This is a genomic window from Peteryoungia algae, from assembly GCF_030369675.1.
Taxonomy (GTDB): domain Bacteria; phylum Pseudomonadota; class Alphaproteobacteria; order Rhizobiales; family Rhizobiaceae; genus Allorhizobium; species Allorhizobium algae.
Window position 1 is genome coordinate 2770001 of sequence record NZ_CP128477.1, and the last position, 227794, is coordinate 2997794.

Genomic DNA, 227794 nt, shown 5'->3' on the forward strand with positions numbered 1-227794 from the left:
CGGCGACACGATCACCCAGTTCTACCGCTTCCAGGACCCGCAGGACGGTTCGATCGATTTCTTCGACGAAAACGGCAAGTCAATCCGCCAGTTCCTTTTGCGCAATCCCGTCCCGAACGGCCGCTTCACCTCGGGCTTCGGCATGCGCCGTCACCCGATCCTCGGCTATTCGCGCATGCATACCGGCGTCGACTGGGCGGCGCCCCGTGGCACGCCGATCATTGCCTCGGGCAACGGCACCGTTGAAAAGGCCGGCTGGGCCTCCGGCTATGGCAACCAGACCATGATCCGCCATGCCAATGGGTACGTCACCTCCTACAACCACCAGAGCGGTATCGCCAAGGGCATCACGCCCGGCGCCAAGGTGAAGCAGGGCCAGGTCATCGGCTATGTCGGCTCGACCGGCTCCTCGACCGGTTCACACCTGCATTACGAGCTAATCGTCAATGGCACCAAGGTGGATGCGATGAAGGTCCGTCTGCCGGGCGGCAAGGCCCTGGATGGGCCGGTGCTCGCCGCCTTCCAGCAGGAGAGGCAGCGCATCGACACGATGCTGCAGTCGGGCGGTCGCCCCGCCCAGGTCGCGAGCCGCTGAGGCAAAAGACAGCCCCATCAAGCCAACGCAAAACGGCGGCCCCAAGGACCGCCGTCTTTCATTCTGCCCGGAAGCTCCGTCAGGCTGCGGCACTCACCGGAGCCTTGGGCGTGATCAGCAGCCGGTCGCTGCCCGCTTCGATCGTAACCTCGCATCCATCCAGCACCTGACCCGAGAGGATCTGTTCGGCAAGCGGATCCTGGAGATATTTCTGAATCACCCGCTTCAAGGGTCGTGCCCCGTAGACCGGGTCATAGCCCTTGTCGGCGAGCCAGGCACGCGCATCCGGCGTGAGATCGATGCGGATCTTGCGCTCCGAAAGCAAGGACAAGAGCCGCTTCATCTGGATATCCACAATCGCCCCCATTTCCGTCCTGCGCAGACGATGGAAGAGGATGATCTCGTCGACACGATTGAGGAATTCCGGCCGGAACGAGGCCTTGACCACGTCCATGACCTGATCGCGCACCTGATCGACATCCTGATCCTCGCCGAGACCGGTCAGATAATCGGCCCCGAGATTGGAGGTCATGATGATGATCGTGTTCTTGAAGTCGATGGTGCGGCCCTGTCCGTCGGTCAGGCGCCCGTCGTCGAGCACCTGCAGGAGAACGTTGAAAACGTCGGGATGCGCCTTCTCGATCTCGTCGAACAGCACGACCTGGTAGGGCTTGCGCCGCACCGCTTCGGTCAGCGCCCCGCCTTCCTCGTAACCGACATAACCCGGAGGCGCCCCGATCAGCCGGGCGACCGAGTGCTTCTCCATGTATTCGGACATGTCGAGGCGAACCATGGCCGACTCGTCATCGAACAGGAACCGCGCCAGCGACTTCGTCAGCTCGGTCTTGCCGACGCCGGTTGGACCGAGGAAGATGAACGAGCCGATCGGCCGGTTCGGATCCTGCAGGCCGGCGCGGGCGCGGCGGACCGCACGCGAAACCGCCTGAACGGCATCACCCTGGCCGACAACCGACTTGGCCAGATCGTCTTCCATCCTGAGCAGCTTCTCACGCTCGCCTTCCAGCATCTTGTCGACCGGAATGCCGGTCCAGCGGGATACGACATGGGCGATGCCGTCGGGGGTGACGACTTCCTGGACCATGTTACCGGGGCCGGACCCGTCCTGCGCTTCCGCCTCCACCAGTTCCTTCTCGAGCTTCGGGATCATGCCATAGGCGAGTTCACCGGCCCGCTGGAATTCGCCCTGACGCTGCGCGATCGCAAGTTCGTTCCGGGCTTCGTCCAGCTGGCGCTTGAGGTCTGCGGCAAGGCCCAGCTTCTGCTTTTCCGCCTGCCAGCGGGCCGTCAGGGCGTCGGCTTCTTCCTCGAGCGAGGTCAGTTCGGTGTCGAGCCGGGTCAGCCGGTCGGCAGACGCTGCATCTGTCTCCTTCTTCAGCGCCTCGCGCTCGATCTTCAGCTGCATGATGCGACGGTCGAGCTCGTCGAGTTCCTCCGGCTTGCTGTCCACCTGCATGCGCAGCCGCGATGCCGCCTCGTCCATCAGATCGATGGCCTTGTCGGGCAAAAACCGGTCGGTGATGTAGCGGTTCGACAATGTGGCTGCCGCGACAAGGGCCGAATCCGAGATCCGCACCTTGTGATGCTGCTCGTATTTCTCCTTCAGGCCGCGCAGGATCGAGATCGTGTCCTCGACATTGGGCTCGTTGACCATGACCGGCTGGAAGCGCCGGGCGAGCGCCGCATCCTTCTCGACATGCTTGCGGTATTCGTCGAGCGTGGTCGCCCCGACGCAATGCAGCTCGCCGCGCGCAAGCGCCGGCTTCAGCAGGTTGGAAGCATCCATCGCGCCATCGGCCTTGCCGGCACCGACCAGCGTATGCATCTCGTCGATGAACAGGATGATCTCGCCGTTTTCGGACTGAACCTCGTTCAGCACGGCCTTCAGACGTTCCTCGAACTCGCCGCGATACTTTGCACCCGCGATAAGCGCGCCCATATCGAGCGCCATCAGCTTCTTGTCTTTCAGGCTCTCCGGCACGTCGCCGTTGACGATGCGCAAGGCAAGGCCCTCGGCAATCGCCGTCTTGCCGACGCCGGGTTCACCGATCAGGACAGGGTTGTTCTTGGTCCGGCGCGACAGGACCTGGATCGTGCGACGGATCTCGTCGTCTCGGCCGATCACAGGATCGAGGCGACCTTCGCGTGCCTCCTCGGTCAGGTCGCGCGCATATTTCTTCAAAGCGTCGAAACCGGCCTCGGCATTGGCACCATCGGCGGTCCGGCCCTTGCGGATCTCGTTGATCACCTGGTTCAGCGCATTCGCCGTCACGCCACCCTTCTTCAGGGAGGCCGATGTCGAGGCGGAGGATTCGATCGCAAGCGCGAGCAGCAGGCGCTCGACCGTGACGAAGCTGTCACCGGCCTTCTTGGCAGCGTCTTCTGCCGTCGAAAACACCTTGGCGAGCGGCTGGGCCAGATAGACCTGTCCATTGCCGCCAGACACCTTGGGAAGCTTGGCAAGAGCCGCATCATTGGCGATCCGCACAGCCTTGGCATCGCCACCGGCACGGCTGATCAGCGAAGACGCCATGCCCTGTTCGTCATCGAGCAGAACCTTCAGCACATGTTCCGGCGTGAACTGCTGGTGCCCTTCCGACAGGGCATGGGTCTGCGCGGATTGCAGAAAACCGCGCACGCGTTCGGAATATTTCTCGATATTCATCGTCACTCTCCCTTGTCTCCGCCCTGCCCGCATTCGGCACAGGTCGGATGGTGTGGATGAGGCCCCCGCTGGCGGCGGACCCCGGAGCGCTTACCGCTCCCTCAAACGAGATATGGGAGCGCGATTTTGCCCTTTAAAGAGGCAGTTAAACGAAAAACTCCGGGCCAGAGCCCGGAGTTTTGCAATCGTCAAATCGAGCCGGAAAAGCTCATTCGGTATCAACCTCGGCGAGAACGGGGGCTTCGCCACCTTCGCCGTTTCCACCAGTCTCTCCGCCGGCTTCACCACCTTCGTCGCTACCCGCGGCGCGGCGCGGTTGACGGCGCGGACGGTTGCCAGCGGTGCGGCGTCGCGGCTGGCGTTCGCCACCGGCGTCTGCTGCGCTTTCGGCAGCGGCGGCTGCAGCTTCCACCGGCATGTCCTCGATGACGGGCTGCGGGCCCGAGCCGGCGATTTCCGGCTGCGGCTGCGGCTCTGGCTGACGTTGCGGCCGGTTCTGCTGCTGCGGACGGTTCTGCTGTTGCGGGCGGGGCTGCTGCTGCGGCGCCTGCTGGTTCCCGCGATCACCACCACGATCACCATTCTGACCGGTGTTTTCGTCCGAGCCGTCGAAATCCTCGCCGTCGCGCTCGTTATAGTCCTGGCGGTCGTCACGGTCCTCGCCGCCATCGCGGTCGTCGCGCTGGAAGCGCTCCTGCATCTGCGCCTGGGCAGCCGCGATGATGCGGTTGTAGTGCTCGGCATGCTGCAGGTAGTTTTCCGCCATGACGCGATCACCTGCGCTTTGCGCGTCGCGTGCCAAAGTCGAATACTTCTCGGCAACGTGCTGAGCGGTACCGCGGATTTTCACATCGGGGCCGGAGCTGTCATAGGTCCGGGTAAGCGGGTTCTGGCCTTTGCGGTTGAAATTGTTGTTTCCACCGCCGCCGCCACCGCCGCTATTGTTGTTACGCCCCCGACCACGCTTGTTCTGCTGTCCTGGCCTCATAGATGCTTCACCTGAATGTCTTTGTTGTGCTGATAAAGGGCAACGTCATTGGCTCTGGTTGAACCGGACCAAGTCTATGCGCGCCGCCGACAGACCGCGCTCTCGCCTTGCTCGCCGCTGGTGAAAGTCGAGTTTACTGAGCTACGCATCGGTCCTGTCGTGCTTCGCGGAGTTCGAAAGCGAACCTTTTTCGAAGCCGGCCCAGTCGTGAACGAATCTTCGTTCTTTCCCCGCCGCCCGTTGCGTGCCCGCAAACTATTACGCTTCATCCGGAAATCCAAGCCTTTTTCTGGCTTTCCGGCAATTATCCTTAGCAACCGCAGCAAACCGGCTAATCAAGCCTTGGCGCAAACACCAGGACGCGGTCATTGCCACCATAGTCCCGACGCTCCTCGAGAAGAGAAAACCCAGCCCCTTCAAAGATTTGCACGACGTCGTCCCGCTGGTCGAAACCGATTTCCAGACCGACCAGCCCATGATCCTCGAGATGGTCTCGCGCCTCTGCCGCTATGCAACGATAGGCCTCCAGGCCGTCCGGTCCCCCGTCCAGCGCGGCCATCGGATCGAAATTTGCGACTTCCGGCTCCAGACCCGTCACCACATCACTCCGGATGTAGGGCGGGTTGGAGACGATGATGTCGAAACGCTCCGGTGTTTGGTCGAACCAGGGGCCGAGCCGCGTGGCGAAACGCGATCCGAGCCCGTTGCGCTCGGCATTTCCGGTCGCCGTCCTCAGCGCATCCTCGGAAATATCGATGCCAAGAGCATCGGCTTGCGGACATTCATGCAGCAATGCCAGGGCGATTGCTCCGGTTCCCGTGCCGAGATCCACGATATGCGGCTTCAAACCTTTGGTCACCATATCGAGAAGTTGTGGCAAGATCACGTCAACCAGGATCTCCGTATCCGGACGTGGCTCCAGGGTCCCGGCGGAAAGTGCCAGATCGAGACCGTAGAATTCGCGCCGGCCGAGAATTCGGTGCACTGGTTCATGCCGGATCCGGCGCGTGATGGCGTCTTCCACCTGTGCCACTGTGTCGGGCGCTACCGGTCTGTCGCCTTCGAGAAGCAGCGCGGTCGGACGAATGTCGAGAAGGCCACAGACCAGCACCCTGGCATCTGTTGCTGGATCGCCAAGTCCGGCCGCCTCGAAACGCCGGCGCGCATCAGCAATCAGGGATCGGGCGGAAGGCACAGCCCCGCTCACTGGGCCTCACCCAGCTGCGCAAGCTGGCCGGCCTGATAGTCGGAAATCAGCGCATCGAGCATTTCATCAAGATCGCCTTCGATCATCCGGTCGAGCTTGTAGAGCGTCAGGTTGATCCGATGGTCCGTCACTCGCCCCTGCGGGAAGTTATAGGTGCGAATTCGCTCCGAACGGTCCCCCGAGCCGACCTGGCTCTTGCGGTTCGCAGACCGCTCGCTGTCCACCTTTTGCCGCTCGATGTCGTAGAGCCGGGAGCGCAGCACCTGCATCGCCTTGGCGCGGTTCTGGTGCTGCGATTTTTCCGAGGACGTCACGATCAGCCCCGTCGGCAGGTGCGTGATGCGCACGGCCGAGTCCGTCGTGTTGACGTGCTGTCCACCCGCGCCAGATGCACGCATCGTATCGATGCGGATATCCTCGGGCTTGATCTCGATGTCGATATCTTCGGCTTCCGGCAGAACCGCGACGGTGGCGGCCGACGTGTGAATACGCCCGCTCGCTTCCGTCTCCGGCACGCGCTGCACGCGGTGCACACCGGATTCGAACTTCAGCTTGGAGAACACGCCCCGCCCGCTGATCGTCGCGATGATTTCCTTGTAGCCGCCGGCTTCGCCCTCGCTCGCGGAAAGCACGTCCACCTTCCAGCCCTTGGTCGAGGCGAAACGCTCATACATGCGGAAGAGATCGCCGGCAAAGAGCGCCGCTTCCGATCCGCCCGTGCCCGCGCGGATTTCGAGGATCGCGCTCTTTTCGTCGGCAGCGTCCTTCGGCAGAAGCAGGATCTGCATCTCGTTTTCGAGCGCCTCGATCCGCGTCTCCAGCTCCGGCAGTTCCATTTCGGCCAGATCGCGCATCTCGCGATCGGTCGTCTTGTCAGCCAGCATGGCGCGCAGATCCGCCGCCTCGTCCATCGCGGACTGGTATTCGCGGATCTTTTTCACCACGGGCTCGAGTTCGGAATATTCCGATGCGAGCTTCACATAGACGTCGGCCGCCGGACCCGCCGACATTCGCGCCTCGATCTCGCCGAACCGGCGTTCGAGCTCGCGCATTTTTTCGACAGGAAGCTTCGCCACCCTATACTCCAGGTCAGTCGTCGGTCTCAGACGGGGATCTTGTTCACTTCCGCATGGCGGACAAGCAGGTCGCGCACTGACACGCCCGGGGTGTCGTCGTCAAGCGCAGCCGTCAGGACCTCCGTCAGCTGGCCGACGTCGAGGCCGAGCAACATTGCCTTGACCGGACCGATCGCCGTCGGTGACATCGAGATCGAGCGGAAGCCGATCCCGAGCAGTGCCATGGCCGAAAGCGGCTTCGAGGCCATCTCGCCGCACAGCGTCACGGGCGTCTTGTTCCGCTCGCCGGCACGAACGATGTCGCGCAGAATGCGAAGGAAGGGTCGCCCGAGCACGTCGAAACGATCGGATACCCGCGCATTGCCCCGGTCGACCGCCATGGCGAACTGGAACAGGTCGTTCGAACCGACAGACACGAAATCGACCTCGTCCATCAGCTCGTCGAGCTGCCAGAGGAGCGCCGGCACTTCCAGCATGGCCCCGAACTGCAGCTTCTTGGGCAGCTGATGGCCGAACTTCGAGATGTGCTGGATCTCCTTCTGCATCAGCTCGCGCACCTGCCGGATCTCCGAGACCTCGGTCACCATCGGCAGCATCATCTTCAGCTCGGCGCCGGAGGCCGCCTTGAGCAGTGCGCGCAGCTGCGTCCGCAACAACCCCGGACGATCGAGCGACAGGCGGATCGCCCGCCAGCCAAGTGCCGGGTTCTCTTCTTCCTGTGACCGGAAATAGGGGACGACCTTGTCACCGCCGATATCGAGCGTGCGGAATGTCACCGGACGGCCGGCGGCCTGCTTCAAGACATTGCGATAGAAGCTCTCCTGTTCCTCGCCCTTCGGCATGGTCGAAGAGATCATGAACTGCAGTTCGGTTCGGAAGAGACCGATCCCGTCGGCACCGGAATCCGCAAGCTGAGGCAGATCGACCAGAAGGCCGGCATTCATCTGCAGTTTGATCCGATGTCCGTCCTTCGTCAGCGGTTCAACGTCGCGCAGCGCCCGGAACTGTTCCTGCCGCTTGGCCCGGAGCTTGACCTTTTCCTCATAGGCCCGCTGCAGGTCCGCCACGGGACGGACATGCACCTTGCCGTCGTCACCGTCGATGATGGCAGGATCGCCATTTTCAGCCAGCGCCACCGCCCCCGCCGCCTGACCGACGACCGCAATGCCCATGGCCCGCGCAACGATGACGACATGGCTTGTGACAGCGCCCTCCTCGAGCACGAGGCCGCGCAGGTTGGCGCGCGGATAATCCAGAAGCTCCGCCGCACCCATCGCACGGGCAAAGACGATGGCGTCGTTCGGGAAGCCTTCAGCCGCGCTGTGCGGCGAAAACCCGGTCAGCTGGCGCAGCAACCGGTTCGCAAGATCGTCGAAATCATGCATGCGCTCGCGCAGGTAAGGATCCGTCAGGCGCATCATGCGCGCCTTGGTATCGCTCTGCACCTTCTCGACAGCCGCCTCCGCCGTCAGGCCATTGTGGATAGCCTCTTCCATGCGCCGCACCCAACCCTGGTCATGGGCAAACATGCGGTAGGTCTCCAGGACGTCGCGGTGCTCGCCCTCCATGGAAATTTCGCGCCGCGACAGCATGTCGTCGATCGAGATCCTGAGCGAGCCCAGCGCATCGGCCAGCCTGCGGATTTCCTTCTCACTGTCTTCGTTGAGGAGATTGGTGACGACGATGCGAGGCTCGTGCAGCACCACGTAACCGAGGCCGATGCCTTCGGAATAGCTGTCACCCTCGATCGAGACGGGCCGGGTCAGGTCGAGCTCCAGCCCCGGCCGGGTGATCTTCTTCAATTCGCCGGTGGCGATCATCTCGGCGAGCACCATCGCTGTCGTTTCCAGCGCTTCGAGCTCGTCCTCGCGATAATTGCGTTGCGCCTTGTTCTGCACGACAAGGACGCCAAGGCTTCGCCCGGCCCGCAGGATCGGCACGCCGAGGAAGGAATGGTAGATCTCTTCGCCGGTTTCCGGCAGGTAGCGGAAGGCCGGATGCGCCTGGGCATCCGAAAGATTGAGCGACTGGGCCGACGCCGCGATCGTGCCGACCAGACCCTGGCCCATCTTCAGCTGGGCAAGGTGCACCGCATCCTTGTTCAGACCTTCGGTCGCATAGAGTTCGAGGACGCCGTCCGAGCGGAGAACATAGGCGGAGCACACCTCTGCGACCATGTTGTTCGCGATCTGGCGAACGATCCGGTCCAGTCGCTCCTGCGGCTCGAGCGGCTCCGCCATCAGTTCGCGCAGCCGCTTGAGCAGGACGCGGGGACCCGCAGAAAGGTCTCTCATCGCGTTTTTGCTCCACTTCCCATTGGTCAGCGGATTGTTACCCTTGCCTTTTCAGGGGGTCGGGGCACGCGTGTCCGCTCTCAGGAATCAATTCTTATCCAGACCGTAGCAGGAATGCAAAGTCCGAACAGCGAGCTCGGCATAGGGGCCATCGATCAGGATGGAGATCTTGATCTCCGAGGTGGTGATCGCCTTGATGTTGATGCCCTTGTCCGCCAGCGCCCTGAATGCGGTTGCCGCGACGCCCGCATGGCTGCGCATGCCGATGCCGATGACGGAAACCTTGACGAGACCCTTCTCGCTCTGGACGACGTCGAAACCGATCTTCTCCTTGTTGGAGCCGAGAACGGCGAGCGCCTTGTCCACGTCACCGGACGGAACCGTGAAGGTCATGTCGGTCTTGGAACCGTCTTCCGAGATGTTCTGGACGATCATGTCGACATTGATGTGGGATTCGGCGAGCGGTCCGAAGATCGCAGCCGACACACCCGGCCGGTCGGCCAGACGGCGCAGCGAAATCTGGGCTTCATCCTTGGCATAGGCAATACCGGTGACGACTTCCTGTTCCACGATCTCTTCCTCATCACAAATCAGCGTACCGGGCGGGTTCAACAGATCGCCCATGCCCGGTGCATCGGGATCTTCAAAGCTGGAGCGCACGAAGGTGCGAACCTTGTGCACCATGGCGAGCTCGACGGAACGGACCTGAAGAACCTTGGCGCCGAGCGAGGCCATTTCGAGCATTTCCTCGAAAGCGATCTTCTTCAGGCGCCGCGCCTTCGGCTCGATGCGCGGATCGGTCGTGTAGACGCCGTCGACGTCGGTATAGATGTCGCAGCGATCGGCCTTCACACCGGCGGCAATCGCGACGGCCGAGGTATCCGAGCCACCGCGACCGAGCGTCGCGATGCGATTGTCAGGGCCGATGCCCTGGAAACCTGCAACGACGGCCACCTGGCCCTCGCCCATGCGGCGGATGATGTCGGCGCCGTCGATCTCCTGGATACGGGCCGCGCCATGAGCGTTGTCGGTCTTGATCGGGATCTGCCAGCCTTGCCAGGACCGGGCATTGACGCCCATCGACTGGAGTGCAATGGCGAGCAAACCGGATGTCACCTGTTCGCCCGACGCGACGATGGCATCATATTCGCGCGCATCGTAGAACGGCGAGTCGGCACCGGCCACCTTCGGCATGGTCTGAACCCAGTCGACCAGCTCATTGGTCTTGCCCGACATCGCCGAGACGACCACGGCCACTTCGTGACCCGCATCCACTTCGCGTTTCACATGACGCGCGACGTTATAGATGCGATCCAGATTGGCGACGGATGTCCCGCCGAACTTCATGACGATGCGAGCCATAGACTTGAACCATATGCCCTTGAAAGACGCCGGAACTCCGGCACGAAAACGATCGCCTGGGCACAAAGCCGCAAGCTGGCCGGGCTTTTAGTCTATCTGGCCGGGGGGCGCAACGGCCACTTGCCCCCCAAACGGTACGGCGTGGCCGGCATTTTTGTCTTGCAGATCGGCATGATGAAGGCGGCCCGCTCGAGACGCGGGCATAAGAAAAGGGGGCCACGGGGCCCCCTCGAAAGTTAAGCTGGCTGTCAGGATGTCAGCGGCAGGCGCTGGGATCCCGCTCGCAACGCTCCCGCATCACGCGAAAGACCGGATGCCGGTCCCGATCGTCCTGCGGCTCAAAATCTCGCTGGACGCGGCGATCATCCTCGCGTCCGCGCCGATCGTTTTCTGCACGGCGGTCACGATCGCGATCCCCGTCCCGGCGATCGTCACCATCCCGCCAGCGGTCACGATCGCGGTAGAAAGGGCGCCCGCGATAATGGTCATCCCAATAGCGGCCGATACTGAAGGTCACGGTTGGAATGCCGAGCGGTCGGTAATACTGTGGCCCGACACTGACGCGGCGCTGCGAATAGGTGGTCTGCAGATAGGATCCCGAGACCCAGCCACGATATCCGGCGAACGCCACATCGCACCAGTTGGCACTGGACATGCAGCCCCGGATGTCGACACGACTGCCTGCGGGCACAACAATGACGGCAGGATAACGCGTGCTCGGCCCTGACCGCATGTTGACATTGGCTGTCGAGAAGGCGACGGCCGCTTCGGCCACCGCCGGCAGCGCCCCCGCAGAGACGGCAAGCGCTGCGATGAACCACATTCTTTTCATGATCTTCGATCTCCTTTCACCGCCAGCCGGCCAGGGCTGCGATTCACGCCTCAACGTTTGGCCTCGATGGAGGTTCCTTGAGCAGTTGTCACTGCGACGTCCCTGCCCTTGACTTTGCAAGCCATCGGGACGACTTCATGGCCAATCGTTGCAGGAGGTTCCGTCATGAGTGCAGAGGCACGCACCACCATCGATCAGGCCGAAGTCGACCGCTTTTCCGCCATGGCCGCGGAATGGTGGGATCCGACCGGCAAGTTCAAGCCGCTGCACAAGATCAATCCGGTTCGGCTCGCCTATATCAGGGACAAGGTGGTCGAGCATTACGGCCGCGACCCGCGAAGCGCCCGTCCGCTTGAGGGATTGCGCGTGCTGGACATTGGTTGCGGCGGCGGCCTTTTGTCCGAGCCCGTCGCCCGCATGGGCGCGAGCGTGCTGGGTGCCGATGCCTCGGAGAAGAACATCAAGATCGCCATGACCCACTCCGCCCAGAGCGGCGTGGAAGTTGACTACCGGGCCGTGACGGCAGAGGAACTGGCAGCCCAGGGCGAGACCTTTGACATCGTACTCAACATGGAAGTCGTCGAACACGTCGCGGATGTCGATTTCTTCCTCTCGACCTGCGCTTCCATGGTCCGCCCCGGCGGCCTCATGCTGGTCTCCACAATCAACCGGACGCTGAAGGCAGCCGCCCTCGCCATCGTCGGCGCCGAATATGTGCTCCGCTGGCTGCCCCGTGGCACCCATCAGTACGAGAAGCTGGTGCGACCCGAGGAAATCGAGCGTCCGCTCTCGGCAAGCGGCATGCAGATCATCGAGCGCAAGGGCGTCTTCTTCAATCCGCTGCAGAACCAGTGGAACCTCTCGGCCGATATCGACGTGAACTACATGATGCTCGCCAGCCGCCCGGGGGACGCAGCATGAGTTCGCCGCAATCCGTTGTCGACTTCTGGCAGCAGGCAGGCCGGCAGAAGTGGTTCTCCAAGGATGATGCGTTCGACACGAGCATTCGCGAGGCCTTCGAGCGCCTGCATTTTCGCGCTGCCCGCAACGAACTCGCCGACTGGATGAACACGCCGCAGGGCGCTCTGGCCCTGATCATTCTGCTTGATCAGTTTCCACGCAACCTGTTCCGAAACTCGGGGCATGCCTTCGCCACCGATCCATTGGCTCTGTCATTGGCCCGGCGAGCGATTGAACTCGGCCATGACGCGGCAACAGAGCCGGACCTTGCAGCCTTCTTCTATCTGCCTTTCGAGCATGCCGAAGATCTCGCAGAGCAGGAACGGAGCGTTGTTCTGTTCAAGGCGCTCGCGGAGAGGGGCGGGCCGCAAGACTATCTCGATTATGCGGTCACGCACCGTGACGTCATCGCCCGCTTCGGGCGTTTCCCCCACCGAAATGCCGCCCTTGGCCGGACGACGACACCGGACGAGCAGGCCTTTCTGGACGGTGGTGGCTTCCAGGGCTAACCGGTCTTAGACGGGCAGCTTGAGGACCGCATCAAGCAGCCCGCCTTGCGCCGCTACATTCCCCGCTGCCAACTGCTTGACCAATGAACGGTCGACTGCCGTCGGTATACGGTCCGGACCGTAGGGTTCCTTGAAGGTGAAACACTGCGGTCCGCTGCCGTGGTCAACGAGCATCTCCAGCCGCTCGGCCCCGTCCTTCCATTCCGGTCGCTGGCCTGCAGGCACCCAAAAGAGCACCATCGGCGGCCATTCTTGCACCACGTTCCAGTGCCTTGCATGCTTGAGAGCGTCCGCATGCACGCCGGTATAGGTAAAGGCCATCAAGCTCTCGAGATCCCGCCAGAGCGAGAGCTGCGAGACGCCGGCACCTCTGCTGTGCTGGGACAAGAAGCGCGGAAAGACGAGCTGCCCCCAGCTACGAGGCCCGGGAACGCCCTGATATCCGGACCGCGCGATAAAACCGGGTGCCCGCTCTGCCGCCGCAAAATTCAAGGGCTCTCGCAGAGCGAAGCCGCGCACCGCAACGCTCTCTGAACTGTCGACATAAATGCCGAAATTGTAGACCGCCAGATGATGGGGGCCCGCCGTCAATTCACATCATCAGGCAAGACCGGCAGCGGCGCGATCTCGATGCCTTCCTCGATCAGCGACTTCACCTCCACTGGCGAGGCCTGGCCGATGATCCCCCGGGCTTCCGTTTCCCCGTAGTGGATCTTGCGAGCCTCCTCGGGGAACTTCTCGCCCACATCCTCGCTGCTTGCACGGATTTCGCGGATGGCGTCCTTGAGCTTCACCAAGGCCTGCTTCTGCGCTGTCGACACCGCCAGCGCCTGGGTGTCTTCCTTCTGCCGCGCCGTGGAAACCGCAGGCGCCATCAGCACCTTGGACACGTCCGCGGATCCGCAGACGGGACAGGTCAGGTAACCCGATGCCTTCTGCCGGTCGAAATCGGCGCTTTCCGAAAACCAGCCCTCGAATTCATGCGCCTTCTCGCAGCTGAGCGAATAGCGGATCAAACCGTGACGCCTCCCTTGGCGAGGACCGGCGCAATATCGAGCTGGAAGTCGCGGCCGTTCTTGAGGTTCGGAATTTTCGCCCGGCAGGTCTTGACCGCCTCGAGATCGATCTCGGCCACCACCACGTCTTCGCCCGAACCGCAGGCAGCCGCCAGCACCTTGCCCCAGGGATCGACGATCATCGAATGCCCGAAGGTCTCGCGGCCGTCTTCATGCACGCCCGCCTGGGCGGCCGAGATGACATAGGCGCCGTTCTCGATCGCCCGCGCCCGAAGCAGGATCTCCCAATGCGCTTCGCCGGTCTGCTTGGTGAAGGCCGCCGGCGTGGTCAGGATTTCGGCACCGGCCATGGCTTCGGCCCGGAACAGATGCGGGAAGCGCACGTCGTAACAGACACCGAAACCGAGCTTGGCGAAGGGCAGGTCCGCAACAACGGCCCGCTCGCCGGGACGATAGACAGAGCTTTCGCGCCAGCTCTCGCCATTGTCGAGATCGACGTCGAACATGTGGATCTTGTCGTAGAATGTGATCTTCTTTCCGTCGGGTCCAAATAGGAAGGCCCGATTGGCGATCTTGCCATCGGCAAGCTTGATGGCGGTCGAACCGACATGCAGATGGATGCCGAGCGCCTTGGCGAGCTCCGAAGCCTTTTGGACGATAAGATCCGTCTCCTCGTCGCGCAGCACGGCGGCGAGACCGGCACGATCCTTCTGCACCGCACCCGTCATTTCAGGCGTCTGAACATAGATCGCCCCGCGACGAGCGGCCTCGCGCACGAGCCGTGCCATGCTTTCGGCATTCTTCTCCGGATCGATCCCGGAGCACATCTGGACGGCGGCAGCCTTGAACACCATGAACAATCAGTCCTTACTTTGCGAGAAGCGGATCGAGCTTGCCGGCCCGATCGAGTGCATGCAGGTCGTCCCAGCCACCGACATGCCGGCTGCCGATGAAGATCTGCGGGAAAGTATTGCGGCCGGACTTGGCGATCATTTCCTCACGCAGATCCGGCTTGCCCGTCGCGTCATGCTCGACATAGGTGACACCTTTGCTGTCGAGCAGGGCCTTGGCGCTGGCGCAGTAGCCGCAGAATTGCCGTGTGTAGATCGTGACGTCAGCCATGAAGTTCTCCGCCGGAAAGCGTCGGGTAGATAGGGGGTTGGTCCCCTCATATAGGCCCGGTGAGTGCCCTTGCAAAGGTCAAAACAGTGACATCCGCCGCGCCTGCCTTTTTCAGGGCAGTTGTTGCGGCACCCACTGTCGCTCCCGTCGTGTAGACATCGTCGACCAACACGATCCGCTTGCCGAAAACGAGATCCTCTCTGCCCTCCGGCACACCGAAGGCGCCCCGCACATTCAGCGACCGCTGGTTCGCCGTCAGCCCCACTTGCTGGCGGGTCCGTTTGCGCCGCACCAGCGCCTCAGCCAAGAAGGGCTTGCCGGATTGCGCGGACAGATGTCGGGCGAGTTCCGCCGACTGATTGAACATCCGCCGGAATATCCGCATCCGATGCAGCGGCACGGCGACGATCGCGTCCGCTTCGGCCACCTCGGCCGAGGCCGCCCTTAACATCCAGCCCGCCATCATCGGCGCCAGGTCCACCCTGTCTCGATATTTGAGGCCATGCACGAGGTGCCGCGCCACCCCTTCATGCAAAGCCACGGATCGCAACCGGTCGAAGACCGGCGGATGGGCCATCGCCTGCGGCGACACCATGCCCTCGCCCGGGTCATGCGCGAAAGGCAGGCCGAGAACAGGACAATAGGGCTTCTCGATCAGCCGCATCTCGCCCCAGCAGCGTGGGCAGAGCGCGTGGTGGCTGGCCACATGGATGTGGCAATGGGCGCAGGCCGGTGGATAGATGACATGAAACAAGCCACGCAGCACCGCTCCGGCACGATACCGGCTGACGGATGCAGATTTCTGCACTAAGTGAGCCCACATGCATCGACTTTACGCCCACGTCGGCGTTCAGCCAATGCGGGAAATCTTGTGAGAGCCCTGCCGAAAACCGGGAATGCCGCCATGAATGACCTGTTCGACGAAGCCCTGATCGCCCGCAACCGCGCCCGAGCGCTCGCCCGCAACGCCCCTGGCAGCGATTTTCTGCTGGACCTGACCGCGCGCGAACTCGCCGATCGTCTGGCCCTGGTCGAGCGCCACTTCGAGGACGCCGTCGAACTTTTCGGTGGAACCGGTCTTGCGGCAAAGGCAGCGCTGGCGACGGGCAAGATCGAGCGGCTGCGCCGGATCGAAACCGATGCGGCCTTCGGCGAGGACGGGCAGGCTGTGGCTGTCGCGAATTACGAGAGCGTCCCGCTTGAGGCGCAATCGGTGAACCTCATTCTCTCGCCGCTGGCGTTGCATCTGACCAATGACACACCCGGGGTGCTAATCCAGATGCGCCGCGCCCTCAAGCCCGATGGCCTGCTTCTGGCCGCGATCCCCGGAGCAGGAACGCTGACGGAACTCCGGGAAGTCATGCTGGCGGCGGAAACGGAGATCTATGGCGGTGCGAGCCCCCGCGTCGTGCCCTTCGCCGATATCCGCGATGTCGGCTCACTCCTCCAGCGTGCCGGGTTCGCGCTTCCCGTCATCGACGAGGAAAGTTTCACCGTGCGCTACGATCACATCTTCGCCCTGATGCGGGATCTGAAGGCCATGGGCATGGCGAACCCGCTGCAGGGCCGCAGCCGCCGCCCGGTTTCCCGCCGCTTCTTCCTCAGGGCGGCCGAACTTTATGCCGAGCGATTTTCCGACCCGGACGGCCGCATCCGCGCCACCTTCGCGATCATCTTCGTTTCGGGATGGGCACCGCATGAAAGCCAGCAGAAGCCGCTGAAGCCCGGCTCGGCCAAGATGCGCCTCGCCGACGCTCTCGACCCAACCAGGCGCACCACGTGATCGAGCCGCGCTCGGATCACTTTCCGGCGTTGGTGACTTCAGTCCCAACGGTGTTGAAGGTTCCCATCAACGCGCCCGTGAAGGCGCCGTAGCCGCTGATCAGAGCGACGCTCATGATCGCGGCAATCAGGCCGTATTCAATGGCCGTGGCCCCACGAAGGTCCGAGAGCAATTGGCGGAAAAGGCGCATTCTTACCCCCTCGTTGATGTGATCCCAGGCACCGCACCCCTACGAATGCCGGACCTGTCATTCGTCTTCAGCAGGCCTGGCCCGAAGCATAGCCGTCGACGATACACACCGAACCCGGTGTCTCCTGCAGCACGCTGCGACGGATCGTGTATCGCTTGCCGCTGTCGTCCTTCGGGATGGAACCGGTGGTGATCATGTCGAATTCGTCCGGCTGGAAAGCCAGGGTCTTGCGATCGGACTTGGACGCAAGCATCGGCGTCAGAACGAGCGAAAGCGCGATCGCAGCCGTGCCGAACAGCAGCGCGATGTTGAGGACCCCGGTCCTGCCCGTCTTGATCGAAGACCGCTCTCGAGACCGTGCGGCCTTCCAGAAATCCTCGTTTGCCATATTCCGCTCCACACACGTGTTCGACGCATGAACAGAGGGTATATTGCGGTGGCGGGTATAAACTTTTGATTAACGACGCCGCGTTGATGAGCGTTTTGTCAGAGAAGATCCTGGAGAACCGGAATGAGCGGTTCATCGGCCGGCGGCATCGGATAGTCGCGAAGCGCCTTGGCCTTGACCCACTTGATCGCCTGCCCCTCCCGCCCCTGCGGAATGCCCTCATAGCGACGGCAGACATAGAGCGGCATCAGGAGGTGGAAGCTCTCATAGGTGTGGCTGGCAAACGTCAGTGGCGCGAGGCAGGCGACCTTGGTCTTGATGCCGAGTTCTTCCTCGAGTTCGCGCACCAGCGTTTCCTCCGGCGTCTCTCCGGCCTCGACCTTGCCGCCGGGAAATTCCCAGAGGCCCGCGAGGGACTTGCCCTCGGGACGTTGCGCCAGCAGGATCCGGTTGTCCGTATCGACGAGCGCACAGGCCACGACCAGCAGGATGGGCTTTTTCACCTCGGTCATGCGGACGCCTTTCGCCAGTAGGCGTAGCGATAGGCCTCCTCGAAACCCATCTTGCGGTAGAGAGCCAATGCCTGCGCATTCTCGGCCACCACCTGCAACCAGGCTGTCCGCGCACCGCGCATCCGGGCCCAGCGAAGCGCCGAGCTCAGGATCTCGATCCCAAGCCCCTGCCGGCGTCGGTCCGCCCTGACCGCGAGCGACATGATGCCCGCGAGATCATTGTCCTGAACGCAAAGAGCAGCCGCCAGCGGCCCCTCGGCTGCATCCTCGATGACGAACAGTCCGGATGGCGGCTTGATGCCGGTGATGATTTCCGCGAGCGCCGGCTTCAGGGCCGCATCGCCGCCATGCACCGCGATATCCGCATCCACATAGCGCCCGACATCCTGCGTCGGCAGGTGGTCCAGCGTGTCTGGGAACGTCATGTGGCCGAGATCGGCGGTCATCGTCACCACCTCCTCGAAACGCTCCCAGCCATCGGCCACGAGAAAGTCGATCAGCGGCTTCGGCGACAATGGCGTCTGGCGCACCAGCAGTGGCCGTCCATGCGCCTCGAAGCGTTTGCCCGCCTTCTCGATCCGGATCGCGATGTCGCGGCTGTCGGAAGGGTCGAGCGGCACGATGCAGTTCAGCCGCTTGCCGGGATGACCGCCGGTCAAGCGAACCTGCCAGCTGCCGTCATAGATGACACTGCTCGCCGGCCAGGCACGAAAACCGACCGCTTCAAGGCGCCGAACGAGCGGCAGGTTGGGATTGCTTACCATTGCATGCATTCGGATGTCAGCTCCGATAGTCGCCGTTGATGGCGACATATTCCTTCGTCAGGTCGCAGGTCCAGACTGTGGCTTTGCCGGAGCCGAGACCGATATCCACGGTAACGGGAATGTCCTCCCGCTCCATCACGGCCGTCGTCGCCTCCTCGGAATAGGCCGGGTCCCGCTCGCCGTTGACGGCGACGCGCACGTCACCGAACCAGATGGCAAGCCGGTCGCGATCGGCCATTTCGCCGGACTTGCCCACCGCCATGACGATACGGCCCCAATTGGCATCCTCGCCCGCAACTGCAGTCTTGACCAGCGGCGAATTGGCGATCGACAGCGCGATCTTCTTCGCCGCGAGGTCGCTTTCCGCGCCCTTGACGGTGATCTCCACCATCTTGCGCGCGCCTTCACCATCGCGAACGACCTGGAGCGCCAGATCCTTCAACAGGTCGTTGAGTGCCACACGAAACGTGCCGAGGCGCGCATCGTCTGCCTGCTCGATCCTGGCCTGACCGTCGCCAGAAGCGGCACCGGTCGCAAACAGCATCAGCGTGTCGGAGGTCGACGTGTCACTGTCGACAGTGATCGCATTGAAGCTCGGCTCGACACCTTCAGACAGAAGCCCCTGCAGGGCATGAGGCGCGATGTCGGCATCGGTCACAACGAAGGAGAGCATGGTCGCCATATCGGGCGCGATCATACCGGCACCCTTGGCAATCCCGTTGATCGTGACCGTCACACCATCGATATCGGCGCTACGCGTCGCAACCTTCGGATAGGTGTCCGTGGTCATGATCGCCTTGGCGGCCTCGAACCAGGTGTCGCCCCTCGCCTGCTGCGCCATCTGGTCCAGCACGCCGGAAAACTTGGTTGCATCCAGCGGCTCGCCGATGACGCCGGTCGATGCGAGATAGATTTCGTTTTCGCCACAGCCCAGCGCCTCGGCCGCCGACTTCGCGGTCAGCTCTGTCGCAGCCTTGCCCTTCGCGCCGGTGAAGGCATTGGCATTGCCCGAATTGACGACGACGCCGCGCGCCATGCCATGCGCGAGGTTCTGCCGGCAGAAATCGACCGGCGCCGACGGGCACTTCGACTTGGTGAAGACACCAGCGACGGATGCCGGCTGGTCGAAGGCCATCAGGAGCACGTCGGTGCGGTTCTTGTACTTGATGCCTGCGGCAGCCGTCGCCATCCGCACACCGCGGATGACGGGCATGTCGGCATAGGTTTTCGGCGCGAGGGGAGAAATGCTGGAAGACATGGCTGCGGCCCGTAATGGAAGGCCCGCAAACTGCGGGCCTGAAGATGGATTCGGATGAAGGAGCTTACTGCTGCTCTGGCTGTTGCTCTGCCTTGTTGGCGTCTTCGTAACCCTTGCGAAGCGCCTCGTCGACGATCTCGATCGTCTGCTCGGCCTTCGCCTTTTCGATCAATGCGAGATACTTGTCGCGCATGACCAGCTGGCGAACCTGCTGCTCGACGGCCTCGAAGGCCGGCGGGGGCGCATCACGCTTGTCTTCGAGAAGAATGACGTGGAAGCCGAACTGGGTCTGAACCGGGGTTTTCGTATAGGCACCCTTTTCGAGCGCGAAGGCGACTTCCTCGAATTCCGGGACCATGCGGCCCTTGGTGAAATAGCCGAGATCGCCGCCTTCCGTCTTGTTCGGGTCGGTTGACTTTTCCTTGGCGATTTCGATGAAATCCTTGCCGGCGTCGAGATCGGCGATGATCTGCTTGGCCTCTTCCTCGGTCTTCACCAGGATGTGGCGGGCGCGCACTTCCTCCTGCTTCGGAAGTGCAGCGATTTCCTTGTCGTAACGCGCCTTCACTTCGTCGGCGGTAACAGCATCCACGACGTTCTTCTTGAAGAAGGCATTGTGCAATTCGCGCTCGGCAATGAAGGCCAGGCGGCGCTTGTATTCCGGATCGTCCTGCAGGCCGTCGGCGGTCGCATTTGCGGCGAGCAGCTTCACATCGATGGCGCCGGAGAGGGCCGCGACCTTCTTCTGCTCATCGGGAAGCTGCGCGAGCTGCGGATCGAGGTTTGCAATGGCAAGGTCCAGTTCGGATTGGGTGATTTCGACATCACCGACCTTGGCGACCACGGTCGCGTCCTGTGCGGAAGCCGCACCGTAGAGAGCAGAGAGGGAAACGCAGGCGGCAAGCACGATTTTATTGAGGCGGAGCATGAAAGACCTTTCGGATGATGAACCGTTTGAAGACCGTTCGAATCGGGCAAAAGATTGTCAGATGCCCGGCGACCGGGGGGATTTGCGACCTGCCTGCGCCGTTGACATCATTCGACCCCCCTCTTATCTGTCACGCAACCTCGCGTCCAGAGCAGTTTCAGGACGCATTGTGCCTATTCGTCTGCGCCGAGTGTGCTCCGATGGGTACATCAACGATATGACGAAGGTCAGAAAGGACCATCGATATGGTCAGTCTTGGTGGACTTGCGCGCAAAATATTCGGCTCGTCGAATGAGCGCCGCGTGCGTTCCTATAATCCCCGCGTCGCTGCGATCGGGGCGCTTGAGGAAAAGCTGAGGACGCTGACCGACGAACAGCTCGCGGCAAAGACCGTCGAATTCCGCGCGGAGCTTGCTGCCGGCAAGACGCTCGACGATATCCTCGTCCCCGCATTTGCGGTTGCCCGCGAAGGCTCCCGCCGTGCGCTCGGCATGCGTCCCTTCGACGTCCAGCTGGTCGGCGCGATGATCCTCAACGACAATTCCATTGCCGAAATGAAGACCGGCGAAGGCAAGACCCTTGTTGCCACGCTGGCGGTCTACCTGAATGCGCTGGCCGGCAAGGGCGTGCACGTCGTCACCGTCAACGATTACCTCGCCAGCCGCGACGCGGCCACCATGTCGAAGCTTTACGGCTTCCTCGGGCTGACCACGGGCGTCATCGTGCATGGCCTCAGCGACGACGAGCGCCGCGCGGCCTATGCCTGCGACGTCACCTATGCGACCAACAACGAACTCGGTTTCGACTATCTGCGCGACAACATGAAGTATGAGCGCGGCCAGATGGTGCAGCGCGGCCACAACTTCGCGATCGTCGACGAAGTGGACTCGATCCTTGTCGACGAGGCGCGTACCCCGCTGATCATCTCCGGCCCTCTCGACGATCGCTCGGACCTCTACACCACGATCGATGCCTTCATCCCGCTCCTGTCGGAAGAAGACTACGAAATCGACGAAAAGCAGCGCTCGGCCAACTTCTCCGAAGTCGGCACGGAAAAGCTGGAAAATCTCCTCCGCGAGGCCGGACTTCTGAAGGGCGAGAGCCTCTACGACGTCGAAAACGTCGCGATCGTCCATCACATCAACAATGCGCTGAAGGCCCACAAGCTTTTCCAGCGCGACAAGGACTACATCGTCCGCAACGGCGAGATCGTCATCATCGATGAATTCACCGGCCGCATGATGCCGGGCCGCCGCTATTCGGAAGGCCAGCACCAGGCACTGGAAGCGAAGGAAAAGGTCCAGATCCAGCCCGAGAACCAGACACTCGCCTCGATCACTTTCCAGAACTACTTCCGCATGTACAAGAAGCTGGCCGGCATGACCGGAACGGCAGCGACCGAAGCCGAAGAATTCGCCAACATCTACGGCCTCGAAGTGGTCGAAGTCCCGACCAACCTTCCGATCCAGCGTATTGACGAGGACGACGAGGTCTACCGGACGGTCGACGAAAAGTTCAAGGCGATCATCGAGGAGATCAAGGCCGCCAGCGATCGCAACCAGCCCGTTCTCGTCGGCACCACCTCGATCGAAAAGTCCGAACTGCTCGCCAACATGCTGAGCCAGTCCGGCTTCAAGGACTTCAAGGTCTTGAACGCCCGTTATCACGAACAGGAAGCCTATATCGTCTCTCAGGCCGGTGTGCCCGGCGCCGTCACCATCGCCACCAACATGGCCGGCCGCGGTACCGACATCCAGCTCGGCGGCAATCTCGACATGCGCCTCGAACACGAACTGGCCGAAATGGAGCCGGGTCCGGAACGCGAGGCCAAAGCCGAAACCATCAAGGCGGAGATCGCAGCCCTCAAGCAGAAGGCGCTCGAAGCCGGCGGCCTCTACGTCATCGCCACCGAACGTCACGAAAGCCGCCGTATCGACAACCAGCTGCGCGGCCGTTCCGGACGTCAGGGCGACCCGGGTCGCTCGAAATTCTACCTGTCGCTCCAGGACGATCTGATGCGCATCTTCGGATCCGACCGCATGGACGGCATGCTGCAGAAGCTCGGCCTGAAGGACGGCGAAGCCATCGTCCACCCCTGGATCAACAAGGCGCTCGAACGCGCACAGAAGAAGGTCGAAGCCCGCAACTTCGACATCCGCAAGAACCTTCTGAAGTATGACGACGTCATCAACGACCAGCGCAAGGTGATCTTCGAGCAGCGCATCGAGCTGATGGACTCGACAGATGTCTCGACCACCGTGACCGACATGCGCCACGAAGTCATCGAGACCATGGTTGCCATCCATGTGCCGCCGAACGCCTATGCCGAACAGTGGGACGTTGCCGGCCTCAAGCAGAAGGTTGCGGCCACGCTGAACCTCGACCTGCCGGTCGACGCCTGGGCCGCCGAGGAAGGCATCGCCGAGGACGACATCTACAACCGCCTCATGGAAGCCGCCGACAAGGCTTATTCCGACAAGGCCGAGCGTTTCGGCGCGGAATTGATGGCCTATGTCGAGCGCTCGGTCGTTCTGCAGACCATCGACAATCTGTGGCGCGAGCACATCGTCAACCTCGATCATCTGCGCTCGGTCGTCGGTTTCCGCGGCTATGCCCAGCGCGATCCGCTGCAGGAATACAAGGCCGAAGCCTTTGAGCTCTTCCAGGCCCTGCTCGCCAACCTGCGCGATGCCGTGACCACGCAGATGTCGCGCGTCGAACTCGTGCGCGAAGCGCCGCCGGCCCCGACCCCGCCGCCAATGACCGGTCATCACGTCGACGCCACCACTGGCGAGGACGATTTTGCCGACGGTGCCCAGGTGCCGCCGCAGGATCGCGACCCGCAGGACCCCAAGACCTGGGGCGCCATCGGCCGCAACGAACCCTGCCCCTGCGGCTCCGGCAAGAAATACAAGCATTGCCACGGCGTGCTTGAGGTTTGATCGTGAGGCCTTGAGGCTTTCTCAATCTTTCGCTGGCAGCTTCTGCCTGTTGAGGGGAACCGCGCCATCCGGCCCGGTTCCCCTTTCTTTCGGAGGACAGGATGTCGGCTGGGTCAGCGCGGGAGCACCATTGGGATTCGCTGCGCGCTTTTCTGATGCTTCTCGGCATCCCCTATCACGCCGCAATGGCCTACAACACACGCGTTTTGTGGGACATTCAGTCGCCGGATAAGAGCGAATTTCTCACTTTTGTGAGCGGCGTTTTCGTCACCTTCCGCATGCCGGCCTTCTTCATCGTCGCAGGCTATTTCGCCGCCATGATGCTGGAGCGAAGGCCCCCGGCCCTTTGGCTTCGCAGCCGCCTGACACGGCTCGGCATTCCCTTCCTGACTGGCCTTGCGCTGCTGGCCCCCTTGCAGATCGTCCTGATCGACCTCAACGAAGCCGTGACCGGTGTTATGCCGATGGCAACCGCGCTCGGCCGCGCCGCAGAAGACGTCACCCATCCGGGCTTCGGCTGGATCATGCACCTGTGGTTTCTACCGGCATTGCTGGCCTACAGTGTCCTGCTGGTCCTGCTGCAGCCATGGATCCGCCAGGGGCCGATCGCCGATGGGCTTGCCGCTCTTCGGCTTCGTTGCGCAGGACACCCCCACGCCGCCCTCGCAATGCTGCTCATCGTCATCGCGACATGGGAGATTGTGGTCTATCTCTCGCATCAAGCCATGCTCGCAAGCGACGGCACCCTGCCTTACCTCCTCGCCCACGGCATTGATCCCTATCTCCGCTATCTGCCGTTCTTTCTGATCGGCGTCGCCCTGAGGGGCGCGCCCGACGTCCGAACGCTTTTCATCTGGCAAAGGGGTTGGGCACTTCCCACACTCGCCGGAATCACGGCCATTTCCGCTTCCCTCTTGCGAGGCCGGACCACGACAGACCTCGAAATCGCCTACAACGCCGTGGATGGTGCAGCGGCCCTCCTTGCCAGCTGCGTTGTGATCGGCATCGCCCGGCGCTTCTGGAACCGTGACGACCCGCGCATAGATCGCATCGTCGATGCCTCCTTCAGCATCTACCTGCTGCATCACCCCATCATCTACGCTTTGTCGACCCTCTTTCTCCTCACCACCTGGCCACCCGTCGCGGAGTTCGCGCTGGTCTGCCTCGCGACGTCAGTGCTCTCCTATGCGACGCACCGCCTCATCCGGCGCTCCCCGCTGGCTCTTTTCCTCTTCAACGGCGTGCCTCGCACGCCACGCGACACCGACAGCCAGCAGGTCCGCATCACCACACTTCGTTAACCCTGATCTGTCATCACTGGAGCCCATATCCGACCCAGCGAGAAGTATTGCGTCCGTACCGATGACTGTTCTGGAAAGCGCGGAAAAATGGTTGCCCGCAGGCCTGCGTCTGGTCCGTGCGCTCTTGGCCGAGGACGAGACAGCCCGCGCCCGGCGCATGGCAGCGAGGCACTTTGCCGATGCGCATGACCTGACGCCCCGGCGGGAGGCCGTCCGCCCATGACAGAACGCATCTACAACGAGAGCATGAACAGCGACGCCAATCGACTGGTCGGCAGTCTCGCAGGCGGCGCTCCGGCGCCGGTTGCCGAGATGGAAGTCGCGGTCGGCCGCCCCGGTCGTCGTCTCAGCGTCTATCCCGGCCAGATGGGTTATGAACTCCAGGACGAACTCGAATACCTGACCTATCGCGTCATGGAGCCGAATGTCTTCTTTGCCCCGCGTTTCCTCGCCCCTGCCATGCCGCGGCTGGAAGAGCGTCAGGTCCGCTTTGCCGTCGTGCGCGACGAAGACGAACGCCGTTCGCGCCTGCGCCTGCTTTTCCCCTTCTCGGTCGAGAAACCAGGCTTCTCCGTCGGCCCCTCGATCATCCGCGTCTGGGCCAATCCCTTCGGTCCGCTCGGCACGCCCCTGGTCGATGCGGAAGGGGCCGCCGAGACGATCGACAACCTGCTCGAAGCGCTGGCCCGCCCCGAAGCCCGCCTGCCGGCCCTGCTCGTCATTCCGGATCTGCGCCTGGAAGGCCGTTTCGCCCAGCTCGCCCGTGCCGTGGCGCTCGCCCGCGACCTGCCGCTGACAGTCACAAACGAATACCAGCGCCCCATGCTGCAGAGTTACGAGGACGGCCCGAACTATTTGCAGGCGGCCCTCAACAAGAACCACCTGCGCGAGATGCGCCGCCAGTTCCGGCTCCTCTCGGAGCAGGGTTCCGTGACCTACAACGTCGCCCGCCAGCCGGAAGAGATCCGCGCCCGCATGGAAGAATTCCTGGCGCTGGAAGCGAGCGGCTGGAAGGGGCGCAAGCGCTCCGCCATGGTCAACGACCGCCTGCGCGCCGCCTTTGCCCGAGAAGCCATCACCAATCTGGCCGAAGCCGACGCGGTCCGCATCCACACGCTCGACCTGGAAGGTCGCGCCATCGCCTCCATGGTGGTCTTCATCATGGCGGGCGAGGCTTATACCTGGAAGACGGCCTATGACGAGACCTATGCCCGCTTCTCGCCGGGCAAGCTCCTGATGGCCGATCTCACCGAATGGCACCTCGACGACGCCAACATCCAGCGCACGGACAGTTGCGCCGTGCCTGATCATCCGATCATGAGCCGCTTCTGGAAGGAACGCGAAGCCATGGGCACGCTGGTGGTCGGCCTGAAGCCCAATGCCGACCGCGACGTGCGCCAGGTCGGCGCGCAGCTGCACATGTACCGCAACACCCGCAACATCGCCCGCATCCTGCGCGACAAGGTTCTCAATCGCCGCTTCGGCGGCTGATCAGCGGTTCGTCGGAACACGGCACCGCCCCGGCTCAGCTCGCCCTGGCGATTTCCTGGTCCCGCAGCAGCCTGCGGATCACCTTGCCGCTGGTGGTCAGCGGCAGCTCCGCCACGAACTCGATTTCGCGCGGATATTCGTGCATCGACAGCCGGTTCTTCACCCAGTCGCGAACCTCTGCGGCAAGCGCCGGTCCCGGCTCGTGGCCCGCCTGCACAACGACGAAAGCTTTGACGATCTCGGTTCTGAGCACGTCCGGCTTGCCGATCACAGCCGCAAGCCGCACCGCCGGATGGCCGATCAGGCAATCCTCGATCTCGGTCGGCCCGATCCGGTAGCCCGACGACGTAATCACGTCGTCGTCGCGGCCGAAGAACTGCACGTAGCCGTCCTCGTCCTGACGGCCGAGATCGCCCGTCTTCATCCAGTCGCCGACGAATTTGTCCGCCGTCGCCTTCGCATTGTTCCAGTAACCGAGGAACATCACGGGATCGGGTCGCCGGATCGCCACCTGACCTGTCTCACCGACCGGCACTTCGCGGCCCCCGGCATCGATGATCGCGACCTCATGCCCCGGCACTGCCTTGCCAATGAAGCCACCCTTGGTGACGCCGAGATGGGCGGCTGATGACAGCACGAAATTGCACTCCGTCTGGCCATAGAATTCGTTTGGCACGATCCCCAGCGCGGACTTCACCCATTCATAGGTCTCGCGCCCGAGCGATTCCCCCGCAGAGCCTATGCTGCGCAGCACCAGGTCGTAAGCCTCGCGCGGCCGCTCCACGGCCTTCAGCAACCTGAGGGCCGTCGGCGGAATGAACGCGTTGCGGACCTTCATTTCGGCCATGATCCGGAATGCCATATGCGGATCGAATTTCTGCGCTGGCGACGAAACGACCGGCACGCCGAGCATCAACGCCGGCAGCAAGGCATTGAGCAAACCGCCCGCCCAGGCCCAGTCCGAGGGCGTCCAGACCCTGTCGTCGGGCTGCGGCAGGTAGTCATGCGCCAGCTGAAAACCCGGAATATGGCCAGCCAGTACGCGATGACCGTGCAAAGCGCCCTTCGGCGGCCCCGTTGTGCCCGAGGTATAGATCATCAACGCCGGCATATCGGGCCCGCTCCCGGCGATTTCGAACACGGATGGCTTGCCGTCGATCAGCGCATGGAAACCGACAATGTCGGGCCCGGCACCATCAATCGAAATCACCGTCTGCAGCTCCGGCAGGCGCGCCTTGATCGTCTTCAGCCGCTGCAAGCCGAAACCATTCGTGATCACGACCCGCGCACCGGCGTCCCGCAGCCGATACTCCAGCGCCTCCTCGCCGAAAAGCAGCGCCAGGGGCAAGGCGATCGCACCCATCTTGTAGATCGCGACATGCGCGATGACGGTCTCGAAGCATTGCGGCAGAAGCAGCGCCACCCGGTCACCGGCAAGAACACCGAGATCCGTCAATCCATGCGCGAGCGCCGAGGATTGCGCCGCAAGCACGCCATAGGTCATCGTGAGGTGGTCGCCATCGGGCGAGAAATGTTGAAGGCAGATGCGCTCTGGCGCCTTGGCGGCCCAGTCGTCGGAGACCACGCGCCCGATGTTGAAATCGGCGGGAATATTCCAATGGAAATCGCGGCGAAGCGCCTCGAAAGTGTCGCGCGGCTCAAGCAGCATGGCTGAGATTCCGGATCCTCATGCTTTCTCAGCTAGCATTCATCTCGCAGATGCACAATGAGCCGCTGGTTATAGCGTAAATCACGCGCAAACGCCTCACCGGAAAGTGGGTGGTGGCTCGCCGCAAGTCGTGGTCGCTTCAAGGGAAAATCGCGTGAACCCCTCGGGCGGCGGCCGATGCCACCTCGCCTGTCAGGTCTTGTTCTGCGCCGCTTCCGCCCGCATCAGCGCGACCAGCGCCTTCAATTCTCCGCCGCGCACCATCTGGGCCGGTGTGCGACCGCCGAAAACCTCAAGATGCTGGCTGCGATACCACTTTTCGGCCGCGTCCTTCGAGCCGAGCCGCCTCATCGCCAGCGCCAGCACCAGGGCCTTGGCATCCGCCGGCGAAACCGTACCCGCCTCGATCGCGGCATCGACCCGCGCGATGTGCGATTGGACCGACTGCTGCTTCAACTTCTGCCGCATGGCCGCCACCTGCGGCGCGACCGGTGCCACGATGTTGACCTTCGCCGTGCCATCGACGGCAGCGGCCGGCTTGGCAACCACTGGCGCCGCAGCCTTTGTCTTGCGCTTGCCCTTGGCAGCAACGGGCTGTGCCGGAGCCTTCGGCAACAGCGTAGCATCCACGACAACCTGCTTGACGGACTGGGGGATGCGGATCTTCTTGGCCGGAGTGGTCATGCGTCTTGCTTTCCGTGGATGTGAAATCGTCCCGACGACAGGCCAGGCCCCCACAGGACTGCTCGTGCGGGTCGCGCCTTGTCTAGCATTCCGGCAAAGTCGCTTCAACACGCTACGCAATCAGCCCGGCCTGGAACCAGGCCCGTCTGCGCCCAAACGATCCCCACAGAAACGGCATTCGACACCCCTTGCAAGCTCGCCGCAGCCCATGGTAAGTCGCCTGCGTCCAGACCGTGCCCCATTGGCGGAACTGGTAGACGCGCTCGACTCAAAATCGAGTTCCGAAAGGAGTGCTGGTTCGATTCCGGCATGGGGCACCATTCTTCAACGAAATTCTCCCGACCTCAGTCGGAAAGCGGCTCGAGCCTGGTTCTCCCACCCGTCTGTCGCGCTGGGTGTATCGCCTGGTTGGGCGAATGCGCCAATCGACCCGCTGGTTGCGCCTTGTTCTCAAGCCGCCTTCCTCGCGCCTCGGCAAGAAATCGCTGCGAATGTTGCATGCAGACAGGGCGCCAGAGCGGGCCGCGGCCAATGAGTCTTGCGCCGCTCGAACACCGTCAAATGCCAAGAGATCTGCCAAATTGCTCTATGTGCTGGTCACCGATCATCTCTGGTTGATAGGACCCTCAGCATGCCCTACCTATCGAGAATTATGAGAACAATTCGCGGCAGTCTCCACGGTGAGCTGCACCGCAGGGCCGGGATGATTTATGGAGCGATATGCACCGGGCAAGGCCCAAAAATTCGTCGTCATGGCAATTGTGGTTGCGTGGGCAGGCTTTATCGCATTGGCGTCATCCTGGGCCTTTCAATCTTACCACGCGACTGTCAAAGCGGCGGAAGACCGCGTCTCCACGTCAAGCCTTGTCGTCGCGACCCATGCAAAATGGATCTATGAGTTCGGAGCCCAGGCAACAGGGCGACTGGTTGACCTCGTGGAAAGTGGTCGGGCACCGTTGCGGGTTGGCGCGGTGCAAGACATCCGCGGCACCCTGCAGGGGTTGCCCGGGACGGTCCAGGCTTACGTGGTCGCAGCGGACGGAAAGACCCTGTACTCCACAGATCCCAATCTGAAGCCCATAGACATCCGTGATCGAGAATACTTCAAGGCTCTGGCGGCAGGCCGTGAGGATTACGTCTCCTCCCTCCTGATCAGCCGCCTGGATGGCGATCAGATTTTTGTGTTCAGCCGTCGGTTTGAAGAAGGAGGCGTTTTTGCAGGTGTCGTGACCGTGTCGCTCTCGACCGAGCTGATGAAGCCGATTTGGGAAGCCGTCAATCTCGGTGGCAATTTTGCTGTCAGCTTCATCCGGGAGGACGGGCAGCTGGTTGCGCGCTACCCCAAGCCGAAAGCCGGCCTCGACATGAGTGACTATGTCCTGTTTACGGATTACCTCAAGAATGCACCGACCGGCACATACATAGCAGAGGCGTCTCCGCTTGACGGCGTGAAACGGATCGTCGGCTACAGGCAGGTGGAAGGTACACCTTTCGTTGCCCTTGCCGCTGCGGACTTGGGTCTGCTCATGCGGCCCTTCTGGCACAACATCGCGATTTTGTCGGTCGTGACCGCGCTTGCCTGTCTCGGCTCGTTCGGCGCGGCACTCCGTATCAGGAGCCTTCTGCGCATTCAGGACGCACAGGCTGCAGCACTTCAGACCGCGCTGGACAAGAACGAGCTTCTGCTTCGAGAAATCCATCACCGGGTGAAGAACAACCTTCAGTCGGTCATGTCCCTGATTCGTGTCCATCTCAAGCCTGGAGAACAATCGCAGGCGCTGACAGACCGCATCAAGGCCATGGTCGCCGTGCACGAACTCATTTACCAGCACGATGCCTATGCTGCTCTCGATGCCGCACAGCTCATCCGGCGCGTCGCGGAGAACGTGATTGGCGCCTATGGTGGTGGCGTGCATGTAGACTTCGATCTTGCACCCTCAAGCGTCTCCAACGACCGGGCGACAGCCCTCGCACTCCTCATCAACGAGGTTGTCAGCAACAGTCTCAAATACGCATTCGAGACCCCCGCAAGCGGCAGGATCGAGATCAGTCTTCGCAAGGGTGAGACCGACGACATGTCGACGCTGAAGATCTCGGACAATGGCATCGGCTTCGACCCGGCGACCGCAGTGAAAGGCACCGGAACCAAGCTTATGGAAGGCTCCCTTCGCCAACTCGACGGCAGCTATACGCTGGATGGCAGCGACGGCACCTGTTTTACGGCGCAACTGAAGCTGCTTTAGGTCACGGCTTGCGGTGACATTCGCCGATCGCCAGCCCGTTTTCAGGACGCCAGCCACGCACCACTCGAGGCGGCGAGGCCGGCAAGCCGAATGGCGCTGGCCTTGCATCACGCAGACTTGCACCGGTGGTCCCGGCCACCGGTGATTTACACGCTTTCGCAAACGCAATAGAACCCGGCAGGTCCGGCGCTGATGCCGGCGACGTAGAAATCAGCCGCAGGCCAGATCCGATGCTCGCAATTCTCAATCGCCACCCCGACCGCGCGGCGGCCGTTCTCGTCACCTCAGGCATGGCGATCGTCGTCGGCACGGCCCTCGGCTTCGAGCATATCGGCGGCTATGTGCCCTGCGCGCTCTGCCTGTTGCAGCGCAATCCCTATTACATTGGTATCGGCGTCGGCTTCCTCGCCGTTCTCTCCGCCGTCTTCCGCCTGCCGCCTGTCGTCACCAAGCTCCTCTTGATTTCGGTAGCACTGCTGATGCTGGTCGGCATGGGTCTTGGCATCTATCATTCCGGCGTCGAGTGGAAATTCTGGGATGGCCCCGCCACCTGCTCGATCGGCGCGACCGGTGGCGATACGCCGGTCAATGTCCTGGAAGCGCTGAACGCGACCAAGGCGCCGTCCTGCACCGAGGCGACGCTCAGGGTGCTGGGCCTGTCCTTTGCCGGCTGGAATGTGCTGACCAGCGCAGCGCTTGCTGCCGTCGCGCTCTGGGGTGCGCTGCGCAAACCCACGGCCTGAGGCAGAAACCGGAGGCTTACGGCTGCAGTTCGGTATCCCAGTAGAGATAATCGACCCAGCTTTCATGCAGATAGTTCGGTGGGAAGAGCCGGCCATTGTTGTGCAGGTCCTGCACCGTCGGGCGGTACGGCCTTTGATGCGGAACCATGCCCGCCTGCTTGGGCAGCTTCGAGCCCTTGCGCAAATTGCAGGGCGAACAGGCTGCGACGACGTTATCCCAGGTCGTCTCTCCGCCATGGGCGCGCGGGATGACATGGTCGAAGGTCAGGTCGTCGGGCGAGCCGCAATACTGGCATTCGAACCTGTCGCGCAGGAAGACATTGAAGCGGGTGAAGGCCGGGTTCCGGGTCGGCTGAACATAGGTCTTGAGGCTGACCACGCTCGGCAGCCGCATCGAGAAACTCGGCGAGCAGACGGAATGTTCGTACTCGGCGATGATGTTCACACGGTCAAGGAAGACCGCCTTGATCGCGTCCTGCCAGGACCAGAGCGACAAGGGATAATAACTCAGTGGCCGGTAGTCGGCGTTCAGGACGAGCGCCGGCAGGGCCTGGGGAGAAACTGCAATCGTCAAGGCGAACTCCTGATCGATTCGGCATCTGCCCTTCTATATTAGGTCCGTTGTTACAGCATTGTGAAGCCTGAATCTTTGAGCCGTGTTGCGACCTTCAGGCGCGCCCTCTATCGCGGCAACGCCACGCGTCCGGTGATGCGCGCATAATGCGCCCAGAACAGCCGGGCTGCGACCGAGCGCACCGGCGACCAGACCTCGGCAAGCTCGGCCACCTGCTCTGGCAAGGGCCGCTCACCGGCGAAGAAAACATCGCCGACCGAGATCCGGAGCGCGACGTCCCCGACCGGGAAAATATCGGGATGACCACCGCAGAACATCAGGTAGACCTCGGCCGTCCAGGGGCCGACCCCTTTCAGCCCCGTCAGCGCGGCGATCGCGGCATCCGCTGGCATGTCCGCCAGTTCGTCGAGCCGGAAGGGCCCGCCGAGATCGGCCTTGGCCGCGGCTTCGAGCGCCTGCGCCTTGCCGCGCGACAGCCCGAATGTGCCCACGAGTTCCGGGCCGAGCGCGAGATAGTCCTCCGCCAGCGGCCGGTTGCCAAGCACTGCCGTCATCCGCCGCCAGATGGCATCAGCACTGGCCCGCGACACCATCTGGGAAACGATGATCGAGGCAAGCCCCGCAAAGCCCGGCGCCGACAGCCGGAGCGGCAGGGGAGAACAGGCTTCCGCGATTGGACAGAGCCGCGGATCGCGTGTCAGCAAAAGGGAAAGCCCCGCAGCGAGATCTGCCTCGCATCGGATCGTCGTCAAATCCGTCCCCTTTTCCTCATTCCACTCTCATGCGAAGGAAAAGCATGACCGAACCGTCTCGTCAAACCGTGGGCCACGATGCCCCCGTCTTTCGCTTCGCGCCGAGCCCCAATGGGCGCTTGCATCTCGGCCATGCGCTCTCGGCCCTCTTGAACGCTGACATGGCCGAAAAAATGGGCGGCCGCCTCTTGCTGCGCATAGAGGATATCGACCTTGCCCGCTGCAGCAGGGAACTCGAACAGGCCGTTTTCGACGATCTTGCCTGGCTCGGGATCCCCTTTGAAACCCCTGCCCGCCGCCAATCGGAGCATTTTCCGCTTTACCGGGAAGCGCTCGACCGATTGCAGGCCATGGGCCTCATCTATCCCGCCTTCCTCTCGCGCGGCGAGGTGAAGGCCCGCGTCTCGGCCCATGAGCGCGAGGGCGCCATCTGGCCGCGAGATCCTGACGGTGCACCGCTCTATCCGACAGAGGAGCGCTTCCTCTCCGAGGCTGAGAGAACTGAAAGACTGGCGACCACAGAGCGCCATGCCTGGCGGCTCGACATCGACAAGGCACGCGCCCTCGTTGGCAAACGGCTCACCTGGGAGGAAACCGGCGACGGGCCGCGGGGGGAGATCGAAGCCGACCCGGCCGCCTGGGGGGATGTCGTGCTCTGGCGCTCCGATGCGCCGGCGAGTTACCATCTGGCCGTCACCGTGGACGATGCGGCCCAAGGGGTGACCCATGTCGTGCGCGGTCTCGACCTCTTCCACGCAACCTCCGTGCACCGCCTCTTGCAGGCCCTGCTCGGCCTGCCGACACCGGTCTATCACCACCACCGACTGATATCGGGGCCTGACGGCCGCAAACTGTCGAAGAGCCTCGGGGATACCGCACTGGCAGCGCTCTGGGCCGAAGGGCGGACGCCGTCAGATATCCGCGCCATGGTCGGGATTTGAGATCCCGCCCGCAGGCCCGCCCTTCACCGGCACCACTCGGAATTTGAGCAGGGCCGCATTGAACTCCGCCCCGATGATGAAGATCGCACCGACCATGTAGAGGAAGACCAGCACGATCATGATCGAGGCGAGACCGGCATAGGTCGCGGCGTAGTTGGCGAATGAGGCGAGGTAGTAGGCAAAGAGCAGCGCCCCGACGAGCCAGAGCGCCAGTGTCAGCAGCACGCCGGGCAGCACATCGATCAGCCGCCTGCGGCCGTCGGGCAGGCCGAGATGAAACACGACAAGCGTGACAACCAGGAAGGCCACCGTGCCGTAGATTCGCCAGTTGGCGACGGTGGCGAGAAAGTTTTTCAGAAAGGGAAAGAGCCTTTCCGCATAGGCGAGTGCCACGGGCACCGCAACCAGAAGAGCGCTGATGGCCGCCAGCACCACGACCGCCGCCAGGACGAAGCCGAGGCTCATCAGGCGGGTGATGTACCAGGGTCGCGTCTCGGCGACCCGGTAGGCGCGGTTGAGCGAAACCCTGAGTGCCTCCACCCCGTTCGAGGCGAAATACGCCGCCGCCAGCACTGAAATGGTCAACAGGCCGCCGCGGGGAATGGTCAGCACCTCGACGACCTGGTCTGACAACGGCTTGGCGATCGTTTCCGGCCAGGTGTCGAAGATCAGATGCACTGCCGTCTCGGCGAACTGGTCAGCACCGAGGAAGCTTGCGAGCGCGGTGCCGAAGATCAGGAAGGGGAAGAGCGCGAGAATGGCCGACAGTGCCACATGGCTCGCCATGGCCCAGCCGTCGTCCTCGGTGAAGTGCCAGAACGCATCGAAACCGACCTTGTAGAGCATACGCAGGAAAGTCGGCATCAAGTCTCCTCGGAATACACGCACGATTGCAGGCTGCGGCCGAATATGGGAAACCGATCGCCATTTGTACAGGAAAGACGAGGTATAGCCTGTGAAGAGCATCATCGTCACCGGCTGTTCGTCCGGCATTGGCGCCTATTGTGCAGAGGCCCTGAAGGGCGACGGCTGGCGGGTTTTTGCGACCGTGCGCAAGCGGGAGGACCTCGCGGCTCTGGAAGCCAGAGGACTTGAGGCGCTGCTCATGGATTATACCGATCCTGGCAGCATCGAGGCGCTCGTGGCGACCGTCTTCGAGCGAACCGGTGGGCGGCTCGATGCCCTCTTCAACAATGGCGCCTATGGCCAGCCGGGCGCGGTGGAGGATCTGCCGACGGACGCGCTCAGGGCCCAGTTCGAAACCAATCTCTTCGGCTGGCACGACCTCACCCGCCGGGTGATCCCGGCGATGCGGGCGCAAGGGTCGGGTCGCATCGTGCAATGCTCCTCGATCCTCGGCATCATCCCCTATCGCTGGCGCGGCGCTTACACCGCCTCGAAATTCGCGCTGGAAGGCCTGTCGCTGACGCTGCGGATGGAGCTTGAAGGCTCCGGTGTGCAGGTGAGCCTGATCGAGCCCGGCCCGATAGAGAGCCGCTTCACCGCCAATGCGCTCACCCATATCCGCCAGGCCATCGATCTCGAAAACTCCGTGCATGCCCAGGAGTACCGCCGGCAGTTGGCGCGACTTGATGGCACAGGCCCCGTGAACCGCCACAAACTCGGGCCGGATGCCGTCTACAAAGTCCTCACCCATGCCTTGACCGCCCGGCGCGCCCGCCCACATTATCTCGTGACCAAGCCGGCCAGGCAGGGGGCCTTCATCAAGCGCTGGCTGCCGGCCGACCTCTTCTATCGATTGATGCGCTCGCTGGACTGACCGGCGACGAACAAAGGTTCTTCCATCGCAATGTCCACATTCACCTATGTCCTCGCCATCATCGTCATGGGGCTCGTCGCTCTCGTTCTCGTCCGGGGGCTCTTCAACATGCTGAAGGGCGGAGACGGCAACACGTCGAACAAGCTCATGCAGGCACGCATCGTTCTGCAGGCGATCGCGCTTGCGCTGATCATGCTGACGCTCTGGCTGACCGGCGGCGGACGGTAAACTTATGGTCAAGCTCAACAAGATCTACACGCGCACCGGCGATGACGGCACCACGGCGCTGGTCACCGGCCCGCGCCGCCTGAAACACGACCTGCGCGTCGACGCCTATGGCACGATCGACGAGACCAATTCGGCGATCGGCATTGCCCGGCTCCATACGGCTGACATGCCCGAGCTCGACACCATGCTGATGCGCATCCAGAACGATCTCTTCGACCTCGGCGCCGATCTGGCCGCCCCGGAAACCGGCGAAGTGCTCTCCTACGAGCCGCTCCGCGTCATCGAGGCCCAGGTCGACCGGATCGAAAAGGAAATCGACCAGCTGAACGCCGACCTCGACCCGCTCAAATCCTTCATCCTGCCCGGTGGTACGCCCGCCGCCGCCTATCTGCACCTCGCCCGCACCACCTCGCGTAGGGCGGAGCGCATCATGGTCGAACTGTCGCGCTTCGAGGGCGAGGATGTTGGCGAGCCGGCGCTGAAATATGTGAACCGGCTGTCGGACTTTCTATTCGTCGCGGCACGCCATGCGAATGATGGCGGCAAGGCGGATATTCTCTGGGTGCCGGGGAAGAACAGGTAAGAGTCGACAGATCTCCCCTTGCGGGAGAGGTTGCAAAATCGAGGGCTGTGCCCGATCAGGGCTCGATCTCAGATTTTGCTGGTGAGGGGATCGACGTTGCGGGCACGACGAACGGCTTCCCTCACTGGCGATTTCTAATGTCCAGGCGGCCTACGCTCGCCTGATTCATCGAAATCGCTTTCTTCCCCACCAAGGGAGAGATGGGCTCCGCACTGGCGGCCCGCGCTCCCCAGGCTCCAGAAACTAAACTGTCAAAAAACCCAAGCTTCGCCGCCGGTCGGGATCGCTCCCTCCGGCTGGGCTGAAACTTTCCTCGGGTTGAACCCGAGGATCGGACGAGGCGCCAGAAGCAACCTGTCTAAGTAAGTAATGTGGCTCCTTCCGGCGCCCCGTTCGGCGTCTTGTCCCGCTGCATGCGTCTCTCTGGCAAGGCGGCGACGGTCCTTGGTCCTCGGGTCAGGCCCGAGGATGACCGAGGAATGACCGGGCGCGGGTCCGGCTTTGGCAGAGTCCTCCCGAAGAAGTGTCTGCCATAGCCTGGCCGGTGGCCCGGGAGGTTCCCGCCGGATGGTGCACCAATCCGACCGGGACCCTCGCCCGGGGGATGCTGGCTTTGGTCATTTGCGACCTCACCGTCATCCCCGCCGTTTTGTCCGCCCCCGCCGCCGGTCAAGTTCGCGACGGCGTGGGCGCCTTGTATGTGTGCCTCTGAGGCACGTCCTTCCGATCAGGGGTTTCAGGTTTTGGGGCGCATCCGACCCCATCGCCCTCATCAAGCCCTTCGTCCGGAGGGAGACCGTTACAGCGGGCCGGGGTCTTGCACCTGCGACAGTGCTCCTCCTCGGCGCCGGCCCCGCCTCGCCTGACATCGCATCGTCAGGTGTATCCGAGGGCGGGACAGGGAGGAGTCTACGAGGGTGGAAATGGGCGGGGATGAAAAAACATGTGCGACATTGATTCCGTTGGGAAATGTCTCGAATTCATCCCCCTTTTTTTGCGAAATGAAGCGCTTTAGTTACCCATAGACCTCGGAAGGCTTGTGTTTGGATCCTCGGGTCAAGCCCGAGGATGACGGAGTGTGAGGGGAGAGACTGGTATCCTCCTCTCCGGTTTTTCACCGCACAACGGCTGATGAGCATACCCCTACATCCCCTAGAGGTCGTCATCCTCGGGCTTGACCCGAGGATCCAGTCACAAGCACACTGCACGCATGGCGGGCTATGTCTGCATCGTCACCAACCACAAATGCGACACCCTCTATATCGGTATAACCTCCGATCTGGAGCGGCGGATCTACGAGCATCGGGAGGGCCAGACCCCGGGCTTTGCGTCCAGATATGGCTGCCGGCAAATGGTCTGGTATGAGGAGCACGACTGCATCGGCACGGCGATCCAGCGGGAGAAGTCGCTGAAGCGCTGGTATCGGCAGTGGAAGATCGAGCTGATCGAGGGGTTCAATCCCGATTGGCGGGATTTGTATTATGAGTTGTGAAAGCGTGCTTTCCGCTGCCGTTTAAGGGCTTGTGCATGGATCCTCGGGTCAAGCCCGAGGATGACGGAGGTTAGGGGGAGGGAAATGGTATTCTCCTCAGGACTCGTGCAATTGGGAACGGTAGAGGAATACCTGCGGCTTCCCACCCGGCGCCATCCTCGGTTCGGATTTCACCGAGGATGACCCGAGGATCCAGACGCAAGCCTCGGGATGCCCGATCAGGGCCAAACCTTGAGATTTCGCAAGAGGTAGTCGCCGAGGGAACCGTGCCCCTCTGCAGGAAAATCTGAAGCTTAGGCAGCTTGCGCTGACCTCAAGCCTTCGATCTTCCGTCCTCCCCCGCGCATGGGGGGAGGTTCGGTGCCGACCAGGCCGTACCCGCCGCTAACACCGCAACTCCCCCTGTCCCCGCACTCCATCCTGCGCTAGCATCCGTCCACCCAACCCCGGCCAAACCCGACGAGGCGCGATGTTCATTCCCCTGCATGACCGAAACGCGCTCAAACATATTCGCAAGCAATATGTGACGCTGGGGCTGATCCTCGCCAATGTCGTGACCCATGCGCTGGCGATGCTTGCGCCGGAGGCGCTTTACGAGATCGGGGTCTATGGCATGGGCTTCATCCCGGCCGTTGCCTTCAACATCGCCGAACTCGATCCGCGGCTGGTGCTGGTGCCGGATAGTGCAACCTACATCACCTATTCCTTCCTGCATGGCAGCTGGCTGCATCTGGGCTCGAACATGCTCTTCCTCTGGGTCTTCGGCGACAATGTCGAAGATGCCATGGGGCACTTCAAGTTCCTGTTCTTCTACCTCGCCTGCGCCGCAGCCGGCGCGCTCGTGCATGGGCTGGTTCTGCCCGTGAGCCAGGCGCCGTTGATCGGCGCGTCCGGCGCCGTGTCGGGGGTGGTTGCCGCCTATCTGATGCTGCATCCGAAGGTGCGCGTCTGGGTGCTGGTCTTCATGCGGTTTCCCCTGCCGCTGCCGGCCTTCATCCCGCTCCTCTTCTGGGTCGGGCAACAATTCGTCATGCTGGTGATCGACGGCAACAGCAATGTTTCCTGGGGTGCCCATGTCGGCGGCATCCTGGCGGGCGCCGTGCTGGTGCTCTTTTTGCGACGTCCAGGCGTGCCGCTCTTCGATCGCGCGATCGTCACGCCCAAGGCTGTGGAACATGAAGCCCCGTCCGTCGATGCCGGAACGGGAGGTCCCTGGGGTACACCCGCCTCTGCCTCGCGGGCCCGGCAGGAGGAAAAACCGCCGGAAACCGGGAGCCGGACGCCCACACGCCCCGTCACCCACTGGGGACGATGACAAGAGGTCGCGGCCTCGGCATATTGACGTGCACGTCAACGTCAATTATTGCTGTCGGCCAAACGGTATCGATCGTTGTGTTTGGGGAAAAAATGCGTATCGATGTCGCCAATCGACAAACGGGGAAGCGCACATGAGCGCATTTTCCGGCGGAAGCTTTGAAGAGAGGAACCCATGAAGATACTCGTCCCAGTCAAGCGGGTTGTGGATTACAACGTCAAGATCCGCGTCAAGCCTGATGGTTCCGGCGTCGAGCTGGCCAACGTCAAGATGTCCATGAACCCCTTCGACGAGATCTCCGTCGAGGAGGCTCTGCGCCTGAAGGAAGCCGGCAAGGCGGAGGAAGTGGTGATCGTCTCGATCGGCCCTGCCAAGGCCGAGGAAACCATCCGTACCGCGCTCGCCATGGGCGCTGACCGCGGCATCCTGATCGAAACAGACGAAGCCGTCGAGCCGCTCGCTGTCGCCAAGCTGCTGAAGGGCGTGGTCGAAGCGGAAGCTCCGGGCCTCGTGATCGTCGGCAAGCAGGCGATCGACGACGATTCGAACCAGACCGGCCAGATGCTGGCAGCACTCCTCGGCTGGGGACAGGCGACCTTTGCCTCCAAGCTGGAACTCGGTGCCGACAAGGCAACCGTGACCCGCGAAGTCGACGGCGGTCTGCAGACCATCGACGTGAAACTGCCGGCGATCGTCACCACCGACCTGCGCCTGAACGAGCCGCGTTATGCCTCGCTGCCGAACATCATGAAGGCGAAGAAGAAGCCGCTCGACAAGAAGGCTCCGGCCGATTTCGGCGTCGACGTTGCCCCGCGCCTGAAGGTTCTGAAGACCGAGGAGCCGGGTGGCCGCAAGGCAGGCATCAAGGTGAAGAGCGTCGCCGAACTGGTCGACAAGCTCAAGAACGAAGCCGGCGTGCTTTAATGAAATCCGTGAGGCCCGCCTGCAAAGGGCGGGTCGCTGCGCTTCCGGTGCTCACGTACGTGAAGTACGCGTCCCTCCGGTTCTCGCACCCCGCGCTTTTCGGCTCGGCCTGACGGATTTCCACGGAAACCTATTCGAGGATTGAACCATGGCTATTCTTCTTCTCGCAGAACACGACAACGCGACCGTCTCCGAACAGACCGCGAAGGCGCTGACGGCCGCCACCAAGATCGGTGGCGACGTGCATGTGCTGGTCGCCGGTTCCGGCGCAAAGGCTGCCGCCGATGCGGCTGCAAAGCTCTCGGGCGTCTCCAAGGTGCTGCTGGCTGACGACGCGTCGCTCGGCAACAACCTGGCAGAGCCGCTGGCGGCTCTCATCGTTTCGCTCGCCGGCTCCTATGACACGATCGTCACGGCTGCGACCTCGGTCGGCAAGAACGTCATGCCGCGCGTGGCCGCGCTCCTCGACGTCATGCAGGTGTCGGAAATCACCGAGGTCGTCTCCGCCGACACGTTCAAGCGGCCGATCTATGCCGGCAACGCCATCCAGACCGTCCAGTCGACCGATGCCAAGAAGGTGATCACGGTGCGCACCGCGTCCTTCACTGCCGCCGGTGACGGTGGTTCGGCGGCGGTCGAGACAATCCCGGCGGCTGCGAACCCTGGCGTCTCCACCCATGTTTCCGACGCTCTCTCGTCGTCGGACCGTCCGGAACTCGCCTCTGCCAAGATCATCATTTCAGGTGGTCGTGCCCTTGGCTCCTCGGAGAAATTCCAGGAAGTGATCCTGCCCGTCGCCGACAAGCTGGGCGCTGCCGTCGGCGCGTCCCGCGCGGCCGTCGATGCCGGCTACGCACCGAACGACTGGCAGGTCGGCCAGACCGGCAAGGTCGTCGCCCCGCAGCTCTACATCGCCTGCGGCATCTCGGGCGCCATCCAGCACCTCGCCGGTATGAAGGATTCGAAAGTCATCGTCGCAATCAACAAGGACGAGGAAGCGCCGATCTTCCAGGTCGCCGATTACGGCCTCGTCGCCGACATTTTTGAAGCCCTGCCGGAGCTCGAGAAGGCGCTCTGAGCGCCATCTCGCAGTTGCGAAAGGACTGGTCAAAGACCCCTTTGCGGTCTATCAATCAGCCGGGTCCGCGATAAGCGGGTCCGGCATATTTGCGGGTGAAGACTGGAACGGGTGAGGAGCGAGACGATGACGGACAAGATCAGCAATGTGGGTGTCGTGGGTGCCGGCCAGATGGGCTGCGGCATCGCACAGGTCTCCGCCGCCGCCGGCTACAGGGTCACGATCTACGATCTCTCCAAGGAGCGGATCGAGGCGGGTCTCGCCACCATCAACGGCAACCTCGCCCGCCAGGTGACCAACGGCAAGATGACGGACGAGGACCGCAAGGCCGCCCTCGCGCTGATTTCCGGCAGCTCCGACGTCAACGACCTCGCTCCGTCGGATCTCGTCATCGAGGCCGCGACCGAGGACGAAACGGTCAAGCGCAAGATCTTCGCGGCCCTCTGCCCGGTGCTGAAGCCCGAGGCGCTGATCGCGACCAACACCTCGTCGCTCTCGATTACACGTCTCGCCTCGGCCACCGACCGGCCGGAGCGTTTCATGGGCATCCACTTCATGAACCCCGTGCCGGTCATGAAGCTCGTCGAGCTGGTGCGCGGCATCGCGACCGACGAGACGACTTTCAAGACAGCCAAGGAGTTCGTCTCCTCGCTCGACAAGACGATCACGGTGGCGGAAGATTTTCCCGCCTTCATCGTCAACCGCATCCTGCTGCCGATGATCAACGAGGCAATTTATACGCTTTACGAAGGTGTCGGCTCGGTGGAAGCCATCGACACGGCCATGAAGCTCGGCGCCAACCACCCGATGGGCCCGCTGCAGCTTGCCGATTTCATCGGCCTCGATACGTGTCTTTCGATCATGCAGGTGCTGCATGAGGGTCTGTCGGATTCGAAGTACCGACCCTGCCCGTTGCTGGTCAAATATGTCGAGGCCGGCTGGCTCGGTCGCAAGTCCGGCCGCGGCTTCTACGACTATCGCGGCGAAGTGCCGATTCCGACCCGCTGACGGACCATTCCGGCGGGGCACGATCCGACGGAAAGATATTTGCCCCTCGGGGTAATCATTGGTCGGCCATTCCTCGGAAGTGCTGAACCGACACTCTAGTTTGCGGGCTCGATACCGATCCCGCATTCCGGAGCTCAAGTTCATGAAACGCCTTCTCCTCGTCAGCGCAGCGCTCGCCGCCCTCTCTCTGCCGGTTTCGGCCGGCGCCGCCGACAAGCTGCTCAACGCTTCCTATGACATTGCCCGCGAGATCTTCGCCGCGGAGAACGAGGCCTTCATCAAGGCCAATCCGGGCGTGACGATCGACCAGTCGCATGGCGGCACCTCCAAGCAGGCGCGCGCGATTGTCGAGGGTCTGGAAGCCGACGTCGTGACCTTCAACCAGGTGACCGACATCGAGTTTCTCGTGAAGAACGGCTTCGTCTCCGAAGACTGGAAGAACGAGTTCCCCAACAGCGCCTCGCCCTTCTATTCCTTCCCGTCCTTCCTGGTTCGCGCCGGCAATCCGAAAAACATCAAGGATTGGGACGACCTCGCCCGCGATGACGTCAAGGTGATCTTCCCCAACCCGAAGACATCCGGCAATGCCCGCTACACCTATCTGGCGGCAACGGCCTATGCGAAGGAGAAATTCGCAGGCGACGAGGCCAAGGTGACGGAATTCGTCGACAAGATCTTCGACAACGTGCCGGTCTTCGACACCGGCGGTCGCGCCGCAACGACCACCTTCGTCGAGCGCGAGACCGGCGACGTGATCATCACCTTTGAAGCCGAGACCAAGTCGATCGCCAAGCAGTATGGCGAGGACAAGTTCCAGCAGGTGGTGCCGTCGGTGAGCCTGCTCGCAGAATTCCCGGTGGCGATCGTCGACAAGGTTGCCGATGCCAAGGGAAGCCAGGCGCTTGCCAAGACGTATCTCGACTTCCTCTACTCGCCGGAAGGCCAGAAGATCGCCGCCGATTTCGGTCACCGCGTTCATGACGAGGCGGTTGCCGCCGAATACAAGGACCAGTTCCCCGAAATCCGTCTCGTCACTGTCGAGGATATCTTCGGCGGCTGGGACAAGGTCTCCAAGGAGCACTTTGCCGAAGGTGGCATCCTTGATGGGATCTATGGCAGCCGCTAAGGACGGCCTCCGATCAAATCCAGGACCGGCGGATTCTCCGCCGGTTTTCTCATGAAAGGACGACACCGTTGAAACGCCGCGTACTGCCCGGCTTCAGACTGTCCCTCGGGATCACCCTGGTCTATGCCGCGATCATCATTCTCTTGCCGCTCGCGGCCCTGATCTTCAAGGCGGCGAGCCTTGGACCATCGGACTACTGGCGTATCGTCTCCTCCGAGCGCGCCGTGGCGAGCTATGTCGTGACGGTCGGCTCGGCCCTGATCGCGACCCTGTTCAACCTTGTCTTCGGCCTGGCGCTCGCCTGGGTTCTGGTGCGCTATCGGTTTCCCGGGCGCCGCATTGTCGACGCCCTCGTCGACCTGCCCTTTGCCCTGCCAACGGCGGTTGCCGGCATTTCGCTGACGACGCTGTTTGCCTCGAACGGCTGGTTCGGTTCGGCGCTCGGCGAAATTGGCATCAAGGTCGCCTATACGCCGCTCGGCATCATGGTCGCCATGGCCTTTACCAGCCTGCCCTTCATCGTGCGCACGGTGCAGCCGGTGCTGGAAGAGCTTGACCCGGCGCTCGAAGAGGCCGGCCAGACCTTGGGCTCCAGTGACGTGTCGATTTTCCGCCGTGTGATCCTGCCGCTGCTGACGCCCGCCCTTCTCGCCGGCACCTCGCTGGCCTTTGCCCGCAGCCTGGGCGAATTCGGCGCAATCATCTTCATCGCCGGCAACCAGCCTTTCTCGACCGAGATCACGGCGCTTCTCGCCTTCATCCGGCTTGAGGAATACGACTATCCGGCGTCTGCCGCGATCGCCTCTGTCATGCTGATCGCCGCCTTCGTCATGCTGGCTGTCACCAACTACCTGCAGGCCCGCGCGCTGCGCTACACGGTGAAAGGCTGAGCAATGAGCCATGTCACGACCACACGACGCCCGCCCCGTGTCGGCGATGCGCCCATCTTCAAATACACCCTGATCGGCCTGGTCCTGCTGCTGGTGGCCTTTTTCATCGTCGCACCGCTGGCGGTCATTGGCATCCAGGCGTTTTCCAAGGGGCTTCCCTATTTCCTCCAGACGATCGCAGACGCCGATACCCGCCATGCGATAGGACTGACGGTCCTGACGGCCCTGATCGCGGTGCCGCTGAACACCATCTTCGGGGTGGCGGCCGCCTGGGCGATCACCAAACACGATTTTCGCGGCAGGCGGATATTGACCATCCTGATCGAGATCCCCTTCTCGGTCTCGCCGGTCGTGGCAGGCGTCGCCTATCTCTTCGTCTATGGCCTGCAGGGCATTTTCGGCCCCGCCCTCGACAGTGCCGGCCTGAAGATTCTCTTCGCCCTGCCGGGCATCGTGCTCGCCTCGATGTTCGTCACGGCACCCTTCGTGGCACGCGAACTGATCCCGCTGATGCAGGCGCAAGGGCGCGATCTCGAGGAAGCGGCCACCTCGCTTGGCGCGGGCGGTTTGCGCACCTTCATGTCGGTGACGCTGCCCAACATCAAATGGGCCATGCTCTACGGCGTCGTGCTCTGCAATGCCCGCGTCATGGGTGAATTCGGCGCCGTGTCGATCGTGTCGGGCAATATTCGCGGCCAGACCAATACGCTGCCGCTGCATATCGAACTGCTGTACCAGGACTACAATGCCGTCGGCGCATTCGCGGCCGCCTCGATCCTCGCCGCTCTGGCCCTTGTCACGCTCGTGGCCAAGGTTCTGCTCGAACGCCAGGGGGCAGGACGCCGGAACCGTCCCGCCACGCTTGCCGGCAATACTTCGGAGATGAATTCGTGAACATTCGCCTCGACACGGTCGTCAAGACCTTCGAAACCTTCCGCGCCGTGCATGGCGTCTCGCTCGACATCAAGAGCGGCGAACTGGTGGCATTGCTCGGTCCCTCGGGTTCCGGCAAGACGACCATTTTGCGCATGGTGGCCGGCCTGGAATTCGCCGATGGTGGCCAGATCCATTTTGGCGAAGAGAATGCGACGGACATTCCAGTGCGCGACCGCGGCGTCGGCTTCGTCTTCCAGCATTATGCGCTCTTCCCGCACATGACGGTGGCGGAAAACATCGCCTTCGGCATGAAGGTATCGAAGGTCAAGCGGTCAACCGCCGACATCGACAAGCGCGTCGATGAACTGCTGGCCCTCGTGCAGCTTGCCGGTTTGGGTGAGCGCTTCCCGGGCCAGATCTCCGGCGGCCAGCGGCAGCGCGTGGCACTTGCCCGGGCACTCGCCGTCGATCCGCGCGTTCTGCTGCTCGACGAGCCCTTCGGCGCGCTGGACGCCAATGTCCGTCGCGACCTGCGCCGCTGGTTGCGCTCCATCCATGACGAGCTTGGCATCACCACCCTCTTCGTCACCCATGACCAGGAAGAGGCCCTCGACCTCGCCGATCGCGTGGTCATCCTCGACAAGGGCAAGATCGTTCAGCAGGGCACGCCGGAAGAGGTCTGCCGCCAGCCCGCCAATGCCTTCGTGATGCGTTTCCTCGGCGACACAAACGCACTGAAAGCCACGGTTGCGGCTGGCAAGGCAAAGGTCGATGCCATGGTTTATGCGGCCGACGGCCTGCATGATGGGCCGGCGGAACTTCTGTTTCGTCCGACCGACGTCGAATGGAGCAACGACCCTTCCAAAGGTGTGGGCGCAACCATTCTGCGCGTCCTCGACCGTCCGGGCTCGAAACGGGTACTGTCCAGGACCACCGACGGGACCGTCATCGAATTCGACGTCGCGCCGGAATTTTCAGCCACGATGGGCCAGTCGGGCTTCATCGAGATCCTGCGACCACGACTTTTTCAAGATTGAGACGCTGACCGGACCGGAAGCGATCAGCTTCCGGTCGCTGCCGCCGTCACCAGCGCCTTGGCATCCGCACCGTCCCAGGCCGCGGGACCGTTCATGCTGCCGAGCAGACACCCCTTGCCATCGACGAGCAGCGTGACGGGCAGGCCGAAGGCGAGACCTTCGCGCTTCAACTGGTTGAAGACCCCCATCGAGGCATCGCGGTAGAGCCCAAGCTGATCGACGCCGGTCTCTTCAAGGAAGGTCTGCGGCTTCTCGACATCGCCCGTATCGATATTGATCGCGAGCACCTGGAAGGCATCGCCACCGGCGGCCTCCTGCAGGTTGTTGAGCGCCGGCATTTCTTCGCGGCAGGGCACGCACCAGGTGGCCCAGAGATTTATGAGAACCGTCTTGTCGGCGAAGTTTGCCATGGTCATGGGCGCACCGGCCTTGTCCTGGAAGGTGAGCCCCTGGATGAGCTTCGGCTCGCTGACGGGGATCATCGCAGCGACATCGCCCTTCAGATAGGGGGTCAGGGTCTCTGCCCTGGCGACGGAACCCTCGCATTGCGCGGCATCTGCAGTCTCCACGGCATTGCCAGACATGGTCTGCTTCACGTATACCGCAGCCGCGCCGGCGACGATGCCGGCCACCGCCGCGATCGCAACCAGCTTGGTGGGGAAGAGACGCTCAGGTCTTTTTTCTGTCATGTCATTCTCCAGGACGGGCATTCCATGGCCGAGGCAACCAAAGACACCAAATCCTCCAACCAGATGTGGGGCGGTCGCTTCGCCTCCGGCCCGTCGGCCATCATGGAGGAGATAAATGCCTCCATCGGTTTCGACAAGAAGCTTTACGCCCAGGACATCCGCGGCTCAAAGGCGCATGCGACCATGCTGGCGCACCAAGGCATTATCTCGGCCGAAGATAAAGACAAGATCCTTCACGGCCTGGACACGATCCTGTCAGAGATTGAAAGCGGAAGCTTCACCTTCTCGCGCAAGCTCGAAGACATCCATATGAACATCGAGGCGCGCCTTGCCGACCTGATCGGCCCGGCCGCCGGTCGCCTGCATACCGCCCGCTCGCGCAATGATCAGGTGGCGCTCGACTTCCGCCTCTGGGTCAAGGAAGAACTGCAGAAGACCGAAGCAGCCTTGTCCGGCCTGATCGCAGCCTTCCTCGACCGCGCCGAAGAACATGCCGACACGGTCATGCCAGGCTTCACCCATCTCCAGACGGCCCAGCCGGTGACCTTCGGTCATCACTGCATGGCCTATGTCGAGATGTTCGGCCGCGACCGTCAGCGCGTGCGCCACGCGATCGAACACCTGGATGAAAGCCCGATCGGGGCTGCGGCACTCGCCGGCACCGGTTATCCGATCGACCGCCACATGACGGCGGCCGCACTCGGCTTCCGCGAACCGACCCGCAATTCGATCGACACGGTCTCCGACCGCGACTTTGCGCTGGAATTCCTCTCGATCGCCTCGATTGCCGCCGTGCACCTGTCGCGGCTTGCCGAAGAGATCGTCATCTGGTCGACGCCGCAATTCGGCTTCATCCGCCTGTCGGACGCCTTCTCGACCGGCTCCTCGATCATGCCGCAGAAGAAGAACCCGGATGCGGCCGAACTGGTGCGCGCCAAAACCGGCCGCATCAACGGCTCGCTGATTGCGCTGCTGACCGTCATGAAGGGCCTGCCGCTTGCCTATTCCAAGGACATGCAGGAAGACAAGGAACAGGTCTTCGACGCGGCTGAAAGCCTGGAACTGGCGATTGCCGCCATGACCGGCATGGTCACCGACATGACGATCCGCACCGACCGCATGAAGGCTGCCGCCGGCACCGGTTATTCGACGGCAACCGACCTCGCCGACTGGCTGGTGCGCGAAGCCGGCCTTCCCTTCCGCGATGCCCATCATGTGACCGGCAATGCGGTCGCGCTGGCCGAGAAGAAGGGCTGCGATCTGGCCGAGCTTTCGCTGGACGAACTGCAGGGCATCAACGCGGCAATCACCGCGGATGTCTTCAATGTCTTGACCGTGGAAGCCTCGGTTGCCAGCCGCAAGAGCTTTGGCGGCACGGCGCCTTCGGAAGTGCGCAAGCAGATCTCCTGGTGGCGGGCGCGCAACTGATCACCCGCACTTGCGGGACACATCACGACAAGAGGGGTGCACAAGCGCCCCTTTTTTCGCTAGAGCCTAGAACAACAACATTTCTATGGACCGGGTCATGGTGAATTCGCTGAAACGCACGACGCTCACGCTCTCTCTTGTGCTGGCCGCCTCGCTGGCCCTGTCCGCCTGCGGCCGCAAGGGCGATCTCGACCCGCCGAGCACGCCGGTCGACCAGCAGAACAAGCGCGGTGTCGAGGCAGAAAAGACCCCCGACACCCCCTTCCTCCTCGATCCGCTTCTTTGACAGGGCTGAACCCGTGAACCACTTCGAGTATCGCGACGGCGTCCTCTACGCCGAGGGCGTGGCCATTCCCGAGATTGCCCGTGCCGTCGGCACACCCTTCTACTGCTATTCGACCGCGACGCTGGAGCGCCACTACAAGGTCTTCTCCAAGGCTTTCGACGGGGTCGACGCCCTCGTCTGCTATGCGATGAAGGCCAATTCCAACCAGGCCGTCCTGAAGACGCTGGGTCGCCTCGGCGCCGGCGTGGACGTGGTCTCGGAAGGCGAACTCCGCCGCGCGCTGGCCGCCGGCATTCCGGCAAGCCGCATCATGTTCTCCGGCGTCGGCAAGACACCGAGCGAGATGGATTTGGCCCTCGAAGCCGGAATCTACTGCTTCAACATCGAGAGCGAGCCGGAACTGGAAGTGCTGAACCAGCGCGCCATCAAGGCCGGCAAGGAGGCGCATGTGTCCTTCCGCGTCAATCCGGATGTCGACGCCAAGACCCATGCGAAGATCTCGACGGGCAAGAAGGAAAACAAGTTCGGCATTTCCTTCGAGCGCGCCCGTGCCGTTTACGCCCGTGCCGCGAGCCTGGAAGGCATTCAGGTAACCGGTATCGACATGCATATCGGCAGCCAGATCACCGATCTGCAACCCTTCGAGGACGCCTTCGGCCTGTTGCGTGAACTGGTAGAAACGCTGCGTGGCGACGGTCATACGATCGAACACGTCGACGTCGGCGGTGGCCTCGGCATTCCCTACAAGGACGACAACAATCCGCCGCCTGAGCCGGACGCCTATGCCCGGATCGTCAAGGACCAGCTGTCGAGCCTGAATTGCCGGATCGTCACCGAGCCCGGCCGCCTGATCGTCGGCAATGCCGGCATTCTGGTGACCGAGGTCATTTACGTGAAGGACGGCGGCGACAAGACCTTCGTCATCGTCGACGGCGCGATGAACGACCTGATCCGCCCGACGCTTTACGAGGCCTATCACGAGATCAAGCCTGTGGTGATTTCGGCAGCGAATGCCCCGCGCATCAAGGCTGATGTCGTGGGGCCCGTCTGCGAGACCGGCGATTATCTGGCACTCGACCGGGAGATGGCCATGCCGAAGCCGGGCGATCTGATCGCGGTGGGCTCCGCTGGCGCCTATGGCGCCGTGCAGGCTGGCACCTACAACACCCGCCGGCTGGTGCCGGAGGTGCTGGTCAACGGCAACGACTTTCACGTGATTCGCCCGCGCCCGAGCTATGACGATCTGATCGCGCTCGATTCGGTGCCGGACTGGCTGGCCTGATCCATTCACAATTCGGCGATGAGGCGGGAAAAACTCCTGCCTCGTCCCGGCCGCCCTCGTCTTCGCCACAAAGACTGCTATCTTCGAGAACAATCCGCCGTGCCTGACGCGTGGCGAACTCGGAGACCAGACGGATGAGCTCTTCCCGCCCGGCCGGCCACAGGAAAGGCGCCTTCAAGGACGACCCGGCGCTCGCACGTCGCGTCGGTCTCAAACGTGTGCTTGCCCGCTCCGTGCTGTTTGCCGAGCGCCTGCTGCCGCTCTTCTTGCCGGTCGCAGGCACCGCCGCCCTCTTCGTCTCGCTCGCCTGGTTCGGTGTCTACCGCGAAGTGCCTGACATCCTTCGCCTCGCGATCGTCTTCATCCTCGTCTTTGCCTTCGTCGGCTCGTTCCTGCCCTTCCTGAAGCTCAGGCTGCCGAGCATCTCCGAGGCCGACCGGCTGCTCGAAGAGCGCAACGGCCTTGCCCACCAGCCGGTAGCGGTGCAGGACGACCAGATCGCGTCCGACACGCCCTTTGCCCGCGCGCTCTGGCAGGAACACCAGCGACGCATGGCCGAGCGGATTGCAGCCCTCGACGCCGGCCTGCCGCAGCCGGACATCGCCCGCCACGACCGTTACGCGTTGCGCGCCGTGCCGGCGCTGCTCTTCGTCACGGCTCTCGCCTATTCCGGCTCCAACGGTGCCGGCTCCATCGCCGATGCCTTCCGACAGCATGTGCCGGAGAGCGAGGCGCCATCGATCCGCATCGACGCCTGGATCACGCCGCCGAGTTATACCGGCCAGCCGCCGGTCTTTCTTTCGGGCCTCGGCACACAGGACACGGCCGGCGTCACCGTACCGCAGAAATCCAAGGTCACTGTCCGCATCAGCGGCGGAGTTTCCGACGAGAAGGTTCTCTTTGTTCAGCAGTCGGACGGCACAGTCCTCGACGTGGCGGAGAAGGACGATGCGGCCGGTACGCTCACGGCCGGCTCCGAGATGGACGCCAGCAGCCAGACGACCGTCCCGACCCCACCACCAGCGCCGGCGCCCAGCGCTTCCATGACGGCGCGCACCCATGAGCTGGAACTTGCGGAAGCGGGCGAACTGCGCGTCGCCGACCGCCTCTGGACGATTGGCGTTACGCCGGACAAGGCCCCCGAGATCGCTTTCGACGGCGTGCCGCGCCGCGCGATCAATGGCGCGCTCGAAATCGCCTTCATCGCCAGGGACGATTACGGCCTGCAGAAGGCGCATGCCGAGATCGTGCCGGTCGAGGAGCAGCCGGGTGCCACACCGCTCTACCCCCTGCCCGAATACAAGCTCGACCTGCCGCGGCACAATGCCCGCGACACCAAGGGGGTTGCGAGCCGCAACATCACCGAACACCCGCTCGCCGGCCAGATGGTGGAGATCACGCTTGTTGCAACAGACGGCGCCGGTCAGACGGGCCGCAGCGAGCCGATCGAGATGCAACTGCCCGCGCGCAACTTCAGCGAACCGCTCGCGGCCTCGGTCGCGGAACAGCGGCAGGTCTTTGCGCTCGATACCCGTCAGATGCCGCGGGCGATCGCCTTCAACGAGGCACTGGTCCTGCGCGCCGACGAGACCATCCCCGACCTCGGCAACTTCATCGCGCTCGAAAGTGCGCGGGCGCGCATGAACATGGCACGCGGCGAAGAACGGCTGAAGGACACGGCGGACTATCTCTGGGAAATCGCACTCGGCATCGAGGACGGCGATCTGTCGCTTGCCGAACGCCGGCTGCGGGACGCCCAGCAGGCCCTGTCCGAAGCGTTGGAGAATGGTGCCTCCGACGAGGAGATCCAGCGGCTGATGGCAGAGCTGCGCAACGCGATGCAGGAATTTCTTCAGGCGCTGGCCGAGCGCATGCCCAACCAGCAGGGCGAACCGCAGCAGAATGCCCAAAACATGCTGCGCCAGCAGGATCTCGACAACATGCTCGACCAGCTGGAAAACCTCGCCCGCTCCGGCAATCGCGACGAGGCCCAGCAGCTGTTGTCCGAACTGCAGCGCATGATGAACAACCTGCAGGCCGGCCGGCCGCAGCAGGGCCAGCAGCAGCAGAGCAGCGAGGCCCGTCGCCAGATCGACAAGCTCGGCGAGATCATGCAGCAGCAGCAGCGGCTGATGGACGAGACCTTCCGCCTCGATCAGGCACTGCGCGACCGCATGCAGCGCGGCGATCCGCAGCAGGGTGAAGAGGGCGCGGAAGGCCAGCAGCAACAGGGCGAGCAGGGTCAGCAGAACCTCGACGGCATGACCGCCGAGCAGCTGCGCGAAGCTCTGCGGCAGCTGCGCGAACAACAGGACCAACTCGGCCAGCAGCTCGGCGACTTGCAGGAAGGCCTCAAGGGCCTCGGCATGGAACCGGGTCCGGGCTTCGGCGAGGCACAAGGGGAAATGCAGGGCGCCGGCGAAGCGCTGGGCCAGGGCCAGGGTGGCCCGGCCGTCGAGGGCCAGGGACGCGCCATGGAGGCGCTCCGCCAGGGCGCCCGCGACATGATGAACCAGATGATGCAGGCGCAGCACGGCCAAGGTGGCCAGGGCCCGCAAATGGGTCAGGGCCAGGGCAACCAGGACGGCCGCGACCCGCTCGGTCGTCCACGCGCCACGAGCGGCCCCGACTTCGGCGAACAGGTCAAGGTTCCCGACGAGATCGACGTCCAGCGCGCCCGCGAGATCCTTGAAGCCATTCGCGAGAAGCTCGGCGAGAACACGAGCCCCGAGATCGAACGGCGCTACCTGGAACGGCTGCTCGACATCCAGTGAGGCCTGAGGCCTCACTGGAGCGACGGCGCCAAGTCACCAGGGTGTCACGCCGTCCGGCTCGTGAAAGCCTCCCGATCCGCCCCTCTGGCCCAGGGCGAACAGCACGGGAAGCCTTGCCCCCTCTTCGGGCGTCATGAAGCCTTGGCCGGTCAGATCCGTCTTCACGAAACCCGGGCTGACGGAATTCACCGTGATCCCGGCATCCTTCAGTATTTCATGCAGCTGGATGGTCAGCATGTTGAGCGCAGCCTTCGAGGCATTGTAACCGATGAAGCGTGCAGCATAGTAGGGCGAGGTCGGATCGCTGTTGACGCAGAGCGATCCGAGCGAACTCGCCAGATTGACGATCCGCGCCGCCTGTGACTTGTGCAACAGCGGCAGCATGGCCTGCGTGACAGCAAGCGTGCCGAAGAAATTGGTCTCCATGACCCGGCGCACGGCATCGAGCGAAGCCGTATCCGGCGGGCCATCGGCGAAATCGAATATGCCGGCATTGTTGACGAGGATGTCGAGACGGCCGAATTCCTCCGCAATAGACCGAGCGGCAGAACCGATGGAAGCCTGATCGAGGAGATCGAGCGGCACGACAGAGACGGATCGGCCGCTCCGGGCGAGATGCTCGACTTCAACGGCAAGCTTCTGCGGGTCACGCGCCGCCATGATCACATGCACACCTGAAGCGGCCAGCTGACGCGCGATCTCCAGGCCTATCCCCTTGTTTGCACCCGTGACGAGGGCAACCGATATTTCTGTCATGAAAGGTCCTTCCGTTGCTGACGATGAGCCGTCATAATATGAAGGATCATTCAGTTTGAGGATTCGCATTTGGCACCGGTCACGCCACAGTCGCTTTCCCCCCGGAAAAGGCCGCGTCAGGCCCGCGCGGCCGCGACCGTGGATGCGATCTACGAGGCGACCATTCAGGTTTTGCTGAGCGACGGACCACAGCGGCTGACGACCACGCGTGTGGCCGAACGCGCCGGCGTCTCGGTTGGCACAATGTACCAGTATTTTCCGCAGAAGCGGGCCCTGATCCATGCGCTCAACGAGCGCTACCTGGACATTCTCGCAGAGAGGATCGAAGCCACCTGCCGCCAGCAGCACGGCGCGTCGGCCGGCATGATGGTCGTGGCCCTGATCGAGACCTATTGGCAGGCGAAGACGGAAAGGCCGGAGGTGACGCGTGCGCTCTACCGTTCGGTTGCCGATCTCGACAATTCTGCCCTGATCGAGAGTTTCGCCCAAAGGGTCGATTCCGCAACGACCCAAATGCTGGAAAGCGCCAGCGACAGCTGTTTTCAGGACCTGGCGCTGGTCAATCGCACGCTTGTGACGACCATCTTCGGTGCGGTGCGCAATGCTTTCGAGCGGCAACTCGCAGACCAGGAGGCAGCCGGCATCATGCAACAGCTCGCGCTCATGTGCCGCGCCTATATCGAAGCAGTGTCGGCCCCTCGGTAGGACCGGGGATTTCAGCCAGAGAGCGCCGAAGCCACGGCCTTGCGGATATCAGGCAGGGCGAAAGGCTTGGAGACGACATCGACGATCTTCGCCGAAAGGTCGTCGGCACGCTCGCGTTGTTCCGCATAGCCCGTCATCAGCAGGATCTTCATCTCGGGAAATTCGGAATGGGCGCGATGGGCGAGCTCGATGCCGTCCATGACGGGCATGCGGATATCCGACAGCAAAAGATCGAAAACACCTTCCGAAAGCTTTTCCAGGCCTTCGGCGCCATCGGCGGCTTCGTGCGTTTCATGGCCGTCGAGCCGAAGCGCCCGGGCGACGAAGGAGCGCAGGGAGTCTTCGTCTTCGGTGATGAGGATTCTCGCCATGGTTGAATACTACTCCCGCGTCTTTTGAGCCTTGCGAGAGGCAAATCACCAGACTTTCCTTGTCGAGTGGTAAACGCGGGACGCTTTGTCCCGCGCGATGGTTAACAGCTCACTGCAGTCCGGTGGTGCGATGTCCCCTTGCGGGACGGCTCAGGCGTCGCCGGTGACCACGCCGACAAAGGGCAGTTCGCGGAATGCATAGGCCACGTCCATGCCGTAGCCGACGACGAAGTAATCGGGGCATTCGAAACCGACGTAATCTGCCTCAAATACTTCTTTCCGCTTCACTTTCTTGTCGAGAAGAACGGCGATCGTGACGCTGGCGGCGCCGCGCTCATACATCAGTTCCTTGGCGAATAGCAGGGTGCGACCGGACTCGAGAATATCGTCGATGAGGAGGATATTGCGCCCCTTCACGTCACTGTCGATGTCCTTGATGATCTTCACGCCCTGGGAGACAGTGCCTGTGCCATAGCTGGACAGGGTGATGAACTCGACTTCAGGCGCCAGACCCACGTCATGCAACGCACGAATGAGGTCTGCGGCGAAGATGAAGGAACCCTTGAGCACCGAGATGACCAGAAGGTCGTCGCAGGGACCCTTGATGATATCCTGTGCGAGTTCGAGATTGCGCTGCCGGATCTGCTCGGCGGTAAAGAGCGGTTCGATATTCTTTCCGCGAACAACGGGCATGGGAAACTCCTAGCGTGTCGACCTGAGGTCCTTGAGCCGGCAACCTGCCGGAAAGGCAAGGCCCTTAGCACACGGGAGCCTGTTAGACACCCGCCTCTTCGAAGGAAAGCCGGACTTCCGGCGTTTTTCCACCAGGATGCTGAAGCCGGGTGACGATCCCGCGGCTCTCACCGCCATCAAGGCGTGCCACCGGTGGCTCGATATAGGTGCTGGCGACAACCTGCCCATCGAGCAGGAGATCGGCCCGAAGCTTGGGCAGGGTCACCGCACGGCCGGTGCGGTTCTCAACGATGGCGTTGAGCAGCAGAACCCGCATGCCGTTGCGATCCTGCGGCGTGAGGTTCACATGGGTGAAATCGAGCGGCTTGGCAGCGATCTCGGGATGTTCGCCGCCGCCGAAAACAAGCTGGCCGGCGAGGGAAAACATGGACACGAAGGCGATGGCGACCAGAAGCGAGAAGGCGACATCCGAGAGTTGTTGAAGCCGGGTTTCGACGCGATCAATCCCCGTGCGCAGCAAAGCGCGGAGATCAGGGGGCGTCGGCGCCGAGAACGGGGCGGCGGACGGACGCGGCGACGGCTTCGGAGTCTCGCGCACGGTGATAAACTGTGCATCGACGACGTCGGCACGCCCCATGCGCTGATGAGGCTCGATCCGGCGGCGGGCACGATCCGGCGGCAGGAGGTCGAGGTCCGCAGCTGCGGCCTGCTTCTGGTGACGGAAAGCGCTCATGCGTGCGGACCTTTCGCACAGCCAAATCGGATACCCGAAAGTCGGCGGTTGAAACGAATCCTCTCCAGACGTAAATTCAAATGGTTAATGCTTCGGAAACACGGGCGGAAAAGCCTGGGATCGGGAAGCATGTTTACCGGCCGTTGACGATCTTCGTTTACGAGCCCCAAACCTCGGACATCTCAGACTGGGCCCCCTTTGATCCATTTCGAAAATGTCGGCCTGCGCTATGGAATGGGACCGGAGATCCTCCGCGACCTGACATTCGACCTGCCGAAAGGGTCCTTCCAGTTCCTGACCGGCCCGTCCGGCGCCGGCAAGACGACGCTGTTGCGGCTGCTCTTCATGTCCCTGCAGCCGACGCGCGGCCTGATCAAGAGCTTCGGCCGCGACATCACCAGCATTCCGCGCGGCGAACTGCCCATGCTGCGCCGCCGCGTCGGCATCGTCTTCCAGGATTTCCGCCTGCTCGACCATCTGACCACGTATGAGAACGTGGCGCTGCCGCTGCGTGTGCGCGGCAAGGCGGAACAGACCTACAAGCAGGATGTCATCGAGCTCCTGAAATGGGTGGGTCTCGGCGAGCGCATCAACGTTCTGCCGCCGGTGCTTTCGGGTGGGGAAAAGCAACGCGTGGCGATTGCCCGCGCCCTGATCGACCGGCCGGAAATCCTGCTCGCCGACGAGCCGACGGGCAATGTCGATCCGCCCATGGCGCGCCGGCTTTTGAGCCTTTTCCTGGAACTCAACCGCCTCGGCACGGCGGTGGTCATCGCGACCCACGATCTCGCGCTGATGGACCAGGTGGATGCGCGACGGATGATCCTCACCGACGGGCGGCTCGACATCTATGAATGAGATCACCCCAAATCCCGGCCAGAAGAAGCGCCGCGTCGAGATGACAGTGCGGCCGACCGGCCCGATCCTGCCGCCGTCGAACATACAGGGCAATGCCCTGATGGTGGTGATCGCCATCATGGCCTTCCTCGCCTGCCTGACGCTTGGCGGCGTCTCCATGGTGCGCGCGACGGCATCCAGCTGGCAAAGCGAGATTTCCCGCGAAATCACCATCCAGATCACGCCCGCAGACGGGCTCGACATGGGGGCAGCGCTCGTCAAGGCCCGCGACCTGGCGCTGACCTTCGTCGGCACACGCGACGGCCAGATCATGGACGACAGCGCAACGGCCCGCCTGCTCGAACCCTGGCTGGGCACCGGATTGAACCTGGAGGACCTGCCGCTTCCGCGGCTGATCGTCATCACCATCGACGAGAGCAATCCGCCGGATTTCGAGGCCATGCGCGCGCTGCTGAAGGTGGAGGTGCCGCAGGCATTCCTCGACGATCACCGCACCTGGGTCGACCGACTGGTGCAGATGGCAAGCACGACGGTGCTGATTGGCTCCGGCATCCTCATCCTCGTCTTCACGGCCATGGTGCTGACCGTGGTCTTCGCGACCCGCGGCGCCCTGTCCGGCAACCGCCACATCATCGAAGTGCTGCACTTCGTCGGCGCCGAAGGAAGCTTCGTCGCGCAGGAGTTCCAGAAGCACTTCCTGAAGATCAGCCTCAAGGGGGCGGCAGCCGGCGGCCTGCTCGCCGCAGTCTTCTTCGCGCTGGCCGGTTTCTGGCAGAGTCGCTCGCTGGCGACCCCGGAAAGTGACCAGGCGACCGCGCTCTTCGGCACCTTCACCATTGGCTGGGGAGGTTATGTCGGCATTTTCGCGACCATGGTCGTCATCGCGCTTTTGACCACGATCACGGCACGGTTGACGGTGATGCGGACGATCTACGAAATCGACCTGATCCGCTCGGATCCGGCCCGCACCGACGGCTTGCTGGACGACTAACGAAAACTCGCATGTTGACTTGCCTTAAAGCCGCCTGTTCGCTGTGGGAAATCCCGGCTAATCACGGGCAATGAGCATGGATCGCATGACGCCAAATCAACCATTGCGAGACGGCGACCGGCCCCGTTCGGACGCCGGCCTTTTCGCGCGGAAAGGCCTGATCCGCAGGGTTTTGCGCTATGGCGGCATGCTTGTCATCCTGTGCACGGCCGTGCTCGTGGCTGGCTTCCTCGTCTTTGCTGATTCGGTCACCGGCATGCGACCGCCCGAGACGGTGAAGGCCGATGCAATCGTTGTGCTGACCGGCGGCTATCAGCGAATCGAGCAGGCGATCGACCTTTTGAAGCGCGGCTACGGTGAAAGATTGCTGATTTCGGGCGTCAATCCGGCAACGACGCCCGGCCAGATCCGCAAGGCGACGCGAACCTCGCCGGATGTTTTCGAATGCTGCGTGGACATCGGTTACGGTGCAATCGACACGATCGGCAATGCGAACGAGACGGCGATCTGGATCCGCGACAAGGGCTACGGTTCCGTTCTGGTCGTGACCAGCAATTACCATCTGGCCCGCAGCCTGATGGAACTGCGGCGCGGCGCACCAGACACCGAGTTCATCGGCTACCCCGTGGTGAACGCCGACCTGAAGACCCGGGCCTGGTACAGCGAGCCGGACGCGATGCGCACCATGCTGGCGGAATATGTCAAGACGGTTGTCGCCTATGTCCGGGGCGTGACCGGCTGGAGCCGGGACCAGGGCCTGCGCCCGGAAGGTGAAATCACCGAATCTGGCCGCAGCTCCTGACGGATCAGCGCAAGCGAGCGCTTTTGCTCATCGCAGTTTTCCTCTAAGCACGTCTTTGCCCGCCCTCGAGAGCCACATGATATGATCCAACTGCGTTCAATCCTCTTCAACATCGCCTTCTATGCAAATCTGATCCTCAGGATGATCGTGCTGTCGCCGATCTATTTCCTGCTGCCGCGCAAGAAGGCCTTCTTTGTGCCGAAGGACTGGGCGCGCTCCAACCACTGGCTGATGGAGAAGATCGTTGGCACGACCTTCACTGTGGAGGGTCTGGAAAACATCCCGAAAAGCGGTGGCTATATTCTCGCCCCGAAACATCAGTCTTTCTGGGACACCTATGCGCTGCTGCCCTGGCTGGATGACCCGGTCTATATTCTTAAGCGCGAACTGATGTGGATCCCGATCTTCGGCTGGTATGTGGCCAAACAGCGCATGATCCCGGTCAATCGCGGCGCCAAGGGCAAGGTGATGGCGCAGGTGATCGAGCGCACCAAGCTGGAAATGGCGAACGGCCGTCAGCTGATTATCTATCCCGAAGGTACACGGCGCCCGCCGGGTGCAGCGCCGGACTACAAATATGGCATCGCGCGCCTCTACCGGGACATCAACGTGCCGGTCGTGCCCGTCGCCATGCATCCCGGCCTGTTCTGGCCGCGCCGCAAGTTCTTGCGCTTTCCGGGACATTTCGTCGTGCGCATCCTGCCACCGATCGAGCCGGGTCTCGACCCCGACGTTTTCCATGAGACCCTGATGCAGCGACTGGAGGCGGCAAGCGACGAATTGCTGGTGAAGACGGCGAAGGAGAACCCTGATCTGCCGCTGCCGCCAACCGCCGTCAACAGGCTGAAGGAACTCGGAGCGCGCCAGACGCATTCCTAGGAAGAAGACGATCAGTCTCCGGACGGATCCGGGACGATCGCCGATGCCACGCTTTCGAGCCAGTGGTCGCGAATCCCGAGTTCTCGCAGATGCGCGACCGTATTGGCGACGTAGACCGGATTGGGACCGGACCGGCCCACAGCGCCCTCGACGATGCGGGCCGCCGCCTCGACGGTGATGGCGCCTGCATACTGCGGATGGGCACGGTCGATGACATAGGTCAGGGCGCGGATCTCGCGTCCATCGGCGACACGGGTGCGGACATGGCGTTCGAGATAGACACTGGTGACCAGCTCGCGTTCACGCAGATAGTCCACCGTGGACTGCCAGTCGGAAGGCGCCACGCGAAAGGCGACACCCTTGCAGGAACCACCCCGGTCGAGCCCGAGCACGAGACCCGGGCGCTCTTGCGTCCCGCGATGGACATAGGACCGGACACAGAGCGCACGGCGATAGCCGCCGAGATGGGCAAGCACCCGCTCTTGATAGGGGAAGCCCGGATTCCACATCAGCGAGCCGTAGCCAAAGACCCAAAATTCGTCCATATCGCACGCCAATCCAAGTCACAGCAGTGATCGCAACGAGGAGCAACCATGGCCATGTCGACCGCGCCGGAAAGCCCGATCAGCCGAAAGGTCGTCCGGCTCGGGGTTTTGATCGTCCTCGTCATCGCTGTCTATAGCGTCGGGTGGTATTTCGCTGCAGAATTCCTGAAGAATCGCATTCTCACCTTCTTCGGCGGCGGAAATCCGGCAGGCGTCACCGCATCCTGTGAAGACGCGACGATGGGCGGCTATCCCTTCCGCTTCCGTCTGAATTGCTCGCGGCTCACCGTCGACGATCACTTCCAGGGCGTCGCGGCCTCCTTCGGCCCGGTGCGGGCAGCAGCCCAGATCTACAATCCGGGCCACATCGTCTGGGAGATGGATGCACCGGCCGAGATCCGCTCCGCGCTTGGCTTCAATACGGCACTCGATTGGACCAACATGCAGTCGAGCTTCCGCATCGGCCTTTCCGGCCTGTCGCGCAGCTCGCTGATGCTGGAGGGGCTGAACGCGACGGTGACTTCGACAGCCTCCAGTCTGGCTCTGCAGGTGACAGCGCCCAGCGCCCAGTCGCACGTACGCCAGAACGAGGGCAACCTCGACTATGCGACACTGGTGCGCGATATGGTCGTGTCCGTCGGTGGGGAAAAGATCGCACTGCCGCCGATCTCGACAAGCCTCGATGCGACGCTTGCCGACAAGGGGGGCCTGCTCGACCCGCGGGTGGCGCAGGACCAGCGGCTCTACGGTACCCGGGGCGAGATCCGCCGGATGGTCGTCGATCTCGGCGAAGGCCGGGTGCTGACCCTGAGCGGCCCCTTCGAAGTCGGCGAGGACGGGCTGATTTCCGGGCGCATCAAGGTCGAAGTCGAACAGGTCCGTGCCTGGCGCAATGCCATGAAAACGGCCTATCCGGCAGAGGCCGACATGATCGACAATGTCGCCAACGTGCTTCGGGCCCTCGCGTTCGGCCGTGACAACAGCGAGGCCGAGATCACCATCCAGAACGGCGTGGCCGCCCTCGGTTTCATCCCGCTCGGACAGATCCCGCCGCTCTGAGGCCGCGGGACTGGCTCACTTGTCCAGCGAGTGGCGGCCGAAGTCTGGCACGTCGACGTCCTGGCCAGCCTGGACGATCGAGCGGCGGATGGTGCGGGTCCGCGAGAACAGCTCGAACAGCTTGTCGCCCTCGCCCCAGCGGATCGCCCGCTGCAGATAGGCGAGATCTTCCGAAAAGCGCGCCAGCATTTCGAGGATGGCATCCCTGTTGTGCAGGCACACATCCCGCCACATGGTCGGATCGGAAGCGGCAAGACGCGTGAAGTCGCGGAAACCGGACGCCGAATATTTGATGACTTCCGATTCCGTCACCGTCTCCAGATCATCGGCCGTACCGACGATGTTGTAGGCAATGATGTGCGGCAGGTGCGAGACAATGGCGAGCACCTTGTCGTGGTGGTGCGGGTCCATCTCGTCACACATCGATCCCAGTGCTTCCCAGAAGCCGCGCAGGCGGGCGAGCGCCTGGCCATCGGTGCCCTCGAGCGGTGTGAAGATGCACCAGCGGCCCTTGAAGAGACCCGCAAAACCGGCGTCCGGGCCGGACTTTTCCGTCCCCGCCAGCGGGTGGCCGGGAATGAAATGCACGCCGTCTGGCATGTGCGGCGCCATCTGCGCGATAACGGACGCCTTGGTCGAGCCGACATCGGTGACGATGGCACCGGCCTTCAGGTGCGGCGCAATCTGTTTGGCGACGGCTTCCGAGGCGCCGACGGGCACGGACACGATGACAAGATCGGCGTCCCTGACCGCCTCGGCTGCGGAGGCGTTGTAAGCCGTGCCGAGCTCCAGCTCTTCCGCCCGGCTCAGCGTCTCGGCGCTGCGGGTCGAGATGACGACCTCGTTCGCCAGACCGAGCCTCTTGACGTCGCGGGCGATCGACGAGCCGATGAGGCCGATACCGATCAGGGCGATGCGGTCGAACAGGATTTCAGACATCACGTGCGTTCCATGAATTCTGTGAGGGCGGCGATCACACCGATATTGGCCTCTTCGCTGCCGATCGTCATGCGGAGTGCATCTGGAAAACCATAGGACGAGACGGCGCGCAAGACGAAGCCGCGTTCTGTCAGGAAGCGATCGGCATCTGCGGCCCGCTTCCCGTCCCGATCGGGGAAGTGGATCAGAAGAAAATTGGTGACCGAAGGCGTGACGTCGAGGCCGAGCGCGGTGAGTGCCTCGGAGACGCGTGCGCGCCAGACCTCGTTGTGCTCGACGGCCTTTGCCACATGCGCCTGGTCGCGCATGGCGGCGGCACCGGCGAGGAGCGCCGGCGTGTTGATGTTGAACGGCCCACGCACCCGGTTCATCGCATCGATGATGTCGGCAGCTCCAAAGATCCAACCGATGCGCAGAGCCGCAAGCCCGTAGACCTTGGCGAAGGTCCGGGTCATCACGACGTTGCGGTTGGCAGAGACGAGTTCCACTCCGGCCTCGTAGTCATTGCGGCGGACATATTCGGCATAGGCTGCGTCAAGTACCAGGACCACATGCGATGGCAGGGCCGCATGCAGCCGCTTGATGTCGGCATAGGGCACATAGGTGCCGGTCGGATTGCCGGGATTGGTGAGGAACACGATCTTCGTGCGCTCGGTAACGGCGGCCAGGATCGCATCGACATCGACGCGCCGATCGTTTTCCTTGACCGTCACCGGTGTTCCACCGGCCGCCAGGATCTGGATCCGGTAGAGCAGGAATCCATGCTCCGTGATGATGCCCTCGTCGCCCGGTCCAAGATAGATATTGGCAAGCAGGGCAAGCAATTCACCCGAACCATTGCCGCAGAGGATGTTGGCCGGGTTCAGGCCATGGACCTCGGCGATCGCATCCCGGAGCATACGGGCCTGACCGTCGGGATAGATCTCGAGCGTTTCGGCAGCGATGCGGAAGGCATCCATGGCCTTCGGGCTCGGGCCGACAGGCGTTTCATTGGACGACAGCTTGAAGACGCGCGCAACGCCGCCCGCATGGTCCTTGCCAGGAACATAAGCGGCGATTTCCATGACCCCCGGACGGGGTACCGGCTTTATCGAGGCGTTCATGAGGCTCATTCCCGGCCGTCGGGCGGCAAGAGGCCACCCCTTCACTTGGGGCTTGGGATTACTTCGGAACGCAGCGTTTGTCGAGGCAGGCGAGCGCCGCAGCCTCTCGCGGTGACGAATGCAATGACAAAGGATCAGACCAGAGGCAGCCGGTTGCGCGTCGTCGGCACACCCTGCGGCGCGAGAACGGGGGCGAAGACACGGCGCGAGGCACGCGAGGCGACCGGAAGCCCCTGATAGAGCCTTTTCTGAGCCTCGACCACGATGACACCGGAAAAGGCAGGCCAGAGCACGCTGCCGAGACGCTCGAAACCGCGCCGAAGTCTCAAGATCGCCCGGATTTTCGACGGCGGGAAAAACAAGGCCTCCGCCGAGGCGCCGGGCGTGAAATTGGTTTCGCGCATGAGCGAGGTGAGCTGCCCGCGCGAATAGGGACGGCCCGAGCCGAAGGGCGTATGCTCCATGCGGGCCCAGACGCCGCGACGATTGGGCACGACGATGACCAGGCGCCCGCCCGGCGCCAGCACCCGCCAGACCTCCTTCAGCGTCTCGCGCGGGTTCTCGGCAAATTCCAGCGAATGGACCATCAGCACGCGGTCGACGGAACTGTCCGGCAGCGGCAGCTCCTCATCGAAGACCAGCGCCGTGGCCGAGGGTTCGCCGACCGGCCAGTTCACCGCGCCCTGCCCCGCCGGCATGAAGGCCATCGTGCGCTCGGTATCGGCACGGAAGCGATCGAGAAACGGACTGCAGTAGCCGAGGCCGACCAGCCGCTCCTGCGGCAGCCGTGCCCAGACCGACGACAACGCCTGCGCAATCGACTGCTCCGCAACCCGGCCGAGCATCGTATAATAAAACTGCCTTAGATCGACGATATCGACATGCATGAACTTATTGTTAGCAGCCCATCATTGGACTTCAAGACGTGAGCAGGTACATTCGCTGCAAAGAGGTGGGACATAAAAAAGCGGGTCGACAATGAAATCTCTGCAGATTGAAGTTTTCATCTGCCGAAGTGACAACTTCGGCGTACTTCTTCATTGCCCCGAGACGGGTGAGACGGCCTCGATCGACGCCCCGGAATTCGATCCGATCGTCAAGGCAGCCGAAAAACACGGCTGGACGATCACCCATATCTTCACCACGCATCATCATGGCGACCATGTCGAAGCCAATTTGGCGCTGAAGGAAAAATACGGCTGCGAGATCATCGGCCCGCGCAACGAGGCTGCTGCGATCCCCGGTATCGACCGAACCGTCGGCGATGGCGACGAGTTCACCTTCGGCAAGCGACCGGTGCGCGTGATCGAGACGCCGGGCCACACGGCAGGCCACATCTGCTTTCACCTGCCCGACGACATGCTGCTCTTTGCTGCCGATACGCTGTTTGCGCTCGGATGCGGGCGGCTTTTCGAACGCTCGGCGCTCGACATGTGGCACTCGCTGCAGAAGCTCGCCGCACTGCCAGACGAAACGATCGTCTATTTCGGCCATGAATACACGCTCTCGAATGCACGTTTTGCGGTGACCATCGATCCGGAAAACACCCGGCTGAGATCCCGCGCAGAACTGATCGAGATGCAGCGCAAGCGCGGCGATTTCACCGTTCCGACGACGATCGGCCTCGAGAAGGAGACCAACCCCTTCCTGCGCGCCGGCGACCCGGATGTGCGCAGGACGCTCGGCATGGAAGACGCGACAAACGACGAGGTCTTCGCCGATATCCGCAAGCGCAAGGACACGTTTTGATGCAGCCAGCTGACATCATCGAAACCCTCGGCATGCAGCGCCATCCCGAGGGGGGCTGGTATGTGGAAACCTGGCGCGACGCAAATGGCGGACCGCGGGGGCATTCGACGGCGATCTACTACCTCCTTCAGGCCGGCGAGCGATCGCACTGGCACAAGGTGAAGGATGCGGCCGAGGCCTGGCACTACTATGCCGGTGCGCCGCTCGCACTTCATCGCTCGAAGGATGGGGTCACACAGGAAACCGTGGTGCTTGGCCTGGACTTTGCCGCAGGTCAGCGCCCCCAGGCGATCATCGCGGCGGATGAATGGCAGTCCGCCGAGAGTCTGGGCGCCTTCACCCTCGTCGGCTGCACGGTCGCACCCGGCTTCGACTTCTCCGTCTTCGAAATGGCCCCGCCTGGATGGGCCCCTGGCCCCTAGTTTCTCCGGTCAGTAGATGGACAGCGTAAGCGTCAGGACCACTTGCGCCGCATAATAGGTCACCCAGACAATATAGGCAGCGACACCATCCATCGGATGGTCGGGTCCGAACCAGTATTTCCGCATCGTCAGGATGAGATCGGACAGCATGAAGAGGCTGGCGCCGACGAAGACGAGCGGGTTCTGGAGACCAAGGGTCAGCCAGACAAACGCCATGAAAAGCAGGATATAGAGGCCAATCGGAAGCGCAAGCCGCCCGGCCGGTTTCCAGATGCGCACGAGGACGCCGAGTGTGAGGACAGCGATGAGGCCGCCTGCAACGACGCGCCAGAGCGCAGCGAAAGCGATCGACGGATCGGCGATGGAAATCAGAAGCAGGACATAGGCAACATGTGCGAGCAGGAAGGCTGCGACACCGCCGATAAAGGCACGTTCACCGTCGAAGGCAAGCGATAGATCGCCAAGCGCCCCGAGTGCCAGCGCGGCCACCAGCAAGGGTGGGGCGTCGATCGCAAAGGCGTAGAGCGCGAGCAGAAGGACCGGCAGCGTCTTCCACACGGCCCGCAAGACGGTCTTGTCCCGCGGCAGGATCCAGAGATAGCCACTGCCGAGCGCGATCGAGAGCCAGAGAATACTGGTCGCACTTGCCATTCAGCCCTCCGTCAGGTTGCCCGTTCCCTTTTCCGGAAGACCATATCGCGAGCGGCAAGCATGGCGCCACCGGTGATCAGCAGGCAGGCCAGGCCAATATTGACACTGAGTTCGCCGAAACCGGACAGGATCAGGATCAGCGTGGAAAAGAGCGGCGCGGCATAGCTGGATGCGCCGAGGATCTGGATGTCGCCGTTCTTCACGCCATAGTCCCAGACATAGAAGGCCAGTCCGACGGGAAAGAGGCCAAGCCCGACCACGGCGGCCCATTGTGCCAGATCATCCGGCCAGACGGTGGTTTCGAGGACGAGATGGCAAGCGAGGGAGAGGAGGGATGTGGCCAGGCACAAGCCGGTCACCACGTCCGTGGAGACCTTCTCGAACTTGCGGCTGATGAGCGAATAGGCGGCCCAGGTGAAGGCGCAGAGAAAGGCGGTGAAATAGCCGAGGCTATAGGCCGGATCAAAGGCAAAGCCGTTCTTGCCGACGATCAGCGCGGTGCCGACAAGACCGCAGAGCGCTCCGACAATGTGGTGCCAGCCGAGCTTTTCGCCCGGCAGGAATGCCGAGCCGACGACGATCAGGAGCGGCCAGAGATAGGCAATAAGCCCGGCCTCGACGGCCGGCGCGTTCCGAAGCGCAGTAAAATAGAAGAAATGATAGCCGAAGAGGCCACCGACGCCGGCGAGCCAGACCTTCGGCGACTGGCGAAGTCCCTTCAGGCGCGCAGGCTGGGCGATGAAGAGCAGAATGCCCGGCAGGCTGCCGATGGCAAAAGTGATGGCCGAAAGCTGGAAGGGCGGCATGGTGCCGGAGGCAGCCGTCATGAGGGCGAGGAAGGACCACATCAGGATCGCCGTGAACCCGATGAGCGTTGCCTTGGTCTTCATGAAGTCTCCCTGAGGCGGGGCTCGCCCGCTGCACTCTAGCCGTCGAATTTCTCTGCGGTCACATGCACCGTCCCGTAACGCGTCGGGATCTTCGCATAGACGGGAGCATATAGCTTCAGCGTCGCCGTCTTGGCAAACCAGATCTCCATGCCGGTGACCGACTTCAGGTATTCGATGTCCTTGCGTCCCTTGCGATAGCCGGACTTCGGCACATAGCGGACCGAGCAGACGATCGCCTCACCCTTCGCGCTACCGGCCGTAAACCTGGACAAGCGGTTCGGTGACAGGACGAGATCCATGCGGCTCTCTCCGTCATAGACCGGCAGGGTCTGCCCGCAGACATCCGCATCGCCGGGGATCAGCAGTGCCCCGATCGGATCCAGCACCGCCTTGAGGTCGGAGGCCTTCACAGGCACCCAGGAGCCCGGCTTGGGGCGCTCGGGCTTGACGCGGGTCTCCACGACATTGCCGCCTGAAAACAGGACTTCATAGGTGCTCGCCCGCTTCCCACTCTTGTAATCCAGCGCATAACGCCGGGGCAGCATTCGCCCACCGATCATCGTACCGCTGACCGTGCTTTTGGCGGCGACCTCGCGGACAATGTCGACGAGCCCGGAAGAGTGGAACTGGCCGGAAATCGTGTAGCGATCGGAGACCACTTCCGTCTGGAAAGTCATGCGCGCAATGGGCAGGATGCCCAGCGCCACGCTGTAGCTGGTGTGGTATCGATAATCTTCGGCACCGGCGCCCGCAGGCATCAGGGCGAGGAAGGCAAGGGAAAGGCCGATGAAACGCAAGGCGCCATCTCCATTTGGGGGGGGGCAGAGCCGGAATGCCGGCGCAATCGAGCATGCATACTTGCCACGGACTGTGGCAAGAAAATATCCGAGAGATCGACCGGAGCCGGAAAATCCAAGGTTTGGCTTGACGCGCCGGTTCTCACTGACTATAGAACCGCAACTTTCCAATCAGACGCTGTTGGATTGCCTCGCCGGCATTTGGCCGGAAGCGATGCGATAGCCTAGAAAAACAATAGGTGTACCATGTCCCGCAGTTGCGAATTGACCGGCAAGGGCGTCCAGTCGGGCAACAATGTAAGCCACGCGAACAACAAGACCAGGCGCCGGTTCCTGCCGAACCTGTGCGACGTCACGTTGATCTCGGATGCTCTGAACCAGCGCTTCCGCCTGCGCGTTTCGGCTGCCGCCCTGCGCACCGTCGAACATCGCGGTGGCCTCGACGCATTCCTGCTCAAGGCTTCCGAAACCGATCTGAGCATGCGCGCTCGTCTGCTGCGTCGCCAGATCGTCAAGAAGACAGCTGAAGCCGCGTAATTACGCCATTCGGCCAGATTTTCGAAAGGCTTGACCGGATCGCCGGGCAAGCCTTTTCGTTTTGGGTGAACATGCACGGCAGAAAGCCCGGCACGCGCACCAGACCAACATCCCTGTCCCTCCAACTGGTGGCATCACCCAGGATAAAAAAATGCTGAACAAGCGCTATTTCATTTTCTACAGCCTGCTGATGACGGCCGTCGTGGTCGCCTCGAACTTCCTCGTCCAGCACCCGGTCAACGGTGTCCTGGCCGGCATCAATCTCGCCGATCTCCTGACCTTCGGCGCTTTCACCTATCCCATCGCATTTCTCGTCACCGACCTGACCAACCGTCAGTTCGGACCGCAGGCGGCACGCCGCGTGGTCCTCGTTGGCTTCATCGCCGGCGTTCTCCTGTCGATCCTGCTCGCCACGCCGCGCATTGCGGTTGCCTCGGGCACAGCTTTCCTGGTCGGCCAGTTGCTCGACATTTCGGTCTTCAACAGGCTTCGCCAGAAGTCCTGGTGGAAGGCGCCGCTGATGGGTTCGCTGATCGGTTCCGTGCTCGACACGGTCATCTTCTTCTCGCTCTCCTTCGCGCCGGCCTTCGGCTTCATCGGGCCGAACGACGAATTCGCCATCGCTGCGGCCCCGATCCTCGGCGTCATGGCTTCGGAAGCACCGCGCTGGATCTCCTGGGCGATCGCCGACTTCGGCGTGAAGATGCTGATCGGCGTGATCATGCTCCTGCCCTATGGCGCCCTGATGAGCGTCGTGCGCCCCATGCCGACGGCTTCGCGCCCGACCTGACGCGAGCACGAGCAACGCAATGACACAGCCCCGGGAGACCGGGGCTGTTTTCATTTGTGAAATACGACGAAATCAGTCCTGTGGCGCGAGCCGGAACTCGAGCATGAGCGTGCGCTGCAGGATCGAATGGTTGTCGTCGGAGACGACGATCAGCCGGACGGATCCATCGGGCTCGGGGAGGACGTCGAGGCCTTCCATATTGTCGATCTGCGACCGGTAATTCGCCTCGAACAGGATCTCCCCGTCGACCACCGCGTCCGGGAGAATGCTGGCCGCCTCGATCCGCCGCAGGCGCATGCCGACACCGGTGGCGATCGAGAAGCGGCGCTCGAGGAGAAGAAGATCCCCGTCAGGCAGGTAGGCCGCGTCGGTAATCTCGAAGTCGTCGCGCGGCCGCACACGAAACTGACCGGCCCGTGGCCCGCCGAGGATGGCCGCGTAGATATTGCCGTTCTCGTCGAAACTCTTTTCCGTAATCGCCACCAGGGCACCCTCGATCGGGCTGCCCTTGGGCGCGATCACGAGAGATTCGAACCCGCCATTGCTATGAAGGATGTCGAGGTCGAAGGGGAAAGCGAGCGGGGCAGACGGCAAAGCCTTGCCGAGATCGGCAAGAGGCGCATAGGTCACCACGCGATGCCGCTGCTCGAAGCCGACAAAGGCGCGGTCGCCATCCAGCGCAAGACTTTCGGCATCGACCAGGAACTTGCTCGCGCTTTCTCCCCCTGAAGCATCGAGAAGCGGCGCAAGGCGGACGGCTTCGAGCCCCGAGATACGGCCCTCGGCATTGCGTTGCAGACGGCCCTCGATCCAGTAGCCGGTGTCGAAGACCCCGAGGAAGGATTGCGCGTCGCGGAAGCGGATCGACGAAAACGCACCGAAGAGCGGCTCGGACGACGAAAGTTCGACACCACCTACGAAGGTGAGCCCCGGCGACAGCGTCGGGTTGCCTCCAAGCTCGGTGATCACGTCACCTTCGACCGTGATGGGAAGCATCTCGCCGGGCGGGATGATGGCGGGCGTGCACGATGCGAGTGCGACAAGGACCGACAGGGCACATACACCACCCAGCATCCGTGCGGATCGCTCAGGCACGCAGGCGCGCCCGGCCTGAGCCACCGGAGGGTTTTTCCTCGAAGAGCGAGGCGAGCTGCTCCGTCATCGCGCCGGCCAGTTCATCGGCATCGACGATCGTGACGGCGCGGCGATAATACCGGGTGACGTCATGGCCGATACCGATCGCCAGCAGTTCGACCGGAGACTTCGTCTCGATCTGTTCGATCACGGCGCGCAGATGCCGCTCGAGATAATTGCCGGGGTTCACCGACAGCGTCGAATCATCGACCGGCGCACCATCGGAGATCATCATCAGGATCTTGCGCTGTTCGCGCCGACCGATCAGACGATTATGCGCCCACATCAATGCTTCGCCGTCGATATTCTCCTTGAGCAGGCCCTCGCGCATCATCAGCCCGAGATTGCGGCGCGACCGGCGCCAGGGGGCGTCAGCGGACTTGTAGATGATGTGGCGCAGGTCGTTGAGGCGTCCCGGCGCCGATGGCTTGCCGCCCGCCAGCCACTTTTCTCTGGACTGACCGCCCTTCCAGGCCTTGGTTGTAAAGCCGAGGATCTCGACCTTGACGCCGCAGCGCTCTAGCGTCCGCGCCAGAATATCGGCGCAGGAGGCGGCAACCGTGATCGGGCGACCGCGCATCGAGCCGGAATTGTCGATGACCAGCGTCACGACGGTGTCGCGGAACTTGGTGTCCTTCTCCTTCTTGAAGGAGAGCGGCTGCATCGGGTCGATGATCAGGCGCGTCAGGCGTGCCGGGTCGAGGTACCCCTCCTCGAGGTCGAAGTCCCAGGAGCGGTTCTGCTGCGCCATCAGGCGGCGCTGCAACCGGTTGGCAAGCCGGCCGACGGCACCCTGGAGATGCGCGAGCTGCTTGTCGAGGAAGGCGCGTAGCCGCTCAAGCTCGGCCTCGTCGCAGAGCTCCTCTGCCGTAATTTCCTCGTCGAAATCCTGGGTGAAGATCTTGTAGTCGACCTTCTCGTTGAAATCATCGAACGGGGTCGCCGGTCGGCGCATCTCGCCAGGCGTCTCGCTGTCGTCGTCGCCCTCGTCCGACATTTCCTCTTCGGAGATCTCGGCGCCGTCCATCTCGCCATCGTCGAGCTGCTCCTGCGACGCTTCGCTCTCCTCCGCAGGCGCGGACTCCTGGCCTGCCTCTTCCTCGGCGCTTTCCTGGTCCTGCTCGCCGCTGCGCGGCTGCTCCTCGTCGGTGGACTGATCGTCTTCCCCCTGCTCCTCGTCATCACCGACGTCCTCGGCCATTTCCATGGACGACAGCATGTGGCGGATCACGCGGGAGAAGGCCTGCTGGTCTTCGATGACGGTGGAGAGATTGTCGAGGTCGGCGCCAGCCTTGTCCTCGATGAAGGGACGCCAGAGATCGAGCACCTTGCCTGCCGATTCAGGAGCCTTCTTCCCGGTCAGCTTTTCACGCACCAGCATGGCGACCGCTTCGCCGATCGGCGCGTCTTCCTGGCGGCTGATGGTCGAGAAATTCGCCTTGGCATATTTCTCGGTGTTCATAGACTGAATGTTGGAGGCGACGCCCGGCATGCGCAACGAACCGAGCGATTCCACGCGTGCTTGCTCGACCGCATCGAAGATGGCGCGCGCATCGGCACCCTGCGGCGCCATGCTGGCATGGACCTTCTGGTCGTGACAGGCGAGGCGTAGCGCCATCGAGTCACCGAGACCACGGGTCACGGCCAGTTCATGCGCGGTCGGACGCTTGGAGATTTCCGGCAGGCGGATGCGCTCGCCGGCGAGGCCCGGACGATCATTGGCGAAGGCGACCTCGACCTGCGGATCACCCGCGATCGACCGCACGCAACCGGTGATGGCACGGCGCAGCGGCTCGGTGTCCACTCCGCCGGTGGCCTTGGCCTTCGAATTGTCGCCGCGCCCTGCCATGCTTCTCAGTCCTTATGCGCCGAGTACGATATTGGCCGCACTTTCCTTGAGTTCCACGCCGAAGGCGCGCTGATACTGTTCAGCCACCAGCGTTCGCTCGAGCTCGTCGCACTTGTTGAGGAAGGTGACGCGGAACGCAAAGGCGACATCGCCGAAGATCTCGGCGTTTTCCGCCCAGGTGATGACGGTACGCGGGCTCATCACGGTCGAAAGATCGCCGTTGACGAAGGCGGCGCGCGTCAGATCCGCAAGGCGGACCATACGCGAGACGGTGTCGCGACCCTCGGCGGTCGAACCGAAGCTCTTGACCTTGGCCGAGACGATATCGACTTCCTTGTCATGTGGCAGATAGTTCAGCGTTGTGACGATGGACCAGCGGTCCATCTGCGCCTGGTTGATCTGCTGCGTACCGTGATAGAGGCCGGTCGTGTCGCCGAGGCCGACCGTGTTGGCGGTCGCAAAGATGCGGAAGGCGGGATGCGGACGGATGACGCGGCTCTGGTCGAGAAGCGTCAGGCGGCCCGAGCTTTCCAGCACGCGCTGGATGACGAACATGACATCAGGGCGGCCGGCATCGTATTCGTCGAAGACCAGTGCCACATTGTGCTGGTAGGCCCAGGGCAGGATGCCGTCCTTGAATTCGGTGATCTGCTTGCCGTCCTTGAGGACGATGGCGTCCTTGCCGACGAGATCGATACGGCTGACATGGCTGTCGAGATTGACGCGCACGCAGGGCCAGTTGAGACGGGCAGCGACCTGCTCGATATGCGTCGACTTGCCGGTGCCGTGGAAGCCGGAGACCATGACGCGGCGATTGTGCGCGAAACCGGCGAGAATGGCGAGCGTGGTTTCCCGGTCGAAAAGATAGTCCGGATCGAGGTCCGGTACATAGGCATCGCCCTTGGAATAGGCCGGGACGCGGATGTCGCTGTCGATACCAAACACCTCGCGCACCGACACAGTGGTGTCGGGGAGATTGGTAATATCAAGATCAATTTTGCTCATCGTTTCTCCATGCCGGGCGCCACCGACCGGCCGCATCTCATCGCTGCTGTGTGTTCGGACTAACAGAAACCGGCCTGCTTTAACAATTTGTAGGCTTCAATGACAGCGCGAAAACGCTCTTCGGAAGCCCTGTCTCCGCCATTTGCGTCAGGATGGTGTTTTTTTACAAGCTCCTTGTAGCGGGTCTTGATATCGGTCGGCGTGGAGCTGACGGTAAGACCGAGTGTATCCAGTGCCTTTGCCTCCAGCGTCTTGAGTTTGCGGTCCGAGGACTGGTACCGGGAGGCCCCGCCGCGCCCCTGCTGAACGAAGCCGAAGGGATCCTTCATGCGCGCCTGTGACGCAGCCGATCCCGACCGCATGGTCGATTGCAGCGGGCTTGCCTTCGCCGCCTTGTTGACGCCGACGGTCCAGGTTGGGCGATGTCCGGTGATCGCCTCCTTCTGATAACGCGCAATCTCGGTGTCGGAGAGACCGGAGAAGTAGTTGTAGCCCTTGTTGTAATCCTTGACGTGTTCGAAGCAGAACAGGAAGAACTGGCCTTCGGCATGGCGCCCCACCGGCGCACGATGAGCCCCCGGCTTGTCGCAGCCGTCCCATTGGCACACAGGATTGGATGGCTCGGGCTCTGCCTCCCGCTTGCGCCGGGTGCGGATCCCATCAAAGTATTTCGAGTCGAGTTTCATCCGGTAATTATGGGGCGTCGGCAGGGAGCGGACAAGAATTGACAAACCGGTTTGTTGCGCGCTTTGTGGGGCTTTTTGCGAAGCAGCAGGAAGAGGCAGACCATGTCGGTGAAGAGCCGGATCGAGACCCGTCTCAACGAGGCCTTCGGCCCGGAGCGGCTCGTCGTGATCGACGAGAGCCACCATCATGCAGGTCACCAGCCTGATATTACCGGCACCGGCGAGACCCATATGCGGGTCCGCATCGTCGCCGAAGCCTTTTCGGGCATGACCCGGCTTGCACGCCACCGTGCGATCACCGATGTGCTGAAGCCGGAATTGGATGCCGGCCTTCATGCGCTCGCAATCGAGCCGGCAGCCCCTGGAGAGGCGACGCGCTGGTAGTAGGCTCGCCCCTCAGGCCTCCGGCACGGCGGCATCTATCGGACGGATGCGCAGCCGGGTTATGCGATTCTTCTCGCGCTTCAGCACGATGAAGCGTTTGCCATAGAAGGTGAAGGCCTGCCGCTCCTCCGGGATCGACTTCGATTCGTGAATGACGAGACCGGCGATCGTCGTCGCCTCTTCATCCGGCAGCAGCCAGTCCATGGCGCGATTGAGGTCGCGGATCGGCACCCCCCCGTCAACGACGATCGAGCCGTCGCTGTCCTGCCGCACGCCCTGGATCTCCAGATCGTGCTCGTCCGAGATGTCCCCGACGATCTCCTCCAGGATGTCTTCGAGCGTCACGACGCCCTGGACCTCGCCATATTCATCGACCACGACGGCGAAATGCGTCTTGCGGCGGAGGAAGGCGTTGAGCTGATCCTTGAGATTGGTGGTGTCTGGCACGAACCAGGGCTTCTGGGCGATCTTGACGATGTCGATGTCCTGCGGCTCGACATGTGGCTCGGCCAGCGCCCGGATCAGGTCCTTGGCATGGATGACGCCGATGATGTTGTCGGTGGCGCCGCGCCACACCGGCATGCGGGTATAGGGGCTTTCAAGAATGTTGCGGATCGCCACTTCCGGCGGCTCGTCGGCATTGACGGCCCGCATCGCGGTACGGTGGATCATGATGTCGGAGACTTCGAGCTCGCCGAGATCGAGAACCCCGCCGAGACGGTCGCGGTCAGCCTTGATCACGGATCCTTCGCGATGGAGCAGCGCCACGGCGCCGCGCAGCTCCTCATGCGCCGAAAGCATCGACGCTTCCCCGGAGATCGACACGCCGAACATGCCAAGCATTTTGCGAACGAGCCAGTTGACGAGGCTGGAAAGCGGACCGACGACGGCAACGAAGGGCCGGACCAGGGGCGCAACGACGAGGGCAAAGCGCTCTGGCGCAGAAATGGCCCAGCTCTTCGGCAGGACCTCCGAGAAGATGACGAGCAGAACGGTCATCAGGAGCGTGGCGATTGCAACGCCGGAATCGCCGAAAAGCCCGAGAAACAGGCTGGTTGTCAGCGACGAGGCGAGGATGTTGACGAGGTTGTTGCCGATCAGCAGCGCTCCGATCAACCGGTCGCGCCGTTCGATCAGGATATTCACCACGCCCGCACGATCGTCGCCGTTGACCTCCAGGCTGTGCATGCGGGCGCGTGACGTGGCGGTCAGCGCCGTCTCAGAGCCGGAAAAGAAGCCCGAACAGCAGATCAACAGAAAGATGGCGAGCAGTGTGAGCCAGTATTCGCCGAGAATGGCCAGGATTTGCTGGATCATGATGGGCGCATCTCCTCGATGAAACGCTGAACTTCGGAGGTCGGCACGTCATCGGCGACAAAGGACTGGCCGAGACCGCGGGTGAGGATGAAGGTCAGCTTGCCGCTCTTGACCTTCTTGTCCTGGGCGATGGCGTCCATCAGCACGTCTGTCGGCGGCAGTTCGCCGGGGATCTGATCCATGCGCGTTGGGAGGCCGACGGCCTTCAGATGTGCCTCGACGCGATCCGCGAGATCGGGACTGACAAGGTTCATGCGCGCCGAGAACCGATGCGCCAGCACCATCCCGATGGAGACACCTTCGCCATGCACAAGTCGGCTGCTGTCGTACTGGGTCGCGGCCTCCAAAGCGTGACCGAATGTATGGCCAAGATTGAGAAGGGCGCGACGACCGTTCTCCCGTTCGTCGGCGGCGACCACATCGGCCTTGGCCTGACAGGAGACGGCGATTGCTTCGATGCGGGCGGATCCGCCGGCGAAGACCTCGCGCCAGTTCGTCTCGAGCCAGTCGAAAAAGTCGGGCTTGTCGATAAGTCCATACTTGGCGACTTCCGCGTAACCGGCGCGAAACTCGCGCTCCGACAGCGTGTCGAGCACATCGGTATCGGCAAGCACGAGATCCGGCTGGTTGAAGATGCCGATCAGGTTCTTGCCCTGTCGGGCATTGATGCCGGTCTTGCCGCCGACCGAGCTGTCGACCTGCGAGAGCAGCGAGGTCGGGATCTGCACGAAGCGGACACCCCGGCGCACGATGCCGGCGGCGAAGCCGGTGAGGTCGCCGATCACGCCGCCGCCAAGCGCGATGACGGTATCATTGCGCTCGATGCGGGCCTCGAGCAGCACGTCGCAGACAGTGGTAAGATGGTCGAAGCTCTTGGTCTTCTCGCCGGCCGGCAGTGTCACCGAGACGGCTTCGATGCCGTCGGTCTGCAGGCTGTCCATCAGACCGTCGAGGTAGCGCGATCCGACATTCTCGTCGGTGACGATGGCGGCACGGCGGCCCTTGATGCGGGTCGAGATCTCGCCGCCGGCGCGAGCCATGAGACCAGGGCCGATCAGGATGTCATAGGAGCGCTCGCCCAGCGGCACATGCACCAGGCGTTCCGATGTCTCGAGCTTCGTCATAACGTCTTGTCCTTGCCGATGTAGTCGATCACCGAGGTCAGAACCTCATTGGCGATGACTTCCTTGCGTACGTCGCGCGAATGGACGGTGATATCCGCAAGCGCATAGATCGGATAGCGCTTGTCCATCAGGTCCTTCAATGTCTGCTTCGGGTTTTCCGTCTTGAGCAGCGGCCGATGATCACGCTTGTTCACCCGCTCCCAGAGCACGTCGAGGTCTGCATTGAGCCAAACGGACAGCCCGCCGCGCTCGATCTGCTTGCGCGTCTTCTCGTTGACGAAGGCGCCGCCGCCCGTGGAAACGACGCGCGGACCGGTGCGCAGCAGGCGCTTGATGACCCTTGTCTCGAGGGCGCGAAACTCGTCCTCGCCATAGGCCGCAAACAGCTCGCTGATGGTCATCCGGGAGACCCGCTCGATTTCGGTATCGGTATCGACAAAGGACAGGCCGAGTTGCTGCGCCACGATACGGCCGATCGCCGACTTGCCCGCACCCATGAGGCCGACGAGAACGAGATTGCGTTTGCCGAGCGCCGCCTTGGCGCGCTCGCCCAGACTGGGAGCAAGGTTGAGGATCGTATCGGTCATCGGCCTGTTCACGACTGTTTCATGACCTATTGACATATAGGAGGCTAGCGTCAAGCCATGGCTGCATTTCCGCAAGGCCTGTCCCGGCCTTGGTAAACTCCATGTTTCGACCTATTTATTCAAACGACTGGCCGAGGACCGACCATGCCCACACTGTTTCGCTTCCTGTTCATTTGCGGGACCATCGTCGGGCTGGTCTATCTGACAATGTGGTCGTTCGCGGTCTTCGTCGAACCGCGGGAGCGGGATGTGACGGTGCGCATCCCATCCGAGCGGATCAATCCGGTCGATCAATAGCAGGAACCCAGGATGTCGGATCTGAGCCAAGCCCGCGTCGAAGCCTTCCTGGAAATGCTGAGCGCGGAGCGCGGGGCAGCCGAAAATACGCTCATCTCCTATGAACGCGATCTGGACGACCTTTCCGACTTTCTTTCCGGCAGAAAGGTAAGCCTCGGCGCAGCGACGCGAGAGGACCTGTCCGCCTATCTTTCCGATCTGGCAAGACGCGGCTTCCAGCCGACCTCGCAGGCCAGACGCCTGTCGGCCATGCGCCAGTTCTACAAGTTTCTTTACGCCGAGGGGCTGCGCAGCGATGATCCCACCGCCATCCTCGATGCGCCCAGGAAGCCACGGTCCCTGCCCAAGGTGCTGTCGGTCGAGGACGTGACGGGACTGCTGTCGCTTGCCGAGCAGGAGGCAAGCCCGGAGGGACCCGAGCAGCCGGCACGCATCCGGCGGCTTGTCCTTCTCGAGCTGCTCTACGCCACGGGCATGCGCGTCAGCGAACTGGTGTCGCTGCCGGTCAAGGTTCTCACGCAGGAGGGCCGCTTCCTGCTGGTGCGCGGCAAGGGCAACAAGGAAAGGCTGGTGCCGCTGTCGCGAACGGCAATCGAGGCCTTGGCACGATACGGCAAAATACGGGGCGCCGATCCGGCACAGGCAGACAGTCCCTTCCTCTTCCCGGCACACAGCAAGGAAGGTTATCTTCCGCGCCAGGTTTTCGCCCGCGAGCTGAAGGACCTGGCCGTCCGAGCCGGTTTATCAGCGGATGTCGTGTCCCCGCACGTGCTTCGCCACGCTTTTGCGAGCCACCTGCTCGGCAATGGCGCGGACCTGCGCGCCGTGCAGGAATTGCTCGGTCACAGCGACATTTCAACGACACAAATCTACACGCATGTGCTCGATGAGCGCCTGCAGCAACTGGTGCATACGCACCACCCCCTTGCAAAACAGGCCAAAAACCCCGATTAGGACCGGCAAAGCCGGTTCCCTGCGGGCGGCGAGCGCCAGGAACGAACGATCGGAACGGAGTTCATGCACAACTATCTCGACTTCGAAAAGCCCATCTCCGACCTCGAGGCCAAGATCCGCGACCTGAAAAAGATCGCGGAAGAGGACGAGAGCATCGACACCTCGGAAGAGATCAGCCGGCTGGAAAGCCGCGTCGAAGAGGCGATGGTGGAGATTTATTCGAAGCTCAACGCCTGGCAGAAGACGCAGGTCGCGCGCCATCCGCAGCGTCCGCATTTCGTCGACTATGCCGAAGCGCTGTTTACCGACTTCACCCCGCTGGCCGGCGACCGCAAGTTCGCCGAAGATGCCGCCATCCAGGCCGGCCTCGCCCGCTTCCGCGGCCAGCCGGTCGCCGTGATCGGCCAGGAAAAGGGCCACGACACCAAGTCGCGCATCAAGCACAATTTCGGCAGCCCGCGTCCGGAAGGCTATCGCAAGGCAATCCGCGTCATGGAAATGGCCGACCGTTTCGGCCTGCCTGTGATCACGCTCATCGACACGGCCGGTGCCTATCCGGGCGTCGGCGCGGAAGAACGCGGCCAGGCGGAAGCGATTGCCCGCTCCACCGAGACGTGCCTCGGCCTGAAGGTGCCGATGGTCTCGGTCGTGATCGGCGAAGGCGGTTCGGGCGGCGCGATTGCGATCGCGACCGGCAACCGCGTCTATATGCTGGAACACGCGATCTACTCGGTCATCTCGCCGGAAGGTGCAGCATCGATCCTCTGGCGCGATTCCACCCGCGCCAAGGAAGCCGCCACCAACATGAAGATTACGGCAGAGGACCTGAAGGGTCTCGGCATCATCGACGCGATCATACCGGAGCCCGTCGGCGGCGCGCATCGTGCCCCGGACCGGGTGATCGGCATGACCGGCGACGTGATCGCCAGCGCACTGGCGGAACTCACGCCCCTGCCGGGTGACAAGCTGCGCTCCGATCGCCGCAAGAAGTTCCTGGATATCGGCCGGAATCTCTGAGGCTTCCGCGCGTTTCTGTTGCCGTTTGCCATCACTCCGCCGCTTTGAAGGACTAGCGGCGGGATGCGAATGGCGAAATCGGCCGTCATTGGTTTATAATTTGTGAAGAAAGCAGTTCTAGACTACGCCTGACCGGCTCATTGCGAGCCACAACTTCGAGACTGGAAAGAGCGTTTGCGCATGCGCTTGACATCGACGGCCCTGGTCCTGATTTTCGCCGCCGCCCTCGCCGGCTGCAACGACGCGCTGGAGAGTGCGGCTTATGACACGCCGCGTGTATCCAACAAGGTCGCGCAGCCGCTGCCCGCCCGCCTCATTGCCGAAATCCAGAAGAAGGGCATGGAGCGCAACTCGCCGATCATGATCCGGATCTTCAAGGAAGAGGGCAAGCTCGAGGTCTGGAAGGCAAAGACCAACAATCGCTTCGACAAGGTCGTGGAATACGACATTTGTGCCTGGTCGGGCCGTCTCGGCCCCAAGGTGAAGGAAGGTGATCGCCAGGCGCCGGAAGGTTTCTATCCGCTGACGCCCTATCACCTGAACCCGAATTCCAAATATTTCCTCGCGATCAATACCGGTTACCCGAACCAGTTCGATCGGGCGAACGGCCGCAGCGGATCCCATCTGATGATCCACGGCGCCTGCTCGTCTTCGGGCTGCTACTCCATGACCGATGCCCAGATGCTGGAAATCTATGCCTTCGCGCGTGACGCCTTCAAGGGTGGCCAGCAGGCTGTCCAGCTACAGGCCTTCCCCTTCCGCATGACGGCGGAAAACATGGCGCGACACCGCCACAGCCCGCATTACGACTTCTGGAAGACGCTGAAGGTCGGCTACGATCACTTCGAAGTGACCAAGCGCCCACCGGAGGTCAATGTCTGCGAGAAGAAATACGTCTTCAACCAGACGGCACCGGCAGGGTCGAGCTTCGATCCGCAGGGCGCCTGCCCGGCGATCAGCACGCCACCGGCACTGTCGGTCGCGCTGAATGGCTATAACGAGGCCTACGACACCGCCTATTCCAAGGCGCTGAAGAAATACGACGGCAAGATCTGGTACGATCCGACCGAGGCCGAGCGCAAAGCGCTGGTGGCTGACCTGCGCAAGTCGCGCTCGCACGATCTTGCTTTTGCACCGACGGGTTCCGCCCTGAAGGCCGGCAAGCTGCTGGATATCGACGAGGTGAGCCCGGCACCGGAGACGGCTGCCAATGGCACCGCGGCCGTCAATCAGATGGCGACCAACCCGAACGGCGATCCGCAGACCGCGCAACCACAGACGGCAACCTCGACGGGAGCCGTTGCAGCACCGGTGACGACGGCTGTGCCTGTGCCGCAGCCCAACCCGCTCGCCCCTGCTCCCCAGACCGCTGAGGCGGCACCGGCTGCCTCCCCGAAGAAGCCTTTCTGGAAGCTCTGGTAGGGCGATGGTCGACGCAGTCGTTTATGATCTGAGGGGGCTTAAATGCCCCCTTCCCGTTTTGAAGACACGCCGCCGCATGGCCGACTTGCAGCCGGGCGACGAACTGATCGTCGAAACGACCGATCCGCTCGCCGGCATCGACATCCCGCACTTCTGCAAGGAAGACGGCCACGAGCTGGTGGCACAAGAGCGCCTCGATGCGGGCCACCGCTTCCACATTCGCAAGCGCGAAGCCGAGGTTGACTAGAACTTGAAACCGGGAATCGACAGCGGGTTCTCCGTCATCGCGGCCCGGTCGGGGCGGTCGATCGCGACCTTGCCGGTAAAGGCACCGAACAGATCTCGCACATAACTCTCCGACAGGTCCTTGGTAATCAGCACCAGCCGCGTCTTGCGATCCGACCCGTCAGGCCAGGACGGCAGGCGCACCGGCGGATGAAAGATCGACTGCACACCGTGCAGAACCAGCGGCTTGTCCGGCCGGTCGGTGAGCGCCACGATGGCCTTCATCCTGAGAAGCTTCTCGCCATGGGTGGAGCGCAGGAGATCGATGAACATGTTGATCGCCATCGGATCGATCGGCTCGTCATGCAGGATGGAATAAGACCGGATCGAAGCGCCGTGACGGTTCACGTCATGGGCATGGTGATGATGGTGGTCATGATGGTGCCCATGGTCGTGATGGTGATCATGGTGATGGCGATCGGCGGCGGCCGCCATCTCATCCTTCAGCCAGCGATCGACATCTGCGATCTTGCCTGAAGGGTCGTAGAGACCGTTGACCAGCATCGCAGCCGAGCCCGCATCCTCGGCATCCCCGTCGGCAATTGGAGCGCGCGGATTGAGCAGACGCAGGCGCTGGGTGAGCGCCGAGATGGTCGCTTCGTCGGCGAGCGTCTTCTTGGTCAGGATCAGCCGGTCGGCCACCGCCACCTGTTTATAGGCTTCCGGATAGGTGTCGATCGTCGAGAGCCCGTTCACCGCATCGACGACGGTCACGACGCCATCGAGGTCGAAATGCTGGGCAACCGAGGGATGGCCCATGACCGACTGCATGACGGGCGCCGGATCGGCAAGCCCCGTCGTTTCGATGACCACCCGCGACAGAGGCTTGATCTTGCCGGTCTGCATGCCGTCGATCAGTTCGGCCAACGTATCCACGAGTTCACCGCGCACCGTGCAGCAGAGGCAGCCGTCGGAGAGTTCAACCACGGCATCGTTGGACGCCTCAACCAGCAGGTGATCGATCCCGACCTCACCAAACTCGTTGATGATGACGGCGGCATCCTTCATCTCCGGATCCTTGAGGAGCCGGTTGAGAAGCGTCGATTTCCCCGCCCCGAGGAAGCCGGTGAGGATGGAGACGGGAATGCGGGACTGACTCATGGCTTCTCTCAGAATGTCGGACGCGGCTTCGGGATCGGCACATTGGCGATCTCGCCGACGCCGCCTCCCTTTGCGGTCTGGACGGGTTCGCTGCCCGGAATCAATCCGGCATAACTCATTGCCGGCGACCGGCCCATCTCGCGAATATAGGGAGAGAGCAGTTTCATGCGACCGGCCTCGTCCCGACCTTCGCTGCGCACCTTGCGGGCCTGCGGATTGCAGATCTCTGCGCTGATGTCGGTCACCTGGTCCTGTCCCTCGCCATAAGGCGCGAGCTGCTCCAGCCGGCTGCCGGCGACGGATGTCGTCAGCCCCTTCTGCAGGAGATCCGCGGACAAATCGGCACGCGCACCCAGACTGTCGGCCCCGAGCACGACAGAGATTACAGTTCGGCCGTTGCGGGTGGCAGACGACACCTGGTTGAAGCCGGAGGCGCAGACATAACCGGTCTTCATCCCGTCAGCACCGGGGAACCGTCCCACGAGGAGGTTGTAGTTCGGATAGTCCTTCTTGCCCGTCGTCACCCCTTCGAGCGCGAAATAACCTGCATATTCCGGGAATTCACGTCGGATGGTCGCCGCCAGAAGCGCCATGTCGCGGGCGGTCGTATACTGACCCTTGCCCGGCAAACCGTTTGGGTTGACGAAGCGGGTGGAGGTCATGCCGAGCCGTTGCGCCTCCTGGTTCATCCGTTGAACGAAGGCGGGTTCGCTGCCGCTCACGGTTTCGCCGATCGCAACGGCGACGTCATTGGCCGACTTGATGATCAGGAGCTTCAACGCGCTGTCGAGCGTCAGCTTGGAACCCGGCTTGAAATACATCTTGCTGGCCGGCTGGTCTGCGGCATGCTTGCTCATCACGACCACGGTTTCCGGCGAAAGCTCGCCTGATCGCATAGAGCGGAAGGTCGTATAGGCCGTCATCAGCTTGGTGAGAGAGGCCGGATACCACTTTCGGAAGGCTTCCTGATGCGCGATGACCCGGCCGCTGCCCACATCGACGACCATCATCGGATTGGCGGCGGCGGCACCTGGCAGAACCAGTGCCACCAGCGAGACGGCGACCGCCAGTCGGCGGAGGGATCCGGGTGAAGACAACATGCGGGGACGTTTCGTAAACACGACTTCGATCCTCTTGTTCGGCTGGTCACTCGCCAAAGCATGGCGAAATCTTATGTAGGGAAGGAATGGCAAAGCCCATTGAATACGTCAATTGAAAGGCGCACATTCTTGGTCGACAATCACGTGATGCCTTTCATGCGTGACCAGGAATGAACCCAGGACGAGAGAATGCCGCTTCTGAACCGAGCCTCCGAACTTCAGTCGGAGGCCACCGAATGGCGCCGCCATCTGCATGCCAATCCGGAAATCCTCTACGACGTCGACAACACCGCAGCCTTTGTTGAGGCGCGCCTTCGGGACTTCGGTGTCGATGAAATCGTGACCGGCCTCGGTCGCACCGGTGTCGTCGGCATCATCAAGGGATCGGGCGACGCGGGCCGGACCATTGGCCTTCGGGCAGACATGGATGCCCTGCCACTGGAAGAGATCACGGGAAAGCCATGGGCATCGACGATCACGGGCCGCATGCATGCCTGCGGCCATGACGGCCATACCGCCATGCTGCTCGGGGCGGCCAAGCATCTCGCCGAAACCCGCAACTTCTCCGGCCGCGTGGCCGTTGTCTTTCAGCCGGCCGAGGAAGGCGGGCGCGGCGCACTCGCCATGGTCGAAGACGGATTGATGGATCGTTTCGGCATCGAAGAGATTTACGGCATGCACAACATGCCCGGAAGACCTGTCGGGACCTTTGCCATCCGCAAGGGCGGCATCATGGCCGCACCCGACAAGTTCCAGCTCAAGCTGACCGGTCTGGGTGGCCACGCCGCCGAACCGCACAACACAGCCGACACCATCGTCATCGGTGCGCAAATCGTCGGCGCGCTTCAGACCATCGCGGCCCGCAACGCCAATCCGCTGCGCTCCGTGGTTGTTTCCGTGACGCAGTTCCATGCCGGCACGACCCACAACATCATCCCCGAAGAGGCCTTTATTTCCGGCACAGTCCGCTCACTGGACGAGGGTGTGCGCGATCTGGCCGAGCGCCGCATCGGCGAAATTGCAGCCGGCATCGCCTCCGCCCATGGCGCCACCATCGAATATGAATTCGAACGCGCCTGCCCCGTGACCGTCAATCATCCCGCCGAGACCGATTACGCGGCACGTGCTGCAATCGATGTGGTGGGCGCGGACAAAGTCGACACCGAAGTCGATCCGAGCATGGCGGGCGAGGATTTCGCTTTCATGCTGCAGGCACGCCCCGGCGCCTACATCATGATCGGCAACGGCGAGACTGCCGGCCTGCACAATCCGGCTTATGACTTCAACGACGAGGCGATCGCCGCCGGAATTTCCTATTGGGTGCGCCTCGCCGAACAGCGCTTGCCGCGCTGAGCCATGTCATTGCATCACGCAAAACCGCTTGGCTTGCCGGCTCGGCTTTTGTATGGAGGAGGAAGTGGTCCCGTAGCTCAGCAGGATAGAGCATCAGATTCCTAATCTGAGGGTCACGCGTTCGAATCGCGTCGGGATCACCATTTCACGCAAGTCAGTTATCGCCATTGCGAATCTTGGGTTGCGTTCAAACCGTGATACGGCATGATGGTCCATGCCACGCTGACGGGTGCTTACTCTCTTATCGTCGGCCTCGAACGGAGGGAATGCCATGGCATCGAGCCCCCTCGGCAAGAATCAGGAAGACAGCGCAACCGTCGAACGCGCAATTGTCGAGCGCGCCGTCCGGCGCCTTTATGGGCGCAAGCAGCTGGACCCTGACGTGGAGCAAAATGCATCCGCTCTGGTCCAGTACCTGGTCAAAAGCGGCATTCACGACGAGGACGACCTCGTCGAACTGGCCTGGATTGCCAATGGCAAACGCTATGATCCGAGCAGCGGCAGCTTCAGTTGAAGCGCCGAACCGTCCACGTGGGTGCTACTGACGCCCACCGAAGGGGCGGGTGTCTGCATTTTCACCCTTCCGGTAGAGTTCGCGGGCTGCAGCATCGCTGTTTACGCGCTCACCGCGGCTGAGCCGGCGTTGCCTCATGATGGCATAGAAAATTGCACCGCCGAGCAGAACCGGACCGAGCATGACGACGGCAAGCCAGAAATAATTGATCATGATGTGTCCTTTCGTGACTGAGGGGACCAGGAAGGCCAACCCAAGCAGGCACAAAAGGTTCCGACCTTGTCAGGTTTCGGTTTCGGCGCTCGTCTGCTTTTCGTCGAGCGCTGCCTGCAGCTCGATCGCAAGCTTGACCAGATGCGGCGGCACAGCCTCGCGACGCATGTCCTCCATGAGGACATCGAGTTTGTCGCGCACGATCCCACCCGTGCGGTCGCGGCGAGCCTCGATGGATGTGAGTTTCGGTTTTTCCATTCAGGCCTCCGACTTGATGCTTCTCGCGAACCATCGCATATGTTCCGCTATAAATCTCGATACGACGACTGGTTTGCGCCGGATCAACAGCAATTCGGCTGATCTCGGCATTCGCCTTAGCTCAGGCTATCATCAGCCTCTGGAAAGGCCGTAACCAATGCTTCCCGATCGCCATAGTCGACCGCCTTGCCCTGAAGCACCACGCGCAGACTGTCGGAGACATCCACCGGGCCGTCATGTTCGAGTTCGATCCGGTCTCCGGACGACAGGACCAGCGTCGCGCGGGACTTGAATCCCTGCCGGATCAACCAGTCGCGCGGCGCCTGCATTTCAACCGTGGCGCGATAGTGCGGACCAAGACGCTCCACCGCGACATGATAGGTGATGGGCGAGAGAAGCTCGCCGATAAGCAATTGGCCCTGGCCATCGACATTTTGCACATGCGTCATGGTTCTCTCACTTCCGTTGGGATTCGTCCTGCCTGAAAACCCGTGATTCCGGGCATAGTTCCACTCGAAAAAAGCGGCGCCCCTCTGGAACCACGGCCCGGTCGGGACGTTCCTCCGACGGGCTCCCGGGGGAGAGCGAGAGTTGAGAGGAACCGATGAGCAGCCCATGTCAGACAATCAATCTCCAAGCACCGGATCGGACGTCGGATCCCGTTGAATGCGAGGTTGTGTTCGACACGTTCGGGAAGAGCAAGCTCACCTTTCTTCATCAGGATGAGACCAGAGATGGAAAACTCGGCCGGTTCAACAGATGTGCAGGCCGTCGCTGATGTTTGCCAGCTTCACAGACCGTTCGCATTATCGGGAACCAAGGCATGGGGCGTGCGTTTTCGCGTCATTGTGCCTTGTGCCACAGACATTGGAGGATGGCGACCTTGACGACCCGTAAAGCCGAGCTTGCCGCACAGTCCGAAGTGGTCGAGTTGATACCGGCATTGCGCGCCTTTGCGCGGACATTCTGCCAGAAACCGGAAGAAGCCGATGACCTTGTTCAGGAGACCCTGACAAAGGCGCTTGCCAATCTCGACAAGTTCGAGCCGGGCACGAGGCTGAAATCCTGGCTCTTCACGATCATGCGCAACACGTTTTGCACACGGTTCAAGAAAAGCAGCCGCGAAACGATAGGGTTGCCGGATGCCGTCACGGCCCGGTTGACCACGGAGCCGAGCCAGGAGTGGACGGTGCAGGCCGATGAGGTCCGGCGGGCACTCAACCGGCTTCCGGAACATCACCGTGAAATGCTGGTGCTCATTGTCATGCTGGGCGAGCGCTACGAGGATGCAGCCGAGATCTGTGGCTGCGCCGTTGGAACGGTGAAAAGTCGCCTGAGCCGGGCCCGCCAGCAACTGCGGCGGGAACTCGGTGAAATGGGAACGGACAGCCCTGTCGCATGACGAAAACGGACGGTGCGACCGCAGCGGTCTCTGGTTCGGCACCTTCTCCGGACGATGCCCCGGAACTGGCTGAAATCGGGCTGGTGTATTGTACGGATGCCCAACCGGGCGTCTCCCGGCGGAAGAGAGGCAAGGGCTTCTCCTATCACCTTCCCGACGGCATGCGGGTGGACGACCCGACCCTTCTTGCACGCATTCGAAGCCTCGCCCTGCCGCCCGCCTATGAACGCGTCTGGATCAGCATGGAACCGCGAAGCCACTTGCAGGCCACCGGCTATGATTCCAGGGGCCGCAAGCAATATCGCTATCACGCAGACTGGGCCGCTTGGCGCAGCGAACGCAAGTTCGGCGAGCTGATCGCCTTTGGCGAAGCACTGCCGGGGATCCGCAGGCGGATTGCCCGCGATCTCGCCGAACACGAGGATGAGGGCTATTTCCTTCTATCCGCCCTGATCAGCCTGTTGGACGTGACCTATATGCGTGTCGGCAACCGGGCTTATGCCGAGGAAAACCGCACCTATGGCGCAACCACCCTGCAGAAGCGCCATCTGACCTTCGAGCCCGATGGCATTCGCCTGAGTTTCATTGCCAAGGGCGGAACGAGGGTGCGGCGAAAGCTGCGGCATCCGCGATTGCAGAAAATACTGGAGGAAATCGCCGACCTTCCGGGCCGCGATCTCTTTTCCTGGCGGGACCAGGATGGCCAGTTGCACCGCATCGATTCGGGCCGGCTGAACGCCTATCTATGCGAAATTACCAAGGCAAGCCTGTCTGCCAAGACCTTCCGCACCTGGGGCGGCAGCGTGGCGGCCTTCGCTGAAGCCTGGCGACGGATTGAAGGCGGAGAACGCCCGACGATCCGCCAGATGTGTGAGGTGGCTTCGGACCGGCTGCACAATACGCCGACCATCTGCCGCACCAGCTACGTCCATCCGGCGATCCTGACGCTCGCCGACAAGGCAACGGATCTCGAGACAGTGCGCGCCCAGCTGCGTGCAGCGCCGACCCGTGCCCTGTTGCGGGTCGATGAAAACAGGCTGATGGCCTTCCTGCGCAACCAGCCGGCGGCAAAGGACATCCCGGCCTGAGGTATTGGCTGAAAAACTGAAAAAGGGCCGGCAGAACCGGCCCTTCCATCAGGATGCGGACAGCGATCAGGCCGCCTTCTTTTGTGCCGCCGCGTTGACCGCCTGCTCCGCGAGCTCCGTCAGCAGTTCGTCGGTCTTGGATTCCTCGGCAAGCGTCTCGTCGAGCAGCTTCACCGCATCCTTGTAGCCGAGCTGCTGGGCCCAGGCGCGCAGGGTACCGTAGCGGCTGATCTCATAATGTTCGACAGCCTGGGCCGCAGCCAGAAGGCCGGCATCCAGAGCAGGCGAGCCCTTGAATTCTTCCATGATCTCTTCGCCCTCCTCGACGATGCCGTCGATGGCGGGGCAGGTCTTGGCGCGCGGGCGCTTGCCGATGATTTCGAAGACCTGCTGCAGGCGCTCGACCTGGCCTTCGGTTTCTTCCTTGTGCTGCTGGAAGGCGGCCTTCAGCTTCTCGTTCTGAGCGCCGCGAGCCATCTTCGGCAGTGCCTTCAGGATCTTGCGCTCGGCGTAATAGATGTCTTTCAGGGTTTCGTGAAAAAGATCTTCGAGTGTCTTCGTAGCCATGATGTTCGTCTCCTCGGGGTTGGTGAATGCCTCCAGTAACCGGCGCCGTGGCCCCTTTGTTCCTGGCTTTATTCCTCCACAGACAAGGAACGAACGAGCGACATCTCAGTTGGCCTGAGGCGGGCTGAACCCGCCTTCCCGACCGAAAGGAGGACACAATGGTCAACCGGAACTACAACTGGGACAACGAACAGCCACGTGGCGAAGGTCAGCGCCGCGGGCCGACGGGAAACTATGGTCCAGGCGAAAGCGGCTTTGTGCGCGGCTACGGCGAAAACCGACCGGATGCGGATCGCTATGACGCGGAACGCCAGCGCGACTACGGGATGGACGGCGGCTATGGCGCGAGTGGATCACGATATCCACGCATGGGACGCGCCGACTGGACCACCGACGACCTCGCATATGCCGGAGAATTGAGCGACCGGGGCTATGGCGATGACACCGGTCGATATGCCCGGGGTGCCGGACGCGCCTATTACCCTTCTGACAGACCCTCTTATCGCGGCGGCTATGGCCGCCCGGACCGGGACCATGACGACGGGCGCGGCTTCGTCGATCGCGCCAGTGATGAGGTTGCATCCTGGTTCGGTGATGAGGAAGCGGCACGCCGGCGCGAGATGGACGACCATCGCGGCAAGGGGCCGAGGGGATATCGCCGCTCGGACGCACGCATTCTTGAAGACGCCAACGACCGTCTGGCCGACGATCCCGCCATCGATGCGTCGGACATCGAGGTCACGGTAAAGGACGCCGAGGTGACACTCGGCGGCCATGTGACCGACCGTTTCGAGAAGCGCCGGGCCGAAGACTGCGTCGAACGTGTCAGTGGTGTGAAGCATGTGCAGAACAACCTGCGCATCCGGATATCAGGCGAAGGCAGCGTCATGACGCAAGCCTGACATGCTGCAGGCCTGCCCGGCGAACTCAGCCACGAAGGGCGCGCAGGGCGTTCAGGATGACGGCAACGTCGATCACTTCCTGGAGAAGCGCACCCTGGACCGGCGTCAGGTAGCCGAAGGCGGCAAGCACCATGGCGCCGCCCGACAATACGAGCCCGGCAATGGCACTTTGCCGGGCAATGTTGCGCGATCGCCTGGCGATGCCGCAAGCCAAGGGCAGTCTTGCCAGATCATCCGCAAGCAGCACCGCATCTGCCGCTTCGGATGAGGCGGCGGAACCCCGCACCCCGATCGCCACCCCGACATCGGATAGGGCAAGCGCCGGCGCGTCGTTGACACCGTCCCCCACCATCATCACCACACCGTCGAGGCGTTCCCGGCGAATGAGCTCCAGCTTGTCTTCCGGCGTGAGATCGCCGGCAACGGCGTCGAGGCCGAGCGTGGCTGAGGCCTTCTCGGCGACATCCGTGCGGTCCCCGGACGCCATGACGATGCGGCGGATGCCACCGGCGCGAAAGGCGGCAATCGCCACATCCGCATCCTGGCGAATGGCGTCGGACAACAGGATGAGGCCGGCGGCCCGTCCGTCAATACCGACCGCGACGATAGCGGTGCCGCTGTCGACGCCGGTACGGTTGAAGGCTTCACCTGCCGAAAGCTGGGACAGCACGTACCGGCTGCCACCAAGCGCGACGCGACGGTCACCCACAAGGCCGGACAGGCCGCGGCCTGCATCCTCCACGACAGTCTGGGGAAGAACCAGGGCAAGCCCGCGCGCGGTCGCCGCCCGGACGAGCGCTTCGGCAGCGACGTGGCCCGAGGCCTGGTCGAGCGAGGCGGCAAGTGCGAGAACGTCATCGGCGGTAAAGCCCGGTTCCGGCCTGACATCGCCGACTTCGGGGCGCGCCGAGGTGATGGTACCGGTCTTGTCAACCACGACTGTTGTGACGGCGGCCAGCGCTTCCAGTGCGCCGGCGGTCTTCACCAGCACGCCATGGGAGGCGACCCGCGACATGCCGGCAATCACGGCAACCGGCACGGCGAGGATCAACGGACAGGGCGTGGCAACAACGAGCACGGCCAGCGCTCGCGTCGGATCGCCGCTCCACCACCAGGCGCCACCGGCAAGGAGAAGTGTAACGGCGAGAAAGACAAGCGCATAACGATCCGCCATGCGCGCCATCGGAGCCCGGCTGGCCTGCGCCTGTTCGACGAGACGCACGATGCCGGCATAGGTGCTTTCAGCGGATTCGCGCAGCACCAGCAGATCGAAGGCATCGCCGAGAACGGTGGCACCACTCGGCACTTCATGGCCCCGCTGGATGGGCACCGGGAGAGATTCCCCCGTCAGTGCCGAAAGATCGAGAACTGCGGACGGAGCAAGCAGGCGGCCATCGACAGGAACCACTTCGCCCTTGCGCACGAGGATCCGATCTCGCGGCTGAAGCGCCTCGATGGGCACACTTTCCAGGCTCTGGTTCCGATAGAGCATGGCGGTGCGCGAGACACGTCCGAGCAGCGCCGTCATGTCGCGCCGGGCGCGACCTTCGGCAAAGCTTTCGAGCAACTGCCCGCCGGCATACATGACCGCAACGATGGCGGCGGCGAGGTTCTCGCCCAGCGCGAGGCCGACGCCGATCGAAAGCGCGGCAATGGCATCCACACCCATCCGGCCATTCAGAAGTGCACGCAGGATATCGAGGACGAGGGCGACGAGCACGGCACCGCCGCCGAAGAACCAGATCCTCGCCGCCTGGTCGGACTGGCCCGCAAGAAAGAACACCCCACCGCCGACAAGGCAGACAAAGGCAAGCGCCGCGAGGAGGATCGGCAGGCTTTCACGCAATCGTGTCGGCTTCAACAAGTCCGGCATTCTCCCTTTCCAGAGGTGCTGGCGAAAGGTCGAATCCGACCTCTCTTGCTGGTCTTCTCTTTCCCTTGTAGAGCCTTCTGAGCATGAAGCAATCGGACGTAAGAAGCATGATCGACAATGCCCGGCCCCGGCGCCTCTCAGTCCTCGGCTCGACCGGCTCGATCGGTGTGAACACGCTGGACGTCATTGACCAGCTCGGTGGCCGCGACAGTTTCGAGATCATGGCTCTGACCGGCAACGGCAATCTCGACCTGCTGGCCGAACAGGCGCGGCGCACCGGGGCCAAGCTCGCGGTGACCGCCGACGAGAGCCAGTACATGACGCTCAAGGACCTCCTGTCAGGATCGGGCATCGACGTGGCCGCGGGCACAAGCGGCCTGGACGAGGCCGCCGACATGGATGCCGGCTGGGTGATGGCCGCGATCGTCGGCACGGCAGGTCTTGCGCCCACATTGAAAGCCGCAGCACGCGGCGCCGACATCGCGCTCGCCAACAAGGAATGCCTCGTCTCTGCCGGCCATCTCTTCGTCGATGCGGTGAAGAAAGGCGGCGGACGCCTGATCCCCGTCGACAGCGAGCATTCGGCGATCTTCCAGTGTCTCGAAGCCGAACAGCGCCACGCGCTCGAGCGCATCGTGCTCACTGCCTCGGGTGGCCCTTTCCGCACCCATAGCCGCGAACAGATGGCCAATGTCACCGTGCAGACGGCGCGCTCCCATCCCAACTGGTCGATGGGCCTGAAGATCTCCGTCGGCAGCGCTTCGATGTTCAACAAGGCACTGGAAATGATCGAGGCCAAGCACCTCTTTGACATCAGCCCCGACCAGATCGAGGTCGTCGTGCATCCGCAATCGATCATCCATTCCATGGTGGGGTATACAGATGGCTCCGTCATCGCCCAGCTCGGCGTGCCCGACATGCGCACCGCCATCGGCTATGCGCTGACCTATCCGAAGCGGCCGGCGCTCAACGTCGACCGGCTGGATTTTGCCAAGCTCGCACGGCTCGATTTCGAAGCCCCGGACGAGACCCGGTTTCCCGCACTTCGCCTGGCCCGCACGGCGCTGGAGCGCGGCGGCCTGCAGGGCGCGATCCTCAACGCCGCCGAAGAGACCGCCTTCGATGCCTTTGTCGAGGAGAAGATCGGGTTCCTGGACATGGCTGACGTGGTGGAGATTGTCATGGACGCGCTGGTCGAGGGCGTGCCTGCCGAGACCGTTGCCGACGTGTATGCGGCCGACAGGCAAGCGCGCCGCAAGGCGGCAGAGGTCATCGCAAGGCGGGCCGGCTGACCTGAAGCGACCAGCCCAAATCAGAAACGGGCCGCGTCACCGCAGCCCGTTTTTCAATGTTTGGAGATTTTAGTCCAATCAAGCCACTGCTCGGGCGAGCGCGCAGCGCGACCAGAGTTGATGCAGCGAAGAGACCAGGTGTTCGAGGTCGGCATCGGAATGCAGCGGCGTCGGCGTGATGCGCAGCCGCTCGGTCTTTTTCGGGACCGTCGGATAGTTGATCGGCTGCACGTAGATGGAACAGTTGTCGAGCAGCAGGTCGGAGATCCACTTGCACTTGGCGGCATCACCGACGAGCACAGGCACGATGTGGCTCGGGTTCTGCACATGCGGAATGCCGGCCTTGTCGAGCATGAAGCGCAGACGGCGCACGCGCTCCTGATGGGCAAAACGCTCGACCTGGCTGGTCTTCAGATGGCGGATCGAGGCGACGGCACCGGCGGCCAGCGCCGGCGGCAGAGCCGTCGTGAAGATGAAGCCGGAAGCGAAGGAACGGACAAAGTCGCAAAGCGCCGTCGAGGCCGCGATGTAACCGCCCATGACACCAAAGGCCTTGCCGAGCGTGCCTTCGATCACCGTCAGGCGATGCATCAGGCCTTCGCGTTCGGCAATGCCGCCACCATGCGCGCCGTACATGCCGACGGCATGGACTTCATCGAGATAGGTCATCGCGCCATACTTGTCGGCGAGATCGCAGATTTCCTTGATCGGCGCGATGTCGCCATCCATCGAATAGACGGACTCAAACGCGATCATCTTCGGCGCGCGCGGATCGGCGGCGGCCAGCTTGGCTTCGAGATCCTTGACGTCGTTGTGCTTCCAGATGACGCGCTCGGCCTTGGAATGGCGAATGCCTTCGATCATCGAGGCGTGGTTGAGGGCATCCGAGAAGATGATGAGGCCCGGGATCTTGGCACCGAGCGTGCCGAGCGCTGCCCAGTTCGAGACATAGCCAGAGGTAAAGATCAGCGCCGATTCCTTGCCGTGAAGGTCGGCGAGTTCGCGCTCGAGCAGAACGTGGTAGTGGTTGGTGCCAGAAATATTCCGGGTGCCTCCCGCACCCGCGCCACAGTCATCGATGGCCTGTTTCATGGCCTCGATGACAATAGGGTTCTGGCCCATGCCGAGATAGTCGTTGGAGCACCAGACAGTCACCTCCTCGGTGCCGTTCTCGGTGTAGCGGGTCGCGCGCGGAAAATTGCCGCGCTGGCGTTCCAAATCAGCGAAGACGCGGTACCGGCCTTCCTCGTGAAGCCCCGCGAGCTGATCCTTGAAAAACGCCTCGAAATCCATGCTTAAACTCCAGTCTACGAAACTCTTTTGTGTCTCTCGGGCGCCGGGGTCAAGCCCGGTATTGTAAATTCATTCTAAACTGCGACAAATGGCGCGAATATTAGAACAGCCACACATAGATACTAGCGGATTGCGCCAAGGCAAACTTGATCTGCGTCAAACTCGGTAAAAAAGGGCGGCCGAAGCCGCCCTTTTTCAGTCCTCCTGAAACGGAAGCGTCGTCAGGAGGACTGGACTGCGCGTTTGGCCATTACCCGGACGAGATTTGCACGGTATTCCGCGGTGCAATGAAGATCCGACATCAGCTCCGACGAATCGATGTCCACGGCAGCGGCGGCATCCGGCGACCAGTTGGCCGAAAGCGCCGCTTCGAGACCCGCATGGCGGAAGACACCGGTGGAGCCGGCACCGGTGACAGCGACACGGACGCCACCGGGCCCCTTCGAGACGAAGACGCCGGTCATCGCGTAACGCGAAGCCGGATTGGCGAACTTGGCATAACCAGCCCTCTCCGGCGCATCGAAGCGGACGGCCGTGATGATCTCGTCCTCGGCCAATGCCGTTTCGAACAGGCTGACGAAGAAGTCGTCGGCCGCGATTTCGCGACGGCTGGTCACGACCGTTGCACCAAGGCCGAGCACGGCCGACGGATAATCCGCCGCCGGATCGTCATTGGCAACCGAGCCGCCGATCGTGCCCAGATGGCGCACATGTGGATCCCCGATCATCGCGGCAAGGTTCGAGATCGCCGGACAGACCGCGCGGATTTCCGCTGAAGAGGCGACCTCCGCATGGGTGACGGCAGCCCCGATCGTGACGCGCCGCCCCTCGACCTTGATCCCCTTGAGGGTCTCGATATGCCTGAGGTCAACGAGGTCCGACGGCTGGGCGAGGCGCTGCTTCAGCGCAGCGATCAGGGTCTGGCCGCCGGCGATGAATTTGCCGTCCTCGGCACCGGACAGAAGCCTGCCGGCATCCTCGACCGTCGAGGCCCGATGGTAGCTGGTGGAATAGAGGTGCATGGTCCTAGTCCTCCCTTATTCGGCGGCCTGGCGGGTCGCATTGGCCTGGAGCGCACTCCAGACGGCAAGCGGCGTCGCCGGCATATTGAGGTTGTTGTTGCCAATCGCGTCCGTGATCGCGTTGATCAGCGCCGGTGGAGAACCGATCGCACCCGCTTCGCCACAGCCCTTGATGCCGAGCGGATTGCCCGGACATGGGGTATTCTGATGCGAGACATTGAAGGACGGCAGGTCGTCCGCGCGCGGCATGGCATAATCCATGTAACTCGCCGTCAGCAGCTGGCCCGTCTGCGGATCGTAATGCACGGCCTCCAGCAGTGCCTGGCCGATGCCCTGCGCGATCCCGCCATGCACCTGACCCTCGACGATCATCGGATTGATGATATTGCCGAAGTCGTCGGCTGCGACGAACTGGATAATCTCGGTCTTGCCCGTTTCGGGATCGACCTCAACTTCCGCGATGTAGCAGCCGGCCGGGAAGGTGAAGTTGGACGGGTCGTAGAAGGCACCTTCCTTCAGACCCGGCTCCATGCCGGACGGCAGATTATGCGCGGTATAGGCCGCAAGCGCCACCTGGAACCAGGGAAGCGTCTTGTCGGTCCCGGCGACCTTGAGCTCGCCATTTTCGATGACGATGTCGCTCTCGTCCGCCTCCATCAGATGGGCCGCGATCTTCTTGGCCTTCGCCTCGACCTTGTCGAGCGCCTTGACGATGGCCGACATTCCGACGGCGCCGGAGCGCGAGCCATAGGTACCCATGCCCATCTGCACCTTGTCGGTGTCGCCATGCACGATCGAGACATTGTCGATCGGCAGGCCGAAACGTTCCGTAACAAGCTGGGCAAATGTGGTCTCATGGCCCTGGCCATGGCTATGCGAGCCGGTCAGGACTTCGACGGTACCGACCGCATTGACGCGGACCTCGGCCGATTCCCACAGGCCTACACCTGCGCCGAGCGAGCCGACCGCAGCCGAAGGCGCAATGCCGCAGGCCTCGATATAGCAGCTCATGCCGATGCCGCGCAGCTTGCCGCGCCGGGCAGCTTCCGCCTTTCGGCCCGCAAACCCGTTCCAGTCGGCAGCACCCATGGCAGCGTCGAGCGAGGCGTCGTAATCGCCGGCGTCGTAACACATGATGACGGGCGTCTGGTACGGGAAGGTCCGGACGAAGTTCTGCCGGCGGAGGTCTGCCGGAGAGACGCCCAGTTCGCGTGCCGCCGTCTCGACGGTGCGCTCCAGAAGATAGGTCGCTTCGGGCCGTCCGGCGCCACGATAGGCGTCGACTGGCACGGTATTGGTGTAGACGGTGCGGACATTGGCGTGGATCGCCGGGATCGCATACTGGCCCGAGAGCAGCGTGGCATAGAGATAGGTCGGGACCGAGGACGAGAAGAGCGACATATAGGCGCCGAGATTGGCGACCGTATCGACTTTCAGCCCGATGATGTTGTTGTCCTTGTCGAAGGCCATTTTTACCTTCGAAACATGATCGCGGCCATGCGCATCGGTGAGAAAGGCCTCGGTGCGGTCCGACGTCCATTTGACCGGTACGCCTGTTTTCTTCGAGGCCCAGAGACAGACGATCTCTTCCGGATAAATGTAGATCTTCGAGCCGAAGCCACCGCCAACGTCGGGCGCGATGACGCGCAGCTTGTTTTCCGGCGCGACATTGTAGAAGGCGCTCATGACAAGGCGCGCGACATGCGGGTTCTGCGAGGTGGTGTAGCAGGTATAATGGTCTTCCGCGGTGTCATAGATGCCAAGTGTCGCGCGCGGCTCCATCGGGTTCGGCGAGAGCCGGTTGTTGAGGATCTCGATTTCGGTGACGTGCGCGGCACGGGCGATCGCGGCGTCCGCCAATGCGCTGTCGCCGATCTCCCAGTCGAAGATCAGGTTGCCGGGGGCTTCCGGATGGATTTGTGGTGCGCCTGATTTAAGCGCATCGATGGCGCCGGTGACGACGGGAAGCTCCTCGTATTCGACCATGACGGCTTCGGAGGCGTCGCGTGCCTCGCCAAAGCTGTCGGCGACGACGATGGCGACGGCATCGCCGACATAACGCACGATGTCATGCGCCAAGGGCCGCCAGGCCCCCATCTTCATCGGCGAGCCATCCTTGGAATGCACCATCCAGCCGCAGATCAGGTTGCCGATGCCATCGGCCAGCAGCTGCTTGCCGTCGAGAACGTCGATGACGCCCGGCATGGCCTTCGCGGCAGAGACATCGATCGACTTGATCCGGGCATGCGCATAGGGCGAACGGACGAAATAGGCATATTTCATGCCGGGGACGACCATGTCGTCGGTATACCGGCCCTTGCCGGTCAGAAAACGCTTGTCTTCCTTGCGCGCCACGCGTGCGCCGATTCCTTCAACACCCATTGTCTTCTCCTCCAGAGAAACAGGAATTAGGTCTAAAGCACCAGGCAGTAGCGTTTGGACTTGCAGCGTCATGACATTGGACGCGACCAAATTTCCGTGCCGGAAGGCAACACTGACAGAGCGTTCCTAGTGGCTATGGGCTAATGCCTACGTACACTCATCGCCTCACTCGGCGGCCTGACGGCCGGCTGTCATCGCTTCATTGGCCGAAAGCACGGCCTTGACGATGTTATGATAGCCCGTGCAGCGACAGATATTGCCCTCGAGCTCTTGGCGGACGGTGGCCTCGTCGAGCGCACCGTTGTGACGACAGATCATGTCGAGCGCTGTCATCACCATGCCCGGCGTACAGAAGCCGCATTGCAGACCGTGATGTTCCTTGAAGGCCGCCTGAACCGGATGCAGCTCACCACCGGAAGAGATGCCCTCGATCGTCGTGATCGAGGATCCCGAGGCCTGGACGGCCAGGATCGAACAGCTCTTGATCGATTTGCCGTCCATGTGAACGACACAGGTTCCGCATTGGGTGGTATCGCAGCCCACATGCGTTCCCGTGAGACCAAGCTTGTCGCGAATGAAATGCACGAGCAGGGTGCGATCCTCGCACTCTCCGCTCACTGTCCGGCCATTCACCGTCAGTGTCACTTTAGCCATGTTTTTCCTCCTCGTGTCTCTCCCGGACACGGGGGCATGGTGTGAGTTTTGTGTGACATGTGCAACCGTCTAGAAGGTCGCAATCGAAAATTATGTGTACCGCATTGCAGCATCAAACCGCCTGTAAATCCTGGGTTCATCTTCAATGCCTCATGCAATAAAACCACCCGCGAGGGTGTGAGCCTCGACCATGGACTTTCCCTTGGCCGAGGCTATGCTCATGGAAGCCTGAAGCCGCCCAGGGACAGAGCTCTAGCGGTTTGGCATGCTGTCAAAAACAAGACCGGCTCGCCCGGACGCGTGGAACTTGGAGAGATGAAGATGAAAAAAGCTCTTGTGCTGATGCTTGTCGGCCTTTCGGTCGCAGGCTGCACCCAGACAGAACGCGGCGCAGGTATCGGCGCCGCCTCCGGCGCGATCATCGGTGGCATAGCCACAGGCAACGTCCGCGGCGCAGCAGTCGGTGCCGCTATCGGCGGCGTTGCGGGCGCCGTGATCGGCCGCGTGTCGGAACAGCCTGGTCAGTGCTACTACCGCGACCGCTACGGCAACCGCTACATCGACGCTTGCCCGCGTAGCTACTGATCTCGGCTTGATCAGACCTGTGAGAACTAAGGCGGGGCTGCAACACTCCCCGTCTTTTTACGTAAACAAGCAAAAAAATGTATGCGTTTTCACGCAAATACGCCTAAGTTGTCGACTGGGCGGGGAGTGCATGAGAGATCGCGACGAAAGCGAAATGCCAAGACCGAGTGGGGGTATGGGGTATATTGCCGAAGTTTAGTCATGCGTTCCGGCTCGGACTTGCCCTGACCGTCGCAATCACATCGTCCATCGGGATCACCGCACAGGCCCAGGCCTTCGAGATATTCGGCATTCGCCTTTTCGGCGAAGCCGAAGTCGATCGCGACATTATCGATCCCGTTGATTATGCCATCACGCTTGATACAGGTGATGCCGACCGCGCGCTCAGGAAGTCGCTGGAGCGCACCTCTCTCCTGGTGGCCGACGAGGAGCAACCCGTTTCCGGCGATCTCGGCCTCGTCATCAAGGCACGCGACGACCGCGACCGGCTGATTGCCACACTCTACGAAAACGCGCTCTATGGCGGCGTCGTCACCGTTACGATCGACGGCAGGGACATCGACAGCCTGCCGCCCAATCCCACATTCGACCGTTCGCGTCCCGTACCTGTCTCGATTGCGATCCAGCCGGGGCAACCGTTTACGCTGGGCGAGGTGAAGCTGGAGGGTGATGCCGCCCGTCTCGACCCCGCCGAGTTCGATCTCGTGCGCGGGCAGAAGGCCGGATCGCTGACGATTCTGAAGGCGGCTGACGCAATCGCGTTGCAACTGAAGGAAGAGGGACGCCCTCTGACGGAAGTGACGCGTCGCGACGTGATTGCCGACCACAAGACGCAGACGGTCGACCTGACGATCGCGGTCGAGGCAGGCCCGGTCGCCCCTCTTGGCGCAGTCACCGTCAAGGGTGCGCGCGCCGTGGATTCGAACTTCATCGCATATTATTCGCGCCTGAGGCCCGGCCAGACCTACTCCCCCGAACAACTGCGCAAGGCCGGAGAAAGACTACGCACGCTTGGCGTTTTCTCTTCGGTCACAGTCAACGAAGCTGAGGGGCTCGAAGCGGACGGATCGCTCCCGGTGGGCATCGTCGTCTCGGAGGGCAAGCACCGCTATTTCGGCATCGGTGCCAGCTACTCATCGGTCGATGGCGGCGGCATCGAGGGCTATTGGGGTCACCGCAATCTTTTCGGTCAGGCGGAATCGATCAGGATAGAAGGGGCGGTGCGCGGGCTCGGCGAACTCGAGAACATCTCCGATGTCTCTTCGCTCGATTACACGGCCGGCATCACCTTCATCAAGCCAGGCGCCTTTGTTCCCTCCGGAACGCTCGAGGCCAGCATCAAGGGCAGCACGCTGGAGACCGACTATTACGATGCAGCCACAATTACGGGCAAGGTGTCCTATGCCTACGAACTGACCGATGTCGATACCGTCAGCGCCGGCGTTTCACTGGCCTATGACAGCATCGACGACGCCTTTGGCGACGGCAACGAATACCTGACCTTCGGCGTGCCGATCGGCTATGTCAGAGACACCCGCGACAACCGGCTGAATGCGACCGAGGGCTATTACGGCACGGCGACGCTGACACCGAGCTACGATTTCTTCGGCCAGACCTTCTTCACGTCGTTCGAAGGCTCGATCTCTGCCTATCTCGGCTTCGGGGAAGAGGATCGGTTCGTGCTCGCCGGCCGCCTGAGCGGCGGCACCCTGGTCGGTGGGGGAGATCTGTCCGCAATCCCGGCGACCCGGCGATTCTTCTCCGGCGGTGGCGGTTCGGTGCGAGGCTATTCCTTCCAGGAAATCACGCCCTACAATGCCGCGGACGAGGGCACCGGCGGTCGCTCTTATCTGACGGCAAATCTGGAAGCCCGCATCAATGTGACGGACACGATCGGAATCGTGCCCTTTCTCGACATTGGCACCGTGACGGACAACACTGTGCCCGATTTCTCTGACATCAAGATGGGCGCAGGCGTCGGGCTGCGCTACATGACACCATTCGGCCCCTTGCGGCTGGATGTGGCAGTGCCGCTGGATGCTTACGACGGTGGCAGCCGTTATGCCATCTATGCCGGCATCGGTCAGAGTTTCTGACCGAGCAAGACAGGACAATTGAAAACATGATCTGGTTGAAGCGCATCCTCACCTGGACGCTCCGTCTCCTGGGCGGTCTTGTGGCCGTATCGATTGCGCTTTTTGTCGTGGTGATCCTGGTCGGCGGCTTTTCGCGCACCGGCAGCCAGTTCCTCGCCGACCGGATTGCCGCACTTGTCTCCACCGACAATCGCCAGATCACCTTGAGCGGAACCGGGCCCTTGCTCAGCAGCGAGTTCTTCGTGGAACGCATCACGGTCTCCGACGCCCAGGGGGTCTATGCCTCGATCGAGGATCTCGCACTCGACTGGACGCCGCGGGATCTGATCCGCAAACGCTTCACGGCCGAGCGCATATCCGCGCGTCAGGTGACGGTCAGCCGCCCGCCTCTGCAGTCTACGGAACCGGAGCCGGAAACGGACGAACCTTTCTCGCTCCCGGTCGAAATCGACATTGCCACCATCAACCTGCCCTCGATCAATATCGGCGCTGCACTCGCGGAGCGCGACTTCGCGCTATCGGCCCAGGGGTCGCTACAGATTGTCGGCGACACGATCGGCAGCCGGTTGACCGCGACCCGTCTGGATGAGCCGGGCAACAATGCTGTCATCGACCTGCTCTACGCGCCGAACGACAACCAGCTGCGCGTCAATCTGGACTACCAGGAACCGGCCGCCGGCCTGCTCGGCCAGCAGTTGCAACTGCCCGGTCAGCCGCCACTCGCGATCGAGATCGATGGCGACGGCCCGCTCGACAACTGGGCGGGCGAGGTCACCGCATCGCTGGACGGTGAACGAACCATCACGATCGACGCCACCCATCAGCTCGAGGCGAATGGGACCCGAACCGTAACGGCGGCGGGCGGTGGCTTCTTTTCTCGCCTGATGCCACCGGCACTGCGCGACATCTTTGCCGGCGAAACCGCGATCGATGTGGCAGCGGCACTGGGGGCGGATGGATCGGTCGTGATCGAAAAAGGTCGCTTCGAAACAGCCTCTGCCGAAGTGGTGGCGGCTGGACGCTATGATCCGAATGGCGACAACGACATTCGTCTCATGGCGCGGGCAACGGGCGAGCCCGTTAGCATCACCGCGGAATCGGCCGAGTTTACCGGCGGCTTGAAGCTGAGGAGCCTCGACCTCGCCTTGAGCGGCGAGGCCCCGGCTACCGCACTGTCACTGCACGCCGATCTGGCTGAGCTGACCGTTCCGCAGGGCACACTGTCGAACGTCATGCTGGACGCAGACAGTGAAAGTTTCGACATCGCCAACCGTGAGGGCCCTGTCAACATCAGCATGTCCGTGCAGGGCACGGATATCCGCGACGCCGAGATCCGACCTTATATCCGCGGACCGCTGGCGCTGACCGCCCCCCTCACCCTTTCAAGCGAGGCGATCACCTTCGACGAACTGGCCTTCGACAGCGATGGCCTCGACCTGCAGGGCTCCGGACGCTACGCACTCGACACGAACGGCTTTTCGGGCCGTCTCGCGGTACAAGCTGCACCGGATCTCTTGCCGCCCGCCCTGGCTGATCGTCTGCAGGGACCGGTAGACCTGTCCGCCCGCGTTGATTTCGTCGCGCCACGCGCCGTCGCCCTCAGGGAGATCGTGCTGTCCACCGATATCGCCCAGGCGGAAGGATCGCTGTCTATTGACCAGGACGGCATTCTGGCCACCGATTTGACCGGCCAGCTTCGCGATATCGGACTTTTTGTCGAGCGGATTCGGGCACCCGCGTCCTTCAACCTCTCGGCCTCCGGTCCCCTGGACGCCGTGGAGGCGACCGTCAATCTCGCAGTCGAGCAGGGTGAAGCAGCGGGCTATCGGATCGAGGATCTCGCGCTCCAGCTCGAAGGCGTGGCCAACCGGGTTGCGCCGAGCGGAAATCTGACGGTCACCGGCCAGATCGACGGCAAACCGCTTGAGGCCAAGGCACGGGTCGTGAGCACGGACGGGCAGACGAAGGTCGATGCTCTCGACCTCGCAATCGGACCAAACCGCCTGACAGGCGCACTCGATCTCGGGCAGGATCTGCTGCCAAGCGGCGATGTGTCATTCGACTTCCCCGACATCAGCCTGCTTGCCGCACTCGCCGGCCAGAACGTGGGCGGAGACCTCAAGGGAGAGGTCGCGATCCGATCCCAGAAAGGGCAGATCGCAGCCGATATCGAGGCGACCGGCACAACGATCACGCAGGGCGATCTCGTCATCGCCGAACCGCGCATCGACCTGACAGTCACCGACATGGCGGCCCTCGCCGCCAAGGGCACCATAAGTGCAGACGGCGTCGCCTCCGGTGCGAACAGGCTGGACAGCTTGGCGCTCGAATTCACGCGCTCCGGCTCCGACACCGATTTCGATCTTTCCGGACGATACGACAACGCGCCTGTGGTTCTGCGCGGGGCTCTGAGCCAGGGCGGCGAGGAACTCTTGGTCGCCGTCGAAGAACTGCGCGCCGCGCCCCGCGGCATTGCGCTGGCGCTAGCCTCTCCGACATCCATCCGGATTGTCGATGGTGCCGTTTCCATTGCCGAGACGGTCATCACTGCCGGTTCCGGGCGGCTCGCACTCTCCGGCACAATTGGTGACACGCTCGATCTCTCCGTGGATATAAGGGCACTTCCGGCTTCGCTCGCAGCTGCCCTGGCGCCGGAGATCGCGCCGGAAGGCACCATTTCGGGAACTGTTGAAGTCGGTGGCGTGCCGTCGGCGCCGGTCGCAGATTACCGCCTCGACTGGCAGGGCGCAGCGATAGCGCAGACGCGCGGTGCCGGTCTCGTGCCATTCGGCATCACCGCAAACGGACGGTTCGAGAACCAGAGCCTTACCCTCGACAGCCGGATCAACGGCGGCGGCATCGGGCTCACGGCAGGCGGCAATGTCTCCCTGCAGAATGGACCGGGGCTCGATATCAGGATCCAGGGCGATGTCCCTCTGTCTGCCGCCAATGGCCAGCTCGGAGCCCAGGGCTTCGTCGCCGAAGGCAATGCGACTGTGAACCTGACGATCGGCGGCACCGGCTCTGCACCGAGCATCACCGGCACGGTCTCGACCAGTGGCGCCCGCGTCATCGACGTCCGGCGCAATCTTGCGATCGAACAGATCGCAACGACGGTGAACCTGACAGGCACGCGCGCCGAGATCGGCAGTCTGACCGGCAATCTCGCCGCGGGCGGCCGTGTCTCTGCTCGCGGCTTCATCGACATCACGGCGCCAGGCCTGCCGGCTGATCTGACCATCGATCTCGACCAGGCCGTCTATGTCGACGGAACGACCGTCGCGAGCACGGCCGACGGCCAGCTGACCCTCACCGGACAACTGCTGAACGGACCAAGGCTCGCCGGCAGCATCAACCTTTCGCGCACCTCGATCACGCTCTCTGAAAGCCAGCCCGCGAGCTTGCGCGAGCTGGACATCGTGCATCTGCATGCTCCCCCGGCCATCCTGCGACAACAGGGTGAGCAAAATCCGGCGGAAGGTCGCAGCTCCAGCGCACCGATCGTGCTTGATCTGACGATTTCATCACCCACTCAGACTTTTGTGCGCGGACGTGGGATCGACGCAGAGCTGGGCGGCACGATCAGGCTGACAGGTACCGCTGCAGCCCCCGCGGTGTCCGGAGCCTTTGATCTCCGACGCGGCCGCATGCAGATCCTGACGAAGCGCCTCGACATCACGCGGGCGACCATCACCTTCGGGGGCGACCTCGTGCCCTTGCTCGATCTCGAAGCGACCACGACCTCGGGCGATGCCACGATTGTCATTCTCCTGACCGGGCTTGCGAGCAATCCGCAGGTCAGCTTCAGTTCGACGCCTTCCCTTCCGCAGGACGAAATCCTAGCGCAGCTGATTTTCGGCCAGTCGCTGTCGCGGCTCTCGCCGCTGCAGATCGCACAGCTTGCCGATGCCGCAGCGCAACTCGCCGGCGGGAGCGGCAGCTCGCTGTTCCAGTCGCTGCGCAGCACGCTCGGCGTCGACGATCTCGACATCTCCACCGACGAAACAGGCGGCACCAGCATCAGCGCCGGAAAATACCTCAACGACCGCACCTATATCGAGCTGGAACAGAGCGGCAGCGGTGGGGCGAAGGCGGTGATCAATCTCGACATCGGCCGCGGCGTGAAGCTGAAGGGTGAAGCCGGTGGCGCGGGTGCCGGAGGCGGCATCTTCTACGAGAATGAATACTGACGAGCCTCCGGGGCGCAGCGGCGCAAGGCTCTGTCAGCCGATCTTGCTCGTTTTCAGCAGAATGCTCGATTCCGTCAGGTTGATACCCTCGATCAGACGGATCCGTCGCAGGGCCTCGTCGAAACCTGCAAGGTCACGCGCTTCGAGTTCGGCGATGAAATCCCATCGCCCGTTGGTGCTGTGAAGCGCCTTGACCTGCGGCATTCCGCGCAGCTGATGTGCCACCCGGTCCGCAAACTTGCCAACGACCTCGATCATGACGATCGCCCGAACGCCGCTCGACTGGATTTCGCTGCCCGTCAGAATGGTAAAGGCGGCGATCGTACCATTGGCGACCAATCTCTCGATCCGCGCCGAGATGGTCGCGCGGGACGCACCTGTCATCGCCGCGAGTGACGCAACCGGCAGACGAGCATTCTGGCGCAAGGCACCGAGGATTTCGCGATCTAGATCATCCATGTGTCAAAACGTCATACGGTGGTTGCGATATGCATAAACTATCGCGCTTTATGGCGAAGTTCCATCTTTTTGCCAACAAGGCAATGACCGATGATACGCTAGAACATCCAGGAAAGGTTACCCCATGCAGGCCGAGACAAAAACCGTGACCCTTATCGGCGTTCCCCTGGAGGAAGGCTCCGGGCGGGGTGGCTGCGCCATGGGCCCTGCCGCCTACAGGATCGCGGGCATTGCCTCGGCGCTGAGCGAGCTTGGTTATTCCGTAGAGGACCGTGGAGACCTGCGCCCTGCCCCCGCGGCCGATCTGCCGGAAAAGGCAGAGGCCAAGCACCTGCCGATCGTGGGCGCCTTCACCCGCGCGATCGAAGCCGCAACCTATACGGCCGCCAGCAATGGCACGGTCCCGATCCTGCTCGGCGGCGATCACAGCCTCTCCATGGGCAGCGTATCCGGCATGGCCCGCTTTGCGGCCGACATGAAGCGGCCACTCTATGTCCTGTGGCTGGATGCCCATTCGGACTTCAATGCCCCGGAAACCTCTCCCTCGGGCAATATCCACGGCATGCCGGTCGCCTTCTTCTGCGGCAAGGCGGAACTTGCCCCGATTCTGCCAGCCGATCGCCCCTTCGTCGATCCGAAACACGTCTATCAGATCGGCATTCGCTCCGTGGACGAGGAGGAGCGCCGGATGATCCGGGAGAACGCGGTGAACGTCTTCGACATGCGGGCTGTGGATGAAGAAGGCATGGGCAGCATCGTCAAGCGCATCCTCAACGATGTCCGCAAAGCCAATGCGCTTTTGCATGTGAGCCTCGATGTCGACTTCCTTGATCCTGATGTGGCACCGGGCGTCGGCACAACGGTACCGGGGGGAGCGACCTTCCGTGAGGCGCATCTCATCATGGAACTGCTGCATGATAGCGGCCTCGTTTCCTCCCTCGACCTCGTCGAGCTCAACCCCTTCCTGGACGATCGCGGCCGCAGCGCCCGCGTCATGGTGGAACTGGCAGCCAGCCTCTTTGGTCGGCGCATTCTCGATCGTCCGACACGCGGCGGATGAGCCCGGATCCTTCGCCGAGCAAAGCCATCGACACCGGCCGAAACCCGATGCTTGATTTAGAATTGGGAAACACTCTTCGCATAAAGTCATGACAACGCGTCGAATTGGTCATCAACCGTTTCCAGACGCGAAGTGATGGCGAGTGTCGCTCGCGCCGCAGGTGGCGCCGCTACCGCCAAGGGACAGGAAGGTTGGAAGATTTCTAATGGCAACTATCAGCTCCACCAGCTTCGGCAGTGAGACCCTCGAGATCATCGCCTTCCGGCTTCATGATCAGGAATTCTGCGTCAAGACGACAACCATCCGTGAAATCCGTGGCTGGGCACCGTCCACGCCGATCCCGCATGCGCCGGCCGATGTCATCGGCGTCATGAACCTGCGCGGCTCAGTTATCCCGATCATCGATCTTGCCTACAAGCTGGGCATGAAAAGCACGGTTGCCAACGAGCGTTCGGCCATTGTCGTGGCCGAAGTCCACAACATGGTCATCGGCATGCTGGTCGACCGCGTCTCGGACATCCTAACCATCCCGTCGAGCCAGGTTCAGCCGGTTCCGGAAGTCTCGGCCTCCTTCGACAAGACCTTCTCGGAAGGCATCATCGCAAACGAGAACGGCATGATCTGCTTCCTGAACCTCGCCAAGATGTTCAAGGGCAGCGATCTGGAAGACCTGGCCGCCTGATCAGGCAAGGACTACAGTTTCAAAAGGGCAGCGCTTGATGGCGCTGCCCTTTTGCGTTCCACAACCCGGTTGATCCCGGTGCCGCACTGGCCTACCAGATTCGGAAATTCGGAGGCGATACGATGAAGCTGCTGCTAATTCACACGGGTGGAACGATCGGAATGGCCGAGACGCCGGAGGGGCTGGCACCCCTGAAGGGCCTCGTGGAAGAAGCCATCGCGGCACGGCTGCCCGCCGGTACGGCTTTGACCGCTGACGTTTTCGAACCCTTGCTCGATAGCGCCGATGTCGGCCGCATTCACTGGAACAGGATGCTGGAGACCGTCCGCAACCATCAGGACGCAGCGGTCATCATCACCCACGGCACCGACACCATGGCCTTTACAGGCGCTGCCTTGAGCCAGGCGCTGGCCGGCGAGAACCGCCGGGTCATCCTCTGCGGCTCGATGCTGCCGCTGGGTCACGCAGGCGATGCCGAAGCCAATCTCGACCTTGCCATCTCTGCCGCTCAAGGCCAGGAGCCTGGCGTCTTCCTTGCCTTTGCCGGGAAGCTTCTGAGCGCCGATGGCCTCGTCAAGCATCAGAGCCACGATGCCGATGCCTTTCGCTCCCAGCCGCAGGCCATGCCCAGCCCACCAAAACGGTCCATCTTCGAGGACCGCAAACTTGCGATCCTCACGCTTTCTCCCGGCATTCCTGCGGAAGCCTTGAAGGCCATTCTCGACACGCTAGATGGCGCCGTGCTGCGGATTTTCGGGGCCGGAACGGCGATGAACGATCCGGAAATCCTTCAGGTTCTCGCGGCGGCAGTGAAAGGCGGCAAACGCCTGCGCGCCGTCAGCCAATGCGAAGCGGGTGGCCTGTCACCCGGCGCCTATGCAGCCGGTGCCGGGCTCTGGAGCGCGGGCATCGAAAACGGCGGAATGCAAACGCCGGAAGCTGCCCTCGTTCATCTCTGGCTGAACTGAGAAGCATTGCCTTCATGCAAAGAGGCGACCCGAAGGCCGCCTCTCGCTTGTTTCGATTTCCTGGCAGCTCCGGCTCAGCCAAAGATCGCCAGGCTGTTGCGCAATGTGATCCACACACCCCACAGAAGCGGGAGGCCGACCACGGCCCAGGCGAGAGCCGCCTTGCCATCGAGGCCACCCTTGCCGATTCCGAAGGAGCCGGATGGACCGGCATTGGCCGCAGCCGTCTTGGCCTGGAGTGCTGCCACTTCCTCATCCGACATGAACCACTTGTCCGCCAGGGGCTTCACGAAGGCATTGGCAACCAGACCGATCGCCAGCATGCCAGCCAGGATATACATGGTGCCGGTGTAGAGTTCCGGCCCCGGTGCAACGCCCGCCGTGATCTGCGCCTCGCGGATATAGTTGACCACCACAGGCCCAACGATGCCGGCTGTTGCCCAGGCGGTCAGCAGTCGGCCATGGATTGCGCCGACGAACTGCGTCCCGAAGATATCGGCGAGATAGGCCGGTATCGTCGCGAAACCCCCGCCATACATCGACAGGATGATGCCGAAGGCGAGCACGAACATGGCCTTGGAGCCGAGACCTGCGAGCGTCGGTGCGGCAGCATAGAGAATGATGCCGAGGACGAAGAAGCAGAAATAGGTGTTCTTGCGCCCGATCTTGTCGGACATGGAGGCCCAGAAGAACCGTCCGCCGATGTTGAACAGCGACAGGAGACCGGTGAAGCCGGCAGCGATCGCCGCAATCTGTGCCTTCTGGGCAGTATCCAGCTGCGAGAAGGTGAGGTCCGGAAGCCCGATCAGCGATCCGGCAAAGATCTCCTGCAGCATGGGCGATGCGACACCGATAACACCGATGCCCGCCGACACATTGAGGCAGAGAACCGCCCAGATCAGCCAGAATTGCGGTGTCTTGTGCGCATCCCGCAGATGCACGTGACGCGTGGTGATCATCGTGCTCTTCGATGCAGGCGGCGCCCATCCTTCGGGACGCCAGCCGGCCGGCGGAATGCGATAACCGAAGGCACCACCCATCATGAAGACGAAGTAGCCAAGAGCCATGACGACGAATGTCTGCCAGACGCCGACTGTGACATCCGTCTTGAACGCAGTCATCAGCAAATTGGCCAGAGGCGCGCCGATCATTGCACCGCCGCCGAAGCCCATGATGGCCATGCCGGTCGCCATGCCACGACGGTCGGGAAACCACTTGATGAGCGTCGAGACCGGCGAGATGTAACCGAGACCGAGACCGATACCGCCAATCACACCGGCGCCAAGCCACATCAGCCAGAGCTGATGGGTCATCACACCGACAGCCGCGATCAGAATGCCGCCGCACCAGCAGCATGCCGAAACGAAAGCAGCCTTGCGGGGACCGACCCGTTCCAGCCAACCGCCCCAGATGGCAGCGGAGCAGCCGAGAAAGACGAAGAACAGCGTGTAGATCCAGCCGAGATCCGCGACCCGCCAGTTGCAGGCCGTGGTGAAGAGTGCCCCGATCAGCGTGAGTTCAGAGCAGCTGGGATCGGGGTTGGCGATCGCCCGGCTGAGCGGAAGCCAGAACACGCTGAACCCATAGGCCATGCCGATGCACAGATGGATCGCCAGCGCTGCCGGGGGAACCAGCCAGCGGTTGAAGCCCGGCTTTGCGATAATTCTTTCTTTGTCCAGTATGCCGACATCACTCGGTATGCCAGCGCTAACATCTGAAACTGCCATTAAGTCCGTCCTCCTCTTGAAAACCCAATTGGACCGCCGACCGGTCGAAAAAGATGAAATTATGTCGTGGCCTCGGGGATGCTGGGCTCCGACAGGGATTCGCCAGCAACCACGCCCTTGCCGCCCGGCGCACCATCGGCAGCCTCGGCGCGGACGCCCACAGCTGCGGCATCCGGCTCTCCGGGACGCTTGATCCGGGTCGACGCCTCGATGACCAGCGGCAGGAACCCGGCATCCGGCGCGTCGATCAGGTCGAAGAAGCGGCGGCGCATCCGGGTTTCCCAGAACTTGTTGATATGCGTGGCCACGCCGTCCGCGCGGACAGTCTCCGGCTGGGAGAGGAAGAAGGTGGCGATCTGGTTGGCCATTCGGACGATTTTGGCGTCGGTGCTGGTCTCAGACATGCATCGGTACTCCTTCAGCCACCCGGTCCGGCCGGGTAAAAATCTCGAAATCCTCGTCACGCGCTATCCCGATCAGGGTGATGCCCGCCGCTGTCGCGGTCCGGATGGCCAGCGCCGTTGGGGCAGATATTGCAATCAGGATCGGGGCACCAAGCGCTGCCGTCTTCTGCACCATCTCGACGGACAGCCGGCTCGTGACGACGACCGCGCCGAGGCTGGCCGTCCAGCCACCGAGCAGCACTGCGCCGGTCAGCTTGTCGAGCGCGTTGTGACGGCCGACATCCTCGCGGATTGCCACCAGCCCTTCATGGGGGCAGTAGAAGCCGGCGGCATGAACAGCACGGGTCTGGCGATTGAGATCCTGCGCCGCAGCCAGCATCGCCGTAGCATCGGCGATCTCGCGTGCGGTCAGGCGGACTTGGTCCGAGCCGACCCGACGCACCGGCCGGCTGGCCTGCTCGATCGACTCGATGCCGCAGAGGCCGCAGCCGACAGGGCCGGCCATGCGCCGGCGCCGGGCAACCAACGCTTCCGCCGTCATGTCCTTGAGCGTCACCTGAACGTCGATTCCCTCGCCGGCCTCTATGGCCTCGATGGCCACGACTTCGTCGGCACGTTCGATAATGCCCTCGGCGAGCGAGAAGCCGACGGCGAAATCTTCAAGATCAGCAGGTGTCGCCATCATCACGGCATGGGTCGAGCCGCCATAGGAGAAGGCGATCGGCACCTCTTCGGGCACGATCCGGCTGCCGTTCGAAACGAGCCCACCGCTCGCCTTGAGACCGCCGACCATGCGCGCTGCGGAGCCGATGATGGCGTTCATTCCGCCGCCTCGAGCTTGCCCTGGATGCGTCGCGATTGCCGCGACAGTTCTTCGTATTCCTCCTGCCATTCCGTCGGGCCATTCGACGGCGAGACCTGAACGGCGGTGACCTTGTATTCCGGGCAATTGGTGGCCCAGTCGGAGAAATCGGTGGTGATGACATTGGCCTGCGTATTGGGGTGATGGAAGGTCGTATAGACCACACCCGGCGCTACGCGATCGGTGATCAACGCCCGGAGTGTCGTATCCCCGGAGCGGCTTGCCAGCTTGATCCAGTCGCCTTCCTTGATCCCGCGTTGCTCGGCGTCATGCGGATGGATTTCCAGCAGGTCTTCTTCATGCCAGACGACATTCTCGGTGCGCCGCGTCTGCGCCCCGACATTGTACTGGGAAAGAATGCGGCCGGTGGTGAGCAGCAGCGGGAAGCGTGGGCCCGTGCGTTCGTCGGTCGCAACATATTCGGTGCGGATGAACTTGCCCTTGCCGCGCACGAAGCCGTCGACATGCATGATCGGCGAGCCGACGGGGAACTTCTCGTTGCACGGCCACTGCACCGAGCCCATCTTTTCCAGGTACTCGTAGGAGACGCCGGCAAAGCTCGGCGTGCTCGCGGCGATCTCGTCCATGATCTGCGACGGATGCGTGTAGTTCCAGGCAAGCCCCATGGCCTGGGCAAGGTTCTGGGTGACTTCCCAGTCTGCATAGCCATTCTTCGGCGTCATCACCTTGCGCACGCGGTTGATGCGGCGCTCGGCATTGGTGAATGTGCCGTCCTTCTCGAGGAAGGTCGAGCCCGGCAGGAAGACATGCGCGTAGTTCGCCGTCTCGTTAAGGAAGAGGTCGTGCACGACGACGCATTCCATCGCGGCAAGACCCGCCGAGACATGTTTGGTATCCGGGTCGGACTGCAGGATGTCCTCGCCCTGAATGTAGATACCCTTGAAGGAACCATCGACGGCCGCATCGAGCATGTTGGGAATGCGAAGCCCCGGCTCGTTGCTGAGCTCGACACCCCAGAGCTTTTCGAAAGTCTCGCGCGTCGCATCGTCAGAGACGTGGCGATAGCCCGGCAGCTCATGCGGGAAGGATCCCATGTCGCAGGACCCCTGGACATTGTTCTGGCCGCGAAGCGGGTTCACGCCCACGCCCGGCCGGCCGATATTGCCGGTGACCATGGCAAGGTTGGCGATCGCCATGACGGTCGTCGAGCCCTGGCTGTGTTCGGTAACGCCGAGGCCATAATAGATGGCACCATTGCCGCCGGTGGCGAACAGCCGGGCGGCACCACGAAGTTCGGCAGCCGGAACGCCGGTGAACTTTTCGGTTTCCTCCGGCGAATGGGCAGGCTCGGAGACGAAGGACGCCCAGTCCTCGAATTCCGACCAGTCGCAGCGCTCACGAATGAAAGCCTCGGCAAACAGACCCTCGGTGACGATGACATGGGCAAGCGCGGTGAGAACCGCGACATTGGTGCCGGGTTTCAGGGGCAGGTGGAAGGCGGCTTCGACATGCGGTGTGCGCACAAGGTCGATGCGGCGCGGATCGATCACGATCAGCTTGGCGCCCTGACGCAGCCGCTTCTTCAGTCGCGAACCGAAGACCGGGTGACCATCGGTCGGGTTGGCGCCGATGACCACGACAACATCCGAATGCTCGACTGAATCGAAGTTCTGCGTGCCGGCCGACGTTCCGAAGGCCTGGCCGAGACCGTAACCGGTCGGCGAATGGCAGACACGGGCGCAGGTATCGACATTGTTGTTGCCGAAGCCGGCGCGGATGAGTTTCTGGACGAGGAAGGTCTCTTCGTTCGTGCAGCGCGACGAGGTGATGCCGCCGATCGCTTCGCGGCCATACTGGTACTGGATCCGGCGGAATTCGGAGGCCACGTGGGCGTAGGCCTCTTCCCAGGTCACTTCGCGCCAGGGATCGGAGATCTTCTCGCGAATCATCGGATTGAGGATGCGGTCCTTGTGGCTTGCATAGCCATAGGCGAACCGTCCCTTGACGCAGGAATGGCCCCGGTTGGCCTGCCCGTCCTTCCAGGGCACCATGCGCACGAGTTCTTCACCGCGCATCTCGGCCTTGAACGAGCAGCCGACGCCGCAATAGGCGCAGGTGGTGACGGCCGAATGCTCCGGCTGACCGATGGCGATCACGGATTTTTCCGTCAGCGTCGCCGTCGGGCAGGCCTGCACGCAGGCGCCGCAGGAGACGCATTCTGACGAGAGGAAGGCTTCATGCGCGCCAGCTGACACGCGGCTGTCGAAACCGCGACCTTCGATGGTGAGCGCAAAGGTCCCCTGCACCTCTTCGCAGGCCCGCACACAGCGCGAACAGACGATGCATTTCGACGGATCATAGGTGAAGTAGGGATTGCTCTCGTCCTTCGGCATCCACTGGGCGTTCATGCCACCCTCGGCGGAACGTGCCTTGACGTGGTTCTCGCCTTCATAGCCATAGCGCACGTCGCGCAGGCCGACGGCCCCGGCCATGTCCTGCAGCTCGCAGTCGCCGTTCGCAGCACAGGTGAGACAATCGAGCGGATGGTCGGAGATATAGAGCTCCATCACACCCTTGCGGATCGCCTTGAGCCGCTCGGTCTGAGTATGGACGACAAGGCCGGCTGCAACCGGCGTGGTGCAGGAGGCCGGGGTGCCATTGCGGCCCTCAACCTCGATCAGACAGAGGCGGCAGGAGCCGAAGGCATCGACCATATCGGTCGCGCAGAGCTTCGGCACCTGGATACCGGCCTCCATCGAGGCGCGCATGATCGACGTGCCCTCTGGTACCGTGATTTCGCGGCCATCGATGGTGAGTGTCACCATCTTGTCGGAGCGCGAGGCGGGCGTGCCGTAGTCGAGTTCTGGAACGAGGGGCATCAAAACCTCCGGGTCGGTCTTTTCGCTGCGGACCATGCCGCGCTGAACAAGTTCGTGTCTGCGTCAGGTTTTCGTCTCGGCGAGTGTCGCCGCGACGATGGCGTTGGCATGTCCATGACCGAGACCGTGATCGGTCTTCAGCAGGGTGACGATCTGCATGTGCGCCTTGCCCTGCTGCTGCCGGACGAGGTCCTGCCAATGCTGGATCGGCTTTCCATAGGTCTTCTCGATCGACGGAAAGTAGGAAGCCGGGCCCTTGACCTTTGGTGTGTCACTCATTCGGCAGCCTCCTGGATCGGAACCGGCGCGAAATCCTCCGGAAAATGCGTCATGGCGCTCATGACCGGATAAGGCGTGAAGCCGCCCAGCGCACAGAGCGAGCCGAACTTCATGGTGTTGCAGAGATCCTCCAGCAGCACCTTGTTCTTCTCCGGCTCGATGCCCTGAGCGATCTTGTCGACCGTCTCGACGCCTCGTGTCGAACCGATGCGGCAGGGCGTGCATTTGCCGCAACTCTCGATCGCGCAGAATTCCATGGCGAAACGCGCCTGCTTCAGCATGTCGGCCGTGTCGTCGAAGACCACGACACCGGCATGGCCGATCAGACCGCCGGCAGCGGTGAAGGCCTCGTAGTCGAAGATCGTGTCGAACAGCGACGGCGGGAAATAGGCACCGAGCGGCCCGCCGACCTGCACGGCCTTGACCGGACGGCCCGAGATCGTGCCGCCGCCGATCTCGTTGATCAGTTGGCCGAGCGGCAAGCCGAAGGCGATTTCATAAAGCCCGCCATGCTTGAGATTGCCGGCGAGCTGGATCGGTATCGTGCCATGTGAGCGGCCGACGCCGAAGTCGCGGTAGAATTGCGCGCCGCGATCCAGGACGATCGGGACCGAGGCAAGCGACATGACGTTGTTGACCACCGTCGGCTTGCCGAACAAGCCTTGCAGGGCAGGCAAAGGTGGCTTGGCTCGAACGATGCCCCGCTTGCCTTCCAGCGAATTCAGCAGCGATGTCTCTTCGCCGCAGACATAGGCGCCGGCGCCCATGCGCACTTCCATGTCGAAGGCGTAAGCCGAACCCAAGACCGACGCGCCGAGGATGCCTTCGCGCCGTGCGATGGCGATTGCTTCTTCCATCACGGCAATCGCATGCGGATATTCGGACCGCGTATAGACATAGCCCTTGCTGGCCCCGACCGCGATACCGGCAATCGCCATGCCTTCGATCAGCACGAAGGGATCGCCTTCCATGATCATGCGGTCGGCGAAAGTGCCACTGTCGCCTTCGTCGGCATTGCAGACAATGTATTTCTGGTCCGCTGCAGCGTCCGCAACCGTCTTCCACTTGATGCCGGTCGGAAAGCCGGCACCGCCGCGTCCGCGAAGGCCGCTGTCGGTCACCTGTTGGACGATCTCGCTGGGAGCCATGGCGATGGCGTTGGCGAGACCCTTGAGCCCCTGGTAGTGGCGGTAGTCGTCAAGTGAGAGCGGATCGGTGACACCGCAACGAGCGAAGGTCAGCCGTGTCTGGCCCTTGAGGAAGGGAATTTCCCGGGTGAGACCATGACCGAGCGGGTGATCGCCGCCCCTGAGGAAGCCGGCATCGAACAACGACGCCACGTCAGACGGCTTGACCGGACCATAGGCGACACGCCCCTCGTCGGTCCGCACCTCCACCAGCACTTCCAGCCACAGCATGCCGCGCGATCCATTTCGCACGATCTGGATGTCCAAGCCGCGGGCCTCGGCCTCGCGCTTGATGGCCGCAGCCACCCTGTCTGCACCGACGGCCAGAGCCGCCGCATCGCGGGGAACGAAGACGGTCACGCTCATATGCGCACCTCCGCCAGCATGTCGGGAAGACAGTCATCGTCGAGCCGGGCGTAAACCTCGCCGTCGAGCATCGCAGCCGGCGCCTGGGCGCAGAGCCCGAGACAATAGACGGGTTCGAGTGTCACGGCTCCGTCCGGCGTCGTCTCGTGCCAGTCGATGCCGAGCCTCGCCTTGATTCTGTCGGCCAGAGGCTCGCCACCCATGGACTGGCACGCTTCGGCGCGACAGAGCTTCAAGACATGGCGGCCCGCCGGACGGGCCCTGAAATCATGATAGAAACTGACCACGCCATGCACTTCGGCACGCGAAAGGTTCAGGGCATTGGCAATGATCTGCTTGGTGGCCTCCGGAATGAAGCCGAACTCCTCCTGCACTTTGTGCAGGATCGGCAGCATGGGTCCTTCCATGCTGCGACAGTGATCAATGATTTCGGATATCCGAGTGACCTCGTCATCCACGGTCGCCCGTGTGTCCATTGTCAGTCCTCCCAAACCGACGCAGCCGAGTCGTCATGCGTATCAAACGAACCTTTGCAGCGGATCCGTGCGCTGCATAACCGCATCCGGCAGCCCCGTTGCATTTGCGTAGTGTCAAGAATGGGTGGGATGGACCAATCAGGTCAATATCGAACTTCCGTCGGACGATAGGAGATTTCTATCAAAGTCCCGCGCGGCCGCGCGAGCACGGGCTTCATGCAGAAGGGCTGATACCAAAGGAGTATGCGGTTCACGATGCGCGGCGACGAGGCCGACCGAGTGCTCCGCATGTGGCTCTGTGATCGGAATCATTCGAATCTCTTCCGGAAAACCGAATGATTCCGCGACGTTACGCGGCATGATCGAAGCGCATTGACCGGTGCGGATATGGGAAAAGAGCACGATCATCGAATTCGATTCCAGCATCAACTTCGGAGTGACTCCGACCTCTGACATGTGGAGGTTGATGATGCGCCGGTTCTGCATGTCGGGTGTCAACAGACAGAGCTTGATCTCCGCAACCTCTTTCCAGGTGACGGTTTCGCGATCGGCGAGAGGCGATCCCGAAGCGCTGATCAGGTGGTAGCGCTCGGAATAGAGCGGCACACTCGTCACACGCCCGAGAGGTTCGTTGTCGAGATAGGTTATGCCAGCATCGATCTCCAGGTCCTCCAGCATGCTCAGAACCTGGAGTGAATTGCGTGAGAGGACGGTGAAAGTGACATCCGGATGACGCTTCTGGAAGGGTTCGGTCAGCTTGCGAACCATGGCAAGGGCTGTCGGGATCGCCGCAATCCGGATATGCCCCGCAAGACCCGTGCGCGCAGCGCGCATTTCCTCGCGCATGGTGCGCGTGTCACCAACGATCCGCCGCGCCCATTCGAGTACCCGCTGGCCCTCCGGCGTGAGGCCCAGGAAACGCGAACCGCGCTGCACGAGCATGACGCCGAGCTGCTCCTCGAGTTGGCGGATACCGGCCGACAGGGTCGGTTGCGTCACGCCGCACTCGTCGGCTGCCCGGCCGAAATGCTGCTGACGAGCGAGCGCGATGAAATATTCCAGCTTGTCGATCATCTCTCCGCCCGCTCTCCGATGACGACTGCGCTGCTAGGCTTCGGCAAGGGCCTCTGCTTCGCTCGTCTTTGCTGCCTTTGGACCGCAATACATCTTGTAAAGGACGGAGATCAGTTCGGCGAGTTGCGGATCGGCGATACGGTAGTAGATCTGGCGTCCCTCGCGCCGGGTCTGCACCACCTGGTCGCCTCTCAGGCGCGCCAGTTGCTGGGAGACGACGGCTTGCTGGATCCCGAGAAACTGTTCGATCTCGCTGACGGTTTTCTCGCCTTGGCAGAGCATGCAAAGCATCAGGAGACGCGTCTCGTGCGAAAGCGCCTTCAACAATCCGCTTGCCTCGCGTGCCTTCGAAAGGAAGTCGTCAAGCGTCTCGGATGTCAGTGGTGTTTCCTTCATGGCAATATCCAGCAATCGCGTGGCTTGTGTCCGACGGGGCGGCAAGGTGAATATCGTAAAGCCCTTCCTATCATATAGGTTGCCCGACCTACAAAGGAATGGCGTCTGCGCGCTCCTTTAAAAGCGAAGCGCTGCGGTTCAAAGCCGAATACTCCTCGTCGTCGAGATCCGGAAACAGGTCGGCGAGAACACCGTCGGCGCCGATTACACGGGGGATGGACAGGGCAACATCGCGCACACCCGCCACCTCCGGGGTCGTGATGGAGACAGACAGGACATCCCGCTGGTCGCGCGCGATCGCCTTGACGATACGGGCGAGCCCGGCACCGATGCCGTAATAGGTCGAGCCCTTGCCTTTGATGATCCTATAGGCCGCATTGCGCACGCCGTCGTCGATCTGTGCACGCACTTCAGCGGTGAGTGGTGATCCGACCTGGGCGGCGAAGGAAGACAGTGGCACCGAGCCCGCCCGTGCGCTCGTCCAGGCCAGAACCTCGCTGTCGCCATGTTCGCCCAGCACATAGGCATGCACGGATTGTGGCGAGATACCGAGATGGCGGCCAACCAGGCTGCGGAACCGTGCCGTGTCCAGGATCGTGCCAGAACCAATAACCCGCCGCGGATCCATGCCGGACAGGCGGGTGGTGATCTGGGTCATGACATCGACGGGATTGGAGGCAATCAACAGGATTGCACCCGGCACGACCGGCAGCACTTCCGCGAGGACGGCCCGGAACACGGCCGCATTCCGCTCCAGGAGTTCAAGACGGGTCTCACCGGGCTTCTGGCTGACGCCAGCCGCGAGGATGACCACGCCGGCCCCTGCGAGATCGCGGTATTGTCCGGCATTCACAATGGTCGACGACATGAAGGGCACTGCATGGGCGATATCCTCGGCCTGCGCGACGGCGAGCGCCTCGTCGCGGTCGATGAGAACGATCTCGCTCGCAAGCCCCATCAGAGCCAACGCATATCCGGCCGAACTGCCAACCATTCCTGCACCAACGATGCCGATTTTCATGGTGAATTCCTCCAGAAGCACAACTGACTTGACCCGTGTGTCACCGGCCGTCCCGCGACATCAACCAGCTATACCGGAAAACTTGACACATTCGCGTGAGAACCGCATGGCGCAGGCCGAACGCCTCTGATTTAATATCTGAAACTCTGGATGAGGGCTTGAGAAAAGATGAGACGGCTGCCGGCCCTGTCCGCCATGAAGGTTTTCGAAGTGGTCGGGCAGACCCGTAGCTTCACCCGTGCAGCCGAACAGCTGAATCTTACCCAGAGCGCCGTCAGCCGTCAGGTGCGCAATCTTGAAGAACAGTTGGGCGAGACGCTGGTCATTCGCCGGCACCATCACCTGGAGCTGACCCCCTCGGGTGCCGAACTCCTCGAATCCCTGCAACAGGCGTTCCACACGGTCGAGGCGACGGTCCGAAACATTCGCGAGAAGAGCAATCTGCGAAGGCTCCGGATCAACGTGCCCCCCACCTTTGCCAAGCGATGGCTGATGCCGCGGCTGACCAGTCTCCGCGCCTTCCTGCCCAACGTCGATGTCAGCATTACCACCGATCTTGAGGACAATCTCTCGGAGCGCGGCATACTGGATTGCGCCATCCGCTTTGGCGACGGAGAATGGCCGAGCCTGCGATCAGAGCGGCTGTTTACCGAACGCCACATTGCCATCTGCGCCCCGCCGCTCATCGAAGGTCTGCGTGACGGCGAGGCGATCGATCTCTCCCGCTTCACTTTCCTGCATGTGCTGGCTTCTGCCGACCAGCGTTATCTGACCTGGCAGCGCTGGCTGGACGCAGCGGGGCTCACCGAGACCGACACACAAGGCGGACTGGAATTCGACCTGCTCGATCTCGTCATCGAAGCGGCCTGCAACGGGCTCGGTGTTGCGGTGGCGGATCGCTCGATGGTCGCCCCGCTGATGCAGACGGGCGCGCTTGCGCAGGTGCTGGATGTCGAGGTCGAGGGCCACGAATCCTACTGGCTCGTGACACGAACCGACCGGGCACTGTCGCCGCATGTCGAGGCGCTCAAACACTGGCTGCAACAGGAAATCGGTGCAGGTTCTGTCCCGGCACTCAAGCAGGCGAGCGCTTGAAACATTCCTTTTTGGAATACTCAACCCGACAATAAGTCGCTTGCGAAGCAGGAGTAGCGGCTTCCTACTTGGCACAGAATGACCGTTGCCGGAGCGCCTGCCATGTCCACCTTCCAGAACTTCATCGCCGGAACCTTCCGCGAGACCGGAGCCCGACAGACGATCGAGGTCAAGAACCCCGCCAATGGTCGCGCCTTCGCATCGGTGACCTCGGCGACGGAAGCCGATGTCGTGGAGGCAGTGACTGCTGCTGCAGAGGCACAGAAGGCCTGGGGCCGCCTGCCCGCGATCGAACGGGGCAATGCGCTCCGCAGGCTTGCCGATGCCGTCGAGCGCCACCAGCAGAAGATCGGCGCGGCGCTGGTGCTGGAATCCGGCAAGAGCCTTGAGGATGCCGTGGCGGAAACCGGATACGGCATCGAGCTGATGCGCTACCACGCGGAATGGGCGCGCCGCGTCGAAGGCGAGGTGATCGAGAGCGACACCCCGGACGAAACACTGATGCTGAAGCGTGCGCCGATCGGCGTCGTTGCCTGCCTGATCCCCTTCAACTTCCCGATCTACACGCTGGTCCGCAAGATTGCGCCGGCGCTGGTCACCGGCAACGCCGTGGTCGTGCGCCCGAGCAACAACACGCCGACCTCGGCCTTCGCATTTGCCGAGGCGATCCGTGAAGCGGACCTTCCGGCCGGTCTCGTCAGCATCATGACAATGAGCCATGAGGTGGCACAGGTCATGTGCACGCGCCGTAGCGTCGGCATGATCACACTGACCGGCAGCGTCGCAGCTGGCCAGGTCGTACTCGAATACTGCAAGGCAAACATCGCCAAGCCCTCGCTGGAACTCGGCGGCAAGACACCCGTGATCGTCGAGCCCGATGCCGATCTCGACGTGGTGACCAGGAGCGTGCTGGCAGCGAAGTCGGCCCATTGCGGTCAGGTCTGCACCTCCGTCGAGCGTCTCTACGTACATGCCTCCGTGCATGGCACGCTGCTTGCCAAGCTGAAAGACGCCTTCGAAAGTCGCCACTATGGCGACCGCGCCGAAGATCCGACGCGCATGGGGCCACTCGCCAATGCAGCCGCACGACTGAGGATCCACCACATGGTGGAGCGGGCCAAGGCCGATGGCGCCGTCATCGAGACCGGTGGCTTCCTGCCACCTGACGAGGGCTATTTTTATCCGCCGACACTGCTTTCGGCTTGCCGCCAGGACATGGAGATCATCCAGGAAGAGGTCTTCGGCCCGGTGCTTGGCGTCATTCCCTATACCGATTTCGACGACGCACTGGCCATGGCAAGCGACCACCAGTTCGGCCTCGCCTCCGTCGTCTTCACGGAAAACTACCGCAAAGTGATGAAGGCCGCGAACGAGATCGAGGCGGGTGAACTCTACATCAACCGCTTCCCGGCCGAGCCTTACCAGGGCTATCACGCCGGCTGGAAGCGCTCCGGCCTTGGCGGCGATGACGGCAAGCATGGCATGCTGGAATTCACCCAGACCCGCCTCGTCATCCTCAAGCATTGATCATTACGCGTTACCAGGGGGCATCTATGAAGATCGCATCACTCAAGACACACGTCGTCGCAACGCCCGCGCCACATATCGGCGGCATGTACTGGATCTTCGTGGAGCTGGAAACGGCCTGTGGCATCAAGGGTGTCGGCGAAATCTACTCGACCGCTTTCCACCCGTCCGGCATCGCCGTCCTGGTCGAAGACGTCTTCACCCGCTATCTGGAGGGCCACGACCCCCACCAGATCGAGCGATTCTGGCGCGCGGCCTATTCGAGCGGTTTCACCCAGCGGCCGGATCCGACCATGGTCGGCATCATATCCGGCCTCGAAATCGCCTGCTGGGACATCATCGGCAAGGCGGCGGGGCGACCGGTCGCGGATCTGCTCGGCGGGCCCGTCTTCGAGAAGCTGCGCGCCTACACCTATCTCTATCCAAAGAATGCAGCGGGCGAATATGATTACAACGACCCGGATCTCGCCGCCGAAGAGGCGATCCGCATGGTCGATGCCGGCTTCACCGCGCTGAAGTTCGATCCGGCCGGCCCCTATACCAATTATTCCGGTCACCAACTGTCGCTGCCCGTCATGGATCGCTGCGAGGAGTTCTGCCAAAAGATCCGTGATGCAATCGGCAACCGCGCCGATCTTCTCTTCGGCACGCATGGGCAAATGGTGCCCTCCTCGGCAATCCGGCTGGCCAAGCGGCTTGAGAAATATGACCCGCTGTGGTTCGAGGAACCTGTGCCGCCAGGCCAGGAAGCGGCGATGGCGGAAGTCGCCCGCGCGACCTCGATCCCGGTGTCGACGGGCGAACGCCTGACCACGAAATACGAATTCCAGAGAATATTGCAGCTTGGCTCTGCCTCCATCCTGCAGATGAATGTCGCTCGCGTCGGCGGCTTGCTGGAGGCGAAAAAGATCGCCGGGATGGCCGAGTCCTTTTATGCGCAGATCGCACCGCATCTCTACAACGGTCCGGTCGGGGCAGCAGCGTCGATCCAGCTCGCGGCAACCTGCCCGAATTTCCTCATCCACGAGGCGATCATGGATTTCGGCGGCTTCCATGCCGAGGTGCTGAAGGTGAAGCTCGACTTCGACGACGGCTATCTCATCCCTTCGCGCGAGCCGGGGCTGGGCATCGAGCTGAACCACGAGGTCATTGCGCGGCACACACCCTACACCGGCGACAGGCTGCACCTGCAGATGACCGCCGAGCCTATGGATGTGAAAGCCTTCGCACCGGCCAGGGGCTGAGGGACAGCCATGATCTTCGATTTCATCGTGGTCGGTGCGGGCTCTGCGGGCTGCATCGTGGCAAGTCGGCTGAGTGACAGTGGTCGCCATTCCGTGTTGCTGATCGAGGCCGGCGGCGAGGACAAGTCCTTCTGGTTCAAGATCCCGGTCGGCTACGCCAAAAGCTACTACAATCCCAAGGTCAACTGGATGTACCGGATGGAGCCGGATCCGGCACTGGGCGGGCGGCGGATTTACGCCCCGCGCGGCAAGGTGCAGGGTGGTTCCGGCTCGATCAACGCCATGGTCTTCGTGCGGGGTGCGGCCGAGGATTTCGACAACTGGCGGGCCGCCGGCAATCCCGGTTGGGGTTTCGATGACGTGCTCCCCTATTTCCGCAAGCTGGAAACCCACGCCCGGGGCGAGAGCCCCTGGCACGGCGACAAGGGGCCGATCCATGTAACCCCGATGCGCGGCGCGACCCATCCAGTCAGCGATGCCTTCCTCGCTGCCTGCGACGAACTTGGTCTTCCGCTCAACGAGGACTTCAACGGCGCGACGATCGAGGGGGCCGGCGTCTACGACGTCAACACCCGTCGTGGCCAGCGCTCGCATTCCAGCGCGGAGTATCTGCGCCCCGCGCTCAAGCGACAGAACCTCTCCATCGAGCGTGGCGCCCATGCGCGTCGCCTGATCATTGAAGCAGATGGACGCGTATCCGGCATCGAGGTGATGCAGCATGGGCGCTTGCGCAGCTTCACAGCCCGTCGCGAAGTCATCCTGGCCGCTGGTGCAGTTGATACGCCGAAGCTGATGCAGCTTTCAGGCCTTGGCGACGGATCCACCCTTTTCGCCCAAGGCATCGAGACCCGCAAACAGCTACCGGCCGTTGGCAGGAACCTGCAGGACCATCTCTGCGCCAGCTTCTATTATCGGTCGAAACTGCCGACGCTGAATGGCGACTTTGCAAGCCTGATCGGTCAGGCGCGCTTCGGCCTGACATGGCTTCTGCGGCGCCGTGGCCCATTTGCGATGAGCGTCAACCAGGCCGGCGGGTTCTTCCGGGGGGCGCCTGAGGAGGTGAGGCCGAACATACAGGTCTATTTCAACCCCTTATCCTATCGTATCCCGGACAATCCGGGTGCGGGGCTGACCCCGGAACCCTATCCGGGCTTCCTCATCGCGTTCAACGCCTGCCGCCCGACCAGCAAGGGCACGATCACGATCGCTTCACCTGACGCAGCGGACGCTCCGCTGATCCGGCCGAACTACCTGTCGACCGATCGCGATGTGGAGGAGGTTCTGCAAGGCAGCAGGCTGATGCGCCGGATCGCCGACACGAATGCCCTTGAAGCTTGGGTGGCGGAGGAGGTTTCGCCGTCCGGTGCGGCCGACACCGACGCAAAGCTCCTGGACTATTTCCGCCTGAACAGCGGCTCGATCTATCATCTCTGCGGCACCTGCGCGATGGGCAGCGATCCGCGCGAGACCGTGGTCGATTCCCGCCTCAGGGTTCATGGCGTGCCGGGCCTGCGCATCGTCGACGCCTCGGTTTTTCCGAACATCACCGCTGGCAACATCAACGCCCCGACGATGATGGTCGCTGAAAAGGGTGCGGCGATGATCCTGGAAGACGCACAATCCGCCTGACGGAATCCACAAAAAAAGCCGGACTGAAAAGCCCGGCTTCAAAACTTGCCCGTCGTGACCGGCCCATCAGGCGGCGACGAGAACACCGTTCAGGTTGGTCAACTCGGCGAGATACTGCTCGAGCTTGGTGCGGTGTTCGTGATGCTCGACGCCTTCCAGTTCCTTGCGGGCCTCGTCGATGCGCTTCGTCAGCGTATCCGGCGATATGTCGGCGAGCGAAACGGCAGATTCAGCCAGCAGCGTGCAGCCAGTCGGCAGAATGTCGGCGAAACCACCGAAAACCACATACTTCGACACCTGACCGGAGGCGAGCTTCACAGTCACCACGCCCGGCTTGATCGTGGTCATCGTCGGCGCATGATTGGCCATGACGGTCATTTCGCCTTCCGTTGCCGGAATGACGACTTCGCTTACCTGTTCGGAGAGCAGAAGGCGCTCGGGCGAAACGAGTTCAAAGTTGAAATTGTCGGCCATGGTCGTTCACTTCTCTGATGAAGGATGGAGCGGCACGCGGGTCATCCCGCGTGCCGGCATTCCGTTTGCTTAGGCAGCTTCGGCAGCCAGGCGCTTGGCCTTTTCGATGGCTTCGTCCATCGAGCCGACCATGTAGAAGGCAGCTTCCGGCAGGTGGTCGTACTCGCCGTTGACCAGGCCCTTGAAGCCCTTGATCGTGTCTTCGAGCGCAACCAGCTTGCCCGGCGAACCGGTGAAGATTTCGGCGACGAAGAACGGCTGCGACAGGAAGCGCTCGATCTTGCGGGCGCGGGCAACCGTCACCTTGTCTTCTTCGGACAGTTCGTCCATCCCGAGGATGGCGATGATGTCCTGCAGCGACTTGTAGCGCTGAAGCGTCGTCTGGACCTTACGGGCAACTTCGTAGTGCTCTTCGCCGACAACCATCGGGTCCAGCATGCGCGACGTCGAGTCGAGCGGGTCAACGGCCGGGTAGATACCCTTTTCAGCAATCGAGCGCGACAGAACGGTCGTTGCGTCCAAGTGGGCGAACGAGGTGGCCGGAGCCGGGTCGGTCAAGTCGTCGGCGGGAACGTAGATGGCCTGAACCGAGGTAATCGAGCCCTTGGTCGTGGTGGTGATGCGTTCCTGCATCTGACCCATGTCGGTGGCGAGCGTCGGCTGGTAACCAACGGCCGACGGGATACGACCGAGCAGAGCCGACACTTCCGAACCTGCCTGGGTGAAGCGGAAGATATTGTCGACGAAGAACAGAACGTCCTGTCCCTTGTCGCGGAAGTCTTCAGCGATCGTCAGACCGGTCAGAGCGACGCGAGCGCGGGCGCCCGGCGGTTCGTTCATCTGGCCGTAAACGAGAGCGGCCTTGGAGCCTTCGCCACCGCCGTGCTTGTTGACGCCCGATTCGATCATTTCGTGATAGAGGTCGTTGCCTTCGCGGGTACGCTCGCCAACGCCTGCGAACACGGAGTAACCGCCGTGAGCCTTCGCAACGTTGTTGATCAGTTCCATGATCAGAACGGTCTTGCCAACGCCAGCGCCGCCGAACAGGCCGATCTTACCGCCCTTGGCATAGGGAGCCAGAAGGTCGACGACCTTGATGCCGGTGACCAGGATCTGGGCTTCGGTCGACTGCTCGACGTAAGCCGGGGCTTCCTGGTGGATTGCGCGACGGCCTTCGGTGACCAGCGGACCAGCTTCGTCGACCGGCTCGCCGATGACGTTCATGATGCGGCCGAGCGTTTCCGGACCAACCGGAACCGAGATCGGAGCACCCGTGTCGGTGACCGGCTGACCGCGAACGAGACCTTCGGTCGAGTCCATGGCGATCGTGCGGACCTGGTTTTCGCCGAGGTGCTGCGCCACTTCGAGAACGAGGCGGTTGCCGCCGTTGTCGGTTTCCAGCGCGTTCAGGATCGCGGGCAGTTCGCCTTCGAACGCGACGTCGACGACGGCGCCGATGACCTGCGTGACCTTGCCGAGAGCACCGGCTGCGGACTTCACCGCCTTAGACTTGGGGGTAGCTGCCTTAGCCATGTATCTTACCCTCTTTCCTTAACCTCAGAGCGCTTCCGCGCCCGAAATGATTTCAATGAGTTCCTTGGTGATCTGCGCCTGACGCTGGCGGTTGTACGAAAGCGTCAGCTTGTTGATCATCTCACCGGCATTGCGTGTCGCATTGTCCATGGCGCTCATCTTGGCGCCCATTTCACCCGCGACATTTTCGAGCAGGGCCCGGAAAATCTGAACCGAGATGTTGCGCGGAATGAGATCCTCGAGGATCCCTGCAGCATCCGGTTCGTATTCGTAGAGAGCAGCCGCGCCGCCCTGGGCAGGAGCCTCGGCCGGAGCGGCCGGGATGATCTGCTGGGCGGTCGGGATCTGGCTGATCACCGACTTGAACTCGGAATAGAACAGCGTGCAGACGTCGAATTCACCACGCTCGAACATGCCGATGACCTTGCGGCCAATGGCATCCGCATCGGTAAAGCCGACACGCTTCACTTCGCGCAGGTCCACGCGTTCGACGATCATGTCGGCGAATTCGCGACGCAGGCTGTCGTAGCCCTTCTTGCCGACGCAGAAGAACTTGACCGTCTTGCCCTGGGCCAGCAGCTTGCGGGCGTGGTCACGAGCAAAACGTGCGATCGACGAGTTGAAGCCGCCGCAGAGACCACGTTCAGCGGTGCAGACGACGAGCAGATGCACGTCGTCCTTGCCGTTGCCCGTCATCAGACGCGGCGCGCTGTCGTCCGTACCCACTGCCTGCGCAATATTGGCCAGAACGGCGCCCATGCGCTGCGAGTACGGGCGGGCAGCCTCGGCCGCTTCCTGAGCGCGACGCAATTTCGCCGCGGCGACCATCTTCATCGCCTTGGTGATCTTCTGCGTCGCCTTGACGGAGGCGATCCGGTTTTTCAGATCCTTAAGTGAAGGCATCCGTTATCCGTCCTTGGCTTGAGCCTGAATTAGGCGAAGTTCTTCGCGAAGCTATCGAGAGCCGCCTTGAGCTTGCCCTTGGTATCGTCGCTGATCGCCTTGTCGGTGCGGATGGCATCGAGAATGGCCTTGCCTTCCGAATGGAGGTAGGAGAGCAGGCCCTGTTCGAACTTGCCAACCTGGCTGACCGCGATCTTGTCGAGATAGCCGTTGACGCCAGCGAAGATGACCGCAACCTGTTCTTCCGTCTTCAGCGGCGAGAACTGCTGCTGCTTCAGGAGTTCCGTCAGGCGCGCACCACGATTGAGCAAACGCTGGGTGGCGGCGTCGAGGTCGGAACCGAACTGCGCGAAGGCGGCCATTTCGCGATACTGGGCAAGCTCGCCCTTGATCGAACCGGCAACCTGCTTCATCGCCTTGATCTGAGCGGCAGAACCAACGCGCGAAACCGACAGACCGACGTTAACGGCCGGACGAATACCCTGATAGAACAGGTCGGTTTCAAGGAAGATCTGGCCATCGGTGATCGAGATCACGTTGGTCGGAATGAAGGCCGAAACGTCGTTACCCTGGGTTTCGATGACCGGCAAAGCGGTCAGCGAGCCGGCACCGGCAGCATCGCCCATCTTTGCAGCGCGCTCGAGAAGACGCGAATGCAGGTAGAAGACGTCGCCCGGATAGGCTTCGCGGCCCGGAGGACGGCGCAGCAGAAGCGACATCTGGCGGTAAGCAACAGCCTGCTTGGACAGGTCGTCATAGGCGATCAGGGCATGCATGCCGTTGTCGCGGAAGTATTCGCCCATGGCGCAACCGGCAAACGGAGCCAGGTACTGCATCGGAGCCGGATCGGACGCGGTCGCCGCGATGATGATCGAGTACTGCAGCGCGCCACGCTCTTCGAGAACCTTGACGAACTGGGCAACGGTCGAGCGCTTCTGGCCGATAGCCACGTAAACGCAGTACAGCTTTTCGTTTTCCGGACCGTTGTCGTGCACAGCCTTCTGGTTAAGGAAGGTGTCGAGAATGATGGCGGTCTTGCCGGTCTGACGGTCACCGATAACGAGCTCGCGCTGACCGCGGCCAACCGGGATCAGGGCGTCGATGGCCTTGAGGCCGGTCGACATCGGCTCGTGAACCGATTTGCGCGGGATGATGCCGGGAGCCTTGACGTCAACGCGCGAACGCTTCGCAGCATTGATCGGGCCCTTGCCGTCGATCGGGTTGCCGAGCGCGTCAACGACGCGGCCAAGCAGTTCCGGACCAACCGGAACGTCGACGATGGCGCCGGTCCGCTTGACGATGTCGCCTTCCTTGATGCCACGGTCTGCGCCGAAGAGAACCACACCGACATTGTCGGCTTCGAGGTTCAGCGCCATGCCGCGGATGCCGCCTGGGAACTCGACCATTTCGCCGGCCTGGACGTTGTCGAGGCCGTAGACGCGGGCGATACCGTCACCGACGGACAGAACCTGGCCGACTTCGGAGACTTCTGCCTCTTTGCCGAAGTTCTTGATTTGATCTTTCAGAATTGCGGAAATTTCCGCGGCGCGGATATCCATCAGCCAACCTCTTTCAGTGCAAGCTTAAGGGTGGAAAGTTTGGTGCGAAGAGACGTGTCGATCTGGCGCGAGCCGACCTTCACGATCAGGCCGCCGAGCAGGGAGGGATCGACCGTAACGGAGATCGAGACTTCCTTGCCGGTGACGCTCTTCAGCGCCGCTTTCAGTTCAGTTTCCTGCTCAGCCGACAGGGCATGAGCTGTGGTGACGTCAGCCGTGAGCTCGCCCTTGTGGCGGGCAACAGCCTGGCGATAGGCAGCCACCATGCCGGGAGCGGCAAACAGGCGGCGATTGCTTGCGACGACCTTCAGGAAGTTCAACACCATCGCGCTGAAACCGGCCTTTTCGCCGAGCGCGCCAATGGCCTTGACCTGGTCTTCAGCCGTGAAGACAGGCGACTGTACGAGGCGCTTCAGATCGTCGCTCTCGTCGATCATCGCCTGGAAGCGGCTGAGATCGGCAGCGACGGCGTCGATAGCGCCAGCTTCGAGCGCAAGCTCGAAAAGCGACGATGCGTAACGCTCCGCCACGCCTGAAATCACTTGGGATGCGTCTGCCACGGGCAAAAAATTCCCTGATCTGGATCCAGGTAGCCGGACACCTCGAAAGAGGCCTCTCAAACTCCTGATATCGTTTTGTTTTCCCCAAAAACACAAGCGTCTAGTGCTTGCGTTTTCCGAATTTCGCGGTTCGTCTAGCATAGCAGGTCTAGACTCGCAACACGCGTATTAAAGGTTTGCTCCTTGAGAGCAAGGCCCGGCTGCGTTTTTTTGTCCGAAACCGAGTCAATTCGACGAGATGGGCCGCCGCTGCGGCCGCAAACCGATCTTAAGTCAGACCAAAGACATAGGCGAGCGTCAGAGATGCGATAGCGGCCTGCACAACCAGAAGGAGAATATTGCGCCAGGTGGCGCCTTGATCGGACATGATGGAGAGGATGCGGGCAAAGGCCGATAGGCCGACGGCAGCACCGAAAGCCAGATAGACGGTCGGCTGTGCGAGGAGCAATGCTGTTCCGGCAAAGCCGACGACCAGGCCGCCGGCAGAGCGCACCGCACTCAGGCCCTCCGGACGCCCCTCGTTCGCCGTCAGGGCGAGCGCCTTGAGCGTAAGGCCGGGAGCGAAAAGCACGACGCATCCGATGAGGGCAGCAGTCGCAGCGGCGAGGAAGGCCAGTTGCTCGCCAAGTTCAGTGGGAAAGTAGAATTCCATGGATCAACCCGCGTGAAAGAAACCGGGTGGCTTATGGCACGAAATGGACGGTCGCGGTATGGCCCTTGCGCGTCAGAATGAAACCGGCGCATCCGGCCGGGTCAAACGACTCAAAGGAAGCTTTGGGGATCGACATCCACCTGCACCTGGATCGAGCGCCGCTCTTTCGGCCCGCGCTGCAGCATGCCGAGCACGAAGGCCTGCATGTCGCTGTTGCGGCGCCCATGCACCAACAGCCGGAAGCGATGCCGGCCACGAATGAGAGCAAGTGGCGCTTCGGCGGGTCCGAGGATCATGATCCCGTTTTCCTGCGGCGCAGCCTGGCGGAGTCCGCGCGCATGCCCCTCGGCCTCTGCGCGCGTATCAGCGGAGACGATGATGGAGACCAGTCGGCCGAATGGCGGCAACTGCGCCCGCTCGCGCTCGGTGATCTCGCGTTCATAGAAGGCCGCCGCATCACCCGAGACGATTGCCTGCATCACGGGATGCTGCGGCTGGAAGGTCTGCAGAAGTCCGAGGCTCTTGCGCCCGGTGCGACCGGCACGGCCCGTGACCTGCGAGAGCAGCTGAAAGGTTCGCTCGGCGGCGCGGGGATCCCCGTTCGACAGGCCGATATCGGCATCGATGATTCCGACCAGGGTCATCAGCGGAAAATTGTGCCCCTTGGCGACGAGCTGCGTGCCGATGACGATGTCCGCCTCGCCATTGGCGATCGCCTCGAGCTCAAGCCTCAACCGTTTCACACCGCCGATGTCGGAAGAGAGCACCAGCGTCCGCGCCTCGGGGAAGTGTTTTTCCACCTCCTCCGCGATGCGCTCCACGCCCGGCCCGCAGGCGACGAGATGATCGAGCGTCCCGCATTCCGGGCAGGCGTTGGGTGTCGGCTCGTGATAGCCGCACTGGTGGCACTGGATCTGGCCACGAAAGCGGTGCTCGACGAGCCAGCTCGAACATTGCGGGCACTGGAAGCGGTGGCCGCAGACCCGGCACAGCGTCAGCGGCGCATAGCCCCGCCGATTGAGGAAGAGTAGTGCCTGTTCTCCCCGCTCGACGGCCTTGCCGACGGAGCGCAGAAGGATCGGCGAGAGAAAGCCGCCTCGCTCCGGCGGAGCACGCCGCATGTCGATGAGATGCAGGTCCGGCATCGCAGCGTCTGCAAAGCGTGTCGGCAAATGAATGCGCGTGTAGCGTCCGGCGATGCAGTTGACCTGGCTCTCGACAGACGGCGTCGCCGAGACAAGCACGACGGGGAAATCCGCGATTCGCGCCCTGACCACCGCCATGTCGCGCGCATTGTAGAAGACGCGATCTTCCTGCTTGAAGGCCGGATCATGCTCTTCGTCGACGATGATGAGCCCGAGGTTCTCGAAGGGCAGGAAAAGCGCCGAGCGCGCGCCGGCCACAACCCTGATCTCTCCGGTCGCGACCTGACGCCAGACCTTTTCACGCGTGCGGGTCGCAAGATCGGAATGCCATTCGCCGGGCTTTGCGCCGAACCGATCCTGGAAACGCTCGAGGAAATTGGCGGTGAGCGCAATTTCCGGCAGCAGGATCAGCACCTGTTTGCCTTGTTTCAGCGTCTCGGCAATTGCCTCGAAATAGACCTCCGTCTTGCCCGAGCCCGTCACGCCATCGATCAGGGAGACGGCAAAGCCACCCTTGTGCAGGCTCTGGAGGATTTCGTCGGCCGCCTCCTTCTGCGGCCCGGCCAGCCTGTGTTGCGCATAATCAGGATCGGGAGGAGCGACCAGCGGCGGCGGGGGCAGGAAGACCTGTTCAAACACGCCCTGCTTGAGCAGACCGTCAATGACGCTCGTCGAGACACCGCTGGCATGGGCAAGCCCGCTCTTCGTCCATGAAAGACCGTCAGAGGCGAGTTCCAGCACCTTTTGCCGCGCCGGCGTCAAACGCTCCGGCTGGTAGCCGGCATAGCGCAGCCCCTCGATCATCGGCTCGGGATCGAAGGCCGCTGGCGCGCGAAGCGCCATGCGGGCCACATAACCGGGTGGAGAAAGCGTATAGGCAGCCACCCAGTCGAGGAAGGTGCGCATGTGCTGGTCAAGCGGTGGGCAATCGAAGACCTTGGTGATTTCTCTGAGCTTCTTCGGATCGACGGACGCCCCCTCGCCGCCATCCCAGACCACGCCGATCACCTGTCGTGGCCCGAGCGGCACCTGCACGATGGCGCCTGGCTCCACCGTCAGGCCGTCTGGCACCGCATAGCTATAAGCCGTCGGCGCGGGCATGGGAACAAGTACCGGCACCACCTTGCGGCGCGGCATCTCGAACAGTTCCCCGAACAGGCTTTTCGAATCGTCCTTCATCGGGCTGCAACTTGCCCCCTGAGGATCGGAAAGAAAACAGCCTTTATGCGGGTGGAGAGATCAGCGGAAACTGCGGTCGGGATAGGCTGGCAGTTGATGGACCGTGAAGTCTTCCAGCGCCTTGGTCACCTCGGCGGGATCGCCGTCGAGCGCCTCGACCGGAATGAGATTGCCGACGGTGAAATCGAAGCGACCGCCGCGCTTGTTCAAAAGCTCGTAGAAAACGGTCATATCGCGCAGTTCCGTCGACCAGCGGGCGAACCAGTAGAACAGCCCGGAATTGCGGGCCTTCATGTTTACCGGGAGGATCGGCAGATTGTATTTGCGCGCAAGCGAGATGGCAGAAGTCTTCCACGGCCGCTCGTTGAGCCGACCCTCGTCCCAGTAGGCGATACGACCCGAGGGAAAGAGGATCGTGGCGCGCCCCTCTTCGACTGCGCGCGTGGTGAGCTTGAGCGTTTCGCGTGCCTTGAGCTTCGACTTGTGCTCCTCGCGCCACTCGACTGGAATGATGATCTCGGCCAGGCGGGGATTGACCCTGACGGCATCCCGGTTGGCAAAGAAGGTCATGTCCGGGCGGCAACCCTTGAGCAGATCATACATCGCCACGCCATCGGCAATGCCTGTGGGATGGTTGCTGACCAGAATGAATCCGCCGGACGAGGGAATGCGATCTGCATGTCGCACCTGGATATCGAGGCCAAGCGCAGCACTCAGATAGTCGAAGACCTGCGGTCCGGGAAGGTTGGCCACGTCATTGGCAAACTGGATTGCCTTGTCGTAGCGAAGCACGCTGTAGAGGAAAGGCCGCATGGCCGGCCAGAGAGGGTGCTCGACGAGCCTTTGCCCACGCTCGGCAATCAGCGTGTCGACAATATGTCCGGGGCGGCCTTGAGAAAGAAGCGACAAGGTGTCGGTAACGCTAGCAAAGGTAGAGACGGGAGAACGGCGCATCAGCAAATACCTCGCCAGAGATCCAGAGGCGTTCTGGCAGCCATTTGTGATCCGTTCATGACAGGCCCCGGCATTTGTCTTTCGTTAACCCTCCCGCGCCATCGTGGGTGGGGTTGCCAACAGCCAACAACGCAAAAGGCGCGCAATTGATCCCGGCAGATGAAAAACTTCTCGGCGAACGTGCCGCCTGGCTGGAAAGCCTTGGCGCAGAGCGCCGCCTGTCGGGCAACACGCTTGATGCCTATGAGCGTGACACACGCCAGTTCCTGCAATTTCTCTCCGCCCATGTCGGCGGCACCGTGAAGATCGACGACATCAAGGCGCTGCGGCCGGCGGATCTGCGCGGCTTCCTCGCCCAGCGTCGCAAGGAAGGTGCCGGTGCCAGGTCGCTCGGTCGACATCTGGCAGGCCTGCGCTCCTTCCTGCGCCATCTGGAACGCAAGGGCTTGGTGAATGCGGCGGGTGCAAGCGCGATCCGCTCGCCGAAGCAGCCGAAATCCCTGCCCAAGCCACTGAGTGGCCGCCAGGCCCTCGCGGTGGTCGCAATCGACACCCAGATGCATGACGAACCCTGGCTAGCTGCCCGCGACGCAGCAGTGCTGTCTCTGCTCTACGGCTGCGGTCTTCGTATCTCCGAGGCGCTCGGGCTCACGCCCAACGCATTTCAGGGCAGGCCGACCAGCCTGCGCATCACGGGCAAAGGTGGCAAGATGCGGCTCGTGCCCTTGCTTCCGGTCGTGACCGAAGCGGTGGAAACCTATTACAAGCTTTGCCCGTATCACCTTGAAGCCGACGCTCCCCTCTTCCGTGGTGCGCGGGGTGGGCCCTTGCAGCCAGCGATCATCCAGCGCGAAATGCAGAAGCTGCGCTCGGCGCTCGGCCTGCCCGATTCGGCAACGCCGCACGCCCTGCGCCATTCCTTCGCGACGCATCTTCTGGGCAGTGGTGGCGACCTCCGGACGATCCAGGAACTGCTCGGCCATGCGAGCCTGTCGACCACGCAGATCTATACCGGCGTCGACAGCGCGCGGCTTCTCGACATCTATGACCGTGCCCATCCGCGCGCCTGAAGCGTCCCAGCTCCGCCGTTAACCAAGATCCTTAATCGAACGTGAGGGCGCACTCTCCTATTCTCACCGCTTGTGACAGGAGATGACATGAACGCCCACCGCCTTTTCTCGCTGCGGCCGAACCTGCCGCGCCCTTCGATCTCGGAGATGGTTCTCTGGATCACCGGCGCACTGCCTCTGGCGTTCCTGGCCCTGCTGGTCGCCACCCTTCTGACAATTGTCCCTGCCCGCGCCTCGGATATCGCATGCCACGGCGAGAACCTGCTCGTGGCAATGGAAAGGGAGAACCCGGAGGAACTGGCAGCGATCCGCGCGGAAGCGGCCAAGGTGGCGAATGGTCAGGGCATCTTCTGGAAGATCGAAAAGCAGGGCTTGAAGCCGTCCTACCTGCTCGGCACCATGCACGTCACCGATCCTCGCGTTCTCACCATGCCGAAAGGCGCTCGAGAAGCAACGGCCGCGGCCGATGTGGTCGTCATCGAGTCAGACGAGATCCTCGACGAGAAGAAGGCTGCGGCCTCCCTCCTGATGCATCCCGAACTGACCATGTTCACCGATGGCAAATCCGTAAAGGATCACCTCGACGCCGCCGATCTGGAGAAGCTGGAGTCCGGCCTGAGGCAACGTGGTCTGGCCCTCGGCGCCGTCGCCAAGATGAAGCCCTGGATCCTCGCAAGCTTCGTGGCCTTGCCCGCCTGCGAGATGTCACGCAAGGCAGCTGGCGCCTCCTTCCTCGACAAGCAGATCGCCGAGGACGCCGTCAAGGCCGGCAAGCCGGTGGCGGGCCTCGAGAGTCTCGTCGAGCAACTCGAAGCCATGGCAGACCTGCCGGTCGATTTCCATTTCAAGGCCCTGATCGAGACGATCGAGCTCGGCGACAAGATGGAAGACGTCATCGAGACGATGACCGAGCTTTATCTTGCGGGTGAGATCGGCATGACAATGCCGATGCTGAAGACCGTTGCCCCGTCGCCCGGCGAAGAAGATGAAAGCGCCTATGCCGCCTTCGAGAGCCGCATCGTCCGCGACCGCAATCTTGTCATGGCGGATGGCAGCAAGCCGCATCTGGAAAAGGGCAATGCCTTCATCGCTGTCGGCGCGCTGCATCTGCCGGGTGAGGAAGGTCTCGTCGAACTCATCCGTCGCCAAGGCTATACCGTCACGCGGGTCGACGGCTGAGGTCGAACGAAGCGGCAAATCGTTTGAGGAAGGTCTTCACGATCAGCTTGTGGAACGGCGTGACGACGAGGATGTAGAGCCGGCCGAACAGATTGTGCCGCCTGACCAGCGTCGTCAGTGAGACGTGCTGGTGGGCGGCGGCTTCAGGCTCGACCGACACGATGATCCGGAAATCGAGATGTTTGTCGTTGAATCCGAGAACCACGCGCTCGTGGTCATGCTCGATGACCGGAAAGCCGCCGATCATGTCCTGATCGCTCAACGCGAGTTCCGCCGATTTCAGGCCAAAGAGACCGACGATCCGGTTGCGGATCCCAAGAAGTGCAGTGACCCATCTGGGCGCTCGACCCATGAGAGCCGTGGCGACTTGCATCGGATCGAGATCGGCTCGGTCGAGCCTCACGCTATAGCTGTCCGCCCAGTCGGCCTCTGCAAGATCCGGATGGGGTAGCTCGACCTTCTGCTTCGAAACTACAACCATCTGCTTTCCCCGATTTGCGATCAGTCCCGGCTCATGCGCGATGCGACCGGCGTTTTCCAGTAAAACTGGTGTACCAGAAGCGCCAGGATATGCACCGCGATCAAAAGCCACATCAGAGCCTTCAAGGGTCCGCCATGCACGAAGCCCGCCGTTTCATTGGCAAAATAGTAGGCGCCGATCCCGCTCAGCGGCAGCAGGAAGAAGAGAGCGTAGAAGGTGCCATGCGCCAGCTTGGCCGCAAGACGTAGGACTGGCGGTTCTTCCGGCGGAGCGGCCGGCGCGCCCTTGACCAGCCTCAGACCGAGCCGAAGCAATCCGAGACAGAGGACCATGATACCGGCATAGGCATGGATGTTGGCGAAGGTCAGATCTTCGGGCGATGGAACCTCGCCACGCTCATAGGCTTCGGCCACCTCTTTCATCACATCAGAGAAGATGAGGTTGAAGAGGATGAGCAAGGCCATAAGCCAATGCAGGGCCTTTTGCGGGATGGAGTAGGAAGCGGGCGCGGCTGTGGTCATGGTCTTTGCCTTTCGTCAGGATCGAGCGAAGCATTGCCCAGACATGATAAAGGCCGCCGCTCGGGGAACAAGCAACGGCCTTCAACCTTACCAAAATATATAATTGACCTATGTCAGGTCGCGACGCCTCACATATGCAGCGGCTTGAAGAAGGTTGCCAGCGCCGCTTCCTTCACGGCTTCCGACATGGTCGGGTGCGCATGGCAGGTCCGACCCAGATCTTCGGACGAACCACCGAACTCCATCAGCACGGCCGCTTCGTGGATCATCTCGCCGGCACCGAGGCCGATGATGTGTACGCCCAGAACCCGGTCCGTATCCTTGTCGGCGAGAACCTTTACGAAGCCGTCGGAGGCAAGCATCGCGCGAGCGCGAGCATTGGCCGAAAACGGGAACTTGCCGACCTTGTAGGATACGCCTGCGCCCTTGAGCTCTTCCTCGGTCTTGCCGACGGAGGCGACTTCCGGCTGCGTGTAGACGACACCCGGGATGACGTCATAATTCACGTGACCATGCTGGCCGGCGAGGATTTCGGCGAGAGCCACGCCTTCATCTTCCGCCTTGTGGGCAAGCATCGGACCCTTGACCACATCGCCAATGGCATAAATGCCGGCGACATTGGTGCGATAATGGCCGTCGATCTCGACCCGGCCACGATTGTCGAGCGCAACGCCTGCTTCTTCGAGGCCAAGGCCGGCGGTGTAGGGCTTGCGGCCGGTGGCCACCAGAACGACGTCGGCCTCGAGCGTCCGGGTCTCGCCACCCTTGACCGGCTCGAACGTGACCTTGGCGCCCTCGCCCGACTTTTCGACGCCCGTGACCTTGGCGCCGAGGTTGAATTCGATGCCCTGCTTGGCAAGGATGCGCTGGAACTGCTTGGAGACTTCGCCGTCCATGCCGCCAAGGATGACGTCGAGATATTCGACTACGGTGACCTTTGCGCCGAGGCGTGACCATACTGAGCCGAGCTCAAGGCCGATGACCCCACCGCCGACGACGATCATCTTGCCCGGCACCTTGTCGAGCGCGATGCCCCCGGTGGAGGAGACGATGATCTTCTCGTCGATATCAACGGCAACACCTGGAATGCCGGCGACATCGGAACCGGTCGCGATGACGATATTCTTCGTCTCGAGAACCTGGACTTCGCCTGCGTCATTGGTGACTTCGACCTTGCCGGCGGTAAGAATCTTGCCTGTGCCCTGGATGCCGTCGATCTTGTTCTTCTTGAACAGGAAGGCGACTCCCTCGACGTTCGACTTCACGGTCGCGTCCTTGTGCGCCATCATCTTCGGCAGGTTCAACGTCGGCGCGCCGACGTCCACACCGAGATCACCCATGCCATGACCAGCATGGTGAAAGACTTCCGAGGCGTGCAGCAAGGCCTTGGAGGGGATGCAGCCAATGTTGAGGCAGGTGCCGCCATAGGTCTGGCGCTTCTCGACGACGGCAACTTTCAGGCCGAGCTGGGCCGCCTTGATGGCGCAGACATAGCCGCCGGGGCCGGAGCCGATAACGATGACATCATAAGACATGGGAAGCTTCCTTCGTTTTCGACGGTTACCGGCCGCCGCTGACATTCAAGATGGCACCCGTCACATAGGATGCCTGAGGCGAGAGGAGATAGAGAACGCTGTCGGCCACTTCGTCCGCCGTTCCCGGCCTTTGCATCGGAACGATCGGAGCGAGGTCACGCGCCCGGTTCGGCAGACCGCCGGAGGCGTGAATTTCGGTGTCGATGATACCAGGTCGGACCGCATTCACACGGATACCTTCGGTCGCGACCTCGCGTGCGAGGCCGAGCGTGAACGTATCGACGGCACCCTTGGCAGCAGCGTAATCCACATATTGGCCGGGTGCACCAAGCACGGCCGCGATCGACGAAAGGTTGACGATCACGCCACCCTGGCCGTCATTCCTGGTCGACATGCGTTTCACCGCTTCCGTGGCGCAGCGGATCTTACCGATGACATTGACGGCAAACATCCGGTCGAGCCGCGCGCGATCGAAGTCCTCGACCCGAGCCGTCACATCGACGATGCCGGCATTGTTGACGAGACCGTACAATGACCCAAGCCGGTCGACAGCGGAGAAGATCGAGGCTACGCCCTCTTCCGTGCCCGTATCGCCCTGCACGATCTCGGCATGGGCACCAAGCTTGCCGCAAGTGGCAGCAACAGCTTCCGCAGCGTCCCTATCGGAGCGGTAATTGATCAGCAGGTCATAGCCCTGAGCGGCAGCCTTGCCGCACACGGCCGCACCGATGCCACGACTGCCACCCGTCACCAGCAAAAGCCTACGAGAATTCATGGCGTGCACTCCTTGAATTCGAAGACATCCCAGGGACCGGCCTCCAGCCCTTTGCCCGCTGAAGAGGCAAGCACGGATGGACCGAAACCAGGCAGCAGAAGGGTGTCCGGCGCATCCGCACCTTCCGGCGGCAGAAGATCGGCATGGCCCGTCGCCTCGTCGACCCCATAGATGATGCCCTTCCAGACCGTACAGGCTGCGATGTCTGCGCCCGTCACATCACCCTCCGGGCAGGCGTTCATGAGCATGCCGACAGGCCGTTCTATCTCCGGATCATATATGACATGGCCATCGAGCTGCAGCGTGCCGATCATCGTGGAGAAGCCATGTGTCACCGGCGTATTCTCGCCACTCGCAGCCGTGAAGACCAGTTCGAGCCCCGTATCGGCCTCGCGATAGACTGCCTTCTCGATCCGGCAATCAGCCGCCACCGCCGCCTGAGAGATCGCGAGCGCGGCAAGAAGAACCGATATTCCGGTTGACGCGCCCATGCCTCACCTCAAAACGCCAGCGAGAGGAACATCAGGCCGAGCCCGGCCACGGACCCGAGCCAGACGAGCGAACGGATATAGGGAATGCCTGCGAGATAGAGCGGGTAGTAGACGATGCGTCCGACAAACCAGACGATCGCGCCAGTCAGACCAAGACCCGAGGTCTCGCCCGTGGAAAGAAGCCCTGCCGCCAGCGCAATGAAGGCGGGGTAGGTTTCACGGAAATTGGAAGATGCACGCGCCGCGCGGCCGGCGAGCTTGCTCTCCGGCTGCTTGTTGCCGTCACGCGGACCGGCATTCCACTCCGTACCCAACTCCTTGGTTGCGAACATACCCTGAAGCAGGACATGCGCGACCAGCAGGACCACGCTCCAGGCAAGGAGCAGGACAAGCGGAGAAGCGGAAGCGGATACCGGCTCCATCGTGAGTTTTCCTTAGAGATCGAGAACCAGACGTTCCGGATCCTCAAGGCTTTCCTTGACGCGGACGAGGAAGGTGACTGCTTCCTTGCCGTCGACGATGCGGTGATCGTAGGAGAGCGCAAGATACATCATCGGACGGATGACGATCTGGCCGCCGACGACGACCGGGCGCTCCTGGATCTTGTGCATGCCGAGGATACCCGACTGCGGTGCATTCAGGATCGGCGAGGACATCAGCGAACCATAGACGCCACCGTTCGAGATGGTGAAGGTACCGCCCTGCATGTCGGCCATGGAGAGCTGGCCATCACGCGCCGCCTTGCCGAGACGGCCGATATCCTTCTCGATTTCGGCGATCGACATCTGGTCGGCATCGCGCACGACCGGAACGACGAGACCCTTCTCCGTGCCGACGGCAACGCCGACATGGCAGTAGTTCTTGTAGATGATGTCAGTGCCGTCGATCTCGGCGTTGACGGCAGGGAGCTCCTTCAAGGCATGGGTCACGGCCTTGGTGAAGAAGCCCATGAAGCCGAGCTTCACGCCATGCTTCTTCTCGAAGATGTCCTTGTAACGGTTGCGCAGGTCCATGACCGCCTTCATGTCCACCTCGTTATAGGTGGTGAGCATGGCGGCCGTGTTCTGGGCATCCTTGAGGCGCTTGGCGATCGTCTGGCGCAGACGCGTCATCTTCACGCGCTCTTCGCGGGAAGCATCATCGGCCGAAGAGGCCGGACGAGGAGCAGCCGGGGCTGCAGGAGCGGCGGGGGCTGCCGTGCCCTTGGCGATGGCTGCGAGAACATCGCCCTTCAGCACCTGGCCACGCTTGCCAGAGCCATCGACATCAGACGTCGAGATGTTGTTGTCGGCGGCGAGCTTGGCAGCGGCCGGTGCAGCCGGCATGGCCGAGGGAGCAGCCGCAGGGGCCGCAGCGGGTGCGGGCGCCGCAGCAGGGGCTGCCGGGGCTGCGGCCGGAGCCGGAGCGGAAGCACCAACCGAACCGGCAGCGCCTTCGGCGATCTGGCCGAGCAGCGCGCCGAGGCCAACGGTTTCGCCGTTCTGGGCGACAATTTCAGTCAGCACGCCCGAGACCGGCGAGGGGACTTCGACGGTCACCTTGTCGGTTTCGAGTTCGACGAGGGGTTCGTCAGCCTTGACGGTGTCACCGACCTTCTTGAACCAGGTGCCAATTGTGGCTTCGCTGACGGATTCGCCAAGGGTGGGTACGCGGATTTCAGTGGCCATGATCTCAATTCCGTTGGTCAGAGAAGGTTTCGGTCTGCGAGGAGAAGACTGGGCGGATCAACCGCCCAGTGCGTCCTCGAGGAAGGCTTCGAGCTGGGCGAGGTGCTTCGACATCAGGCCGGTTGCCGGCGAGGCGGCAGCCGGGCGGCCGGTGTAGCGCACCCGCTGGTACTTGGCGTCGATATGGGCAAGCACCCATTCCAGATACGGATCGATAAACGACCACGCACCCATGTTCTTCGGCTCTTCCTGGCACCATACCATCTCCGCATTACGGAAACGGGACAACTCATTGATGAGCGCCTTTGCCGGGAACGGATAGAGCTGTTCGATGCGCAGCAGATAGACGTCGTCGATGCCGCGCTTTTCGCGCTCTTCCAGGAGGTCGTAATAGACCTTGCCCGAACACATCACGACGCGGCGGATCTTGGCATCCTTCTGCAGCTTGATCGGACCGTCCTTGATCACCTCCGCGTCATCCCACAGCAGGCGGTGGAACGAGCTTTCGCCTGCCATTTCGGCAAGGCTCGAGGTCGCCCGCTTGTGACGCAGCAGGGACTTCGGCGTCATCATGATTAGCGGCTTGCGGAAGTCGCGCTTCATCTGCCGGCGCAGAATGTGGAAGTAGTTGGACGGCGTCGTGCAATAGGCGACCTGCATGTTGTCTTCGGCGCACATCTGCAACCACCGCTCGAGGCGGGCCGACGAATGCTCAGGACCCTGTCCCTCGTAACCATGCGGCAGGAGGCAGACGAGACCGGACATGCGCAGCCACTTGCGTTCGCCCGACGAGATGAACTGGTCGAACACGACCTGGGCACCGTTTGCGAAGTCACCGAACTGGGCTTCCCAGAGCGTCAACGCATTGGGACGGGCCAGCGAATAGCCGTATTCGAAACCGAGTACGGCCTCCTCCGAGAGCATCGAATTGATGACCTCGTAGCGTGCCTGGTTCGGGGCCAGATGCGCGAGCGGGATGTAGCGTTCTTCGGTTTCCTGATCATAGAGAACCGAATGGCGCTGACTGAACGTACCGCGTTCGCAATCCTGACCGGACAGGCGGATCTTGTGGCCGTCGAGGCAGAGCGAACCGAAGGCGAGTGCTTCGCCCATGGCCCAGTCGATGCCTTCGCCGCTCTCGATCATCTGCGCCCGGTTGTCCATGAAGCGCTGGATCGTCCGGTGCGCCTTGAAGCCTTCGGGGATGGTCGACAGCTTGCGACCGATCTCCTTCAATTGCTTCATCGGCACGGCCGTCTTGCCGCGACGCTGCTCGTCGGCATTGTCGGCGGTCCTCAGACCCGACCAGACGCCGTCCAGCCAGTCGGCCTTGTTCGGCTTGTAGCTTTGACCGGCTTCGAACTCCTGTTCGAGATGCGCACGCCAGTCGGCCTTCATCTTTTCGAATTCGCCTTCCGAGATCAGGCCTTCCGCAATCAGCCGCTCGCCATAGATGTTGACGACCGTCTTGTGGGCACGGATTTCCTTGTACATCTTCGGCTGGGTGAAGCTCGGCTCGTCGCCTTCGTTGTGACCGAAGCGGCGGTAGCAGAACATATCCACCACGACCGGCTTGTGGAACTTCATCCGGTATTCGGTCGCGACCTTCGCCGCATAAACGACGGCTTCCGGATCGTCGCCATTGACGTGGAAGATCGGCGCTTCGATCATTTTCGCAACGTCGGACGGATAAGGCGACGAACGCGAGAAGGCCGGATTGGTGGTAAAGCCGATCTGGTTGTTGATGATGACATGCATCGTGCCGGCGACGCGGTGACCGCGCAGACCGGACAGACCCAGGATTTCGGCCACGACGCCCTGGCCGGCAAAAGCAGCATCACCATGGAGCAGCAACGGCAGCACCTTGGCGCGCTCCTTGAGCGGAATGATGTCACCTTCCCAGGTCTTGGCGATCTGGTCCTGCTTCGCACGGGCCTTGCCCATGACGACGGGGTTGACGATTTCGAGATGCGACGGGTTGGCGGTCAGCGACAGGTGAACCTTGTTGCCGTCGAACTCGCGGTCCGAGGAAGCGCCGAGGTGGTACTTCACGTCACCGGAGCCTTCGACTTCGTCGGGCTTGAACGAACCGCCCTTGAATTCGTGGAATACGGCACGGTGCGGCTTTGCCATCACATTGGTCAGGACGTTCAGACGGCCACGATGGGCCATGCCGAGAACAACCTGCTCAAGGCCTTCCTGGCCACCCCGCTTGATGATCTGCTCCAGCGCCGGGATGAGAGATTCACCACCGTCGAGGCCGAAGCGCTTGGTGCCCTTGTACTTGACGTCGATGAACTGTTCGAAGCCCTCGGCCTCGATCAGCTTCTGCAGAATGGCCTTCTTGCCGTTCGGCGTGAACTCGACGCCCTTGCCGGGTCCCTCGATGCGCTCCTGAATCCAGGCCTTTTCTTCCGGATTGGAGATATGCATGAATTCGACGCCGAGCGTCGAGCAATAGGTTCGCTGCAGGATGTCGAGCATCTGCGGGATCGTCGCGTATTCGAGACCCAGCACGTTGTCGATGAAGATCTTGCGGCCGTAATCGGCTTCGGTGAAGCCGTAGGCAACGGGCGACAACTCGTTGTAGTCGTCGACAGGTGCTGCAATCCCGAGCGGATCGAGATTGGCGTGCAGGTGACCGCGCATGCGGTATGCACGGATCATCATGATGGCGCGAACCGAATCGCGCGTCGCCTGCAGGACTTCGGCTTCTGACACGGCCTTGCCCGCCGAAGCAGCGGTCGCTTCGACCTTGGCCTGAACCTTCTTTTCGATGACTTTCTCGACCACGCCCCAATTGCCGTCGAGCGCGTTGACGAGATCGCCGCCTTCAGCAATCGGCCAGTTCTTGCGCTGCCACGAGGCGCCCTTGGCGGCCTTCTGCACGTCGGTCGGATTGTCGGCGAGCGCCTTGAAGAAGGCCCGCCATTCGTCGGATACCGATGCGGGATCTTCCTCATACCGTGCGTAAAGCTGTTCGATATAGGCCGCGTTCTGCCCGTCGAGGAACGACGTGATCAGAAACTGCTCGTTGGCTTCTTGCCTACCCATGGTGCTTCGCGAACCTCTCGGCTCGCCTCCCGACTAGAATTGATGGCCGGATGCCCGGCCTGCCGCTCGTGATCGCAGATGCGAATCGTCCATCATATGCGAAATCCAGGCGAAGGATTGGCGGACCAACCTTCGCCTGGCCTGATTGTACGTCTCAGCCCTTGAGGACTTCGACCAGCGTCTTGCCGAGGCGTGCCGGCGAAGGCGAAACCTTGATGCCGGCCGCTTCCATGGCTTCGATCTTGGATTCCGCATCGCCCTTGCCGCCGGAAACGACAGCGCCGGCATGGCCCATGGTGCGGCCCTTCGGAGCCGTACGGCCGGCGATGAAGCCTGCCATCGGCTTCTTGCGGCCCTTCTTGGCTTCGTCGATGAGGAACTGCGCCGCATCTTCTTCAGCCGAGCCGCCGATTTCGCCGATCATGATGATCGAAGTCGTGGCCGGATCAGCCAGGAACATCTCAAGCACGTCGATGAACTCGGTGCCCTTGACCGGGTCGCCGCCGATACCGACAGCCGTTGTCTGGCCGAGGCCTTCGTTCGACGTCTGGAACACGGCTTCATAGGTCAGCGTGCCGGAGCGGGAAACAATACCGACAGAGCCCTTGCGGAAGATCGAACCCGGCATGATGCCGATCTTGCACTCTTCCGGCGTCATGATGCCCGGGCAGTTCGGCCCGAGCAGGCGCGACTTGGACTTGTCGAGACGAGCCTTGACCCGCACCATGTCCATGACCGGGATACCCTCGGTGATGCAGGTGATGAACGGGATCTCGGCATCGATGGCCTCTATGATGGCGTCGGCTGCACCTGCCGGCGGAACGTAGATCACGGATGCGTCGGCACCGGTGCGCTCCTTGGCTTCGGCGACCGAGGCGAAGATCGGCAGGCTTTCGCCCTTCGAGCCGGTCCAGGTTTCGCCACCCTTCTTCGGATGGATACCGCCGACCATCTGCGTGCCATAATAGGCAAGCGCCTGTTCGGTGTGGAAGGTACCGGTCTTGCCGGTCAGGCCCTGAACGAGGACCTTGGTGTTCTTGTTTACAAGAATAGACATCAGATAGGTCCCTCAGATTAGCCGTTGATCGCCGCGACGATCTTCTTGGCAGCGTCGTCCAGATCGTCGGCCGCGGTGATCGCAAGGCCGGATTCGTTCAGGATCTTCTTGCCAAGTTCGACATTGGTGCCTTCGAGGCGCACGACGAGCGGAACCTTGAGGCCCACTTCCTGCACGGCGGCGACAACGCCTTCCGCGATGACGTCGCACTTCATGATGCCGCCGAAGATGTTGACGAGGATGCCCTCGACCTTCGGGTCGGCCGTGATGATCTTGAAGGCTGCAGCGACCTTCTCCTTGCCGGCGCCACCGCCGACGTCACAGAAGTTTGCCGGCTCCTTGCCGTAAAGCTTGATGATGTCCATCGTCGCCATGGCGAGACCGGCACCATTGACCATGCAGCCGATATTGCCGTCGAGCGCCACGTAAGCGAGGTCCCACTTGGAGGCTTCGATTTCCTTGGCATCTTCTTCGGTCTCGTCACGCAACGCCCGGACGTCGTCATGGCGGAACAGCGCATTGCCATCGAAGGACATCTTGGCGTCGAGAACGCGCAGATGGTCATTCTTCATGACGATCAGCGGGTTGACCTCGAGCAGCGCCATGTCCTTTTCGACGAAGGCCTTGTAGAGGATCGGGAAGAGCGACTTTGCGTCTTCGGCGGCAGCCCCCGAAAGCTCGAGAGCCTTGGTGATGGCAGCCACATCCGCAGCAGTCACACCGGCTTCCGGATCGATGGCGATCGTGTGGATCTTCTCAGGCGTGTCATGGGCAACGGCTTCGATGTCCATGCCGCCTTCCGTCGAAACGACAAAGGCAACCTGGCCGACCGAGCGGTCGACGAGCAGCGAGCAGTAGAGTTCGCGAGCGATGTCGGCGCCGTCTTCGATGTAGAGGCGGTTGACCTGCTTGCCGGCGTCGCCGGTCTGGGCCGTCACCAGCGTGTTGCCGAACATTTCCTTGGCGTGAGCCTTGGCTTCGTCGATCGAGAAGGCGAGGCGTACGCCGCCCTTGGCATCGGGGCCAAGTTCCTTGAACTTGCCCTTGCCGCGACCGCCGGCATGGATCTGGCTCTTGACGACGTAGAGCGGGCCCGGAAGCTGCTTGGCGGCGGCTTCGGCTTCTTCTGCGGAGAAGATCGCCACACCTTCGGCGACCGGCGCACCAAAGCCCTTCAGAAGAGCCTTGGCCTGGTATTCATGAATGTTCATTGTCGTGTCCCTGTTTTGGGCGAAATGGCAATTACTTGAGTGCCGGGGCGATATTGATGCACGCTTCGCAGAGGCTGGCGACAGCGCCGACCGATTTCTGGAAGGCTTCTTCTTCAGCCTTGTTCAGGTCGATCTCGATGATGCGCTCGACACCGCCTTCGCCGATGATGACAGGCACGCCGACATACATGTCCTTCACGCCGTACTGGCCGGTGAGATAGGCGGCGCAAGGCAGGACGCGCTTCTTGTCCTTGAGGTAGGACTCAGCCATTTCGATCGCCGAGGCGGCCGGAGCGTAATAGGCCGAGCCGGTCTTCAGGAGACCGACGATTTCGGCGCCGCCATCGCGGGTGCGCTGGATGATTTCTTCCAGGCGCTCCTTGGTGACCCAGCCCATCTTGACGAGGTCGGTGAGCGGAATGCCGCCAACGGTCGAGTAGCGGGCGAGCGGCACCATGGTATCGCCATGACCGCCGAGAACGAAGGCGGTGACGTCCTGGACGGAGACGTTGAACTCTTCCGAGAGGAAGTGACGGAAGCGGCCCGAGTCGAGCACGCCAGCCATGCCGACGACCTTGTTGGCCGGCAGGCCGGAGAACTTCTGCAGCGCCCAGACCATCGCGTCGAGCGGGTTGGTGATGCAGATGACGAAGGCGTTCGGAGCATATTTCTTGATGCCGGCGCCGACCTGTTCCATGACCTTGAGGTTGATACCCAGCAGGTCGTCGCGGCTCATGCCGGGCTTGCGGGCAACACCGGCAGTGACGATGCAGACGTCAGCGCCTTCAATGGCGGCGTAATCGCTGGCACCAGACAGCTTGGCATTGAAGCCTTCGACCGGGCCGGACTGGGCAATGTCGAGCCCCTTGCCCTGCGGGATGCCGTCGGCAATGTCGAACAGGACGATATCGCCCAGCTCCTTCAGACTGGCGAGATGCGCCAGCGTTCCACCAATCATTCCAGAACCGATAAGAGCGATCTTCTTGCGCGCCATTGTAGACTTCCTTTTGGATCCGCGACCAAGGCCGAGGGCGAGTGTTAGCCTGCCCTTGTGGACAAACCGCATAGCTGCAAAGGGTCTAAACCGCAAACGATAATTTTTGGTATATCAATTTCAATCGGTTAGAAGATAAAACTCTTACGTAAACGTCAATTAATTCGTCACGGCTTCGTCATGTTCGCTGCGTTTTGACTGGTGCAGCGCGAGATAATCCGTGCTTCGCATTTCGAAAAGACGCGATATGGTACGGTCGAACTCGAAGCCTTCTGTTCCCTTCTTCTCCGTCAGCAGCGCCTCCGGCATGGCGACGGCAGACGCAAACAACCGCACGCTGGCATCGTAGAGGGTGTCGATCAGGATGATGAAGCGTTTCGTCTCGTTGCGCTTGTCCGGCCCGAGATGCGGAATGTTCTCGACGAAGACCACATCGAAGCGTTTGGCAATGGCGAGATAATCCGACGCACCCAATGGCTTCTCGCAAAGATCGCCGAAGCTGAAGCGAGCAGATCGGCCGACCGCATGCGGAACTTCGACGCTGCGGCCCTTCATTGATATCGAGACGGGCATTTCAGCCTCGCCCCCGGTCACACGTGTCCAGGCAATGTCCATCATCTTCGGCGCATCGTCGAGTGGCGCCACATAGACAGGCAGGCTTTCCATCTTCTCCATGCGGTAATCCGTCGGAGAGTCGAGCGTCGATACGCTCACATTCTTCTTGAGCAGCTCGACGAAGGGCAGGAAGAGGCCGCGATTGAGCCCGTCACGATAAAGATCATCGGGCGCGACGTTCGAGGTCGCGACCAGAGTACATCCGCGGGCGAACAATTCGGTGAAGAGCCGCGCGAGGATCATCGCGTCGGCAATATCGGTGACTGTAAATTCGTCGAAACACAGAAGCTGCGCCTCTTCACGCAAGGCGGCAGCCACCGGAGGCACAGGGTCCGCCTGCTTCGTCTCGCCCGCCTTAAGCTTTTGTCGGTGCGCATGAATACGGGCATGCACATCGGCCATGAACTCGTGAAAGTGGGCGCGGCGCTTCTTCTCGATCGGGGCGAGCTTGAAGAACAGATCCATCAGCATGGTCTTGCCGCGACCGACACTGCCATGAACATAGAGCCCCTTGATCGGGATCTCCTGCTTTCGCCGCTGGGCGAACATCCAGCCCAGCGCGCTTTTTTTGGCCGCCGGCTTGCTCGCCTTGAACTCCGTCAGAATACGGTCGAGCTTTTCAGCAACATCGAACTGGTAGCGGTCGGGTTGAAGTGTCCCCGCCTCCGTCATCGCGCGCAACTGCTCGGCGACGCTCAGGCCGTAGTCAGGAACTGGCTGCATGGAATGATGTCCCGCCGGGTGGGTGGCCCGGCAAAGGCCACCGCAGGGATAAGGGAAGGATCAGCGGCTCAGGCTGACCGGCTGACCGGAAGCGGTGCTGCCGTCGAAGCGGGCATCGGCCGTCTTGTAGACGCTGCCAATGGTATTGCCGTTGCGATCCTTGAGCACGACCTGCTTGCCCGACACTTCCCAGGACCCCATCGCCGTCAATTCGCCCGCACAACCACGGGTGCCGCCGCGCGAGCCACTGCCGAGGTTGGTAAGGGTCAGGAACATATCGCAGCTGGATCCGGCGCTCTGGACGCGCCAGTTTCCGACCATCGATTCCTTGGTGACGTCGAGCGCGGTCGCAGGCGCACCGGCAGCGGGATTGAGGGCGGCCGTGTTCGTTGCAGGCGCCGCCGGAAACTGGGATCCCGCACCTGGAGGCGGCAACTGGCCCGACTGGACCGAAGGCACAGGCTGCGCCTGTAGCGGGGGAAGCGCACTGTTGGCGGCATTCATGCTGCTGTAGGAGGTCCGCTGGCAACCCGCGAGCGCCAGAAGGATGGCAGTTCCGGTAACTGCATGGCTGAATTTCATCATTATACTCCCGCTCTCGCGACCTGTGCCGCAACCTGCCGTACAACTGCACTACAATTATGGTACGCTGACATGGTTAATCAAGTTCCATATCGCCCCGGATCCATAGCCGGCACTATACGGATAAATTAAGGCCGCCCGAAACGGTTCCCGGGCGGCCTCTCGAAGTTTTGACAATTTCGCTCAGGCGCGGCGCTCGACCATCATCTTCTTGATTTCAGCGATGGCCTTGGCCGGATTGAGGCCCTTCGGGCAGGCTTGCGCGCAGTTCATGATCGTATGGCAGCGATAGAGACGGAACGGATCCTCGAGATTGTCGAGGCGCTCGCCGGTGGCTTCGTCTCTGGAATCGATCAGCCAGCGATAGGCCTGCAGCAGGACGGCCGGACCGAGGTAACGGTCGCCGTTCCACCAGTAGCTGGGACAGGAGGTCGAGCAGCAGGCGCACAGGATGCACTCGTAGAGACCGTCGAGCTTCTGGCGGTCCTCATGGCTCTGTTTCCACTCCTTGGCAGGCGCCGGGGAAACGGTCTTCAGCCAGGGCTCGATCGAACGGTGCTGGGCGTAGAAGTTCGTCAGATCCGGCACCAGATCCTTGACGACCGGCAGATGCGGCAGCGGATAGACCTTCACCGTCCCGTTCACTTCATCCATGCCCTTGGTGCAGGCCAGCGTGTTGGTCCCGTCGATGTTCATCGCGCAGGACCCGCAAATGCCCTCACGGCAGGACCGGCGCAGCGTCAGCGTCGGGTCGATATTGTTCTTGATGTACAAGAGACCATCGAGAACCATCGGGCCACAATCGTCGACATCGATGTAGTAGGTATCGATGCGCGGGTTCGCGTCGTCATCCGGGCTCCAGCGATAGACCCGGTATTCCCGAACATTCTTGGCACCGGCCGGCTTCGGCCAGACCTTGCCTTCGGTGACCTGAGAGTTCTTGGGAAGAGCAAGTTCAACCATGTCCTATACCTCTCAAATCAATAAACGCGTGCCTTGGGCGCGATCTTGTAGGGATCGATGCCTTCGGCGATGAGTTCCGTGTGGACAGGACGGTAGTCGAGCTTCACGTCGCCAGCTTCGCTGACCCAGGCCAGCGTATGCTTGCGCCAGTTGACGTCGTCGCGGCCGGCGAAAGGACCATCGACATAGTCCTCGCGGGCGTGACTGCCGCGGCTTTCCTTGCGCGCTTCCGCGCCATAAACCGTGGTGATGGCGTTGGCCATCAGGTTGTGCAGTTCCAGCGTCTCGACCAGATCCGAATTCCAGATCATCGAACGATCGGTGACCTTGACGTCAGGCAGTTCCTTCCAGATTGCCGAAAGGCGCTTGCAGCCGCTTTCGAGCGATTCCTGGGTGCGGAACACCGCTGCGTCGTCCTGCATGGCGCGCTGCATCTTGTCGCGCAGCACGGCGGTCGGTGTCTGACCGGACGCATGGCGCGTCGCGTCGAAGCGGTCCATGATCTTGTCGCAGGCGGCGGTGTTGAGCGCCGGGATCGGCGACGTGCGATCGATGACTTCGGCAGCCCGGATCGCGGCCGCACGACCGAAGACAACGAGGTCGATCAGCGAGTTCGAGCCCAGACGGTTGGCGCCATGCACGGATGCGCAGCCGGCTTCGCCGACGGCCATCAGGCCCGGGATCACCCGTTCCGGATTGTTCGAATCGGCATTGAGCACTTCGCCCCAATAGTTCGTCGGAATGCCGCCCATGTTGTAGTGAACGGTCGGCAGAACCGGGATCGGTTCGCGGGTCACATCAACGCCGGCGAAGATCTTGGCGCTCTCGGAAATGCCCGGCAGGCGCTCGTGAAGAACAGCCGGATCGAGATGGTCGAGATGCAGGAAGATGTGGTCCTTGTTCTTGCCGACGCCGCGGCCTTCACGGATTTCCATCGTCATGCAGCGCGAAACGACGTCGCGCGAGGCAAGGTCCTTGGCCGACGGAGCGTAACGCTCCATGAAGCGCTCGCCTTCGGAGTTGACGAGATAACCGCCTTCGCCGCGTGCACCTTCGGTGATCAGACAGCCAGCGCCGTAGATACCGGTCGGGTGGAACTGGACGAATTCCATATCCTGCAAAGGCAGGCCCGCGCGCGCGATCATGCCGCCGCCGTCGCCGGTGCAGGTATGCGCCGATGTCGCGGAGAAGTAGGCGCGGCCATAACCGCCGGTCGCCAGAACGACCATCTTGGCCGAGAAGCGATGGATCGTGCCGTCATCGAGGTTCCAGGCGACAACGCCGGTGCAACGGCTGCCATCGTCAGACATGATCAGGTCGAGTGCGAAATACTCGATGAAGAACTCGGCATTGTTGCGCAGCGACTGGCCGTAAAGCGTGTGCAGGATGGCGTGGCCGGTACGGTCGGCGGCAGCGCAGGTGCGCTGCACCGGCGGGCCTTCGCCGTAGTTCTGCATGTGGCCGCCGAAGGGCCGCTGATAGATCTTGCCTTCCTCGTTACGCGAGAACGGCACGCCGTAATGCTCAAGCTCATAGACCGCCTTCGGCGCTTCCATGGCGAGATACTGCATGGCGTCGACGTCGCCGAGCCAGTCGGACCCCTTGACGGTGTCGTAGAGATGCCACTGCCAGCAATCGGGCGTCATGTTGTTCAGCGAGGCGGCGATACCGCCCTGGGCTGCAACCGTGTGGCTACGGGTCGGGAAAACCTTGGTGATGCAGGCCGTCTTGAAGCCCTGTTCGGCCATGCCGAGCGTCGCACGCAGACCGGCGCCACCGGCACCGACGACCACGACGTCGTAGGAATGGTCAACATAGGTGTATGCCTTGCCGGTCTGGGCGAAGTTATGAATGGTTGCCATGTTGATTTATCCTACGAATGCGATCTTCAAGATGGCGAAAAGACAGAGGCCACCGATCAGGATCGCGAAGAACGTGTTCAGCATCAGAAGCAGCAGCTTGGTGACATGTGCATGGACATAGTCCTCGATGATCACCTGCATACCCAGCTTCATATGGATCAGGGCCGAAAGCACGACCAGAGCCATGACGACGGCAACGAGCGGGTGCGACAATGCGCCAACCACCTCGGCATAAGGCGCGCCGTTGTACATGACGAGGAAGCCGACGAAGAAAAGGATCAGCGGAATATTGGCGACGGCCGTGACGCGCTGGCGCCAGAAGTGCTCGGTGCCTTCCTTGGCCGAGCCGAGACCGCGGACCTTGCCGAGCGGAGTGCGCATATCCATGGATGGGTGCCTCAGGTGCGAATGATATAGGCAACGACCCAGACGAGGATCGTCAGGACGACGGATGCGATGATGTTGGCTTTGGCGAGCTTCGTCGAGAAATGCTTGTCGAAGCCGTAGCCGACATCCCACATCAGGTGGCGGAGACCGCCGAGCATGTGATGGACAAGCGCCCAGGTATAGCCGAACAGGATGAGGCGACCGATGATGGTCCCCATGAACCAGTTGACCCACTCGAAGTAGTCGGCGCCCGTCGAGGCTGCCACCAACCACCACGCAACCAGGATCGTGCCGAAATAGAGCGCCGCACCGGTGATACGGTGCAAGATCGACATGATCATCGTGGGAATGGGCTTGTAGATTTGCAGGTGCGGCGACAGGGGCCGGTTTTTAGTCACATTCGCCATCTAAACCTCGCGGCGTCTCGATGCGGTCCGATCATACGGACATACTGTTTGCAATGTGTCACAACGTTTGTGGTGCATTGCATCAGGGGGACGTTTAATCCTCGAACTCCCGGACGACAAGCACATTCGCCTGACGATTTCAATTTAATCGATTCGCGTGAATAGAACTTTAGTGCCACGACGAACGATATTCTTACTACGAAAAAAGCGTGGAAGTGGATGACTTTAGCAACCTGATGCGGCATGCTGCGTTAACGATTTGTTAACCGCGTTCGGAGGCCCCCTCATGCTCAAGCATCGTCTCGCCGTGATGGCTCTGACCGTCTTGCTCGGATCCGTCGCTGGCATAGCCGAAGCGGGTGAACGCCACAGCCGCAACCAGTCTCATCATCACGGACGCGGACAAGCGATCATCGGCAGCAACGGCCTCCCATCCGTCATCCCCGGCATCGGCACTTTTGCCGGCAGCATCTCCGGTCTGCGGATCAAGGGCAACGGTGTCTTCATTGCCATTGATCGCGACGCAAGACCAAAAGTCGTGACCTACCGCGCACCGAAGGCCAAGATCATTGAAATTTCAGCGGAAAACCATGAAGAAGCCTGCTCGTTCGAAGCTGGCGTCTGCGTCATCCGACCGAAGAACTAGAGAAATTTCCACACGGTCGTCTTCTTCACTTCGCTGTCCTCCAGCACCCGCGTAACCGGCACCTGATAGGTTGCCAGTTCTTCCAGCTGCCCGGTAGGCCGATAGCTTCGCCCCGGATCGCCCACGAGAACGACGCATCCGTCCTTTGCGACGGCAGAGAACCACGTGACCAGCGATCGGGCGAATTCACTCTCGTAGAAAACATCACCCGCCAGGACCACATCGACATCGACCGAGCGTCCAATGAGATCATCATTGGTAAAATCAACCGCCACGCCATTCAGGGCAGCATTCAGTCGCACGGCAGTTTTGGCCCAGGGATCGATGTCGGCGGCGACGACATCCGCCGCCCCAGCCATCGCAGCGGCGATCGCGACCATGCCCGACCCACTGGCAAAATCCAGCACCCGCTTGCCCCGAACCGTTTCCGGATGATCGAGCACATAGCGCGCGAGCCCCTGACCACCCGCCCAGGCAAAGGCCCAGAACGGTGGCGGCAAGCCGATCGCCTCGAGATCTTCCTCGGTCTTCAGCCAGAGATCATGCACCTCGCTCGCGAGGTGGAGGCGAATCTCCGGCACATGCGGCGGCGACAGCACGCTGGTGTTTTCACGGATGAAACGATCGGGATCGGTGTTCACGGACGGATCAGACGGGCGGATTGTCGAGACCACCCATACGGCAGACCTCGAAATATTCGTCTTCCGTCACCGGCTGGACCGAGAGCCGCATGGAAGTGACGAGCGCCATCTTAGAAAGCTTCTCGTTCGCCTTGACGTCTTTGAGGCTGACGGGCTTCGGCATGTCGCAGACGGCCCTGATATCGACGCAGTCCCAGCGGGCATCCCCCTCGGCGGTCGAATCCGGATGCGAGAGCGCGCACACCTCGACGATGCCGACGACTTCCAGACCCTCGTTGGAGTGATAGAAGAAACCCTTGTCGCCGATCTTCATCGCCCGCATGTTGTTGCGCGCCAGGTAGTTGCGAACGCCCGTCCATTCTTCGCCGGCCGCACCCTTGGCCTTCTGCATCTCCCAGGACCACTTGAACGGTTCGGACTTGTAGAGCCAGAATGCCATTATCTTTAAGCCTCGGGATTGTTGAAGGCCCAGTTATAGGGCTTGATCTCGACGCTCTCGAACAGCCCGGCCTTTGCATAGGGATCCTGCGCTGCAAGTGCTTTTGCCGCCTCGATGTTGTCGGCTGCGATAAGCAGCATCGAACCACAGGGCTTGCCGTCGGAATCGAGGAAAGGGCCGGCGATCTTCAACTGGCCTGCGGCATTGAGCCCGTTCAGCCACTCGACATGCGGCGGACGCGTTTCCATCCGAAGATTCAGGTGTTCAGGCTTGTCGGCGCAGATGACGGCAAACAGCATCATGGTTCTCCTTGGGGTCTCTCGAGCGGGCTCATTCTGTGGTGATTGGCCGCGACATCAGTTGGGTGATCGCAGTCGGGATGTCCAGCCTGCCATCGATGATCGCGGCGACGGCCTGCGTGATCGGCATCTCGATCTGGTGACCTTCAGCGAGGCGGGCAGAAACCGCAGCAGCAAAAGCGCCCTCGACGAGGGAGCCATGCTGGGCAGCGATTGGTTCACCGCGCCCGAGTGCGATTCCGAATCGCAGATTGCGCGACTGGTGGCTGGTGGCCGTCAGCACGAGATCGCCGAGGCCCGACAGGCCGCGCACCGTATCCCCGCGACCGCCCATGGCATCGACGAGCCGCGACATTTCGGCAAGGCCCCGCGCGATGAGGGCTGCCCGCGCCGAATCGCCGAGCCCCATGCCCTCCACGATACCGCAGGCAATCGCGAGCACGTTTTTCAACGCGCCCCCGAGTTGCACACCGATCCGGTCGTCGGAGGCATAGAGGCGGAAGGTCTGGCCGGAGATCACCTTGGCAAGATGTTCGGCAAGCATCAGTTCCTGCGCAGCAATTGCCATGGCCGTCGGCAAACCCTTGGCGATGTCGGCCGCGAAGCCAGGGCCGGAGAGCATCGCAATCGGATGGCCCGGCAATGCAGTCTCTAGAACGTCTGTCAGAAGGCGCGAGGTCTGTTTCTCGATACCCTTGGCGCAAATCACGACAGGCACGCCGGCTTTCAGATGCGGCCCATAGGTTTGGGCGGCCGCGATTTGCGCCTGCGATGGCATGGCAAAAAGCACGATGTCTGACTCGTTCAGATCTTCCGCCCGCGCCGAAAACCCCAGGGATGGGGGAAGCTGAATGCCCGGTAGCGCACTCTCGTGCACACGGTCTGACTGCAAATCAGCCATGACCGAGGGATCGCGACCGATCAGCAACGCCTGTGCCTTGCCCGTCTGGGCGATCACGGCGGCGAGCGCCGTGCCGAAGGCACCCGCGCCGATGACAGCGATACGTGGCATCCCGCTCATGCCTTGGCTCCCCGCTTGCCATAGGCGAGCAAGGCCTTGGCATCCTGGTCGAGGGGCCAGCGCGACCGGGGTGCGACGGCGATATCATCTGCCGGCATGCCGAGCGCCATGCGCTCAAGTCCGGCCCAGGCGATCATGACGGCATTGTCGGTGCACAGATGATGCGGCGGCGCGACGAAGCGGAAGCGATACTCGGCACAAAGCGCATCCAGCGTCTGGCGCACTTCTTGATTGGCAGCGACACCACCGGCGACGACCAGCACAGGCTCGACGACACCGGGATACGTCTCCTTGAAGCGCTTCAGGCCACGACCGATGCGATCCTTGAGCGTGCGCGAAATGGCATGCTGAAAGGAGGCGCAGATATCGGCGATATCCTGTTCGGTCACCGGCGCAATACCTTCTGCTGCCTGTCGCACGGCGGTCTTCAGACCGGAAAACGAAAAGTCGAGGCGCGCCTCGCCGACCAGCGGCCGGGGAAAGGCGAAACGTTTAGGGTTGCCCCCGGCCGCCGCCCGCTCGACGGCGGGACCGCCGGGATAGGGCAGGCCAAGCAGTTTCGCCGTCTTGTCAAAGGCTTCGCCCAGCGCATCGTCGATCGTCGTGCCCCAGCGCTCATAGTCGCCGACACCCTTGATCAGGACCAACTGCGTGTGCCCGCCGGAGACCAGCAGCATCAGATAGGGAAAGGGGACGCCGTCGGTGAGCCGCGCCGTGAGCGCGTGGCCTTCCAGGTGGTTGACCGCATAAAGCGGCTTGCCCGTGGCGCGGGCAATCGCCTTGCCCGTCATCAGTCCGACCAGCAACCCGCCGATCAGCCCGGGGCCCGAGGTCGCGGCGATCGCATCCACCTCGGCGAGCGTGATGCCGGCCCGCGTCAGGGCCTCCTCGATCAGCGTGTCGAGCGCATCGACATGCGCGCGGGCCGCGATTTCGGGCACGACACCGCCATAGGCGCTGTGTTCGTCGAGCTGGCTCAACACGACATCCGCCTCGGTCACGGCCGATCCGTCGGGCAGCCGGGTGACAACGGCCGCGGCCGTCTCGTCACAGCTCGTTTCGATGCCGAGAATGCGCAGTTTGGATGTCATGGAACCTGTTCATTGATTGCGGTCGCCGATAAACCGGTCTACGAAATCTGTCGGTAACAACGGACAAGTTCGGATGCAAACAAAACCTTTCCGCATCGGCACGCGGGGTAGCCCGCTCGCCCTCGCCCAGGCTTCTGAGACGCGCGCCCGCCTCATGGTGGCGCACGACCTGCCGGAAGACATGTTCGAGATTGTGGTGCTGTCAACCAAGGGCGACCGGATCACCGACCGAGCCTTGTCTGAGATCGGCGGCAAGGGACTGTTCACCGAGGAACTCGAAGAGCAACTACTCGCAGGTGACCTCGATTTCGCGGTGCACTCCTCCAAGGATATGCCGACCAAGCTGCCGGAGGGGCTCTTCCTCTCCGCCTTTCTGCCGCGCGAGGATGTTCGCGACGCGGTCGTCGGACGCACCGCGCCAACGCTGAAGGAGCTTCCGCACGGCGCGACCGTCGGTTCTTCTTCGCTGCGTCGACAGGCCCTCATCCGTCGCATCCGCCCTGACATCAACGTCATCACGTTCCGGGGCCTCGTCGACACCCGCCTGCGCAAGCTCGCCGACGGTGAAGTGGATGCGACCCTGCTCGCCTTCGCCGGCCTGAAGCGATTGGGCAAGCCCGAGATTCCGACCGAATTGCTCGATCCCAGCGATTTCCCGCCGGCACCAGCCCAGGGTGCGATCTGCATCGAGAGCCGCATCGGTGATGCCAGGGTGAATGACCTGCTTGAGGCGATCAATCACCGGGACACCTTCGATGCGGTCAGCTGCGAACGCGCCTTCCTGGGCGCCCTCGACGGCTCCTGCCGGACTCCGATTGCAGGCCATGCGACGGTGCATGGTGACGCAATCCGTTTTGCCGGCATGATCCTCACGCCCGACGGCAGCTGCTGGCACGACGTGGAGATCGAGGGAAGCCGGGCGGACGCCGCAGTGCTCGGTGCCAAAGCCGGCGCCACGGTCCGCAACAAGGCCGGCAGCGACTTCTTCGACAGCTGGACCTGACGCATGCGCGTTCTGGTGACGCGCCCGGAGCCGGCAGCGGCCAAAACCGCCGCTGCGCTCGAATGCCTAGGTCACGAACCTGTCTTTTTGCCCTTGATGCAGGCCACCCACCAGCTTGAAGCCTTCGCGAGCGCCCCCCTGCCCGGAACAACCGTATTGGCCGTGACCAGCGCTGAGGCGATGCGCGCGCTGGTAGCTTGCTCGAAAGAAGCCAGCCGGCATTTTCTCTCCCTCCCGGTTTTCGCTGTCGGCCACGCCACCGCGCGGGCCGCGCACGAAGCAGGTTTCGAGACTGTCTCCGTCGCCGATGGCGATGGCCTGTCCCTGGCGAAACGACTGACCGCGACATGCGATCCGAAAGCGAAGATCCTTTACCTGACCGGCACGCCACGGTCTTCAGACTTCGAAGCGGCTCTGGCGGACGCGGGGTGCACGGTCGAAATACGGGAATGCTACCGCATGTCTCCAGTCGCCTACCAGGAGAGCGAGATCGCGCAGAGGCTCACACCCATGCCGGAAGCGATCCTCGTTTATTCATCGGAAACGGCGCGGCGCCTGGGCGAACTCCATGACAGGATGCGGTCGTCGCTGGAATGGCCGCGAACACGTTTTCTCTGCCTCAGCGAGAAGATTGCCAATGCTCTTCCCGAAGAATTTCGGCGCACGAGCCAATGGCCGATGCAACCTCGCGAGGACCTGCTCATTCTTCTGCTCTGATGCAGTGCCGCGTGAAATGAGACCTCAGGCCTTTCCTTCGCCACCAGGACTGACTAGGTTTAACCGTACGCGCGAAATGAAGAGGTTGCCATGGTTTCCGGAAAAACACCCCGTCGATCGAAAGCCCCCGATGAATCGGTGACGATCGACTTGACCGCCAAGGAAACCGCAAAGCCGGAGGATGCCGGGGCAACAGAAACGCCGCTGCCGGAAACCTCGGCGTCGCCGTCTGCGACAGACGGATCGGTGGCAAGCGCCAACGTGGCCAACGAACCTCCGGTCGACACCACCGCGGAACCGTCGGCGCCGCCGGAAGATGCGCCGGACGCGTCGGCGCCTGCCGATGAGCCGCCACCGATTCTCGAAAATGCAATGGAGACGGAAACGACCGCTGGCCACGGCCCCGTGCGTCAGTCCCCGGCCACCTCGACGCTGGTTGCATCCGGAATTTTCGGCGGCCTTGTCGCCCTCGCGCTGGCCGGCAGCATGCAGTATGCCGGCATCCTGCCGGGTGTAGGACCGGACCAGAACATCCAGACCGCCACCGTCGAACCGGCAGAAATCGAGGCCTTGAAGGCTGAGGTCGCCCGCCTTGCGGCACAGCCGGCCACACCGGCAGCGGATCCGGCTCTGGCAGAACGCCTCTCCGCACTGGAAGCAAGCATGGCGGATGCCAGTACGGCGCCTGCAGCCGATCCGAGCGCTGTCGAAGCCCTGAAGACGCAACTCGTGGCCGCCGAGCAGGCGATCGAATCCCTGCGAAGCGAAATCGCCAGCAACAAGCAGGCAATGGACGAGAGCGCCACCCGCCTCTCCGAGGCTGAACGCAAGCTGGAAGAACCACGCAGCGATATCGAAATGGCGCGCGCCATCGCGCTGGCCGGCCTGAAGACGGCCATTGATCGCGGCGGTCCTTTCCTGTCGGAGCTGGATGCCCTGAAGAGTGTTTCGCCTGAGGACCCCTCCGTTGCCTCGCTGACGCCACTGGCCAGCACCGGGGTTCCTTCACGCTCTGATCTCACCCGGGAGTTCGGCCAGGTCGCAGAGGACATCCTCGCTGCCATCAACCAGCCGGCTGCGGGCGAAGGGTGGACGGACCGACTGATGGCCAGTGCCCGCTCTCTGGTCAAGGTGCGCCCTGTCGGCAATGTCGAGGGTGACTCGCCTGAAGCAATCGTCGCACGCGTCGAGAACAAGCTGCAGAACGGCGACCTCAAGGGCGCGGCGCTGGAATGGGAACTGCTGCCCGGCGCCGGCAAGCAGGCCTCCTCCGATTTCGTGACGAAACTGAAGAACAGGATCGAGGCCGAAGAGCGCGTTTCGGCTGCCCTTTCCCAGACCGTGGCCGGAAATGGGGGCTGACGCATGACGACCATCTTCAAAATACTCTTCTTCTTTGCTTTCATACTCGCACTCGGTTTTGGCTTCTCCTGGATCGCCGATCGTCCGGGTGACATCTGGCTCGAATGGGAAGGTCAGCGGTATCAGACGGACCTGATCGTCGCCGTTACCGCTCTGGTGGCGATTGTCGCCGCCGTCATGCTGTCGTGGTGGCTGCTTCGGACGCTCTGGACCTCACCGCATTCCGTGCGCCGCTTCTTCCGCTCGCGCAAGCGAGACCGCGGCTATCAGGCGCTTTCGACGGGGCTCATCGCAGCTGGTGCCGGCAACGCCCTCCTTGCGCGCCGAATGAGCGCCCGTGCGCGTGGCCTGATCCGCGCAGACCAGGAACCGTTGATCCGTGTCCTGGACGCCCAGGCAGCCCTGATCGAAGGTCGCTACGACGAGGCCCGCCGCCTCTTCCAGGAAATGTCCGAGGATCCGGAAACCCGCGAACTCGGCCTACGCGGCCTCTATGTGGAGGCAAATCGTCTCGGCGCCCACGAAGCCGCGCGTCAATATGCGGAAACCGCCGCAGAAGCTGCGCCCTATCTTCCCTGGGCCGCCAAGGCAACGCTGGAATATCGCTGCCGCGCCGGACACTGGGACGATGCGGTTCGCCTGCTCGACCAGCAGAAGATTGCCCATATCCTGGAGCGTCACGAGGCCGAGCGCCTGAAGGCCGTACTTCTGACCGCCAAGGCCGAGGACCAGCTCGAGGCTGAACCGACCGCCGCCCGCGATAGCGCCTTGAAGGCATTGAAGCTTGCCAAGGATCTGGTGCCGGCAGCGATCGTCGCCGCCAAGGCCTATGTTCGCGAGGACAATGTACGCAAGGCATCCAGCACGCTTGAACAGGTCTGGAAGATCGAGCCACATCCGGAAATCGCCCGCGCCTATGTCCGGGCGCGCATGGGCGACAGCGCAGTCGACCGCCTGAAAAAGGCTGAAAAACTGGAGGCGCTGAAGCCCAATAATTACGAATCCCTGCTTGCCGTGGCAGAAGCGGCGCTCGACGCACAGGAGTTCGAGAAGGCTCGCCTCAAGGCCGAGGCCGCAGCCCGCATCGATTCGCGCGAACGCGTCTATCTGCTGCTTGCAGACATAGAAGAGGCAGAGACAGGTGATCAGGGCCGCATCCGCCACTGGATGGGTCAGGCACTGAAAGCACCGCGCGATCCAGCCTGGGTGGCCGATGGCCATGTCTCGGAGCGCTGGATGCCGATATCCCCGGTCACGGGGCGTCTCGATGCCTTCGAATGGAAGACACCGTTCGACCAACTGGCCGGGCCGATCGAGGAAGGCAGTCTTTCCGAAGCGGAAAAGGCGTTGGCCTCACTGCCCCCGGTGACCAAAACCGAAGCGCCACCACAGCCGGAACCGGTGGTCGAGACCGCAGAGCCCAAGGTCGTCGAAACCGAAGGCCTCGTCATCGAGGCCGATGCTCCGGCAAAGGCGGCCAAATCGGAAGCAGCTAAGCCCGTATCGGCAAAGGAAAGCGGGCCGGTCACGGAGGCCGTCGTTGTCGAGCCCTTCTTCGGCCGTCCGCCCGACGATCCCGGCGTCAAGGACCCGGCACTCACATCGTCGGAACCCAAGACGCGCCTGAAACTCTTCTGACAGGACCCGCATGCTCGACCGCTTGCAAGCCTTTTTCCAATCCGTAATGCAGGACCGCCCCAAGGCGATCTTCGCGCCTGACGACCCCCGCATCGCCGTTGCAGCCTTGTGCCTCCAGGTCATGGAGGCCGATGGCATCGTGCGCGATTCGGAACGGGCGAAACTCCGCGAAATCCTCAAGGACCAGTACGAACTGGACGGTGAAGCGCTTGACGCACTGATCGCTGCAGGCCAGGACGCAGAGAACCAGGCTGTCGACTACTACCGTTTCACCACGGAATTGAAGCGGCAGCTGGACGAGGAACAGCGCCATCAGCTTGTCGGGCTCCTCTGGGACATCGTCTATGCCGATGGCACCCGCAGCGAAATGGAAGACCACGCGATCTGGCGGGTTGCCGACCTGCTCGGGGTCTCGGGTCGCGAACGGATCGTTCAGCGGCAGGAGGCAGCTGATCGCGCAGGCATCGGAGCAATCGACGATGCCTCCTGACGAACGATCGCGCGCCCGCGATCGCAAGCAACCCGTGCTGATCGTCCTGCATCAGGAACGCTCCAGTCCTGGGCGCGTCGGACAAATGCTGGAAGAGAAGGGTTATCCGCTCGACATTCGACGACCGGTACTCGGCCAGCAATTGCCAAAGACACTGAAGGACCATGCCGGTGCTGTGGTCTTCGGCGGCCCGATGAGCGCGAACGACCCGGAAGACTTTATTCGCACGGAGATCGACTGGCTTGAGGTGCCGCTGAAGGAAAACAAGCCGTTTCTCGGCATTTGCCTCGGGGCACAAATGCTCGTCCGTCACCTGGGCGGCAAGGTCGAAGCCGACCGGCAAGAGCGCACCGAGATCGGCTGGTATCCACTCAAGCCGACCGAACACGGCCGATTGCTGATGCACTGGCCAAAAATGGTCTATCACTTCCACCGCGAAGGCTTCAGCCTGCCGCATGGCGCCAAGCTTCTGGCGACCAGCGACCTCTATCCCAACCAGGCGTTCCGATATGGCGAGAATGCTTGGGCCGTGCAGTTCCACGCCGAACTCACCCGCGCCATGATGCACAGATGGATCGTGCATGGCGCCCATCGTTTCGTGCTGCCGAATGCACAGCAGGGGCGCGAGCATCTCGAGGGGCGCATGATTTTCGACGCACCGCTGCGGGCCTGGCTTTCGGACTTTCTCGACCTGACTTTCAATCGCGGTCAGCGCGCATCCTGACGCTCCGGCGCTTCGAGATTGTCGATCTTGCGCAATTGCGGGAAGCCGAGCGCCCAGATGACAGCAACGGCCAGCGTGCCGAAGCCACCCAGGACGACCGCCGGGACCGGCCCAATGAAATGCGCCATGGTGCCGGCGCGGAACTCTCCGAGTTCGTTGGAAGCGCCGACAAAGACCATGTTGACGGCATTGACCCGGCCACGCACCTCATCCGGCGTCCACAGCGCGATCAGTGTCTCGCGCACATAGACGGACGCCATGTCGGCCGCCCCCATCAACATCAACGCGATGATGGAGAGCCAGGCGGTTTGCGAAAATCCGAAAAGAATGGTCCCGACGCCGAAGAGGGCGACGCCGATGAACATGAACATCCCGGCATTGTGGCGGATCGGGAAGCTTGCCAGTGCAATCGCGACAATGATTGCGCCGATTCCGGGAGCAGCCCGCAACAGGCCGAGGCCCCAGGGGCCGAGATCGAGAATGTCACGCGCAAAGACCGGCATCAGCGCCACGGCACCACCGAGAAGTACGGCAAAGAGATCGAGTGAGATTGCTCCCAGCACCACTTTCTCGCCGAAGATAAACCGGAAGCCGGCAAACAGAGTGTCGAGACTGACCGCCTTTTCGGACTTGCGCTGCGGGGGACGCTTGACGAGGAAGACGAGCACGGCGGACGCCGCGAAGAAGGCAAAAGAGATGGAATAGGCGAGCACGGGGCTGACGCCATATAGCAGACCGCCGGCCACCGGTCCGACGATCGAGGCCGTCTGCCAGGAGGACGAATTCCAGGCGACGGCGTTTGACAGATCCTTCTGTGGCACCAGATTGGGCGCGAGGGACTGGACCGCAGGCGCGGCAAAGGCGCGTTCTATCCCGAAGATCACGAGAATGGCAAAGACGATCGTCGGCTCGAAGGCATCGGCAACCGTCAGCCCCAGGAGCGCCCCTGCACAGAGGGAACTGACGATCATGCAGATCGAGACGATGGCACGACGATTGTAGCGGTCTGCAACCGAGCCGGTCACCAGGATCAGCAAGAGCGAGGGCAGAAATTGCACGAGGCCGATCAGCCCGAGATAAAAGACATTGCCCGTATCGTCATACATCTGCCAGCCGACCGAGACGCTCAGGATCTGGGTCGCGAAGGCGCCGAGGAAGCGGGCGAAGAAGAAACGTGTGTAGGAAGAATGCCGGAACGCCGCAAAACGATCGTCGGCCGAGGACGGGTGCATCGAAAAGACCTTAAGCTGCGGGCAGGCCCGCCGTTAAACATGATTCGGATTGCGTGGGCCCCATCCACTTGTCCGTTAAGTCGCCAATGTCTACATCTCTGTCAACCGAGAAATGGAGACCTGAATGTACGCCCTGTTTCAGACGATCGACCTTGCCCTGAGTATTTTCACCTGGATTCTGATCGGCAGTGCGATCTTCTCCTGGCTCTATGCCTTCAACGTGATCAATTCCAGCAACCGCTTCGTGGCGATGCTCGGCCAGTTCTTCCACAATGTCACCGAACCGGTCCTGCGTCCGATCCGACGTTTCATGCCGGATCTCGGCGGCATCGACATTTCGCCGATTGTGGTTCTTCTGATCATCTTCTTCCTGCGTTCCTTCCTCTGGAACAGCGTATTTCCGCTGGTGGCGTGATCAGCCCCTGCCGTCTTGGCAATGATCATCTGCTGCTCGCTGTTCGGCTGACACCGAATGGCGGGCGCAATGCGTTCGACGGGGTGGATGTTTCGGCCGACGGTCTGGCACATCTGAAAGCACGTGTGTCCGCGGTGCCGGAAAAGGGCAAGGCCAACAAGGCACTGATTGCCCTGCTCTCGAAATCCTTGAAGATACCGAAGTCGTTGATTTCAGTCGTCTCCGGCGATACCGCCAGACAAAAAATCCTCCGGATCGATGGCGACCCGGAGGATTTGAAATCGAAGATAGACGCGCTCGCAGCGATCTGAGCTTACTTGTCTTCGTCCTTGGCACGCTGGATCGAGTCCAGAATGATCTGCTTGGCGAAATCGACATCCTGCCAGTCGCCGATCTTCACCCACTTGCCAGGCTCCAGATCCTTGTAGTGCTCGAAGAAATGCTGGATCTGCTTGAGTGTGATTTCCGGCAGGTCCGTGTAGTTGGTGATCTTGTCGTAGCGACGCGTCAGCTTCGGGACCGGAACGGCGAGAATCTTCTCGTCCATGCCGCCATCATCTTCCATCATCATCACGCCGATCGGGCGCACATTGATGACGCAACCCGGAACGAGCGGGCGGGTGTTGCAGATCAGGACATCGAGCGGATCGCCGTCCTTGCAAAGCGTATGCGGCACGAAGCCGTAATTTCCCGGATAGGTCATCGGGGTATAGAGGAAGCGGTCGACGACGAGCGTGCCGGCGTCCTTGTCCATCTCATACTTGATCGGCTGGCCGCCGACGGGAACTTCGACGATGACGTTGATGTCTTCCGGCGGGTTCTTGCCGATGGCAATTGCATCAATACGCATATTTTTGGACCCCGTAGAGTGTTGAATTCCTGCGCTACCTAATGGGAAATATGGCGCAATGCAACACGGCTTTGGGAGAAGCCTCTCCGTCCTCGCAGCGGCACAGGAGCAGCCGAGGTATCAGCCGCGTGCCAACAGGAAGGACCAGCCGGCGCCGCCAGGAGCGACTAGCGGCCGTCGAAACGCGTTCGACTATTCGATGGCAATCAGTTCCAGATGAAGCCGAGCTTCTTCAGGTGTACGTCGTCGAAATCTTCGACACCTTCGACGGCATCGACGCCGCCGTTCGAGCGGAAGAAGTTTGCAGCGATCTCGCTGTCCTCGAGGCACCAGACCACCATGCCGTTGCAGCCGAGAGATTTCAGCATGCGCCGCGCCTCGTGGAACAATTGGTATCCTAGGCCGATGCCCTGATACTCCGGGCGCAGGTAGAGCTCGTAGATCTCGCCTTCATGCGGCAAGACGCGAGCCCTGTTGTATCCGAGAGAGGCGTAGCCGGCGACCATCCCGGCCACCTCGACCACGAGAATTGTGGCCGGGCCACGGGTCGCCTTGCGCCACCAGCTTTCGCCGCGTCGCTCGATCATCCGGGTCAGGGCGCGGTAGGGAATGATGCCGGAATAAGCGTGTGTCCAGGCACTGCGATGAGCATCCGCAACGGCTGCTGCATCCCCCGGACCTGCCAAACGCATGTCGATCGACAACGTCTTCATAACGTAACCCACCCCTGGCGCGCCTGACTGGCGAGGCGCGGAGCCTGGACCTGCATCGGTCCCACGGGGAAAATTTAACGCTTTTTTAACCTTCCTCGCAAGGCAGGAGGAGAGCGATGCACAAACAAAACCCCGGCCTTGCAGACCGGGGTTTCAAAACGCGACATATTTTCAAAGACTTCAGTCTCAGATGGCAGCCTTGGCCTTATCCATGCGCTTGCGGTCGTTCGCATCGAGGAACATCTTGCGCAGGCGGATCGACTTCGGCGTCACTTCCATCAGCTCGTCATCCTGGATCCAGGACAGGGCGCGGTCGAGCGTCATGCGGATCGGCGGAGTGAGCTTGACGGCCTCGTCCTTGCCGGCAGAGCGGATGTTGGTCAGCTGCTTGCCCTTGAGCACGTTGACTTCGAGGTCGTTGTCACGCGTGTGAATGCCGATGATCATGCCGGCATAGACCTTCTCGCCCGGCTCGATGATCATCGGGCCGCGGTCTTCCAGGTTGAACATCGCATAAGCGACGGCTTCCCCGGACTGGTTGGAGAGAAGCACGCCGTTCACGCGACCGGTGATCGCGCCCTTGTAAGGCTGGTAGTCGTGGAACAGGCGGTTCATGATCGCCGTACCGCGCGTATCGGTCAGCAGTTCCGACTGGTAGCCGATCAGGCCACGTGTCGGCGCGTAGAAGCGCAGACGGACGCGGCTGCCGCCGGACGGACGAAGCTCGACCATCTCGGCCTTGCGCTCGGACATCTTCTGCACGACGACGCCGGAATGCTCTTCGTCGACGTCGATCACGACTTCTTCGATCGGCTCCATGGTGGTGCCGTCCTCGTCCTTGTGCATCACGACGCGCGGACGCGAAACCGCAAGCTCGAAGCCTTCGCGACGCATGGTTTCGATCAGGACGGCGAGCTGCAATTCGCCACGACCGGAAACGAAGAAGGAGTCCTTGCCGTCAGATTCTTCGATCTTCAGCGCGACATTGCCTTCGGCTTCCTTGAACAGGCGGTCGCGGATAACGCGGCTCGTGACCTTGTCGCCTTCGGTACCGGCGAGCGGGCTGTCGTTGACGAGGAAGGACATGGTGACCGTTGGCGGGTCGATCGGCTGGGCCGTCATGGCTTCGGTGACCGAAGGATCGCAGAAAGTGTCGGCAACGGTACCCTTGGAGAGGCCGGCGATGGCGACGATATCACCTGCATGCGCTTCTTCGATCGGCTGACGCTCGATGCCGCGGAACGCGAGGATCTTCGAGATGCGGCCGGTTTCCACGGTCCTGCCGTCCTGGCCGAGAACCTTGACGGCCTGGTTCGGCTTGATCGAACCAGATGCGATGCGGCCGGTGATGATGCGGCCGAGGAAGGGGTTGGCTTCGAGAAGCGTCCCGATCATGCGGAACGGGCCTTCTTCGACGTTTGGCTCCGGAACGTGCTCGAGCACGAGATCGAGCAGCGGGGCGAGACCCTGATCCTTCGGACCTTCCGGGTTGACGTTCATCCAGCCGTCGCGGCCAGAGCCATAGAGGATCGGGAAGTCGAGCTGATCGTCGGTCGCGTCGAGATTGGCGAAGAGATCGAAGACTTCGTTGATGACTTCCTCGTGGCGACCATCCGGACGGTCGATCTTGTTGATCGCGACGATCGGGCGAAGACCGACCTTCAGTGCCTTGCCGACGACGAACTTGGTCTGCGGCATCGGACCTTCGGACGAGTCGACCAGAACGATCGCGCCATCCACCATCGACAGGATACGCTCGACTTCACCACCGAAGTCGGCGTGGCCGGGCGTGTCGACGATATTGATGCGGTGACCCTTCCACTCGATCGAAGTGGCCTTCGCCAGAATGGTGATGCCACGTTCCTTTTCGAGATCGTTGGAGTCCATCATGCGCTCAGCGGTGCGCTGGTTCTCACGGAAAGAGCCCGACTGCTTCAGAAGCTCGTCCACAAGGGTCGTTTTTCCATGGTCGACGTGCGCGATAATCGCGATGTTGCGCATTTTCATGTTTGTGATCTCTGATAGCTGGGGCGCAATACGGGAGAGAGGCGCCGATTTACTTTGGCGCGCTCATAGCTTGTTTTTTGCATTTGCGAAAGGGGGAAACGCCCGATCCGCCGGCGATGGTTACCGCCGACGTCGAATTTGGCCGGTCTTGGGAGGCTTAGGCCGCAAGCCCTTTCTTCTTCAGCATGGCTTCGGGGCTCGGCATCTTGCCGCGGAATGCCTTGTAGGCATCCTCCGGATCAACAGATCCACCGGACGCGTAGATATGCGTCTTGAGCTTGAGGGCCGTCGCCGCATCGAAGGGATTACCCGCTTCCTCGAAGGCCGCGAAGGCATCGGCGTCGAGCACCTCCGACCACATGTAGGAATAATAGCCGGCCGAGTAGCCGTCGCCGGAGAAGACATGCTGGAAATGGGGCGTTGCATGGCGCATGACGATTGACGACGGTATGCCGATTGCCTCCAGCACCTCGGCCTGTACGGCCATCGGATCCTCGACGGCGCCCTGCGTATGGAAGGCCATGTCGACCAGGGCGGACGAGGTGAACTCGACCGTGTTGAATCCGGCATTGAAGGTGCGGGCTGCCAGCACCTTGTCGAGCAGGGCCTGCGGCATCGGCTCGCCGGTCTGGTAGTGGACCGCATAAGTCTTCAGGATTTCCGGCACTGTCAGCCAATGCTCGTAGAGCTGCGACGGCAGTTCGACGAAGTCGCGTGAGACGCCCGTGCCGGAAACGGAGGGATAGGTGACATTCGACAGCATGCCATGCGCCGCGTGGCCGAATTCGTGGAAGAGCGTCCGCGCGTCGTCGAGAGACAGAAGCGCCGGACGGCCAGGTTCGGGCTTCGCAAAATTGCAGACGTTATAGATGATCGGCAATTCGCCATGCCGGCCGTTTTTCAACGTCAGTCGATGCTGCGCCTGGAAGCTGCTCATCCAGGCGCCGGATCGCTTGGATGCACGGGCGAAATAATCTCCGAGGAAGAGCGCGACAACTGTATCGTTCCGGTCCCGGATCTCGAAGACGCGCACATCCGGATGATAGCCGACGACATTTGCAAGGGGCACCGCGCGGATGCCAAAGATGCGGCCCGCGACATCGAAACAGGCCTCGATGATCTTCTCAAGCTGCAGATAGCGCTTCAGCTCAGCCTCCGAGAAGCTGAATTTCCGCGCCCGCAGCTTTTCGGCATAGTGACGCCAGTCCCAGGGCGCGACCGCCTGGTTCTTGCCCTCTTCGGCAATCAGCGCTGCAAGTTCGGCTTCCTCGGCGCGAGCCTGCGATACGGCCTTCTCCCAGACCTGCATCAGCAAGCCGTTTACGGCCTCAGGCGTTTTGGCCATGGTGTTGTCGAGCTTGTAGGAAGCGAAATCCTTGTACCCGAGCAGTTTTGCCTTTTCGGCCCTGAGCGCCAGCGTCTCCTTGACGATCGTCCGATTGTCGGTTTCGCCGCCGTTCATGCCGCGTGAGGTCCAGGCTTTGAACGCCGTCTCCCGCAGGTTGCGACGCTCAGAAAACGTCAGGAACGGCTCGATGATCGAACGGGAGAGCGTAACCACATGGCCGTGCGCGCCGCCATGTGCGGCTGCGGCCGAAGCCATGGCATCCCGCAGAAAGGCAGGGATGCCGGTGAGATCGTCTTCACCGGACAGCGGCAGGATCCAGGAGGATTCGTCGGCGAGCACGTTCTGGCCGAAACTGGCGCCAAGGCTCGCCAGGCGCTCGTTGATCGCGGCCAGACGCTCCTGCTCCGCCTTCGGCAACTTGGCGCCCGCCTTGACGAAACCCTTCCAGTGGCGCTCCAGAACCCGGCTCTCTTCGAGCGTGAGTTCGAGATCGGCGCAGCGGGTCCAGAGGTCATCAATCCGCGCGAAGAGCGCCGCGTTCATCCCGATCTTCGAATAATGGCGCGACATCTTCGGCGCGATTTCGCGTTCCAGAGCCTGGATGCCCGGATTGGTGTGAGCACCGGCGCGGTTCCAGAACAGGGCTGACACGCGCGACATCGCGTCACCTGCGAGCTCCAACGCCACGATGGTGTTCGCGAAAGTCGCAGGCTCCGGATTGCCGGCAATCGCATCGATCTCGGCGTCGTGTTCCTTCAAGGCCGCCTCGAAGGCCGGCGCATAATCGGCGTCACCGACCTGATCGAATTGCGGCAGGCCATGCGGCCCCTTCCAGTCGATGACAGCGGGATTGAATACGGACGACTCAGTCATTCACAAACCTCCTTCGGCGCCGCATGGGAGCGCGGCGCACTGATTTGCCGCATGCTATCCCGGCCGAATGAGGACGCGCACGCAAAAATCAGTGAAAAAGAACAGATTTTTCCGGCAGCGTATTCCTGCAACATTGACGTATATTCGAATAGGCCCGTAAATCGGTGGATCCTATGAAAGGACGGTCCATGGCCATGGAAATCTTTCCGATCCAGCCGGTCGGCGTCTCCTCGCTCCGCGTCAAAGAAAGCAACTCCCAGACCGACGTCCGCCTCTCCGACCTCGAGCCGAAGAGGGCCCTCAGCCGCGATACGGACATCTTCGAAGAGGCTCTGTCGGTCTTTGCCAGCATTACACCGCGGCGGATGCGTGAGATCGCAGGCGAGAGCTTTCAGCGCGACGAGATCGACGAAAACACCTATCGCGAACTGTCCACCGAGCTGCCCTTGCAAATGGTCGACCGCAACGGAAACGTCACGGATCTGTCGACGCTTACCGACGACACGCAATTCGACTACGCCGAATACTACAGGACCCAGCAATCGCTCGCCGAAATGATCGGCGACATGGATGTGGCGGACTCCTATTCGAAGGTGCTGGACTTCTTTGCCCGCAACACCTGATGGTTATGGACGTCGCTACGTCTCGTAACACGGGACTCGATCCGAACACCTATTCGCTCTAAGTGCACAGGGGCGGTGGCCGATTTGGTGCGCCAGCCGCAATACATTGAGCGAGTTTTCATGACCCAAATGCGCATGAGCGAGCGCCGCACCGCATTTCTGGGTGCCTTCCTGACGACGCTCGGCCCCATTTCCATGGCGATCTACACGCCGGCAATGCCCGAGCTGGTTCGCGCCTTCCAGACCACAGACGCAGCGATCAAGCTCAGTCTCTCGATGTTCTTCGCAGGCTTTGCCCTCGCTCAGCTGGTCGCCGGGCCGCTTGCCGATGCGCTGGGACGCAAGAAGGCAACGCTGATCTTTCTTGCGATCTATCTCGCCGGCTCCCTTCTTGCCTTTCTCGCACCGAGCGTCGAATTCATCCTCGCCGCCCGCCTCGTGCAGGGCATCGGCGCATCGGTCGGCGTTGTCGTCGGACGTGCCATCGTTCGTGATCTCTACACGGGCGCCGATGCCGCACGCATCCTCAACACGATCGGCATCTTCCTCGCGGTCGGCCCGGCCATGGGGCCAACTCTCGGTGGCCTGACCCTTGCGGCCTTTGGCTGGAACGCCGTGTTCCTGCTAATGGTCGCCTTTGGTCTGATGGCCATGGCCTTCACACTGTTTCTGCTCCGGGAAACGATTGTTCCGGATCTGGGTCGCCTGCGACCCGGCCAGTTGTGGCGCAACTATATAGAAGTCGCCGGCAATGCCCGCTTCATTGCGGCGTCCCTCGTGCTCAGCGGCACCATCGGCGCCCTCTACGCCCAGTCGACCATGCTGCCCTTCGTGCTGATCGGCGAGGTCGGCCTGACACCCACACAGTTCGGCTTGGGCATGCTGATGCAGTCAGGCGCCTATTTGACGGGATCGCTCACACTGAAACTCGTCTCTCGCCGGATCACGGGGCTCACGGCGTCGAGAATCGGCATCGCACTCTGCGGCACCGGCGCCCTCGTCATGGCAGTGTCGGTCGCGCTCGTGCCGCCCTTCTTCCTCTCGATCATGGGGCCTGTGGCGATATGCACCTTCGGGCTCGCCTTCTTGAGCCCCCATGTTGTGACGATGAGCATGGCGCCGTTCCCCCACATTGCGGGATCGGCGTCTGCCCTGACGGGTTTCCTTCAGATGAGCGCGGGTTTTGCAGGCGGGGTCGCTGCAGCCTTGGTCGGCAATCCACTCACTGCCTTCGGCATCATCATCCCCTTCATGGAACTGAGCGCGGTCGCAGGCTTCCTGTGGCTCCGACTTCTTGAACGCCGGGCATGAAAAAGCCCGCCTTCCAGGAGGAAGGCGGGCGATCTTGAATGACGATGCGGACTTAATTGCCGAGATTGCGCTTGGCGAGCGTGCGCAGGCGCAGTGCGTTCAGCTTGATGAAACCGGCGGCATCCTTCTGGTCGTAGGCGCCCTGGTCATCTTCGAAGGTGACGAGCTGGTCGGAATAGAGCGACTTCGATGACTCGCGGCCGATCACCATGACATTGCCCTTGTAGAGCTTCAGCGTCACTTCGCCTTCGACATGCTCCTGGCTCTTGTCGATCAATGCCTGCAGCATCTCGCGCTCCGGCGAGAACCAGAAGCCGTAATAGATCAGCTCGGCGTAGCGCGGCATGATCTCGTCCTTGAGGTGGGCTGCACCGCGGTCGAGGGTAATGCTTTCGATGGCGCGGTGTGCCGAAAGCAGGATCGTACCGCCGGGGGTCTCATAGACGCCGCGCGACTTCATGCCGACGAAGCGGTTCTCGACGAGGTCGAGACGGCCAATGCCGTTGTCGCGTCCATAGGTGTTGAGTTCGGCGAGCAGCGTAGCCGGGCTCATGCGAACGCCGTTGATCGAGACAGCATCGCCCTTTTCGAAGCCAACCTTGATGATGGTGGCCTTGTCCGGGGCAGCTTCCGGCGAGATCGTGCGCATATGCACGTATTCCGGGGCCTCGACGGAGGGATCTTCGAGAACCTTGCCCTCGGACGAGGAGTGCAGCAGGTTGGCGTCGACCGAGAACGGCGCTTCGCCCTTCTTGTCCTTGGCGACGGGGATCTGGTTCTGCTCGGCGAAGGCCAAGAGATCGGTGCGGCTCTTGAAGGCCCAGTCGCGCCACGGGGCGATGATCTTGATATCGGGGTTCAGTGCATAGGCCGAGAGTTCGAAACGGACCTGGTCATTGCCCTTGCCGGTCGCGCCATGGGCGATGGCATCGGCACCGGTCTTCTTGGCAATGTCGATCAGATGCTTGGAAATGAGCGGGCGGGCAATCGAGGTGCCGAGCAGGTAGACACCTTCATAGACGGCATTGGCGCGGAACATCGGGAAGACGAAGTCGCGGACGAATTCTTCGCGCACGTCCTCGATAAAAATCTCCTTGATGCCCAGCATCTCGGCCTTCTTGCGCGCCGGCTCGAGCTCTTCGCCCTGGCCCAGGTCGGCGGTGAAGGTCACGACCTCAGCACCGAGTTCGGTCTGGAGCCATTTCAGGATGATGGAGGTGTCGAGACCGCCGGAATAGGCGAGGACGACTTTCTTCACGTCTTTGGGGAGTGCCATATCGATGCGTTCCGTCTGGAGGATGCGAGGCTCAAACCCCGCCTGGATCAAGAATGGCGGCACTTTTAGCGAGATTCCGCTGGTGTGCAAGGGCATCGACCGGCCGAGGTGGCGGTCAAGATCGGTTGGGTCCGATAGCGGCGCACGCCGGAAACCGATTTGCCGCCATGTTGACGAAGCCGGATCCGGGTACCATATCGCCCTCACTTCCAAAGCCATTGACCTAGAGAGAATTTGCCCATGACGATCCAGCATCCCGCTCTTGCAAAGGGCCATGTCGCCGTCATCACTGGCGCCGCCTCCGGCATCGGCCTTGCCGCGGCCAAAGCCTTCGCGGCCATGGGTCTCTGCGTCGTCCTGGTCGACCTTGAGGGAGACCGGCTGGCCGCAGCCGCAGGCGAAGTCATGGCCATCGCCCCTGGCGGAGAGGCCGATGTCGTCGCGATCGGCACGGACGTGTCGAAGCTGGGTGAACTCGAAGCGCTGGAGCGCGCCGTCATCCAGCGCTTCGGACCCGTCCATGTCCTGATGAACAATGCTGGCATTCAACCGGGCAGCGCACTTTTCGGTCCCCAGGCAAACTGGGAGAATGTGCTCGGCGTCAACCTGATGGGCGTCGTCAACGGCACGCGCACCTTCGGTCCCGGCATGGTCGCGCACAAGGATGCGGCCTTGATCATCAACACAGGCTCGAAGCAAGGCATCACCACCCCGCCCGGTGATCCCGCCTACAATGTGTCCAAGGCTGGCGTTAAGGCTTTCACCGAGGCGCTGCAGCACGATTTGCGCAACACGGCGGAGTGCAATGTCACTGCCCACTTGCTCATCCCCGGCTTCGTCTTCACGTCTCTCACCGCCAACGGCAAGACGGAGAAGCCGGCCGGCGCGTGGACGCCGGAGGAAACGGTCGATTTCATGCTGGAAAGCCTGGTCAGGGGCGACTTCTACATCCTCTGCCCGGACAACGACGTGCCCCGCGCGCTCGACGAGAAGCGCATCGCCTGGGCCGCCGGCGACATTATCGAGAATCGTCCCCCGCTCTCGCGCTGGCATCCGGAATACGCCAACGCCTTCAAGACGTATCTATCGGTCCCAAAAGGCTGATTGGCAACGCCAGTGAAGGCCGCTAAGGATGAAGCACCCGCAAGTCGCGGGTGCCTTGTCATGCGGTGTTTTTCATGGATTTCGTCCCCAGCCTTCCAGTATTTCTTGCCTTCAGCCTGGCGCTTCTGCTGCTTGCCATCACCCCTGGGCCGGACATGACACTCTGGATCAGCCGCTCCCTGCGCGATGGCCGCGTTATCGGCCTGATGACGCTGGCGGGTACGAGTTTCGGGATTTCAATCCACACCATGCTGGTTGCCTTTGGCATTTCAGCGCTGATCGTTGCCTCCCCGACAGCTTTTCTGCTGCTGAAGACCGGCGGTGCCGCCTATCTCTTGTGGCTTGCTCTCCAGGCCATCAGACATGGATCGAATTTTGTCATCAAGGCGGATGGCGCTGCGGTCGTCTCGAAGAAGGGAGCCTTCCTGAACGGGCTCTGGGTCAATCTCCTGAACCCCAAGGTCATCATCTTCTTCATGACCTTCCTGCCGCAGTTCGTGACCGCGACCGATCCCAACGTCACCGGCAAGCTGATCTTCCTGGGCCTCTGGTCGATCATTTTGTCGCTGCCGATTGGCCTTGGCATCGTTTATGGGGCGGACTTCATGTCGACCTGGCTGCAGGCGAACCGCAGGGTCCTGCGCGGCATCGACTACACCTTTGCCGGCGTCTTTTCCGTTTTTGCGCTGAAGATCTTCATGACCCAGGCCAAGTGACGGCAGGGATAACCGGACGAAAGCGCCCGGTTGGTCCTATTCGTCGTCTTCGCCATGATTGGCGATCATCATCGCCTCGAACGCCAGACGCTCGGTCTTGCGCATGCGTTCCGATTCCGACTTGAGCTGGCCACAGGCGGCGAGGATGTCGCGGCCGCGCGGGGTGCGGATCGGCGAGGCATAACCGGCCTGATTGATGAAGTCGGCAAACTTCTCGATCTGCGCCCAGTCGGAACACTGATAATTGGTGCCCGGCCACGGGTTGAACGGAATGAGATTGATCTTCGCCGGCACGCCCTTCAGCAGCTGGATCAGACCCTTGGCGTCCTCAAGACTGTCATTGACGTCCTTCAGCATCACATATTCGAAGGTAATGCGACGCGCATTCGAGAGGCCCGGGTAATTGCGACAGGCCTCGATCAGTTCCTTCAGCGGATACTTCTTGTTGATCGGCACCAGCATATCGCGCAGCTCGTCGCGCACGGCATGCAGCGAGATTGCCAGCATCACGCCGATCTCCTCGCCGGTCCGGTAGATTTCCGGCACCACACCCGACGTCGACAGCGTGACGCGCCGCTTGGACAGCGACAGACCATCGCCGTCCGTCGCGATCAGCAGAGCCTTCTTCACTTCCTCGAAGTTGTAGAGCGGCTCGCCCATGCCCATCATGACGACATTGGTGATCTTGCGATCGCTCGACGGCATCATGGTGCCGACAGGGATTTCCCGATCGGGGAAATCGCCGAGACGGTCGCGTGCGAGCAGGAGCTGGGCCAGAATTTCTTCGGCTGTCAGGTTGCGCACGAGCTTCTGTGTGCCGGTATGGCAGAAGGAGCAGGTGAGCGTGCAGCCGACCTGGCTTGAAATGCACAGCGTGCCGCGGCCTTCTTCGGGGATGTAGACGCTTTCGACCTCGACCGGCCGGCCCGCCCCGCGCGGCGGGAAGCGCAGCAGCCACTTGCGGGTACCGTCATTGGAGACCTGCTCTTCGACGATCTCGGGACGGGCGATGGTGAAATGCGTCTTGAGCATTCCCCGCATGTCTTTGGAGACATTCACCATATGGTCGAAGTCGGAGACGCCCCGCACGTAGAGCCAGTTCCAGATCTGCGCCACGCGCATCTTGATCTGCTTCTCCGGCACGCCCTTGTCGCGCAGAGCCTCGCCCAGCTCCTCTCGGTCGAGGCCGATCAGGCTGGGTTTTTCCGCAAAAGCGCTGGAGCGAACCGGGGCCGTCGTCTGGCCACGCTCGGGAAGCGTCACTGTAGCAGTCATCGTCAGGACCTCTGGACCATCGGGAGAAGCAAGCTCGGATCGAGCGCGTCTCGGCTGGCAGGTATGAATTCATGGATCATGGCGGACAGGGTCGCTCGAACCCCATGCCCTATTTTTCAGCGGCAATAGCAGCTTTTTTGCTTTCCGTCACCCCGACTGCCTGCGATGCGGCTATGCGAAAATGAAAGGGGCCGGTAGATGCTACCGGCCCCTCACACAAAGATTTGCCGATCCGGACTTACTTGCAGTTCTGGATTTTCTGCAGGGCAGCCGAAATACCGGACAGCGAATAGGTGTAGCTCGTGGCGGTGCCACGTGCCGAAGTCGCCTTGACCGTCATCGACGAACCACCCTTCATGGCAGCGACGAGCGCAGGCTCTTCAGCTGCGTTCTCGACCCAGGCCGAGCTGTCCTTGACGAACAAGACGAAGCTCTTGCTGTCGATCGTCACATTGACCTTGGAGTCGCCCTTCATCGGGTAACCCATCATCGCCTGCGGTTCATACGAGATGTTCTGACCGGGACGCTGCGACACGACAAAGAAGATGTCGCCGTGATTGACGCTGGCCGGTTCCTTTGCCGTCGGAACTGACAGCACGTAGCAAACGGTGCCGCCATTCGACTTGTAGGAATAGGCGCCCCAGGCCTTGAACTGCTCGATCCGCGTGGGCGATTGCGCGTTGGCGAGCCCGCTGCTCGCCAGGAGGATTGCCAGTGCGGTTACGCTACTTCTTACGAACATGTCTTCCTGCCGGTTGTTTCCATCCATCACCCGACCATCCGGCCGGGCGCTCATCGTCAAAACCTGTGTTCAGTTTGACTTAATTTACCTTACCAAACGATGAACGGTGCGCGCCTTGTTGTCATAATCGGCGTCAACATTCTGCCTGGCGCCCCGAAAGCCGCGAAAAACGCTTTCCGGGCATCGATCTCACGCACGATGTAGATGGAAAGAAAAAGGCAAGAATTGGGCTGCCCTGAACTCCGGGGCCGCCCCGAGACCATTCAGGTGGGAAGCGCGTCGTCAGCCAGCACCCTGTCGGCCTCGTCGTAGTGGCGATCCTTGATATGCCTGTTTATCAAGGCGATCGCCGTCGTCAGCACTGCAATATCATCAGTGAAACCGACAACCGCGAGAATATCCGGCACAACATCGATTGGCAGGACGAAATACCCCAGGGCCGCCAGCAGGATGCCCCTGACACGAAAAGGTGTTTCGCGGTCCGTCGCGCAATAATAGGCAGCAACCAGATCCCGAGAAAAAGGGATTTGCCGGGCGGCTTTCTTGAAGGTCGGCCAGAAACGGCTTCGCACCTTCTCTTCCTGCCTTTCCTGCGTCTTCTCGTCGCCCGGAAGCAGGATCTCACCGATCTTCACATCATCCATAGCCCATCGATCCTTTCGTTCGGACCCGATCAATCATATGTGAAGCGAGCGAACCGAATTCAATCGCCGCACATCGTTATCCGTTTCGAGCCGCAGCCAGATCCATGAGAACGGCAAGCTTGAAATCCAGTTCCGTCACGCCGCCGGCAGAATGGGTCGTCAGCATCACGTCAACCTTCTTGTAGACATTGAACCATTCCGGATGATGGTCCAACTTCTCCGCTGCAAGCGCGCATTCGGTCATGAAGCCAAAGGCCTGGCGAAAATCGCGAAAGACATAGTGCTTTTCGATGGCAGCACCGTCTCTGCCCGCCGTCCAGCCGTGCATCTCTCCGAGACGAGCCGCAATGGACGTCGCATCCAGTTTTTCGTATTTCATCTGCCGTCACTCCTCGTTTGCCTTCCAGGATCAATCCATGCCGGCACCTTCAATTCTCTTCGTCTGCCTTGGCAATATCTGCCGCTCACCGCTAGCGGAAGGAATCTATCGTCACCTGACGGAGGCTGCCAGCGAAAAGCCTGTGATCGCCTCGGCCGGAATTGGTGGCTGGCATGTCGGCAACCCGCCCGATCGGCGATCGATCAAGGTGGCAGCCGCGAAAGGCATCGATCTCGCGCACCAACGCGCACGGCAGGTCCGCCGCGACGATTTCGTCGATTTCGATCTGGTGGTTGCGATGGACAACAGCAATCTGGCGAGACTGGAGACCATGATGCCGGCCGAGGCAACGGCTCGCCTGCACCTTTTCGCCGATCTCGCATTCGGCACAAGGCAGGATGTGCCTGACCCTTATTACGGTGACCTGGAAGACTTTGAGGCCGTTTACAGCATGCTCTTTTCGGGCTGCAGCGCCGTCGTTGCGAAATTCGAATAGCCCATCGTCTCTCGGAGCGGGAAGGCCTCTTCGGTCAGATAGGGGCCGCCGCCAACCGAATCCCGGGAAGAGAGCAGGACGAAGCGTCCGACCCGGAACGGGGCGGTCTGGAAATCCCCGCGGCCTCCAAGGTAATGCACGACGTCCTCCACCCGCGAAGCCTTGAGCCTGGCCAGTGTCACATGGGGGGTAAACTTGCGTGGGTCGGGAGCAAGGCCGATACGCTGACAGATCCGTTCGATCTCGCCCTGAAGCGCGTAGAGTTCCGGCGCGCCTGAAACGCCTGCCCAGATCGAATGAGGCTTCTTCGAACCGAAGGAGCCGATGCCGTTCAGAGCCAGGGAAAATTCGGGGCGATCGATCCGGTCGAGCCTGTCGACGACCTCGTCCGCCGTCCTGCCATCCACGTCGCCGATGAAGCGCAATGTAATGTGGTAATTCTCCACATCGATCCAGCGCGCTCCGGGGAGGCCACCGCGAAGCAATGAGAGACTCATGGCGGCGTTGCGCGGAATTTCGAGGGCAGTGAACAATCTCGGCATGGAGCGCTCCCCGAATCTTTTGCAGGTGATGACAGCGAATCACGCAATGACATCAGGCGCAAGGGCATCGTAAAAATTATCGCCCATCGGTCAAAACGTGGGATCTGGCGGGCTGACGGCTTTGATCTCGACGACTTCGTGCGAAACAGCCGCAATGCCAGGGCAGCAGCGGTTGCTGCGCAAACTCTTGAAAGCTCAAGGCCGTTCCCCGCCAGGGACGCTCTGGTACCGGTGTCAAAGCGTCCGGTTTACAGCGCCTGCTGGGCCTCTCCCCATTGCCTCGGCGACTGGCCATACAGGCGTTTGAACTCCCGGCTGAATTGCGACGGGCTCACATATCCGACATCCATGGCCGCTTCGCTCACGGTCATGCCGCCTGCGATCTTCATCGCAGCATTGTTGAGGCGCATCGATTTTACGAATTGGATCGGCGCCATCGTCGTGACCTGCTTGAACTTGCGATGAAACACGGCCCGGCTCATGCCGGCGCGGCTTGCCATGTCATCGATCGAGATCGTTGCATCCAGATTTGACGACACGTGTGCGATGGAACGTGCGATGGCATTTCCGGTACCAAAGGCTTGTCGTGCAAAGAGGCCCGCATCGCCCTTGAGGATTGCATAATACACCTCCAGCAAGCGCGCCTTGCCAAGAACTGCAATATCCGTCCGACTTCCCACGAGTTGCAGCAAACGCAGCAGCGCATCGGTAAAGCCATCATCCCATCCGGCGAGCTTGATCCCTTGAGCGCGCAACGCCCCTTTGGTCATGGGCAGGACGCCGCTGGCATTCTCCATTTCCATCGCCAATCCGGTCATGATGGCCGGGTCCAGCGCGATCATGACGCCGTAGAGAGGCGCTTCAGGCGATGCTGCGGGTGTGCCGGCTTTGACGGGCATCGACATCGGGCAGCACAGATATTCGCTGTCGTCGTAAACATACCTTTGCCCGTCGAAAACGGCTTCCTTCGCCCCGCTGACGATGGCCACGGCGCAGGGGTCATAGACCACCGGAACGCACGGAATGGCTTCCGTGGCCCGAAACAGGCGCACGCCGGGAATTCCAGCCTCCGTCAGCCCGTCCCGGTCAGTTCGACTGATGATGAGGTTTTTGATCTGGGTCTTGCACATGGGAGCATGTCTAGCGACCAGAACCCGCTTGGCAACCACCTTGATACAATTAGGCAAGAAATCGCGATTCATTCGCCTGTTTCAAAGCACCCATGAGAGTTATCTGCAATCTCAAGACAGGACGAGACCCATACCTCGCGCGGCGTTGGCCGGCGACCAAAGGAGCAAGACGATGCCAGACACAACATTCGGACCCAAGGGCTGGACCCCGGACCGCATTGGCAGCCTCGAGGGCAAGACCTACCTCATCACTGGGGCGAACGCGGGTGCTGGATTCCAGGCGGCCCGGACGCTTCTGAAGAAGAGCGCCAAAGTTGTGATGCTGAACCGCTCGACCGAAAAATCACAGGCTGCAGTCGCGGAACTGAAGAACGAATTCGGCAGGGACGCCGATGTGAGCTTCGTCCGCATGGACCTCGCTTCGCTTGCCAGCGTGCGAGAAGCCGCAGCCGAAATTCTAAAGACCGTTCCCCGGATCGACGCGCTCATCTGCAACGCCGCCATCGCCCAGGTACCGAAGCGCAAGCTGACCGAGGATGGGTTCGAAAGCCAGCTTGGCACCAACCATTACGGCCACTTCCTGCTCAGCGGTCTGCTCTTCGAGCGGATCGAGGCGTCACACGGCAGGATCGTCGTCGTGGCCAGCCTTGGCTACAACTTGGGGCTCAAGACGATCAGATTTGACGACATGAACTGGACAGAAGGTTATGGCCCGAACACCGCCTACTCGCAAAGCAAGCTGGCTCAGATGATGTTTGCTTACGAATTGCAAGACAGGCTGCAGGTGGCAGGCAAAACCAACGTGAAGGTCTACGTCTGCCATCCCGGCTCTTCGGCAACATCGCTCATCACCACCAGCGGCAGCCGGACGATGCGGTTCATCTGGTGGCTCATGACCAAAACGCCGATGGTTCAGACCGCTGAGCAAGGATCCTATCCCGAGGTGATGTGTGCGACCGAAGAGGCTTTGACCGCGCAACGTGCGCTCTATGGTCCCACGGGCCGCATGGAAGCCATCGGCCCGGTCGGCAAGGGCACATTGAACCCCCACGCTCACGACAAGCCCGTGATGACGGAGCTGTGGGACGTGTCCGAAGATGCGACGGGCTTCACCTGGAAATTCTGAGGAAGAGATCTGCAACGCGTCTGCCAGTGTTCCGCCAGCCAGGCGGACATTGGCGGGCAGCGCAGTTTCAGTCACCTCAAGGGCTTGAACCAGGCACCGTGGCGGCCAGAATTCCGCCACCCAGCCCGAGCAGGTGCGGCGAGCGGGCAAGCGTGATGTGGTCCCCGTGCTGCCGAAATTTCATTCCGCCAATGAGGTCGCAAGCGAACAGCGGGCAGCAGCCATATGGGCACGGCGCCAGATAGCATGCCTTTGCGTCGCATGAACCACTGCCTCACGCCCGATGTCGCGTCCATGGCGGTCAGTCAACGGCGCCGGCGCAAGCCTTTAATTCGACTGCCCCCTGATACCCGCCACCCATGTTCCGGCGAGAGGCAACATGCGCTCTGCCATCAGCTTCAGCCCCTCGGTATTGGGATGCATGCCGTCGTCGAGCAAAAGGCTACGTTCGGTGATCACTCCGTCGAGCACGAAGGGATAAAGCGGCAGATCGTATCTTTCGGCGAGACGCGGATAGATCGCATTGAACGTCCGAGCGTAATCGTCACCCATGTTGGGCGGAGCCAGCATCCCGACAAAGAAGATCGGAATATTGCGTTCTTTCAATCGTATGATGATCTGTTCGAGGTTCTTCTCCGTTTGCTCCGGTGCAATCCCGCGCAGGGCGTCATTCGCACCGAGCTCGAGAATCACGCCATCTGTCCCATCGGGAACCGACCAGTCGACACGGGACAGACCACCGGATGTCGTGTCGCCGGAGACGCCGGCATTGGTGATCACCACCTCATGCCCCTGGGCAGCCAGCTGCCTTTGAAGCTGGGCTGGCAAGGCGTCCTCCTGAGGCAGCTGATAGCCTGCCATCAGGCTGTCGCCAAACCCGACGAGTTGCAGAGGCTCGGCCGCTGCAAACCTGGGACCGGCGAGCGCGGCGATCAGGATCACGGCGAAATGAAGGAGCGCTGCTTTAAATGTCATGGTGCCTTCCCTAGATTGGCAGTTGTTCCGCAGTGCAGCGGAGCATTGTCTCGTCAGATATAGGATGGCCGAGTGTGAGAAACAGCATCATCGAACTGAAAAGCGCCGATCTCACCCTGGGCAATGCCGCAGCCTCCGTTCACGTTCTGAAGAGCATCGACCTTTCCATCGCAGAGGGCGAGGCGGTCGGGATCGTGGGGCCATCCGGCTCGGGAAAATCGACGCTTTTGATGGTGCTCGCCGGACTGGAACGCCTCGACAGCGGTGAGATCCATGTCCGTGACACACCGCTCCATACGCTGAGCGAGGATCGGCTTGCGGATTTCCGCGGCAAGAACATCGGTATCGTCTTCCAGTCCTTCCATCTGATCGCCAACATGACTGCGCTCGAAAACGTCGCCGTTCCGCTGGAGCTTGCGAACGTGAAAGGCGCCTTCGACATCGCGCGCAAGGAATTGGAGGCCGTCGGGCTTGGAGAGCGCCTCAGCCACTATCCCGGCCAGCTGTCCGGCGGTGAACAGCAGCGCGTCGCAATCGCCAGGGCGCTCGCACCCTCGCCCGCCGTTCTCATCGCCGACGAACCCACAGGCAACCTGGACACGGAAACCGGCCGGCAGATCGCCGATCTCCTCTTCACCAAGCAAAGCGAACGCGGGATGACACTGATCCTGGTGACCCACGACCCGTCACTCGCCGCCCGCTGCACACGCCAGATCCGTGTGGCCTCGGGCCAGATCGCGGGCGACAGCCGAAACGAGCAGGCCCGTCTCGCTTCGGTGCCCGCATGACATCGTTCGGCACGCGCTTCTCCGTCGCCTTCCGTATTGCGCTGCGCGAACTGCGCGGCGGACTGAAGGGCTTCTACATCTTCCTCGCCTGTATCGCGCTCGGCACCGGCGCCATTGCTGCGGTCAACTCCGTCTCGACGGCGATCACCGACGCCATCTCATCGGAAGGCCGCACGCTGTTGGCCGGGGATGTCCGCTTCGAACTCGACAACCGTGAGGCGACACCGGAGGAACTGGCCTTCCTGGAGCGTTTCGGTGCGGTCTCGGTAACGACCAATCTGCGCTCCATGGCCCGTCTCGCCGACGGCTCCGATCAGTCGCTGGTGGAAATAAAGGCAGTCGACGAGGCCTATCCTCTCTACGGTCGCCTCGTAGCCGAACCCGATCAGCCGCTGGCCGAACTTTTGGCCTCGACCGGTGGAGCCTATGGCGCAGTCGTCGCCCCGCTCCTTCTCGACCGCATGAACATCAAGGTCGGCGACGAATTGCTGGTCGGCAACGCCCGCTTCCGGATCAACGGCACAATTGTCACTGAACCCGACTCGATCTCGGACGGCTTCGGATTTGCACCGCGTTTCCTGACGAGCCGTGAAGGGCTGCTTTCAAGCGGCCTCGTGACGACCGGCAGCCTCATTGAACACGCTTACAAGATCCGCTACGCCGCGCCCGCGCCCACGGCCGAGGCAATCCGCGAACAGGCCCAGGCGGAGTTCCCGACGGCCGGCTGGTCCATTCGCGGCAGCGACCGTGCAGCCCCTGCCCTCACCGAGAATGTCGAGCGCTTCTCGCAATTCCTGACGCTCGTCGGGCTCACGGCGCTGGTGGTTGGCGGCGTCGGCGTCGCAAATGCGGTCCGCGCCTTCCTCGACTCCAAGCGGACGGTCATCGCCACGCTGAAATGTGTCGGCGCTCCGGCCTCCGTGGTGGTGATGGTCTACCTGATCCAGATCACACTCGTCGCATCGATCGGCATTCTGGCCGGCCTCGCGCTCGGTGTAATCGCACCACCGATCGTCGCGAGCTACCTCTCTGGAATCTTGCCCATTTCCGCCGAAGCGACCATCTATCCACGCGCCCTGCTTCTCGCGGCCGTGTTCGGCATGCTGGTTACTTTTGCCTTTGCGATCCTGCCGCTCGGACATGCGAGAAAAGTCCCGGCAACCGCGCTGTTCCGGGAACAGGGATTCGAGGCCGCCGGCCTGCCGTCCTGGCCCTATCTGCTCGCCATGGCACTGGCGCTCGGCGCACTTGCGGCTCTGGCCATCTTCACGTCCGAACAGCAACGGATCGCGACGATCTTCCTGGCGGCCATGGCGGCCGGCTTCGTGCTGCTTCGGGTGGTCGCCATGGGAATTGCCTGGGTCGCCAGGCGCAGCCCCCGGATTCACTCGGCCGCTCTGAGGATGGCGGTAGGCAATATTCATAGGCCCGGTGCGCTGACGCCCGCAGTGACACTGTCACTCGGCCTCGGCCTCAGCCTGCTCGTCGCACTGGCGCTGATCGACGGCAACCTTAGGCGTGAACTGACCGGAAACCTGCCGGAGCGGGCGCCGAACTTCTTCTTCGTCGACATCCAGAGCGGCGAAATCGAAGGCTTCAGCACGTTGGTGGAAAGCATGGCGCCACAGGGCAAGCTGATCGAGGTGCCGATGCTGCGCGGCCGCATTGTCGAACTCAACGGTGTCGATGTGGCCAAGGTCGAGGTACCACCGGAAGGACGCTGGGTTCTACGCGGTGACCGAGGGCTTACCTATGCGCGCAACATTCCCGAGAACAGCACCGTCACCGAAGGCGAGTGGTGGACGGATGACTATACCGGCGAGCCGCTGGTTTCCTTTGCGGAGGAAGAAGGCCGTGAACTGGGCCTGCAGATCGGCGACACGATCACGATCAATGTGCTCGGCCGCAACATCACGGCAAAGATCGCCAACTTCCGCTCGGTCGAGTGGGAGAGCCTGTCGATGAACTTCGTCATGGTCTTCTCGCCCAACACATTTGCCGGAGCGCCCCATGCCTGGCTCGCAACCCTGATCGATCAGGATGCAACGGCGGCTCAGGAGGCATCGATCCTGCGCTCTGTCACCCAGCAGTTTCCGACGATCACCACCGTCCGCGTCAAGGATGCGCTCGACATCGTGGATCGTCTCGTCGGGCAGCTGGCGACCGCAATCCGCGCCGCAGCCGCCATTGCCCTGATCGCCTCGGTCCTCGTTCTGTCGGGCGCGCTTGCCGCGGGCAACCGGGCACGCACACATGATGCCGTCATCCTCAAGACGCTGGGGGCGACGCGTGCCATGCTGATCCGTGCCTTCACCTATGAATATATGCTGCTCGGGGCAGCGACGGCAGTCTTCGCCCTGATCGCAGGCGGCGGGATCGCATGGTTCGTCTTGACCCAGATCATGAACCTGCCGTCGAGCTTCCTGCCCGACGTCGCGCTGATGACGCTCGTGATCGCGCTCGTCGTCACGATCGGCATCGGCCTCGCCGGAACGTGGCGCATTTTGGGTCAGAAGGCCGCACCTGTCCTGCGGGAGCTGTAGAGGACCAGGGCGGACACCGGCACAGTCCGCCCAGGATTACCGCGATTTAAGCTTGCGGCCCTTGTCGATGACACGGGAACCCCTCATATTAAGGCCACGCATGCTGGGCTTCGCAGCGGTGCGGGGGTCATTACATGGCTCTACCGTCCAACATCGAAGCTTTGAGAGAGGAAAACATGTCCGAACTTCGCAACTATCAGAGCCGCACGGGTCAGACCCAGTCGGCCACGATGATCGACGAAGGTCTGCGCGCCTATATGCTGAAGGTCTACAACCTGATGGCACTGGGCCTCGCCATCACTGGTATCGCAGCCTTCGCCACCTTTCAGATGGCCGTTTCCAACGGCGAATTGACCGCGTTCGGCCAGGCCATCTTCCTGAGCCCGTTGAAGTGGGTGGTCATCCTGGCGCCGGTCGCCATGGTGTTCTTCCTGAGCTTCCGCATTCACAAGATGAGTGTCGCAGCCGCGCAGACAACCTTCTGGGTCTACGCCGCTATGATGGGTCTGTCCCTGTCGTCGATCTTCCTGATCTACACGGGTGCCAGCATCGTCCAGACCTTCTTCGTCACGGCAGCTTCGTTCGGCGCCCTGTCGCTCTATGGCTACACGACCAAGCGTAATCTGTCGGCCATGGGCTCATTCCTGATGATGGGTCTCTTCGGTCTGATCATCGCTTCGCTGGTCAATCTGTTCATGGCTTCCTCGGCCCTGGACTTCGCGATCTCCGTGATTGGCGTGCTGATCTTCGCCGGTCTGACGGCTTACGACACCCAGGCGATCAAGGAGTCCTACCACGAGAGCCACTCAAGCGAGATGGCAGGCCGCAACGCCATCATGGGTGCGCTGCGTCTCTATCTCGACTTCATCAACCTCTTCCTGTTCATGCTGCGCTTCCTCGGAAACCGCGAGTAGTCGATAGGGTCGACCCTCTGGAAAACCCCGCTTCGGCGGGGTTTTTCTTTGCCCGCACCACGGTCCATGCCTGCTGCAGACATAAAAAAACCTCCGGCTCTCGCCGGAGGTTTTTCCATGACCATGCACTGAAGCAGCTTACGCGGCTTCTTCTTCCTGGGTATCGTCTTCCTCGACCGTCTTGCCACGCTTGGGGCCCTTGGCGAGGTTGACCTCGACAAGGCGAACGGCTTCCGTCTCGGACATCTTGTTCACGGCGGCGATTTCACGAGCCATACGATCAAGCGCGGCTTCGTAAAGCTGACGCTCGGAGTAAGACTGCTCGGGCTGGTTTTCGGCGCGGAACAGGTCACGAACAACTTCAGCGATCGAGATCAGGTCACCGGAATTGATTTTGGCATCATATTCCTGCGCACGACGCGACCACATTGTGCGCTTCACACGGGCCTTGCCCTGCACAACCTTCAACGCACGATCGACGAAATCAGTCTCGGACAGCTTGCGCATCCCGATGCTCACGGCCTTGGCGACCGGAACCTTCAGGCGCATCTTGTCCTTCTCGAAATCGATCACGAAAAGCTCAAGCTTCATGCCGGCGACTTCTTGCTCATCGATGGCGGTGATGGTACCCACGCCATGGGCGGGGTATACGATCGACTCGCCGGTCTTGAAACCGTGGCGCGCCGAGGAACTCTTTTTCTGCTGGGTCGTCATTCTATTCAAATACTCCCTGTTTTGCTCCCGGCGAGATGCCGGCGCCGGGTCGGTCAGGCCCGGATGAGACGACAAGACTGCGAAACTTGTCATCCTGATCCAGTCCGTCACGCAGTTGAACATCACCTAGTCGCGACAGAGACACGACACGAGCAGTGTCGCCGACGTCACAGAAATCGCGCTTTGGTGAAGTTGCTTTCGTGGTGGTTCAGGGCATAGCTATGCCGCAAAGTGGAACAGTTCCAAGAGGCTATCACAAAAAGACGAGGAAATCAATATTTTAGTGCAGTGCGCCACAATCGTGACGCACCGGACAACGAATCCGACTTTAAGTGATGGAATCGCACGCAGGATCTGCGCCAGCCATCGACAGGAGGTGGCCTGTCAGTCTCCGGAGCCCGGATTTTCCGAGAAGAACTGCTCGAATTTGCCGTCGACGCCGTCCATTTCCTTGGCTTCCGGCATCGGCTCCTTCTTCACCGTGATGTTCGGCCAGATCTTTGCGTAATCAGCATTGATTTTCAGCCACTTGTCGAGACCCGGCTCGGTATCGGGCTTGATCGCTTCAGCAGGACATTCCGGCTCGCACACGCCGCAGTCGATGCATTCATCCGGATGGATGACGAGAAAGTTCTCGCCCTCGTAGAAGCAATCGACGGGGCAGACCTCGACACAATCGGTATATTTGCAGCGAATGCAGTTGTCGGTGACGATATAGGTCATGCGGCACTCCAGGATGACGTTCTCGAACGGCAGGCGAGGGGCGAATATTGGGTCATTCCGTCAGGGCTGACACCCCGCTCGGAAGGCTCGCGCCCCGCCGGAAAAATTCTGTCGGACGGCATGTGAGCTAAAGCGGAATCCCGGCCAAGGCAAGGATAAACACCCTCAATTCTGGCGGCTTTGTAGAAATTTTCTAATCCGCAGACCAATCCGGCTCGCCGCGTAGATCATCAAGTGCGCGGCGCTCCTTTTTGGTCGGCCTCCCGGCTCCTGGAGCCCGAACACCCGGCTCAGAAGGTGTGAAGGGCTTCTTTTCAGGTGGAGGCGAGAAGTCCTCGTACAGGAGTTTGGCTTCCTCATAGGGCCCGCGCCTGTCGCCAGGCAGCTTCACGACAAGAACGAGTTTGCGTTCAGAAATGGCAATCTCCAGCCTGTCACCGGGCTTGACCTGATAACTGACCTGGCGGACTTTCTGCCCATTGATACTGACGTGGCCAGCAGTCACGCACTCCTGCGCGAGACTGCGTGATTTTGTCACACGGGCAAAGAAGAGCCACTTGTCGATGCGCTGACGCGAACCGCTCTGTGGCTTCTCCTTCATTACTTCTTCAGCTGCTCCTTGAGAGCGGCAAGCTTGGCAAAGGGCGAATCCGGATCGAGCGGCTTTTCCTTGCGCGGCGGCTTTGCTTCGAAGCGGGCCGGCTGCGACTTGTTGTTGTCACGCTCGGGACGCGGTCCGCGGTCCTTGCGATCGCCCCGATCCTGACGATCACCCTTGCCGGCGAACTTGCCGCGATTGTCGGAACGGCGATCGTCGCGACGGCCTTCGCCACGTTTCTCGCCAGCAGCCTCGGCACCTTCACGCGGCGCCGGATTGCGCTGGCCCTGCGGGCGACGATCACCACCGGGACGGCCGGCGCCACGCTGGTTGTCACTACGGCCACCCGGACGCCAGAGAAGAACGGGCTTCGGCTCAGTCGGCTCGGCCGGCTGCTCTTCGGCAGCGGCAGGCTCGGCCACTTCAGCGGCAACCGCTGCAGCAGGCTCTTCGGTCACCGCAGCCGGTGCCTCGCCTTCGGCAGATGCCTCGGCGGATTGATCGGCATCATCGACGGCAACGTCGCTCTTTTCGGCAACCGCCGGAGCCTCAGCCGCCACAGAGCCGGTCTGTGCAGCAAGGAAGGCAGCAGCCTCTTCCGCCGAAACGCTGTCGGCACGATAGCCGAGACCCTTCAGGATCTCTTCCATGTCGTCAGGCGTCGCACCCAGAATGGAAAGCATGGCCGTCGTCGTCGTGAAGCGGCGGCCGTCATAGGCACCATCAGGACGCGCCGGCGAACCCGGTTTCCACTGCAGCAGCGGGCGGATCAGGTCGGCGAGACGCTCGAGGATATCGATGCGAACAGCACGCTTGCCGAGGAAGCGGAAGCCTGCGAGCTTGTAGAACATGCGCTCGAAGCTCGGATCGGTGACCACCGAGGTGCGGCCAGCGGCGAGCACGGGGATCAGATCGCCGTAACCCGGCTTGTCGAGCCCGTCGTTCTTGAGCGCCCAGAGCAGTGTGATGAGCTCGGCCGGAGCCGGCTTGAGCAGTGCCGGCATGAAGATGTGGTAGGCGCCGAAGCGCACGCCATAGCGACGCATGGAGGCGCGACCATCCTGGTCGAGCGTCTTGACATCGTCTGCCACGTCACGCCGGAAGAGCACGCCGAGATTTTCAACGAGCTGGAAGGCGAGGCCCTTGGCCAGACCCTGCAGATCTTCTGCGCGCGACAGGTCGTCGAGCGGCTTCAGCACAGTCGAGATATGGTGATTAACAAAGCGCTCGACACGCGCCGCGACATGGTCGCGCGCAATGCCGGTCAGCTGTTCATCGGCAAGCAGGATCACGCGCGGATGAAGAATATGGTCGGTACCGATGAGACGCGCCACCGGATCGCCCAGCCAACGCACAAGGCCATCGGATCCGATGACGAGGTCATTGTTGCCGGAAGCATGAAGGCGCGCAGCGCGCGCTTCGAACTCGAGCGCCAACGCCTTGTAGGCGGCCGCCTGGACAGCCTTCGCGTCCGGCCCCTCCATGCCGGAGATCGGCGTGAACCGGAAACCGGCGAGTTGTCCCATGGCATGGCCTTCCACGAAGACATCACCGTTCACACTGATTTCAGCTTCCAACATCGCATTCTCTCTCAAGCGCTTCATGAGCACAGATGTCCTGCGATCAACAAAGCGTTTCGTCAACCGTTCATGTAACGCATCGGACAATCGGTCTTCGATTTCCCGCGTCTTTTCTTGCCAGTGTGTCGGATCGGCAAGCCAACCGGGTCGGTTCGACACATAGGTCCAAGTTCTAATCTGCGCAATCCGCGCCGACAGCGTATCGATCTCGCCATCAGTCCGATCTGCCCGCCGTACCTGTTCGCCGAGGAAATCCTCGTTGACGGTACCGCGCCTGACCAGATCGAAGTAGAGGCTCTGAATCAGATCTGCATGCTGTGCAGGTGTAATACGCCGATAGTCGGGCAGCGCACAGGCCTCCCAGAGCTTTTCGACGCGATCGGGTCGGTCGGTGATGTCGGATATCTCGGGATAGCGCGACAGATACTCCAGTGCCTGCTGGTCCGTCGCCGGCAGAGCGCGGGTCAATCCTTCGATGCGAGGCACCGCATCGAGACTTCGCTGCAGTCCCGCAATCGACGAAAAATCGAATCTTTCCGTCCGCCATTGCAGAACCTTGACCTGATCGAACTGATGCGTTTCCAGACGCTCCACCAACTCGTCGTCGAACGGATCGACACGCCCCGTCACGCCGAACGTGCCATCCTTGATGTGGCGGCCGGCTCGCCCGGCGATCTGTCCGAGCTCGCCCGGATTGAGATTGCGGAACTGGTAGCCGTCGAACTTGCGGTCCTGGGCGAAGGCGACATGATCGACATCGAGGTTCAGGCCCATGCCGATGGCATCGGTCGCAACGAGGTATTCGACATCGCCTTCCTGATAGAGGCCAACCTGGGCATTGCGGGTCCGCGGGCTGAGCGCGCCGAGAACGACGGCTGCACCGCCACGCTGGCGGCGGATCAGCTCGGCGATCGCATAGACTTCGTCGGCGGAGAAGGCGACAATCGCTGTGCGCTGCGGCAGGCGGGTGATTTTTTTCTGGCCGGCATAAAACAGCTGGGAGAGCCGTGGCCGCTCGACGATGGTAATCCCTGGCAGAAGCTGGATCAGGATCGACTTCATCGTTGCCGACCCAAGCAACAGCGTCTCCTCCCGTCCTCTCAGGTGAAGCAGGCGGTCGGTGAAGATGTGGCCACGCTCGAGGTCTCCAGCCAACTGGATTTCGTCAATCGCGACGAAGGCCGCTTTGGTCTCGCGCGGCATCGCCTCGACCGTGCAGACGGAAAACCGGGCATTCGGGGGGCTGATCTTCTCTTCGCCGGTGACCAGCGCGACATTCTGCGCACCGACCCGTTCGACGACACGCGTATAGACTTCGCGGGCAAGCAATCTCAGCGGCAATCCAATGATGCCGGACCCGTGCGCGACCATGCGTTCGATCGCAAAGTGGGTCTTGCCGGTATTGGTTGGCCCCAGCACAGCACTCACGCCGCGGCCACTCAGGATCATGGGTTGGGTATTCAAAGACCGCTCCGCTTGTCGGGACCGCGCGTCGTCCGCTATCCGGCGCCCTTGGCCAACAAATGGAGGCTGACAGGGGCAAAGGCAAGGCGCTTGCGGCGATCACCCCAGAATTCCGTCCAAACCCTTGATCAGAATCAGTTTTTGGTTGCGGGAACACTCTGGGAACGAATCAGCGACGAATCATCGACTCGCCCGGATTCAGGCTTTGTTCACGGCTAGATGTCGATGCCCTGCCCCATGATCCCTACCATATCCTGAATCGAGAAATCCACTTCGCTGTCCCTCCACCGAGCAGAATGGCAGGTGGAACCTATGGAACATTCGCACCGCGGCGCACGTTGCTTTGGCCGAGGTACACTGCGATGACACTTCAACCACCACCTCCGGATTGGATCGGAAAAACTGACGCAGGACAGGAGTTTGTCCTGATTCATGGCATGGTCATGGCACCATCCTTCTGGCGGACCTATGCCCCGCAGCTCGCCCGGCACGGGCGAACGGCAGCCTACCCGCTTCCGGGGCACTATCCGTGGATTCTGGACGAGCCTGGCCAGGTGATCGGGCCCCATGACGTGGTCGAAGCCTATGCGACGGCAATCCGTCGCGATTTCGGCGGTCGCCCCGTCAACCTCATCGGTCACTCCACCGGCGGCTTCGTCTCGCTGCTCTTTGCGCTTCATCATCCCGAATTGGTCAAGTCGATCACGCTGATCGGCGCCTTCGCCTGCGGACGTTTCGAGGGACAGGAGCGGCTGCCCGCGCGGCTGCTCCGGGTTCCGCGTGTCGGCGCCTTCCTGTTCGGTCAGTTCTTCCGTCGATGGATAGCCACCCAGGAACAGTTTCGCTGGGGGTCGATTGAATGTGTGTATGACAAGGGATGTCCCTGGCAGGACAATCGCGCGGTCGAGGCGATGGAAGATGTGCGTCTCGAGCTCAAGAGGGCGCGCCCGGAAGACATTGCAGCCTGTATCCGCTTCATGTCTGCGACCACGCTCGTCAAAGACCTGCCCCGCATCAGCGTCCCGGTACTGAACCTCGTCGGCGCCAATGATGCAATCGTTCCGCCGGCACACCAGCTACGGGTTTCGAAACTTCTGCCTCAGGCACAAACCGTAATCCTGCGCGATTGCGGCCACCTTCCCATGGTCGAACATCAGGCCCGAACAGACCAAGCGATCTCGGCTTTCCTTTACGGTCTCTCGACGATGCCGGCCGCCTCGGCCCCATTGGCGCCTGCCTCGCGGCGCGCCTCGACAATCGCCGGACTGCACCGGCTTCTTGGCAGCCTGGCAGGACCGATGGAACAATCCGCAAGCCGTGGCGTTCTTTCGGCACAAGACTGGAATATCCACCACGGCTTAGGAGAGGGCCCCCAATGAGTACCATTCTCATCGTCATACTAATTCTGCTGCTGATCGGCGTATTGCCGACCTGGGGGCATAGCCGCAGCTGGGGCTACGGCCCGTCCGGCGGCCTGGGCCTCGTACTTCTCATCCTCATCATCCTGATGTTGATGGGTCGAATTTGACCTGAAGCAACACCAACTCGACGTGAAAAGGTTTAAGACGATGAAAAAGACCCTTTTGGCACTCGCATTGATCGCCCCACTCGCCGGCTGCACGGCGACCGAACGTGGTGCCGGCATCGGCGCTGCTTCCGGCGCCGTCATCGGCGGCGTGGCAACCGGTAATGTCCGCGGCGCAGCCATTGGTGCTGGCGTCGGTGGCGTTGCTGGCGCCCTTATCGGCAATTCGCAGGAACGCCGCGGCTACTGCGTCTACCGCAACCGCTATGGCGAGACCTACGAAGCGCGCTGCCGCTAAGAAGCATAACGAGAGAAAAGCCGCCGATCCCCAGGGCTCGGCGGCTTTTTCGTACCCCGCGTTAACCTGTCGATCAAAGCCGGAACGAATCGACGACGAATCGCGGACTCCGTGGTCTTCCCGGTTTGTTCACCGCTATATATTGTTGAATAACAATCGGTTAACCATAGAGAGCGGTGGATATTAGGAATTCCGCGCACGGTTTGAGGGTTCAATCGTGAACAGGAAGCCCGAGCCCTCCGCGTACGGCGCGATACCGTTTCGGATCGATGTAAGGCCGGCGAAAGGCCGGCCTCGAAGTCACACCCTCTCCGTCGCTTACACGAAGAACTGGCCGCCATTGGCCGAAATCGTCGATCCGGTGATGAAGCCGGCATCATCGGAAGCGAGGAAGACGACGCAACGCGCGATCTCCTCCGGTTCACCGAGCCGACCGACGGGGATCTGTGGAATGATCCGCTCGTTCAGCACCTTTTCCGGAATGGCGCGCACCATTTCTGTCCCGATATATCCCGGGCAGATGGCGTTGACGGTAATCCCCTTTGCCGCCCCTTCCTGGGCCAGCGCCTTGGTGAAGCCGAGATCGCCGGCCTTGGCGGCAGAATAGTTGGCCTGCCCCATCTGCCCCTTCTGGCCGTTGATCGAGGAGATGTTGATGACACGCCCGAAGCTGCGATCGCGCATCCCGGTCCAGACCGGATGCGTCATGTTGAACAGACCGGTCAGGTTGGTGTTGATCACTTCGCCCCACTGGTCCGGCGTCATCTTGTGGAACATGGCGTCCCGCGTGATGCCCGCATTGTTGACCAGCACCTCGACCGGGCCGAGAGCCGCCTCGACCGCAGTGATCCCGTCGACGCAGGCCTGATAGTTCGAGACGTCCCACTTGAAGACAGGAATGCCGGTTTCCGCCTCGAAGGCCTTGGCCTTCTCCTCGTTGCCGGCGAAGTTTGCGGCCACCTTGTAGCCGGCATTCTTCAAGGCGGTCGAGATAGCTGCACCTATTCCGCGCGTGCCGCCCGTCACCAAAGCCACTCTGCTCATGCTGTCCTCCCCGTTTTTTCTATATGGTTTTCGTCTGGATCAATCGCTGCGGTTCCCGTCGCAACGGCATGGTCTGACCATCCCGGCTACCAACCGGGACAGAGTTCGCTGTTCAGTGGTGAGCGGTGCCATTCTGGCTGCCCGGATCAGAAAGCCTCGAGGCACATGGCAACGCCCATGCCACCGCCGATGCAGAGCGTCGCGAGGCCCTTTTTGGCGCCACGGCGCTTCATCTCGAACAGAAGCGTGTTCAGAATACGCGCACCCGATGCGCCAACCGGGTGGCCGATCGCGATCGCACCTCCGTTGACGTTGACGATCGACGTATCCCAGCCGAGATCCTTGTTGACGGCGCAGGCCTGTGCCGCGAAGGCTTCGTTGGCCTCGACGAGGTCGAGATCGGAAATCTTCCAGCCGGCCTTTTCGAGCGCCTTGCGGGATGCGGGAATGGGGCCTGTGCCCATGATCTTCGGATCGACGCCGGCGGTGGCCCAGGAAACGATCCGGGCGAGAGGCGCAATACCACGACGCGATGCCTCGGCCTCGGTCATCAGCAGAGCGGCGGCGGCTCCGTCATTGAGGCCGGATGCGTTGCCGGCCGTGACCGAGCCTTCCTTGTCGAAGGCCGGCTTCAACTTCTGCATGCTTTCAAGCGTAGCACCGTGGCGGATGTATTCATCCTGGTCGACGGTGATGTCGCCCTTGCGGCTCGGCACGATAACCGAAACGATTTCATCCTTGAAACGGCCGGCGAGCTGCGCGGCTTCCGCCTTGTTCTGTGAGGCGACCGCGAATGCGTCCTGCTCCTCGCGGGTCAGCTGCCACTGGCGGGCGACGTTTTCTGCGGTCGTGCCCATGTGATAGCCGTAGAAAGCGTCCGTCAGGCCATCTTTGATCATGGTGTCGATCATCTTCATGTCGCCCATCTTCGTGCCGTTGCGCAGATGTGCGCAATGCGGCGCCATGGACATGGATTCCTGACCGCCTGCAATGATGATCCGGGCATCGCCAGCCGCAATCTGTTGCATGCCGATAGCAACGGCGCGCAGTCCCGAACCGCAAAGTTGGTTAAGCCCCCAGGCCGTGGCTTCCTGGGGTATGCCGGCTTTCATGGCGGCCTGCCGGGCCGGGTTCTGGCCCTGACCTGCAGTCAGGATCTGGCCGAGGATGACCTCATCGACTTCACCGGCCTCGACGCCCGCACGCTCCAGCACGGCCTTGATGGCAATGGCGCCGAGGTCATGCGCCGCGACGGAGGCCAATGCCCCGTTGAAAGATCCGACCGGAGTTCTGGCAGCGCTCGCGATGACGATGGACGGGGTGCTCATGGACGTCTCCTCGGGTTTTATGATTGAGAAGAAACTGACAAAGACTGTCGTCGGTGTCAAACAGGATAAACCCCGCGATCTCGTTCTTTGGTTGCGCTTGCCTGTCTTTCGTCAAATGCCGATCCTGCAACGCACAAAGAGATTGTCACCAGACTGAATTTGCGCTTACACTCCTCCCCGGGAAGAGCAAAAACAAACAGAAAACGACGGGTTAGGAGACCGAAATGGCAAAAGCCGATGGCGAAATCGTTATCAAGAAATACGCCAATCGACGCCTCTACAACACCGGGACAAGCACCTATGTCACCCTCGAGGATCTGGCCAAGATGGTCAAGAAGGGGGAGGACTTCCTGGTGCAGGACGCCAAGTCCGGTGATGACATTACACATTCCGTTCTGACCCAGATCATTTTCGAGCAGGAATCGAAGACCGGCAACACGCTGCTGCCAATCTCGTTCCTGCGCCAGCTCATCAGCTATTATGGCGATCAGATGCAGATGGTCGTGCCGAGCTTTCTCGAGCATTCGATGAAGGCTTTCACCGAGCAGCAGACCCAGATGCGCGAGCAGATGACCAACGCCTTCGGCGACCATCCACTGTCCAAGAACATGCAAATGCCTATCCAGCTGTTGGAAGAGCAGGTGAAACGCAACACCGACATGTTCCAGCAGGCCATGCAGATGTTCTCGCCCTTCCTCGGCGGCCAGCAGCCTGCCAAGGAGACAAAGAAGGCGGAAGCCAAGGACATCGATGAACTCAAGGAGCAGTTGCGCTCCCTGCAGAACAAGCTCGACAATCTTTGAAGAAACTAAAGGCCCCGCGAGGGGCCTTTTTTGATGGCGGGCTCAGAGCCCGATCGATACATCCCGGCCAGCTGCCCGGTTGGAGATCGTAAAGCCTGCGACGACATCGATGAAAGCGATGACCATCAGGCTGAAGAAGAGCTGTGTGGCTGCATCGCGCACGAGCAGGAATTCCACCAGGAACCCGACAAAGACCAGCATCGACAGCATGTGGTTCATCAGTGAACCGCGACTACTCAGCGTAGACTTGAGCATCTCGAAAAACAGGCACACGAGGGCGGAGAGGATCACGAGATCACCCAGCGTCATCGTCCACACCGCCCCAGACAGCATCGGAACGGTCATGATCACGCCGGAAAAGGCGGTGACGCCGCTGCCGAGCATGACGGCATTGTAGAAGATGAAGGGGACGATCATCAGCGGCACGGCAATCAGCATGCGGGATCCTTCCTGGAAATACGATCCCGCCCGGTTGAGCGGCAATCGTCCCCGCGATTTAACTATGCCTAATCTGAAATGAAAAGGCCGGCGCAAGCGCCGGCCCTTCGAAACAGTCTATCAAAGCGCAGAAATTATGCGCTTTCCTTCGGCGTCAGAACCTGACGACCGCGATACATACCGGTCTTCAGATCGATATGGTGCGGGCGGCGCAGTTCGCCGGAGTTCTTGTCTTCGACATAGGTCGATGCCTTCAGCGCGTCAGCAGAGCGGCGCATACCGCGCTTGGACGGGCTTGTTTTTCTTTTTGGTACAGCCATTTTCGTTACTCCACGTGACGGGCAAAACGGGTTTATTCGGCCTCGATGAGGCCGGGAAAAACCCGTCTCGAACTCGGAATTTGGCGGGCTTATACATGGCCGAAGTGGGTTTGACCAGTCCCCAGGTCACTTTTTTCGTATCTGGGACAGGCCCGATCAGGCCTCATCCTCGGGTACGATCCAGGGCTCGGCGAGCGCCGCCTCTTCCCAGGCCCGCCAGGCCGGATGCGTACGCATCGCATCCATATAGGCTATCGTCTCGGCATCGCAAACCAGATCATAGGCGCTGAAGCGATTGACCACAGGCGCAAACATGGCGTCTGCGGCAGAGAATGCACCAAACAGGAAGGGGCCGCCGGAGCGATGAAGCATGTCGCGCCAGATCGTTTCGATCCGGGCAACATCGGCCGTGACACCGCCGGGCAATTCGATCGCCTTGATGGGGCGGCGCAGGTTCATCGGACAGGCACCGCGCAGAGCCCGAAAGCCGGACAGCATTTCCATGGAGATGGAGCGGGCCAGCGAGCGGCTCTCACGATCTGCAGGCCAAAGCCCGGCATCGGGGTAAACCTCGGCAACATATTCGATGATGGCAAGCGATTCCCAGACACGAACCGTACCATGGTGCAACACCGGCACCCGCCCAGTCGGCGACAATTCCAAAAAACGCGGATGGGTAGCACCTGGCCCGAACGGGATCAGTTCCTCGCGAAACGGAACTCCAGCTGCAGTCATTGCGATCCACGGCCGGAACGACCAGGAGGAATAGTTCTTGTTGGCGATGTAAAGAGTCAGTTCGTCCATGACGCTCTCCGAACAGTTGAGCGCCAACCTAGACCCAAAGTCGGGTTGCGGACCAACGAAAGCTTCTGATCTCAATCATAAAGGCAGGTGATGTAATCACCCGAAGCGCGGGCCCGACGGTCCACGACGTTTGCCAGACGCTTGAGACCAGGTCCCGGCTTGCTCGCCACGCGGTCGATCGGATTGGGCAGGGAGACGGCAAGCAGTGCCGCCTGCTGACGGCTGAGCTTTGCGGCAGAAGTTTTGAAATGGTATCGCGCGGCAGCCTCGATCCCGTAGATACCAGGGCCCCACTCCGCGACATTGAGATAGATCTCCATCATGCGCTGCTTGGGCCAGACCGTATCAGCGGCCATGGCAAGTGGCAGCTCCAGGCCCTTGCGGACAAAGGATCGCCCGTTCCAGAGGAAAAGGTTCTTCGCCGTCTGCATCGGGATGGTGCTCGCACCCCGCGTCGCCTCTCCCGCCATCGCGTCGTCGATGACGGACTGGAGCTGGTTCCAGTCGACCCCGCCGTGATTGCAGAACTGACCGTCCTCCGACATCATGACGGCGCGCACGAGATTGGGCGATATGTCCTCGAAATCGACCCATCGGCGGTCATACCCCTGCAGTGTCGCAAGATCCGCCAGCATCAAGGTGGACACCGGACGGACAAACTCCGCACGGTACAGCAGGATCAGCACATAGGGCCCAAGGAGCAAAAGAAGAAATGCGATGACTACGGCCCGGATGATCCGGGGCCGCCGCCTCCGCTCTGCCGCCGGCGCAACCTGCTCGTCTTGCTTCAATGCCTCGACTTCCAGTATCAATGAGGTGGGGCCGTGATCGATGATGATCCCTCTTAACGGCCCCGCGACGAAATGACCAGACGGGCCGCCGCCGGAAGCCCTTGTCCACTGTCAATTTCCCGTTGCCAGTCAGGGGGCAGCGTGCCAAATAGCCGGCATGATCAAGAGCGCCGAGACCTTCGAACAGAGCTTGTCCGCCTATGCCGAGATCGTCGCGGCGAGGCTTGCCACGCTGTTGGACGGAAGTCCACGTCCGGCGGAGATCGCGCGTCCCGGCCGGTTGATCCAAGCCATGCATTATGGCGCCCTCAATGGCGGGAAGCGGCTGCGCCCCTATCTCGTGATGCAGGCGACGCGCCTTTTCGGCGGAAACGACGATGCCGCCTTGCAGGTCGGTTGCGCACTCGAATGTCTGCACAGCTATTCCTTGGTCCATGACGACCTGCCGGCCATGGACGACGACGACCTGCGCCGCGGAAAGCCGACGGTGCACAAGCAGTACGACGAGGCGACCGCAATCCTCGCGGGCGATGGCCTGCTCACCTATGCCTTCGACATCATCGCGTCGCCGGAAACTCCCCTTCCCGACGCTGCCAAGGTGATGCTCGTGCTCGAGCTCTCGCGCGCAGCCGGAATTGGGGGAATGGCCGGTGGCCAGATGCTCGACCTTGCCGCCGACGAGGAACAGCCGGACGAGGAGGGCATCGTCAGACTTCAGGCCATGAAGACGGGTGCGCTGCTGCGTTTTGCCTGCGAGGCGGGCGCCATCATCGCCAGTCGGCCTGCAGAAGATCGCGATCGCTTGCGCAGGTTCGGCGAGATCGTCGGCCGGGCCTTCCAGGTCGCTGACGATCTTCTCGATGTGACCTCGGATGCCGCGACCCTCGGCAAGGCAACCGGCAAGGACGCGGCTCGGGGAAAGGCAACTCTCGTCGGCCTCAGGGGCACGGACTGGGCGCGTGCGGAGCTGGACCGTCTTGTCGCCGAGGCCAATGCGCTGCTCGATCCCTACGGATCCGAAGCTGAGCCACTAAAGGAAGCCGCCCATTTCATCGCCTACAGGAAGAAGTAAGATGAGCCGTTTCTGGTCGTCCGCCGTCCACGCGCTGGAGCCCTATGTCGCCGGCGAACAGCCGAAGATCCCAGGCCTCGTGAAGCTCAACACGAACGAGAGCCCCTACGGACCGTCGCAACAGGTGCTGGACGCGATCGCAGCGACATCGGGCGACCGTCTGCGCCTCTATCCCGATCCGGCCTCCACGGGCCTGCGTGAGGCAATCGCCAAGCGCTACGGCCTGACGATGGACGAGGTTTTTGTCGGCAATGGCTCGGACGAAGTCCTGGCCTTTACCTTCGCCGCCCTGCTCAAGCACGACGCACCCCTGCTCTACCCTGATATCACCTACAGCTTCTACAAGACCTATGCCCGGCTGTTCGAGGTGAAGGTCGAGGAGATCGCGCTGGATGACGGCCTGCAGGTCCGCATCGGCGATTTCGATCGCCCCTGCGGCGCCATCATCCTTGCCAATCCCAATGCACCGACCGGTATCGCACTGCCTCTCTCGGACATCGAGAGGCTTGTCGCCGCCCACCCGGATCAGGTCGTCGTCATCGATGAAGCCTATGTCGACTTCGGCGCCGAGACCGCAGCATCGCTGATCCCGCGCCATGAGAATCTGCTCGTCGTCCAGACCTTCTCCAAGTCCCGCTCGCTCGCAGGCCTCCGCGTCGGTTTCGCACTTGGCCAACGACCGTTGATCGAGGCGCTGGAGCGAATGAAGGACAGCTTCAACTCCTATCCGGTCGACATGATCGCCCAGGCGGCTGCGACAGCCTCGATCGAGGATGAGACCTGGTTCGAAGAAGCCCGTGGCAAGATCATCGCCAATCGCGAGATGGTGACCGAGGCGCTCCGATCGCGCGGCTTCGAGGTCCTCCCGTCCAAAACCAACTTCGTCTTTGCCCGCCACCCGGCGCACGAGGGGGCCGATCTTCAGAAGGGTCTCCGCGAGCGCGCTGTTCTGGTCCGGCACTTCAACAAGCCGCGCATTTCCGATTTTCTCCGCGTGACCATCGGCACGACAGAGGAATGCCATCAGTTTCTGAAGGCAATCGATCAAATCATCTGACGTGTGCCGATTGCCGCAAGCGTCTAATCTCCGGCTTATCGCAGCGTAAACCGGAGCCCTGCCGTGACCGTCATTCTTGAACACTGGCCGCAGGTCGTGGCCGCCTATCTCGTTTATCTTGTCGCGGTCCTGAGCCCCGGACCGGCGACCATGGCGATCGCGTCTGCTTCACTCGGCCAGGGACGTCGGCACGGACTGACGATCGCAGCCGGCATCTTCTGTGGCTCCATGACCTGGGCGATCGCCGCCGCTCTCGGCCTTGCCGCCATACTCTCGCAATATGCGCAGGCCCTGATCCTGATGCGGATCCTCGGCGGTCTCTATCTGCTCTATCTCGCCTGGCGCGCGTTCCGCTCCGCTGCAAGCCGGATCGACCCGCTTCGCATCAGCAAGGCAGCAGCGAGCCTCAAGCGCACCTTTCTCATGGGCTATGCGATCCACCTGACGAACCCCAAGGCGATCTTCGCCTGGTTGGCCATCATTTCGCTCGGCCTGCCGGCCGGCGCGACGCCGCTCGCGGTCGCCATCATCGTCTGCGGCTGCCTCGCGACCGGCTTCACCATCTTCATGGGCTATGCGCTGCTGTTCTCGACCTCCGGCGCACTCCGCATCTACCGCGCAGCGCGTCGCTATATCGACGGGACGCTTGCCGTCCTCTTCACCTTGGCCGGCGTCAAGCTGCTCACCTTCCGCTGAAACGAAAAAGGCGCCGCACGGATGCAGCGCCTCTGTTCCAGCACGGGTGTAGATCTCAGCCCTGGGTGAGCGGAGAGATCTGGATTTCCACGCGACGGTTCTGTGCGCGGCCATCCGGTGTGGCGTTCGAAGCGACCGGCTGGTTCGGGCCGAAGCCGACAGCCGAAACGCGCCGGGGATCGACGCCCTGGCTGTTGAGATACCCGGCAACCGACATGGCACGGCGTTCGGACAGACCCTGGTTATAGGCCTGACTGCCGGTCGAATCGGTATGGCCGTTGATGTCGACCAGCGTGCGGTCGAACTTGCGCAGCACGATCGCAACCGAATTCAAGGTCGGGTAGAACTGCGGAAGCACCGCATCCTGATCCGTGTTGAAGGTGATATTCGACGGCATGTTGAGGATGATGCGGTCGCCGACGCGGGTGACCGAAATGCCGGTGCCCTGCAACTGGGCGCGCAGTTCCGACTCCTGCTGGTCCATATAGTTGCCGATCGCGCCACCTGCGAGCGCACCGACGCCAGCACCGATCAGTGCCGCATTACGACGGCCAACGGGCGAACCGCCGACGGCCAGACCACCGAGCGCGCCAACCGCCGCACCGATGGCAGCGCCACCAGCGGTGTTGGACACCTTTTGCTGGCCGGTATAGGGGTCGGTCGTCGTGCAGGCGCTGAGATAGGTCGCGCACAGCGCGAGGATAGCGAACTTCTTGATCATGCTCGGTGTCCCTCCAGGATTCGGCTGATCATCCGTCAACCGTGAAATTGCGGCAATAAAAAGTTGCCGCCAAGCTCACTCCGCCGCGGACTTTTGTCCATAGCGTTTCTCGATATAGTCCGCGACCAGCGTTTCGAAATCCGCAGCGATGTCTGGACCGCGCAGCGTCATCGCCTTTTCGCCGTCGATGAAAACAGGTGCCGCAGGGTTTTCGCCGGTCCCCGGAAGCGAGATGCCGATATCGGCATGTTTGCTCTCGCCGGGGCCGTTGACGATGCAGCCCATGACCGCGACGTTGAGCCCCTCGACACCGGGATACTTGTCGCGCCAGACCGGCATGTTCTTGCGCAAGTCGCCCTGGATTTTCTGGGCGAGTTCCTGGAAGACGGTCGAGGTTGTGCGGCCACAACCGGGACATGCGGCAACCACCGGCACGAACTGGCGGAAGCCCATGACCTGCAGCAGCTCTTGCGCCACCTGGACCTCCCGTGTGCGGTCCCCGTTCGGTTCGGGGGTCAGGGAAACGCGAATGGTGTCGCCGACGCCATGCTGCAGCACGTATCCCATGGCAGCCGAGGAAGCGACAATGCCCTTCGAGCCCATGCCGGCCTCGGTCAGGCCGAGGTGCAGCGCATGGTTCGAGCGCTCCGCCAGCATCGAATAGACGGCGATCAGGTCCTGCACCTGGCTGACCTTGGCGGACAGGATGATGCGGTTGCGCGGCAAGCCGATCTCTTCGGCCAGTTCGGCCGACAGCAGCGCCGATTGCACGATCGCTTCGCGGGTCACCTGACGGGCCGACAACGGCGAACCCTGGCCTGCGTTTTCATCCATTAGCCGGGTGAGCAGCTCCTGGTCGAGCGAACCCCAGTTCACCCCGATGCGGACGGGCTTGTCGTAGCGGATCGCCATCTCGACGATCTCCGCAAACTGCTTGTCCTTCTTGTCCTTGAAGCCGACATTGCCCGGATTGATCCGATATTTCGCCAGCGCCTCAGCACAGGCCGGGTGATCGGCGAGCAGCTTGTGGCCGATATAGTGAAAGTCGCCAATCAGCGGCACATCCAAGCCGAGGCGCAACAGGCGCTCACGGATCTTCGGCACGGCAGCAGCACTCTCGTCACGGTCGACGGTGATGCGCACGACTTCGGAGCCCGCCTTGTAGAGCGCGGCAACCTGGGCGACCGTCGCATCGACATCGGCCGTGTCGGTATTGGTCATCGACTGGACGACGACCGGGGCGCCTCCGCCGATAATGACCCCACCAACGTCAACTGCGACCGAGGAACGGCGCGGCTTCGGATCATAGATGTCAGCGGGCTGGATGATGGGTGCGGTCATGGCTGTTTCTCTGCAAGCCTCAATCGCCATGGAGGTGGATCAAAGCCGTTCGCTTGTCAACCGCCAGCCTCCCGAGCTGCAGTCACATCCGCATGTCAGGCCTGAAGCCCGTCGGGCCACATCTCAGTGGCCCGTCGCCCTGTCAGCATGGCGGGCAAGCCTGGAAAGAGCCAGAACGACGATCAGCAACGAGGGGATCGCCGTGTAGACCGTCGACAGCGAGGTGTATTCGGCAATGAAGCCGATCAACGAGGGCGCGAAGAGGATGCCCGAATAGCCCATGGTGGTGACAACGGCGAGCCCGACACCCGGCGCAAGCCCGGGAATATTGCCGCCGGCGGAAAAGGCGATTGGCACCATGTTCGAGATCCCGATGCCGGTGATGGCAAAACCGATCAGCGCCAGCGTCACATCGCCGGACTGACCCGCGATGACAAGGCCGATGATCGCCGCAACACCGCAGAAGCGCAGGGTGTTGACCGCACCGAACCGGTCTCGAACGAAATCGCCTGCAAATCGGCAGACGGCCATGGTGAAGGAGAAAGCGGCAAAGGCAAAGCCGGACATTTCGGTCGAGGCATTCAGCTCGTTGCGCAGATAGAGGGCGCTCCAGTCGAGCACGGTCCCTTCGGGGATCATGCAGAAGAGGGCGATCGTCCCGATTAGCCAGGGCAGTGGCGTCATCGGCAGCTTGGCCTTGGCCGGCTCATCGGTGGCATGCGGCGCATCAGCCAGGATCATCGGGCGTGCCACAAGAAACAGGACGAGGCAGACAGCCGCAAGCAACAGCACATGGCCGAAGGCGCCGAGCGTGGCAATCAGGAAACCGCCCGTCGCGGCACCGCAAAGCCCACCCAGGCTCCAGAAAGCGTGGCAGGAAGACATGATCGAACGGCGCATGTTACGCTCGACCTCGACGGCATTCGCATTCATCGCCACATCCATCGCCCCGGTCAGGCCGCCAAACAGGAAGATGGCAACGGCGCCCGTCCAGATATTGTCTACCAACGTCACGAGCACGATGGTCGGGATGAACAGCAGCGTGGCGATCTCGACCACGCGACGCGACCCGTAGCGGGCGATCTGCATGCCCGCGATCGGCATCATCACCAGCGAGCCGATGCCGAACACGAAGATCATCACACCGAGCAACAGCTCTGTAAGGCCGAGCGCCTGAGAGAAGAACGGGATCTTCGGCGCCCAGGCACCGATGACGAGGCCGTTCAGGAAAAACAGCAGCGCGACCGCAACCCTCTCCCGGGTGACGATGGGCGCCGGTAACGCCGAAGTTTGGATAGTCTGTGAAATGTCGTTCATGGCCTGCTCCCAGAGTCGGGCGCACTGTAATTAAATCGATTTAGACGGCAATCTCGGAGCGCAAACCGAATTGTAAATTTTTGTTTCGATCGACAACAATTGGAAGGCCGCCAGACGGGATTGACAGACGGATGGAGAGCTCCGACACATGGTGTCCGATGCAATGATCGCTCGGCACCGCCCCACCTGAAAGATACCCCTTGTGAAAACCGCAGTTGGCGCTGGAATCCTGCTCTCCAGTTTCGCTTACCTCTGCTTCGCCACGCACGACGCAATGATCAAGCTGCTCGTGGAGTCCACGACGGTCTGGCAGATCCTGTTTTCTCGGAGCATCGTGATCCTGCTGGGATGCTTCATCCTGGGCGGCCGGTCACTGGCGCGCGAGACGGTGACCTCCCCCGCACTGCGTCCGATGATGTTGCGAAGCCTCTTCCTGCTCGCCGCCTGGCTCTGCTACTTCAACGCGGCCAAGCATCTGCCGCTTGCAGACCTGACGACGCTTTATTTTGCGGCCCCGATCGCCGCGATCCTGCTGGCGATCCCGATCCTTGGCGAAAGAGCGCCGCCCAGCAGCTGGATCGCCGTCCTGACCGGCTTCGTCGGCGTTGTCGTCGCGAGCAACCCGACGGGGCTGACCATTGGCTGGCCTGTTTATCTCGCGCTGGTGGCCGCCGTCTGCTGGGCAATCGCGACGACCCTCCTCCGCACCACCAGCCAGAGCGCCAGCAGCATGGTCCAGATGACCATGACCAATGTCTTCTTCCTGTTACTGACCACACCCATGGCTTTGATGTCATGGACCATGCCGAGCGGAGGCGCACAAATCCTGTTGCTCGCGGTCGGCTTCATCGGGGGGCTCGGCCAGATCAGTTTCTTCGAGGCGCTGCGCCGCGCGCCGATCTCGGTGATTGCGCCGCTCGAATACACTGCGCTGATCTGGGCCTTCATCCTCGGTTACGCAATCTGGCGTGACGTACCCGGTCCGAATGTCTGGGCAGGCGCCGTGCTCATTGCCAGCGCCGGCCTGATCATTCTCTTTGCCGCCCGTCGACGCATGCCCTCTCAGGATCTCGACAGATAACGCTCCGCAAGCTCCACCCAGAAGGTGGTGCCGACAGGCAGGATGTCATCGTTGAAGTCGTAACGCGGATGGTGCAGCGGCGGATCATCAGGCGTGCGCTGGGTGCCCAGGAAAAAATAGGTGCCCGGCCGCTCTGCCAGCATATAGCCGAAGTCTTCACTGCCCATCATTGGCCGTGGCAGATCGTAGACTTTGTCCTGTCCGGCAAAGCTCACGGCAAGATTGCGGACGAAGTCCGTTTCCGCCTTGTGGTTGACGGTCGGGTCATAACCGCGCTGGTAGTCGATCGTGACGCCCATACCATAGCTTGCCGCCTGACCTTCCGCCACCGCACGGATCCGCTGCTCCAGCTGATCGCGAACCTTGGGATCGAAGGAGCGGATCGAAAGCACCATCTCTGCCCTTTCCGGAATGACGTTGCTCGCGGCACCGGCATGGAAGCCACCGACGGTAATCACGGTCGGGTCAAGCGGATGGATGTTGCGCGAGACGATCGTCTGCAGAGCCATGACGATCGATGCGCCACAAACGATGGGATCGGCAGTTGATTGTGGCTCCGCACCGTGACCACCACGGCCGTTCACGGTGATCTTGCACTCGTCGACGGCCGCCATGATCGGGCCTTCCCGCAGAGCGAAATGGCCAAACGCAATGTCCGGATCATTATGGAGCGCAAACACCGCGTCACAGGGAAAGCGATCGAAAAGCCCATCCTCGATCATGATGCGCGCACCACCGAAGTTTTCCTCGGCAGGCTGGAAGATCAGGTGGATCACCCCGTCGAAGTTGCGTCGCTCGGCAAGGATCTTGGCTGCGCCGAGCAGCATTGCGGTGTGGCCGTCGTGACCGCAGGCATGCATGACACCCGGTATCTCGCTGGCATAGGGCAACCCGGTCTCTTCGAGGATGGGCAGCGCGTCGAAATCGGCCCTGATGCCGATACTCCGGTTATTCAACCCGTTCCGCAGCGTCGCCACCACGCCGGTGGTCGCAAGCCCGCGCGTCACCTCGTAGCCGAGGGCGACCAGCTGTTCTGCCACATAGTCCGACGTGTTGAATTCCGACAGGCCGATCTCTGGGAACCGATGCAGATGGTGGCGCGTCGCAAGCACTTCGGCCATCACATTGGGAGCCTGGATCGTCATGGGCAATACCTTTCGGTCGTCTGCAGGGATGTTCGTGAAAGCACCGACTGTGGCACTTGCCGACGAGCTGTTCAACCGTGTAAAAAAGTGAGACGCGGCCCGGAAGCCGCGCACCATCCCGAGCCGGAGTTGCCTGCATGACACGACGCACGTTCCAGCGTGCCGGTGAAGCCGAGCGTCGAAAAGACCTGATCGCAGCGACCCTGGACAGCGTATCCGAGCACGGGCTGGAAGGTGCGACCGTGCGCGACATTGCGGCCCGTGCCGGCGTAACCGGAGGCCTCATCCGACACTACTTCTCCGGCAAGGATGAGATGATTCAGACGGCCTACAGGGAAATGCTGGCCGGCATGACCGGGACTGCGGTGGATGCCATGGCGGAGGCCGGCGATGACCCTCGGCGACGCCTCCACGACTTCATCGTTGCAAATGTCAGTCCACCGATCGCGGATCCCAAGGCGCTGTCCCTCTGGGCGGCCTTCGTTGGTCGGGTCCGGTCAGACGAAGAACTCGCCCGTATTCATCGGGAGAACTATCTCATCTTCATCGGGATCCTCCAGGGATTGGTGGATGCTCTCTTGACCGCTTGCCAGCACAAGCCAGCTTTCTCCGAAGGACGACACCTCGCAGTCGCCATCAACGGGCTGATCGACGGCTTGTGGCTGGAAAATTCGCTGGCCAGCGATCTTTTCGACGAAAGGCGCCTTTCAGACATCGCGCTCGACGCTGTCGAAGCCTTGCTCGGCGGCCTGTCGCTTCGAGACGGGACGCTCGAACCGTCATGCGGTGGCGGCTGAGAGAGAGCCCTGGCTTAGGCCTTGATTTGAGGTCCGTCGACGTCAGCGGCAGATCGGTCGCGGCCGACGGAGCGAAGCGGCGTCGCTGCCAGCGTGCAGGCCCGCACCCCCCTTGGCCAGAGGCTTGAAATAAGGCATAAAAATGCCAATTCACCTGACAAGAAGCCAAAGTCGCCTACAGAGGTTCCATCGCAACCGGTAACCCGTCGTATTACGGCCTTTTTCTGCCTCGATTGTTGGTCAACGGCCCGATTGTGTGCAATGAGGCGCCATGCCGACGTCCGGACGGTTCGAACCCGGCGGCCTTCAACTTAACCACCGAACCGAGAACTTACTCTTCATGACGCTGCATGTCCCATCGCGTGACCTCGAAACCAAGCAGATCGACCACAACGATTCCATTCGCTCTGCCTATTTCACGATCGAGGAGTTGCGGGAGAGCGCCGCGTCGCTCGCGCTGAACGGTGCAGCCGAACTGCCCGGCCTGATGGATTTCGACTTCGCCGCCCGTCACAAGGAAAACGAGCGCGAGATCCTGCGCGTCTACCGCGCAACGGCTGCGGACGTCGAGGCCGGTGCCACGATCACGCCCGCCGCCGAATGGCTGCTGGACAATCACTACATCATCGAGGAAGCAATCCAGGAAGTTCGCCGCGACTTCCCGAAGAAGTTCTATCGCCAGCTACCGACGATGAAGGTTGGTCAGCGCGAAATTCCGCGGACCATGGCACTCGCCTGGCTCTACGTTGCCCATACCCATTCCACCGTCAGCCAGGAAAGCATGACGGCACTGGTCGAGGGATACCAGGAACATCAGACGCTGGAGATCGGTGAGCTCTGGGCTCTGCCGTCCATCGTGCGCTTCGTGCTGGTCGAAAACCTTCGCCGCATTGCAACCCGCGTCGATCGCTCGCGACGGATGCGCCGCCGCGCAAACGAAGTGGCCGACGAGATCATCCGCCTGAACGATCCCGTCGCAGCCGCGACCTATCTCAGACAGATCGAACAGCTTGCCGACGACAACACGTTTGCGACCCAGTTCCTCTATCGCCTGCGCAATGGTTCGCAGAACACGAGCTTTGCGGTGGAATGGCTGGAAAGCCGCCTGGAGGCCGCCGGCCGGACCGCCGAAGAGGCGATGGACGCAGAGCACAACCGCCTTTCCTCCGGCAATGTGACCATGGGCAACATTGTTCGTGGCCTGCGCGAGATCGACGACAAGGAGTGGTCGGTCTGGGTTGAGGATGTCAGCCATGTCGACCGGGTCCTTGGGCAACATACCGATTACCGCCAGCTCGACTTCGGCTCGCGCAACACCTACCGAAACACGATCGAAAGGCTGGCGCGCCGATGCGACCTGTCCGAGATCGAGATCGCCCAGACGGCGATCGATGTGGCAACGCAGGCAGCCGGCCCGGACGGCCGGCTTGACGTTGGAAGCTATCTTGTCGGCAGCCGCCGTACAGAGCTCGAAAACGCCATTGGCTATAGCCAGCCCCTGTCCCGCATCGTCACCGACTTCATCAAGCGGCTGAACTGGTTCTCGATCGCCATACCCGTGGTCGCGCTGACGATCACGGCGCTTGCTGTCATCGGCTACTTCCTCGACCAGGCAGGTCTGCCAACCTCGCTGGTCCTGATCTTGCTGATCCTGGTTTCCCTGCCTGTATCGGAAGGGGCGACTGGCCTCTTCAATACGCTTGTGACGTACTTCGTCAAACCGTTCCGCCTGACCGGCTACGAGTTCAAGGAAGGCATCCCGCAAGAGGCGCGCACCCTTGTCGTCGTGCCCTGCATGATCACCAAGCGCGACGATGTCGATGAACTCGTCCGCAATCTGGAAGTTCACTATCTGACCAATCCACACGGCGAGATCTACTTCGCCCTGCTCAGCGACTGGAAGGACAGCGACACAGAGGAATCCTCAGCCGACCTGGAAGTCCTCGAATATGCCAAGCGCGAGGTAGCCCATCTCAACGGACGCTACGACTTTGCTGGCAAGACACGCTTCTATCTCATGCATCGCCGCCGCCTCTACAACGAAGCAGAAGGCTGCTGGATGGGCTGGGAGCGCAAGCGTGGCAAGCTGCACGAGTTGAACCTGCTGCTGCGTGGCGACCGCGACACCTCCTATCTGCCGGGCGCGAACACCGTGCCGGAAAACATTCGCTACGTGATGACGCTCGACGCCGACACGCGCCTGATGCGCGATGCCGTCACCAAGCTCGTCGGAAAGATGCACCACCCGATCAACCGTCCTGTGCATGACGAGGAAACGGGCCGCGTGATCAGCGGCTACGGCGTGCTGCAGCCCCGCGTCACGCCCTCGCTGACAACAGGCAAGGATGCATCGGTTTTCCAGCGCATCTTCTCGATGAACCGCGGTCTGGATCCTTACGTCTTCACCGTATCCGACGTCTATCAGGACATCACCGGCGAGGGCACCTTCACCGGCAAGGGGCTTTATGACGTCGATGCCTTCGAGACCGCGATCAAGGGCAGGATCGACGAGAACAGCGTCCTCAGCCACGATTTGCTGGAAGGCTCGTTCGCCCGTTGTGCCCTCGTCACCGATGTCGAGCTCGTCGAGGACTTTCCGACACGCTACGAGGTGGAAATCTCGCGCCAGCATCGCTGGGCCCGCGGCGATTGGCAGCTCATTCCTTATATCGGCGATACGAGCCGCGGCATCACCAGCCTCGGCCGCTGGAAAATGGTCGACAACCTGCGCCGCTCGCTGACCCCGATCGCATGGTACGCCGCCTCGGTTCTCGGCTGGGCCACGATGGAACCCGTCGGCGCCACGATCTGGCAGTTGCTGCTGATTTTCAGTCTTTTTGTCGCCCCGACGATCTCGCTCCTCTCCGGCATCGTGCCGCGTCAGACCGACATCGTCCCGGCCGCCCATTTCCAGACGCTCTGGTCGGAAGTCCGTTCGATCAATGCCCAGGTGGCGCTGCGCATCGTGTTCATCGCCGACAATGCCTGCATGATGGCCGATGCTATCGTTCGCTCGCTCTACCGCATGCTGGTGAGCCGCAAGCTGCTTCTCGAATGGCGCACGGCCGCCAGCGTGCAGTCGGCGGCCCAGGGCACGATCGCGTCCTACTATCACAACATGCGCCATGCTCCGATCCTGGCCATCCTGTCGGTCGGCGTGGCCGCCCTGCCCGGTGGCTACGGCTATCTGATCGGCCTTCCCTTCGCCTTCCTCTGGGTTCTCTCCCCGCTGCTCGCCTGGTATGTCAGCCAGTCGGCCGAGACGGAAGACAGTCTGGAAGTCCCGGAAAACGTCTCCTACGAACTGCGCAAGATCGCGCGCCGCACCTGGCGTTATTACGAGACCTTCACCACGGCCGGCGACAACTACCTGCCGCCAGACAATTTCCAGGAAACGCCCGAGCCGATCATCGCGCACCGGACCTCGCCAACGAATATCGGCGTCTACCTTCTCTCGGTCGTATCCGCCCGCCATTTCGGCTGGCTGAGCTTCGAGCAGACCATCGAGCGTATGGAGCAGACGATCTCCACCGTTGAACGGATGGAGAAGTATCGCGGCCACCTCTACAACTGGTATTATACCGACACCCTGAACACTCTCGGCCCCCGCTACGTTTCGGCAGTCGACAGCGGCAACCTTGCCGGTCACCTGATTGCGATTTCCTCTGCCTGCCGAGAATGGGCAGAGGCGCCGTCAGCGCATCTCCAGGGCAATCTCGACGGAATAGGCGATGTCGGCGGCATCCTTCTGGAAATACTTGGCCAGCTTCCCGATGACCGCAAGACGGTACGCCCCCTGCGTCGTCGCCTGGAAGAGCGCATCATCGGCTTCAACACCGCACTGGTCGCCGTCAAGCGCGAGCATGAATTCGCCTCGATCCGCATCATCAATCTGGCGGTTCTGGCGCGCGACGTCCAGAAACTGGCAGCCAACCTGCATCATGAAGTGCGCTCGGAGCAGAGCGCCGAAGTCGTTCGCTGGACGGAATCACTCGTCTCGGTCTGCGAAGCCCATATCTCCGACACGGCCTTCGACCTGTCGAACATCGATCCGCTGCGCCAGCGCTTGAGCCAGCTGTCCGAGCGCGCACGCAGCATCGCATTCTCGATGGACTTCACCTTCCTCTTCCGCCCGGAGCGACGCCTGTTGTCGATCGGCTACCGTGTCGACGCTCGCGAACTGGACGAGGCCTGCTACGATCTGCTCGCTTCCGAGTGCCGCCTGACCAGCCTGTTTGCCATCGCAAAGGGCGACCTGCCGACGGAACACTGGTATCGCCTCGGCCGCCAGGTCGTGCCGATCGGAGCCCGCGCCGCGCTGATCTCCTGGTCAGGTTCGATGTTCGAATACCTGATGCCCCCGCTCGTCATGCAGGAGCGCCAGGGTGGCATTCTCAACCAGACCAACAATCTGATCGTCATCGAGCAGATGAACCATGGTCGTCGGCTGAACATTCCCTGGGGCATTTCAGAAGCGGCCTTCAATGCCCGCGACCACGAAATGAACTATCAGTACACCAACTTCGGGGTGCCGACGCTCGGCCTGAAGCGTGGCCTCGGCCAGAATGCCGTCATTGCGCCCTATGCCTCCATCCTGGCGAGCCAGTATTACCCGGAAGCCGCGCTCGAAAACCTGAAGCGCCTGCGTAAGCTCGGCGCGCTGGGGGCATATGGTTTCCACGACGCCGTCGACTTCACGCCGACGCGCCTGCCCGACGGCAAGAAATGCGCGGTTGTCTACAATTATTACGCCCACCACCATGGCATGTCGATCGCGGCAATTGCCAACGTCGCCTTCAACGGTCGCCTGCGCGCGCTCTTCCATGCCGATCCGGTGATCGAAGCCGCCGAACTGCTCCTGCAGGAAAAGACCCCGCGCGAAATCCCCGTGATGAGCGCGAAATACGAACCGCAGACGCCGGGCAAGGGCCAGGCCGATCTTCTGCGCGCCGAAATTCGGACCGTTGAAGATCCGACCACGAAGGATCGGGAAGTCGTCTTCCTGTCGAACGGCCACTACTCGGTGATGCTGACGGCGACCGGCTCGGGCTTCTCCCGCTGGAACGGCCAATCGGTCACCCGTTGGAAACCCGACACGACGGAAGATCGCTGGGGCACATTCATCTTCCTTCGGGACATGAGCTCGAACCAGTGGTGGTCGACGACAGCGGCACCCCGGCGCGCCGCGGAAGAAGAGACCAAGGTCATCTTCGGTGACGACAAGGCCGAATTCTTCAAGACCGTCGGCGATATCTCGACGTCAGTGGAATGCATCGTCGGCACCGAGCATGATGCCGAAGGCCGCCGATTGACGATCCTGAACACCGGGACCGAAGACCGCTATATCGAAGTCACCTCCTACACCGAACCAGTTCTCGCCTTCGAGGACAGCGACAACGCCCATCCGCTCTTCTCGCGCATGTTCGTGAAGACCGAATTCGGTCGCCGCCGGGACGTCATTCGCGCCGAGCGCAACAAGCGCAGCCCGTCGGATCCCGATATTTGCGTCGCCCATCTCGTGGTCGACAGCGCAGGCCAGGGCCGTCCGACGGAGTTCGAGACCGATCGCCGCAAGTTCCTCGGCCGCGGCCGGACACTCGGCGAAGCCGCAGCCTTCGATCCGGGCGCGAACCTGTCCGGAACGGAGGGCTTCACGCTTGACCCGATCCTCAGCCTGCGCCGCGTCGTGCGCGTACCGGCCGGCAAGAAGGTTCAGGTCATCTTCTGGACCATGGCCGCACCGAACCGCGAGGAAATCGACCAGGCGATCGAACGCTACCGTCATCCCGACGCCTTCAGCCATGAGCTGATCCATGCCTGGACCCGCGCCCAGGTGGAGCTCCGCCACATTGGCATCACCTCGCAACAGGCAGCCGCCTTCCAGCATCTCGGCCGCTATCTCGTCTATCCGGACAATCACCTGCGGGCAGACCCTGAAACGGTCCGCAAGAGTCTCCGGTCGCAATCCGCCCTATGGCCCATGGCGATCTCCGGCGACTATCCGATCTTCGCGCTGCGCATAAACGACGACATGGACATGGACATTGCGCGTGAAGCGATGAGTGCCCTGGAGTATCTCCGCCGCCGCGGCGTCGTCGCCGATCTCGCAATCATCAATGAGCGCGCGACATCCTATGCCCAGGACATGCAGCATGCGCTCGACCAGATGGCCGACAACCTGCGCCATCGTTTGCCGGGCGGCCGCCAGCATGTCTTCACCATCCGCGACGATCTCCAGGACGAGGGCGCAACGCTTTCCGTGCTTGCGGCAGCCCGCGTCGTTCTGCACACCCGCAACGGCAAGATCGTCGATCAGGTGAACCGCGCCGTCTCGCTTTTCGCCACACCTCGCACCATCGACGGCGAGGTCGAATGGGCCGGCCTGCCGCCGGCGCAGTCAACGCCAGCCGAGACACCGGGCAATGTGGACGGCTCCGACCTCGACTTCTGGAATGGAATCGGAGGCTTCTCGAAGGACGGCGCGGAATACGTGGTACGTCTGGATGGCACCGCTACGACCCCGCACCCGTGGATCAACGTGATTGCCAACGAGAGCTTCGGCTTCCACGTCTCCGCGGAAGGCGCAGGCTTCACCTGGAGTCAGAATTCCCGCGACTACCAGATCACCCTCTGGACCAATGATCCCGTCATAAACCGCCCAGGCGAAGCATTCTACGTATCGGACCTCGTCAGCGGTCGTGCCTATGCGACAGTGAGCGCGCTCAATCTCGATCCGGCAGCAAGGTTCGAGGCGCGTCACGGCCTCGGCTACTCGACCTTTATCAGCCACCACGGTGACCTGGAGATCGAACTGACACAAACGGTGGATCGCGACCGCCCGGTCAAGCTCTCGAAGATCCGTTTGAAGAATATCAGCGGAACAGCCCGAAAGTTCCGTGTCTATGGCTACGCGGAATGGGTGCTGGGCAACAACCCGGCCCGCACGGCCCCCTTTGTTCTTTCGACCTTTGACGAGCAGACCGGCACCCTTCTCGCGTCCAACCCCTATGACATCAACTACTCCGGCCGTTTCGCCTTTCTGGCAGGCCCGGAACAGCCGGAAGGCTATACGACGAGCCGCCGCGAATTCATCGGTCGCAACGGCACGATCAAGCTGCCACAGGCCGTCGCCCGGGCCTCTACCCTGGCGGGTTCGATTGAAAGCGAGAGCGATCCCTGCGCGGCGATCGCCTTCGACATAGAACTTGCTCCCGGTCAGTCCCGCGACATGACCTTCCTGCTCGGAGAAACCGACACGGCAGAAGCTGCGACTGATCTGGTGAAATCGGTTCGCGCAGCGGGCTTCGAGACGATCCTGAAGACAAATCGCGACTTCTGGACCGGCTTTACCGGCAAGCTCTCGGTGGCAACCGGCGACAAGGCTTTCGACAACCTCGTCAATCGCTGGCTTCCCTATCAGGCACTCGCCTGCCGGATCTTTGCCCGTGCCGGTTTCTACCAGGCGAGCGGAGCCTATGGCTTCCGCGATCAGTTGCAGGACACGCTGGCCTTCCTCACGGTCGAGCCGCAACTGGCCCGTCGCCAGATCCTGACGGCCGCAGCGCGTCAGTTCGTCGAAGGCGATGTTCAGCACTGGTGGTTGCCACAGACGGGCGCCGGCGTACGCACCCTGATTTCCGACGACGTCGTCTGGCTCGCCTATGCTGTCGATCAGTATGTGACCGCCACGGCCGACGATCAGATTCTCGCGGAACAGATCCCGTTCCTGGACGGGCCAGAGCTGACGGAGGGCCAGCACGACAGCTTCTTCCTGCCCAGCACAGCAGCCGAGACCGCTGATCTCTACGAACATGCTGCCCGCGCGCTCGATCTTGCCGTCAGCAGGACCGGCGAGCACGGCCTGCCACTGATCCTCGGTGGTGACTGGAACGACGGCATGAACCGTGTCGGCATCGATGGCCGCGGCGAAAGTGTCTGGCTCGGCTGGCTGCTCGCCGCCACGCTCGAACGCTTCAATGTCTACGCCGAGAAACGGGGCGACCGCGATCGCAGCCTTCGCTGGAGTGCCCACGTCGTCAATCTCAAGGCAGCACTTGAAACGGCGGGCTGGGACGGCGATCACTATCGTCGCGGCTATTTCGACGATGGCTCGCCGCTCGGGTCGAACGAGTCGCTACAGTGCCAGATCGATTCCATCGCGCAGTCCTGGAGCGTCCTATCGGGCGTCGGCGACCCCACCCATACGAGCATGGCATTGGATGCGGCCGTCTCCAGGCTCGTGGACACGGAAAGCGGGATCGTCCGTCTCTTCACCCCGGCCTTCGACAAACCGTTGATCGATCCGGGCTATATAGGCGCCTATCCTCTCGGTGTGCGCGAGAACGGTGGTCAATATACCCACGCCGCGATCTGGCTGGGGCTATCGCTGGTCAGGGCCGGCCGTCTTGCTGACGCCTGGCGCGTCTTCGAAATGCTCAACCCGGTCAACCATGCCCGCACGGCGGAGGAAGCCGAGCGTTACCGTGTCGAACCCTATGTAGTCGCAGCCGATATCTATGGCGGCGAAGGCTATGCGGGCCGCGGCGGCTGGACCTGGTACACGGGCTCTGCCGGCTGGCTGTACCGCTTTGCCGTGGAAGGCTTCCTTGGCATTCGCCGCAAGGGCAATGACATCATGGTCAGCCCCAGCCTGCCCGAGCATTGGCAGAGCTTCAGGGCAAAGGTGGAGATCGACGGCCGCACGATCGATGTCGATGTCAAGCGAAACGCAACTGGCTATGACGTGACGCTCGACGGCAAGCCCCAGGGGGCTACCCAGGACACACCCGGACCGTCCGCTCCGCCACCGGCCAGGAAGCTCGCGCGAAAGCCGAAGGTCAAGGCAGCCGAATAACCAAAACGAAAAAGGCCCCGCCAGCGATGGCGGGGCCTTTTTCTTGTCCGATGGCGGGTCGGCCGTCAGGCCGAGTAGACGATCAACAGATCCTTGGCATCGATCTGGTCGCCGATATGGACCAGGACCTCCGAAATCGTGCCGTCGCGATCGGCATGCAGGGCCGTCTCCATCTTCATTGCTTCGATAGAGAGCAGCACGTCACCCGACTTGACCGTCTGGCCGGCTGAAACAGCAACCGTCGAGATGACGCCCGGCATGGGCGCACCGAGATGAGCCGCATTGCCGGTCTCGGCCTTGCGACGGACAGCGCTGCCGGAAGCACCATGAGCCCGATCCGGCACCTTGATGCGGCGCGGCTGGCCATTCAGTTCAAAGAACACGGTGACCATGCCCTTTTCATCGGTGCGGCCGAGCGCCTGATTGACGATGACCAGCGTCTTGCCCTTCTCGAGATCGAGGAACAGTTCCTGGCCGGCGGGCATGCCGTAGAAATATTCCGGCGTCGGAATGACAGAGACCGGGCCGTATGTGTCGGCTGCCAATGCGTAATCTGTGAAGACCTTCGGATACATCAGATACGAAGCGAATTCGAAATCCGTCACGTCCCGACCCAGCTTTTCCTCGATCACCTTGCGTTCGGCGTCGAGATCCGCCGGCGGCAGCAGCGAGCCGGGCACGGCCGTGTACGGCTGCTCGCCCTTCAGCACCTTCTTCTGCAACGCTTCCGGCCAACCACCCGGAGGCTGGCCAAGATCACCCTTGAGCATCGAGACGACCGAGTCCGGGAAGGCAATGTCCTTGGCCGGATCCTCGACGTCGGAGACAGAGAGATCCTGGCTCACCATCATCAGGGCCATATCGCCGACGACCTTGGAGGACGGCGTTACCTTGACGATATCGCCGAACATCTGGTTGGCATCTGCATAGGCCTGAGCGACTTCGTGCCAGCGTGTCTCGAGACCGAGCGAGCGAGCCTGCTCCTTGAGGTTGGTGAACTGCCCGCCTGGCATTTCATGCAGGTAGACCTCCGAGGCCGGTCCCTTCAGATCGCTTTCGAAGGCGGCATACTGGGTGCGCACGGCCTCCCAATAGAAGGACAGACGGCGGATCCAATGCGGATCGAGACCCGGATCGCGTTCGGAGCCACGCAGCGCCTCGACGATCGAGCCGAGGCACGGCTGCGACGTGTTGCCGGAGAAGGCATCCATGGCAGCATCCACCGCATCGACCCCGGCCTCCACGGCGGCAAGCACGGTCGCAGCACCAATGCCGGATGTGTCATGCGTGTGGAAGTGAATTGGCAGGCTCGTCGCTTCGCGCAGCGCCTTGAACAGCACCTTGGCCGCAGCTGGTTTCAGAAGGCCCGCCATGTCCTTGACCGCGATGATATGCGCACCGGCCTTTTCCAGGTCAGCAGCGAGCGCCGTGTAGTATTTCAGATCATACTTCGGACGGGCAGAGTTCAGCAGGTCGCCTGTGTAGCAGATGGTCGCTTCGCAGAGCTTGTTCTCTTCGATGACCGCATCCATCGACACGCGCATGTTGTCGACCCAGTTCAGGCAGTCGAACACGCGGAAGAGGTCGATGCCGCCCCTGGCAGCCTGACGAACGAAGTACTTCACCACATTGTCGGGGTAATTCTTGTAGCCGACGCCGTTGGCACCGCGCAGCAGCATCTGCAAGAGCAGGTTCGGTGCCCCCTCACGAACCAGCGCCAGACGTTCCCACGGGTCTTCCGTCAGGAAGCGCATGGAAACGTCGAAGGTGGCGCCACCCCAGCATTCGAGCGACAGGAGGTTCGGCAGCGCCCGCGCATAGGTGTCGGCAATCTTGGCGATGTCATGCGTGCGAACACGCGTGGCAAGCAGCGACTGGTGACCATCGCGCATGGTCGTGTCCGTCATCAGGATGCGCTTCTCGTTCCGCATCCAGTCGCCGAATTTCTTTGGGCCCAGCTCGTCGAGCAGCTGTTTCGTGCCCGGCTTGATGTCTGCATCGATAAAGGGAACGACCGGCACGGCAGCATCGGCCGGCGGCTTGGGCCGCCCCTTCACTTCCGGGTGGCCGTTGACCGTCACATCAGCAAGATAGGTCAAGAGCTTCGTCGCACGGTCCTGGCGCTTCACCTGCTGGAACAGCTCCGGCGTCGTGTCGATGAAGCGGGTCGTGTAGGAATTGTCGCGGAAGCTCGGATGGCCGATAATCGCTTCGAGGAAGGTGAGGTTGGTCGCAACGCCGCGGATACGGAATTCGCGCAGCGCGCGGTCCATGCGGCTGATCGCCTCCTGCGCGGTACTGCCCGACGCCGTCACCTTGACCAGAAGCGGGTCGTAATAGCGGGTGATGATCGCACCTGAATAGGCCGTGCCACCATCGAGACGGATACCGAAGCCGGCGGCCGAACGATAGGCGGTGATCCGGCCATAATCCGGAATGAAGTTCTGCTCAGGGTCTTCCGTGGTGATGCGGCACTGCAGGGCGTGGCCATTGAGCCGGATATCGGCCTGCTTCGGAACGCCGGATCCGGGCGTGCCGATCGCGTGACCATCGAGGATGTGAATCTGCGCCTTCACGATGTCGATGCCTGTCACGACTTCCGTGACGGTATGCTCGACCTGGATGCGCGGATTGACCTCGATAAAGTAGAATTTGCCGGTATCGGCATCCATCAGGTATTCGACGGTGCCGGCGCCGATGTAATTGGTAGCCTTGGCGATTTTCAGCGAATAGTCGGCGAGCTCCTGGCGCTGCGCTTCGTTGAGATAGGGTGCCGGCGCACGCTCGACGACCTTCTGGTTGCGGCGCTGGATCGAGCAGTCACGCTCGAAGAGATGCACGACATTACCATGGGTGTCGCCGAGGATCTGGCTCTCGACGTGGCGGGCACGCTCCACGAGCTTTTCGAGATAGACCTCGTCCTTGCCAAACGCTGCCATGGCCTCGCGCTTGCCCTCGGTCACTTCGCGCAGCAAGTCCTTTGGATCGCGAATGGCGCGCATGCCACGCCCGCCACCGCCCCAGGAGGCCTTGAGCATGACCGGGTAGCCGACCTCTGCCGCGAGGCGATGGATTTCGGCCTCGTCGTCCGGCAGCGGATTGGTCGCGGGTACGACTGGCACACCGACGCTGATCGCGAGATTGCGCGCCGCGACCTTGTTGCCAAGCTGCCGCATCGTGTCGCTCTTCGGACCGATGAAGATGAGGCCTGCATCGTTGCAGGCATCCACGAATTCGGGACTTTCCGACAGGAGACCATAGCCCGGGTGGATGGCATCCGCGCCGGAAAGCTTGGCGACCCGAATGATCTCCTCGATCGACAGGTAGCTTTCGATCGGTCCGAGATCCCTCGCCAGGTGTGGACCTCGACCAACCTGATAACTTTCATCCGCCTTGAAGCGGTGCAGCGCGAGTTTGTCCTCCTCGGCCCAGATGGCGACCGTTTTCAGACCGAGCTCATTGGCGGCGCGAAAGACGCGGATCGCGATTTCCGAACGATTGGCGACAAGGATCTTGGATATTGGCAATTCGGTCTCCCCAAAACGATATGCCAGGGCATTGTGCACCTGCGAAGAAAACTCATAGCGCGTTGTTTTAGGAAGTTCAATTTGCCTTGGTCAACCGCCGTGAAGATTCCGCGCACCCGGAGCTCAGGTTACCAGCCCGAGTCGGAACGACAGCGCCACCACATGCTGCCTGTTCTTCGCATTCAGCTTGTCCTGAATACCATTCATGTACCAGTCGACGGTATGATTGGAGATCTTCAGGATCTTGCTGATCTCATTGGAGGTCAGTCCATCCGCCAGATAGTTCAGAACTTCCATTTCCCGCCGGGTCATCCGCGTATCCATCGGTTTGACCGCGTCCATCTCATTTGCAAACTTGAATTCGACGAGCCGCCAGTAGGCCTTCTTCGCCACCGCATCGAACAGGGTGATCTCGGTCGGCGACAGATCGACGGGGCGCCCGCCGACAGTCATGTTGCCGAGCAGACCTGTGCGGCCGTGGACGGGGAAGATGTACCCGTCCAGCAGGCCAAACCGCATGCTGTCGCTCAGCATGCGCTCCATGCGCTTGCGGTGCGGATCAGCCCGGAAGGCGTACAGCGCATCGCGCCAGCGAAAGCCGGCCTGCGCTTGGCCAAGATACCGGATGGTAGGATCGATCAACACATATTTCTTGGCGATGTAGAGCTGCGGCCACCCGTCGGGCCACTCCCCTGTCAACACCAGGTTCATCGGATTCTCGTCGGGTTTCGGCTGGCGGACGACCCCGTAATACTGGAAGCCGTAACTCCGGACCAACTTTTCGAGCTCGGAGATCACCTCGGCCGCTGATCGGAACTCGTCGACGACCACCAGGAAATGCAATAATTGATTGATATTCACAAAATCTCTCCGAACTACGCGGCTGAAATATCATTAAAAAGCCACGAGCCGCGTCTTTGTCGTCAACTCGAAGCAATTTGAAGTTTTAGCGTCAATTGGGGTTTTTGGAAACTGGATACGGCAGATCAACAGCGCGCTATGCAAAGACCAAAAAGACTGGAAAGCGGGCCGGATCTTGCGAAGATCTGGCTCTCGCATTAGGCATCCTAGCGGGCCGTTCAAACTGACGAGCCCCAGCAATCGACGCGGAAATCGCGGTCCCACGCAAAGGTGAATGCAGTTGACCCTGCTACAAGTATATTTCAAGGCCCTGAAATACCTTGCAAGCTACAGATTGCGGGTTTCACTCGTCGTCGCAGCGAACATCGTTCTTGCCGTCATCACGATCCTGGAGCCGATCCTCTTCGGGCGCATCGTCGATGCGATTTCCGAAAAGAAGGATGCCACTGGCATCCTGATCGCCTGGGGCTGCTTCGGCGTATTCAACACCGTCGCCTATGTGCTCGTCGCCCGACAGGCGGACCGCCTAGCGCATGGTCGCCGAGCCGATCTTCTGACGGAATCCTTTGCCAAGATCATTTCCATGCCTCTCAGCTGGCACCACCAGCGTGGCACCTCGAACGCCCTGCATACCTTGTTGCGCGCAGGCGAGACACTGTTCGGCCTTTGGCTGGAATTCATGCGGACTCATCTCGCGACCGCGGTTGCCCTGACCCTGCTGCTCCCGACAGCCTTCTCGATGGACGTGCGGCTGACGACCGTCCTGGTGGTGCTGGCCATCCTCTACGTCATCATCGGGCGAACGGTTATGGGGAAGACCAAGGAGGGGCAGGCCTCGGTGGAGGGGCACTATCACACGGTCTTTTCCCATGTGAGCGACTCGATCAGCAACGTCTCGGTCCTGCACAGCTACAACCGCATCGAGGCAGAGACCCGAGCGCTGAAGGAATATACGACCAAGCTGCTCTCGGCCCAGTATCCGGTGCTCGACTGGTGGGCACTGGCCGGCGCCCTGAACCGCATCGCCTCGACGCTCTCGATGCTTGTCATCCTCGTGATCGGCACACTTCTGGTCCAGCGGGGCGAATTGAAGGTGGGCGACATCATTGCCTTCACCGGCTTTGCCACCCTTCTGATCGGGCGCCTCGATCAGATGATCACCTTCGTCAACCAGATCTTCGAGGCGCGCTCCAAGCTGGAAGACTTCTACAAGCTGGAGGATGCCGTTCAGGAGCGCGAAGAACGCGCCGGTGCGGCAGACCTCGAGCAGGTGCGCGGCGATGTGGAGTTCCGGGGTGTCTCCTTCGATTTCGCCTCCACCACGCAAGGCGTACGCAACATTTCCTTCCAGGCCCGTGCAGGACAGACGGTCGCCATTGTCGGCCCGACGGGCGCCGGCAAGACCACGCTCATCAACCTCCTGCAGCGGGTTTACGATCCCCAGGCGGGCCAGATCCTGATTGATGGACAGGACATCGCCAAGGTGACACGCAAGTCGCTGCGCCATGCGATTGCGACCGTTTTCCAGGACGCCGGTCTGTTGAACCGCTCGATCAAGGAAAACATCCGCCTGGGGCGCGAAGACGCAACCGAGGAAGAAATCATTCAGGCGGCAGAGGCGGCCGCAGCGACGGACTTCATCGAAAGCCGCATGATCGGCTACGACACCCATGTCGGGGAACGCGGCAATCGCCTGTCGGGCGGGGAGCGCCAGCGTATAGCGATCGCCCGCGCAATCCTCAAGAACGCGCCGATCCTTGTACTCGATGAAGCAACGAGCGCGCTCGATGTCGAAACCGAGGCTCGTGTGAAGGAAGCGATCGACCGGCTGCGCAAGAACCGCACAACCTTCATCATTGCCCACCGCCTCTCGACGATTCGTGAGGCCGATCTTGTCGTCTTCCTCGACCATGGCCAGGTAATCGAAATGGGCAATTACGACCAGCTGAGCGCGCTCGGCGGCCGATTCACCTCGCTGCTGCGTACCAGTGGTCTGCTCAAGGAAGAACCAAGCCCGGCAATCTGAGGCTTTGGGATCAGATGCTGTTGAGGCTTCCAAGTAGCTCGGTCGCATGCCTGCGGATCGCATCTTGCTTGAACGGATCCATGCGCCGCCACGTCGCATACATGTTCGAAAGCCGCGGATTGCGCGCAAGCTTTTCCGTGTTGCGATCGAGGAAATCCCAGTAGAGCGCATTGAAAGGACAGGCTTTGGGCCCGGTCGTCAGTTTCGGGTCGTAGCGACAGGCTCCGCAGAAATTGCTCATCCGGTCGATGTATTTGCCACTCGCCGCGTAAGGCTTGCTCGCCATGATGCCGCCATCGCCATAGAGCGCCATGCCGAGCGTATTCGGCAGCTCGACCCACTCATAGGCATCGGAATAGACGGCAAGATACCATTCGCAGACCTCCGTCGGGTCGATCCCCGCCAGCATGGCGAAGTTGCCGGTCACCATCAGCCGCTGGATGTGGTGCGAATAGGCGTGTTCGATCGTGTCCCCGATGGCACCGGCCATGCAGGCCATGTCTGTCTTTGCCGTCCAGTACATCTGCGGCAGCGGACGCGAGGCAGAGAGATGGTTGAGACCGGCATAGTCGGGCATCTCGGTCCAGTAGATCCCGCGCACATATTCACGCCAGCCGAGGATCTGGCGGATGAAGCCCTCGACGGCATTGAGCGGCGCAAGCCCCTCGAACCACACCGCCTCTGCCCGCCGGATAACGTCGATCGGAAGCAGCAGGCCGGCATTCACGTAGGATGAGATCAGCGAGTGGTAGAGAAAGGGCTCGCCCTTGACCATCGCGTCCTGATAGTCGCCGAAAGCGGGCAGGATCTCGTCGATGAACTGCTGCAGCTCGCTCTCGGCCTGAGCCGCGGTGACGGCAAAATGGAAGCTGTCGAGCGAGCCCATGTGATCGCTAAAACGCTCATCGATCATCGCCAGAACCGATGTCGTGATCACATCCTTGGCGTGGCTGATCCGCTTCGGCCCCTTCAGCCCCTCGGCCGGTGGCTTGCGGTTTTCGGCATCGTAATTCCATTTGCCGCCAACAGGATCCTCGCCTTCCAGAAGCACCCGGTGGCGCCGGCGCATGTCGCGATAGAAATACTCCATGCGCAGCTGCTTGCGACCCTTGCGCCATTCGCGGAAGTCTTCGATGGAACAGAGAAAGCGATCATCTTCCCGGATCTCGACCGGCACACCCAGGGACGTTTCCCAGCCTCTCATGTCCTCTGACAGGCGCCACTCCCCGCATTCCGTCGCGATGACGGACGATGCCCCGCTGGCGGCAAGCGCACGCGCAAGCTCGCCTTTCAGGCTCTGGGAGTTCTCAGGGTCGTCGAGCGTCACATAGCGCACCTCGAAACCCTTGCCCCTCAGCTCTTCGGCGAAATGCCGCATGGCGGAAAAGAGAAAGGCGATCTTCTTCTTGTGGTGCTTCACATAGGTCGCTTCGCTCATGACCTCCGCCATGAGAACGATCGACGTCTCCGGATCCGCATCGGCAAGAGCAGACAGCGAGTGGCTCAGCTGATCGCCAAGAACGAGATGAATGCGGGAGGGCTTTACCATTCGATGGGCTGGCCGTCATAAGCGAAGAAGCCACCCGTCTGCGCCGGCTCGAGCCGATCCAGCACGGAAAGCATCCTTGCCACGCTCTCCGACGGCTGGATCCGGTCATGCCCCTTGGAAATGCCACCCGAGAAACCGGTATCCACTGATCCCGGATGCAGCGTCACCACCACACTCTTCGGCCGAAGCCTTGCAATTTCAATCGCCGAGGTCCGGGTGATCTGGTTCAGCGCCGCCTTGGCCGAGCGATAGGAAATCCAGCCGCCGAGCTTGTTATCACCGATCGAACCGACCCGCGCCGAAAGCGTCGCGAAGACGCTCTTGCCTTCATTGGAAAGCAGGGGCCCGAAATACTTCAGTGCCAGCGCTGGTCCAATCGCGTTCAGCGCGAACTGCGCCGCCATCACATGTGCCTGGATCGCCTTGATCGTCTTTTCCGGACCATTGCCGTCGATGACGAGCGCACCCGTCGCGCAGATCACCAGATCGAACTTCAACTCCGCCTCGGAGAGCCGGGCTGCGGCGGCACCGACGCTGGCCTCGTCCGTAATGTCAAAGCCATCGCGGCTGCGCGACAGTTCCACGACAGAGCCACATGCGGAGTCGGCCTTGATCGCCTCGACAAGAGCGCCCCCGATCCCTCCGCTCGCTCCGAGCACCAACGCACGGTAGCCGGGGTTGAGGGAGGTCATTCCAGAAAAGTCGGTCATCGCTAACTCCTGCAAGGTCACCGCTACCCACTACGGCAGGCAGCCCGACCGGATCAGGCAGATTGCCTCAGAGGGGCACAACGGCACCCGAGAAGGCCGGCATCTGGCCGGGATCGATCTCCATCAGCTGGCAGATGAGCCCCGCAATTTCGGTTTGCTTGATCGGCGTATCACGCTCGAGCCGGAACCCGACCGTGTAAAACGGCACCTCGGTCTCCTCTGGCGTCGGCCCCGCATGATTGCCATCGTCACCCATGCCATGATCGGCGGTGACGATCACCGTGTAGCCGGCCTCGACCCAGCCCGGCAGATGTCGCGCAAGAAGGTCGCCCTGCATCCGAGCCGCATTTCGGTAGCCGATGCTGTCGCCCCCATGCTTGTGGCCGGCATCGTCGACATTCATGGGGTGAAGCAGGAGAAAGTCCGGCGCCTTGGTATGGACCAGCCATTCTGCATCGGCGAAGAGATGGCTGTCCGGATAGTGATCGTCCCAGTAGAAGAGGCCATGCGTAATGTCACCGGCACCGTCGATCAGGATCCGGTCGCGATGGCGGTTGAACGGGAAGGAGACATAGAGCTCCGAGACCCAGTGATAGGCAGCCGCCGCCGTGACCATTCCCTGGGCGCGGGCGCGGGCAAAGAGATTGTCACCGATCGACCGGCGCACCACTCCGTTGCTGACGACGCCGTGGTCAACGGGCCGACGTCCCGTCAACAAGGTTTCGTAGAGCGGCCGGGACATGGCGGGCAGCTCGCAAGTCAGCTTGCGGACATCGGCCCGACCGGCCAGGACGAGGCCTTCCATATAGCCGAGACAGGTACGGGCCACGTCGTAACGCAGCCCGTCGAGAACGATCAAGATCACTTTGCGCATGGCAGGCACCATGCCACGCCATGTGTGAAACGCAAGCGACAGCGCATCAGAGGATCGGCTTGCCGCCGGTCACCGCAATCGTCGCGCCGGAAACATAGCTCGAAAGCGGATCGGCCAGCATCACATAGGCCGTCTGCAATTCGGCGGGCTGGCCCGGGCGCCCCATGGGCACCTGCTTGCCGAAGTTCTTCACCGATTCCTCGGGCATGGTCGACGGGATGAGCGGTGTCCAGATCGGGCCGGGTGCCACCGCGTTTGCACGAATCTTCCTGTCGGCCAGCATCTGCGCAAGACCCGCGGTAAAGTTCTGGATCGCACCCTTGGTGGTCGCATAGGCGAGCAGGGAAGGGTTCGGGCTATCCGAATTGATGGACGCCGTATTGATGATCGAACCACCATTCTTCATGTGCGCAACGGCAGCCTTGGTCAGATAGAACATTGCATGGATATTGACGCGGAAGGTAAGCTCCCATTCTTCATCAGGGATCTCGGAAATGTCGCTGAAACTCGCCTGATGGGCAGCATTGTTGACGAGGATATCGACACCGCCGAGTTGACGAACCGCCGTGTCAACGATCTCGCGACAGTGATCCGCATTCTGTATGTCGCCCCGGACCAGCACGGCCTTGCGGCCGGCCCTTTCGATCCAGCCGGCAGTTTCCTTGGCGTCCTCGTCTTCCTCGATATAGGAAATCAGCACATCGGCGCCTTCGCGGGCATAGGCGATCGCTACCGCCCGGCCGATTCCGCTGTCACCGCCGGTGATGATTGCGTTGAGCCCTTCCAGCTTCCCCGAACCCTTGTAACTCTCCTCGCCATGATCCGGCCTCGGGGTCATGTCCGAGGTGCGCCCCGGCATCGGAACTTTTTTCTGCGAAAATGGAGGTGTCGGATAGTCGGCCATGGGTCTTCTCCTCGTTGATGTGTCGAGGGTCAAACCGATGAGCCATGGATGGGTTCCGGGCGAATAGCCGCTATGAAACAGATGGCCGGCA

At 61.9% G+C, this 227794-nt stretch carries 215 protein-coding genes, 2 tRNA genes and 1 pseudogene (1 of these 218 only partly in view); 91 read left to right on the top strand and 127 right to left on the bottom strand.

The window, feature by feature from the left end:
* Window positions 1-595, top strand: partial view of a M23 family metallopeptidase gene (locus QTL56_RS13145; RefSeq protein ID WP_229574970.1) — the end only. It extends 1349 nt beyond the left edge of the window; 595 of the gene's 1944 nt are visible here — the last part of the coding sequence; the start codon falls outside the window, past its left edge; its stop codon occupies window positions 593-595.
* Window positions 596-674: 79 nt separating this feature from the next.
* Here QTL56_RS13145 and clpB read toward each other — a convergent pair whose 3' ends face one another.
* The 7 genes from clpB to QTL56_RS13180 all read right to left on the bottom strand — a co-directional run bounded on the left by clpB (window position 675) and on the right by QTL56_RS13180 (window position 11037).
* Entirely contained in the window at window positions 675-3278 is a 2604-nt protein-coding gene (clpB, locus tag QTL56_RS13150; protein WP_245137474.1) for an ATP-dependent chaperone ClpB, read from the bottom strand.
* Between the two features lie 208 nt (window positions 3279-3486).
* The gene (locus tag QTL56_RS13155) at window positions 3487-4266 is read right to left on the bottom strand and encodes a DUF4167 domain-containing protein (protein ID WP_245137473.1); all 780 of its coding nucleotides are present in this window, start codon (window positions 4264-4266) and stop codon (window positions 3487-3489) included.
* Between the two features lie 331 nt (window positions 4267-4597).
* Entirely contained in the window at window positions 4598-5473 is an 876-nt protein-coding gene (prmC, locus tag QTL56_RS13160) for a peptide chain release factor N(5)-glutamine methyltransferase (RefSeq protein ID WP_245137472.1), read from the bottom strand.
* Window positions 5470-6549 carry a peptide chain release factor 1 gene (gene prfA / locus QTL56_RS13165; protein ID WP_245137471.1) on the bottom strand — a complete coding sequence of 360 codons (1080 nt, stop codon included), beginning with the start codon at window positions 6547-6549 and terminating at the stop codon, window positions 5470-5472. The genes prmC and prfA overlap by 4 nt, the downstream gene beginning before the upstream one ends.
* Window positions 6550-6575: 26 nt before the next feature.
* A complete protein-coding gene (ptsP, locus tag QTL56_RS13170) occupies window positions 6576-8843 on the bottom strand; it encodes a phosphoenolpyruvate--protein phosphotransferase (RefSeq protein ID WP_245137470.1) in 2268 nt (755 codons plus the stop codon).
* A gap of 87 nt (window positions 8844-8930) precedes the next feature.
* Window positions 8931-10205 (bottom strand): aspartate kinase, encoded by a 1275-nt coding sequence (locus QTL56_RS13175; RefSeq protein WP_229574976.1) that lies wholly within the window; start codon window positions 10203-10205, stop codon window positions 8931-8933.
* A gap of 256 nt (window positions 10206-10461) precedes the next feature.
* The gene (locus tag QTL56_RS13180) at window positions 10462-11037 is read right to left on the bottom strand and encodes an SH3 domain-containing protein (protein WP_245137469.1); all 576 of its coding nucleotides are present in this window, start codon (window positions 11035-11037) and stop codon (window positions 10462-10464) included.
* A gap of 165 nt (window positions 11038-11202) precedes the next feature.
* Here QTL56_RS13180 and ubiG point away from each other — a divergent pair, with 165 nt between their 5' ends.
* Window positions 11203-11958 (top strand): bifunctional 2-polyprenyl-6-hydroxyphenol methylase/3-demethylubiquinol 3-O-methyltransferase UbiG, encoded by a 756-nt coding sequence (gene ubiG, locus QTL56_RS13185; RefSeq protein ID WP_245137468.1) that lies wholly within the window; start codon window positions 11203-11205, stop codon window positions 11956-11958.
* On the top strand, window positions 11955-12506 hold the full coding sequence (locus tag QTL56_RS13190; RefSeq protein WP_245137467.1) for a DUF924 family protein: 552 nt from the start codon (window positions 11955-11957) through the stop codon (window positions 12504-12506). The genes ubiG and QTL56_RS13190 overlap by 4 nt, the downstream gene beginning before the upstream one ends.
* 6 nt (window positions 12507-12512) lie before the next feature.
* On the opposite strand, the gene QTL56_RS13195 is transcribed toward QTL56_RS13190, so the two are convergent.
* From QTL56_RS13195 to QTL56_RS13215, 5 genes are read right to left on the bottom strand one after another with little or no spacing between them, the layout of a single operon-like run.
* Window positions 12513-13097, bottom strand: a complete 585-nt coding sequence (locus QTL56_RS13195) for a DUF3291 domain-containing protein (RefSeq protein WP_245137466.1) — start codon at window positions 13095-13097, stop codon at window positions 12513-12515.
* Window positions 13094-13522 carry a DUF1178 family protein gene (locus tag QTL56_RS13200; RefSeq protein ID WP_229574981.1) on the bottom strand — a complete coding sequence of 143 codons (429 nt, stop codon included), beginning with the start codon at window positions 13520-13522 and terminating at the stop codon, window positions 13094-13096. Before QTL56_RS13200 ends, QTL56_RS13195 begins: the two co-directional genes overlap by 4 nt.
* Entirely contained in the window at window positions 13519-14376 is an 858-nt protein-coding gene (locus tag QTL56_RS13205; RefSeq protein ID WP_245137465.1) for a carbon-nitrogen hydrolase family protein, read from the bottom strand. The genes QTL56_RS13200 and QTL56_RS13205 overlap by 4 nt, the downstream gene beginning before the upstream one ends.
* A 13-nt stretch (window positions 14377-14389) precedes the next feature.
* Window positions 14390-14644, bottom strand: coding sequence for a glutaredoxin 3 (gene grxC / locus QTL56_RS13210; protein ID WP_245137464.1), 255 nt, complete (start codon window positions 14642-14644; stop codon window positions 14390-14392).
* A 46-nt stretch (window positions 14645-14690) separates the two neighbouring features.
* Entirely contained in the window at window positions 14691-15467 is a 777-nt protein-coding gene (locus QTL56_RS13215; RefSeq protein ID WP_245137463.1) for a ComF family protein, read from the bottom strand.
* 81 nt (window positions 15468-15548) lie between these two features.
* Between QTL56_RS13215 and QTL56_RS13220 the strand changes: the two genes are divergently transcribed.
* Window positions 15549-16427, top strand: a complete 879-nt coding sequence (locus QTL56_RS13220) for a methyltransferase domain-containing protein (protein WP_245137462.1) — start codon at window positions 15549-15551, stop codon at window positions 16425-16427.
* Between the two features lie 16 nt (window positions 16428-16443).
* Here QTL56_RS13220 and QTL56_RS13225 read toward each other — a convergent pair whose 3' ends face one another.
* The 6 genes from QTL56_RS13225 to QTL56_RS13250 form a co-directional block, all read right to left on the bottom strand.
* On the bottom strand, window positions 16444-16617 hold the full coding sequence (locus QTL56_RS13225) for a Flp family type IVb pilin (RefSeq protein ID WP_229574986.1): 174 nt from the start codon (window positions 16615-16617) through the stop codon (window positions 16444-16446).
* A gap of 67 nt (window positions 16618-16684) precedes the next feature.
* Complete coding sequence (locus QTL56_RS13230) at window positions 16685-17005, bottom strand: hypothetical protein (RefSeq protein ID WP_229574987.1); 321 nt, start codon at window positions 17003-17005, stop codon at window positions 16685-16687.
* A gap of 98 nt (window positions 17006-17103) precedes the next feature.
* Window positions 17104-17517, bottom strand: a complete 414-nt coding sequence (mutT, locus tag QTL56_RS13235; RefSeq protein ID WP_229574988.1) for an 8-oxo-dGTP diphosphatase MutT — start codon at window positions 17515-17517, stop codon at window positions 17104-17106.
* On the bottom strand, window positions 17514-18329 hold the full coding sequence (locus tag QTL56_RS13240; protein WP_370660290.1) for a GNAT family N-acetyltransferase: 816 nt from the start codon (window positions 18327-18329) through the stop codon (window positions 17514-17516). Before QTL56_RS13240 ends, mutT begins: the two co-directional genes overlap by 4 nt.
* Window positions 18298-19539, bottom strand: coding sequence for a bifunctional glutamate N-acetyltransferase/amino-acid acetyltransferase ArgJ (gene argJ, locus QTL56_RS13245; RefSeq protein WP_245137460.1), 1242 nt, complete (start codon window positions 19537-19539; stop codon window positions 18298-18300). The genes QTL56_RS13240 and argJ overlap by 32 nt, the downstream gene beginning before the upstream one ends.
* A 64-nt stretch (window positions 19540-19603) precedes the next feature.
* Window positions 19604-20467, bottom strand: a complete 864-nt coding sequence (locus QTL56_RS13250) for a peptidylprolyl isomerase (protein ID WP_229574991.1) — start codon at window positions 20465-20467, stop codon at window positions 19604-19606.
* Window positions 20468-20712: 245 nt separating this feature from the next.
* Here QTL56_RS13250 and secA point away from each other — a divergent pair, with 245 nt between their 5' ends.
* The 3 genes from secA to QTL56_RS13265 all read left to right on the top strand — a co-directional run bounded on the left by secA (window position 20713) and on the right by QTL56_RS13265 (window position 26201).
* Window positions 20713-23409, top strand: coding sequence for a preprotein translocase subunit SecA (gene secA / locus QTL56_RS13255; RefSeq protein WP_245137459.1), 2697 nt, complete (start codon window positions 20713-20715; stop codon window positions 23407-23409).
* Window positions 23410-23510: 101 nt separating this feature from the next.
* Window positions 23511-24710, top strand: a complete 1200-nt coding sequence (locus QTL56_RS13260; RefSeq protein WP_245137458.1) for an acyltransferase family protein — start codon at window positions 23511-23513, stop codon at window positions 24708-24710.
* A gap of 219 nt (window positions 24711-24929) precedes the next feature.
* On the top strand, window positions 24930-26201 hold the full coding sequence (locus QTL56_RS13265) for a GNAT family N-acetyltransferase (RefSeq protein ID WP_229574994.1): 1272 nt from the start codon (window positions 24930-24932) through the stop codon (window positions 26199-26201).
* A gap of 34 nt (window positions 26202-26235) precedes the next feature.
* Here the strand turns inward: QTL56_RS13265 and QTL56_RS13270 are convergent, their stop codons facing one another.
* Together QTL56_RS13270 and QTL56_RS13275 are read right to left on the bottom strand one after the other, a co-directional pair.
* Entirely contained in the window at window positions 26236-27870 is a 1635-nt protein-coding gene (locus QTL56_RS13270) for an AMP-binding protein (protein WP_245137457.1), read from the bottom strand.
* Window positions 27871-28062: 192 nt separating this feature from the next.
* Window positions 28063-28554 carry a hypothetical protein gene (locus QTL56_RS13275; protein ID WP_245137456.1) on the bottom strand — a complete coding sequence of 164 codons (492 nt, stop codon included), beginning with the start codon at window positions 28552-28554 and terminating at the stop codon, window positions 28063-28065.
* Window positions 28555-28789: 235 nt separating this feature from the next.
* Between QTL56_RS13275 and QTL56_RS13280 the strand changes: the two genes are divergently transcribed.
* From QTL56_RS13280 to QTL56_RS13290, 3 genes are all read left to right on the top strand, one after another.
* Window positions 28790-28874 (top strand) — tRNA-Leu (locus tag QTL56_RS13280).
* 390 nt (window positions 28875-29264) lie between these two features.
* Window positions 29265-30797 carry a sensor histidine kinase gene (locus QTL56_RS13285; RefSeq protein ID WP_245137455.1) on the top strand — a complete coding sequence of 511 codons (1533 nt, stop codon included), beginning with the start codon at window positions 29265-29267 and terminating at the stop codon, window positions 30795-30797.
* Between the two features lie 230 nt (window positions 30798-31027).
* Complete coding sequence (locus tag QTL56_RS13290) at window positions 31028-31540, top strand: disulfide bond formation protein B (protein WP_229574998.1); 513 nt, start codon at window positions 31028-31030, stop codon at window positions 31538-31540.
* Between the two features lie 16 nt (window positions 31541-31556).
* On the opposite strand, the gene QTL56_RS13295 is transcribed toward QTL56_RS13290, so the two are convergent.
* Together QTL56_RS13295 and QTL56_RS13300 are read right to left on the bottom strand one after the other, a co-directional pair.
* Window positions 31557-32114, bottom strand: a complete 558-nt coding sequence (locus tag QTL56_RS13295) for an HNH endonuclease (protein WP_229574999.1) — start codon at window positions 32112-32114, stop codon at window positions 31557-31559.
* Window positions 32115-32221: 107 nt separating this feature from the next.
* On the bottom strand, window positions 32222-32866 hold the full coding sequence (locus QTL56_RS13300) for a DNA-3-methyladenine glycosylase family protein (protein WP_245137454.1): 645 nt from the start codon (window positions 32864-32866) through the stop codon (window positions 32222-32224).
* A 29-nt stretch (window positions 32867-32895) separates the two neighbouring features.
* Between QTL56_RS13300 and gluQRS the strand changes: the two genes are divergently transcribed.
* The gene (gluQRS, locus tag QTL56_RS13305; protein WP_229575001.1) at window positions 32896-33807 is read left to right on the top strand and encodes a tRNA glutamyl-Q(34) synthetase GluQRS; all 912 of its coding nucleotides are present in this window, start codon (window positions 32896-32898) and stop codon (window positions 33805-33807) included.
* Here gluQRS and QTL56_RS13310 read toward each other — a convergent pair.
* Window positions 33778-34671, bottom strand: a complete 894-nt coding sequence (locus QTL56_RS13310; RefSeq protein ID WP_229575002.1) for a YihY/virulence factor BrkB family protein — start codon at window positions 34669-34671, stop codon at window positions 33778-33780. The two genes, gluQRS and QTL56_RS13310, sit on opposite strands and share 30 nt — an antisense overlap.
* A 91-nt stretch (window positions 34672-34762) precedes the next feature.
* On the opposite strand from QTL56_RS13310, the gene QTL56_RS13315 reads away from it, so the two are divergent.
* From QTL56_RS13315 to QTL56_RS13370, 12 genes are all read left to right on the top strand, one after another.
* On the top strand, window positions 34763-35587 hold the full coding sequence (locus QTL56_RS13315) for an SDR family oxidoreductase (protein WP_245137453.1): 825 nt from the start codon (window positions 34763-34765) through the stop codon (window positions 35585-35587).
* Between the two features lie 30 nt (window positions 35588-35617).
* Window positions 35618-35815, top strand: a complete 198-nt coding sequence (locus QTL56_RS13320; RefSeq protein ID WP_229575004.1) for a twin transmembrane helix small protein — start codon at window positions 35618-35620, stop codon at window positions 35813-35815.
* 4 nt (window positions 35816-35819) lie between these two features.
* Window positions 35820-36398 carry a cob(I)yrinic acid a,c-diamide adenosyltransferase gene (locus tag QTL56_RS13325; RefSeq protein ID WP_229575005.1) on the top strand — a complete coding sequence of 193 codons (579 nt, stop codon included), beginning with the start codon at window positions 35820-35822 and terminating at the stop codon, window positions 36396-36398.
* Between the two features lie 1210 nt (window positions 36399-37608).
* Entirely contained in the window at window positions 37609-37890 is a 282-nt protein-coding gene (locus QTL56_RS13330) for a GIY-YIG nuclease family protein (protein ID WP_245137452.1), read from the top strand.
* A gap of 469 nt (window positions 37891-38359) precedes the next feature.
* Complete coding sequence (locus QTL56_RS13335; RefSeq protein ID WP_245137451.1) at window positions 38360-39205, top strand: rhomboid family intramembrane serine protease; 846 nt, start codon at window positions 38360-38362, stop codon at window positions 39203-39205.
* Window positions 39206-39379: 174 nt separating this feature from the next.
* On the top strand, window positions 39380-40129 hold the full coding sequence (locus QTL56_RS13340) for an electron transfer flavoprotein subunit beta/FixA family protein (protein WP_054149923.1): 750 nt from the start codon (window positions 39380-39382) through the stop codon (window positions 40127-40129).
* 148 nt (window positions 40130-40277) lie between these two features.
* Window positions 40278-41207 carry an electron transfer flavoprotein subunit alpha/FixB family protein gene (locus QTL56_RS13345; protein ID WP_229575008.1) on the top strand — a complete coding sequence of 310 codons (930 nt, stop codon included), beginning with the start codon at window positions 40278-40280 and terminating at the stop codon, window positions 41205-41207.
* Between the two features lie 126 nt (window positions 41208-41333).
* Entirely contained in the window at window positions 41334-42215 is an 882-nt protein-coding gene (locus QTL56_RS13350) for a 3-hydroxybutyryl-CoA dehydrogenase (RefSeq protein WP_229575009.1), read from the top strand.
* 142 nt (window positions 42216-42357) lie between these two features.
* Entirely contained in the window at window positions 42358-43341 is a 984-nt protein-coding gene (gene cysP, locus QTL56_RS13355; RefSeq protein WP_245137450.1) for a thiosulfate ABC transporter substrate-binding protein CysP, read from the top strand.
* A gap of 68 nt (window positions 43342-43409) precedes the next feature.
* Entirely contained in the window at window positions 43410-44231 is an 822-nt protein-coding gene (gene cysT / locus QTL56_RS13360; RefSeq protein ID WP_229575011.1) for a sulfate ABC transporter permease subunit CysT, read from the top strand.
* A gap of 3 nt (window positions 44232-44234) precedes the next feature.
* A complete protein-coding gene (gene cysW / locus QTL56_RS13365) occupies window positions 44235-45125 on the top strand; it encodes a sulfate ABC transporter permease subunit CysW (protein WP_245137449.1) in 891 nt (296 codons plus the stop codon).
* Window positions 45122-46144, top strand: a complete 1023-nt coding sequence (locus QTL56_RS13370; RefSeq protein WP_245137448.1) for a sulfate/molybdate ABC transporter ATP-binding protein — start codon at window positions 45122-45124, stop codon at window positions 46142-46144. The genes cysW and QTL56_RS13370 overlap by 4 nt, the downstream gene beginning before the upstream one ends.
* A gap of 23 nt (window positions 46145-46167) precedes the next feature.
* Here the strand turns inward: QTL56_RS13370 and tlpA are convergent, their stop codons facing one another.
* Window positions 46168-46833 carry a thiol:disulfide interchange protein TlpA gene (gene tlpA, locus QTL56_RS13375; RefSeq protein ID WP_245137447.1) on the bottom strand — a complete coding sequence of 222 codons (666 nt, stop codon included), beginning with the start codon at window positions 46831-46833 and terminating at the stop codon, window positions 46168-46170.
* A gap of 24 nt (window positions 46834-46857) precedes the next feature.
* On the opposite strand from tlpA, the gene argH reads away from it, so the two are divergent.
* From argH to QTL56_RS13395, 4 genes are all read left to right on the top strand, one after another.
* On the top strand, window positions 46858-48261 hold the full coding sequence (gene argH / locus QTL56_RS13380; protein ID WP_245137446.1) for an argininosuccinate lyase: 1404 nt from the start codon (window positions 46858-46860) through the stop codon (window positions 48259-48261).
* A 97-nt stretch (window positions 48262-48358) separates the two neighbouring features.
* A complete protein-coding gene (gene lptM, locus QTL56_RS13385; protein WP_229575016.1) occupies window positions 48359-48547 on the top strand; it encodes an LPS translocon maturation chaperone LptM in 189 nt (62 codons plus the stop codon).
* 13 nt (window positions 48548-48560) lie between these two features.
* Window positions 48561-49829: a diaminopimelate decarboxylase gene (gene lysA / locus QTL56_RS13390; protein ID WP_245137445.1), complete on the top strand. Its 1269-nt coding sequence runs from the start codon at window positions 48561-48563 to the stop codon at window positions 49827-49829.
* 134 nt (window positions 49830-49963) lie between these two features.
* The gene (locus QTL56_RS13395; protein WP_245137444.1) at window positions 49964-52603 is read left to right on the top strand and encodes a TIGR02302 family protein; all 2640 of its coding nucleotides are present in this window, start codon (window positions 49964-49966) and stop codon (window positions 52601-52603) included.
* 33 nt (window positions 52604-52636) lie between these two features.
* On the opposite strand, the gene QTL56_RS13400 is transcribed toward QTL56_RS13395, so the two are convergent.
* The gene (locus tag QTL56_RS13400; RefSeq protein WP_245137443.1) at window positions 52637-53359 is read right to left on the bottom strand and encodes an SDR family oxidoreductase; all 723 of its coding nucleotides are present in this window, start codon (window positions 53357-53359) and stop codon (window positions 52637-52639) included.
* Window positions 53360-53428: 69 nt separating this feature from the next.
* On the opposite strand from QTL56_RS13400, the gene QTL56_RS13405 reads away from it, so the two are divergent.
* Window positions 53429-54064, top strand: a complete 636-nt coding sequence (locus QTL56_RS13405; RefSeq protein WP_245137442.1) for a TetR/AcrR family transcriptional regulator — start codon at window positions 53429-53431, stop codon at window positions 54062-54064.
* Between the two features lie 11 nt (window positions 54065-54075).
* Here QTL56_RS13405 and QTL56_RS13410 read toward each other — a convergent pair whose 3' ends face one another.
* From QTL56_RS13410 to QTL56_RS13420, 3 genes are all read right to left on the bottom strand, one after another.
* Window positions 54076-54435: a response regulator gene (locus QTL56_RS13410; RefSeq protein WP_245137441.1), complete on the bottom strand. Its 360-nt coding sequence runs from the start codon at window positions 54433-54435 to the stop codon at window positions 54076-54078.
* A gap of 150 nt (window positions 54436-54585) precedes the next feature.
* Entirely contained in the window at window positions 54586-55128 is a 543-nt protein-coding gene (gene hpt, locus QTL56_RS13415; protein WP_229575022.1) for a hypoxanthine phosphoribosyltransferase, read from the bottom strand.
* 82 nt (window positions 55129-55210) lie between these two features.
* A complete protein-coding gene (locus QTL56_RS13420; RefSeq protein WP_245137440.1) occupies window positions 55211-55861 on the bottom strand; it encodes a hypothetical protein in 651 nt (216 codons plus the stop codon).
* Window positions 55862-56059: 198 nt separating this feature from the next.
* On the opposite strand from QTL56_RS13420, the gene ftsE reads away from it, so the two are divergent.
* The 4 genes from ftsE (at window position 56060) to QTL56_RS13440 (ending at window position 59391) form a co-directional block, all read left to right on the top strand.
* Window positions 56060-56719, top strand: a complete 660-nt coding sequence (gene ftsE, locus QTL56_RS13425) for a cell division ATP-binding protein FtsE (protein WP_229575024.1) — start codon at window positions 56060-56062, stop codon at window positions 56717-56719.
* The gene (locus QTL56_RS13430) at window positions 56712-57710 is read left to right on the top strand and encodes a cell division protein FtsX (protein ID WP_245137439.1); all 999 of its coding nucleotides are present in this window, start codon (window positions 56712-56714) and stop codon (window positions 57708-57710) included. The genes ftsE and QTL56_RS13430 overlap by 8 nt, the downstream gene beginning before the upstream one ends.
* A gap of 76 nt (window positions 57711-57786) precedes the next feature.
* Window positions 57787-58512, top strand: a complete 726-nt coding sequence (locus tag QTL56_RS13435; RefSeq protein ID WP_229575026.1) for a YdcF family protein — start codon at window positions 57787-57789, stop codon at window positions 58510-58512.
* 81 nt (window positions 58513-58593) lie between these two features.
* Window positions 58594-59391, top strand: a complete 798-nt coding sequence (locus tag QTL56_RS13440; RefSeq protein ID WP_245137438.1) for a lysophospholipid acyltransferase family protein — start codon at window positions 58594-58596, stop codon at window positions 59389-59391.
* A gap of 11 nt (window positions 59392-59402) precedes the next feature.
* Here QTL56_RS13440 and QTL56_RS13445 read toward each other — a convergent pair whose 3' ends face one another.
* A complete protein-coding gene (locus QTL56_RS13445; protein WP_229575028.1) occupies window positions 59403-59936 on the bottom strand; it encodes a gamma-glutamylcyclotransferase in 534 nt (177 codons plus the stop codon).
* Window positions 59937-59984: 48 nt separating this feature from the next.
* On the opposite strand from QTL56_RS13445, the gene QTL56_RS13450 reads away from it, so the two are divergent.
* Complete coding sequence (locus tag QTL56_RS13450; RefSeq protein WP_245137437.1) at window positions 59985-60995, top strand: DUF2125 domain-containing protein; 1011 nt, start codon at window positions 59985-59987, stop codon at window positions 60993-60995.
* 15 nt (window positions 60996-61010) lie between these two features.
* On the opposite strand, the pseudogene QTL56_RS13455 reads toward QTL56_RS13450, so the two are convergent.
* The 3 genes and pseudogenes from QTL56_RS13455 to QTL56_RS13465 all read right to left on the bottom strand — a co-directional run.
* Window positions 61011-61958, bottom strand: a pseudogene (locus QTL56_RS13455) (prephenate/arogenate dehydrogenase family protein); the annotation flags it as partial.
* Entirely contained in the window at window positions 61934-63037 is a 1104-nt protein-coding gene (gene hisC, locus QTL56_RS13460) for a histidinol-phosphate transaminase (RefSeq protein WP_245137436.1), read from the bottom strand. The gene hisC (QTL56_RS13460) and the pseudogene QTL56_RS13455, both read right to left, overlap by 25 nt.
* 134 nt (window positions 63038-63171) lie before the next feature.
* Window positions 63172-63924 (bottom strand): class I SAM-dependent methyltransferase, encoded by a 753-nt coding sequence (locus QTL56_RS13465; RefSeq protein ID WP_229575031.1) that lies wholly within the window; start codon window positions 63922-63924, stop codon window positions 63172-63174.
* 91 nt (window positions 63925-64015) lie between these two features.
* On the opposite strand from QTL56_RS13465, the gene gloB reads away from it, so the two are divergent.
* Both gloB and QTL56_RS13475 read left to right on the top strand, forming a co-directional pair.
* Window positions 64016-64786 (top strand): hydroxyacylglutathione hydrolase, encoded by a 771-nt coding sequence (gloB, locus tag QTL56_RS13470; RefSeq protein ID WP_245137435.1) that lies wholly within the window; start codon window positions 64016-64018, stop codon window positions 64784-64786.
* Entirely contained in the window at window positions 64786-65208 is a 423-nt protein-coding gene (locus QTL56_RS13475) for a cupin domain-containing protein (protein ID WP_245137434.1), read from the top strand. Before gloB ends, QTL56_RS13475 begins: the two co-directional genes overlap by 1 nt.
* Window positions 65209-65217: 9 nt before the next feature.
* Here QTL56_RS13475 and QTL56_RS13480 read toward each other — a convergent pair whose 3' ends face one another.
* From QTL56_RS13480 to QTL56_RS13490, 3 genes are read right to left on the bottom strand one after another with little or no spacing between them, the layout of a single operon-like run.
* Window positions 65218-65859, bottom strand: coding sequence for a lysoplasmalogenase family protein (locus QTL56_RS13480; RefSeq protein WP_245137433.1), 642 nt, complete (start codon window positions 65857-65859; stop codon window positions 65218-65220).
* 11 nt (window positions 65860-65870) lie between these two features.
* Window positions 65871-66749, bottom strand: a complete 879-nt coding sequence (gene yddG, locus QTL56_RS13485) for an aromatic amino acid exporter YddG (RefSeq protein ID WP_229575035.1) — start codon at window positions 66747-66749, stop codon at window positions 65871-65873.
* A 35-nt stretch (window positions 66750-66784) separates the two neighbouring features.
* A complete protein-coding gene (locus QTL56_RS13490; RefSeq protein ID WP_370660362.1) occupies window positions 66785-67507 on the bottom strand; it encodes a DUF3108 domain-containing protein in 723 nt (240 codons plus the stop codon).
* Between the two features lie 285 nt (window positions 67508-67792).
* Between QTL56_RS13490 and rpmB the strand changes: the two genes are divergently transcribed.
* Both rpmB and QTL56_RS13500 read left to right on the top strand, forming a co-directional pair.
* Window positions 67793-68083: a 50S ribosomal protein L28 gene (rpmB, locus tag QTL56_RS13495; RefSeq protein WP_229575036.1), complete on the top strand. Its 291-nt coding sequence runs from the start codon at window positions 67793-67795 to the stop codon at window positions 68081-68083.
* Window positions 68084-68234: 151 nt separating this feature from the next.
* Window positions 68235-68873, top strand: coding sequence for a queuosine precursor transporter (locus tag QTL56_RS13500; protein ID WP_245137432.1), 639 nt, complete (start codon window positions 68235-68237; stop codon window positions 68871-68873).
* Between the two features lie 72 nt (window positions 68874-68945).
* On the opposite strand, the gene QTL56_RS13505 is transcribed toward QTL56_RS13500, so the two are convergent.
* The 4 genes from QTL56_RS13505 to QTL56_RS13520 are packed head-to-tail and all read right to left on the bottom strand — an operon-like array spanning window position 68946 to window position 73547.
* A complete protein-coding gene (locus QTL56_RS13505; protein WP_245137431.1) occupies window positions 68946-69992 on the bottom strand; it encodes an esterase-like activity of phytase family protein in 1047 nt (348 codons plus the stop codon).
* Window positions 69961-71856: a cobaltochelatase subunit CobT gene (gene cobT / locus QTL56_RS13510; protein ID WP_229575039.1), complete on the bottom strand. Its 1896-nt coding sequence runs from the start codon at window positions 71854-71856 to the stop codon at window positions 69961-69963. The genes QTL56_RS13505 and cobT overlap by 32 nt, the downstream gene beginning before the upstream one ends.
* Window positions 71857-71868: 12 nt before the next feature.
* Window positions 71869-72861, bottom strand: coding sequence for a cobaltochelatase subunit CobS (gene cobS, locus QTL56_RS13515; protein WP_229575040.1), 993 nt, complete (start codon window positions 72859-72861; stop codon window positions 71869-71871).
* 59 nt (window positions 72862-72920) lie between these two features.
* The gene (locus tag QTL56_RS13520; RefSeq protein ID WP_229575041.1) at window positions 72921-73547 is read right to left on the bottom strand and encodes a J domain-containing protein; all 627 of its coding nucleotides are present in this window, start codon (window positions 73545-73547) and stop codon (window positions 72921-72923) included.
* Window positions 73548-73649: 102 nt separating this feature from the next.
* Between QTL56_RS13520 and QTL56_RS13525 the strand changes: the two genes are divergently transcribed.
* Window positions 73650-73931 carry a BolA family protein gene (locus tag QTL56_RS13525; RefSeq protein ID WP_229575042.1) on the top strand — a complete coding sequence of 94 codons (282 nt, stop codon included), beginning with the start codon at window positions 73650-73652 and terminating at the stop codon, window positions 73929-73931.
* Between the two features lie 12 nt (window positions 73932-73943).
* On the opposite strand, the gene QTL56_RS13530 is transcribed toward QTL56_RS13525, so the two are convergent.
* The 3 genes from QTL56_RS13530 to QTL56_RS13540 are packed head-to-tail and all read right to left on the bottom strand — an operon-like array spanning window position 73944 to window position 76959.
* On the bottom strand, window positions 73944-75248 hold the full coding sequence (locus QTL56_RS13530; RefSeq protein WP_245137430.1) for an HlyC/CorC family transporter: 1305 nt from the start codon (window positions 75246-75248) through the stop codon (window positions 73944-73946).
* Window positions 75245-76372 (bottom strand): 3-dehydroquinate synthase, encoded by a 1128-nt coding sequence (gene aroB, locus QTL56_RS13535; protein WP_245137429.1) that lies wholly within the window; start codon window positions 76370-76372, stop codon window positions 75245-75247. The genes QTL56_RS13530 and aroB overlap by 4 nt, the downstream gene beginning before the upstream one ends.
* Window positions 76369-76959, bottom strand: coding sequence for a shikimate kinase (locus QTL56_RS13540; RefSeq protein ID WP_229575045.1), 591 nt, complete (start codon window positions 76957-76959; stop codon window positions 76369-76371). The genes aroB and QTL56_RS13540 overlap by 4 nt, the downstream gene beginning before the upstream one ends.
* 144 nt (window positions 76960-77103) lie before the next feature.
* On the opposite strand from QTL56_RS13540, the gene QTL56_RS13545 reads away from it, so the two are divergent.
* From QTL56_RS13545 to QTL56_RS13565, 5 genes are all read left to right on the top strand, one after another.
* Window positions 77104-77256, top strand: coding sequence for a hypothetical protein (locus QTL56_RS13545; protein ID WP_229575046.1), 153 nt, complete (start codon window positions 77104-77106; stop codon window positions 77254-77256).
* Between the two features lie 12 nt (window positions 77257-77268).
* On the top strand, window positions 77269-78210 hold the full coding sequence (gene xerD / locus QTL56_RS13550; RefSeq protein ID WP_245137428.1) for a site-specific tyrosine recombinase XerD: 942 nt from the start codon (window positions 77269-77271) through the stop codon (window positions 78208-78210).
* A gap of 63 nt (window positions 78211-78273) precedes the next feature.
* On the top strand, window positions 78274-79227 hold the full coding sequence (locus QTL56_RS13555; RefSeq protein WP_229575048.1) for an acetyl-CoA carboxylase carboxyltransferase subunit alpha: 954 nt from the start codon (window positions 78274-78276) through the stop codon (window positions 79225-79227).
* Between the two features lie 180 nt (window positions 79228-79407).
* Window positions 79408-80649, top strand: a complete 1242-nt coding sequence (locus QTL56_RS13560; protein WP_245137427.1) for a L,D-transpeptidase family protein — start codon at window positions 79408-79410, stop codon at window positions 80647-80649.
* 4 nt (window positions 80650-80653) lie between these two features.
* Window positions 80654-80896, top strand: coding sequence for a sulfurtransferase TusA family protein (locus tag QTL56_RS13565; RefSeq protein WP_245137426.1), 243 nt, complete (start codon window positions 80654-80656; stop codon window positions 80894-80896).
* On the opposite strand, the gene QTL56_RS13570 is transcribed toward QTL56_RS13565, so the two are convergent.
* Window positions 80893-82035, bottom strand: coding sequence for a CobW family GTP-binding protein (locus QTL56_RS13570; protein ID WP_245137425.1), 1143 nt, complete (start codon window positions 82033-82035; stop codon window positions 80893-80895). The two genes, QTL56_RS13565 and QTL56_RS13570, sit on opposite strands and share 4 nt — an antisense overlap.
* 8 nt (window positions 82036-82043) lie before the next feature.
* Window positions 82044-83135 (bottom strand): D-alanyl-D-alanine carboxypeptidase family protein, encoded by a 1092-nt coding sequence (locus QTL56_RS13575; RefSeq protein WP_245137424.1) that lies wholly within the window; start codon window positions 83133-83135, stop codon window positions 82044-82046.
* 189 nt (window positions 83136-83324) lie between these two features.
* Between QTL56_RS13575 and QTL56_RS13580 the strand changes: the two genes are divergently transcribed.
* From QTL56_RS13580 to QTL56_RS13590, 3 genes are all read left to right on the top strand, one after another.
* Complete coding sequence (locus QTL56_RS13580) at window positions 83325-84488, top strand: M20 aminoacylase family protein (RefSeq protein ID WP_245137423.1); 1164 nt, start codon at window positions 83325-83327, stop codon at window positions 84486-84488.
* 66 nt (window positions 84489-84554) lie between these two features.
* Window positions 84555-84631, top strand: a tRNA-Arg gene (locus tag QTL56_RS13585).
* Between the two features lie 128 nt (window positions 84632-84759).
* Window positions 84760-85002, top strand: a complete 243-nt coding sequence (locus QTL56_RS13590) for a hypothetical protein (protein ID WP_245137422.1) — start codon at window positions 84760-84762, stop codon at window positions 85000-85002.
* 24 nt (window positions 85003-85026) lie between these two features.
* Here the strand turns inward: QTL56_RS13590 and QTL56_RS13595 are convergent, their stop codons facing one another.
* From QTL56_RS13595 to QTL56_RS13605, 3 genes are all read right to left on the bottom strand, one after another.
* Window positions 85027-85215 carry a hypothetical protein gene (locus QTL56_RS13595; protein ID WP_229575054.1) on the bottom strand — a complete coding sequence of 63 codons (189 nt, stop codon included), beginning with the start codon at window positions 85213-85215 and terminating at the stop codon, window positions 85027-85029.
* A 69-nt stretch (window positions 85216-85284) separates the two neighbouring features.
* Entirely contained in the window at window positions 85285-85473 is a 189-nt protein-coding gene (locus QTL56_RS13600) for a hypothetical protein (protein WP_245137421.1), read from the bottom strand.
* 116 nt (window positions 85474-85589) lie between these two features.
* Window positions 85590-85922 carry a hypothetical protein gene (locus QTL56_RS13605; protein WP_245137420.1) on the bottom strand — a complete coding sequence of 111 codons (333 nt, stop codon included), beginning with the start codon at window positions 85920-85922 and terminating at the stop codon, window positions 85590-85592.
* A 425-nt stretch (window positions 85923-86347) separates the two neighbouring features.
* On the opposite strand from QTL56_RS13605, the gene QTL56_RS13610 reads away from it, so the two are divergent.
* The gene (locus QTL56_RS13610; protein ID WP_229575057.1) at window positions 86348-86875 is read left to right on the top strand and encodes a sigma-70 family RNA polymerase sigma factor; all 528 of its coding nucleotides are present in this window, start codon (window positions 86348-86350) and stop codon (window positions 86873-86875) included.
* Complete coding sequence (locus tag QTL56_RS13615; RefSeq protein WP_245137419.1) at window positions 86872-87963, top strand: DNA topoisomerase IB; 1092 nt, start codon at window positions 86872-86874, stop codon at window positions 87961-87963. The genes QTL56_RS13610 and QTL56_RS13615 overlap by 4 nt, the downstream gene beginning before the upstream one ends.
* A 66-nt stretch (window positions 87964-88029) precedes the next feature.
* On the opposite strand, the gene QTL56_RS13620 is transcribed toward QTL56_RS13615, so the two are convergent.
* On the bottom strand, window positions 88030-88530 hold the full coding sequence (locus tag QTL56_RS13620) for a YciE/YciF ferroxidase family protein (RefSeq protein ID WP_229575059.1): 501 nt from the start codon (window positions 88528-88530) through the stop codon (window positions 88030-88032).
* A 158-nt stretch (window positions 88531-88688) separates the two neighbouring features.
* Here QTL56_RS13620 and QTL56_RS13625 point away from each other — a divergent pair, with 158 nt between their 5' ends.
* Window positions 88689-89432: a BON domain-containing protein gene (locus tag QTL56_RS13625; protein ID WP_245137418.1), complete on the top strand. Its 744-nt coding sequence runs from the start codon at window positions 88689-88691 to the stop codon at window positions 89430-89432.
* A gap of 25 nt (window positions 89433-89457) precedes the next feature.
* On the opposite strand, the gene QTL56_RS13630 is transcribed toward QTL56_RS13625, so the two are convergent.
* Entirely contained in the window at window positions 89458-91305 is a 1848-nt protein-coding gene (locus QTL56_RS13630; protein ID WP_245137417.1) for a heavy metal translocating P-type ATPase, read from the bottom strand.
* A 107-nt stretch (window positions 91306-91412) separates the two neighbouring features.
* Here QTL56_RS13630 and dxr point away from each other — a divergent pair, with 107 nt between their 5' ends.
* Entirely contained in the window at window positions 91413-92597 is a 1185-nt protein-coding gene (dxr, locus tag QTL56_RS13635) for a 1-deoxy-D-xylulose-5-phosphate reductoisomerase (protein ID WP_245137416.1), read from the top strand.
* Window positions 92598-92675: 78 nt separating this feature from the next.
* On the opposite strand, the gene hemA is transcribed toward dxr, so the two are convergent.
* The 4 genes from hemA to QTL56_RS13655 all read right to left on the bottom strand — a co-directional run bounded on the left by hemA (window position 92676) and on the right by QTL56_RS13655 (window position 97948).
* On the bottom strand, window positions 92676-93890 hold the full coding sequence (hemA, locus tag QTL56_RS13640) for a 5-aminolevulinate synthase (protein WP_229575062.1): 1215 nt from the start codon (window positions 93888-93890) through the stop codon (window positions 92676-92678).
* 221 nt (window positions 93891-94111) lie between these two features.
* Entirely contained in the window at window positions 94112-94912 is an 801-nt protein-coding gene (locus QTL56_RS13645) for an FAD binding domain-containing protein (protein WP_245137415.1), read from the bottom strand.
* A gap of 15 nt (window positions 94913-94927) precedes the next feature.
* On the bottom strand, window positions 94928-97294 hold the full coding sequence (locus QTL56_RS13650) for a xanthine dehydrogenase family protein molybdopterin-binding subunit (RefSeq protein WP_245137414.1): 2367 nt from the start codon (window positions 97292-97294) through the stop codon (window positions 94928-94930).
* Window positions 97295-97459: 165 nt separating this feature from the next.
* The gene (locus tag QTL56_RS13655) at window positions 97460-97948 is read right to left on the bottom strand and encodes a (2Fe-2S)-binding protein (RefSeq protein ID WP_229575065.1); all 489 of its coding nucleotides are present in this window, start codon (window positions 97946-97948) and stop codon (window positions 97460-97462) included.
* Between the two features lie 321 nt (window positions 97949-98269).
* Between QTL56_RS13655 and QTL56_RS13660 the strand changes: the two genes are divergently transcribed.
* The 3 genes from QTL56_RS13660 to QTL56_RS13670 all read left to right on the top strand — a co-directional run bounded on the left by QTL56_RS13660 (window position 98270) and on the right by QTL56_RS13670 (window position 104819).
* The gene (locus tag QTL56_RS13660) at window positions 98270-98533 is read left to right on the top strand and encodes a YMGG-like glycine zipper-containing protein (protein ID WP_006724501.1); all 264 of its coding nucleotides are present in this window, start codon (window positions 98270-98272) and stop codon (window positions 98531-98533) included.
* Window positions 98534-98700: 167 nt separating this feature from the next.
* Window positions 98701-100629, top strand: coding sequence for an autotransporter assembly complex protein TamA (locus tag QTL56_RS13665; RefSeq protein ID WP_370660291.1), 1929 nt, complete (start codon window positions 98701-98703; stop codon window positions 100627-100629).
* Window positions 100630-100655: 26 nt separating this feature from the next.
* On the top strand, window positions 100656-104819 hold the full coding sequence (locus QTL56_RS13670; RefSeq protein ID WP_245137412.1) for a translocation/assembly module TamB domain-containing protein: 4164 nt from the start codon (window positions 100656-100658) through the stop codon (window positions 104817-104819).
* Window positions 104820-104852: 33 nt separating this feature from the next.
* Here the strand turns inward: QTL56_RS13670 and QTL56_RS13675 are convergent, their stop codons facing one another.
* Window positions 104853-105278, bottom strand: a complete 426-nt coding sequence (locus tag QTL56_RS13675; RefSeq protein WP_229575068.1) for an Lrp/AsnC family transcriptional regulator — start codon at window positions 105276-105278, stop codon at window positions 104853-104855.
* 124 nt (window positions 105279-105402) lie between these two features.
* Here QTL56_RS13675 and rocF point away from each other — a divergent pair, with 124 nt between their 5' ends.
* The 3 genes from rocF to QTL56_RS13690 all read left to right on the top strand — a co-directional run bounded on the left by rocF (window position 105403) and on the right by QTL56_RS13690 (window position 107988).
* Window positions 105403-106338, top strand: coding sequence for an arginase (rocF, locus tag QTL56_RS13680; protein WP_229575069.1), 936 nt, complete (start codon window positions 105403-105405; stop codon window positions 106336-106338).
* 205 nt (window positions 106339-106543) lie between these two features.
* Window positions 106544-107020, top strand: a complete 477-nt coding sequence (locus QTL56_RS13685) for a chemotaxis protein CheW (RefSeq protein ID WP_006724495.1) — start codon at window positions 106544-106546, stop codon at window positions 107018-107020.
* Between the two features lie 122 nt (window positions 107021-107142).
* The gene (locus tag QTL56_RS13690; protein ID WP_245137411.1) at window positions 107143-107988 is read left to right on the top strand and encodes an asparaginase domain-containing protein; all 846 of its coding nucleotides are present in this window, start codon (window positions 107143-107145) and stop codon (window positions 107986-107988) included.
* Between the two features lie 74 nt (window positions 107989-108062).
* On the opposite strand, the gene QTL56_RS13695 is transcribed toward QTL56_RS13690, so the two are convergent.
* The 10 genes from QTL56_RS13695 to QTL56_RS13740 all read right to left on the bottom strand — a co-directional run bounded on the left by QTL56_RS13695 (window position 108063) and on the right by QTL56_RS13740 (window position 118620).
* A complete protein-coding gene (locus QTL56_RS13695) occupies window positions 108063-109715 on the bottom strand; it encodes an OFA family MFS transporter (protein WP_245137410.1) in 1653 nt (550 codons plus the stop codon).
* A 59-nt stretch (window positions 109716-109774) separates the two neighbouring features.
* Complete coding sequence (locus QTL56_RS13700; protein WP_245137409.1) at window positions 109775-110119, bottom strand: formate dehydrogenase subunit delta; 345 nt, start codon at window positions 110117-110119, stop codon at window positions 109775-109777.
* A complete protein-coding gene (fdhD, locus tag QTL56_RS13705) occupies window positions 110112-110942 on the bottom strand; it encodes a formate dehydrogenase accessory sulfurtransferase FdhD (RefSeq protein ID WP_245137408.1) in 831 nt (276 codons plus the stop codon). Before fdhD ends, QTL56_RS13700 begins: the two co-directional genes overlap by 8 nt.
* On the bottom strand, window positions 110939-113821 hold the full coding sequence (gene fdhF, locus QTL56_RS13710; RefSeq protein ID WP_229575074.1) for a formate dehydrogenase subunit alpha: 2883 nt from the start codon (window positions 113819-113821) through the stop codon (window positions 110939-110941). The genes fdhD and fdhF overlap by 4 nt, the downstream gene beginning before the upstream one ends.
* A gap of 63 nt (window positions 113822-113884) precedes the next feature.
* Window positions 113885-114100 (bottom strand): DUF4287 domain-containing protein, encoded by a 216-nt coding sequence (locus QTL56_RS13715; RefSeq protein WP_245137407.1) that lies wholly within the window; start codon window positions 114098-114100, stop codon window positions 113885-113887.
* Window positions 114097-115653: a formate dehydrogenase beta subunit gene (locus QTL56_RS13720; protein WP_245137406.1), complete on the bottom strand. Its 1557-nt coding sequence runs from the start codon at window positions 115651-115653 to the stop codon at window positions 114097-114099. The genes QTL56_RS13715 and QTL56_RS13720 overlap by 4 nt, the downstream gene beginning before the upstream one ends.
* Window positions 115650-116129, bottom strand: coding sequence for a formate dehydrogenase subunit gamma (locus QTL56_RS13725; protein WP_229575077.1), 480 nt, complete (start codon window positions 116127-116129; stop codon window positions 115650-115652). Before QTL56_RS13725 ends, QTL56_RS13720 begins: the two co-directional genes overlap by 4 nt.
* A 138-nt stretch (window positions 116130-116267) precedes the next feature.
* A complete protein-coding gene (locus QTL56_RS13730) occupies window positions 116268-117203 on the bottom strand; it encodes a LysR family transcriptional regulator (RefSeq protein WP_229575078.1) in 936 nt (311 codons plus the stop codon).
* A gap of 33 nt (window positions 117204-117236) precedes the next feature.
* Window positions 117237-117599 (bottom strand): ArsR/SmtB family transcription factor, encoded by a 363-nt coding sequence (locus QTL56_RS13735; RefSeq protein ID WP_229575079.1) that lies wholly within the window; start codon window positions 117597-117599, stop codon window positions 117237-117239.
* An 88-nt stretch (window positions 117600-117687) separates the two neighbouring features.
* Entirely contained in the window at window positions 117688-118620 is a 933-nt protein-coding gene (locus tag QTL56_RS13740) for an L-lactate dehydrogenase (protein ID WP_245137405.1), read from the bottom strand.
* Window positions 118621-118788: 168 nt separating this feature from the next.
* Here QTL56_RS13740 and QTL56_RS13745 point away from each other — a divergent pair, with 168 nt between their 5' ends.
* From QTL56_RS13745 to QTL56_RS13760, 4 genes are all read left to right on the top strand, one after another.
* Complete coding sequence (locus tag QTL56_RS13745; RefSeq protein ID WP_245137404.1) at window positions 118789-119715, top strand: LysR substrate-binding domain-containing protein; 927 nt, start codon at window positions 118789-118791, stop codon at window positions 119713-119715.
* A 102-nt stretch (window positions 119716-119817) separates the two neighbouring features.
* Entirely contained in the window at window positions 119818-121242 is a 1425-nt protein-coding gene (locus tag QTL56_RS13750; protein WP_245137403.1) for an aldehyde dehydrogenase family protein, read from the top strand.
* 26 nt (window positions 121243-121268) lie between these two features.
* Complete coding sequence (locus QTL56_RS13755; RefSeq protein ID WP_245137402.1) at window positions 121269-122486, top strand: mandelate racemase/muconate lactonizing enzyme family protein; 1218 nt, start codon at window positions 121269-121271, stop codon at window positions 122484-122486.
* A gap of 9 nt (window positions 122487-122495) precedes the next feature.
* Window positions 122496-124115 (top strand): GMC family oxidoreductase, encoded by a 1620-nt coding sequence (locus QTL56_RS13760; protein ID WP_245137401.1) that lies wholly within the window; start codon window positions 122496-122498, stop codon window positions 124113-124115.
* Between the two features lie 66 nt (window positions 124116-124181).
* On the opposite strand, the gene QTL56_RS13765 is transcribed toward QTL56_RS13760, so the two are convergent.
* The 8 genes from QTL56_RS13765 to QTL56_RS13800 all read right to left on the bottom strand — a co-directional run bounded on the left by QTL56_RS13765 (window position 124182) and on the right by QTL56_RS13800 (window position 133077).
* Entirely contained in the window at window positions 124182-124589 is a 408-nt protein-coding gene (locus tag QTL56_RS13765; RefSeq protein WP_229575085.1) for a F0F1 ATP synthase subunit epsilon, read from the bottom strand.
* A 69-nt stretch (window positions 124590-124658) separates the two neighbouring features.
* Window positions 124659-126122 carry a F0F1 ATP synthase subunit beta gene (gene atpD, locus QTL56_RS13770; RefSeq protein WP_229575086.1) on the bottom strand — a complete coding sequence of 488 codons (1464 nt, stop codon included), beginning with the start codon at window positions 126120-126122 and terminating at the stop codon, window positions 124659-124661.
* A gap of 24 nt (window positions 126123-126146) precedes the next feature.
* Complete coding sequence (locus QTL56_RS13775; protein ID WP_229575087.1) at window positions 126147-127025, bottom strand: F0F1 ATP synthase subunit gamma; 879 nt, start codon at window positions 127023-127025, stop codon at window positions 126147-126149.
* A 29-nt stretch (window positions 127026-127054) separates the two neighbouring features.
* On the bottom strand, window positions 127055-128584 hold the full coding sequence (gene atpA, locus QTL56_RS13780) for a F0F1 ATP synthase subunit alpha (protein ID WP_229575088.1): 1530 nt from the start codon (window positions 128582-128584) through the stop codon (window positions 127055-127057).
* Entirely contained in the window at window positions 128584-129150 is a 567-nt protein-coding gene (locus QTL56_RS13785; RefSeq protein WP_229575089.1) for a F0F1 ATP synthase subunit delta, read from the bottom strand. Before QTL56_RS13785 ends, atpA begins: the two co-directional genes overlap by 1 nt.
* Before the next feature lie 262 nt (window positions 129151-129412).
* Window positions 129413-129796 (bottom strand): AGROH133_08824 family phage infection protein, encoded by a 384-nt coding sequence (locus QTL56_RS13790; RefSeq protein WP_245137400.1) that lies wholly within the window; start codon window positions 129794-129796, stop codon window positions 129413-129415.
* 110 nt (window positions 129797-129906) lie between these two features.
* Window positions 129907-132120, bottom strand: coding sequence for a primosomal protein N' (locus QTL56_RS13795; RefSeq protein WP_245137399.1), 2214 nt, complete (start codon window positions 132118-132120; stop codon window positions 129907-129909).
* Between the two features lie 60 nt (window positions 132121-132180).
* Window positions 132181-133077 carry a GNAT family N-acetyltransferase gene (locus tag QTL56_RS13800; protein ID WP_370660363.1) on the bottom strand — a complete coding sequence of 299 codons (897 nt, stop codon included), beginning with the start codon at window positions 133075-133077 and terminating at the stop codon, window positions 132181-132183.
* Between the two features lie 143 nt (window positions 133078-133220).
* Here QTL56_RS13800 and QTL56_RS13805 point away from each other — a divergent pair, with 143 nt between their 5' ends.
* Window positions 133221-134144 (top strand): tyrosine recombinase XerC, encoded by a 924-nt coding sequence (locus QTL56_RS13805; protein ID WP_245137397.1) that lies wholly within the window; start codon window positions 133221-133223, stop codon window positions 134142-134144.
* A gap of 87 nt (window positions 134145-134231) precedes the next feature.
* The gene (locus tag QTL56_RS13810; protein WP_245137396.1) at window positions 134232-135323 is read left to right on the top strand and encodes a TraB/GumN family protein; all 1092 of its coding nucleotides are present in this window, start codon (window positions 134232-134234) and stop codon (window positions 135321-135323) included.
* On the opposite strand, the gene QTL56_RS13815 is transcribed toward QTL56_RS13810, so the two are convergent.
* The 17 genes from QTL56_RS13815 to sdhC all read right to left on the bottom strand — a co-directional run bounded on the left by QTL56_RS13815 (window position 135304) and on the right by sdhC (window position 152648).
* On the bottom strand, window positions 135304-135804 hold the full coding sequence (locus QTL56_RS13815) for a DUF2867 domain-containing protein (protein WP_245137395.1): 501 nt from the start codon (window positions 135802-135804) through the stop codon (window positions 135304-135306). The genes QTL56_RS13810 and QTL56_RS13815 overlap by 20 nt on opposite strands.
* Before the next feature lie 20 nt (window positions 135805-135824).
* Window positions 135825-136325, bottom strand: a complete 501-nt coding sequence (locus tag QTL56_RS13820; protein ID WP_245137394.1) for a cytochrome b — start codon at window positions 136323-136325, stop codon at window positions 135825-135827.
* 128 nt (window positions 136326-136453) lie between these two features.
* Window positions 136454-137860, bottom strand: coding sequence for a dihydrolipoyl dehydrogenase (gene lpdA, locus QTL56_RS13825; RefSeq protein WP_245137393.1), 1407 nt, complete (start codon window positions 137858-137860; stop codon window positions 136454-136456).
* A gap of 25 nt (window positions 137861-137885) precedes the next feature.
* A complete protein-coding gene (locus tag QTL56_RS13830) occupies window positions 137886-138635 on the bottom strand; it encodes an SDR family oxidoreductase (RefSeq protein WP_245137392.1) in 750 nt (249 codons plus the stop codon).
* The gene (locus tag QTL56_RS13835) at window positions 138632-139126 is read right to left on the bottom strand and encodes a hypothetical protein (RefSeq protein WP_245137391.1); all 495 of its coding nucleotides are present in this window, start codon (window positions 139124-139126) and stop codon (window positions 138632-138634) included. Before QTL56_RS13835 ends, QTL56_RS13830 begins: the two co-directional genes overlap by 4 nt.
* Window positions 139127-139134: 8 nt before the next feature.
* Window positions 139135-139548 (bottom strand): MAPEG family protein, encoded by a 414-nt coding sequence (locus tag QTL56_RS13840; RefSeq protein ID WP_245137390.1) that lies wholly within the window; start codon window positions 139546-139548, stop codon window positions 139135-139137.
* A 12-nt stretch (window positions 139549-139560) separates the two neighbouring features.
* Entirely contained in the window at window positions 139561-140793 is a 1233-nt protein-coding gene (gene odhB, locus QTL56_RS13845; protein WP_245137389.1) for a 2-oxoglutarate dehydrogenase complex dihydrolipoyllysine-residue succinyltransferase, read from the bottom strand.
* 57 nt (window positions 140794-140850) lie between these two features.
* Window positions 140851-143847: a 2-oxoglutarate dehydrogenase E1 component gene (locus QTL56_RS13850; protein WP_229575102.1), complete on the bottom strand. Its 2997-nt coding sequence runs from the start codon at window positions 143845-143847 to the stop codon at window positions 140851-140853.
* A 154-nt stretch (window positions 143848-144001) separates the two neighbouring features.
* Window positions 144002-144904 carry a succinate--CoA ligase subunit alpha gene (sucD, locus tag QTL56_RS13855; protein ID WP_245137388.1) on the bottom strand — a complete coding sequence of 301 codons (903 nt, stop codon included), beginning with the start codon at window positions 144902-144904 and terminating at the stop codon, window positions 144002-144004.
* 17 nt (window positions 144905-144921) lie between these two features.
* Window positions 144922-146115, bottom strand: a complete 1194-nt coding sequence (sucC, locus tag QTL56_RS13860) for an ADP-forming succinate--CoA ligase subunit beta (RefSeq protein ID WP_229575104.1) — start codon at window positions 146113-146115, stop codon at window positions 144922-144924.
* A 31-nt stretch (window positions 146116-146146) separates the two neighbouring features.
* A complete protein-coding gene (gene mdh, locus QTL56_RS13865) occupies window positions 146147-147109 on the bottom strand; it encodes a malate dehydrogenase (protein ID WP_110791164.1) in 963 nt (320 codons plus the stop codon).
* A gap of 159 nt (window positions 147110-147268) precedes the next feature.
* The gene (gene zapE / locus QTL56_RS13870; RefSeq protein ID WP_245137387.1) at window positions 147269-148447 is read right to left on the bottom strand and encodes a cell division protein ZapE; all 1179 of its coding nucleotides are present in this window, start codon (window positions 148445-148447) and stop codon (window positions 147269-147271) included.
* A 60-nt stretch (window positions 148448-148507) separates the two neighbouring features.
* Complete coding sequence (locus QTL56_RS13875) at window positions 148508-149029, bottom strand: protease inhibitor Inh/omp19 family protein (protein ID WP_229575107.1); 522 nt, start codon at window positions 149027-149029, stop codon at window positions 148508-148510.
* 183 nt (window positions 149030-149212) lie between these two features.
* Entirely contained in the window at window positions 149213-149992 is a 780-nt protein-coding gene (locus tag QTL56_RS13880) for a succinate dehydrogenase iron-sulfur subunit (protein ID WP_245137386.1), read from the bottom strand.
* A gap of 17 nt (window positions 149993-150009) precedes the next feature.
* Window positions 150010-151854: a succinate dehydrogenase flavoprotein subunit gene (gene sdhA / locus QTL56_RS13885; protein ID WP_229575108.1), complete on the bottom strand. Its 1845-nt coding sequence runs from the start codon at window positions 151852-151854 to the stop codon at window positions 150010-150012.
* A gap of 6 nt (window positions 151855-151860) precedes the next feature.
* On the bottom strand, window positions 151861-152241 hold the full coding sequence (sdhD, locus tag QTL56_RS13890) for a succinate dehydrogenase, hydrophobic membrane anchor protein (RefSeq protein WP_229575109.1): 381 nt from the start codon (window positions 152239-152241) through the stop codon (window positions 151861-151863).
* A gap of 11 nt (window positions 152242-152252) precedes the next feature.
* A complete protein-coding gene (gene sdhC / locus QTL56_RS13895; RefSeq protein WP_229575110.1) occupies window positions 152253-152648 on the bottom strand; it encodes a succinate dehydrogenase, cytochrome b556 subunit in 396 nt (131 codons plus the stop codon).
* Window positions 152649-152934: 286 nt separating this feature from the next.
* Here sdhC and QTL56_RS13900 point away from each other — a divergent pair, with 286 nt between their 5' ends.
* Window positions 152935-153294, top strand: a complete 360-nt coding sequence (locus tag QTL56_RS13900; RefSeq protein ID WP_245137385.1) for a hypothetical protein — start codon at window positions 152935-152937, stop codon at window positions 153292-153294.
* Here the strand turns inward: QTL56_RS13900 and QTL56_RS13905 are convergent.
* The 5 genes from QTL56_RS13905 to tsaD are packed head-to-tail and all read right to left on the bottom strand — an operon-like array spanning window position 153291 to window position 156785.
* Window positions 153291-153935, bottom strand: coding sequence for a class I SAM-dependent methyltransferase (locus tag QTL56_RS13905; RefSeq protein WP_245137384.1), 645 nt, complete (start codon window positions 153933-153935; stop codon window positions 153291-153293). The genes QTL56_RS13900 and QTL56_RS13905 overlap by 4 nt on opposite strands.
* Before the next feature lie 7 nt (window positions 153936-153942).
* The gene (locus QTL56_RS13910) at window positions 153943-154374 is read right to left on the bottom strand and encodes an EVE domain-containing protein (protein WP_229575113.1); all 432 of its coding nucleotides are present in this window, start codon (window positions 154372-154374) and stop codon (window positions 153943-153945) included.
* 5 nt (window positions 154375-154379) lie between these two features.
* Window positions 154380-154673 (bottom strand): YciI-like protein, encoded by a 294-nt coding sequence (locus QTL56_RS13915; RefSeq protein WP_245137383.1) that lies wholly within the window; start codon window positions 154671-154673, stop codon window positions 154380-154382.
* A 31-nt stretch (window positions 154674-154704) separates the two neighbouring features.
* The gene (locus QTL56_RS13920; protein ID WP_245137382.1) at window positions 154705-155694 is read right to left on the bottom strand and encodes an NAD(P)H-dependent glycerol-3-phosphate dehydrogenase; all 990 of its coding nucleotides are present in this window, start codon (window positions 155692-155694) and stop codon (window positions 154705-154707) included.
* Window positions 155691-156785, bottom strand: a complete 1095-nt coding sequence (gene tsaD / locus QTL56_RS13925) for a tRNA (adenosine(37)-N6)-threonylcarbamoyltransferase complex transferase subunit TsaD (protein ID WP_245137381.1) — start codon at window positions 156783-156785, stop codon at window positions 155691-155693. The genes QTL56_RS13920 and tsaD overlap by 4 nt, the downstream gene beginning before the upstream one ends.
* A 73-nt stretch (window positions 156786-156858) precedes the next feature.
* Here tsaD and hemC point away from each other — a divergent pair, with 73 nt between their 5' ends.
* The 6 genes from hemC (at window position 156859) to QTL56_RS13955 (ending at window position 162719) form a co-directional block, all read left to right on the top strand.
* Window positions 156859-157788 carry a hydroxymethylbilane synthase gene (gene hemC, locus QTL56_RS13930; protein ID WP_245137380.1) on the top strand — a complete coding sequence of 310 codons (930 nt, stop codon included), beginning with the start codon at window positions 156859-156861 and terminating at the stop codon, window positions 157786-157788.
* Window positions 157789-157791: 3 nt separating this feature from the next.
* Entirely contained in the window at window positions 157792-158505 is a 714-nt protein-coding gene (locus QTL56_RS13935; protein WP_245137379.1) for a uroporphyrinogen-III synthase, read from the top strand.
* 90 nt (window positions 158506-158595) lie between these two features.
* Window positions 158596-159867: a mitofilin family membrane protein gene (locus QTL56_RS13940; RefSeq protein WP_245137378.1), complete on the top strand. Its 1272-nt coding sequence runs from the start codon at window positions 158596-158598 to the stop codon at window positions 159865-159867.
* Between the two features lie 3 nt (window positions 159868-159870).
* A complete protein-coding gene (locus QTL56_RS13945; protein ID WP_245137377.1) occupies window positions 159871-161505 on the top strand; it encodes a heme biosynthesis protein HemY in 1635 nt (544 codons plus the stop codon).
* 10 nt (window positions 161506-161515) lie between these two features.
* Window positions 161516-161995 carry a tellurite resistance TerB family protein gene (locus QTL56_RS13950; RefSeq protein WP_229575120.1) on the top strand — a complete coding sequence of 160 codons (480 nt, stop codon included), beginning with the start codon at window positions 161516-161518 and terminating at the stop codon, window positions 161993-161995.
* Window positions 161985-162719, top strand: coding sequence for a glutamine amidotransferase (locus QTL56_RS13955; protein WP_245137376.1), 735 nt, complete (start codon window positions 161985-161987; stop codon window positions 162717-162719). The genes QTL56_RS13950 and QTL56_RS13955 overlap by 11 nt, the downstream gene beginning before the upstream one ends.
* On the opposite strand, the gene QTL56_RS13960 is transcribed toward QTL56_RS13955, so the two are convergent.
* A complete protein-coding gene (locus QTL56_RS13960; RefSeq protein WP_245137375.1) occupies window positions 162704-163951 on the bottom strand; it encodes an MFS transporter in 1248 nt (415 codons plus the stop codon). The two genes, QTL56_RS13955 and QTL56_RS13960, sit on opposite strands and share 16 nt — an antisense overlap.
* Before the next feature lie 124 nt (window positions 163952-164075).
* Between QTL56_RS13960 and QTL56_RS13965 the strand changes: the two genes are divergently transcribed.
* Complete coding sequence (locus QTL56_RS13965; protein WP_245137374.1) at window positions 164076-164366, top strand: YggT family protein; 291 nt, start codon at window positions 164076-164078, stop codon at window positions 164364-164366.
* Entirely contained in the window at window positions 164363-164677 is a 315-nt protein-coding gene (locus QTL56_RS13970; RefSeq protein ID WP_245137373.1) for a DUF167 domain-containing protein, read from the top strand. The genes QTL56_RS13965 and QTL56_RS13970 overlap by 4 nt, the downstream gene beginning before the upstream one ends.
* A 2-nt stretch (window positions 164678-164679) precedes the next feature.
* On the opposite strand, the gene ppa is transcribed toward QTL56_RS13970, so the two are convergent.
* The 4 genes from ppa to QTL56_RS13990 form a co-directional block, all read right to left on the bottom strand.
* A complete protein-coding gene (ppa, locus tag QTL56_RS13975; RefSeq protein WP_229575124.1) occupies window positions 164680-165216 on the bottom strand; it encodes an inorganic diphosphatase in 537 nt (178 codons plus the stop codon).
* 206 nt (window positions 165217-165422) lie between these two features.
* Entirely contained in the window at window positions 165423-165929 is a 507-nt protein-coding gene (locus QTL56_RS13980) for a GNAT family N-acetyltransferase (RefSeq protein ID WP_229575125.1), read from the bottom strand.
* A gap of 186 nt (window positions 165930-166115) precedes the next feature.
* On the bottom strand, window positions 166116-167936 hold the full coding sequence (typA, locus tag QTL56_RS13985; RefSeq protein WP_229575126.1) for a translational GTPase TypA: 1821 nt from the start codon (window positions 167934-167936) through the stop codon (window positions 166116-166118).
* Window positions 167937-168093: 157 nt separating this feature from the next.
* A complete protein-coding gene (locus QTL56_RS13990) occupies window positions 168094-170157 on the bottom strand; it encodes a M3 family metallopeptidase (RefSeq protein WP_245137372.1) in 2064 nt (687 codons plus the stop codon).
* 188 nt (window positions 170158-170345) lie between these two features.
* On the opposite strand from QTL56_RS13990, the gene QTL56_RS13995 reads away from it, so the two are divergent.
* Both QTL56_RS13995 and QTL56_RS14000 read left to right on the top strand, forming a co-directional pair.
* Entirely contained in the window at window positions 170346-170780 is a 435-nt protein-coding gene (locus QTL56_RS13995) for a hypothetical protein (protein WP_245137371.1), read from the top strand.
* A gap of 120 nt (window positions 170781-170900) precedes the next feature.
* Window positions 170901-172091 (top strand): multidrug effflux MFS transporter, encoded by a 1191-nt coding sequence (locus QTL56_RS14000; RefSeq protein WP_245137370.1) that lies wholly within the window; start codon window positions 170901-170903, stop codon window positions 172089-172091.
* Between the two features lie 52 nt (window positions 172092-172143).
* On the opposite strand, the gene QTL56_RS14005 is transcribed toward QTL56_RS14000, so the two are convergent.
* Window positions 172144-173367, bottom strand: coding sequence for an argininosuccinate synthase (locus tag QTL56_RS14005; RefSeq protein WP_229575130.1), 1224 nt, complete (start codon window positions 173365-173367; stop codon window positions 172144-172146).
* 240 nt (window positions 173368-173607) lie between these two features.
* Between QTL56_RS14005 and QTL56_RS14010 the strand changes: the two genes are divergently transcribed.
* Complete coding sequence (locus QTL56_RS14010; RefSeq protein WP_245137369.1) at window positions 173608-174471, top strand: SDR family NAD(P)-dependent oxidoreductase; 864 nt, start codon at window positions 173608-173610, stop codon at window positions 174469-174471.
* Window positions 174472-174545: 74 nt separating this feature from the next.
* Window positions 174546-175187: a LysE family translocator gene (locus tag QTL56_RS14015; RefSeq protein WP_229575132.1), complete on the top strand. Its 642-nt coding sequence runs from the start codon at window positions 174546-174548 to the stop codon at window positions 175185-175187.
* A gap of 36 nt (window positions 175188-175223) precedes the next feature.
* Here QTL56_RS14015 and rlmN read toward each other — a convergent pair whose 3' ends face one another.
* The 4 genes from rlmN to QTL56_RS14035 form a co-directional block, all read right to left on the bottom strand.
* Window positions 175224-176462, bottom strand: a complete 1239-nt coding sequence (rlmN, locus tag QTL56_RS14020) for a dual-specificity RNA methyltransferase RlmN (RefSeq protein ID WP_229575133.1) — start codon at window positions 176460-176462, stop codon at window positions 175224-175226.
* Between the two features lie 238 nt (window positions 176463-176700).
* Entirely contained in the window at window positions 176701-177204 is a 504-nt protein-coding gene (locus QTL56_RS14025) for an invasion associated locus B family protein (protein WP_229575375.1), read from the bottom strand.
* A 263-nt stretch (window positions 177205-177467) separates the two neighbouring features.
* Window positions 177468-177848 (bottom strand): YkvA family protein, encoded by a 381-nt coding sequence (locus QTL56_RS14030; RefSeq protein WP_229575134.1) that lies wholly within the window; start codon window positions 177846-177848, stop codon window positions 177468-177470.
* Window positions 177849-177924: 76 nt separating this feature from the next.
* Complete coding sequence (locus tag QTL56_RS14035) at window positions 177925-178227, bottom strand: 4a-hydroxytetrahydrobiopterin dehydratase (RefSeq protein WP_245137368.1); 303 nt, start codon at window positions 178225-178227, stop codon at window positions 177925-177927.
* 37 nt (window positions 178228-178264) lie between these two features.
* Here QTL56_RS14035 and QTL56_RS14040 point away from each other — a divergent pair, with 37 nt between their 5' ends.
* Window positions 178265-178723, top strand: a complete 459-nt coding sequence (locus QTL56_RS14040) for a low molecular weight protein-tyrosine-phosphatase (protein WP_245137367.1) — start codon at window positions 178265-178267, stop codon at window positions 178721-178723.
* On the opposite strand, the gene thpR is transcribed toward QTL56_RS14040, so the two are convergent.
* Window positions 178672-179265 carry an RNA 2',3'-cyclic phosphodiesterase gene (gene thpR / locus QTL56_RS14045; RefSeq protein ID WP_245137366.1) on the bottom strand — a complete coding sequence of 198 codons (594 nt, stop codon included), beginning with the start codon at window positions 179263-179265 and terminating at the stop codon, window positions 178672-178674. The genes QTL56_RS14040 and thpR overlap by 52 nt on opposite strands.
* A gap of 248 nt (window positions 179266-179513) precedes the next feature.
* Window positions 179514-180395 (bottom strand): AraC family transcriptional regulator, encoded by an 882-nt coding sequence (locus QTL56_RS14050; RefSeq protein ID WP_245137365.1) that lies wholly within the window; start codon window positions 180393-180395, stop codon window positions 179514-179516.
* Window positions 180396-180423: 28 nt separating this feature from the next.
* Between QTL56_RS14050 and QTL56_RS14055 the strand changes: the two genes are divergently transcribed.
* Window positions 180424-181521, top strand: coding sequence for an SDR family oxidoreductase (locus QTL56_RS14055; protein ID WP_245137364.1), 1098 nt, complete (start codon window positions 180424-180426; stop codon window positions 181519-181521).
* Window positions 181522-181848: 327 nt separating this feature from the next.
* Here QTL56_RS14055 and QTL56_RS14060 read toward each other — a convergent pair whose 3' ends face one another.
* Window positions 181849-182496, bottom strand: a complete 648-nt coding sequence (locus QTL56_RS14060) for an arylesterase (RefSeq protein WP_245137363.1) — start codon at window positions 182494-182496, stop codon at window positions 181849-181851.
* A gap of 74 nt (window positions 182497-182570) precedes the next feature.
* Between QTL56_RS14060 and QTL56_RS14065 the strand changes: the two genes are divergently transcribed.
* The 3 genes from QTL56_RS14065 (at window position 182571) to QTL56_RS14075 (ending at window position 186741) form a co-directional block, all read left to right on the top strand.
* Window positions 182571-183284 carry an ABC transporter ATP-binding protein gene (locus QTL56_RS14065; protein ID WP_245137362.1) on the top strand — a complete coding sequence of 238 codons (714 nt, stop codon included), beginning with the start codon at window positions 182571-182573 and terminating at the stop codon, window positions 183282-183284.
* A complete protein-coding gene (locus tag QTL56_RS14070; RefSeq protein WP_245137361.1) occupies window positions 183281-185827 on the top strand; it encodes an ABC transporter permease in 2547 nt (848 codons plus the stop codon). The genes QTL56_RS14065 and QTL56_RS14070 overlap by 4 nt, the downstream gene beginning before the upstream one ends.
* A 176-nt stretch (window positions 185828-186003) precedes the next feature.
* Window positions 186004-186741, top strand: coding sequence for a Bax inhibitor-1/YccA family protein (locus tag QTL56_RS14075; RefSeq protein ID WP_229575143.1), 738 nt, complete (start codon window positions 186004-186006; stop codon window positions 186739-186741).
* 138 nt (window positions 186742-186879) lie between these two features.
* On the opposite strand, the gene QTL56_RS14080 is transcribed toward QTL56_RS14075, so the two are convergent.
* The 4 genes from QTL56_RS14080 to QTL56_RS14095 form a co-directional block, all read right to left on the bottom strand.
* Window positions 186880-187455 carry a CarD family transcriptional regulator gene (locus QTL56_RS14080; protein WP_229575144.1) on the bottom strand — a complete coding sequence of 192 codons (576 nt, stop codon included), beginning with the start codon at window positions 187453-187455 and terminating at the stop codon, window positions 186880-186882.
* Window positions 187456-187839: 384 nt separating this feature from the next.
* Complete coding sequence (gene fdxA, locus QTL56_RS14085; protein WP_102021031.1) at window positions 187840-188178, bottom strand: ferredoxin FdxA; 339 nt, start codon at window positions 188176-188178, stop codon at window positions 187840-187842.
* 193 nt (window positions 188179-188371) lie between these two features.
* The gene (locus QTL56_RS14090; protein ID WP_229575145.1) at window positions 188372-188779 is read right to left on the bottom strand and encodes an RNA-binding S4 domain-containing protein; all 408 of its coding nucleotides are present in this window, start codon (window positions 188777-188779) and stop codon (window positions 188372-188374) included.
* Complete coding sequence (locus QTL56_RS14095) at window positions 188779-191805, bottom strand: helicase-related protein (protein ID WP_245137489.1); 3027 nt, start codon at window positions 191803-191805, stop codon at window positions 188779-188781. Before QTL56_RS14095 ends, QTL56_RS14090 begins: the two co-directional genes overlap by 1 nt.
* 458 nt (window positions 191806-192263) lie before the next feature.
* Here QTL56_RS14095 and QTL56_RS14100 point away from each other — a divergent pair, with 458 nt between their 5' ends.
* Genes QTL56_RS14100 through QTL56_RS14110 form a run of 3 tightly spaced genes read left to right on the top strand, consistent with a single transcriptional unit; the run spans window position 192264 to window position 193643 of the window.
* On the top strand, window positions 192264-193199 hold the full coding sequence (locus QTL56_RS14100) for an alpha/beta fold hydrolase (protein WP_245137360.1): 936 nt from the start codon (window positions 192264-192266) through the stop codon (window positions 193197-193199).
* Complete coding sequence (locus tag QTL56_RS14105) at window positions 193196-193348, top strand: DUF3309 family protein (RefSeq protein ID WP_229575147.1); 153 nt, start codon at window positions 193196-193198, stop codon at window positions 193346-193348. Before QTL56_RS14100 ends, QTL56_RS14105 begins: the two co-directional genes overlap by 4 nt.
* A 40-nt stretch (window positions 193349-193388) precedes the next feature.
* Complete coding sequence (locus tag QTL56_RS14110; RefSeq protein ID WP_054150342.1) at window positions 193389-193643, top strand: YMGG-like glycine zipper-containing protein; 255 nt, start codon at window positions 193389-193391, stop codon at window positions 193641-193643.
* A gap of 318 nt (window positions 193644-193961) precedes the next feature.
* On the opposite strand, the gene QTL56_RS14115 is transcribed toward QTL56_RS14110, so the two are convergent.
* A complete protein-coding gene (locus tag QTL56_RS14115; protein WP_229575149.1) occupies window positions 193962-194687 on the bottom strand; it encodes a beta-ketoacyl-ACP reductase in 726 nt (241 codons plus the stop codon).
* A 146-nt stretch (window positions 194688-194833) separates the two neighbouring features.
* Window positions 194834-196015 carry an acetyl-CoA C-acetyltransferase gene (locus QTL56_RS14120; RefSeq protein ID WP_245137359.1) on the bottom strand — a complete coding sequence of 394 codons (1182 nt, stop codon included), beginning with the start codon at window positions 196013-196015 and terminating at the stop codon, window positions 194834-194836.
* Window positions 196016-196239: 224 nt separating this feature from the next.
* On the opposite strand from QTL56_RS14120, the gene phaR reads away from it, so the two are divergent.
* Window positions 196240-196818 (top strand): polyhydroxyalkanoate synthesis repressor PhaR, encoded by a 579-nt coding sequence (gene phaR / locus QTL56_RS14125; protein ID WP_229575151.1) that lies wholly within the window; start codon window positions 196240-196242, stop codon window positions 196816-196818.
* Window positions 196819-196860: 42 nt separating this feature from the next.
* Here the strand turns inward: phaR and QTL56_RS14130 are convergent, their stop codons facing one another.
* From QTL56_RS14130 to mtgA, 4 genes are all read right to left on the bottom strand, one after another.
* Window positions 196861-197256 carry a hypothetical protein gene (locus tag QTL56_RS14130; protein WP_229575152.1) on the bottom strand — a complete coding sequence of 132 codons (396 nt, stop codon included), beginning with the start codon at window positions 197254-197256 and terminating at the stop codon, window positions 196861-196863.
* A gap of 134 nt (window positions 197257-197390) precedes the next feature.
* Complete coding sequence (gene rpmF / locus QTL56_RS14135; protein ID WP_006724402.1) at window positions 197391-197576, bottom strand: 50S ribosomal protein L32; 186 nt, start codon at window positions 197574-197576, stop codon at window positions 197391-197393.
* Between the two features lie 156 nt (window positions 197577-197732).
* Window positions 197733-198380 (bottom strand): glutathione S-transferase family protein, encoded by a 648-nt coding sequence (locus QTL56_RS14140; protein ID WP_245137358.1) that lies wholly within the window; start codon window positions 198378-198380, stop codon window positions 197733-197735.
* Window positions 198381-198451: 71 nt separating this feature from the next.
* Entirely contained in the window at window positions 198452-199171 is a 720-nt protein-coding gene (mtgA, locus tag QTL56_RS14145; protein WP_370660292.1) for a monofunctional biosynthetic peptidoglycan transglycosylase, read from the bottom strand.
* A 157-nt stretch (window positions 199172-199328) separates the two neighbouring features.
* On the opposite strand from mtgA, the gene QTL56_RS14150 reads away from it, so the two are divergent.
* The 3 genes from QTL56_RS14150 to QTL56_RS14160 all read left to right on the top strand — a co-directional run bounded on the left by QTL56_RS14150 (window position 199329) and on the right by QTL56_RS14160 (window position 201996).
* On the top strand, window positions 199329-200243 hold the full coding sequence (locus QTL56_RS14150) for a polyprenyl synthetase family protein (RefSeq protein ID WP_245137357.1): 915 nt from the start codon (window positions 199329-199331) through the stop codon (window positions 200241-200243).
* Between the two features lies 1 nt (window position 200244).
* Entirely contained in the window at window positions 200245-201300 is a 1056-nt protein-coding gene (gene hisC, locus QTL56_RS14155) for a histidinol-phosphate transaminase (protein ID WP_245137356.1), read from the top strand.
* A gap of 63 nt (window positions 201301-201363) precedes the next feature.
* On the top strand, window positions 201364-201996 hold the full coding sequence (locus QTL56_RS14160) for a LysE family translocator (RefSeq protein WP_245137355.1): 633 nt from the start codon (window positions 201364-201366) through the stop codon (window positions 201994-201996).
* Between the two features lie 55 nt (window positions 201997-202051).
* Here the strand turns inward: QTL56_RS14160 and QTL56_RS14165 are convergent, their stop codons facing one another.
* The 3 genes from QTL56_RS14165 to QTL56_RS14175 all read right to left on the bottom strand — a co-directional run bounded on the left by QTL56_RS14165 (window position 202052) and on the right by QTL56_RS14175 (window position 205375).
* The gene (locus QTL56_RS14165; RefSeq protein WP_229575157.1) at window positions 202052-202717 is read right to left on the bottom strand and encodes a YiaD family glycine zipper/OmpA-like lipoprotein; all 666 of its coding nucleotides are present in this window, start codon (window positions 202715-202717) and stop codon (window positions 202052-202054) included.
* Window positions 202718-202792: 75 nt separating this feature from the next.
* Complete coding sequence (gene ispG, locus QTL56_RS14170) at window positions 202793-204058, bottom strand: flavodoxin-dependent (E)-4-hydroxy-3-methylbut-2-enyl-diphosphate synthase (protein WP_245137354.1); 1266 nt, start codon at window positions 204056-204058, stop codon at window positions 202793-202795.
* Window positions 204059-204181: 123 nt separating this feature from the next.
* Window positions 204182-205375, bottom strand: a complete 1194-nt coding sequence (locus QTL56_RS14175) for an MFS transporter (RefSeq protein ID WP_229575159.1) — start codon at window positions 205373-205375, stop codon at window positions 204182-204184.
* A gap of 202 nt (window positions 205376-205577) precedes the next feature.
* Between QTL56_RS14175 and QTL56_RS14180 the strand changes: the two genes are divergently transcribed.
* A complete protein-coding gene (locus QTL56_RS14180; RefSeq protein WP_245137353.1) occupies window positions 205578-206456 on the top strand; it encodes a DMT family transporter in 879 nt (292 codons plus the stop codon).
* On the opposite strand, the gene QTL56_RS14185 is transcribed toward QTL56_RS14180, so the two are convergent.
* The gene (locus tag QTL56_RS14185) at window positions 206438-207601 is read right to left on the bottom strand and encodes a M20 aminoacylase family protein (protein ID WP_245137352.1); all 1164 of its coding nucleotides are present in this window, start codon (window positions 207599-207601) and stop codon (window positions 206438-206440) included. The two genes, QTL56_RS14180 and QTL56_RS14185, sit on opposite strands and share 19 nt — an antisense overlap.
* Before the next feature lie 137 nt (window positions 207602-207738).
* Here QTL56_RS14185 and QTL56_RS14190 point away from each other — a divergent pair, with 137 nt between their 5' ends.
* On the top strand, window positions 207739-208398 hold the full coding sequence (locus QTL56_RS14190; protein WP_229575162.1) for a TetR family transcriptional regulator C-terminal domain-containing protein: 660 nt from the start codon (window positions 207739-207741) through the stop codon (window positions 208396-208398).
* A gap of 340 nt (window positions 208399-208738) precedes the next feature.
* Window positions 208739-217252 (top strand): glycoside hydrolase family 94 protein, encoded by an 8514-nt coding sequence (locus tag QTL56_RS14195; protein WP_245137351.1) that lies wholly within the window; start codon window positions 208739-208741, stop codon window positions 217250-217252.
* A gap of 65 nt (window positions 217253-217317) precedes the next feature.
* Here QTL56_RS14195 and pyc read toward each other — a convergent pair whose 3' ends face one another.
* The gene (gene pyc / locus QTL56_RS14200) at window positions 217318-220779 is read right to left on the bottom strand and encodes a pyruvate carboxylase (RefSeq protein WP_245137350.1); all 3462 of its coding nucleotides are present in this window, start codon (window positions 220777-220779) and stop codon (window positions 217318-217320) included.
* Window positions 220780-220902: 123 nt separating this feature from the next.
* Complete coding sequence (locus QTL56_RS14205) at window positions 220903-221640, bottom strand: LuxR family transcriptional regulator (protein WP_245137349.1); 738 nt, start codon at window positions 221638-221640, stop codon at window positions 220903-220905.
* A 274-nt stretch (window positions 221641-221914) separates the two neighbouring features.
* Here QTL56_RS14205 and QTL56_RS14210 point away from each other — a divergent pair, with 274 nt between their 5' ends.
* Window positions 221915-223666 carry a glucan ABC transporter ATP-binding protein/ permease gene (locus tag QTL56_RS14210; protein WP_370660293.1) on the top strand — a complete coding sequence of 584 codons (1752 nt, stop codon included), beginning with the start codon at window positions 221915-221917 and terminating at the stop codon, window positions 223664-223666.
* Between the two features lie 10 nt (window positions 223667-223676).
* Here QTL56_RS14210 and QTL56_RS14215 read toward each other — a convergent pair whose 3' ends face one another.
* The 4 genes from QTL56_RS14215 to QTL56_RS14230 form a co-directional block, all read right to left on the bottom strand.
* Window positions 223677-225215 carry a cryptochrome/photolyase family protein gene (locus QTL56_RS14215; RefSeq protein WP_245137347.1) on the bottom strand — a complete coding sequence of 513 codons (1539 nt, stop codon included), beginning with the start codon at window positions 225213-225215 and terminating at the stop codon, window positions 223677-223679.
* Complete coding sequence (locus tag QTL56_RS14220) at window positions 225209-225925, bottom strand: SDR family oxidoreductase (RefSeq protein ID WP_245137346.1); 717 nt, start codon at window positions 225923-225925, stop codon at window positions 225209-225211. The genes QTL56_RS14215 and QTL56_RS14220 overlap by 7 nt, the downstream gene beginning before the upstream one ends.
* Before the next feature lie 67 nt (window positions 225926-225992).
* Window positions 225993-226799 (bottom strand): alkaline phosphatase family protein, encoded by an 807-nt coding sequence (locus tag QTL56_RS14225; protein ID WP_245137345.1) that lies wholly within the window; start codon window positions 226797-226799, stop codon window positions 225993-225995.
* 46 nt (window positions 226800-226845) lie between these two features.
* Entirely contained in the window at window positions 226846-227703 is an 858-nt protein-coding gene (locus QTL56_RS14230) for an SDR family oxidoreductase (protein WP_245137344.1), read from the bottom strand.
* Between the last annotated feature and the right edge of the window lie 91 nt (window positions 227704-227794).

Excerpts from the sequence above, each read along its gene's own strand:
- clpB (WP_245137474.1), bottom strand. The coding sequence starts at position 3,278 with ATGAATATCGAGAAATATTCCGAACGCGTGCGCGGTTTTCTGCAATCC.
- QTL56_RS13155 (WP_245137473.1), bottom strand. The coding sequence starts at position 4,266 with ATGAGGCCAGGACAGCAGAACAAGCGTGGTCGGGGGCGTAACAACAAT.
- ptsP (WP_245137470.1), bottom strand. The coding sequence starts at position 8,843 with ATGAGAGACCTTTCTGCGGGTCCCCGCGTCCTGCTCAAGCGGCTGCGC.
- QTL56_RS13175 (WP_229574976.1), bottom strand. The coding sequence starts at position 10,205 with ATGGCTCGCATCGTCATGAAGTTCGGCGGGACATCCGTCGCCAATCTG.
- QTL56_RS13180 (WP_245137469.1), bottom strand. The coding sequence starts at position 11,037 with ATGAAAAGAATGTGGTTCATCGCAGCGCTTGCCGTCTCTGCGGGGGCG.
- ubiG (WP_245137468.1), top strand. The coding sequence starts at position 11,203 with ATGAGTGCAGAGGCACGCACCACCATCGATCAGGCCGAAGTCGACCGC.
- QTL56_RS13190 (WP_245137467.1), top strand. The coding sequence starts at position 11,955 with ATGAGTTCGCCGCAATCCGTTGTCGACTTCTGGCAGCAGGCAGGCCGG.
- QTL56_RS13205 (WP_245137465.1), bottom strand. The coding sequence starts at position 14,376 with ATGGTGTTCAAGGCTGCCGCCGTCCAGATGTGCTCCGGGATCGATCCG.
- grxC (WP_245137464.1), bottom strand. The coding sequence starts at position 14,644 with ATGGCTGACGTCACGATCTACACACGGCAATTCTGCGGCTACTGCGCC.
- QTL56_RS13215 (WP_245137463.1), bottom strand. The coding sequence starts at position 15,467 with ATGTGGGCTCACTTAGTGCAGAAATCTGCATCCGTCAGCCGGTATCGT.
- QTL56_RS13220 (WP_245137462.1), top strand. The coding sequence starts at position 15,549 with ATGAATGACCTGTTCGACGAAGCCCTGATCGCCCGCAACCGCGCCCGA.
- QTL56_RS13225 (WP_229574986.1), bottom strand. The coding sequence starts at position 16,617 with ATGCGCCTTTTCCGCCAATTGCTCTCGGACCTTCGTGGGGCCACGGCC.
- QTL56_RS13230 (WP_229574987.1), bottom strand. The coding sequence starts at position 17,005 with ATGGCAAACGAGGATTTCTGGAAGGCCGCACGGTCTCGAGAGCGGTCT.
- mutT (WP_229574988.1), bottom strand. The coding sequence starts at position 17,517 with ATGACCGAGGTGAAAAAGCCCATCCTGCTGGTCGTGGCCTGTGCGCTC.
- QTL56_RS13240 (WP_370660290.1), bottom strand. The coding sequence starts at position 18,329 with ATGTCGCCATCAACGGCGACTATCGGAGCTGACATCCGAATGCATGCA.
- argJ (WP_245137460.1), bottom strand. The coding sequence starts at position 19,539 with ATGTCTTCCAGCATTTCTCCCCTCGCGCCGAAAACCTATGCCGACATG.
- QTL56_RS13250 (WP_229574991.1), bottom strand. The coding sequence starts at position 20,467 with ATGCTCCGCCTCAATAAAATCGTGCTTGCCGCCTGCGTTTCCCTCTCT.
- secA (WP_245137459.1), top strand. The coding sequence starts at position 20,713 with ATGGTCAGTCTTGGTGGACTTGCGCGCAAAATATTCGGCTCGTCGAAT.
- QTL56_RS13260 (WP_245137458.1), top strand. The coding sequence starts at position 23,511 with ATGTCGGCTGGGTCAGCGCGGGAGCACCATTGGGATTCGCTGCGCGCT.
- QTL56_RS13265 (WP_229574994.1), top strand. The coding sequence starts at position 24,930 with ATGACAGAACGCATCTACAACGAGAGCATGAACAGCGACGCCAATCGA.
- QTL56_RS13270 (WP_245137457.1), bottom strand. The coding sequence starts at position 27,870 with ATGCTGCTTGAGCCGCGCGACACTTTCGAGGCGCTTCGCCGCGATTTC.
- QTL56_RS13275 (WP_245137456.1), bottom strand. The coding sequence starts at position 28,554 with ATGACCACTCCGGCCAAGAAGATCCGCATCCCCCAGTCCGTCAAGCAG.
- QTL56_RS13285 (WP_245137455.1), top strand. The coding sequence starts at position 29,265 with ATGGAGCGATATGCACCGGGCAAGGCCCAAAAATTCGTCGTCATGGCA.
- QTL56_RS13290 (WP_229574998.1), top strand. The coding sequence starts at position 31,028 with ATGCTCGCAATTCTCAATCGCCACCCCGACCGCGCGGCGGCCGTTCTC.
- gluQRS (WP_229575001.1), top strand. The coding sequence starts at position 32,896 with ATGCGAAGGAAAAGCATGACCGAACCGTCTCGTCAAACCGTGGGCCAC.
- QTL56_RS13310 (WP_229575002.1), bottom strand. The coding sequence starts at position 34,671 with ATGCCGACTTTCCTGCGTATGCTCTACAAGGTCGGTTTCGATGCGTTC.
- QTL56_RS13320 (WP_229575004.1), top strand. The coding sequence starts at position 35,618 with ATGTCCACATTCACCTATGTCCTCGCCATCATCGTCATGGGGCTCGTC.
- QTL56_RS13325 (WP_229575005.1), top strand. The coding sequence starts at position 35,820 with ATGGTCAAGCTCAACAAGATCTACACGCGCACCGGCGATGACGGCACC.
- QTL56_RS13330 (WP_245137452.1), top strand. The coding sequence starts at position 37,609 with ATGGCGGGCTATGTCTGCATCGTCACCAACCACAAATGCGACACCCTC.
- QTL56_RS13335 (WP_245137451.1), top strand. The coding sequence starts at position 38,360 with ATGTTCATTCCCCTGCATGACCGAAACGCGCTCAAACATATTCGCAAG.
- QTL56_RS13340 (WP_054149923.1), top strand. The coding sequence starts at position 39,380 with ATGAAGATACTCGTCCCAGTCAAGCGGGTTGTGGATTACAACGTCAAG.
- QTL56_RS13345 (WP_229575008.1), top strand. The coding sequence starts at position 40,278 with ATGGCTATTCTTCTTCTCGCAGAACACGACAACGCGACCGTCTCCGAA.
- QTL56_RS13350 (WP_229575009.1), top strand. The coding sequence starts at position 41,334 with ATGACGGACAAGATCAGCAATGTGGGTGTCGTGGGTGCCGGCCAGATG.
- cysP (WP_245137450.1), top strand. The coding sequence starts at position 42,358 with ATGAAACGCCTTCTCCTCGTCAGCGCAGCGCTCGCCGCCCTCTCTCTG.
- cysW (WP_245137449.1), top strand. The coding sequence starts at position 44,235 with ATGAGCCATGTCACGACCACACGACGCCCGCCCCGTGTCGGCGATGCG.
- tlpA (WP_245137447.1), bottom strand. The coding sequence starts at position 46,833 with ATGACAGAAAAAAGACCTGAGCGTCTCTTCCCCACCAAGCTGGTTGCG.
- argH (WP_245137446.1), top strand. The coding sequence starts at position 46,858 with ATGGCCGAGGCAACCAAAGACACCAAATCCTCCAACCAGATGTGGGGC.
- lptM (WP_229575016.1), top strand. The coding sequence starts at position 48,359 with ATGGTGAATTCGCTGAAACGCACGACGCTCACGCTCTCTCTTGTGCTG.
- QTL56_RS13395 (WP_245137444.1), top strand. The coding sequence starts at position 49,964 with ATGAGCTCTTCCCGCCCGGCCGGCCACAGGAAAGGCGCCTTCAAGGAC.
- QTL56_RS13400 (WP_245137443.1), bottom strand. The coding sequence starts at position 53,359 with ATGACAGAAATATCGGTTGCCCTCGTCACGGGTGCAAACAAGGGGATA.
- QTL56_RS13410 (WP_245137441.1), bottom strand. The coding sequence starts at position 54,435 with ATGGCGAGAATCCTCATCACCGAAGACGAAGACTCCCTGCGCTCCTTC.
- hpt (WP_229575022.1), bottom strand. The coding sequence starts at position 55,128 with ATGCCCGTTGTTCGCGGAAAGAATATCGAACCGCTCTTTACCGCCGAG.
- QTL56_RS13420 (WP_245137440.1), bottom strand. The coding sequence starts at position 55,861 with ATGAGCGCTTTCCGTCACCAGAAGCAGGCCGCAGCTGCGGACCTCGAC.
- QTL56_RS13430 (WP_245137439.1), top strand. The coding sequence starts at position 56,712 with ATGAATGAGATCACCCCAAATCCCGGCCAGAAGAAGCGCCGCGTCGAG.
- QTL56_RS13435 (WP_229575026.1), top strand. The coding sequence starts at position 57,787 with ATGGATCGCATGACGCCAAATCAACCATTGCGAGACGGCGACCGGCCC.
- QTL56_RS13440 (WP_245137438.1), top strand. The coding sequence starts at position 58,594 with ATGATCCAACTGCGTTCAATCCTCTTCAACATCGCCTTCTATGCAAAT.
- QTL56_RS13445 (WP_229575028.1), bottom strand. The coding sequence starts at position 59,936 with ATGGACGAATTTTGGGTCTTTGGCTACGGCTCGCTGATGTGGAATCCG.
- QTL56_RS13450 (WP_245137437.1), top strand. The coding sequence starts at position 59,985 with ATGGCCATGTCGACCGCGCCGGAAAGCCCGATCAGCCGAAAGGTCGTC.
- hisC (WP_245137436.1), bottom strand. The coding sequence starts at position 63,037 with ATGAACGCCTCGATAAAGCCGGTACCCCGTCCGGGGGTCATGGAAATC.
- QTL56_RS13465 (WP_229575031.1), bottom strand. The coding sequence starts at position 63,924 with ATGCATGTCGATATCGTCGATCTAAGGCAGTTTTATTATACGATGCTC.
- gloB (WP_245137435.1), top strand. The coding sequence starts at position 64,016 with ATGAAATCTCTGCAGATTGAAGTTTTCATCTGCCGAAGTGACAACTTC.
- QTL56_RS13475 (WP_245137434.1), top strand. The coding sequence starts at position 64,786 with ATGCAGCCAGCTGACATCATCGAAACCCTCGGCATGCAGCGCCATCCC.
- QTL56_RS13480 (WP_245137433.1), bottom strand. The coding sequence starts at position 65,859 with ATGGCAAGTGCGACCAGTATTCTCTGGCTCTCGATCGCGCTCGGCAGT.
- yddG (WP_229575035.1), bottom strand. The coding sequence starts at position 66,749 with ATGAAGACCAAGGCAACGCTCATCGGGTTCACGGCGATCCTGATGTGG.
- QTL56_RS13490 (WP_370660362.1), bottom strand. The coding sequence starts at position 67,507 with ATGCCTGCGGGCGCCGGTGCCGAAGATTATCGATACCACACCAGCTAC.
- rpmB (WP_229575036.1), top strand. The coding sequence starts at position 67,793 with ATGTCCCGCAGTTGCGAATTGACCGGCAAGGGCGTCCAGTCGGGCAAC.
- QTL56_RS13500 (WP_245137432.1), top strand. The coding sequence starts at position 68,235 with ATGCTGAACAAGCGCTATTTCATTTTCTACAGCCTGCTGATGACGGCC.
- cobT (WP_229575039.1), bottom strand. The coding sequence starts at position 71,856 with ATGGCAGGGCGCGGCGACAATTCGAAGGCCAAGGCCACCGGCGGAGTG.
- cobS (WP_229575040.1), bottom strand. The coding sequence starts at position 72,861 with ATGAGCAAAATTGATCTTGATATTACCAATCTCCCCGACACCACTGTG.
- QTL56_RS13520 (WP_229575041.1), bottom strand. The coding sequence starts at position 73,547 with ATGAAACTCGACTCGAAATACTTTGATGGGATCCGCACCCGGCGCAAG.
- QTL56_RS13525 (WP_229575042.1), top strand. The coding sequence starts at position 73,650 with ATGTCGGTGAAGAGCCGGATCGAGACCCGTCTCAACGAGGCCTTCGGC.
- QTL56_RS13530 (WP_245137430.1), bottom strand. The coding sequence starts at position 75,248 with ATGATCCAGCAAATCCTGGCCATTCTCGGCGAATACTGGCTCACACTG.
- aroB (WP_245137429.1), bottom strand. The coding sequence starts at position 76,372 with ATGACGAAGCTCGAGACATCGGAACGCCTGGTGCATGTGCCGCTGGGC.
- QTL56_RS13540 (WP_229575045.1), bottom strand. The coding sequence starts at position 76,959 with ATGACCGATACGATCCTCAACCTTGCTCCCAGTCTGGGCGAGCGCGCC.
- QTL56_RS13545 (WP_229575046.1), top strand. The coding sequence starts at position 77,104 with ATGCCCACACTGTTTCGCTTCCTGTTCATTTGCGGGACCATCGTCGGG.
- xerD (WP_245137428.1), top strand. The coding sequence starts at position 77,269 with ATGTCGGATCTGAGCCAAGCCCGCGTCGAAGCCTTCCTGGAAATGCTG.
- QTL56_RS13555 (WP_229575048.1), top strand. The coding sequence starts at position 78,274 with ATGCACAACTATCTCGACTTCGAAAAGCCCATCTCCGACCTCGAGGCC.
- QTL56_RS13560 (WP_245137427.1), top strand. The coding sequence starts at position 79,408 with ATGCGCTTGACATCGACGGCCCTGGTCCTGATTTTCGCCGCCGCCCTC.
- QTL56_RS13565 (WP_245137426.1), top strand. The coding sequence starts at position 80,654 with ATGGTCGACGCAGTCGTTTATGATCTGAGGGGGCTTAAATGCCCCCTT.
- QTL56_RS13570 (WP_245137425.1), bottom strand. The coding sequence starts at position 82,035 with ATGAGTCAGTCCCGCATTCCCGTCTCCATCCTCACCGGCTTCCTCGGG.
- QTL56_RS13575 (WP_245137424.1), bottom strand. The coding sequence starts at position 83,135 with ATGTTGTCTTCACCCGGATCCCTCCGCCGACTGGCGGTCGCCGTCTCG.
- QTL56_RS13580 (WP_245137423.1), top strand. The coding sequence starts at position 83,325 with ATGCCGCTTCTGAACCGAGCCTCCGAACTTCAGTCGGAGGCCACCGAA.
- QTL56_RS13590 (WP_245137422.1), top strand. The coding sequence starts at position 84,760 with ATGGCATCGAGCCCCCTCGGCAAGAATCAGGAAGACAGCGCAACCGTC.
- QTL56_RS13595 (WP_229575054.1), bottom strand. The coding sequence starts at position 85,215 with ATGATCAATTATTTCTGGCTTGCCGTCGTCATGCTCGGTCCGGTTCTG.
- QTL56_RS13600 (WP_245137421.1), bottom strand. The coding sequence starts at position 85,473 with ATGGAAAAACCGAAACTCACATCCATCGAGGCTCGCCGCGACCGCACG.
- QTL56_RS13605 (WP_245137420.1), bottom strand. The coding sequence starts at position 85,922 with ATGACGCATGTGCAAAATGTCGATGGCCAGGGCCAATTGCTTATCGGC.
- QTL56_RS13610 (WP_229575057.1), top strand. The coding sequence starts at position 86,348 with ATGGCGACCTTGACGACCCGTAAAGCCGAGCTTGCCGCACAGTCCGAA.
- QTL56_RS13615 (WP_245137419.1), top strand. The coding sequence starts at position 86,872 with ATGACGAAAACGGACGGTGCGACCGCAGCGGTCTCTGGTTCGGCACCT.
- QTL56_RS13620 (WP_229575059.1), bottom strand. The coding sequence starts at position 88,530 with ATGGCTACGAAGACACTCGAAGATCTTTTTCACGAAACCCTGAAAGAC.
- QTL56_RS13625 (WP_245137418.1), top strand. The coding sequence starts at position 88,689 with ATGGTCAACCGGAACTACAACTGGGACAACGAACAGCCACGTGGCGAA.
- QTL56_RS13630 (WP_245137417.1), bottom strand. The coding sequence starts at position 91,305 with ATGCCGGACTTGTTGAAGCCGACACGATTGCGTGAAAGCCTGCCGATC.
- dxr (WP_245137416.1), top strand. The coding sequence starts at position 91,413 with ATGATCGACAATGCCCGGCCCCGGCGCCTCTCAGTCCTCGGCTCGACC.
- hemA (WP_229575062.1), bottom strand. The coding sequence starts at position 93,890 with ATGGATTTCGAGGCGTTTTTCAAGGATCAGCTCGCGGGGCTTCACGAG.
- QTL56_RS13645 (WP_245137415.1), bottom strand. The coding sequence starts at position 94,912 with ATGCACCTCTATTCCACCAGCTACCATCGGGCCTCGACGGTCGAGGAT.
- QTL56_RS13650 (WP_245137414.1), bottom strand. The coding sequence starts at position 97,294 with ATGGGTGTTGAAGGAATCGGCGCACGCGTGGCGCGCAAGGAAGACAAG.
- QTL56_RS13655 (WP_229575065.1), bottom strand. The coding sequence starts at position 97,948 with ATGGCTAAAGTGACACTGACGGTGAATGGCCGGACAGTGAGCGGAGAG.
- QTL56_RS13660 (WP_006724501.1), top strand. The coding sequence starts at position 98,270 with ATGAAAAAAGCTCTTGTGCTGATGCTTGTCGGCCTTTCGGTCGCAGGC.
- QTL56_RS13670 (WP_245137412.1), top strand. The coding sequence starts at position 100,656 with ATGATCTGGTTGAAGCGCATCCTCACCTGGACGCTCCGTCTCCTGGGC.
- QTL56_RS13675 (WP_229575068.1), bottom strand. The coding sequence starts at position 105,278 with ATGGATGATCTAGATCGCGAAATCCTCGGTGCCTTGCGCCAGAATGCT.
- rocF (WP_229575069.1), top strand. The coding sequence starts at position 105,403 with ATGCAGGCCGAGACAAAAACCGTGACCCTTATCGGCGTTCCCCTGGAG.
- QTL56_RS13685 (WP_006724495.1), top strand. The coding sequence starts at position 106,544 with ATGGCAACTATCAGCTCCACCAGCTTCGGCAGTGAGACCCTCGAGATC.
- QTL56_RS13690 (WP_245137411.1), top strand. The coding sequence starts at position 107,143 with ATGAAGCTGCTGCTAATTCACACGGGTGGAACGATCGGAATGGCCGAG.
- QTL56_RS13695 (WP_245137410.1), bottom strand. The coding sequence starts at position 109,715 with ATGGCAGTTTCAGATGTTAGCGCTGGCATACCGAGTGATGTCGGCATA.
- QTL56_RS13700 (WP_245137409.1), bottom strand. The coding sequence starts at position 110,119 with ATGTCTGAGACCAGCACCGACGCCAAAATCGTCCGAATGGCCAACCAG.
- fdhD (WP_245137408.1), bottom strand. The coding sequence starts at position 110,942 with ATGAACGCCATCATCGGCTCCGCAGCGCGCATGGTCGGCGGTCTCAAG.
- fdhF (WP_229575074.1), bottom strand. The coding sequence starts at position 113,821 with ATGCCCCTCGTTCCAGAACTCGACTACGGCACGCCCGCCTCGCGCTCC.
- QTL56_RS13715 (WP_245137407.1), bottom strand. The coding sequence starts at position 114,100 with ATGAGTGACACACCAAAGGTCAAGGGCCCGGCTTCCTACTTTCCGTCG.
- QTL56_RS13720 (WP_245137406.1), bottom strand. The coding sequence starts at position 115,653 with ATGAGCGTGACCGTCTTCGTTCCCCGCGATGCGGCGGCTCTGGCCGTC.
- QTL56_RS13725 (WP_229575077.1), bottom strand. The coding sequence starts at position 116,129 with ATGGACACACGGGCGACCGTGGATGACGAGGTCACTCGGATATCCGAA.
- QTL56_RS13730 (WP_229575078.1), bottom strand. The coding sequence starts at position 117,203 with ATGATCGACAAGCTGGAATATTTCATCGCGCTCGCTCGTCAGCAGCAT.
- QTL56_RS13735 (WP_229575079.1), bottom strand. The coding sequence starts at position 117,599 with ATGAAGGAAACACCACTGACATCCGAGACGCTTGACGACTTCCTTTCG.
- QTL56_RS13740 (WP_245137405.1), bottom strand. The coding sequence starts at position 118,620 with ATGAAAATCGGCATCGTTGGTGCAGGAATGGTTGGCAGTTCGGCCGGA.
- QTL56_RS13745 (WP_245137404.1), top strand. The coding sequence starts at position 118,789 with ATGAGACGGCTGCCGGCCCTGTCCGCCATGAAGGTTTTCGAAGTGGTC.
- QTL56_RS13750 (WP_245137403.1), top strand. The coding sequence starts at position 119,818 with ATGTCCACCTTCCAGAACTTCATCGCCGGAACCTTCCGCGAGACCGGA.
- QTL56_RS13755 (WP_245137402.1), top strand. The coding sequence starts at position 121,269 with ATGAAGATCGCATCACTCAAGACACACGTCGTCGCAACGCCCGCGCCA.
- QTL56_RS13760 (WP_245137401.1), top strand. The coding sequence starts at position 122,496 with ATGATCTTCGATTTCATCGTGGTCGGTGCGGGCTCTGCGGGCTGCATC.
- QTL56_RS13765 (WP_229575085.1), bottom strand. The coding sequence starts at position 124,589 with ATGGCCGACAATTTCAACTTTGAACTCGTTTCGCCCGAGCGCCTTCTG.
- atpD (WP_229575086.1), bottom strand. The coding sequence starts at position 126,122 with ATGGCTAAGGCAGCTACCCCCAAGTCTAAGGCGGTGAAGTCCGCAGCC.
- QTL56_RS13775 (WP_229575087.1), bottom strand. The coding sequence starts at position 127,025 with ATGCCTTCACTTAAGGATCTGAAAAACCGGATCGCCTCCGTCAAGGCG.
- atpA (WP_229575088.1), bottom strand. The coding sequence starts at position 128,584 with ATGGATATCCGCGCCGCGGAAATTTCCGCAATTCTGAAAGATCAAATC.
- QTL56_RS13790 (WP_245137400.1), bottom strand. The coding sequence starts at position 129,796 with ATGGAATTCTACTTTCCCACTGAACTTGGCGAGCAACTGGCCTTCCTC.
- QTL56_RS13795 (WP_245137399.1), bottom strand. The coding sequence starts at position 132,120 with ATGAAGGACGATTCGAAAAGCCTGTTCGGGGAACTGTTCGAGATGCCG.
- QTL56_RS13810 (WP_245137396.1), top strand. The coding sequence starts at position 134,232 with ATGAACGCCCACCGCCTTTTCTCGCTGCGGCCGAACCTGCCGCGCCCT.
- QTL56_RS13815 (WP_245137395.1), bottom strand. The coding sequence starts at position 135,804 with ATGGTTGTAGTTTCGAAGCAGAAGGTCGAGCTACCCCATCCGGATCTT.
- QTL56_RS13820 (WP_245137394.1), bottom strand. The coding sequence starts at position 136,325 with ATGACCACAGCCGCGCCCGCTTCCTACTCCATCCCGCAAAAGGCCCTG.
- lpdA (WP_245137393.1), bottom strand. The coding sequence starts at position 137,860 with ATGTCTTATGATGTCATCGTTATCGGCTCCGGCCCCGGCGGCTATGTC.
- QTL56_RS13830 (WP_245137392.1), bottom strand. The coding sequence starts at position 138,635 with ATGAATTCTCGTAGGCTTTTGCTGGTGACGGGTGGCAGTCGTGGCATC.
- QTL56_RS13835 (WP_245137391.1), bottom strand. The coding sequence starts at position 139,126 with ATGGGCGCGTCAACCGGAATATCGGTTCTTCTTGCCGCGCTCGCGATC.
- QTL56_RS13840 (WP_245137390.1), bottom strand. The coding sequence starts at position 139,548 with ATGGAGCCGGTATCCGCTTCCGCTTCTCCGCTTGTCCTGCTCCTTGCC.
- odhB (WP_245137389.1), bottom strand. The coding sequence starts at position 140,793 with ATGGCCACTGAAATCCGCGTACCCACCCTTGGCGAATCCGTCAGCGAA.
- QTL56_RS13850 (WP_229575102.1), bottom strand. The coding sequence starts at position 143,847 with ATGGGTAGGCAAGAAGCCAACGAGCAGTTTCTGATCACGTCGTTCCTC.
- sucD (WP_245137388.1), bottom strand. The coding sequence starts at position 144,904 with ATGTCTATTCTTGTAAACAAGAACACCAAGGTCCTCGTTCAGGGCCTG.
- sucC (WP_229575104.1), bottom strand. The coding sequence starts at position 146,115 with ATGAACATTCATGAATACCAGGCCAAGGCTCTTCTGAAGGGCTTTGGT.
- mdh (WP_110791164.1), bottom strand. The coding sequence starts at position 147,109 with ATGGCGCGCAAGAAGATCGCTCTTATCGGTTCTGGAATGATTGGTGGA.
- zapE (WP_245137387.1), bottom strand. The coding sequence starts at position 148,447 with ATGCAGCCAGTTCCTGACTACGGCCTGAGCGTCGCCGAGCAGTTGCGC.
- QTL56_RS13875 (WP_229575107.1), bottom strand. The coding sequence starts at position 149,029 with ATGAAATTCAGCCATGCAGTTACCGGAACTGCCATCCTTCTGGCGCTC.
- QTL56_RS13880 (WP_245137386.1), bottom strand. The coding sequence starts at position 149,992 with ATGGTTGAACTTGCTCTTCCCAAGAACTCTCAGGTCACCGAAGGCAAG.
- sdhA (WP_229575108.1), bottom strand. The coding sequence starts at position 151,854 with ATGGCAACCATTCATAACTTCGCCCAGACCGGCAAGGCATACACCTAT.
- sdhD (WP_229575109.1), bottom strand. The coding sequence starts at position 152,241 with ATGGATATGCGCACTCCGCTCGGCAAGGTCCGCGGTCTCGGCTCGGCC.
- sdhC (WP_229575110.1), bottom strand. The coding sequence starts at position 152,648 with ATGGCGAATGTGACTAAAAACCGGCCCCTGTCGCCGCACCTGCAAATC.
- QTL56_RS13900 (WP_245137385.1), top strand. The coding sequence starts at position 152,935 with ATGCTCAAGCATCGTCTCGCCGTGATGGCTCTGACCGTCTTGCTCGGA.
- QTL56_RS13910 (WP_229575113.1), bottom strand. The coding sequence starts at position 154,374 with ATGGCATTCTGGCTCTACAAGTCCGAACCGTTCAAGTGGTCCTGGGAG.
- QTL56_RS13915 (WP_245137383.1), bottom strand. The coding sequence starts at position 154,673 with ATGCTGTTTGCCGTCATCTGCGCCGACAAGCCTGAACACCTGAATCTT.
- QTL56_RS13920 (WP_245137382.1), bottom strand. The coding sequence starts at position 155,694 with ATGAGCGGGATGCCACGTATCGCTGTCATCGGCGCGGGTGCCTTCGGC.
- tsaD (WP_245137381.1), bottom strand. The coding sequence starts at position 156,785 with ATGACATCCAAACTGCGCATTCTCGGCATCGAAACGAGCTGTGACGAG.
- hemC (WP_245137380.1), top strand. The coding sequence starts at position 156,859 with ATGCAAACAAAACCTTTCCGCATCGGCACGCGGGGTAGCCCGCTCGCC.
- QTL56_RS13935 (WP_245137379.1), top strand. The coding sequence starts at position 157,792 with ATGCGCGTTCTGGTGACGCGCCCGGAGCCGGCAGCGGCCAAAACCGCC.
- QTL56_RS13940 (WP_245137378.1), top strand. The coding sequence starts at position 158,596 with ATGGTTTCCGGAAAAACACCCCGTCGATCGAAAGCCCCCGATGAATCG.
- QTL56_RS13945 (WP_245137377.1), top strand. The coding sequence starts at position 159,871 with ATGACGACCATCTTCAAAATACTCTTCTTCTTTGCTTTCATACTCGCA.
- QTL56_RS13950 (WP_229575120.1), top strand. The coding sequence starts at position 161,516 with ATGCTCGACCGCTTGCAAGCCTTTTTCCAATCCGTAATGCAGGACCGC.
- QTL56_RS13955 (WP_245137376.1), top strand. The coding sequence starts at position 161,985 with ATGCCTCCTGACGAACGATCGCGCGCCCGCGATCGCAAGCAACCCGTG.
- QTL56_RS13960 (WP_245137375.1), bottom strand. The coding sequence starts at position 163,951 with ATGCACCCGTCCTCGGCCGACGATCGTTTTGCGGCGTTCCGGCATTCT.
- QTL56_RS13965 (WP_245137374.1), top strand. The coding sequence starts at position 164,076 with ATGTACGCCCTGTTTCAGACGATCGACCTTGCCCTGAGTATTTTCACC.
- ppa (WP_229575124.1), bottom strand. The coding sequence starts at position 165,216 with ATGCGTATTGATGCAATTGCCATCGGCAAGAACCCGCCGGAAGACATC.
- QTL56_RS13980 (WP_229575125.1), bottom strand. The coding sequence starts at position 165,929 with ATGAAGACGTTGTCGATCGACATGCGTTTGGCAGGTCCGGGGGATGCA.
- typA (WP_229575126.1), bottom strand. The coding sequence starts at position 167,936 with ATGAAAATGCGCAACATCGCGATTATCGCGCACGTCGACCATGGAAAA.
- QTL56_RS13990 (WP_245137372.1), bottom strand. The coding sequence starts at position 170,157 with ATGACTGAGTCGTCCGTATTCAATCCCGCTGTCATCGACTGGAAGGGG.
- QTL56_RS13995 (WP_245137371.1), top strand. The coding sequence starts at position 170,346 with ATGGCCATGGAAATCTTTCCGATCCAGCCGGTCGGCGTCTCCTCGCTC.
- QTL56_RS14000 (WP_245137370.1), top strand. The coding sequence starts at position 170,901 with ATGACCCAAATGCGCATGAGCGAGCGCCGCACCGCATTTCTGGGTGCC.
- QTL56_RS14005 (WP_229575130.1), bottom strand. The coding sequence starts at position 173,367 with ATGGCACTCCCCAAAGACGTGAAGAAAGTCGTCCTCGCCTATTCCGGC.
- QTL56_RS14010 (WP_245137369.1), top strand. The coding sequence starts at position 173,608 with ATGACGATCCAGCATCCCGCTCTTGCAAAGGGCCATGTCGCCGTCATC.
- QTL56_RS14015 (WP_229575132.1), top strand. The coding sequence starts at position 174,546 with ATGGATTTCGTCCCCAGCCTTCCAGTATTTCTTGCCTTCAGCCTGGCG.
- rlmN (WP_229575133.1), bottom strand. The coding sequence starts at position 176,462 with ATGACTGCTACAGTGACGCTTCCCGAGCGTGGCCAGACGACGGCCCCG.
- QTL56_RS14025 (WP_229575375.1), bottom strand. The coding sequence starts at position 177,204 with ATGTTCGTAAGAAGTAGCGTAACCGCACTGGCAATCCTCCTGGCGAGC.
- QTL56_RS14030 (WP_229575134.1), bottom strand. The coding sequence starts at position 177,848 with ATGGATGATGTGAAGATCGGTGAGATCCTGCTTCCGGGCGACGAGAAG.
- QTL56_RS14035 (WP_245137368.1), bottom strand. The coding sequence starts at position 178,227 with ATGAAATACGAAAAACTGGATGCGACGTCCATTGCGGCTCGTCTCGGA.
- QTL56_RS14040 (WP_245137367.1), top strand. The coding sequence starts at position 178,265 with ATGCCGGCACCTTCAATTCTCTTCGTCTGCCTTGGCAATATCTGCCGC.
- thpR (WP_245137366.1), bottom strand. The coding sequence starts at position 179,265 with ATGCCGAGATTGTTCACTGCCCTCGAAATTCCGCGCAACGCCGCCATG.
- QTL56_RS14050 (WP_245137365.1), bottom strand. The coding sequence starts at position 180,395 with ATGTGCAAGACCCAGATCAAAAACCTCATCATCAGTCGAACTGACCGG.
- QTL56_RS14060 (WP_245137363.1), bottom strand. The coding sequence starts at position 182,496 with ATGACATTTAAAGCAGCGCTCCTTCATTTCGCCGTGATCCTGATCGCC.
- QTL56_RS14070 (WP_245137361.1), top strand. The coding sequence starts at position 183,281 with ATGACATCGTTCGGCACGCGCTTCTCCGTCGCCTTCCGTATTGCGCTG.
- QTL56_RS14075 (WP_229575143.1), top strand. The coding sequence starts at position 186,004 with ATGTCCGAACTTCGCAACTATCAGAGCCGCACGGGTCAGACCCAGTCG.
- QTL56_RS14080 (WP_229575144.1), bottom strand. The coding sequence starts at position 187,455 with ATGACGACCCAGCAGAAAAAGAGTTCCTCGGCGCGCCACGGTTTCAAG.
- fdxA (WP_102021031.1), bottom strand. The coding sequence starts at position 188,178 with ATGACCTATATCGTCACCGACAACTGCATTCGCTGCAAATATACCGAT.
- QTL56_RS14090 (WP_229575145.1), bottom strand. The coding sequence starts at position 188,779 with ATGAAGGAGAAGCCACAGAGCGGTTCGCGTCAGCGCATCGACAAGTGG.
- QTL56_RS14095 (WP_245137489.1), bottom strand. The coding sequence starts at position 191,805 with ATGATCCTGAGTGGCCGCGGCGTGAGTGCTGTGCTGGGGCCAACCAAT.
- QTL56_RS14100 (WP_245137360.1), top strand. The coding sequence starts at position 192,264 with ATGGCACCATCCTTCTGGCGGACCTATGCCCCGCAGCTCGCCCGGCAC.
- QTL56_RS14105 (WP_229575147.1), top strand. The coding sequence starts at position 193,196 with ATGAGTACCATTCTCATCGTCATACTAATTCTGCTGCTGATCGGCGTA.
- QTL56_RS14110 (WP_054150342.1), top strand. The coding sequence starts at position 193,389 with ATGAAAAAGACCCTTTTGGCACTCGCATTGATCGCCCCACTCGCCGGC.
- QTL56_RS14115 (WP_229575149.1), bottom strand. The coding sequence starts at position 194,687 with ATGAGCAGAGTGGCTTTGGTGACGGGCGGCACGCGCGGAATAGGTGCA.
- QTL56_RS14120 (WP_245137359.1), bottom strand. The coding sequence starts at position 196,015 with ATGAGCACCCCGTCCATCGTCATCGCGAGCGCTGCCAGAACTCCGGTC.
- phaR (WP_229575151.1), top strand. The coding sequence starts at position 196,240 with ATGGCAAAAGCCGATGGCGAAATCGTTATCAAGAAATACGCCAATCGA.
- QTL56_RS14130 (WP_229575152.1), bottom strand. The coding sequence starts at position 197,256 with ATGCTGATTGCCGTGCCGCTGATGATCGTCCCCTTCATCTTCTACAAT.
- rpmF (WP_006724402.1), bottom strand. The coding sequence starts at position 197,576 with ATGGCTGTACCAAAAAGAAAAACAAGCCCGTCCAAGCGCGGTATGCGC.
- QTL56_RS14140 (WP_245137358.1), bottom strand. The coding sequence starts at position 198,380 with ATGGACGAACTGACTCTTTACATCGCCAACAAGAACTATTCCTCCTGG.
- QTL56_RS14150 (WP_245137357.1), top strand. The coding sequence starts at position 199,329 with ATGATCAAGAGCGCCGAGACCTTCGAACAGAGCTTGTCCGCCTATGCC.
- hisC (WP_245137356.1), top strand. The coding sequence starts at position 200,245 with ATGAGCCGTTTCTGGTCGTCCGCCGTCCACGCGCTGGAGCCCTATGTC.
- QTL56_RS14165 (WP_229575157.1), bottom strand. The coding sequence starts at position 202,717 with ATGATCAAGAAGTTCGCTATCCTCGCGCTGTGCGCGACCTATCTCAGC.
- ispG (WP_245137354.1), bottom strand. The coding sequence starts at position 204,058 with ATGACCGCACCCATCATCCAGCCCGCTGACATCTATGATCCGAAGCCG.
- QTL56_RS14175 (WP_229575159.1), bottom strand. The coding sequence starts at position 205,375 with ATGAACGACATTTCACAGACTATCCAAACTTCGGCGTTACCGGCGCCC.
- QTL56_RS14185 (WP_245137352.1), bottom strand. The coding sequence starts at position 207,601 with ATGACGATCCAGGCTCCCAATGTGATGGCCGAAGTGCTTGCGACGCGC.
- QTL56_RS14190 (WP_229575162.1), top strand. The coding sequence starts at position 207,739 with ATGACACGACGCACGTTCCAGCGTGCCGGTGAAGCCGAGCGTCGAAAA.
- QTL56_RS14195 (WP_245137351.1), top strand. The coding sequence starts at position 208,739 with ATGACGCTGCATGTCCCATCGCGTGACCTCGAAACCAAGCAGATCGAC.
- QTL56_RS14210 (WP_370660293.1), top strand. The coding sequence starts at position 221,915 with ATGCAGTTGACCCTGCTACAAGTATATTTCAAGGCCCTGAAATACCTT.
- QTL56_RS14215 (WP_245137347.1), bottom strand. The coding sequence starts at position 225,215 with ATGGTAAAGCCCTCCCGCATTCATCTCGTTCTTGGCGATCAGCTGAGC.
- QTL56_RS14220 (WP_245137346.1), bottom strand. The coding sequence starts at position 225,925 with ATGACCGACTTTTCTGGAATGACCTCCCTCAACCCCGGCTACCGTGCG.
- QTL56_RS14225 (WP_245137345.1), bottom strand. The coding sequence starts at position 226,799 with ATGCGCAAAGTGATCTTGATCGTTCTCGACGGGCTGCGTTACGACGTG.
- QTL56_RS14230 (WP_245137344.1), bottom strand. The coding sequence starts at position 227,703 with ATGGCCGACTATCCGACACCTCCATTTTCGCAGAAAAAAGTTCCGATG.